A 227,379-nucleotide genomic window follows, 5' to 3' on the forward strand; every position below is an offset into this window, starting at 1 on the left:
ATAAAGCAGGTGAAAGCTGAATATCTCGATCCGCGCCGCCCAGCTCCAGCCATAAACGGCTGATAAAACCCTCTACATCCGGCCAGTCGCGCAGTGGCGGAATGGTCATCGAGAATTCCTGCAGGCGATAGAGCAAATCTTCGCGGAATTCGCCTTCGGCAACGCGTTGTGCCAAATCGCGGTGCGTGGCGCTGATCACTGCAAAATTTACCGGCCAGCTGCGGCTGGAGCCGAGCGGCGCCACCTCTTTCTCCTGCAATACGCGTAGCAAGCGGGTTTGCAGCGCCAGCGGCATATCGCCAATTTCATCGAGAAACAGCACGCCGCCATCCGCTTCACGGATTTTACCGATATAGCCATTCTTGCTGGCACCGGTGAACGCGCCGGGTTGATAGCCAAACAGCTCAGATTCAATCAGCGCTTCTGGGATAGCCGCGCAGTTAATGGCAACGAATTTACCTTCGCGCCAGCGGCTCTGCTGATGCAGTGCGCGGCTGACATACTCTTTGCCGCTGCCGGTTTCGCCGTGAATGCACAGTGAAACGCCGGCATTGAGCAGTCGCACCATCTTCTCGCCATCGCGGCCCAGCAAGAAGGGCAGATCGCTGGCGGGTTCGCTCGGCGTGGCAAAATGGCTGCGCTGCGGCGCGTGCAGGCGGAAATAGTAGCGCTGCGTGGCGTAATCGAGCGGAACGGGAATGGTGTTGGCTTGCTGCTGCTGTTGCGGGAACAGTTGTTGAAAGGTCACGCTGCCGAGTTGTTCGACGCTCAGCGCCAGTTCGCGCATCGCCAGACGATTAGCGGCCGTCAGGACGTTATCTGAGAACACCAGCAGCAGTTCATCGCTGGTATCGATGCCCTGCGGCTGCAAATGCAGGCTCATCAACCATTGCTGCGGGTGCAGGCTCTGTTTTACCCACAGGTATTCGATCTGTTTCGCCGCCGCTTTCACCCAATTAAAGGTTTGCGGATGCGGGAAGTGCGCCGGGCCGGAAATATCCAGCACGCCAGCAATTTGGCCGTTCGGCATTTGCAGCGGCATCGCCGCGCAGTACAAGCCTTGATTGAGCGTCAGGAAGTGCTGATGACCTTCAATCTCGCAGCCGTCATCAATCGCCAGCGCGGTGCCAATCGCATTGGTGCCACGCCCGCATTCACTCCACAAATTGCCCGGAGCCAGCGCATAACGTTGGGCTTTTTCCATCGAAGGCATATCGCCAAAGGTATTAAGCACCAAACCGGTGGCATCCGACAGAATCACCACCGATTGCTTCTCGGCCAGTTTCTGCGCCAGCTGTTTAATAACCGGCTGCGCGAACTGCTGCAGCCCGGCATTGCTGGCGAGCACATCGGCCAGTTCACCCTGGCGAACACGAGGAAAATCATCGGCGGTGCGATCGAGACCATACAGCTGGCTACGAAACCAGGAGTCGCTTAACAGCGGATTGGCGTTAACGGCAGACGCGGATGGATTTCCCTGCATTGATGACCTCATGCCCAAGCGAAAGTGTTGCAGCATTGTAGCGGGTCGGTTTCTGTACTGTTGCGATACGCAACACAGATGGTGAACTTTTCTGCACAACATCTGCAAACCAAGCCGCACGTGTATTTATAACTTAATGATTGAATGTGTATTTTTTCAAATAAACGACTGATGAAAAAAGCTGGCACGCCCGCTGCAATAGCTCCTTTGACAGCACGTTCTCTGAATGGCGACTGACCTTTCAGATTATCTGACCCTACATAAAGGAGTTTGCGATGCGTTATGCATATCCCGGCACGCCCGGCGCTTTGGTTTCATTTCAGGCGACTTACGGCAACTATATTGCGGGCAAATTCGTCGAGCCGCTCAGCGGCCAATACTTCACCAACACCTCGCCAGTCAATGGCAGCGATATTGCGCAGTTCCCGCGTTCGGATGCGCGCGATATCGATTTAGCGCTGGATGCAGCGCATCAGGCGGCCGATGCCTGGGGAAAAACCAGCGTGCAGCATCGCGCCAACATCCTGCTGCAGGTGGCGGATCGTATTGAGGCCAATCTCGAAAAACTGGCGGTGGCGGAGAGCTGGGATAACGGGAAACCGATCCGCGAAACCCTGAATGCCGATCTGCCGCTGGCGGTGGATCACTTCCGTTATTTCGCCGGTTGCCTGCGGGCGCAAGAGGGCAGCACTGCGGAGATCGATGAAACCACTGTTGCGTATCACTTCCATGAGCCGCTCGGCGTGGTTGGGCAGATAATTCCGTGGAACTTCCCGCTGTTAATGGCGGCGTGGAAACTGGCGCCGGCGCTGGCGGCGGGGAACTGTGTGGTGCTGAAACCGGCAGAACAGACGCCGCTGGGGATTACGCTGCTGATGGAGGTGATTGGCGATCTGTTCCCGGCTGGCGTGTTGAATGTGGTGCAGGGCTTTGGTCGTGAAGCGGGTGAAGCGCTGGCGACCAGTAAACGCATCGCCAAAATCGCCTTTACCGGTTCAACGCCAGTTGGTCGTCACATTATGGCCTGCGCTGCTGAAAACATCATTCCTTGTACCGTTGAACTGGGCGGCAAGTCGCCGAATATCTACTTCGCCGATGTAATGGAGGGCGAGGATGAGTTTATTGAGAAAGCGGTGGAAGGGTTAGTGCTCGGCTTCTTTAATCAGGGCGAAGTCTGTACTTGCCCGTCACGCGCTTTGATTCACGAATCGATCTATCAACCCTTTATGGATCGCGTGATGGCGAAGGTGGCCAATATTCGTCGTGGCGATCCGCTCGATACCGACACCATGATTGGTGCGCAGGCTTCACGCCAGCAATTCGATAAAATCCTGTCGTATATCAACATCGCACGCGACGAAGGCGGTCAGATTCTCACCGGTGGCGATCGCGCCAGCGTGGCCGCTGAACTGAATGACGGATTCTACATTCAGCCGACCTTAATCAAAGGAACTAACCAGATGCGCTGTTTCCAGGAGGAAATTTTTGGACCGGTGATTGGTGTCACTACTTTTAAGGATGAAGCAGAAGCCCTCGCCATCGCCAATGAAACCCAGTTCGGCCTTGGTGCGGGCGTGTGGACGCGCGATACCAACCTGGCCTATCGCATGGGACGCGGCATTAAAGCCGGTCGCGTCTGGACCAACTGCTATCACATCTATCCCGCTCACGCGGCATTCGGCGGCTATAAGCAATCGGGTGTTGGCCGTGAGACGCACAAGATGGCGCTCAGCGCCTATCAACAAACCAAAAATCTGCTGGTCAGCTATGGCACCGCGCCTTTGGGCCTGTTCTAAGTCCGCATCCGATCAAATGGAGAGTGAAAGATGAATATGCAAATCAAAACCACCATGAAAGCCGCTGTTGTGAAGTCTTTTGGTGAACCGTTAGTGATTGAGCAGGTGCCGGTGCCGCAGGTCGGGCCGGGGCAGATTTTGGTGAAAATCGCGGCTACCGGCGTGTGCCATACCGATCTCCACGCGGCTGAAGGCGACTGGCCGATTAAACCTAATCCACCGTTTATTCCGGGTCACGAAGGTGTGGGCCAGGTTGTGGCGCTGGGCGAGGGCGTTAAGCACCTGAAAATGGGCGATCGCGTTGGTGTGCCGTGGCTCTATTCGGCGTGCGGCCATTGTGAGCATTGTCTGGATAGCTGGGAAACGCTGTGTCTATCGCAGCAAAATGCCGGTTACTCAGTGAATGGCAGCTTCGCGGAATATTGCCTCGCCGATGCCAACTATGTCGGTATCATCCCGGATAACGTCGATTACAACGAAATCGCGCCGATCCTCTGTGCGGGCGTCACCGTGTATAAAGGGCTGAAAATGACCGACACCAAACCCGGCGATTGGGTGGTGATTTCCGGTATCGGCGGTTTAGGGCATATGGCGGTGCAGTACGCGGTGGCGATGGGTCTGAATGTGGCGGCGGTAGATATCGATGATGAGAAGCTTGAGTTTGCTAAACGTCTCGGTGCCAGCGTGGTAGCGAATGCGAAAAATGTCGATCCGGCCAAATTGTTCCAGAAGAGTTTCGGCGGCGCGCATGGCGTGCTGGTGACGGCAGTTTCACCGAAAGCATTCGAACAGGCGATTGGTACGCTGCGTCGTGGCGGCACCATGGTGCTGAACGGTTTGCCGCCGGGCAAATTCGATCTGTCGATCTTCAATATGGTGCTGGATGGCATTACGGTGCGCGGTTCCATCGTGGGTACGCGCAAAGATCTGCAGGAAGCGCTGGATTTCGCCGGTCGTCACAAGGTGAAAGCGACCGTGGCGGTTGAACCGCTGACGAACATCAACGATATCTTCGCGCGTATGCACGCTGGCAAGATTGAAGGGCGCATCGTGGTGGATATGTCGCTGTAACAAAAAGCCCGACGCGAAGGTCGGGCTTGTCATTTAACAGCTGGCGAGCAGCGCTTCAAGTTCGACGCGGCTCGTCACTTTACTGTCGATTTTGATGTAGGCACTTTTCTCTTCCGGCACGATAAACACCGACGCCACGCCGGGCTGCGCTTTCAATCGCTTCTCAAGGTTCGGCACCGCCAGCACCGCATCGCTGAGCATAATGCGCAGGCTGCTTACATACGGTGGTTCCTGCATCGACATCGCCACAAACAGCCACGCTGCTGCGACAATCGCGCCGACCAGGAACACGGTTTGTGCATCAACATGACCATAGATCCATCCGCCCATGCTGCCGCCAATCGCCACGCCAATGAACTGGCTGGTCGAGTAGATGCCCATCGCGGTGCCTTTGTAGCCCGGCGGCGACTCTTTACTGATCAGCGACGGCAGAATCGCTTCCATTAGGTTGAAGGCGAGGAAGAACAGCTGCACGCCAATCACCAGCGTCCAGAAGTGGCCTGCCGCGCCCCACAATACGATTTCCGCGATGATGATGATCGCCACGCAGCCGACAAACACGCGCTTCATGCGGCGTTTCACTTCGGCATAGATAATGAAAGGCACCACGGCGACAAACGCCACCAGCATGGTCACCAGATAAACTTTCCAGTGTTCTGCCGCCGGTAAACCGGCTTGTTCAAACTGTCCCGGCAGCGCCACGAAGCTCGACATCAACAGAATGTGTAGGCAGAGAATGCCGATATTCAGTTTTAACAGTTTTGGATTGGTCAGCACCGCACGGATGCTGCCTTTCACCATGCCGGATTCGCGATTCAACACGTGATTTGGCGCATTCGGTACCACTAATAAGGTGATGACGATGCCAAGCGTCGCGAGGATAGCAATCATCCAGAACAGCGCGTGCAAGCCGAGCGCGTGGGTGACAATCGGGCCAACTACCATTGCAATGGCAAAGGTGACGCCAAAGCTGATGCCGATAAACGCCATCGCTTTGGTGCGGTTCTGTTCACGGGTTAAGTCCGACAGCAACGCCATTACCGCTGCGGCAATCGCGCCGGAACCTTGTAATGCGCGACCTAAAATCACACCCCAAATGGTATCGGAGGTGGCAGCAATAACACTGCCGAAAACGAACAGCAGCAGTCCGCCGACGATCAGTGGCTTACGGCCGACGCGATCGGAGAGGAGACCAAATGGAATCTGGAAGATGGCTTGTGCCAAACCATAGATACCGATTGCGAGACCAATCAGTGTTTCACTGGCGCCCTGTAACGCCATGCCGTACGTGGTGAGTACCGGCAAGACCATAAACATTCCCAGCATGCGCAGGGAAAAAACGGTACCTAAACCCCATGTAGCGCGAAGCTCTACTGGCGTCATTTTATTGTCGTTCATGTTTACCTCAAAATTATACTGCGCCCATTCTAGGCAGCAGGGCAGGGCGGGTAAAACATTTGTTCTTAAGCAGTGGTAACAAAAAGAAAGGGCGCGAAATTCGCGCCCTTTCTGGTTTTGCGGAGCTGAATTACCAGACGTAAGTCAGCAAATCTTTCGACGCTGGCGTCATGAAATCAACCGACATCATCACGCTCAGGGCGGTGATAGCGACAATCGAGAACACAAACAGTTTACGCGCCCAAACTTTGTCGTTTGAGGTTTTGTAACCTGAAAGTGCCATGCCGAGCCACCACACGCTAACGGCCGCAGCCACCACCAGATATTTGTAGCCCGCGTAACCGCCAAGGGTCAGCATCAGCGTGGCAATCATGAACGCCAGGATATACAGCGTAATATGATTTTTTGCCACTGAAATGCCTTTCACCACCGGCAGAACCGGAATATTGGCAGCCTGGTAATCTTTAAAGCGGAAGATGGCAATCGCATAGGAGTGCGGCATCTGCCACAGGCTAAAGATAGCCAGTAAAATCAACGCGCCAGCATCAAACTGGTTGGTGACTGCGCAGTAGCCAATCACCGGCGGCGCAGCGCCAGAGAGACTACCAATCAGCGTGCCGTAGACAGAGTTACGCTTCATATAGAGGCTGTAAACGCCTACATAAACCACGAAGCCCATCACCGCCAGCCACATGGCCAGCGGGTTAGCGCCGAAATACAGCAACGCAAAGCCAGCAATACCCAATGCGGTTGCATAAACCAGGCTTACTTTCGCCGAGATCAGGCCTTTGACCAGAACACGGTTCCGCGTTCTCTCCATTTTGATGTCGATATCGCGGTCAATCACGTTGTTGAAAACACAACCTGATGCGACAACCAGCGATACGCCAACCAGCGAGGCGAGAAACAGGGTGTAATCAATGCTGCCTTTCGAAGCCAGCAGGAATCCACCGATCACAGAAATTAAATTGCCGAAAATAATTCCTGGTTTTGTTACTTGCAGGTATTGCTTAATCATTACGCGACTCTTTAGTGGGCCATCATGTTGTAGTTGAGGTTCCACATAATCCACAGTGAGCCTACAACAACAATCAAGATAATGAGTGCTGAGAAGACGATGGCCACCATGTTCCAGCCACCTTCTGATTTGCTGTCTAAGTGCAGGAAGTAGACGAGGTGAACCAGCACCTGAACTACCGCACACACCAGAACCACACCCAGAATAGTGCCGTGTGAAGCGCCGCCATCCATTACCATCCAAAACGGAATACCGGTCAGGATGATAGAGAGGACGAAGCCGATCATGTAAGACTTCACGCTACCGTGCGAAGCGCCATGTTCGTTAACAGAATGACTCATTACATGGCTCCCATCAGGTAGACAACGGTGAATACGCAGATCCAAACCACATCCAGGAAGTGCCAGAACAAGCTGAGGCACATGATACGGGTGCGGTTGGTTGCAGTCAGACCACGTTTAGAAATCTGGAACATCATCACTGCCATCCAGATCAGGCCAGAGGTCACGTGCAAACCGTGCGTGCCGACCAGCGTGAAGAACGCTGACAGGAAGCCGCTGCGATCAGGACCGAAGCCTTCTTTGATCAGGTGATGGAATTCATAGATTTCCATGCCGATAAAGCCAGCACCGAACAGGAAGGTCAACGCTAACCAGCTGATGACCGAGCCCTTGTTCTGGTTGTTCATCGCAATCACTGCCATACCATAGGTAATGGAGCTGAGCAGCAGCAGCGCGGTTTCGACCAGGACGAACGGCAGTTCGAAGATGTCTTTACCTGCCGGGCCACCGGCAGTGTTATTGACCATTACTGCATAGGTCGCAAACAGGGTTGCGAAGATAATGCAGTCACTCATCAGGTAGATCCAGAAGCCAAAGACTTTATTGGCTCCTGCATCGTGATGCCCATGCTCCGCATGGGCGTCGTGGTGGTGTTTTGCAGTTTCAGTTGACATTATTTCAGACCTGCTTTGCTGATTTCGTCAAAGTGCTTCTTCTCGATCTGCTCGACTTCGGCAACCGGTACGTAGTAATCCACGTCTTCATCGAAGCTCTTCACAATCCAGGTCACGATAGTGCCCAGGAAGGTAAGGCCAGCCAGCCACCAAATGTGCCAGATCATAGCGAAACCGAAGACAGTCATCAGGGCCGCGATAACAATGGCTGCGCCGCTGTTTTTCGGCATATGAATTTCTTCATATTTTTCTGGCTGCTTGTACGCTTCGCCTTTCTCTTTCATTTCCCAGAACGCATCGCGCTCGTGGATATGAGGGATAACAGCAAAGTTGTAGAACGGCGGCGGTGAAGAGGTTGCCCACTCCAGCGTACGTCCACCCCACGGGTCACCGGTCAGGTCACGGTTCTGGTCGCGGTCACGCACAGAAACGTAGAACTGGGTAATCTGGCACAGGATACCGCAAGCGATCAGCGCTGCACCGCCTGCTGCAACGACCAGCAGTGAGTGGAACTGAGGATCGATGTCCTGGCTGATACGACGCGTCATACCCATGAAGCCCAGCGCATACAGCGGCATGAATGCCACGAAGAAGCCGATGATCCAGAACCAGAACGCGCGGATGCCCCATTTTTCATTCAGCGTGAAGCCGAATGCTTTCGGGAACCAGTAGGTCACGCCAGCCATACAACCGAACACCACACCACCGATAATCACGTTATGGAAGTGCGCGATCAGGAACAGGCTGTTGTGCAGAATGAAGTCCGCACCCGGAACCGCCAGCAGAACACCTGTCATACCACCAATCGAGAAGGTAACCAGGAAGCCGATGGTCCACAGCATTGCTGAGTGGAACTCAACGCGACCCTGATACATGGTGAACAGCCAGTTGAAGATTTTCACGCCGGTCGGGATAGCGATGATCATCGTCATGATACCGAAGAAGGCGTTTACGTTCGCGCCCGCACCCATGGTGAAGAAGTGGTGCAGCCAAACGATGAACGACAAGACGGTAATCGCGATGGTCGCCCACACCAGAGAGGTGTAACCGAACAGACGCTTTTTAGAGAAGGTAGCAGTGACTTCAGCGAAGACACCAAACACCGGCAGAACCAGGATGTACACTTCCGGGTGACCCCAGACCCAAATCAGGTTGACGTACATCATCATGTTACCGCCCATTTCATTGGTGAAGAAATGGAAGCCAAGGTAACGGTCAAGCGTCAACAGTGCCAGCGTAACGGTCAGTACCGGGAACGCAGCGATGATCAGGACGTTAGTACACAGTGATGCCCAGGTGAATACCGGCATTTTGAACAGGTCCATGCCCGGCGCACGCATCTTCAGAATGGTAACGAAGAAGTTGATACCGGTCAGTGTCGTACCGATACCGGACAGCTGGAGACTCCAGATCCAGTAATCGACCCCGACGCCAGGACTGTACTCCGCACCCGAAAGCGGCGGATAAGCCAACCAGCCGGTCTGTGCGAACTCGCCCACACCCAGAGAGATGTTCACCAGGATCACACCGATCGCGGTAAACCAGAAGCTCAGGTTGTTCAGGAACGGGAAGGCAACGTCACGTGCACCGATTTGCAGCGGTACCGCGATGTTCATCAGACCTACCACGAATGGCATCGCCACGAAGAAGATCATGATCACGCCGTGAGCGGTGAAGATCTGGTCGTAGTGGTGCGGCGGTAGTATGCCGGCTTCCCCAGCGGAAGCCATCACTTGTTGGGTACGCATCATTACCGCATCGGCAAAGCCGCGCAGCAACATGACGAAAGCCATGATGATGTACATGATACCCAGTTTTTTGTGGTCGATGGAGGTGAACCATTCTGACCACAGGTACTGCCACTTACCAAAATAGGTAATCGCAGCAACCAGTGCCAGACCACCTAAGATGATAGCGGCGACCGTAACCACGATAATGGGTTCGTGGTATGGCACTGCATCCAGTGTTAATTTTCCGAACATCGTATTATTCCTCGGCTCCCGCGGAAGCGGCGTGACTCATGTCCATGCCTTTATGCTCTGGCATGTCCATCTTCCCGTGGCTCATCTTGAACTTATCAATAACTTGCTTGAACAGTTCTGGATTCGTCGTAGAGAAATATTCCACCGGGTGATTTTCGCTTGGCGTAGCCAGTTTCTCGAAATCATCCATGGTGTTCAGCACGTTAGGTGCCGCTTTAACTTTGGCAACCCACTGCTGGAATTCCGCATCGTCTTTAGTTGCAATGGCTTTGAACTTCATGCCAGAGAAACCACGACCACTGAAGTTCGCAGAGATACCGTCAAATGTTCCTGGCTCGTTGGCGATCAGATGCAGTTTGGTCTGCATACCGGCCATCGCGTAGATCTGGCTGCCGAGAGTAGGAATAAAGAAGGAGTTCATCACGGAGTTGGAGGTGATCTTGAAGTTCACCGGAGTGTTTGCCGGGAAGGCAATCTGGTTTACGGTTGCAATACCCTGTTCCGGGTAAATGAACAGCCATTTCCAGTCCAGTGCCACTACGTCGATCTCAACCGGTTTAACGTCAGAAACCAGCGGTTTGCTCGGCTCCAGCGCGTGGGTTGATTTCCAGGTCAAAACGCCGAGGAAAATAATGATCAGGATCGGAATGGTCCAGACCACGGCTTCCACTTTGTTCGAGTGTGACCAGTTAGGGCTATAAGTTGCGTTAGTATTGGTTGCCCGATATTTCCAGGCAAAGAATACTGCCATGAAGACTGCCGGGATAACGACGATCATCATCAAGCCGAAAGCTGTCAGAATCAACGAACGTTGCTCCAGTGCAATCTGTCCTTTGGGATTTAACAACGCACTATCGCAGCCACTGAGTAATACAGCGCCTGCAATTAATGACAAAATCCCCAAACTTTTATTGTATTTACTGAGTCTCATTTAACGACCTCAATGACAAAGGGCTCTATTGTCGTTTAAGTGTGCGCGCATTTTACGGGAAGGTTTATGCAGTGTAAACCAGCTTAAGGATGTGTCAGAAGGCTGTTGACACCTTTTGCTAAGGGTGTCACAGATGTTACGCAGGGTGACAAATTATTAACTGCGACAAGCAGTTGGCATCAATATAACAAAAACCAATGGTAGAAACCGCAGAAAAATCAGGGAAAGTATAAACCGTACTCTTAATACTCATTTATTTAACATTTCTGCATCATTTCAGCGATGTCTTTTATACAAAGTAATTGCGCACCGGATTTAAATATTCGCCAGCAGTTGTTAATTTAATGTTTCTAATTCGCTTTAAAAAAAATGCTATTGGTAAAATCGGCGACTGATATTTTTTAGCCGATTATTTCGTCACGAAAATTGGCTTACTTAACCCAGATTTTCCCGCGCCGCTTTTTTTAATGCCAAACTATCCAAAATAACCCCGAGTGCGACAGCCAACAGCGCAAATGCCATTCCGGCTTCAAACATTGGCGTGAGCAGCGTATTGAGCTGCACAACTCCGCTGGCATTGAGTGCTAATGCGAGCAGCCATAAGGCCAGCAAGCCGCAGCCAATGCTAAACAGACGCACCGTCCAGCGGTAACCTTGCGGCCACAAGCTGCGCATCACAAACTCCCCGCTTTGCTGCATGCTGTGCAAGGTGCCGCGACACAGCCACAACAGCAGCAATCCCGGTGCGCCAGCAAACACGGTGAAAGCATAGAAGGTCGGCCAGCCCCACAGTTCAACCAGCCAACCGGCAGCGGGACCGACGTAAACGCGACCCACGGCGGAGAGGGCAGAGAGCAGCGCGAACTGCGTTGCAGAGAAGGACTTGTTGCACAGCGTCATTAACAATGCGACAAAGGCCGCAGTGCCCATGCCACCGCACAGGTTTTCAATAAACACCGCGCTCGCCATGCTCCACAAGTGCGGTGGCGTCACCGCCAGCAACCAGTAAGCAAAGTTCGACACCGCTTGCAGCACGCCGAAAATCATCAGGGCGCGGAACAAACTCAGGCGCTGCATCAGCACACCGCCGTACAGCGCGCCGATGATGGTGGCCAGCAGGCCAAGCGTTTTGTTCACCAGGCCGACATCGCCAGCACTAAAACCGACGCCGCGAATCAGGAAAGTGGTGGTGAGCGAGGCGGCAAACGCATCGCCAAGCTTATAAAGGATAATCAGCGTGATCAGCAGCCAGGCGTTGTTACGCTGGAAAAAGTCTTTTAGCGGGAATGTCACGGCCTGGCGAAGCGAATGCGGTTCGCGCGCCGGCATCTCCGGCTCTTTCGCCAGTAAGGTGGCGATCAGGCCCGGCAACATCAGCAGCGCCATCAGCCAGTAAGTGGCTTGCCAGCCGAGATAGCGATCCGCTAACCACAGCGCCAGCCCACCCGAAATCAACATCGCCAGTCGATAACCCAGCACTGTGATCGCCGCGCCGCTGCCGCGCTCTTCAGGCGGCAGCACATCGGTTTTCCAGGCATCAAACACGATATCCTGCGAGGCCGAACAGAAGGCAACCAGCACCGCCAGCGCAGCCAGCAGCGTTAAGTCACGCGAAGGCTGCATAAAGCCCATGGCGATAATGCCGCCAATCAGCGCCAGCTGCGTGACCAGCAGCCAGCCGCGACGGCGACCGAGAAACGGTGGCGTATAGCGATCCATCATCGGCGACCACAGGAACTTAAACACGTAAGCCTGGCCGACAAGGGAGAAGAAACCGATGGTTTTCAGGTCAACATTCTCTACCGTCATCCATGCCTGTAACGTCCCGGCGGTTAACGCCAGCGGTAAGCCTGAGGCAAAACCCAGCAGCAGCAATACCGCCGCATTACGTTGGGTAAAAATACGCAGATAGTGAGATGTCATAGCCAACCTGAAATGAAGCCCGGCGAAACGTCGCCGGGCAAATTACTGCGGAAATTAGCGGGCGTTCTGTTTGATGAAGTTGTGAACGCTGGTGTCCTGCGCCATATCAGCAATCACGTCACTCAGCGTTGAGTTAACCGCGTTAGTGATCTTCGCGTTGGTGGCGGTAAACGCGCCTTCTACGCTGTAAGTCTGGCGATAGTTTTTTACCTGCTTGTTACCGTTTTTCGCGGTAGCGATGATGGAGATATCCGCCTTGGTGGTAATGCTGTAGCGCACGTTGCCTTGTGTCACATCCGCATACAGACCATTCACCACGATCTGCAGATCAACGGCACCGCTTGGGCCAATCATGTAGCCGCGCGACGTCATCTGCTTCTCTAACACTTCCTGCAGCAGGAAGCGCAGATCGCGGGATGGTGTCAGCGTGATCAACTGACCATCGCGGTTCACTTTGGCCAGCGCCTGATCGGAACGTTGATCAGCACCGTTAACGCTGATGGTGACGCCCATCAGGCTTGGATCTTGCTGCGGCAGTTGAATCTTCGGTTGAATATCCAACGTGGTGTTGTTGCTGGCACAGCCGGCCAAAATAAAAGCAGCCAGCAGAGGGAATAACAGTTTTTTCAACATACTCATTCTCGTTAGCATATGGGTTGGTTTGCAAAACTGCGGCCATCATAGCATTGCGCAGCGGTGAAAAAAGCCCCGGGCGAATGGAAATTGATTGTAAAGGCTTTTTTCGGACAGGATGAAAAGCCAGCCGGTTGACCTGCAAGATAAGCAGGTTACTATGCGCAGCGCTGGCGGATTTATTTACGGCCAAGCTGCGGAAGCGGTAAAAAACCTACTAATATTTAAACAGATGGGCACAGCGCTCGCCGGAAAGGAGTGTTAATCATGATTCGCGAACAAATAGAAGAAAAGTTGCGTAACGCTTTCGAGCCTGCACATCTTGAAGTGCATGATGAAAGCTACCGTCATAACGTGCCCGCCGGTTCTGAAAGTCACTTTAAAGTGGTGATTGTCAGCGATCGATTTACCGGTCAGCGCTTTCTGCAACGTCATCGCGCTATTTATGGCGAACTGGCAACCGAATTAGCGGGCAGCGTACACGCGCTGGCACTGCATACTTATACGCAAAAAGAGTGGGATGGATTGCAGGATACGGTTTTGGCTTCACCGAATTGTCGCGGTGCTGGCACGCTTGCCTGAATTCCCCTCTACCTCATCCTCAAAAACGGCCTGCGGGCCGTTTTCTTTTCATTTATTACACTCAAACGCGATCTACGGCGCAAAAAAGCAGCAAAACCGCTAAAAAGTGGTGAGTTTGCAGCCTCGACTCATTCCAGCGATGCCGCTATAATGCTGCGTCTATTTTTCCGGAATGTCTTCGGGACGCTTCTGGTGACAGGGATTAGGTTCTGCCTGCAGAGGCCGTCCCGGTTGTTGGATACGGCGCATTTTATGTGTGGTGTCTGAAGTTGACCGAGCACGTGATTTTTTGAGGTAACAAGATGACAGTTTCAGTAGAAACCACTCAGGGTCTGGGCCGTCGCATTTCGATTACTGTTGCAGCTGACAGCATCGAAAGCGCAGTGAAGAAAGAACTGGTGGAAGTGGCTAAGAAAGTCCGTATCGACGGTTTCCGTAAAGGCAAAGTGCCGGCACACATCATTTCTCAGCGCTACGGTGCTTCTGTTCGCCAGGACGTGCTGGGCGAGCTGATGACGCGCAACTTCGTTGACGCCATCATCAAAGAGAAAATCAATCCGGCTGGCGCACCAAACTATGTGCCGGGCGAATATAAAGAAGGCGAAGACTTCACCTACGCGGTTGAGTTCGAAGTGTATCCAGAAGTTGAGCTGAAAGGCCTGGACGCAATCGAAGTCGAGAAGCCAGTAGTAGAAGTGACTGACGCTGACGTTGATACCATGCTGGAAACCCTGCAGAAGCAGCAGGCGACCTGGAAAGAGAGCGATGCAGCTGCGACAGCTGAAGATCGCGCGACCATCGACTTCAGCGGTTCTGTTGACGGCGAAGAGTTTGAAGGCGGCAAAGCCTCTGACTTCGTGCTGGCAATGGGCCAGGGTCGTATGATCCCAGGCTTCGAAGAGGGCGTTGTTGGCCATAAAGCCGGCGAAACCTTCACTATCGACGTGAAATTCCCAGACGATTACCACGCAGAAAACCTGAAAGGGAAAGATGCGAAGTTCGAAATCGTGCTGAAGAAAGTTGAAACCCGCGAACTGCCAGAGCTGACTGAAGAGTTTATCAAGCGCTTTGGCGTGGAAGATGGTTCAGTTGCCGGTCTGCGTGCAGAAGTGCGTAAGAACATGGATCGCGAGCTGAAAGGTGCTATCCGTAACCGCGTGAAGACTCAGGCAATCGACGGTCTGGTTAACGCCAACGACATCGACGTTCCGGTTGCGCTGATCGACAGCGAAATCGACGTTCTGCGTCGTCAGGCTGCACAGCGTTTTGGTGGCAACGAGAAGCAAGCGCTGGAACTGCCACGTGAACTGTTCGAAGAGCAGGCTAAACGTCGCGTAGTTGTGGGTCTGCTGTTGGGCGAAGTGATTCGCATCAACGAACTGCAGGCTGATGAAGATCGCGTTAAGACGCTGATCGAAGAGATGGCTTCTGCATACGAAGATCCGCAGGAAGTGATCGAGTTCTACAGCAAGAACAGCGAGCTGATGAACAACATGCGCAACGTGGCTCTGGAAGAGCAAGCGGTTGAAGCGGTACTGGCGAAAGCGAAAGTGACCGATAAAGCCACTAACTTCCAGGAACTGATGAACCAGACCTCTGCGGCCTGATTCATTCGTTAACCGTTAGTGCTAAGCCCGTGACTGAAAAGTCGCGGGCTTTTTCGTTTCTGGCGTTAAGTACACTGATTTGTCCTCTATTTGCTTAATTAATCGGCAAATTATCCGCTAAGCTCTTTTTCCGTGTTAGCGAATGGGCAAAAGGTTGTTATGCTTGAAACAACTGGGCAGCATCCCCAGATACAGGGAGAATGCATGAAAACAGTGAGACTGACTGATTAACCGGGTTGTTATTTCGGTTTGAGACCGTGGCACGTAGTGTTTGCGCTTCGGCTTACGTAAAATCGGTACAGAATGTTGCCAATGAAATTTATCAGGAGACGGTAATGTCATACAGTGGCGATCGTGAATTTACTGCACCGCACATGGCGCTGGTGCCAATGGTGGTCGAACAAACCTCGCGCGGCGAGCGTTCTTACGACATCTACTCTCGCCTGCTCAAAGAGCGTGTGATCTTCCTGACCGGTCAGGTTGAAGATCATATGGCTAACCTGATCGTGGCGCAGATGCTGTTTCTGGAAGCTGAGAATCCTGAAAAAGACATTTACCTCTACATTAACTCGCCAGGCGGCGTGATTACTGCTGGGATGTCGATTTATGACACAATGAAGTTTATCAAGCCCGATGTCAGCACCATCTGTATGGGTCAGGCTTGTTCAATGGGTGCGTTCCTGCTGACCGCAGGCACCAAAGGCAAACGCTTCTGCCTGCCTAATTCACGTGTGATGATTCATCAGCCGTTGGGCGGCTATCAGGGCCAGGCGACGGATATCGAAATCCATGCGCGCGAAATTCTGAAAGTGAAGCAGCGCATGAATGAGTTGATGGCAGAGCACACCGGCAAATCGCTGGAAGAGATTGAACGCGACACCGAGCGCGATCGTTTCCTCTCTGCGAGCGAAGCGGTTGAGTACGGTTTGGTTGACTCTATCCTGACGCATCGCCAATAAGACACATCTGTCTGCCCCTTACGCTATAGTTAACGGGGAGCAGGCAGATGGGTTGAATGCATATCGGCCGTTGATGTACGGCCAGCGCCGTACAACAAATTTGGTCTGAGAAAGAAAAGAGGTTAGCTGATGACAGATAAGCGCAAAGACGGTTCAGGTAAGTTGCTGTACTGCTCTTTCTGCGGCAAAAGCCAGCATGAAGTCCGTAAGCTAATTGCCGGGCCGTCAGTGTACATTTGCGATGAGTGCGTTGATCTTTGCAACGACATCATTCGTGAAGAGATTAAGGAAGTTGCGCCGCATCGCGAGCGTAGCTCACTGCCGACGCCGCATGAAATCCGCCATCACCTTGATGATTATGTTATTGGTCAGGAAAGGGCGAAGAAAGTGTTGGCAGTAGCGGTATATAACCACTACAAACGCTTGCGTAATGGCGATACCAGCAACGGCATTGAACTGGGCAAAAGTAACATTTTGCTGATCGGTCCAACTGGTAGCGGTAAAACACTGTTGGCAGAAACGCTGGCGCGCTTGCTGGATGTGCCATTCACCATGGCGGATGCCACCACGCTGACCGAAGCGGGTTACGTGGGTGAAGACGTTGAAAACATCATCCAGAAGCTGCTGCAGAAGTGCGATTACGACGTGCAGAAAGCGCAGCGCGGCATTGTCTACATCGATGAAATCGACAAGATTTCTCGTAAGTCTGACAACCCGTCGATCACTCGTGACGTCTCGGGCGAAGGCGTACAGCAAGCGCTGTTGAAACTGATTGAAGGCACCGTGGCTGCCGTACCGCCGCAGGGCGGACGCAAACATCCACAGCAGGAGTTCTTGCAGGTTGATACCTCCAAGATTCTGTTTATCTGTGGTGGCGCATTCGCCGGTCTCGATAAGGTGATTTCCCAGCGTGTTGAAACCGGATCCGGCATCGGCTTCGGCGCAACCGTGAAGGGCAAATCCCAGAAGGCGAGCGAAGGCGAATTGCTGTCGCAGGTTGAGCCAGAAGATTTGATCAAGTTTGGTCTGATTCCTGAGTTCATTGGTCGTCTGCCGGTTGTGGCAACGCTGAGCGAACTGAGTGAAGAAGCGCTGATTCAGATCCTGCGTGAGCCGAAGAACGCGCTGACCAAACAGTATCAGGCGCTGTTCAATCTGGAAGGTGTAGAACTGGAATTCCGCGACGAAGCCTTAACGGCGATCGCTAAAAAAGCGATGTCACGTAAAACCGGTGCGCGTGGTTTGCGTTCTATCGTTGAAGGTGCGTTACTTGAAACCATGTACGACCTGCCTTCAATGGATGACGTTGAAAAAGTAGTGATTGATGAATCAGTGATTGAAGGTCAATCCGAACCGATGTTGATTTATGGAAAGCATGAAGCCCAGGCTTCTGGTGAATAAATAAACAATCGCACCACGTTGTTATCTTAAAAAAGGGGAAAAATCTTTCCCCTTTTGTTTTTCTCTCGCCAGTGACATTGAATGTCGTACAAGCATCCCCATATACTCAATATCCTGTGGGTTTAACTGCAAAACCTCTATTGCGCGGTACCCATCACCTGGCGGACATTAAACTAAGAGAGAGCTCTATGAATCCTGAGCGTTCTGAACGCATTGAAATCCCCGTGTTGCCGTTGCGCGACGTGGTGGTTTATCCGCACATGGTAATTCCGTTGTTTGTTGGTCGGGAAAAATCGATTCGGTGCCTCGAAGCCGCGATGGATCATGATAAAAAGATCATGCTGGTTGCACAGAAAGAGGCTTCAACGGATGAACCTGGCATTAACGATCTCTTCTCAGTAGGGACCGTCGCTTCTGTATTGCAGATGCTGAAACTTCCAGACGGCACGGTAAAAGTGCTGGTTGAAGGTTTACAACGCGCACACATCACCACGCTGGCTGATAATGGCGACCATTTCGTTGCCCAGGCCGAATACCTTGTCTCGCCAGAAATTGAAGAGCGCGAGCAGGAAGTGCTGGTACGCACGGCCATCAACCAGTTTGAAGGCTACATCAAGCTCAATAAAAAAATCCCACCTGAGGTCTTAACCTCCCTCAACAGCATCGACGATGCGGCCCGCCTGGCCGATACCGTCGCAGCGCATATGCCGCTGAAACTGGCTGATAAACAGTCCGTGCTGGAGATGTCCGACGTCAACGAACGTCTGGAATATCTGATGGCGATGATGGAATCTGAAATCGATCTGCTGCAGGTTGAGAAGCGTATTCGCAACCGCGTTAAAAAGCAGATGGAGAAAAGCCAGCGTGAGTACTATCTGAATGAGCAAATGAAAGCCATTCAGAAAGAGCTGGGCGAAATGGATGATGCGCCGGATGAGTACGAGGCGCTGAAACGTAAGATTGAAGCGGCCAAAATGCCGACCGAAGCGCGTGAAAAAGCTGAAGCTGAATTGCAGAAGCTGAAGATGATGTCGCCGATGTCTGCAGAAGCGACCGTGGTGCGTGGCTACATCGACTGGATGGTTCAGGTTCCGTGGGTGGCGCGCAGCAAGGTGAAAAAAGACCTGCGTAAAGCGCAGGAAACGCTGGATATCGACCATTACGGTCTGGAACGCGTCAAAGACCGCATCCTTGAGTATCTTGCGGTGCAGAGTCGCGTGAGCAAAATCAAAGGCCCAATTCTTTGCCTCGTTGGACCGCCAGGCGTGGGTAAAACCTCGCTGGGTCAATCGATTGCTAAGGCCACCGGACGTAAATACGTGCGTATGGCGCTGGGTGGCGTGCGTGATGAAGCGGAAATTCGCGGACATCGTCGTACCTACATCGGTTCTATGCCAGGCAAGTTGATCCAGAAAATGGCGAAAGTGGGCGTCAAAAACCCGCTGTTCCTGCTGGATGAAATCGACAAAATGTCTTCTGACATGCGAGGCGATCCGGCTTCAGCGCTGCTTGAGGTACTGGATCCAGAGCAGAACATCGCGTTTAACGATCACTATCTGGAAGTGGATTACGATCTCTCAGACGTGATGTTCGTGGCGACTTCAAACTCCATGAACATCCCGGCGCCGTTGCTTGACCGTATGGAAGTTATTCGTCTCTCCGGTTACACCGAAGATGAAAAGCTGAACATCGCGAAGCAACATTTGCTGCCGAAGCAGATTGAACGCAATGCGTTGAAAGAGAAAGAGATCACTGTCGACGACAGCGCGATTGTTGGCATTATCCGCTATTACACCCGTGAAGCGGGCGTGCGTAGTCTGGAACGCGAGCTCTCCAAGCTGTGCCGTAAAGCAGTTAAAACGCTGCTGATGGATAAGTCGAAAAAACACATCGTAATCAATGGCGACAATCTCAAGGATTTCCTTGGCGTGCAGCGCTTTGATTATGGTCGCGCAGAGAGCGAAAGCCGTGTTGGTCAGGTGACCGGTCTGGCGTGGACGGAAGTGGGCGGCGATCTGCTGACTATCGAAACCGCCTGCGTGCCAGGTAAAGGCAAGCTGACGTATACCGGTTCGCTGGGCGAAGTTATGCAGGAATCGATTCAGGCGGCGCTGACTGTGGTGCGCGCGCGTGCAGAGAAACTGGGCATCAACGGGGATTTCTACGAAAAACGCGACATCCACGTGCACGTACCCGAAGGTGCGACGCCGAAAGATGGTCCGAGCGCTGGTATCGCTATGTGTACCGCGCTGGTGTCATGCTTAACCGGTAACCCGGTGCGTTCTGATGTGGCGATGACCGGTGAAATCACCCTGCGTGGCTTGGTTCTGCCGATTGGTGGCCTGAAAGAGAAGTTGCTCGCGGCACACCGTGGCGGCATCAAAACCGTGCTGATCCCGGACGAAAACAAGCGCGATCTGGAAGATATTCCACAGAACGTGATTGCCGATCTGGAGATTCATCCGGTGAAGCGTATTGAAGAAGTGCTCAACCTGGCACTGGAAAATGCGCCTTACGGCATGCAGGTTGCGACCGCAAAATAGTGATTAGCGGCATAAACCGTTAAAAAGCGAAGCTGGCAGGCAAAATGGTGCTTGCCAGCTTTTTTTTGTGCCGCTAACTTAGTGGGCTGCTGGATCAACGATTAAGATGAATACCGTTGTTTCAGCTCCACAGGCTTGATATAACTGGCTGCGCGTTCGCACCGGGCGGGAAGCGCGGGTGCGATGTGAATAATAAAAGAGGGGATGAAGAGAGTGAATAAGTCACAGTTGATCGACAAAATTGCTGCAGATGCTGACATTTCTAAAGCAGCAGCGGGACGTGTTTTAGATGCATTCATGGACTCCGTTACCGAAGCTCTGAAAGGCGGTGATGAAGTGGCACTGGTTGGTTTCGGTACTTTCTCTGTACGTGAGCGTGCAGCTCGCACCGGCCGTAACCCACAAACGGGTAAAGAGCTCACCATTCCGGCTGGTAAAGTTCCGGGCTTCCGTGCAGGTAAAGCACTGAAAGATTCCGTCAATTAATGACCGCTGATACATCCATTGAAGCATTTTCTTCCGTGGATTGAGGACGCAAAAGCCGTTCTCATGTAACATACGGGCACATCATTTTTGATGTGCCTTTTTTATTCTTGATGCGCGGCGATAGCCTTTGGTTGTTGTCTCCGCATGGTTGCCAACTGCCAGCCTGAACAGCAGTTGCACGATGATGACATCGTGTTAGAGCTTTACATTCACACTACAGCGGAGTGTTGTCATACCATGATGGACAATTTACGCGCGGCGTCGAATCATGTCGTGCTCAAGATTATTCTGGGATTGATCATCCTGTCTTTCGTACTCACCGGGGTGGGCAACTACCTGATCGGCGGCGGCGGTGATTATGCTGCCAAAGTTAACGGCCACGAGATCAGCCGTGCAGAGCTGGAGCAGGGTTTTAACAACGAGCGCAATCGTCAGCAGCAGATGCTGGGCGATCAGTTCTCGCAGTTAGCCAGCAACGAAGGCTACATGCAGCAGATGCGTCAGCAGGCGCTGTCGCAGCTGATTGATCAGGCGTTACTTGATCAGTACATCAAAGATCTGCACATCGGCATCAGCGATGATCAGGTAAAACAGGCGATCTTCAATCAGAAAGCTTTCCAGACCAACGGTAAATTCGACAACGCCAAATACAGCGGCCTGATCACCAGCATGGGCTTCACGGCTGATCAATATGCCGAAGCGCTGCGCAAGCAGCTGGCGACGCAGCAGCTGATCAACGCGATTGCTAACACCGATTTCATGCTGAAAGGCGAAACCAGCAAGCTGGTGGATCTGGTGTCACAGCAGCGTGAAGTGCGTCAGGCGGTGATTGATGTCAACGCGCTGGCGGCTAAACAGACGGTCAGCGACGACGAAGTCAGCCAGTATTACCAGCAGCATCAGAATAGCTTCATGGCGCCTGAGCAGTTCCGTGTGAGCTACATCAAAATGGATGCCGCAAGCATGCAGGAAACGGCCAGTGAAGCGGACATTCAGAGCTGGTACGATCAACACAAAGCGGATTATTCACAGCCGCAGCGTAATCGCTACAGCGTGATCCAGACCAAGACGGAAGCCGATGCTAACGCCGTGGTTGATGCGCTGAAGAAAGGCGAAGATTTCGCCGCGTTGGCGAAAAGCAAATCTATCGACCCAATCTCAGCCCGCAAAGGTGGCGATATGGGGTGGCTGGAGCCGAGCACCACGCCAGACGAGCTGAAAAACGCCAATCTGACGCAGAAAGGTCAGCTTTCCGGTGCCATCAAATCATCGGTTGGCTACCTCGTGGTGCGCCTGGATGACATCCAGCCGGAGCAGGTTAAGCCGCTGGCCGATGTTCATGACATCGTTGCCGATAAAGTGAAGCAAGAGAAAGCGGTTGATGCCTTCTACAAAATTCAGCAGAAAGTAAGCGAAGCAGCCAGCAACGATAACGAATCGTTGGCCGGCGCGGCGCAGGCTTCCGGCCTGAAAGTGGTAGAAACCAATTGGATCACACGCGACAACCTGCCAGATGAGTTGAACTTTGATCAGGTTAAGCAAGCCATCTTCAACGGTGGTTTAGTGGGCCAGAATGGTGCGCCGGGTAACAACTCCGACATCATCTCTGTGGATGGCGATCGTGCCTTTGTACTGCGTATCAGCGAGCACAAACCGGAAGCGGTGAAACCGTTGGATCAGGTGAAGGCGCAGATCGTAGATTCACTGAAGCATGATAAAGCGACGCAGCAGGCAAAAGCGCAGGCAGACAAACTGCTGGCCGATTTGAAAGCCGGTAAAGCGGATGCGTTGAAAGCTGCAGGCTTAACGCTCAGCGCCAGCAAATCGTTTGATCGCAATGCGCAGGATCCGGTGGCTCAGTCGGCCTTCAATCTGCCACAACCTGCCGACAATAAACCGTCGTGGGGCGTGAGTGAAGATATGCAGGGCAATGTGGTACTGATCGCGCTGGATAAAGTTAGCGCGGGCAACATGCCGCAGGCGCAGATCGATGAGATGGTGAAAGGCGTAACGCAAAATAACGCGCAAATCGCCTTTGAAGCGCTGCTGGAAAACCTGCGTAAAGAGGCGAAGATTAAGTACGGCGCCGCCGCACAAAACCAGTAAGCCTCACAAAAAAAGTTAAACCACTGCAATACCCGAAAGGCCGCTTATGCGGCCTTTTCCATTTCTGAGATTGTCCTTTTGAGCGTTGAATTGAGCTGTGACACCCTGCTGTTGCTGTCAAACACAAGGAGAAACACAGCATGGTGAAATCAACGTTTCAAGCCCTATGCATTACGCTGGCGCTGGGCGGCGCAGTTTATACCACCGGACTGGCGGCTGCCGAAAGTCCCAGTGAAACGCAGGCGACGCAAGTCTCCACGCCAAACGAAGGACAGGTCAGCATCAATTCAGCCACAGCCGAACAGCTCGCAGCCGGTATGAACGGCATCGGACTGAAGAAAGCGCAGGCCATTGTCAGTTATCGAGAACAATACGGCCCGTTTACCGCTATTGAACAACTCAAGGAGGTGCCGGGTATCGGTAGCGCACTGATTGAGCGCAACAGCGCTCGGCTTAAACTGTGAAGCGTCTCGCGACTTTGAAGGATTGAAAAAGCACGGATTCAGGCTGTGCTATGCTCAACAGGTCTTACCAGTTGTCATTCTCAGCCTGAACAGGAGCAATAATGCAAACCACAATTAAAGTGCGCGGTTATCATCTGGATGTTTATCAGCACGTGAATAACGCGCGCTATCTGGAGTTTCTGGAAGAGGCGCGCTGGCAGTGGCTGGAGGATGTCGATGCGTTTCATTGGCTGATGGAGCAGCAGCTGGCGTTTGTGGTGGTGAATATCAACATCAACTATCGTCGTCCGGCGGTATTGGGCGACGTACTGAACATTGAAAGTGAAGTGTCACAGCTCGGCGGTAAAAGCGGTGTAATTGCCCAGCGTGTCTTGCTGGCGAGCGATAATTCGGTGGTAGCCGATGCCGCACTGACCTTTGTCTGTATTGATTTGCGCACGCAAAAAGCAGTGCCGTTGGAAGGAGAGTTACACCAGCGTCTGGCGTCATTGATGGTCGAAAATGAATAACTGGCGCCGATGACGCCAGTTTACCCTGCGGTCTGAATCAGTTGAGGCCGCTTTTCTCTTTCATCGCTGCCATCACCGCCGACGCGTTCGCCTGATAATCTGCCAGGCCACGGGCGCGTAAATGGCAAGCCGCGCATTCGCCGCAGCCATCACCTTTTACGCCGTTGTAGCAGGTAAGCGTCTCAGCGCGTACCAGCGGCAGTTGTTGCCAGTAATCGGCCAGCGCCCAGGTTTCTGCTTTGTTCAGCCACATCAGCGGCGTTTCAAAGCGAATATTGCGCGCCATGCCGAGGCTTACAGCGTTATTCAGTGCTTTAACAAACTCATCGCGGCAATCCGGATAGCCGGAGAAATCGGTTTCGCATACGCCGGTGATCACCGCTTCAGCTTCGACCTGATAGGCATAAATGGATGCCAGTGTCAGGAACAGAATATTGCGGCCCGGCACAAAGGTACTCGGCAAACCGCTGGCATTCGGATCGTAGGTTGGCACCGGAATGTTGTCGCGCGTCAGGCTGCTGACGGCTAACTCGTTGAGCAGCGTAACGTCGAGCACTTTGTGCGCCCGTGCGCCCAGCTTGTGCGACAGCTCAGCCGCAACTTCGATCTCTTCGCGATGGCGCTGGCCGTAATCAAAAGTAACGCAATGCACTTCATCATAGTGTTGCAGCGCCTGAATTAAACAGGTGGTGGAGTCTTGCCCGCCACTGAATACCACAACGGCTCGTTTCATTTTTTCTTCCTCAAAAATCTGTGCGCTTATGGTACTGGCTCGAAGGAAGGCTGAACAGCGTTAGCTGTGGTTGGCGGCGGAATCCAGGCGCGAGTGAAATCAAACCAGCCCAGGCTATTTAGCTGGATGCCCTCCACGCCGGGCGGGGCAAAAACCTGATAGCGATAGTTAAACAGCGGCAGTAAATGGCCGTCGCACATCAGCTGCTGAAACAGTTGCTGAGTTAATTCACCACGCTGCAACGCATCAGATTGTTGGGCAATGGCACTAAGCGGCTTTTGCAGTATCTTTTGGCGCAGCGGCTGCCAGACCGGGTCGTTCTCCAGCCAGTTCACCAGCGTAAACAACGGCGCATCACCAATCAGTCGATCGCCCATCACCACATCGGCCTCACTGAGATCGATATCGTCACGCCAGCTTTTTACGTCATGGAAAATGCAGGTGAGGGCGCAGCCATGTTGTGCCAGCAGTGGAATCAACGCCTGCGCCATCACATGCAGTTCGACCGGCAGGTGGTAATGCAGCGTTAGCGTCGGCGGCAGTGAAATTCTCACTCTTTCTGCGCGCGGTACCGGCCAGCCAGGCAGCAGCTCGTGGCTCGGTGTAATCAAACCCTCATCCAGCGGTAATTGTTGAATAACGCCGCTGCGCTGAATCAGGGCAATCAGCGATTGGGCCTGCTCGGCACTGAAGTGCGCCGAGATGCGTGGCGCCAGATAGCAAAATCCCAGGCTGATACTGCGATCAACCGGCCGCAGCGAGCCGAGTTCGTCAGGATCGCCAATGGCGATTTGCACCGGATGGCTGCAGCTGGTGCCGAGGTCACGATCAAACAGCTGCGGCGTGATCCAGTATTCCATCCGCTGGATCAGCGGGCGCTGCAAATGCCAGCGCGCATGGCTCTCCAGCCGCACCATTTCAGCAGTGAAATGCGTGAGTTTCCACGGCCCGCTACCGACATCGGCGAATTCAGGATGAGGTAACAGACAGAATTGATGCGCCAGACGCTGCGGCAGCCAGTAATCGCTTTCACGCAGTTGTATGTGTATCGCCAGCGGATGCGGCGCTTCAATCCGTTCAATCGCTGCCAGCAGCCGCGAGCCGCGCGGCGATTGCATGATCTGCTGCAGCTGCTCAACTAACTGCGCCGCCTGCACCGGTTCATCGTTATGCCAGCTGAGCTGCGGGCGCAGCCAGAAGTACCAGTCACGGCCGCTGGCATCGTGCTGCCAATGGTGAGCGATATCGCCTTCAACATCGTTATCGCGAAAGCGTGTTAGCCCAGAGAAAACCTGACGCGCCAGATGTTGCTCGGCGCGTCCGGTTAGCTGTAGTGGACGCAGCGGCTCCATCGCGCGGTAATAAGGAATGCGCAGCACCGGCGATTGATTCTGCCACTGACCGCCCATCAGCGGCCGCAACATTTTCACTAATCGCTCGGGATGCAGATCCAGCACCTGCAATGCCTGTACCGCCTCGCCGGCATCAAGTTGCTGCGTTAACAATTGCTGGCGCAGCTGTTCCGGCGACAGCAGAAAAGTCAGCTCGCCCTGTTTGCCACGTCCGGATTCTCCGCGCCACTGCAGCCAGCCGGCATCCTGCCACTGCCGCAGCAGCGTGCGCACATGGCGCTCGCTGCAAAAACAGTGTTGCGCCATCGCAGCGACGCTGAGGCGTTGTGTTTCGCCGTGGCTGAGTTGCCACAGGCGCTGGAATTGATTAACCCGATGAAGTTCGCGCATCGCTAAACCCGGAACAGTTTTTTAAAAGTATTCACTATTAGTTCCGTAATTACCAGGCGATAGTAACTGCCTCACTCAGACAGGAGAATTCGCATGGCTCGCCTCGCGGCATTTGATATGGATGGCACGCTGTTACTGCCTTCGCATCGATTAGGAAATGAAACGCTGACAAGCCTGCATGCGTTACATCAGCGCGGCGTCACGTTGGCGTTTGCCACCGGGCGTCATCTTATGGATATGCAGCGAGTACGCGAACAAATCACCTTGCCTGCCTGGCTGATTACCGGCAACGGCACGCGTATTCACGATCTGGAAGGCAATAAGCTTTACGGCTGCGATTTATCGCCATCAGTGGCGGAAGAGGTGATTCATACCCATTGGCAAACGCCAGCGTCGATTCATATTTTCAACGATGAAGGCTGGTTTACCGATAAACCGCTGCTCGGTGCGCTGGAAGCGCATGCGATGAGCGGCTTCCACTATCAGCTGCGTGATTTGCGTCAGATGTCGGCGCATGAAGTCACCAAAATCTGTTTTATTGCGCCGCATGAAATGTTGCAGGCGCTAAGAAGTGAATTGCAGGCCGCGTTGGGCGAGCGGGCAAATATTTGTTTCTCAGCGTGGGATTGCCTGGAAGTGTTGCCGGTTGATTGCCATAAAGGCGCGGCGTTGGGACGTTTGTGCCAGCATCTTTCGCTGTCGCTGGCGGATTGTATGGCGTTTGGCGATGCCATGAACGATCGCGAAATGCTGGAGCGCGTTGGCAGCGGTTTCATTATGGGCAACGCCATGAATCAACTGAAAGTGTCGTTGCCCCATTTACCGATTATCGGACATTGCGAGACACAGGCGGTGTCTCACTACCTTAATCACTGGATGACCACACCACACCTCGATTATTCCCCCGAATGCTGAGGCTTACAGTGAACCGGACAGGACGTCCGGTTTTTTATTGCAGCTCTCGCACCCAAGGCGCAATGTCGCCGATATTCTGCTCTACCCACTGCGCATTGTAATAGGTGTCCGGATAGCGCTCACCGCTGTCACACAGCAATGTCACCAGAGAACCCTGCTCGCCGTTTTCCCGCATGCGTTTTGCCACCTGCATCATGCCCCAGAAGTTGGTGCCGGTTGAGGCGCCAGGGCGACGTCCAAGCACCTTTTCCAACTGCAGCATCGCGGCGATGGTCGCGCCATCTGGCACTTTCATCATTTCGTCAATGACGTCGGGTAAAAACGACGGTTCGACGCGTGGACGACCAATGCCTTCAATCAGGCTGCCGCGTTCGCTGCGCAACGTTTTGTCGCGGCTGTGCCAGTAGTCAAAGAACACCGAATGTTGCGGATCGACTACCAGCAGGCGCGTGTCATGGCCCTGATAGCGGATATAGCGGCCCAGCGTTGCCGAGGTGCCGCCGGTACCGGCGCTCATGATCACCGTATGCGGCACCGGGAACGGTTCGTGTGACATCTGGCGGAAAATACTTTCTGCAATATTGTTGTTGCCGCGCCAGTCGGTGGCGCGCTCGGCGTAGGTGAACTGGTCCATAAAGTGGCCATTCAGTTCACGTGCTAAACGCTCGGATTCGCTGTACAGCTGGCAGGGATCGGCTACGAAATGACACTCACCACCGTAAAAGCCAATCATCTCGATTTTGCGTTTCGCGGTGCTGGCCGGCATTACGGCGATAAACGGCAAGCCGAGCAGGCGCGCGAAGTAAGCTTCCGATACCGCAGTGCTGCCGGAAGAGGCTTCAATGATCGGCGTATTTTCATGGATCCAGCCGTTCGCCAGTCCATAGAGAAACAGGGAACGTGCCAGGCGATGTTTTAAGCTGCCGCTGGGATGCGTGCTTTCATCCTTGAGATAGAAGTGAATGCCTGGAAAATCATCCAGCTTAAAGCGGATCAGATGCGTATCCGCAGATCGCTGAAAATCGGCGTTAATTTCATTGATGGCGTGGCGAACCCAGGGCGTTTGCATGTGGCATTTCCGTAATCATTATTGCGCACAGTGTAAGGCACTGGCAGGAAAAAGAGGTTGCTAAAACCGCGCTATAATGGCGAGATTAGAGAAAAATTTTCTCCCGGAGTGGCAAATGTTAGATAAAACTGACCGCACTTTGCTGGCAATGTTGCAGCAGGATTGCACCTTGTCGCTGCAGACGTTGGCCGATGCGGTGAACCTCACCACCACGCCGTGCTGGAAACGCCTGAAAAAACTGGAAGATGATGGCATTATTCGTGCGCGCGTGGCGCTGGTGGACGGCGAAAAAATTGGTCTGTCACTCACCGCCTTTATGTTTGTCAAAACCCAGCAGCACAGCAGCGAGTGGTTTAAGCAATTTGTCGCCGTGGTGCAGCAAATGCCGGAAGTGATGGCGTTTTATCGCATGGCGGGCGAGTACGATTATTTGCTGCGCATTCAGGTCGCGGACATGAAGAGTTATGACAGCTTTTATAAGCGTCTGGTGAACGGCGTGCCAGGACTGATGGATGTGACCTCCAGTTTTGCCATGGAAGAGATTAAATACACCACCGCCTTGCCGGTAGCGCCCTAGCGGGCACAGAAAGAGACACGCTTGTGCAATTATTCAGCCAGTTAAGTTGGTATTTCCTGCGCGAGTGGCGGCGATATCTGGGCGCCGTCAGCTTGCTGATCGTTATTGCCTTATTGCAATTGCTGCCACCGCACGTGGTTGGCGTGATTGTCGACGGCGTTACCCAGCATAATTTAAGCGCCGGGCAGATCTTTATGTGGATCGGCGTGATGCTGGTGACGGCGGTGATCGTCTATCTGCTGCGCTATGTCTGGCGCGTGCTGTTGTTTGGCGCATCCTACCAATTAGCCGTTGAGCTACGTGAAGATTTCTATCGTCAGCTCAGTCGTCAGCATCCGGCATTTTATCTGCGTCATCGCACCGGCGATCTGATCGCCCGCGCCACTAATGATGTGGATCGCGTGGTGTTTGCCGCCGGTGAAGGCGTGCTGACGCTGGTGGATTCGCTAGTGATGGGATTGGTGGTGCTGATTGTGATGAGCACCCAAATCAGCTGGGAACTGACGTTACTGGCGCTGATCCCCATGCCGATTATGGCCTTCGCCATTCAGAAAGATGGCGCACGCCTGCATCAGCGTTTCAAAGTGGCGCAGGCGGCGTTCTCCAGTCTGAACGATCAAACCCAGGAAAGTCTGACCAGCATTCGCATGATCAAAGCCTTTGGCCTCGAAGATCATCAGTCGCAGCAGTTTGCTGGCATCGCTGCCGATACCGGCAAGAAAAATCTGCATGTGGCGCGCGTGGATGCGCGTTTCGATCCGATCATTTATATCGCCGTCGGCTTCTCCAACCTGCTGGCGATTGCCGGTGGCGGCTGGATGGTGTGGAACGGCAGTTTGACGCTCGGGCAGCTCACCAGCTTTGTGATGTACCTCGGCCTGATGATTTGGCCGATGCTGGCACTGGCGTGGATGATCAATATCGTTGAGCGCGGCAGTGCGGCGTGGAGCCGTATCCGTTCCTTGCTGGCGGAAGCGCCTGCAGTTGAAGATGGAGCGAAAGTGTTGCCGCCCGAACCTGGTGTGATGCAAGTTGCCATTCGTGAGTTCCGCTATCCGGCCAGTTCTGGCCCGGTGCTGAGCCATGTTAACTTCCAGTTAAAACCGGGCCAGATGCTTGGCTTATGCGGGCCAACCGGCTGCGGCAAGAGCACGCTGCTGAGCCTGATTCAGCGCCACTTCGACATCGATCAAGGCGATATTCGCTACCACAATACGCCGCTGCCGCAGTTGCGGCTCGATAGCTGGCGCAGCCGGTTGGCGGTGGTCAGCCAAACGCCGTTCCTGTTCTCCGACACCATCGCCGCCAATCTGGCGCTGGGCCGTCCGAATGCGACGCAGCAAGAGCTGGAGCGCGTGGCAACCATGGCCTGCGTGCACGATGATATTCTGCGTCTGCCACAAGGTTATGAGACCGAAGTGGGCGAGCGCGGCGTGATGTTATCGGGCGGACAGAAGCAGCGCATTGCGATTGCACGCGCGCTGCTGCTGAATGCGGAAATCCTGATTCTGGATGATGCGCTGTCGGCGGTTGATGGTCGTACTGAACATGACATCCTGCATAACCTGCGTCAGTGGGGTAAAGGGCGCACCTTGATTATCAGCGCGCATCGTTTGTCGGCGCTCACTGAAGCGAGTGAAATTCTGGTACTGCAGCAGGGCGCCGTGGCGCAGCGCGGCGATCATGACACACTGGCCGCTAAAGAGGGCTGGTATCGCGATATGTACCGTTATCAGCAGTTGGAAGCCGCGCTGGATGATGATGAAGTGGCAGAAGGAGCAAGCCGTGGCTAAATCACAACGTTTATGGCCGACGCTAAAACGTCTGCTAGCGTATGGCAAACCGTGGCGTAAATCGCTGTGGCTGGCGGTCGGCATGCTGTGGATTGCTGCTGCGGCCGAAGTGACCGGACCGGTGCTGGTGAGCTACTTCATCGATAATCTGGTGGCGAAACATCAGATGCCGTGGGGCATCGTCGCTGGTCTGCTGGTGGGCTTTATCCTGCTGCAATTGCTGGCTGCCGGTTTGCACTATTTTCAGGCATTGCTGTTTAACCGCGCGGCGATTGGCGTGGTGCAGCAATTGCGCGTAGACGTGATGAACGCGGCGTTGCGCCAGCCGCTCAGCGCCTTCGATACGCAGCCGGTCGGACAAATTATCTCGCGCGTCACCAACGACACCGAAGTGATCAAAGATCTCTACGTCACCGTGGTAGCAACGGTGTTGCGCGCCGCCGCATTGATTGGCGCGATGCTGGTGGCGATGTTCTCTCTCGACTGGCGTATGGCGCTGGTGGCGATCGTGATTTTCCCGCTGGTGCTGACGGTGATGCTGATTTATCAGCGCTTCAGCACGCCGATTGCGCGTCGCGTGCGCAGCTATCTGGCGGACATCAACAACGGCTTTAATGAAGTGATCAACGGCATGAGCGTGATCCAGCAGTTCCGCCAGCAGGCGCGCTTTGGTGAGCGCATGGGCGAAGCCAGCCGTTCGCACTATCTGGCGCGCATGGAAACATTGCGGCTGGATGGCTTTTTGTTACGCCCGTTGCTGAGTCTGTTTTCGGCCATGATTTTGTGCGGTTTGCTGATGCTGTTCAGCTTCGCCACGCCAGGCGTGTTTGAAGTTGGCGTGCTCTACGCCTTTATTACCTATCTTGGCCGCCTCAACGAGCCGCTGATTGAACTCACCACGCAGCAGTCGATGCTGCAACAAGCGGTGGTGTCTGGCGAGCGCATCTTTGAACTGATGGATGCGGAACAGCAAGGTTACGGCAATGACATTCAGCCGCTGGCATCTGGCAGCATCTCGCTGCGTGATGTGAGCTTTGCCTATCGCGATAACCGCGATGTGCTCAGCAACATCAATCTTGAAGTGCCCGCGCGTAATTTTGTTGCGCTGGTGGGACACACCGGCAGCGGGAAAAGCACGCTGGCGAATTTGCTGATGGGCTATTACCCGGTGACGCGCGGCAGCATCGAACTGGATGGTCGCCCGCTGCCGCAGCTGTCGCACGCCGCTTTACGTCAAAGCGTTGCGATGGTGCAACAGGATCCGGTGGTGCTGGCGGATTCGCTGCTGGCCAACGTGCGCTTAGGGCGCGATATCCCGGAAGAACAGGTGTGGCAGGCGCTGGAGACAGTGCAGCTGGCACCGCTGGCGCGCAGCATGGCGGATGGCATCCATACGCGTTTAGGCGAGCAGGGCAATAATCTGTCGGTTGGGCAGAAACAGCTACTGGCGCTGGCGCGCGTGTTGGTGTCATTGCCACAAATCCTGATCCTCGATGAAGCCACGGCCAATATCGATTCCGGTACGGAACAGGCGATTCAGCACGCGTTGCGTGCATTACGTCAGCACAGCACGCTGGTGGTGATTGCGCATCGCCTTTCCACCATCACCGAAGCCGATCAGATTTTAGTGCTGCATCGCGGTCAGGTGGTGGAGCGGGGTACACATGCTGAGCTGCTGGCCGAGCAGGGCCGTTACTGGCAGATGTATCAGCTACAGCAGGCCGGCGATGAACTCGCGGCGGGCATCCCCGTACAAGCTGAAGGGTGAATTGCACCTTTTTTGCACAGTTTTATCGGAATGTTCTGTATTGATGCACTTCTTTGAGGCTTGAAGCACCAAAGAAGTGCAATATTGCAACACCTTTCCTATTCCTGCTCCCCAATCTGCGCTGTGCTTCACATAACGAAGCGTGATGCAGCGCGCCTATGCTACTGACATTCCCCTTTTTTTATTTATGGCACAGCCTTTGCTTATATCCCTACGTGTCCGCGAAGACTCACTCAATTTCTTATCCGGAGGGGAACGTATGAAGCTGGTTACCGTGGTAATCAAACCATTTAAGCTGGAGGACGTGCGTGAAGCCTTATCCTCTATTGGCATTCAGGGACTGACAGTTACCGAGGTTAAAGGTTTCGGTCGCCAGAAAGGTCACGCAGAGCTTTATCGCGGTGCCGAGTACAGCGTTAACTTCCTGCCTAAAGTAAAAATTGATATCGCTATTGCGGACGACCAACTTGATGAAGTGGTCGATGTCATCAGCAAAGCCGCGTATACCGGCAAAATTGGCGACGGCAAGATTTTCGTCGCAGAACTGCAGCGCGTCATTCGTATTCGTACCGGCGAGACCGACGAAGCAGCACTGTAACTGGGGCTCTGAATTGTGATGGGATGGAAAGAAATGAATAAACTGATAACGAAGTTGGGCCTCACCAGCCTTGCGCTGTTACCTTCTCTGGCGATGGCGGCAGCGCCTGCCGTCGCGGATAAAGCCGATAACGCCTTTATGATGATCTGTACCGCGCTGGTACTGTTTATGTCGATTCCAGGCATTGCGCTGTTCTACGGCGGTTTGATCCGCGGTAAGAACGTGCTGTCGATGCTGACGCAGGTTGCAGTGACCTTTTCGTTGGTGTGCGTGCTGTGGGTAATTTACGGCTACTCGCTGGCCTTCAGTGAAGGCAACTCCTTCTTCGGTAGCTTCCAGTGGGCGATGCTGAAAAATATTGAGCTGAAAGCGGTGATGGGCAGCTTCTATCAGTACATTCACGTTGCGTTCCAGGCTTCCTTCGCCTGTATTACCGTCGGCCTGATTGTCGGTGCGCTGGCTGAACGTATTCGCTTCTCGGCGGTACTGATTTTCGTGGTGGTTTGGCTGACGCTGGCTTACCTGCCAATCGCACACATGGTTTGGGCAGGTGGCTTGCTGGCGCAAGATGGCGCGCTCGACTTCGCGGGCGGCACCGTGGTTCACATCAACGCTGCAGTTGCTGGCCTGGTGGGTGCTTACCTGGTGGGCAAACGTGCTGGTTTCGGCAAAGAAGCCTTCAAACCACATAACCTGCCGATGGTGTTCCTCGGTACCGCGATTCTGTATGTGGGCTGGTTCGGCTTCAACGCCGGTTCTGCTTCCTCAGCTAACGAAATCGCTGCGCTGGCGTTCCTGAATACCGTAGTGGCTACGGCGGGTGCGGTGCTGTCGTGGGTGTTCGGCGAGTGGGCGGTACGTGGTAAACCTTCTCTGCTTGGTGCCTGCTCAGGCTTCATCGCTGGTCTGGTGGCGATTACCCCAGCTTGTGGTTATGTCGGTGTCGGCGGCGCGCTGATTATCGGTCTGGCGGGTGGTTTAGCCGGTCTGTGGGGCGTAACTACCCTGAAGAAATGGCTGCGTGTTGATGACCCATGTGATGTGTTCGGTGTGCACGGCGTGTGTGGCATCCTCGGTTGTATCCTGACCGGCGTGTTCGCGTCCTCTTCACTGGGCGGCGTAGGCTACGCAGAAGGCGTGACCATGGGCCATCAGGTTTGGATTCAGCTGTTCAGCGTGGGCGTGACCATCGTCTGGACTGCAGTTGTGGCCTTCATTGGCTTCAAACTGGCAGATATGATTGTTGGCCTGCGTGTTCCGGAAGATCAGGAACGTGAAGGTTTAGATGTGAACAGCCACGGCGAGAACGCTTACAACCAGTAACAGCCGGGCTGAAGAAGAGCAGTGCGCTAAAATTATAAAAAGCAGAAGGGGCGATAATATCGCCCCTTTTTTTATGCGTCGCGTTGGCGCATCACGCCTTCCTGTACCGTGGTCGCCACCAGTCGGCCATCCTGCGTATAAAACTCGCCACGCACAAAACCGCGCGCGCCGGAGGCGGAGGTGCTCACCACGCTGTACAGCAGCCATTCAGACAAGTCGAACGGGCGATGGAACCACATTGAGTGATCGATGGTGGCAACCTGCATATCGGCTTCGAGGAAGCCTTTACCGTGCGGTTGCAGCGCCACCGGCAGGAAGTTGAGATCCGAGGCATATCCCAGCAGGTATTGATGGATACGACGATCGGCCGGTAAATCGCCATTGGCACGAATCCACACCTGACGCAGCGGCTCATCGACATGGCCTTTTAGCGGATTATGAATCTGTACCGGACGAATATCCAGCGGACGCTCAGCGAGGAATTTTTCTTTCAGCTTGAGAGGCAGATGGGCGGCCAGCTTTTTCGCCAAATCCTGTTCCGATGGCAGATTATCCGGGCCCGGCACCTGCGGCATGCTGTTCTGATGCTCGAAGCCGCTTTCAGGTGCCTGGAACGAGGCCGTCATGTAGAAGATCGGTTGGCCATTCTGTACCGCGCTGACGCGGCGTGCGCTGAAGCTTTTGCCGTCACGCAGCGTTTCGACATCATAGATGATGGCTTTTTGGCTATCGCCTGGACGCAAAAAATAGCTGTGGAAAGAGTGAATGATGCGCTCTTCCGGCACCGTTTGTTTCGCGGCATACAGCGCCTGGCCAACTACCTGGCCACCAAACACCTGGCGTAGACCAAGATCTTCGCTCTGACCACGAAACAGGCCTTCTTCCAGTTTTTCCAGATTTAATAAATTAAGCAGGTTGTGCAGTGCCTGGCTCATAGCGGATTCCTCAGCGTGACTAATCGCGTCAGTGTGAAAGATCCGACCAGTTTCCGTCAATGATTTTGCCGCGATTTCAGTGGGCTGGCGGAAGGTTTAGGCGCAATGCCGATATTTGTGCCAGAATTAAGGTCATTCGGCGGCTGAAAAGCTAAGCATTCAATTTACCGCCGACAATCATAGTGTTCATAAGGAGACGACATCGATGAAAATCTGGCAAGTTATTAGCGGTATGACCCTGGCAGCGGCGATTACCGGTTGTGCGGACCATAGCAAGCCGGTGGCCACACCTACACTCGGCTCAGCGGTAGCGGGGCAGCAGGCCGCCATTGCGCAGCCGAATGTCAGTGGTTCGGTGTATATCCGCCAGCGCATCGCGCTGCCACCGGATTCCGTGCTAACCGTAACGCTGTCTGATGCATCGCTGGCCGATGCGCCTTCGAAAGTGTTGTCGCAGCGCGTAGTGCGTACGGAAGGCAAACAGTCACCGTTCCAGTTTGTCTTGCCGTTCAATCCGGCTGACATCCAGCCGAACGCGCGCATTCTGTTAAGTGCGGCGATTTCGATTGATGGCAAGCTGGCGTTTATCACCGATACGGTGAAACCGGTGATTAATCAGGGCGGAACAAAAGCCGAACTGCTGTTGGTGCCTGTGACTAACGTCGCGATGCAAACCCAGCCGGGTGCCGCAACAACCGTGCCTTCGACTTCACCTACGCAGGTGACGCCATCGTCTTCGGTGCCGGCACCGACGAGTTTGTAATCTACCAAACGGCATAGGCCAAGCGCACAGGCCCGCTGCCGTGGAGTAAAGCGTCACACGCCATGGATGGCGTGTGCCGAGCGATCAGGGACGAGACAGCGGCTTTACGGAACGGCAGCGGGCTTGTGCGCGACATATCGCACCGCTAAATTTCCCAACGATATTTTTCCAGCTCAATCTCCCCAGCATCGCTCACTTCAATCCCTTCCGCTTCCAGCGCATCCCGCTGACGAAACAGATCGTCGCCCTGCAGTGAAATGCGGCCATGGCGATTGATAACGCGAAACCAGGGTAATTTACTGCCTTCCGGCAAACGACGTAATACGCCACCTACCTGACGTGCTGCGCGTGGCGAACCGGCCAACTGTGCAACATCACCGTAAGTGGTGACCTTTCCTGGCGGAATGGCTGCAATGATTTGCCACACGCGCTCAGAGAAATTGTTTTGGTCGCTCATATGCGCACCTATTTTCATCAGGAAAGGGCAAACTTTAGCATGCAGAAGGGTAGACATCAGCGCATTGCTGTGTGCTTGTGCAAGAAACCAACGGTTGTCGGGCCTGCGCTTGCAATTGCCAGGGGCATACTTGATAATGCCTGCGCTCTCGAAATGAGGGCTTGTCAATGGGGGCCCTGTTGGTTCTCCCGCAATGCTAACTTGTGAACTCGGTCAGATCCGGAAGGAAGCAGCCGCAGCAGGCGACGCGTGTGCCGGGATGTAGCTGGCAGGGCCCCCACCATTTTGTACCCGCCTAATACTCCACAGAATTTTACGCACAGAGAAATCTGGCAATCCTTTGCCTGTGATTCAATCCTTGATTAATACGATGATGGTGCAGAGCGGCTGTTAGGGGAAAAACTTAGCGGACGAACTTCCAGACAGAAACCGGTACTTTATCGTAAAGCTTATTCATGGTCAGTTCAGCCAGACGATGATCGGCTGCCGAATAGAATACCGCGAGTTCATTATCAGGTAATTCATACTTGTTTTTTTCGATAACCCGTTCAAGGGTATCGATTGAGCGACAGCGGCGCAGTCGCATCAAATAATCTGTTTTGGTTAAGGCTTGGTTGCTCATAAATAAACCGGTCTCAGTCTGGTGCTAAAAGGAATGGCTAGGTTGTTGGAGATAAGCACACTCTTCGGCAAACAGATTAAATAAACGTTTTGCTGAACGCTGCCACCGTTGAAGATCCTGAGTATTGATTCCATAGCTGCTGAACAGCATAAAGGTATCGTCAAGATATTCATCGATTTGCGTAATCAGGGCTTCATCTTCAACGTGCTTAATTTTGTAATTCATCGTGAAAGAAGCGATATGCTCAATCAAATCGTTGAGCTGTAAATTGCTTTCCGAAGTAGGATCATTAACCCAACCATGATGGCTATCAGTCAATGTCGCCATACTTTCGTCGAACAAGTTCTCACACAGGTATTTAAGCTGGGCAATATCATGCCGTTTCGGTGAGTATTCGTCCATCTTTTTCCCCTCCATAGCTAGCACAGTTACCGCAGCGCGGCGAGATTAGGAAAAGCTACCAGGAAGCGATCTCGAATAAAATTGAATTCAGCGACTCCTTAAATGTAATCCACAATCATTAGCTTTGCTCACCTCAATTACCAAATATTACAATTCGTCGGCAGGAGAGGGGCGCTCATTGTCAATCACTTCAAACACCAGCGCGCCGGGCGTTACCTGAAACAACACTTCTTCACGACGCTTAAACGTTTCATTTAAATCCAGGCAAGGATTAAATAAATTCCAGCTGAAATCGTAAAGCATTTTAAATCGATTGTTGTTGGTTGGTTGAATAGAAATAATCTGGAAGCTCTCGGGAACTAATTGCGCGTTTTGAGAATACCACTGTAAATCACCGGCTAATGCCTCGGCTATTTTGAGAATATTCCCCTGGATAATTCTTACCAACTTTTCGCAATCGTCCTCATCCACAGCAATATCACAATGAATAATAGACGGCATTTTGTATCCAGTAAAAGAATGATGTTTCTATCATTGAGCTTATTGGGTGACATTGCAAGTCGCTAATAAACAGAAAGAGTAATCGTTGTGATGGGTTTCATAACTCAATCATGGCGAAACGGCGAATTACAGCGGTAATCGTCTTGAGCGATCAACTTTTGAAACACTTTTGCTCGGGCGCAATAGAGGAAGATTCGGGTAACATAATTGTTATGTTATAACATTTTTGGTTGATGAGTATGAATCACAGCGGTTTACTTCTTTCCCTGGGCGGCCGTTTGCTGGTTGCGCTGATGCTGATTGCCTTTCTGGCAATAGCCTTATGGTGGGGCATGCAGAAATGATGCATTTCAACCGCTTACAAGCAGGTTATCAAGGCCGTGCGGTGACGCCTGTCGTTAATGGTGAGCTGGCAAAGGGCAGCATGACGGCGCTGATTGGCGCTAATGGCACCGGCAAATCGACCTTATTGAAAACCATTGCCGGCTTACTGCCGCCGATTTCCGGCAGCTGCGAATTGCAGATCCCACGTAAAGCGCTGGGCTGGTTACCACAACGCAGTGAACTCGAAACCCGCTTTCCTCTTACTGCTTATGAACTGGTGGCGATGGGCTGTTGGCCACGCTGCGGCTGGTTTGGTGGCATTAATCGCGCCTTACGTCTGGAAATTGATGCCGCGCTGGATGCGGTGCAAATGCGTGAATTTGCCGATGCGCAGCCAGCCACTTTATCTGGCGGACAACTGCAGCGCGTGCTGTTCGCGCGCCTAATGTTGCAGCGCAGTCAGCTCTGGCTGCTGGATGAACCCTTCAACGGCATTGATAGCCAAACCGTCACTTTACTGATGTCGATCCTCGAACAGCAGCAGCAGGCGGGCACCACATTATTAGTGGTGCTACACGATCGGCCGCTGGTGGCGCGCTATTTTCAGGATGTGTTATCGCTCGATGACGCTGATTCCGCACAAACGCCAACGTTGCGTAGGGTAGCGTCGTGACATTACTTCAACCCTTTATCGAATTTGGTTTCATGCGCCGTGCGTTGGTGGCCTGCATTGCATTAGCAATTAGCGCCACGCCGCTGGGCGTTTTCCTCTCCCTACGCCGCATGAGTCTGGTCGGCGATGCGCTATCACATGCGGTATTACCCGGAGCGGCGATTGGATATCTGGTGTCGGGATTATCGCTGGTGGCGATGGGCATTGGCGGCCTGATTGCCGGTTTGGCGGTGGCGCTGCTCTCGGGGGCGGTCAGCCGTTATACGCACCTCAAAGAGGATGCCAGTTTTTCGGGCTTCTACCTCGGCTCTCTCGCACTCGGCGTCACGCTGGTGTCACTGCGTGGTTCCAGCGTTGATCTGCTGCACGTGTTATTTGGATCGCTGCTGGCGGTGGATAACGCGGCAATTCTGCTGGTTGGCGGCATTGCCGCTACGACCTTGCTGCTGCTGGTGGTGATCTTCCGTCCGTTGGTGATCGATGCCTTCGATCCCGATTTCCTGCGCGCACAGGGCAAATGGAGCGCACCGCTGGTGCATGGTCTGTTCCTGATGCTGGTGGTGCTCAATCTGGTGGCGGGTTTTCAGGTGCTGGGCACGCTGATGTCGGTGGGATTGATGATGCTGCCGGCCACCAGCGCACGCTTCTGGAGTCGCCATCTGGCTTGCATGCTCGGCATCGCCATGCTGCTGGCGATCATCTCTGCATTTATCGGTTTGATTCTTTCGTGGCATTTCTCGCTGCCGGCTGGACCGGCGGTGGTGCTGAGTGCTGCGGTGCTGTTTCTGCTTTCTGTTTTGACAGGACCATGTGGCGGCCTGTTGCGCCGTCGATAACGAAACCAATAAGGGGATATGAATGAAAAAGTTACCGCTGAGTCTGGCGATTGGCGCCATGCTGATTAGCCCACTGTCGCTGGCGAAGAGGGTTGATGTTGTGGCGAGTTTTACCGTGCTGGCGGATATCGTTAAACAGGTCGGTGGCGATCACGTCAACGTGAAATCGCTGGTCGGCCCGAACGGCGATCCGCACACCTTCGAACCGACGCCGCAAGATAGCCAGGCGCTGTCGAAAGCGGATGTGGTGTTTGTCAGCGGTTTGGGCATGGAAGGTTGGATGGATCGCCTGATTAGCGCGTCAGGTTATAAAGGCACCATCGTAGTGGCCTCGAACGGTGTTAACACGCGCAAGATGGAAGAGGACGGTAAAAGCGTCACCGATCCGCACGCGTGGAACAGCATGCAAAACGGTGTGATCTACGCCACCAATGTGATGAATGCGCTGATCAAAGCCGATCCTGAAGATGCGGCGGATATTCGCAAAAGCGGGGAAAGCTACATTCAGCAGTTGCAAAAGCTAGATAGCTGGGCGAAAACCGCCTTTGCTGAAGTACCGAAGAACAAACGTAAGGTCCTGACCAGCCACGATGCCTTTGGCTACTTTGGCCAACGTTATGGCGTTAGTTTCCTTGCGCCGGTGGGCTTCTCTACAGAAGCGGAAGCCAGCGCCAGCGATGTGGCTTCGATCATCAAACAGCTGAAGGCCGAGCACATCAAAACTTACTTCATGGAGAATCAAACCGATCCGCGTCTGGTAAAACAGATTGCCAGCGAAACCGGCGCACAGCCGGGCGGGGAACTTTATCCTGAAGCGCTGTCGGAAGCGAATGGCCCGGCAGCGACCTATGTTGCTGCGTTCAAACACAATGTGGACGCCATTCTGCATAGTATGAAGTAAAAAAAAGGCCGGGGAGCATCCCGGCCAATTATCACGACACTTTCCTACCTTTTTTTCTTTCTTCCCTGAACCGCCTTAAAGCGCGGATTGGTTTTGCAAATCACATAAATGCGACCTTTACGACGCACGACTTTGCAATCTTTATGGCGCGTCTTTGCAGAGCGCAATGAACTCAATACCTGCATCTCTTCTCTCCAGCGTTACTTGTTGCGCGACAGGAAGCTGCCAAAACGCTGGTTGAAGCGCGCGGTGCTGCCTTCTTTGGCGAAATCTTTCTGTTTGCCGGTGTAGAACACGTGGGATTTTGACGAGACATCCAGCGTGACATACGGCAGCACTTCACCTTCAAACTCAATGGTGCGCTCAGTCTTAATAGTGGAGCCGACTTTGAAGTATTCGTTGGCCGAGGTGTCGTGGAACACCACTGGGCGATAAAGGGGATGGATATTCGGTTTCATAGTAACCTCGTTATGTAATGTTATACTATAACAATATTATGAGCCCGAGAGTGGCTGATTGCAACCGTGAAAAACGCAGGGATTTTGGCGGGGCAGGGAAGCAGCAATAAAAAAGGCCGCATCAGCGGCCTTTTAGGCAAGGGTAGAACTTAGTGTTTGTGCTCTACCGGATGACCTTGTTCGAGGTCACCTTTGTTCTTACTGAAGCGACGACGTACCACCACGAAGAACACCGGAACGAAGAAGATAGCCAGCGCGGTCGCTGTTACCATCCCGCCCATTACGCCGGTACCTACCGCGTTCTGCGCGCCAGAGCCAGCACCGGTGCTGATCGCCAGCGGCATTACGCCGAGGATAAAGGCGAGCGAGGTCATCAGAATCGGACGCAGACGCATACGGGATGCTTCCAGCGTTGACTCAACCAGCCCTTTGCCTTCCTTCTCCATCAAATCCTTGGCGAATTCGACAATCAGGATGGCGTTCTTCGCCGACAATCCTATGGTGGTCAACAAGCCCACCACGAAGTAGACGTCGTTACTCAAGCCACGCGCCGTGGTGAAGATCAGTGCGCCGACAACACCCAGCGGTACCACCAACATCACTGAGAACGGAATCGACCAGCTCTCATACAGCGCGGCCAGACACAGGAACACCACAATCAGCGAGATAGCATACAGCGCCGGTGCCTGGTTACCTGACAAGCGTTCCTGATAGGACATGCCGGTCCAGTCGTAACCGATTCCCGCAGGCAGTTTTCCTGCCAGCTGTTCCATCAGGTTCATGGCATCACCGGAGCTCTTGCCTGGTGCAGCCTGGCCGAGAATCTCCATTGATGGCAAGCCGTTGTAACGCTCCAGACGTGGCGAGCCGTACTGCCACTTCGCCGAAGAGAAGGCGGAGAACGGAACCATAGTGCCGCCGCTGTTGCGCACGAACCACTTACTGATATCGTCCGGCAACATACGTGAATCGGCCTGGCCCATTACGTACACTTTCTTCACGCGACCGCGGTCGATGAAGTCGTTGACGTAAGAACCGCCCCATGCGGCGCCCAGCGTGGTGTTGATGTCTGACAGCGACACACCCAGCGCCTGCGCTTTTTCCTGATCGATAATCAGTTTGTACTGTGGCGTATCTTCCATACCGTTTGGACGCACGCCCACCAGCGTATCCGGATGCTGGGCGATCATGCCAAACAGCTGATTACGCGCGGCAGTCAGCTTCTCGTGGCCCAGGTTGCCCTGATCGGTCAGCATGAAGTCAAAGCCGGTGGCGTTACCCAGTTCGATAATCGCTGGCAGGTTGAACGGGAACACCATTGCATCTTTGATTTGACCGAGCGCCTGCATGGCACGACCGGCAATCGCAGGCACTTTCAGGCTGGCATCGCCACGCTCATCCCACGGCTTGAGGCTGACGAACGCGATACCGGTGTTCTGTCCACGACCGGCAAAGCCGAAGCCGTTAACGGTAAACACCGAATTCACGCTGTCTTTCTCTTTATTCAGGAAGTAGTCAGTAACTTGATCCAGTACTTTCTGCGTACGTTCCTGGGTTGCACCCGCTGGCAACTGCGCCTGAGCCAGTAACAGCCCCTGATCCTCTTCCGGCAGGAATGAGGTAGGCAGTTTTATGAACAGGTAGGCCATGCCGACGACGATTACCAGATAAATCAGCAGGTAACGACCGGTGCTGCGAACGATGTGGCCCACACTATCAACATAGTGGTTGGTGCTCTTATCGAACACACGGTTAAACCAACCAAAGAAGCCGGTAGTTTTACCATGGGTACCTTTTTCCACCGGCTTCAGCAAGGTGGCACAAAGCGCTGGAGTCAGAATCAACGCCACCAGCACCGACAGCGCCATCGCGGAAACGATGGTGATCGAGAACTGGCGATAGATGACACCGGTTGAACCGCCGAAGAATGCCATCGGGATAAATACCGCTGATAGCACCAACGCGATACCGACCAACGCGCCCTGAATCTGCTCCATCGAACGTTTGGTGGCTTCTTTCGGCGGTAAACCCTCTTCAGCCATAACACGTTCAACGTTCTCGACCACCACGATGGCGTCATCCACTAACAGGCCGATGGCGAGCACCATCCCGAACATCGTTAGGGTGTTTATCGAGTAACCAAAGGCGCTGATGACAGCAAAAGTACCCAGCAAGACTACCGGTACGGCGATGGTTGGAATCAAGGTCGCACGGAAGTTCTGCAGGAACAGATACATCACCAGGAACACCAGCACGATCGCTTCAAACAGCGTTTTCACCACTTCGAAAATCGAAATTTTCACGAACGGCGTGGTGTCGTACGGATAAACCGTTTTCATGCCTGCCGGGAAGAACGGCTGCAGTTTCGCCAGCTCAGCTTTTACCGCATCGGCGGTATCCAGCGCGTTAGCGCCAGTTGCCAGTTTGATACCGATACCAGAAGCTGGCTTACCGTTATAACGCGCGATGATCTCGTAGTTTTCACCACCGAGTTCAATCTTCGCCACGTCACGCAGGCGCACTTGGGAACCATCCTGATTCACTTTCAGCAAGATCTTGCCGAACTCATCTGTTGAAGTCAGACGGGTTTGCGCAATGATCGAGGCATTAAGCTGTTGACCAGGTACAGGTGGCGTACCTCCCAACTGGCCAGCGGCGATTTGGGTGTTCTGGACTTTCAATGCGCTGATGACATCCACTGGCGTTAGTGAGTAGTTATTCAGCTTGTGTGGGTCCAGCCAGATACGCATCGCATACTGCGCACCAAACACCTGCGTATCACCAACCCCCGGCATACGGCTGACCGGATCTTTGATGTTCGAAGCAACATAGTCAGAAATATCGTTCTGCGTCATGTTGTCGTTATCGCTGACGAAACCTGCCACCATCAGGAAGCTGCTGGAGGATTTCTTAACCTGAATCCCCTGTTGCTGCACTTCTTGTGGCAGTAACGGCGTAGCCAGCTGCAGTTTGTTCTGTACCTGAACCTGCGCGATATCTGCGTCAGTACCGGATTGGAAGGTCAGCGTCAGCGTCAATGTGCCCGACGAATCACTGCTCGATGACATATACATCAGGCCATCGATACCGTTCATGTTTTGCTCGATGACCTGCGTCACCGAATCTTGCAGCGTTTTCGCATCAGCACCCGGATAGGTCGCCTGGATCTCAACTGCCGGCGGCGCAACATTGGGATATTGCTCAATCGGCAGGCTGATAATCGATAGCACACCAACCAACATGATGATGATGGCGAGCACCCACGCAAAAATGGGGCGATCAATAAAGAACTTAGCCATGTATCAGTGGCTCCTGTTATGACGATGATTTAGCAGACGGTGATTCTGGTGCAGCTTTGGCATCATCGGAGACTTCTTGTGGCGTCACCTGCGCACCCGGTTTGGCACGCTGGATACCGGTGGTGATCACCCGATCGCCTGCTTTAAGACCTTCCGTTACCAGCCATTTGTCACCAAATGCCTGATTAGCGGTGATATTACGAGATTCCACTTTATTATCCGCGCCCACTACCATCGCCGTTGCCTGACCGGTTGGGGTACGTGTTACGCCCTGTTGCGGTACCAGCAATGCGGTTGGATTGGTGCCTTCATCCAGACGTGCGCGAACAAACATACCTGGCAGCAGGCGATTGTCCGGATTCGGGAAGATGGCGCGCAGCGTGATTGAACCGGTGGTTTCATCCACGCTCACATCAGAGAATTCCAATGTGCCTGTTTGCGGGTATGCGTTACCGTTTTGCATCAGCAGGGTGACGTTGGCCTTACCGTCGTTCTGTTTCAGCTGACCGGATTCCAGTTCTGCGCGCAAACGCAGGAATTCATCACTGGATTGGGTCACGTCGACATACATAGGATCGAGCTGTTGCACGGTGGCCAGCGCGGTAGTTTGCCCACTCGAAACCAGCGCACCTTCGGTCACTGACGATTTACCAATACGACCGCTGATTGGCGAGGTCACTTTGGTATACGCCAGATTGATGCGTGCGGTTTCAACGTTGGCACGCGCAGCCTGTGCGGCTGCAGCAGTTTGGGCTGCTGTGCCTGCGGCGGTGTCATAGTCCTGCTGACTGATGTACTTGGTACCCAGCAGCGGCTTATAGCGCGTGATGGTCAACTGCGCCACGCGAGCATTGGCTTCAGCCTGGGCTAAATCCGCTTTAGCGCTGTCGTATGCCGCCTGATAGGTGGCGGGATCGATCTGATACAGCGACTGACCGGCTTTTACATCACTACCTTCAACAAAATTACGTTTGAGAATAATACCTGACACCTGAGGGCGAACTTCCGCAACGCGGAAAGCCGAGGTACGGCCCGGCAGCTCAGTGGTAATTTGCAATGGTTCGTTTTTTAACGTCACAACACCCACTTCTGGGGGCTGCTGCTGGGCGGCTTGCTGGGATTTATTATCATCACATCCTGTTAACAAAAAGCTGCCTGAAAGCATCAGGACGGCCGCCAGAGGCGCTAATCCTCTGTTTTTATTCATAAATAAACCTCTAGTGTCCGATATCAAATGATCAATGGATCACAAACCGATAAACCCATTGCTGCGTTAAAACACGGGTCGTGCTATGGTACATACATTCACAAATGTATGTAAACTTACAAGTTTGTAAAAAAAGCCCAGCATGGCACGAAAAACCAAAGCGCAAGCTCTTGAAACACGGCATCAAATTCTTGACGCCGCATTAGCACACTTTTCCGAACATGGTGTGGCCGCCACGTCTCTGGCGGATATCGCAACAGCGGCCGGCGTCACGCGCGGGGCTATCTACTGGCATTTCAAAAACAAAGCCGATCTCTTACATGAAATCTGGCTACGTTGTGACGCTGGGCTGGACGATGTGGAACTTGAGTATCAGACAAAATACCCGGGTGATCCACTTTCTGTTGTACGTTCAATGTTGATCTATATCCTTGACGCCACAGCAAAGGATCCACAAAGACGCGCATTAATGGAGATTATCTTCCATAAGTGTGAGTTTGTTGGCGAAATGTCGACGTTACAGGATATGCGCCAAAGCTTACTGCTGGAGTGTTACGACCGCATTGAAGTGGTGTTGAAAGAGTGTATTGAGGTCGGTCAGTTGCCCGGTAACATCAATACGCGGCAGTCTGCACGTCTGATGTGTGGCTACATCAACGGCATGATGGAAAACTGGTTATTCAATCCGCAGGCTTATGATTTGGCTGCCGATGCGCCGCAGCTGGTGGATGCATTTTTGGATATGTTGCGCCTTAGTCCAACACTTACCACCGGGCCACGTTAAGCAGCATCTTCCGCCGCTTTCTTTTGTTGATAATCCCGCTGAACAATTGCCAGCGCGGCCAGCACGGTGGCGGTGGGAACATTATTCTCTTCAAGCAGTTGAATCAGATCGACGGCAAGCTTGATTTCGTCGGGTGCGCTGTCCAGTGACATTGTTTCTCCTAAATACGTAATTTCGCCGCGACCAGCAGCATTAACAGTGCGCCCAGCAGCGCGCTGGCGAAACCGGCTGGATGCAAGGCGGCCAGATCGCCGGTGGTGAAATAGGTAGCGATATAGCCGCCAATCAGCGCGCCAATCACCGCCAGCACCAGCGTAGGCACAAATCCTCCCGGACGACCGGGAAAAATCACCCGCTTAAGCCAGCCTGCCGCTAAACCAATTACAATCCAAAAAACCAGCGTCATGATTTTTCTCCTTTTTCTCTCCGCACTGAGTATAGAGGAAAAAGCGCCACGTTTAGCGTGGCATAGAAGGCAACTCCAGTTTGTAGATGGCGGCGCGGCAACGTGCCAGGCGCTCCTGCAATTGATCAACTTCACGAATTAGCTGCTGCTGAACGCTAAGGGTTTCGGCGCGCGCCAGATGCTGTTCGCGCTGTTGAATCATCGCCAGTAAGCGCTTTTCGTAGCCTTGATACTCTTCACGTTTGGTCTGGCGCGCATCGACGCGTGGCCGCTCGCGCTTAACCCGCAGCTGTTGGCTTTGGCATTCGCGCTGCAAGGCGGCAATCTGATCCAACACTTTCTCCGCCAGCCATTGACGACGTACCACATCGGTATCGGCTGCGGTTAGCTGTGTAATATTGCCTTCCAGTTCGCGCAGATAATCCGCCAGACGCGTGCCGCTAGTGCGAAACAGTTGAGAGTCAAAGCGCGGCTGACGACAGGCACCATCCGGCTGCTGTGCAATCTGCTGGCGCAGTAGATCTAACATGGCGTGGAGACGCTGCTGTGCGGGCGGTTGGGGCATCACTCTGTTTCCGACTGTGTTAACGTAACGCTGTTTTGACTCATTCAGGCATCAGGCATGCAGCGCATTTTACTACTGAGCCTTGGCTGGCTGGCGATTGTGCTAGGTACGCTGGGCATTGTATTACCTTTATTACCTACGACGCCATTTGTGTTGCTGGCGGCCTGGTGTTTTGCCCGCTCGTCGCCGCGTTTCCACCATTGGCTGCTGTGGAAATCGCCGTTTGGCCGCTACATTCGTCACTGGCAGCAGCATCGTGCCATGCCGCCTGGTGCCAAGATTCGCGCCATGTTGCTGATTGTGATTACCTTTTCAATCTCGATTTATCTGGTGAACCTGCTGTGGGTACGCATTCTGTTAGGCGCGATGCTGTGCATGCTGCTGCTTTTCATGTGGCGCATTCCGGTTGTTGCCGAGGATGCCAGCCCGCCACAACAGTAGCGTGAGGGTTGCATTTAGCCGGGTATTTGCATAGATTTGGGCATCTTCGTGCGTGGCTTCCCTTATAAACGACTTCGCTTAACCCGGTTTCCGGGGTTTGGCGCTAGAGAAGCTGCGCGTATTAGATATTTTCTCCAGGCGTAACATTTATGACCGCAACTGCGCAGCAGCTTGAACTCATCAAAAACAGCATTAAAAGCATTCCTGACTATCCGAAGCCGGGCATTCTGTTCCGTGACGTAACCAGTCTGATGGAAGATCCGCAGGCGTATGCCGCGTCGATCGCCATTCTGGTTGAGCGTTATCGTAACAAAGGCATCACCAAGGTGGTGGGAACGGAAGCGCGTGGCTTCCTGTTTGGCGCACCGGTGGCGCTGGGTTTGGGCGTGGGTTTTGTGCCGGTGCGTAAGCCAGGTAAACTGCCGCGTGAAACCTTCAGCGAAAGCTATGAGCTGGAATACGGCACCGATGCGCTGGAACTGCACAAAGATGCCATTAAGCCAGGCGATGTGGTGCTGGTGGTGGACGATCTGCTGGCAACCGGCGGCACGCTGGAAGCAACGGTGAAACTGATCCGCCGCGCCGGTGGTGAAGTGAAAGACGCCGCATTCGTGATTAATCTGTTTGACCTGACCGGCGAAGCCCGCCTGACCGCCATGGGCGTCGAGTGCTTCAGCCTGGTGAATTTCCCCGGCCACTAAGGCCTGCGCGCTCCGCTATGCGGCGGGGCGCCACCTCTGCAAAGTTAGTGGTTGCTGATCCGCTGGTGGCTGTTAAACTACTGCCAAAATAAACAGGGTTTGCGAAGCTGCATTTTCTCCCTTCTCCCTAAATTCCAGTGATTGAATCCACATGAGCTATCAGGTACTTGCGCGAAAATGGCGTCCCCAGGCCTTCGCTGACGTAGTCGGTCAGGAACATGTGCTGACTGCGCTGGCTAACGGGTTGTCACTGGGACGAATCCATCATGCTTATCTCTTTTCTGGCACCCGCGGCGTGGGTAAAACCTCGATCGCCCGTCTGCTGGCGAAGGGCCTTAACTGTGAAACCGGCATCACGTCAACGCCGTGCGGACAATGCGACAACTGCCGCGAAATCGAGCAGGGCCGCTTTGTCGATCTGATTGAGATCGATGCCGCCTCACGCACCAAAGTTGAAGACACGCGCGATCTGCTCGATAACGTGCAGTACGCGCCCGCGCGTGGTCGCTTCAAGGTCTATCTGATCGATGAAGTGCACATGCTGTCGCGCCACAGCTTCAACGCGCTGCTGAAAACGCTGGAAGAGCCGCCATCGCACGTTAAATTCCTGCTGGCGACCACCGATCCGCAGAAGCTGCCGGTGACGATTCTGTCACGTTGCCTGCAATTCCATCTTAAAGCGCTCGACGTTGAGCAAATCCAGCAGCAGCTGGCGCATGTGTTGCAGCAGGAGCAGATTGCTGCCGAACCGCGCGCGCTGCATCTGCTGGCGCGCGCCGCTGACGGCAGTATGCGCGATGCGCTGAGCCTGACCGACCAGGCGATTGCCATGGGGCAGGGCAGCGTAACGCGTGACACCGTGGCACAAATGCTCGGCACACTCGACGACGAACAGCCGCTGGCGCTGATTGAAGCGCTGGTGGAGGGGCAGGGCGAACAGGTGATGGCGCTGCTGAATCAGGCCGCATCGCGCGGGGTGGAGTGGGAAGCGCTGCTGGTTGAGATGCTGCGTTTGCTGCACCGCATTGCGATGGTGCAGCTGTTACCGAGCTCGCTCAGTGAGGACGATCTTAGCCAGGCCGATCGCCTGCGTGAATTAGCGCGCGTGCTGCCACCGGCTGATGTACAGCTCTATTACCAAACGCTGTTGATGGGACGTAAAGATCTGCCGCTGGCACCGGATCGGCGCTTAGGCGTGGAGATGACGCTGCTGCGTGCGCTGGCCTTCCATCCGCAGGCAACGATTGCCGAGCCGGTGGCGCGTCCCACCTTGACGCCACAAGCTGCTCCGCAGGTTGCGGCGCCGCAAGCCTCACCAAAAGCCGTGCCCGCTCCGGCTGCGCAGCCGCAGATGGCACCGCCGAACCATGACGCGCCGCCAATGTCGGATGATTATCCAGACATGCAGCCTGCGCCCGATCCGTTACCCGACTCCACCAGCCAGTTGTTACAGGCGCGAACGCAGTTGCTGCGTCAGGGAGCCGGCAAAGCAAAAAAGAGTGAGCCGGCAGCGCGTTCCGCGCGGCCGGCGAATCCGGCGCTGGAACGTCTCGCTAGCGTCACTGAACGTGTGCAACAACGTGCGTCTGAACCCACGGTAAAAGCTCCGGCTAAACCGGAAGCCTATCGCTGGAAAACGCAGCTGCCGGTTGAGGTTAAAGCGGAGCCGGTGGCGACGCCAAAAGCCTTGCGTTCGGCACTGGAGCATGAGAAAACGCCAGAGCTGGCGCTGCGTCTGGCGGAAGAAGCCCAGCAGCGCGATGCGTGGGCCGCAGAAATCGCCGCGCTGACGCTGCCGAAACTGGTGCAGCAAGTGGCGCTCAATGCGTGGAAAGAGGTGGGCGAGAATGGCATTACGCTGCATCTGCGCAGCAGCCAGCGCCATCTGAATTCTGCATCTGCCAAGCAAGCGCTGGCGGACGCGTTGAGTCAGTCTGCCGGTCAGCCGGTTGAATTGACCATTATTGAAGACGATAATCCTACGGTATTGACGCCACTGGAGTGGCGCCAGGCCATTTATGAAGAGAAGCTGTCGCAGGCGCGGCAGTCGATCGAAAGTGATACCCATATTCAGACATTGCGTCGATTCTTCGATGCCGATTTGGATGAAGAGAGTATTCGACCGGTGTGAACATGCTGCCGCGCGTCAAATGCGCGCAGCCCCAGCAGAGAGAGAAAACTATGTTTGGTAAAGGCGGATTGGGCAACCTGATGAAACAGGCCCAGCAGATGCAAGACAAAATGGCCAAAGTTCAGGAAGAGATCGCCGCGATCGAAGTGACCGGTGAATCAGGTGCTGGCTTGGTTAAAGTAACCATCAACGGTGCGCACAACTGCCGTCGTGTCGAAGTCGATCCAAGCTTGCTGGAAGATGACAAAGACATGCTGGAAGATCTGATCGCTGCGGCCTTCAACGATGCGGCACGTCGTATCGACGAAACGCAGAAAGAGAAGATGGCTGCGGTCTCTTCAGGTATGCAGCTGCCACCTGGCTTCAAGATGCCGTTCTGATGCAAACCAGTCCACTGCTTGAATCTTTGATGGAGTCGTTGCGCTGCCTGCCGGGCGTTGGCCCGAAGTCGGCGCAGCGCATGGCTTTTCAGCTGTTGCAGCGCGATCGTAGCGGTGGCATGCGTCTGGCGCAGGCGTTGACCCGCGCCATGTCGGAAATTGGCCACTGCGCCGATTGCCGTACCTTCACCGAGCAAGAAATCTGCACCATCTGCGCCAATCCGCGTCGTCAGCAAAACGGCCAGATTTGCGTGGTGGAGAGCCCGGCAGATATCCACGCCATTGAGCAGACCGGCCAGTTTGGCGGCCGCTACTTTGTGCTGATGGGCCACTTGTCACCGCTGGATGGCATTGGTCCACAGGATATCGGTCTGGATCGGCTGGAGCAGCGTCTCGAGCGCGAAACCTTAACCGAAGTGATCCTCGCCACCAATCCCACGGTGGAAGGGGAAGCCACGGCCAACTACATCGCCGAGCTGTGCGGACAATATGGCGTTGATGCCAGCCGCATTGCGCACGGTGTGCCGGTTGGCGGTGAGCTGGAAATGGTCGATGGCACCACGCTGTCGCACTCGCTCGCCGGACGCCACAAGATTAATTTCTAATCACTTGCCGATGTCTTCGCAGACATCGGCTTGAAATCCTGCCCTTCATCCCCATTTCTCTCTCAACGTATCATCAACCCCGATTCAGTTGAGGTAGCAATGACCATGAAAGGACAAGAGACGCGTGGCTTCCAGTCAGAGGTAAAACAACTTCTGCACCTGATGATCCATTCGCTCTATTCAAATAAAGAGATTTTCCTGCGCGAGCTGATTTCCAACGCTTCAGATGCCGCCGACAAACTGCGCTTCCGCGCGCTGTCGACGCCCGATCTGTATGAAGGCGACGGCGACCTGCGCGTACGTATCTCGGTCAACCCGGAAAACCGCACGCTGACGCTCAGCGATAACGGCATCGGTATGCGCCGTGATGAGGTGATTGAGAACCTCGGCACCATCGCGAAATCCGGTACCAAATCCTTCCTCGAATCCATGGGCTCCGACCAGGCGAAAGACAGCCAGCTGATCGGCCAGTTCGGCGTGGGCTTCTACTCGGCGTTCATCGTGGCGGATAAAGTCACCGTGCGCACCCGCGCCGCTGGCGCTAAAGCCGATGAAGCGGTGTTCTGGGAATCTGCCGGCGAAGGCGAATACACGCTGGCGGAGATTGAGAAAGCCGATCGTGGTACCGAAATCACGCTGCACTTCCGTGAAGGGGAAGACGATTTTCTCGATGCGTGGCGCGTACGTAACGTGATCAGCAAATACTCCGATCACATCGCGCTGCCGGTCGAAATCGAAAGCAAAGACGAAGAGAGCGACACCATCACCTGGGAAAAGATCAACAAAGCCCAGGCATTGTGGACGCGTAACAAGTCCGAGATCAGCGACGACGAGTACAACGAGTTTTACAAACATATCGCCCATGATTTCAGCGATCCGGCGATCTGGAGCCACAACCGCGTGGAAGGTAAGCAGGAATACACCAGCCTGCTGTATCTGCCATCACGCGCGCCGTTTGACATGTTCAATCGCGACAGCAAGCACGGCCTGAAACTTTACGTGCAACGCGTGTTCATCATGGACGACGCCGAGCAGTTCATGCCGAACTACCTGCGCTTCGTGCGTGGTCTGATAGATTCCAACGATCTGCCGCTGAACGTATCGCGTGAAATCCTGCAGGACAGCCGCGTGACCCAGAGCCTGCGCGCCGCGCTGACCAAGCGTAGCCTGCAGATGCTGGAAAAACTGGCGAAAGACGACGCAGAAAAATATCAGCAGTTCTGGAAAGAGTTCGGTCTGGTGCTGAAAGAGGGCCCGGCAGAAGACAACGCTAACCAGCAACAGATTGCCAAACTGCTGCGCTTTGCCACCAGCCAGAGCGAAGGCGCCGAGCAGACCATTTCGCTCGACGACTACCTGACGCGCATGGTGGAAGGTCAGGATAAGATTTATTACATCACCGCCGACAGCTATGCCGCCGCGAAGAGCAGCCCGCATCTGGAACTGTTCCGTAAGAAAGGCATCGAGGTGCTGCTGCTCTCCGATCGCATCGACGAATGGATGATGAGCTACCTCACCGAGTTCGACGGCAAAACCTTCCAGTCAGTCAGCAAAGCGGATGATTCGCTGAGCAAACTGGCCGACGAAGAGACCGAAGAACAGAAAGAAGCGGAGAAAGCGCTGGAGCCGTTTGTTGAGCGTGTGAAAACGCTGTTGGGAGAGCGTGTGAAAGAGGTGCGTCTGACGCATCGACTCACCGACACGCCAGCGATCGTCACCACCGATGCCAACGAAATGACCACGCAAATGGCGAAACTGTTTGCCGCAGCGGGTCAGGACGTGCCGGAAGTGAAGTACATCTTCGAGATCAATCCGGATCATACGCTGGTGAAACGCGTGGCCGACACCCAGGACGAAACGCGCTTTGCCGAGTGGGTTGAGCTGCTGCTGGATCAGGCGCTGCTGGCCGAGCGCGGTACGCTGGACGATCCAAACCAGTTTATCCGTCGCATGAACCAGTTGTTGACGGCGTAATCGCACCAAACCCGTAAGGTCGCCATTCATGGCGACCTTTTTATTATCTGCTCTTAAATCTGTGCCTGATCCCGCAACCAATCGCGAAACAAGGTAATCTCCGCATCGTGCTGGCGCGAAGTCTTGGTCATCATCAGAGTGGCGCGATCAACACGCACAAAGCCCAGCGGCGCAATCAAGGTGCCGTCACTCAACTCCTGACGCACCAGCAAGCGCGGCGCCATAATCACGCCCAATCCATTTCTCGCCGCCTGAATGCCTAACGTCAAATTATCGAAATGCTTGCCGATCCAGTAATTGCCGCGCACGCCGCTGGTTTTCGCCCATTCGGCCCACGCATGCAGCCGCGTATCGGCGTGCAGCAACGGCAGCGAGGCGAGATCCTGCTCGCTCTGAAAACGGGCAGCAAACTGCGGGGCGCACAGCGGGCCGATGTAATCATCGCTGATCAAAGTGGCATCAATATCGTCATCCGGCGACTGCTCGGCGCTGAGGATCAGCACATCGGTGTGCTCGCTGCGCAGTTGGTCGATCTCCACCAGCGACTGAAACTGCACTTCTATATCGGGATAGCGCTGATAAAAGCTGGCAATACGCGGAATCAGCCATTGCGAGAGAAAGCTGGGCGCGCAGGAGACGCTGAGGTGATGGCGCATGCCGGTACGGATGCTTTCGCAGGTAGTTGAGAGTTCGCTAAAAGCTTTCTGACAGCTCACCAGCAAACGTTCACCGTGTGAGGTTAATTTGACGCGTCCATTGGTGCGCACAAACAGCGGCTTCCCCATCCAGCTCTCCAGTTGTCGAACCTGATGGCTAATGGCGCTATGGGTGACATGCAGACGTTCGGCCGCAACGCTAAAACTGCTATACAGTGCCGCCTGGTGGAAATAGTGCAGTGCACGTAACGATGGAAGCGCGGTCATACTCGTCCCCTGTGTAAAAACCTAACAGGGATTGTCAGTTTATATCATTTTAATGTCCAGCCGCATTGGCCTAACCTTTCCCCCAGATTCTGGCGGGTTGACGGCTCCGGCTCTCTGTGTTTCACGCCGACTATCACCGCAGGTTTCACCTCCCACACACAGCACAATAATAAGAGACCTATCACGCGATGGCTCCACAACTTGCTACTGCCAGGGCGGCGGCGGCGCGCGATAAGCTTCGCGGCTTGCTTTCCCGTCATTACCGGCTTGAAAATTACGATCTCTTCTTTGCACCCTCTTTGCATATCTCGCGGGTGCTGCTTTCCCAGCTGTTTCTCCGTCAGGAACAATCACGTAATCAAACGCGCTATGCCTCGCACCATCCGGTCAGCGAACTCAGCGTGCTGCACACTTTGCCGATGACGGCGGGCAACATTGCGTTAGTGGATCATGTCGATATGCAGCAAGGTCGTGTGCGGGCGCTAAGCGAATGCCAAAGCCACGGCGTTACCGATGCGTCGGAGTCGTTTGCCACGCAGTTGCACAAGCGGTTGGTGAGCGATGCGCGCCTGTTTGTTGCTCGCCTCGATCGTCACGCGGCATTATGCGGCGATCTGGTGTTGATCGCGTTGCGCACTGCCGATTTCAGCACGCTGGTGCGCAGCGAACTGCGGCTGTTTGAGCAAGGATTAGCGCTTCGTGACGCACCAGAACAGGCGCTGACGATGATCGAGGACAGCGAATGGCGTCCGTTCAATATTGCGATGGTGGAAAATATCGCACTCGACTCGCCTTTCATCCTGCATTCCATTCAGCAACCGGGTTTACCCTTTGCGCTTTTTCCGCTGCCGAACGGCCTCAATGCCAGTGAATTGCCGCAGGATATTCAGGTGTTGCCGCAACAGGCGCGTTTACGCTTGCGCGCCGACGTGCGCGGCGGCGTCAACAAACAGCTGAACGTCACGCCTGTACTGAAAAAACGTCTCAAAGACGCACTCATGCTTAGCCGTGATTCCTAAAAACGGGCACTCTGCTGGTATTTGCTGACAAAGCAGGTCAAAGTAGACCTTTCGTGGCGAGCGCGCCCGTTTCCTTGTGGTGCGCGGGCCATAATGGTATGTTCTTCGCCTTCTCAGATTGAACAATGCGATTCGCAAGGGGAATTACGCAATGCGTATTATTCTGCTCGGAGCTCCGGGCGCAGGTAAAGGCACTCAGGCTCAATTCATCATGGAGAAATACGGTATTCCGCAAATCTCCACCGGTGACATGTTACGTGCGGCAGTTAAAGCAGGTACGGAACTGGGCCAACAGGCAAAAGCGATCATGGATGCCGGTAAACTGGTGACTGACGAGCTGGTGATTGCGCTGGTTAAAGAGCGTATCGCGCAGGAAGACTGCAAAAACGGTTTCCTGCTCGATGGCTTCCCACGCACTATCCCGCAGGCTGACGCCATGAAAGAAGCGGGCATCAAGGTTGACTACGTGCTGGAGTTCGCTGTACCGGACGAGCTGATTGTGGATCGTATTGTTGGTCGTCGCGTACACACGCCATCGGGCCGCGTGTATCACGTCACTTACAATCCACCGAAAGTGGAAGGTAAAGATGACCTGACCGGCGAAGAGCTGACCACGCGTAAAGATGACCAGGAAGAGACCGTGCGTAAGCGTCTGGTTGAATACCATCAGCTGACCGCGCCGCTGATTGCCTACTACGGCAAAGAAGCGCAAGACGGCAACACTGAATATCACAAAATCGACGGCACGCGTCCTGTCGCTGAAGTGAGCACGCAATTGGCCACGATTCTCGGTTAATGCGTTGATAGGGCCGGTTGTCCGGCCCTTTTGCAGCAATTGCTTTCCCCTCCCTCGATTTCCGCTACAATTTCCCCCTGATTTTGCATTCGACCCATTCGTTTCGACATCAAGGAAATACAATGAGGCAAGAAAAGCCCGGGGTTTTGCTGGTTAACTTAGGCACACCAGACGCACCCACAACACCTGCGGTTAAACGCTATCTGAAACAATTCCTCGGCGATCCACGAGTGGTTGATACACCGCGCTTATTGTGGTGGCCGATTCTCAATTTCATCATCGTGCCTTTCCGTTCGCCACGCGTGTCGAAACTTTATGCTTCCGTGTGGATGGATGAAGGTTCACCACTGATGGTGTTCAGCAAGCGTCAACGTGACGCATTGGCGCAGCGCCTCGATATGCCGGTTGAACTGGGCATGAGCTACGGCCAGCCAAGCCTCGACAGCGCGTTAAAACGCTTGCTGGATCAGGGCGTAACCAAACTCATCGTGCTGCCGCTCTATCCGCAGTTCTCCTGCTCAACGGTTGCCGCTGTATGGGATGGCTTAGCCACCAGCTTCAAACCGCTGCGTTCACTGCCGGAAGTGGCGTTTATCCGCGATTACGCCGAGCATCCGGCTTACATCGCCGCACTGAAAGCCTCGGTTGAGCGCTCGTTTGCGCTGCATGGCGAACCGGATCTGCTGGTGCTGTCGTATCACGGCATTCCGCAGCGTTTCGCCAATGAAGGCGACGATTATCCGCTGCGCTGCAAAGACACCACCGACGCGCTGGCCGCGGCATTGGGTATTGCGCCGCACAAGATCATGATGACCTTCCAGTCGCGCTTTGGTCGCGAGCCGTGGCTGACGCCGTATACCGACGAAACCATGAAGAGTTTGCCGGCCAAAGGCATCAAGCACGTGCAGGTGATGAGTCCGGGCTTTGCCGCGGATTGCCTCGAAACGCTGGAGGAGATCAGCGGTGAAAACTGCGAGATCTTCCTGCATGCCGGCGGCGAAAAGTTCGAGTACATTCCTGCGCTCAACGACGATGCTGAGCACATTGAAATGATGGTTCAGCTGGTCAACGCGCGCCGTTAAGGGTGTGGCAGAGAGTGTGATATCATTCTCTGCCTGATTTTCCCTGACGGCACTCTCGATGAAATTTCCCGGCAAACGCAAATCCAAACACTATTTCCCCGTCAACGCGCGCGATCCGCTGCTGCAAGCAACGCAGCAAGAGCAGGAAGAGGGCAGTTGGGTGGTGGGTATCGACCAGACGCTGGTGGATATTGAAGCTAAAGTCGACGACGACTTTCTGCAGCGTTACGGCTTAAGCGCCGGTCACTCGCTGGTGATCGATGATGCTACCGCCGAGGCGCTCTACAACGAACTGATGCGTGAAGAGCTCATCAGCCATCAATTTGCCGGTGGCACCATCGGAAATACCCTGCATAACTACTCGGTGCTGGCGGATGATCGCTCAGTGCTGCTCGGCGTGATGTGCAATAACATCCAAATCGGCGGCTACGCTTATCGCTACCTGTGCAACACCTCCAGCCGCATGGATCTTAACTTCCTGCAGGGCGTTGATGGCGCGATTGGCCGCTGCTTCACGCTGATTGGCGAGCAGGGCGAACGTACCTTCGCCATCAGTCCCGGCTTAATGAATCAGCTGCAGGCCAACAGTATTCCGGAAGAGGTGATTGCGGGCGCATCGGCGCTGGTGCTGACCTCGTATCTGGTACGTTGCCAGCCGGGCGAACCGATGCCGGAAGCCACCTTGCGCGCCATCGAATACGCCAAAAAGCACAATGTGCCGGTGGTGCTGACGCTCGGCACCAAATACGTGATTCAGGATAACCCGCAGTTCTGGCGCGATTTCCTGCGCGATCACGTCTCGATTGTGGCGATGAACGAAGAAGAAGCCTTTGCGCTGACTGGTGAACAGGATCCGCTGCTGGCGTCGAATATGGCGCTGGATTGGGTGGATTTGGTGCTGTGCACCGCCGGGCCAACCGGTTTGTACATGGCCGGTTTCACCGAAGAAGAGTACAAACGTAAAACCAATCATCCGCTGCTGCCGGGCGCGCTGGCTGAGTTCAACCAATATGAATTTAGCCGCGCGATGCGCCACAAGGATTGCGATCAGCCGCTGCGCATCTTCTCGCATATCGCGCCTTATATGGGCGGGCCAGAGAAGATCATGAACACCAACGGCGCGGGCGATGGTGCGCTGGCGGCGCTGCTGCATGACATCACCGCCAACAACTTCCACCGCCAAAAAGTGCCTAACTCCAGCAAACACGGCCGCGCCTACCTGACCTATTCGTCACTGGCACAGGTGTGTAAATACGCAAACCGGGTAAGTTATCAGGTGCTGAACCAGCATTCACCGCGTCTGACGCGCGGCCTGCCGGAGCGGGAAGACAGCTTAGAAGAGTCATACTGGGACAGATAAAACGTAGGGTCGCCATTCATGGCGACCTTCCCAATGACCGCACTCACTTAAATCGGGCACTCACGCACAATCGGGTTCTGCGCAATCTCTTCTTCCAGCACATGCAACATGCTGTTGGCGATCTCACGTTCGCCCATTACCACGCGATTAGCACCGCGCTCCATAATGTAGGTCACTTCATCGTCATAATGCGCACGCGCAATAATCTCTATATCCGGACGCTTCTCGCGCGCCGCCGTCACCACTTCACCGGCTTCGTAGCCATTTGGAATGGTTAGCAGCAGCCAGCGGGCGCAGTCGAGGCGGGCGAGATCCATGGTATCGACGCGCGCCGCATTGCCCAGCACCGCTTTGATCCCTTGCTCGCGCAGCGCTTCAACGCGCGGACGGGAGTTCTCAACCACCACCAGCGGTACATCCGCTTCCAACAGTTTTTGCCCCAGCAGGCTGCCGACGCGGCCATAACCAACCAGCACCGCGTGATTGCAGATATCCACCGGAATCTGCTTCTCTTCTTCGATCGCTTCTTCCAGCGTCTGCTCTTCGATGGTTTCGGTTTTGTCGAGGTAACGTTCCAGCACGCTAAACAGAATCGGGTTAAGCATGATGGAAAGAATCGCCGCCGCCAGCACCAGATTGCGTCCTTCCTCGCTCAGCATGCCGAGCGAGATGCCGAGACCGGCCAGAATAAAGGCGAATTCACCAATCTGCGCCAGGCTCACCGAAATGGTCATCGCGGTACGACGAGAATGGCCAAGCAGCGTCACCAGCAGCCAGGCGGCAATGGATTTACCCAGTACGATAATCGCCAGCGCGCCCAATACAGCCAGCGGCTGTTCGATCAGGATCATTGGGTCAAACAGCATGCCGACGGATACAAAGAACAGTACCGCAAACGCATCGCGCAGCGGCAAGGTATCATGCGCCGCGCGGTGGCTGAGTTCAGATTCGTTCAGCACCATGCCGGCAAAGAAAGCGCCGAGGGCGAAGGAGACATCAAAGAATTCAACGGCGCCAAAGGCAATACCGAGCGCCAGCGCTAACACGGCAAGGGTAAACAGCTCACGCGAACCGGTCGCGGCGCTTTTTGCCAGAATCCACGGCACCACGCGACGGCCTACCACCATCATCAGCACCATAAAGGCGACGACTTTACCGATGGTCAGCAGCAGATCCCACAACAGCAGCGTTGGGCTAGCGTTGCCTTGTTCCAGCATGCCCGCAATCGCTGGCAGCAGCACCAGCGTCAGCACCATCACCAAATCTTCCACGATCAACCAGCCAATGGCGATTTGCCCGCGCTGGCTATCAATCAGCTGACGCTCTTCCAGCGCGCGCAGCAGCACCACGGTACTGGCAGTGGAAAGACACAGACCAAATACCAGACCGGTCATCCACGACCAGCCCATTGTCCAGGAAAGCCCCATTCCCAGCAGCGTTGCCACGGCGATTTGCGCGATGGCGCCGGGAATGGCGATAGACTTTACCGACATCAAATCCTTCAGCGAGAAATGCAAACCGACGCCGAACATCAGCAGAATTACGCCGAGTTCAGCCAGTTCTGGAGCAAGATTGGTATCCGCAACAAAGCCTGGCGTGAAAGGGCCGGCCAATACGCCAGCTAATAGGTAACCGACGAGCGGTGAGATGCGCAGGCGGTTTGCCAGCATACCAAGGAGAAATGCGAGGACCAGCCCCCCGACAATGGTAGTGATCAACGGTGTGGTGTGATGCATGCCTGTCTCCTTGTGTGCAAATGTATCCGCTTGTAACAACCTAGTGTAATGCACAATCACTGACCGCGTTTAAACATTTGAGCGGTAAAAACGCACTAAATTGAAAAAATGAGACTAAAACGCAGCTGAAGCTCCATTTTCGTCAGTTATCTCACTATATCGGCTGGAAATACGCAGAATGAAGGGTGGCGCGGAAAAATAGTTGCGACGGGAAACTGGCTTCGCAGCAGGTGTTGTTGCGGTTAAAGCGGTCCTAAGTCGATAAAGTCGCCGCCAGGCGTAGAATTGGGTTATCCAATGAAGCGCCAGGCGGTTTTGCAGCTTGTTTGATTGATGCTTTGCCAGTTTCATCTTGAGTTAGCCTGCCATCTGTGCGAAACAGAAGGGCGATAACGCACATTAAGTCCACCGCTCAGTGGAAAAACGCAGAATAAGGAGATCGGCTTTGTTTTTATCACCGCGAAAGGGGCGCTGGCTGGCGCTGACAGTGTTACTGCTGCCGATGCTGGCGCAGGCGTGGCAAACGGATCGCAGTTATCGTTTTAGTATTCTGCACACCAACGATCATCACGGTCGCTACTGGACCAACGCGCAGGGCGAATATGGCCTCGCTGCGCAGAAAACGCTGATGGATCAACAGCGCTATGATGTGCAGGCCAAAGGTGGCGGAGCGCTGATCCTGTCGGCGGGCGATGTGAACACCGGCGTGCCCGAGTCAGACATGCTGGATGCTGAACCCGACATTCGCGGCATGAACTTGGTGGGCTATGACGCCATGGCGTTGGGTAATCACGAATTCGATAAACCGCTTAGCGTGCTGCAAAAGCAGCAGAAGTGGGCCAAGTTTCCTTTCCTTTCGGCCAACATCTATCAAAAAGGCACCGACACACGCTTATTCAAGCCGTGGGCGACCTTTAACCGCATGGGGCTGAAGATTGCGGTGATCGGCCTGACCACCACCGACACGCTGCGTATCGCCAATCCAGAAAATATTGCGACGATAGATATTCGCGATCCGGTGAAAGAGACCGAAAAAGCGGTGGCGGAATTACGCGCCAGCGAAAAGCCTGACGTAATCATCGCGCTGACGCACATGGGCCATTACGACGACGGCCAGCACGGCAGCAATGCGCCGGGTGACGTGGAGCTGGCGCGCAGCCTGCCGCCGGGCACCATCAACGTGATCATTGGTGGCCATTCGCAGGATGCGGTATGCATGGAGAAAGAGAACGTCAGCTTAAAAGATTATCAGCCGGGCCAGCCTTGCCAGCCGGATCGTCAAAACGGCGTGTGGATCATGCAGGCGAAAGAGTGGGGCAAATTTGTTGGACGCGGCGACTTCACCTTCCGCAATGGCGAGCTGACGCTGGAGAATTACCAGCTGATCCCGGTTAACCTCAAGCACAAAGTGAAGAATCTTGATGGCAGCGAATCCTGGCTCACCTGGCAGGAACAGATCCCCCCGAACAGCGCGATGATGAAGCTGTTAACGCCTTTCCAACTGCGTGCCGGCAAGAAGCTGGATGTCAAAGTCGGCAGCAGCGACGGCGTGTTTGTCGGCGAGCGCGACAAAGTACGCTTCGAGCAGACCAATCTTGGGCAGCTGATTTTGCGCGCGCAAATGGCGGCAACCAAAGCGGACTTTGCGGTAATGAGCGGCGGCGGCATTCGTACTTCGCTGGCCCAGGGCAATCTCAGCTGGCGCGATTTGCTGCAGGTGCAGCCGTTCGGCAATCAGGTGGTCTCAGTTACGCTGAGCGGCAATGAACTGCTGAGTTATCTGGCAACTGTGGCCAACATCAAAGTGGATTCCGGCGGCTTCGCGCAGTTCAGCAACATCAGCCTGGTGGCGGATGGCAAAGGCGTCAGCGACGTGAAGATTAACGGCGAACCGCTGCAAAAGGATAAAACCTACCGCATGGCGACCAACAGCTTTAACGCCAGCGGCGGCGACGGCTATCCGAATATTGAAACTCATGCCGGTTTCAGCAACAGCGGGCAGCGCGATGCGGATGTGCTGCGTGACTACGTCAGCCAGCATTCGCCTTTAAAAGTGAGTGATTATCAACCGAGCGGGATTGTGCATCTGACTGCAGCGCAAATTGAAGAGCGCAACAAAGCGCAGGAGAAGCAGCGCAAGCCAAGCTATCCGCAGATGATTCTGGCGTGGATCTGGCCGCGCGCCGCACAGCAACATTGAACTCTGCACACGTAGGGTCGCCATTCATGGCGACCTCTTTCGAAATGAGCACCTCAAGCCTGACAGGATTTCTGCGTCACCCAACGGTGGCGCAACTTATCCCACATCCAGTTGTAAACCATGGTGTAGGGCAGGAAGAACAGGAAGAACGCCACTTCCAGCACAAAGGCTTCCAGCAGTGAAATATTCAGCATCCAGGCGGCAATCGGCAAGCCAATCAGGATAAACCCGCCTTCAAAACCCAGCGCATGCATCGCGCGCAAACCAAATCCGCGTTTGACCTGCGGCGGCCAGATACGATCAAAACCGCTGTTATAGATCATGTTCCACAGCATGGCGACGGTCGACAGCATAATCGCCAGCGCGCCCATCTGAAACAGCGGTTTCTCCATGATCCAGGCAGCCAGCGGCGCAACAGTGATAAGTGCCAACCCTTCAAAGCCTGCGGCATGACAAAAACGTTCTTTCAGCGAACGGGTACGCATATAAACCTCCTTATTAGTGATAACCCGCATTTTCGCACTGTGTGATGCTAAGATAAAATGATCACCTATCGATAAAAGCGATGGTTCACCATGAAGTATTCCCCGGAATCCCTTGAAGCGTTTGTACAAACCGTGGCCAGCGGCTCCTTTTCGGCGGCGGCGCGCGCGTTGGCTAAAAGCCAGTCCACCATCAGTAACGCGATCGCGAATCTGGAAGATGATCTCGGTTTCACGCTGTTTGATCGCAGCGGACGTAATCCGGTATTAACCGAATATGGTCAGCGCGCCTTTGCGCAGGTTCAGCAAATTCTGGCCGCCAGTCAGCGACTGGACGAACTGGCAGAATGCCTTACCGATGGCGTCGAGCCGCGTCTGAGTCTGGCAATTTCCGACTTTTGGCAAGCCGATCATCACGTCACTTTGCTCACCCGTTTTGCTGAGCTTTATCCCGAGATCGCCTTCGAATGCATGATCGCCGAGGATGAAGATGTACTCGATCTGTTACAGGCTGGACGCGTGCATCTTGGCGTGGTGCGGGCGCAGCCGAAGCTGCCGACCGATTTGGCGATGGCGCGTTTACAGGTTGGCGCGCAGATGGCGATCTATCTGCATCAGGATCATGTTTTATCGCAGCTGGAGCAGGTGAGTGACGAGCAGCTAAGCCAATTACGTCAGCTGCGGCTCAATACCTGGGTGCAAAATCGCGACCCTTTGCCCGCCGGACGCGTGTGGTCGGCGCCATCTTATTTGTTGCTGTTGGAGATGGCAGAGCAGGGTTTTGGCTGGAGTATATTGCCGCGCTGGCTGGTGGAGCAGTTTGGGCATCAGGTGTTGAAGGAGTTGCCGGTGCCGGGCTGGCCGCAGCATATTGCGGTTGATGTGGTGTGGTCACGACGTAATCCGCCGGGACCGGCCGGGCGCTGGATGATCGATCAACTCTGCGCCCAGCAGCCCGATTAATCGCGCCGCGCGATGTCGGCCAGCGGCGCGTCCAGCAGGCGAGACAAATCTTGTGCCGCCAACTCCAGATCCAAGCCGCGTTTGCCGCCGGAGATAAAGATGGTGGCAAACTCCGCCGCTTGCTGATCGATCACCGTTGGCAGACGTTTTTTCTGTCCTAACGGGCTGATGCCGCCCACCAGATAACCGGTTACGCGCTGTGCCAGCTGCGGATCGGCCATATCCGCTTTCTTCGCGCCCAGCGCTTTGGCGACCTTTTTTAGATCCAACTGAGTTGAGACTGGCGTCACCGCAACCGCCAGCGCTTTAGCATCGCCGTTGAGCGACACCAGCAAGGTTTTGAACACCTGACGCGCATCCAGATTCAGCTTACGCACCGCTTCATCACCAAAATTGGTTTCATGGCTATCGTGGTCGTACGGATGCAGGGTAAAGGTGACTTTTTGTTTTTCCAGAAGTTTTACCGCAGGCGTCATGATCGGTCCTTGTTAGGAAAATTCTTATTTCAGTTTTGATGGAAAAACAGTGGCGAAATTCTGAACTTTGCGCGAGAATTGGCCCGCGCCAGCAAGAGATTGTTGGTGATAACCAAAATCATAAACAAATTCCTCTTTGACGGGCCAATATCATTATTGGCCTTCTTTTTTTGTATTTTGAGCACATCTGGAATGTAGGTCGCCATTAATGGCGACCCTACGGATGTTTGGTGTGTTTTTGTAGGGGCGCCATTTATGGCGACCAATACGTTAACCCTTCAGCAAATCCGGCAGATTATCATCGCCATACAGATGTAACGCGCCCACCGCCACCACATAACGACCTTTCGGTAACGCCAGCAGCAACTCGCGCCAGTGCTGATTTCGGTTGCGCATCAGTGTGTCGTTCAATTCACTGCTAAAAGTGGTGGGCAACGCCACGGGTTGCTGCGTCGGCGGCGCATCCAGCCACCAGCTGATCATGGTTTGCAGCAGGCGCGCGTTGGTGTGCCAATGCTCCAGCGTATCCAGTAACAGCGGCAAACCATCCTGCGGCAGCGATTTGAGCAGGGCGATCTGCGTTTCCGGACCTTCCAGCTCGATAATGCGTTTGTTGGCCGCTTTGGCCGCCTGCAACAGCTGATAATCGATACCAAACTGCGGACGCAATCCCAGCCGCTGCGCCTGTTGCGCCTGCAACATCAGCGCGATCTGCCAGAACGGCAGCGTATCGAACAGGCTCAATGACAGCGAAAGTTCATCGCATAAGGCCTGCAGACGCTGTAGCACCTCGTCGTCGAGCCGCATGGCCAGCGGCGGATGTTCATCATCATTGCTGAACGGCGATCCGCCTTGAGTGATATCGGCTTCGACGATCAGCGCATCGGCTTTATGCAGCTGGCGCAACAGCCCGGCAGGCAGCGGCTGCATATCGCGCGTGCCCATGTGAATACTGCCCGCCAGATGCAAACGACGATCGCCCAGCTGAATATCCATCGCCGGCCAGCTGTAGCTGGCCGGGAAAAGGGTCGCGATCCGTTGTTGGATGCTGTGCCACAGACCGTGTCTCATTCCCTGTCCTTTTTAAGGCAAAAAACCATGCTAGCGATTTCATCCGATGAAAAACAGGGCTGTAATGGCTATTGCCGTTGCGCGGGCTTAAAGCGCAACAAACGGTTGGCGTTGCTCACCACGGTAATTGATGACAGCGCCATCGCCGCGCCCGCGACAATCGGGCTCAGCAGCACGCCGGTAAATGGATAGAGCACGCCCGCCGCAATTGGAATTCCCAGGCTGTTGTAAATAAAGGCACCCAACAGGTTTTGCCGCATATTGCGCAGCGTGGCGCTGGAGATCGACAGCGCATCGGCGACGCAGTGCAGATCGTTTCGCATCAACGTCATGGCGGCGGTTTCTACTGCCACATCGCTGCCGCCGCCCATGGCAATGCCGACATCGGCTTGCGCCAGCGCGGGCGCATCATTGATGCCGTCGCCGACCATCACCACTTTGCGGCCTTGCTGCTGAAGCTGCGTAATCGCCTGCGCTTTGCCATCCGGCAACACGCCGGCAATCACTTCATCAATACCGGCTTCGGCGGCAATCGCCTGCGCGGTTTTCTGGTGATCGCCGGTCAGCATAATCAGGCGATAACCTTGCTGATGCAGACGCTGCAGCGCCGCTTTGCTCTCGGGACGCAAGCTGTCACGCAGCGCGATCAATCCCAGTAGCTGCTGATTATCGGCCAGCAGCACCGGCGTTGCGCCTTGCTCGGCGAAGCGTTCGATGTCGGCCTGCGCGGCGCGATAATCAATCTGCTGCTCATCCAGCAGCGCCTGATTTCCCAGCAGCAGCGTTCTGTCGGCCACTGTAGCGCTGATACCTTTGCCGCGTATTGTACGAAATTGCTTAACCGCTTCGGCGTTCACCGCTGGCGCAGCATCGAGAATGGCTTTAGCCAGCGGATGGCTGGAGCCTTGCTCCATCTGCGCCGCCGCGCTGAGCACCTGTTCGCGATTCCAGTCGCCATACAGCACCACATCAGTGACCTGCGGTGTGCCGCGTGTCAGGGTGCCGGTTTTATCAAACACAATGGTATCGACTTCGCTGGCCCGCTGAAGCGCATCGGCGTCACGCACCAGCACGCCCAGCTCAGCGGCGCGTCCGACGCCTGCAATCACCGACATCGGCGTGGCTAAACCCAAAGCGCAAGGGCAGGCGATGATCAGCACTGTCGTCACAATCACCAGCGTGTAAGCCAGCTGCGGCTGCGGACCCGCCAGATACCAAATCAAACCACTTAGCAGCGCAATCGCCACCACCACCGGTACAAATACCGCAGAGATGCGATCGGCCAGTCGGCCAATATCCGGTTTGCTGCTTTGCGCCTGGCGCACCAGATTGATGATGCGCGCAAGCCGGGTGTGGCTACCGGTGGCGCGCGCCACAAAGTGCAGCGTGCCGTCTTGCACCAGCGTACCGGCAAAAATTTTATCGCCCGGCTGTTTGGCCTGCGGCACCGCTTCACCGGTCAGCATCGCTTCATCCAGCCAGGCTTCGCCGCTGGCGACGTCACCGTCCACCGGCACGCGATCGCCGGTCACCAGTTTCAGCGTCATGCCGGACTCAACTTCGCTGAGTGGCAGCAGCGTTTCACCTTGATCGCTAATGACCCGCGCCTGCGCCGGGGTTAAATCCAGTAATCGTTCCAGCGCCTTCGAGGCGCGCTGGCGTGCGCGCTGCTCCAGCGCGTGGCCGAGATTGATCAGACCAACGATCATCACGCTGGCTTCGAAATAGAGATGACGCGCCTGATGCGGGAAGAATTCGGGCCATAGTGCAACGCTCATCGAATAGAGCCACGCCGCGCCGGTTCCCAGCGCCACCAGCGTATCCATGGTGGCGGTACCGTGACGCAAACTGCGCCACGCGCTGCGGTAGAAGTGCCCACCAGCAATCACCATCACCAGCAAGGTGATGACGCCAAGCGTGCGCCACAGTGTTTGGTTATCTGCGCTCAGCATCATGTTGTCGCCGAGCATGCCCCAAATCATCATCGGCACGCCGAGCAGCAATGCCAGCGCCGATTGCCAGCTAAAGCGACGCATGGCTTGCTGCGCGCTGACCTGCTGGCGTTCGCGCCGGGTTTGTTCGTCATCGATCACTTCAGCGGAATAACCGGCCTGATCGACAGCGCTCACCAGCGCTTCGGCGCTTGCATCGCCGATGATCAGCGCGCTGCGCTCACCGAGATTCACGCGTGCCTGGCTGACGCCCAACACCTTTTGCAGCGCCTGTTCCACGCGACTCACGCAGCTGGCGCAGCTCATGCCTCCAATCAGTAAGTGATGCACCGCTTCAGTGGATGGTGCCGGTTGCGACTCCGTTGTCAGCGCCTCCGGCGGCGGCTCTGTAGCTGTCAACGGATCAGGCTTTGGGCTGGTTGCGCCGTCTTTCAGCACCGCGTGATAACCGGCTTGTTCAACCGTCGCGATCAGATCGCTGGCGCTCGCCGCGCCGGTGACGCGCGCTTCTTGCTGCGTGACGTCAGCCTGTTCAACATCGCTGCGCTGCTCCAGCGCTTCTTTGACGCGTTTAACACAGTGGCCGCAGGACAAGCCGTCCAGCGCCAGCAGTTGGGTATGTGACATGGTTAACTCCTCAGGTAATGATTTTGACTGCATGCAAAAATTGCATTAGAACTAAAGCCTAAACCTTCCCCTGAATGGAAGGTCAAGGGGGAAAAATGAACATCAGCGATGTGGCAAAAAAAACCGGACTCACCAGCAAAGCGATCCGCTTCTACGAGGAGAAGGGCGTGGTGACGCCGCCGTCGCGCAGTGACAATGGCTATCGTCATTACGCGGCGCACCATATTGATGAGCTGAATCTGCTGCGTCAGGCGCGTCAGGTGGGATTTACGCTGGAAGAGTGCCGTGAACTGGTGACGCTGTTCAACGATCCCGAGCGCCACAGCGCCGATGTTAAAGCGCGCACCTTGCAGAAAGCCGACGAGATTGCTGCGCACATTGAAGAGTTACATGCGATGCGCGCGCGCTTGCTGGAGCTGGCGGAAGCTTGTCCCGGCGATGACAGCGCCGAGTGCCCGATCATCAATCATCTTGCCGGTTGCTGCCATCAGGCCGATGGAAAGCGTGGCTGAATCATCAGCGTAATGCCGACTACGCCGGTGACAATCACTGGCGTGCCCGCTGGCAGATCGCTATCCGCCTGCACGCGCCAGCTGCTGTCGCCAATACGCACGTGACCAAGGCCATTTTTCAGCGCGTTATCCAGTGTCAGCTGCATGCCCATTAACTGATTGCCGCGCTGGTTAAGCGTGTTGGCAACCTGCGACGATTCGCGATAGCGCATCCAGCGATGCCAGAAAAACGCGCTGAGCAGCGTCATCACCGCAAACACAATGCCCTGGCTGGTCCATGATATGGGAAACAACCATTCGATCAGCGCCACCGCGACGGCGGCCAAGCCACTCCACAGCAGATAACCGCTGGTGCCGAGCATTTCGGCGGCCAGCAGCAGGCCGCCCAACGTCAGCCAGAACCAATGTGGATGCGCAATCAGCTCCATCAGGATCATGGTCGGCGCTCCGTCCGGCTCTCCTTCAGCAACTCACTGATACCGGCAATTGAACCGAGCAGGCTGCTGGCGTCCAGCGGCATCATCACCACTTTGCTGTTGTTGGCTTCGCCAATTTTTTGCAGCGCGTCGGTGTATTTCTGCGCCACGAAGTAGTTCACCGCCTGAATATCACCGGCGGCTATCGCTTCTGAAACCATGCGCGTCGCCGTGGCTTCCGCTTCCGCCTGACGCTCACGGGCTTCGGCTTGCAGGAAGGCGGAGGTGCGTTCACCTTCCGCTTTGAGAATCTGCGATTGCTTGTCACCTTCGGCGCGCAAAATCGCCGCCTGACGTACCCCTTCGGCGGCAAGGATATCGGCGCGCTTGGTACGTTCCGCCTTCATCTGCGCGTTCATCGCGGCGATCAATTCCTGCGGCGGGCGCACATCGCGGATTTCGATACGGGTGATTTTCACGCCCCACGGATTGGTGGCTTCATCGACAATATGCAGCAGACGCGTGTTGATGTTGTCGCGCTGCGACAGCATCTCATCCAATTCCATGCTGCCGAGCACGGTGCGGATATTGGTCATGGTCAGATTGAGGATCGAGAGTTCAAGATTGCTGACTTCATAGGCGGCGCGCGCCGGATCGACAACCTGGATAAAGCACACCGCATCAATGGTGACGTTGGCGTTGTCTTTGGAGATGATTTCCTGAGAAGGGATATCGAGCACCTGTTCCATCATATTGATTTTACGACCAATACGATCCATGAACGGCACAAGCAGATTGAGGCCAGGCTCCAGCGTTTTGGTATAACGGCCAAAGCGCTCTACCGTCCACTGATAACCTTGTGGAACAATTTTTACACCGGCCCACACGGTAACGAGTGCGAGCACAATGATGACGGGAATTACCGTTAACATATAACCTCCTGGCTGTCAGATTGTCGGGCCGAGTCGTTCGGCCCGTTTAACGCGCGGTACCGATCAGTACAGCAGCGAGTAAAGCTGGCGGCGATAGCGCGTGGCGAGGGTGTCGCCGGTGCCGAGTGCGGCCAAAATCTCCTGGAACATTTTACGCACCTGGCCGTCGCCGACGCTGAGATCGCTTTTCAGGAAGCTGAACAACAACTCCAGCGCTTCCTCATTGCGGCCAACCTGATGCAGCTGTAACGACAGTTTAGCAGCCAGCTCGGCATTGGTCGGATCGCTGGCTAACTGCTCCTGCAACAGCTGAATTTCTGGTGTATCGGCGGCCTGTTTTAACAGGTCGATTTGTGAAACCAGGCTCTGATAGTGCGTGTCCTGATCCTGCAACGGCACAGCATCCAGCACGGTTTCGGCTTCGTCGCTGCGGTTCAGGGTGATCAGCACTTCCGCCAGCAGGAAACCAATTTCGCTGTTTTTATTGCTCAGCTGCCAGGCGTCTTTCAGCAGCGGCAGCGCTTCCAGCGGTTTACCTTCGTGCATCAATTGCATCGCCTGCTGCGCTTTAACCTCTTCTTCACGCGGCAACACTTTTTGCAGCAGGGCGCGAATCGCCTCTTCCGGCTGCGGTCCCTGGAAGCCATCCACCGGCTGACCGTTCTGGAACAGGTAAACGGTTGGAATGGAGCGCAGGCCAAACTGCGATGCCACCATCTGCTCTTTATCGCAATCCAGCTTCGCCAAAATAAACTGACCGGCATACTCCTGCGCCAGGCGATCCAGCACCGGCGTCAGTTCCAGACAGTGCTGGCTGCGTTCGGACCAGAAATAAAACAGCACCGGCAGCTGCATCGACTGTTCTAAGGTCTGCTGCAGGTTGGATTCGTTGATGTCGATAATCAAAGCGTGTGACATGAATACGTCTCTTGTCAGAAAGTGTGTTGAGGATATGGGGGCAAGCTGCCCCGGTTCAAGTTTGATTCTGCGTTGCAGCTTAGTTGCTGCGCAAAATGCGATCCAGTATCCAACCTGGCAGCAGACGTTTCAGCAGACTCATCGCCCAGGCGACCAGCGTCACCGGATAGCGCAGGCGCGGATGTTTGCTCTCTAACGCGTGGCGCAGCTTCGGCAGAATCGATTCTGGCGGCAGGGTAAAACGCGCGGCGATGCCCGGATTGCGTACCGGTTTATCCTGCTGGCCCTGATGCACGTTATCGGTGAAACGGGTGCTAATCGGGCCCGGCTCAATCAGGCTGACGCGCACTCCAGAGTCGCGCACTTCGAGACGCAGCGCATCGCTCCAGGCTTCCAGCGCCCACTTGCTGGCGGCATAGGCACCGCGACCCGGCGTGGAGATCAGTCCCAGCACCGAGCTGGTATTGACGATGCGTCCGTTGCCGCTGGCTTGCAGCGCGGGCAGCAAGCGCATGGTCAGTTGATGAGTGCCAAACAGGTTGGTGGAAAATTGCTTCTCTAACTGCTGACGCGAAACGCTGCTGAGCGGCCCATATTGACCAAAACCGCCGTTGTTAAACAGCGCGTGCAGGCGATGATCGGTGAGTTCCAGCACGCGGTCGGCGGCGGCATCGACGCTGGCGGCATCATCAAGATCCAACTGCACGCCAATAAATCCCAGCGCTTCCATACGTGCCACATCGTCGGCGCGGCGACAGGCGGCCAGCACGCGATAGCCGCGCGATAAAAGGTCATTTGCGGCGACCAAACCAATGCCGCTCGAGCAGCCGGTGATAAGAATAGTTCTTTGCATTTTTTTACCCGTTAAAAATCACGCGTCTGCATTAATCATGCTTTACTAACGGAGCCAGTTCGGTCGCCATCAGGTTGGCGATAAACGGCTGAGCATCCGGATTGGGGTGAATTCCATCCTGCTGCATCCACCCCGGCTTCAGGTAGACCTGCTCCATAAAGAAGGGCACCAGAGGAATGTCGTACTGCTGTGCCAGGCGCGGATAGATCGCGCTAAACGCCTCCGTATACCGACGTCCATAATTGGCCGGCAGACGAATCTGCATCAGCAGCGGCTGCGCTTTAGCGGCTTTCACTTCGTCGATCACTTTGGTCAGATCGGCGGCGATATTCTGCGGCGGGAAACCACGCAGGCCATCGTTACCGCCCAATTCGATTAACACCCAGCGGGGTTGATGCTGTTTTAATAGGCCCGGTAAACGCGCCAGCCCTTGTCCTGCGGTATCTCCGCTGATGCTGGCGTTAACCACTTTGGGCTGCTGTTGCCACTCTTTATTCAGCAGGCTCGGCCAGGCCGCCGTGGCCGACATGCGATACCCGGCGCTCAGGCTGTCGCCCAATACCAGCAAGGTATCGGCGGCGGCGATGCGGGACACCAGCAGAAGCAATAACAACAGGAAGGGATAATGCCAGCGGAAAACATTGTTGCAGTTCATCATCTTACTAAGTCCGTCGGTCAGGGAGAGCATCAGCTGACCATCCTTACCGGAGTTGAGCTGGTTGTCAAACCAGCTGAGACCATCGCGCTGATTGGCGAGTCCGGCTCTGGCAAATCCACGCTGCTGGGCATTCTGGCCGGACTGGACGACGGTAGCAGCGGCGAAGTGCATCTGCTTGGCCAGCCGCTGCACAGCATGAACGAAGAGCAGCGTGCGGCACTGCGCGCACGCGAAGTGGGCTTTGTGTTTCAATCCTTTATGCTGGTGCCGACGCTGAACGCGCTGGAAAACGTGCAGCTGCCGGCGTTGCTGCGTGGCGACAGCGATCGCGAAAGTCGTTCGCAATCGGTGGAGTTGTTAACTTTATTGGGCTTGAAAGATCGTCTGCACCATCTGCCAGCCCAACTCTCTGGCGGTGAACAGCAGCGTGTGGCGCTGGCGCGTGCCTTTAGCGGTCGTCCCGGCCTGCTGTTTGCCGATGAACCCACCGGAAACCTCGATCGCAAAACCGGCGATCGCATCGCCGATCTGCTGTTCTCCCTCAACCGCGATTTTGCCACCACGCTAATTCTGGTGACGCACGACGAACAACTGGCAGCGCGCTGCGACCGCCGCCTACGGCTGCGCGACGGCAAGTTGTGGGAGGAGTCATGATTTGGCGCTGGTTCTGGCGCGAGTGGCGTTCGCCCTCGCTGCTGATTGTCTGGATGGCGCTCACTTTAGCGGTGGCCTGCGTGCTAGCGCTGGGATCGATCAGCGATCGTATGGAAAAAGGCTTAAGCCAGCAGAGCCGCGACTTTATGGCGGGGGATCGCACGCTGCGCACCACCTCGCCCGCGCCGGACGCGTGGCTGAATAAAGCGCGTGAAGAAGGGCTGTCGGTTAGCAGCCAACTGCACTTTATGACCATGACGTTCGCACAAGAGACGCCGCAGCTGGCGGACGTTAAAGCGGTGGATGATGCCTATCCAATGTTTGGCACGCTGCAAACTAATCCGCCGGGCTTACGCCCTCAAGCGGGCACGGTGTTGGCCGCGCCGCGTTTGCTGGCGCTGCTGAATCTGAAAGTGGGCGATAGTGTGGATGTCGGCGACACCACGCTGCGCATTGCTGGTGAAGTGATTCAGGAGCCGGATGGCGGCTTTAATCCGTTTCAGACCGCGCCGCGTCTGCTGATGAATCTGGCTGACGTGGAGAAAACCGGTGCGGTGCAGCCGGGCAGTCGCCTGAGCTGGCGCTACAAATTCTCCGGCGAACCGGCACCGCTGGCGCGCTATGACTGCTGGATCGAACCACAGCTAAAAGCCGATCAGCGCTGGATCAGCGTCGATAACTCGGAAGATGCACTGGGCCGCTCAATGCAGCGCGCGCAGCAATTTTTACTGCTCTCGGCCTTGCTGACGCTGATGCTGGCGATTGCTGCGGTAGCGGTGGCGATGAGTCATTACTGCCGCAGTCGCTACGATTTGGTGGCGGTGCTGAAAACCCTGGGCGCAACCCGTAAAGCGCTGCAGCGGCTGATTATCGGTCAGTGGCTGGCGGTGCTGCTGCTGGCAGCGATTGTCGGAAGCGCGTTGGGGCAGGGCATTGAAGTGATTCTGCTGCTGATGCTGAAACCGGTGCTGCCGGGCGCGCTGCCTGCGGCGAGTTTCTGGCCGTGGCTGTGGGCGATTGGCGCGATGTTTGTGATTTCGCTGCTGGTGGGTTTGCGTCCGTACCGCTTGCTGATGGCGACGCAACCGCTGCGCGTGCTGCGCCGGGATGCGGTGGCGAACGTCTGGCCGCTGCGCATCTATCTACCTGCGATGACGCTGGTGGTGATTGGCTTGCTGGCGTTGCTGATGGGCGGCAGCAAAATGTTGTGGGCGTTGCTGGCGGGCGTGGTGATGCTGGCGTTGCTGCTGGCGTTACTCGGCTGGGGCACCTTGCTGCTGCTGCGTCGGCTGGTGGTGCGCAATCTGGCGCTGCGGCTGGCGATTAACCGTCTGCTGCGTCAACCGGCAATGACGCTCAGCCAACTGGCGGCGTTTTCGCTGTCATTTATGTTGCTGGCGCTGCTGCTGGTGATGCGCGGCGATCTGCTGGATCGCTGGCAACAACAACTGCCGCCGGATAGCCCGAACTATTTCCTGCTGAACATCACCAAAGAGCAGGTGCCACAGGTGCGCGACTTCCTGAGTGAGCATCAGCTTAAGCCGGAAACCTTCTACCCGATTGTGCGTGCGCGCCTGACCGAACTGAACGGCAAAGAGGCCGATCCTAAGCTGGATAACGCGCTAAATCGCGAACTCAATCTAACGTGGCAAGCGGAACGTCCGGATCACAATCCGCTGATTTCCGGTAACTGGCCGCCGCAGGCCGGTGAAGTATCGATGGAAGTGGAGTTAGCGGATCGCCTCGGCGTGAAGCTCGGCGATAGCTTAACCTTCAACGGGGACACCCAGCAGTTCAGCGCCAAAATCACCAGCTTGCGCAAGGTGGATTGGGAAAGTCTGCGGCCGAACTTCTTCTTTATCTTCCCGCCGGGCGCACTCGATCAGCAGCCACAAACCTGGCTGACCAGCTTCCGCATGGAGAGCAATCCGGCGTTGCTGGCACAACTTAATCGCGCATTCCCGACGCTGAGCCTGCTGGATATTGGCAGCATGATGCGCCAGATCGGTCAGGTGCTGACGCAGGTGAGTCAGGCGCTGGAAGTGATGGTGGTGCTGGTGACGGTGTGCGGCGTGTTGTTGCTGCTGGCGCAGATTCAGGTTGGCATGCGTCAGCGTCGGCAGGAGTTGGTGGTCTATCGCACGCTCGGTGCCAGCAAGCGCTTGCTGCGCGGCACGTTATGGTGCGAGTTTGCGCTGCTTGGCGTGGTGTCGGGGATTGCAGCAGCGCTGGGCGCGGAAGCGGCGCTGTGGGGCTTGCAGCGCAAGATCTTCGATTTCCCGTGGCAGCCAGACTGGACGTTGTGGTTCGCCTTGCCGATCGGCGGCGCGCTGCTGCTCTCGCTGTGCGGTGCCTGGTTGGGTATTCGACTATTAAAACAGAAGGCGCTGTTCAGAAGCTTCAGTGCCTAAATTGTCGATGGTGGCGTAACCAGGTGCGCATAAATGCGCACCCTACGAAAACCCCACAGGAATGCGCGTTCGGCAAAATCACATCAATCTACGTAGGGTCGCCATTCATGGCGACCTGGCTAATCAGAACTTCTCAACCGCCCACGCAATTCCGCTCGCATACACTTCCGGCAGCAGCGGCACCAGCGCATTCAGCGCTGACGTCAGACGACCATGATCGCTATCGGTCAGATTAAGGTGCCCAACCTTGCGGCCTTCGCGCACCTCTTTGTCGTACCAATGCAGATGCACCAGCGGCTGTTGCAGCCACGCCAGATTCACATCGGTACCAATCAGATTCACCATCACCGACGGCGCAAACACCACCGGTTTTGGCAGCGCCAGACCTAACACCGCACGCAGATGCAGCTCGAACTGGCTAATTGATGCGCCATTCTGCGTCCAGTGACCGCTGTTGTGCACGCGCGGTGCCAACTCGTTGATCAGCAGACCTTCTGGCGTAATGAAACATTCCATCGCCATCACGCCAACATACTTCAGCTCATGCATGATGGCGCTGAGCATCGCTTCTGCCTGCTGTTGCTGTGCGGCATCGGCCTGTGGGAACGCCACGCTGGTGCGCAGAATGCCGTCCTGATGCAGATTATGCGTCAGCGGATAAAACACCGTGCTGCCATCGTGTCCACGCGCGCCGACCAGCGACACTTCGCCGCTGAAATTAATGCCTTGCTCAACGATGCATTCGCCGTAGCACTCATCCGGCAGCGCATCGGTTTCGTTGGCGCGCAAACGCCACTGACCGCGGCCGTCATAGCCGCCGGTACGACGCTTAACAATCGCCAGTTCGCCCAAGGTGCTGAACACGTTTGGCCACTCGGCTTTAGCGGCCAGCAGTTGCCACGGCGCGGTGGCGAGGTTCAGCTGATCGAGCAGCTGTTTTTGCGTCAGACGATCGGCGAGACGCGGGAAAATATCGCGATTCACAAATGCCGGATGGCTCGCCAGTTCGCGGGTTAACGCGGTTTCCGGCCAACGTTCAATCTCGGCGGTGATCACGCTTTGGGCGATCGGCAGCGCAGAAGGCTCCGCATCCAGACCCACCGGATAGACCGCGATGCCCAGCGGTTCACCCGCCTGGCGCAGCATGCGGCCTAACTGACCATTTCCTAATACGCAAACCGGCTTCATGCGTCCTCCCGCGGATCCGGGTTGTTCAGCACTTCATCAGTCTGCGTTTGACGCCAGTTGGCGATGCGCGTTGAAAGCGCGCTGTCGTGGATCGCCAAAATCTGCGCCGCCAGCAGGGCAGCGTTAGCGGCACCGGCTTTACCAATCGCCAGCGTACCGACCGGAATGCCGCGCGGCATCTGCACGATGGAGTACAGGCTATCGACGCCGCTCAGCGCCGCACTTTGCACGGGCACGCCCAGCACCGGCACCAGCGTTTTCGCGGCCAGCATGCCCGGCAAATGGGCAGCACCGCCAGCACCGGCGATGATCACCTGAAAACCGTTTTCAGCGGCGGTTTCCGCGAAGCTGAACAGTTTGTCGGGCGTACGGTGAGCTGAGACCACTTCAACGTGGAAGGGAACATCCAGGCTGTTAAGAATTTCCTCGGCGAACTGCATGGTAGCCCAGTCACTTTTGGAACCCATGACAATGGCGATACGGGCCGGGGCGGCGTTGGATGACATGCGGTCAACTCCTGTGAATATGCAAACGAACCTGGCCGGGCGGGCAGGCGAAGAAGGGCACAGAGAATAGCATGAGATGGCAGCAAGGAAAACGGTTGCGTAGGCGGAAAACGGGCATTTACGCCCGGATTTCAGAAGGGGAATTCGATCAGGCTTACGCCGCTGGCATCAAGCTGAATCATCGATCCGTTCTCATGCCAGGCACCGAGCACCGCGCGCTGGGCGTTTTCGCCGTGCAGCGGGAAGGGATGAATGGCGGGACGATGCGTGTGGCCATGAATCAAAATAGGCACCTGCTGGCGCGTCATCGCGGCTTCCACTGCGGACTGATTAACGTCCATGATGCTGACCGACTTGTGCTGATTCGCCTGCTTGCTGCCATTACGCATGCGTGCGGCAATGCGCATGCGCAGACGCAGCGGCAACGCGAGGAACAGGCGCTGCAACCAGCGCTGATGCACTTTGGCGCGAAAACGCTGATAACCTTCATCGTCGGTACACAAGGTATCGCCGTGCATGATCAACACGCGATGTCCGTAGAGATCGAGTACCTTTTCTTCCGGCAGCAGCGTCATACCAGAAGCCCGCGCAAAACGCTGGCCGAGCAGGAAGTCTCGATTACCGTGGATGAAAAATTTCGGTACCGGCAGCGCCTTGAGCGCCGCAGCGATTTGCTGATGCAGCGGATTAGGATCGTCGTCGCCGATCCAGGCTTCAAACAGATCGCCGAGGATGTAAAGCGCATCGCAGGAACGCGCTTCACCCTGCAAAAAATGCAGAAAACCGGCAGTAATTGCCGGTTCTTCATGACACAGATGCAGATCTGCGATAAACAGCGTGCGCGACATTACTCGCTAACAGTCACTTTCTGGATGACAACATCTTCAACCGGAACGTCCTGATGCATGCCGCTGCGGCCGGTTTTCACCGCTTTGATTTTCTCAACCACGTCCATGCCTTCAACCACTTCAGCGAACACGCAGTAACCCCAGCCTTGCAGGCTTTCATCACGGAAGTTCAGGAAGTCGTTGTCTGCCACGTTGATGAAGAACTGGGCAGTGGCAGAGTGTGGAGCCTGAGTGCGCGCCATCGCCAGCGTGCCTTTAGTGTTTTTCAGGCCGTTGTTCGCTTCGTTGCGGATGTCTGCTTTGGTATCTTTCTGCTTCATGCCAGGCTCAAAACCGCCGCCCTGAATCATGAAACCGTTGATTACGCGATGGAAGATAGTGTTATCGTAAAAACCTTCCGCGCAGTATTCCAGGAAGTTCTTCACGGTAGCCGGCGCTTTGTCATCGAAAGTTTTAATTACGATATCGCCATGGTTCGTCTGGAAAGTGACCATTATTTTCTTCCTGTCAAGGTTGTCGTCAGTGTCGCTGCCGCGCCTGCAAGGCGGCGGGGCATTTTTGTAGACGCTTCTTATATCACAATTTCCAATAACGCGTCAGTAACCGGACGGCAGTTGGCAACCGAGCGATGCACAAGTCAGAAAAATACGGCACAATAACCGGCTTGATGCTGGCTGGTTAAGCGAGGTTGTTTCGGTCACCATAAATGGCGACCCTACAAACCGGACAGTATTTCGTAGGGTCGCCATTTATGGTGACCGTATTAAACCCAATGCACATTTATCACGTTCGAATCCCGCACACGTAATTAAAACGGAACCGTTCAATGCTAAAGATTTATAACACCCTGAGTCGACAGAAAGAGGAATTCAAACCCATCCATGCCGGTCAAATCGGTATGTACGTGTGTGGTATCACGGTTTACGACCTCTGTCATATCGGCCATGGGCGTACGTTTGTGGCATTCGACGTGGTGGCGCGTTATCTGCGTTATGTGGGCTATCAGCTGAAGTATGTGCGTAACATCACCGATATCGATGACAAAATCATCAAACGTGCCAATCAAAACGGTGAAAGCATTGAAACGCTGACCAACCGCATGATCGCCGAGATGCACAAAGATTTCGCCGCGCTCGGCATTCTGCCGCCGGATCTGGAGCCGCGCGCCACCCGCCATATCGACGAAATCATCGAGCTGGTCGGCACGCTGATTGAACGTAAGCACGCATACGTGGCGGACAACGGCGACGTGATGTTCGACGTGTTAAGCGACAAAGATTACGGCGCGCTGTCGCGTCAGGATCTGGAGCAGCTGCAGGCCGGTGCGCGCGTCGAAGTGGCGGATGTGAAGCGCAATCCAATGGACTTCGTGCTGTGGAAGATGTCCAAAGCCGACGAACCAGCGTGGAACTCGCCGTGGGGCAATGGCCGTCCAGGCTGGCACATCGAGTGTTCGGCGATGAACTGCAAACAGCTCGGCACCCATTTCGACATTCACGGTGGCGGTTCGGATCTGATGTTCCCGCACCACGAAAACGAAGTGGCGCAATCCACCTGTGCGCACGATGGCCCGTATGTGAATTACTGGATGCACTCCGGCATGGTGATGGTTGATCGCGAGAAGATGTCGAAATCGCTGGATAACTTCTTCACCGTGCGCGATGTGTTGCAGCACTACGATGCCGAAACCGTGCGTTACTTCCTGATGTCGGGCCACTATCGCAGCCAGCTCAACTACGGCGAAGATAACCTCAATCAGGCGCGTGCGGCGCTCGAGCGTTTGTACACCGCGCTGCGTCATACCGATGCCAACGCCACGGCGGCGGGCGGCGAAGAGTTTGAAGCGCGTTTCCGCACTGCGATGGATGACGACTTCAACACGCCGGAAGCCTATTCGGTGTTGTTCGATATGGCGCGTGAAGTGAATCGTCTGAAGACCGAAGACAAAGCTTCCGCTGATGCGCTGGCGGCGAAACTGCGCCAGATCGCTAACGTGCTGGGCATTTTGCAGCAGGATCCCGAGCAGTTCCTGCAAAGCGGTGCGCAGGTGAATGACGATGAAGTGGCGGAAATCGAACATTGGGTGAAAGCCCGTTCCGACGCGCGTGCAGCCAAAGATTGGGCGCAGGCGGATGTGGCGCGCGACAAGCTCAATGAGTTGGGCGTAATCGTTGAGGATGGGCCGCAAGGTTCCAGCTGGCGACGCAAATAACCGGAGAGGGCGAGAAATCGCCCTTTTTTATTGATGGCGATTGAACAGATTCATATTCACGGCTTCCGCTCGGTGCGCGACCTAACGCTGCCGCTGCAGCAGCTCAACGTGGTGAGCGGTCCGAACGGCTGCGGCAAATCCAACCTGTATAAAGCGGTGCGACTGCTGCACGAAGCGGCGAGCGGACGCTTAGCGCTGGCGCTGGCGTAAGAGGGCGGCATTCAGAAAGCGATGTGGGCGGGCGGATTGCGGCGCGGCGATCGTCGCCACGATCCCAAACGTCTGGCGCTGGCGGTGGTAATGGACGATATGGATTATCAACTCGATATCGGTTTTCCTGAGCCGCTCGTCACCAGCATGTTCAATCTCGATCCGCTGGTGAAAGAGGAGCGTTTATGGATGAGCGGCCAACGGCGGCGTCCTTCCTCCTGCATCATGCAGCGGCAAAATCAGACCGCCTTTTTGCATAACGTTGAGGGCGAGCGCGTAGCCTATCCGGCGGTGCTGCATCCCGAAGAGTCACTGTTTGGGCAACTGGGCGAACCGCATCTGTATCCGGAGCTTTCGCAGGTGCGCGAAAGGCTGCGTCAGTGGCGTTTCTATCATGAGTTTGCTGTGTGGCCCGGTTCACCGATTCGTGCGCCGCAGATTGGCGTACGCGCGCCGGTGCTGAGCCATGATGGCAGTAATCTGGCGGCTGCCTGGGCCACTATCGTTGAGCGCGGTCATGTCGAGTTGCTGCACGAAGTGATGGCCGAAGCGTTTCCTGACACGGAATTTCACGTTGATGTGCAGAATGGACGTTTTCAGATGCTGATGTCACGACGTGGGATTTTGCGTCCGTTAGAGAGCGCCGAGTTCTCGGATGGCACGCTGCGCTTTCTCTGTTTAGTGGTGGCGCTGCTCAGCCCGCGTCCGCCGGCGTTTATGGCGCTGAATGAACCAGAGAACAGTTTGCATGAAGATTTGCTGCCCGCATTGGCGCGACTGATTGCCGAAGCCAGCCAGTTCAGCCAACTGTGGATCACCAGCCATTCACCGAAACTGGCAACGCTGATTGCGCAGCATACGGCGGTGAATCACATCGAGCTGGAGCAAATTGAAGGGGAAACCCGGGTCTTGTAGGGTCGCCATTCATGGCGACCACCACCTAACTACGCTACAACCGTAATCTTAAAACCAGCAAACTCAACCTTCTGGCCTTCAACAATCTTGCAGCGCTTACGCGTTTCAACTGCGCCATCGACGCGCACTTCGCCTTCCGCGATCACGGCTTTCGCCTGCGCACCGCTTTGCACCCAACCTTCGAGTTTCAGCAGGTCGCACAAATCAACGTGGGCATGTTTACCGAGAGAAAAACTGGCCATTATGCCTCCTCAATGTCGTGAAATTCTTCACACGCCGTCAGCGTGTTTTGGATTAATGTAGCGACCGTCATTGGACCGACGCCGCCTGGAACCGGCGTGATGTAAGAGGCGCGCTCAGCAGCCGCTTCGAACTCCACATCGCCGACCACTTTGCCGCTGTCGAGACGGTTGATACCTACATCAATTACTACCGCGCCCGGCTTGATCCAGTCGCCCGGAATAAAGCCCGGCTTGCCGACTGCAACCACCAGCAGATCGGCGTGCTCAACGTGATGACGCAGATCTTTGGTGAAACGGTGCGTCACGGTGGTGGTGCAACCGGCGAGCAGCAGCTCCATGCTCATCGGACGGCCAACGATATTCGATGCGCCAACCACCACGGCGTTCAGGCCGTAAGTATCGATATTGTAGCGCTCCAGCAAGGTGACGATGCCGCGCGGCGTACACGGACGCAGCTTTGGTGCGCGCTGGCACAGACGACCGACGTTGTACGGATGGAAGCCATCCACGTCTTTGTCCGGCACGATGCGCTCCAGCACTTTGACGTTATCGATGCCGGCTGGCAGCGGCAGCTGCACCAGAATGCCGTCGATATCGTTGTCGTTGTTGAGCGTATCAATCAGCTCCAGCAGCTCGGCTTCGCTGGTGGTGGCGGGCAGATCGTATGAGCGGGAGATGAAGCCCACTTCATCACAAGCACGACGTTTGCTGGCGACATAAATCTGCGAAGCCGGGTTTTCACCCACCAGCACAACTGCCAAACCGGGCGCACGTTTACCGGCCGCCAGACGCTGCTGTACTTTTTCGGCAACCTCAAGGCGCACCTGCTGCGCAATCGTTTTACCGTCAATAATTTTTGCTGCCATCAGAGAGGAAATCCATCTGTAGAGGGTTAGATCGGGGATGGCGCCTATTCTGTCAGAAGCGCGTGCGGCTGTCAGGTAGAGATTCGCCATCAACGCCGCTTTCCCGATTTTTCGCCGTGGCGCCCGCCCGCGTTAGCGCTTATGATGCCCGGCAGTGAATGAGATGGATGACGTGATGATTTGGTTAATTCTCGCCACGCTGGCGGTGGTGTTCGTGGTAGGTTTTCAGCTGCTGACAGCCAGCTCGCGCCATGCGGTGCAGGCGCTCAATAAACGGTTGCAACTGCCGCCGGTGCATATCGAATCAATGTTGTCGCTGATGGGCAAAGAGGCGGCAAAAGAGTTTACCGATTACATCACGGGCGATAACGACACGCATCTGCACAATGGCGCGGCGGTGCTGCTGATTTGGCAGGTGCTGATTGTCGATGGCAGCGACGAAAATAGGCAGCGCTGGCATGGCATTTTGAGCCGGGCTGGATTTTCTGCGTTGATTTCGAGGCAGCAGCTGTTGCTGGCGTTGGGATTTCTGCGTCAGCTGGAGCCGGATAGCCAGGAACTGCATGTGCTGCGCGACCAGTACAATGCGCACTTCACGCAGCAAGGGATTGAGCTGGAAGGCGAAACGGAGCAGGGCGGGAATCTGGTGTCGTTAAGCGAATGGCGCAAGCGGCATTAAGGGGTTTTGGTTAATCTGGCAGCACTCCGCTTCTGTTCAAGGGCAAAAACGTTGACGCGCGAGCCGCTGGACGTATAATCCGACCCAATCACTATGCGCCCTTAGCTCAGTTGGATAGAGCACCGGCCTTCTAAGCCGTAGGTCACAGGTTCGAATCCTGTAGGGCGTACCATTTCTTCTGCTATAAACATCCTTTTCAAATTCATTTTTCTTGTCAGTGAATTAACTTGTTGAAATTTAAAAATTTGAAATGTGTTCAGTCGCAAAACTTAATTTCACCGCCCCAATCATGATGCTGTCTTGGCCTTGAATTAATATATATGGATAATGCTTTAACTTTCGAACCACTAATTATATTTTAACATTCCAATGACAGTTCTTTAATAATGACAAATTGAATTTTTAGATATGGTGTAATTTATGCAAAAGTCACCTTTTAATTCAAAGGTCAAGTAATGATCTTTTCAGATGTTTGAAGTTGAGCATTAGTGGTGTTTATTTATTTTGAACGCTAAGTGGTTAAATAAGAATGGTATGTTAATTGACTTGGTATCTTTTAATTAAGCTGCTTGTTTCTTATTATAATTTTAGTTCATTGGTCTCTTGGTTTGATTTTGTAACTGAATGAGTTTTATAATGGTTTTATAGTGCAATAGTTTTTTTAATGGGAAGCCTAAAAAGAAAATACCCTAAGGATGTATGTTTTCCATTAGTGCCATTTATGGCATAACTATAGGGTCAGATAATCTAACTGGTTCGAGTAATTTTAGAAAAATCAAAAGGTATTTCAGTCATTATGTGAGTCTGAATCAAGGGGTAACAAAGCCTAACTGTTTCTTAGCTAACAAAAATATTATTGTTAAATAAACCTTGATGTAGTGTTTCATGACACTCATAATATGCCGTTGCTAACATTATCCCCTGAAATTAGGCCTTAAAACATGAAGCAATCCGCTTACGACTCCATCCAAGAAAAACGTCTTCAGCCCTGGAAAGGGGAGGAGGAAGTTCGATTCGCCTGGAATAAAGCTTTAGAAGACGCAACGGGGTTACATCTTTTTGCTGAACGAGATCGTAATGATGCAAGTTATAATCACGTTATCATTGAATATAAAGCTCCGGGGTATTTCAAAGGAAAAAAAGACAGTTCTGCTTTTCATAACGCAATCAATGAGCGACTTCTTCCTTATATTATAAAAAAATCTGGTGAAACCAAAATTCCCGAATCAGATTTCATCGGCATTGCAATCGATGGAGAGCATATCTGTTTTGCGCAAGTAATCGATGGCATCATTCATTCACAACATTTAATGCCATTTTCACCTGAATCTGTTGAGATGGTGGTTGATGCTCTTCGTTCAGATACACGAAAAGGGCTTACAACAGAAAACCTGCTTGCTGATTTCGGTCATGGTTCTGCAAACGCGCGAGCATTTATGCAGCAGCTTTCTGATGGGCTTTCACAACAGCTTGCCATTAGCGGAAATAATAAAATAAAGATGCTATTCGAAGAGTGGCGAACTTTGTATGGGCAAGTTGCTGATCTTTCAATTCTTCAAGCTGAATCTATTTCAAAAGAATTAAATTTTATATGGTCCGGTGCGGCATCAGAATCCATTTCTGCTCGGCTGTTTGTTCTTCATACGTATAACTCATTGCTTATTAAGCTCTTAGCAGCAGAAATCGTATCGGCGCACGGGCTTACATCAACTTCTCAGCCAGCACAGAGTATGGCAGCTTTGAAGAATGATTCACAGATGCTTGAGTTTCTCAGTTCTGATATAGAGCGTTCAGCCATCTTTCAGGATGCGGGAATAAATGGTTTTGTTGAAGAAGCTATATTTAGCTGGTACCTCGATGTTGCCAGTCTCAACACTCTACCTGAGCTACTTCCAACTCTAAGACGTTTACTCTCTATCCTGTCTTTATATCGTCTTGACCATTTATCGCAAACGCGAGATGTGCTCCGTGACCTTTATCAGGGATTAGTGCCAGGTAAGTTACGTCAGAGCTTAGGTGAGTTCTATACGCCAGACTGGCTCGTTGATTTCACTCTAAATAAAGTCAGTTCTCCTGATATTATGAACCAGCGTGTGCTCGATCCGACTTGTGGTTCCGGTGCATTTTTACTCGCTGTAATTCGTAAGAAAAGACAGATCGCAAAATCAAAAAAATTAAGCGCCAAAGAAACTCTAAATTTATTATGTGAAAGTGTTTGGGGGTTTGATCTTAATCCTCTGGCTGTGCAGACAGCGAGGGTAAATTTCCTTATTGAAGTAGCAGATTTACTAACAGAATGTCCCGGTCACGAGTTCGAAGTACCTGTTCTAATGGCTGATGCTATTTATTCTCCAGCTCCATCGCCTCAAAGCTCTGAGCCAATAATTCAATATCGTATTGGCAGTCAGTTTGCAAAGCTCGATATTCATTTACCATTAGAACTGGCACTCGACCGTGTAAGTCTAGATGTGATGTTTAATCGTATGGGAAAAGATGTTGAAGTAGGCCTCGATTTTGATGAATCCATGAATAAGGCTCGAAAAGGAGGGTTCTTTAATGAAAAATTACTCAAAGAGTGGGATGCGCCTCTTCGCTATACGTACGATCAGATTTTAAATCTTCATCACCAAAACTGGAATGGTATATGGTTCAGGATAGTTAGAAACTTTTTTTGGTCAGCAACTGCGGGTCAGTTCGACCTTGTCATAGGTAATCCGCCATGGGTCAGATGGTCAAAATTACCCGACCTTTATCGTGAACGTGTGAAACCCACGTGTGAACAATACGGTATTTTTTCGAAGACCCGTATGCATGGTGGAAATGAGCTCGATATTTCCGCAATGATTACTTATACCGTCGCTGATAAATGGTTAAGTGTTGGAGGACAACTGGCATTTGTTATTACTGGAACATTGTTCAAAAATCCTTCATCTGCTGGTTTCAGAACTTTTAAACTCGAACCTTTGAGAGATGAATCATTCTATCTTGAGCCAGTATCGGTAGATGATATGAAAGCTCTTAAGCCTTTCGAGGATGCCAGTAACCATACGACTATTGCTGTTTTTAGAAAGTCTGAAAATGAACCAACTTATCCGGTGTCATATCGCGTATGGGGCCCGAATTTAGGTGAAAAACGCGTAGTTAAAACATCCAAATCTCTTGACTCTGTGTTAGAAACCATAAGGTATGATGAAAAAGAAGCCTTTCCGGTTAGCGAATCTGGTTCGCCTTGGGCAATATTAGATCCAGGTAGATTTGAGACAATTAAATATTTATCTCGCCAATGTTCATGGACTAAAGGACGTAAGGGAATTACTACGGACCTTAATGGTGTTTTTTTTGTGCCTATCCTCAATGTAAATGACACTTCTGTACTGATACGAAGTCGACCCGAGGCAGGAAAAAAAGATATAGGACCCGTTAAACAAGCATGGGTAGAGCCGGAGGACTTGTATCCTCTCATCAAAGGGGCTGGTGATTTTGAAGAATGTTATCTCAAAATCAACGCGCCAGACTTTAACAATGAAGACCGTCTTTTTACTTTTGTTCCTAATGTAGGGATATCGAACACGGATTATGCTAAGGCAGAGGAAAGAATTGAAAACTACTCTCTGAAAAAAACTGCAGCATGGTTTGATTCTTTTGAATCGATTTTAAGAGAACGTTCAACTTATCGCCGACAAATGAAAGGTGCACCTTTTCATGCCATTTATAATGTTGGGGAATACACCTTTAAACCATGGAAGGTAATCTGGCCCGAAATGTCTTCATCTTTCTATGCGGCAGTGGCTGGTAGTTCTGATGTTCCAATAATGGGCATTCGCCCTTATGTTCCTGATCATAAGATTTACTTTTCAGCTTTTGATGATAAAGCAACAGCGTTTTATCTCTGTGGTCTTCTAAACTCAAAAACTGTTCAGGAGTGGATCAATGCACATAATGTTTCCATACAGGTTGCAGATGTATTTAAACATTTAGATTTACCAGAATTTGACAGCAAAGATTGCAATCATATTTTTCTTGCTGAAAAGGTCATGGCCGCTCATGAAGAACATGATAAAGAAAAAAGAAAATTACTTTTAAATGAAATAAATGTTTCGTCTGAAAGCATTTTAACGAAATGGAGTGGTGAGCTTCGTGGGTGAATTAATTTAAATGCTGTTGGTTAAAGCTTTTATAAGTGCATCGAAGTAAATTAATAACACCCACCACAAATATGGTGGGTTTTTTGTGGTGGTCATATAAATTATGTTATTTGCTGTTAAATGATATAGCCACTTGACTTTATTTGGTTTTTTATATCCTCCCGGAAGTATAGGCTATAATGTTAATTATTATTGTTAATTTCAGGGGGGAAGAGTGTGGCAGCATTTTATGTATTATTACTTAGCCAATTCCCATGGCAAATCTCGTCGCCCGTTTACAGGTTTAAGGATGCCTTCATATCTCAATTGTTGAGCAGCCCACCGAAGATCATATTGCCATGTGTACAAAATATCACCGGAATTTTTTAGTTCTAGTTCATAATTATCCCAAATGTATTTCGATACTTCTCGGGGCCAGCCGCAACCATTGCGGTTTTTTAAACAAATAATAATCCAACTTTTCATTTCGTCTCTTGTGACCATAACATCTCCTTAATGGGTAATTTAGGATCATAAACTATATTTTAAGGATTGGAGTTTTTTGTGTATATTTAAATTATAATTGAGTAATTAAATGTTTTGTAGTAGAGAAGTTTTATGCCTTTTTTTTCTCAAGTCTTAATTTCTCAATCAACTCATCCAGCCCACTCTCAACCAGCATCTCCACCGCATCGCTCCGTGTCGTTTCACTCAGTCTTACAACCTGGTCGATTTTCCTTAAAACAGACATACGCAACGACAGCGACACTGCTTTCTTTTTCTCTTTATCCAGAAATACCCGGCTGACGGTTTCACTCTGTTGTAGCTCGGCATTGAGTTTGAGCGCTTCATTAATATGGCGCAGGCTTTTCTTATCGAGTTTGCCGGGTTCAGTAAGTTGGTAGCAGTGGGTTAGGCGGCTGTATTTGATCTCCGCAGACCAGGATTCACGTAGCTCTTTTAGTGCGCGCGTCAGCGTGGGTTCGGAGCAGTCGAGCGAGGCGAGAATGCGGCTGGATGCGACCGGTTTGCCGCTGCTTAGCAGTGAGGCGAGCATAAATACGCGTGTCTGTCGGGTACTGAGTTGCATGGTCGATTGAGGCCTGCGTTAGTGATCAATGGTCTTTATCGCCCTCCTGGCAAACGGTTTTCGACAGTATCAGAGGGTATTTAAATATCAGGTAAATAGGGTGCGAAATTTCTTACATCTGGGTTGTGGTTCGGTGGTAACGCGGTGGGCATGAATGCCCACCCTACGGGGTTTGTCAGGTTACCAGCATCAACGCGCCATCAGAGCGGGTATCGGGTGCGATGCCATATTCCTGCGCGCGGGCCAGGATGGCGGCGGCCCAGCGGCGATGTGTCGCCGGTTCGCACATCGCGCCTTGCGATTTAAATACCGCCTGGCTTGAGTTGAGGATGCGGAAGGCATCCGCCTGATCGCTGGCGGAAACCATTAGCATGTCCTGAATCTTGCCGATCTGGCTCGGATGAATAGCGGTTTTGCCCACCAAACCGTGTGCGATATCCAGCGCCAGTTCCTGATCCATAATCTGCTGATCTTCGATGTGTTCGCACACCGGCGCGGTCAACGCAAAATCCCGCGACGCGAATACCGCCACCAGCATTTTGATGGTGTAACCCATAGGGCTGTCATACAGCGTGAAGTGGCGCGAGCGGCGCAGCGACAGCACATTCATCAAATCGTTACCGCCGATGCGCAGGGCGATTACGCGCTCGCGGCAAGCATGGTTTTGCAGCGTGAGGGCCAGTTCGCGCATTGCCACCACGTCGAAAACTTCTTCGGTTTCCAGCGTCGGCATCATACACAGATGGCTCGGTTCGAGAATCTGCCACCACAGCGGTAAGGAATCGGCGGTGAATTTCGGCAACACAAAACCGTCTATCGCGCTGAGGTTGAGGTTTTCCACCAGCCACGCGCCCATCTCACTGTTACGCGGACGGATAAACACCAGCGGCCACTGCGCGTTGCCATTGGCGCGCTGTTCGGCATTCAAAACATGCAGGATTTGCTGGAGATTGTGCAGCGCCTGCGGCAAATCCGCATCACTGACCGCATCTTCCAGGCAGATCACCAGCGAGCGCAGGCCACTGATTTTGTTGTGCAGAATGGCATCGACGATATCGCTGCGCACCGCCGGCATATACAGCGTCGCGCCCAAACGCCACGGAGAGAGACGGCCGTTCATCACAGCACCTTTTTGATTATCGTCACGGCGCGGTATTGCCCAAGATCGGCACCCGCTTCTGTGATGTTCAGCCCTTTTTGTTGGGCAAGATAGACCAGCAGCGCCACGTCGGGATCGTTCACCGAACGGACCAGCACCTGATCCGGCACGCGGCGCAGCACGGCGCGCGTGGCTTCGGCGATGCCCGGCTTGATGCGGTTGATGCTGTTCACCTGATAACGCGCCGCCAGCATGGCGATCACCGCTTCACTTTGTGCCACAAGTTGTTGTTGATGTTGTGGATTCTGCTGGCAGGCGGGCAGGGCACTGACATCCAGCGACAGCGCGTATTCCGCCACGGTATTCACCAGCTGCTGGCTGCAATCGTATTGCGCCAGATGATCGCACTGCACGCAGCCGTGCAAGCCCTGTTCAGACCACAACGAGCGCGAGATCAAGCCCGACACCGGCGCACCCATAATGCCAAATGGGATCAGCCAGTCATCATCGCTGGCCGAAAGCCACGCCTTGCCGCAAGGATCGGCCAGCACCACCAAGCGCGGTTGCGCCGGATAGCCGGGACGATGTTCGAGGCTGCGGATCAGCTCACCGGTGATGGCGCCTTTGCCGGTCCAGCCATCGACGAAGACAATGCCTGCGGTGCCGTGGCGCGCTTCGATGATCTCCAGCGCGGCCTGATCAATGCCACGATCGCGGATGATGCTGATGCCGTAATGGTAGGATTCGCGGCCCATCGCGCGCAGCGCCTGTTGTAGCATCACGCCGAGCGGCACGCCGGCGCGTACCAGGCTGGCGAGCACAATCGGCGTGTCGCCAAACTGCTGTGCCAGCGTCCGCGCCAGCATGGTAACTTCTTTCGCCAGGCGTCCGGCACCTTCGTCAAGCGCGTGGGAAAACAGCTTAAGGTGCCAGCGCGTCGGTTCCGGTTCCTGGCTCAACATCTCGGAATAGTGGCGCGCGCCGGATTGGATCAGCTGCTCTTTTTGCTCCACCGGCGTCATGTCGATCTCCACCGGCTTGAGCAGGAATTCGACGTCGCCAGCTTGGTACGATCCAGAGAAAGGCAGGTTATTCACCATCTGATTGTTCTCCGAATATGGATTGGTTGATGCGTTCGGCAAACTGGCTTTGACGCGGAATGCCGTACCAGTTGCACAGCTTCATAAAGCGGTGATCGCTGAGGCTGTCGCCGAGGCCAATAACCGGGAAGACGCCGCGCTCGTTACGCAGTTTTTCCAGCAGGTAGCTGACGGCTAAGCCTTTTTCCACCACGTTCGGCAGCCAGGCGACGTTGTTGCTGTTGCGATGGATGTAATAGCCGGCGGTGGGGAAGCGTTGCTCAATTTCATCTGCGATGGCGTAAAGCTCCTCGAGGCGCGTGCTGTCGCGGTGCTTCATCACCAGATAGATCGGCGTGACGCCATATTCATAGTTGATGCGCGCCCAGCCGTTGATGTCGCGCTCTGCCATCAGGTCGGTGATCGCCTGCTGCATCGAGAGCAGCGCCGGGCCGTACGGCGTCAGTTTTTCCAGCATGTGCGCGCGCCATTCGGCATCTTCCTCGCCTTGCGGGTTGAGGATCACCGCGCCATGCGTGGTCACTGCCCACGAACGGAATGGGATCTGCACGCGCGCGATCTCTTCGGTGCCGCGTGCGGTGACCGGGATTAAATCAGCCTGCTCGATCATCCAGTCGACCAGCATCGACTGTTCTTCAGTCATAAAGCTGCGCGGCTGCAGGCTGAGATCGAGCGCGCCAGTACGGAACGGCTCAAGATCCAGCTCGTCCACCATTTTGCGGCGCGTCTGAAATAGCGTGTCGTCGAGGTCGGAAAAAATTACCGGTTTATTCATAGCTAATCACTTCCACCTGTGGCGCAACCTTGGCCAGTGCCGTGGTTAACAGCGGATCCACGCTGTCGACCGGCGTTTCGATGCACAGCAAAATGCGGTCAAACTGCTGATGTGCCACGTTGTAAACGAAATTGGCGATGCCGAGACCGTAGTTATCGCCAAAGGCGATAGCCGATTCGATGGCAAATCCGGTGGCGATCGGCGAGCGCGTAGTGGAGCTGTATTTCACCTCAGCGCCTTGTGCTGCCAGACGTTCGGCCAGTAAGAAGGGTTCCCAAACAAATTCGCTGCTGCCGAGCACGAGGATTTTTTCTCCCGGATGCGTCTGAATCGCACGGCCAAGATCGCCCGCTGGCGTTTCCATGCCGAGTCGGCCCCAGCTTTGTTTGCCGGTTATTGGCACGGTGGCGGCATCGTTAAGCGCCACCGCTGGCATCGGCGGTAGCGCGGCGTCAGGATCCTGCTGCCAGTGCCAGTCGCCTTGCACCAGCGATACGGTGCGCACCGGCACCGGACAGCGCGCGGGTAACGCATCGCCGCTCCAGTCGGTGAGCGTGACGGCGATAACCTGCTCGATCTGCTTTAAACCGCCATCGTTGCGCAGCGCTTCGAGGAGGTTAATAAAGGTGTTGCCGGTGGTAGCTTCGTCATCAATCATCACCAGCGTGCGCGCGTTGAGCACGCGCTGGCGCAGCTGCGTATCATCGGGCAGATAAATCAGATGATCGGTGGCGTGGCTGTGATTCTCTTTGAACTCGCACAGCAAATCCGCCTGCTGCGGATGGCGCGTCGAGGTGAGATAGACCGGTTCGCTCACGCGCTGGCGTACTTCATCAAATACGCCTGCGCCCAGACCAACGGCGGTTTCCGCCATGCCGATAAACAGCACCGGGCCGTCAGAAAGCGGCGGGAACTGCTCCGCCAGCTGGCGATAAACGGCGCGCATTTTCTCCGGTGCGACCGGAATGTGGCGGCCAAGCACTTTACTGACGAACAGAAAAGCGCGCTTGGGATTGCGGCGTTCAGCGATCTCAAACAGATCATCGATGGCGCTGATGCCGCCGGTTGGCGTAACGCTCAGCGTGCCGCATGAAAGCGTCCTGCTCCAAAGTGTGGTCATGGATAATTCCTCATTGAACCTGGTTGGACAGGACGGGGTTGTACGCCACCACGTCGCTCAGCGCACGGACGGTTGCTGGCGTGAAGTCGCTGCGGGCATCGTCGATCGCTTGCTGCTGACTGATCAAGCCTAGCTGGCGCAGGGTAAACAAGCCGGGAAGATTTACGCCGCTGAAACGGGTGTAACCAATGCCGCCGGAAGGGCGCATATTGATCTCCAGTAATAGCGGTTTGCCGCTGGCATCATTGCGCGTCTGTACGTTGATCAAACCATCTGCGCCCATTGCGGCGGCGCAGGCTTGCGCCAGCTCAAAGGCTTCGCCGCTGTTCTCCAGATACTGCAGCGCACCTTCTTTACGGCGCGCCACGGCGGCCAGCACCTTGCCGTTTTCCGCCAGCATATCAACCGAATATTCCGGGCCCGGCAAATAGGGCATCAGCACCAGCGGCTCCATACTGTCGACGGCTTCCAGCGCCTGTAAGTAGTATTCGGCTTTCACCCGGCGCGCGTCCGGATGAGTAAACGCCGCCATCGGTGAGACGCTTTCATCAAACTGCCAGAATCCCATGCCATAAATACCGGTAACCGGCTTAACGCACAGCGGCAGATCGCCAAAGGGCTTACGGGCGATCAACTCGCGCAACTGTACGGGTGAATCAACGCGCAGTGAAGGCACCACCGGCAAATTCAGGCTTTTCATATGGTGGGCAAACGCGACTTTGTCATCGGCCAGATCCAGCATGGCGACCTCGCGTGCGCCGGTGGTTAAGCGCGCACCGCTGGCTTCAATAGCGGCGCGATGGGCTTCAAACCAATGCGCATGTCGACCGGTATGGATCGCCTGAATGGCGTATTTTTTGACGGTAGAAAGAATAAATTCGAGGCGCTGATTAATATCATGAGGTTCAATTAATGCATGATCCGCCATAGAAAGTATTTCATTACGCGATTGGCGATGTGATGCATAAATCGACACGTTGTAGTTATGTTTTTTAGCTGTAGATGTAATGCCATTAATTATATCGCGTTGGGAGGATAAACCTTCCATTAGCCAAATTTTGTGAGACATTTCTAATTATTTCCGCAAGAGGCTGGTGGCTGGGTTATGGCTTGCGAGTTTATTTCTCACCTCGAAACGAGTCAATCATAATATGATTTTTTACCCTAACGTAACCTTATGAATTTTAATGTAAAGAATTGTCATGTTTAGTGCGTTGCCTAATTGAGTTGGATTCTCTTAAGTTGTTCTTCTGCAACGCTTTATTGTGTTTCATGAAATTGCTGTGAAAATTAATGCTGTTCATGAATATCCTCATGATATGATTTTGCCCTCATGGAATTTGATGCAAATATAAAACCCTTTTCAAACCTGTTTGAAGGAATTATGACATGGTTTCATTAAGCAAGAATCAGACGGTCTCACTCAGCAAACAAACCGCTTCGCTGAATAAATTACATTTCGGCTTAGGCTGGGATCCAATTAAAAAGAAAGGCTTGTTAGGCAAGCTATTTGGCGGCGGCGGAGATTCCATCGATCTCGATGCCAGCTGCGTATTATTGGATCAATCCGGTAATGCCATTGATACCATCTGGTTCCGCGCATTAACCTCCAAATGTGGTGCGGTTAAACACAGCGGCGATAACCGTACTGGCGAAGGCGATGGCGATGATGAAGTGATCAACGTTGAGTTATCACGTCTGCCTGCCAACGTTGAGTATCTGGCGTTTACCGTGAACAGCTTCCAGGGCCAAACCTTCAACGAAGTGGAAAATGCCTTCTGCCGCGTGGTTGATCAAAACGGCAAAGAGCTGGCGCGCTATGAGCTGACTGAGCAAGGCAGCCATACCGGCATCGTGATTGCTTCGCTGCACCGCAACGGCGGACTGTGGGACTTCACGGCGCATGGCCGCGCGAGTGCCGGTCGTACCATCGATGCGATGCAAAACGACATCGTTGCCGCAGTGGTGCGCTGATGAATATGACGCCGGGGAGCAATGCTCCCGTTCCTGCAAATCTGCTGACGGTGCGCGTGCTCGCTGGCGCCGCCGTTGATGCTTCCGCCTTTCGTCTGTTCGCCAGCGGCAAAGTTAATGGCGATGCCGATATGGTGTTCTACGGCCAGCCGGATAACGATGACCGCACCATCTGCCTGAAAAGCGAAGGGCACAACTCCGCCTTTTCCGTCGATCTCACCCGCTTGCGTCCTGACGTGCAGAAAGTGGCCTTCACCGTCACCTGTGACGGCGGGCGCAACGTGTCGGGCTTGCAACGTCTGGCGATTCAGGTCGAGCAGGGCGGCAACGTGCTGCTGAGCGGTAACGTGGAGCTGGTGGGACGTCAGGAAGCGGCGTTGATCCTCGGCGAACTTTACCGTCGCAATAATGAGTGGAAATTCCGCTTTATTGCGCAGGGTTTCAACGGCGGCTTGCAGCCGCTGGCGGAACATTTTGGTGTGGATATAGCGGAACCTGCGCCTGCACCAACGCCTGCACCTGCACCGCAGGCGGCACCGGCTCCAGCACCAGCAAAAATCAATCTGAGCAAAGTTTCTCTCACCAAAGAGAAGCCCGCCATCAGCCTGACCAAGCGCGATAACTTCGGTGAGATCCGCATCAATCTGAACTGGCACCGTGAAACCAACAGCGGTGGCGGCGGGTTGCGCGGATTGTTCGGCGGCAACAAAGGCGTGGATCTCGATCTCGGCGCCTTCGTTGAGTTGCAAGACGGTTCGCGCGGTGTGATCCAGGCGCTGGGCGGCAATTTTGGCGCCATGCATGCCAAACCTTTCGTACACTTGCAGGGCGATGATCGTACCGGCGAAGTGACCGATGGCGAATGGCTGCACATCAACGGTCGCGAATGGAGTCAGATTCGCGAAGTGTTGGTTTTCGCCTTCATTTATCAAGGTGCGGCGAGCTGGGACAAAACGGATGGCGTAGTGACGCTGCACATTCCAGACCAGCCACCGATTGAAACGCGTATGACTGAAGGGGAGAATCGCCGCAACATGTGTGCGATTGCTCGTTTGGTCAATGAGAACGGCAGTATCCGCGTCGAGCGTATCAATCAGTTCTTTAACGGGCATTCCGATATGGATAAAGCTTTCGGTTGGGGATTCAACTGGCGAGCCGGTTCCAAATAATTTCAGACAGAGGATTCACTATGAGCTTTTTCAACAAGGTTAAAGGCGCATTTAATTCCGGCCGCGATGAATTAACCAAACAAGTTAGCCGCTATAAGAACAAGAAATTTATGCAGGGCACGGTAGCGGTTTGCGCACGCATTGCGGTGGCAGACGGCAGCGTGAGCGCGGAAGAGAAGCAGAAGATGATCGGTTTTCTGCGTGCCTCTGAAGAATTGAAAGTTTTTGATACCAATGAAGTGATTGAGTTCTTCAACAAGCTGGTGAGCAGCTTCGATTTCGATCTGGAAATCGGCAAGGGCGAAACCATGAAGTACATCATGGCGTTGAAAGATCAGCCGGAAGCCGCACAGTTGGCGATCCGCGTAGGTATTGCTGTCGGTAAGAGTGATGGTGATTTTGATGCTGACGAGCAGAAAGCGGTGCGCGAGATCGCCGTCGCTTTGGGCTTTGATCCAGCAATATTTGGTCTGTAATTTTTTATCTTTTAAGGGTTCATCATGGTGTCTACGCACATTGGCTTCCCCGCTGAAACAGTCGCGGTTTTCATCGCGCTGTCAGTAGGAGCTATTTTTATCGACCTGTTCATGCACCGCGGCGACAAGCCGATTTCGCTGAAAAGCGCGGCGCTGTGGTCGGTGTTTTGGGTAGCTGTGGCGATGGGTTTCGCCGGTTTCCTCTATATCCATCACGGCGCTGAAGTTGCCAGCCTGTTCGTCACCGGTTACGCGCTGGAGAAAGTACTCTCCGTTGATAACCTGTTCGTCATGATGGCGATCTTCTCGTGGTTTGCTGTTCCGGACCGCTACCGTCACCGCGTGCTCTATTGGGGCATCATCGGTGCCATCGTATTCCGTGGCATCTTCGTGGCGATCGGTACCGGCTTGCTGAGCCTCGGTCCATACGTCGAAATCGTGTTTGCGCTGATCGTAGCCTGGACCGCAGTGATGATGCTGAAAAGCGGCGACGACAGCGACGAGATCGAAGATTACTCGCAGCACCTTGCCTATCGCGGCGTGAAGCGCTTCTTCCCTATCTGGCCAAAAATGCGTGGCAACGCCTTCTTGCTGAATCAAAAGGAAGTCGATGAAGAGCTGCAGAAGCCAGAAAACAAAGATGTGACGGTTGGTCGCGGCAAGAAAGCGGCGCTGTATGCCACGCCGTTGATGCTGTGTGTGGCGGTGGTTGAACTCTCTGACGTGATGTTCGCCTTTGACTCCGTGCCGGCGATTATCGCAGTAAGCCGTGAACCGCTGATCGTGTATAGCGCCATGATGTTCGCCATCCTCGGCTTGCGTACGCTGTACTTTGTACTTGAAGCATTGAAGCAGTATCTGGTTCACCTCGAGAAAGCCGTTATCGTGCTGCTGTTCTTCATCGCGGTGAAACTGGGTCTGAATGCTACCGATCATATCTGGCATCACGGCTACAGCATCTCTGCTAGCGCCAGCCTGTTTGTGGTACTCGGCGTGTTGGCTGTCGGTATCGTACTCAGCGTGATGTTCCCCGGTAAACCCGAGGAAAAAGAAGAGAGCTGATCTTCTGCCAGTAATGTGTCTGAAAAATCATTAACCAAGAGGTAATTACAATGAGCGTTTCTCTTTCTAAAGGCGGTAACGTTTCGCTGAGCAAAGCGGCACCAACCATGAAAAACGTCCTCGTTGGCCTTGGCTGGGATGCACGTTCCACCGATGGTCAGGACTTTGACCTTGATGCGTCAGCGTTCTTGCTGTCCGCCAGCGGCAAAGTTCGTGGCGATGCTGACTTCATTTTCTATAACAACCTGGTCTCTTCCGACGGTTCTGTTTCGCACACCGGTGACAACCGTACCGGTGCAGGCGATGGCGATGATGAATCGCTGAAAATCAAACTGGACCTGATTCCAGCCGACGTCGACAAGATCGTGTTTGTGGTCACCATCCATGATGCGCAGACCCGTCGTCAGAGCTTTGGCCAGGTTTCCGGCGCGTTTATCCGCCTGGTGAACGATGACGATCGCAGTGAAGTAGCGCGTTACGATTTGACTGAAGATGCCTCCACCGAAACCGCGATGCTGTTTGGTGAGCTGTACCGTAACGGTGCCGAGTGGAAATTCCGCGCGGTAGGCCAGGGTTATGCTGGCGGCCTCGCCTCGGTATGTGCTCAGTACGGCATCAACGCATCTTAATTAACACGGGCAGCCACGCGCTGCCCGCATCATCCAATTAAAAGCAGGAGCTTTAAAATGGCAGTTTCTCTGGTAAAAGGCGGTAACGTTTCCCTGACTAAAGAAGCACCAACCATGAATGTTGCCATGGCGGGTCTGGGTTGGGATGCACGTGTAACAGATGGTCAGGATTTCGACCTCGATGCGTCAGTGTTTATGGTCGGTGACGACGGTAAAGTGCTGAGCGATGCCAGCTTCATCTTCTTCAACAACAAGCAGAGCGCTTGTGGTTCCGTTGAGCATCAGGGCGATAACCGCACCGGTGCCGGCGACGGCGATGACGAGCAGGTTAAAATCACCTTGTCTAAAGTACCGGCTGACGTGAAAAAGCTGGTCTTCGCGGTCACCATTTATGATGCAGAAGCGCGTAAGCAGAACTTCGGCATGGTGAGCAACAGCTTCATGCGTATCTTCAACAATGACAACGGCGCTGAAATCGCCCGTTTCGACCTGTCTGAAGATGCGTCTACTGAAACCGCGATGGTGTTCGGTGAGCTGTATCGCAATGGCAACGAGTGGAAATTCAAAGCGGTAGGTCAGGGCTTCGCAGGCGGTCTGTCAGCGCTGGCTTCGCAGCACGGCGTGAGCGTCTGATTTAAAGCATTGCTAACAAAGCCCCGGCTGGTCCGGGGCTTTTTGCTGTCTGAATCGGTCGCCATGAATGGCGACCCTACGGATCCAGACGCAGCATGCGTAGTTTTTCCATTGGCACGCGGCGTTTTTTCCACGTTGGATGGAAATGACGCCAGTGTGGATCCTGCGCGGCGGCCAGTAATTCAAAATCACCGCGCGTATCGCCCCAGGCGCGCAGGTGATAGTTATGCAACGGGCCGTAAACGTTTTCCAGTCGCTTAACCTTTTGCCCGCAGCGGCAGTTGTGGCCGGTAATCTTTCCGGTAAGAATGCCGTCGACGACTTCTAATTGGGTGCCGATCAGGTTGATGCCCAGACGCTCGGCGAACGGTTCTAATACCATCGCAGGCGAGGCGGAACAGATGGTCACTTCCGCGCTGGAGTTAACTTCAGCGGCAACCGCTAACAGTCCGGCTGGACGCATCAACTTGTTCCAGTTGGCCGCGCAAAACAGTTGCGCCTGCTGGCGAATCCATTTCTCCTCAACGCCGGTTAAAAAGGTGTGAATCAACACTTCTTTTAACTCATCACGCGTTAGCTTTTTACGCATGCAGCGCAGCGTTGGCATTGCCAGTCGGGCAATTTTGCGTGCGAACGCACGTTTGCCAAAGCTGAAGCGTAGAAAGGGGATAAAGCTGTCGTGAATAGTCAGCGTGCCGTCGAAATCGAAGACTGACAGAACCTGATTTTCACGCGCTAAGGAGGATTCCATGGACATGTTGTTCTCTTTTGTCGCAAGCCGTAATCAATGCAACGATGATAGCAAATGGCGGGACGATATTCTCATGCGGGAATGCGGCTACCGATAAACGGTAGCCGTTTGAAACGCTTACTCGCGGATTTTGCCCTCTTCCTCGCGGGTTTTACCCTCTTCGATAAACTCTTCGTCGATCTCTTCAGAGTTCTCGCGGTTATCGCGACCGGAAAGCAGATTCCAGCAGGCAATGAACAGCGCAGCGATCAGCGGACCAATGACAAAGCCGTTGATGCCATACACTTCCATGCCGCCTAGCGTGGAGATCAGGATCAGATAGTCTGGCATTTTGGTATCTTTACCGACCAGCAGCGGACGCAGGATGTTATCCACCAGACCAACCACCACCACGAAGAAGCCAATCAGGAATAATGCTTTCCAGATGGCGCTGGTGGCGAAGAAAAAGATGGTTGCCGGTACCCAAACAATCGCAGAACCGACCGCCGGAATCAGCGACAGGAACGCCATCAAGGTGCCCCACAGCAAGCTGCCGTCAATGCCGGTGATCCAGAAGGCGATGCCGCCCAACACACCTTGCACTACCGCAACCACCACCGTGCCTTTAACCGTGGCACGCGACACCGCTGCGAACTTCATCATCAGATGATGTTTCACGTAGGTAGAAAGTGGCAGCGCTTCCAGAATCAAATTCACCAGCCAGGCGCCATCTTTCAGCAGGAAGAACAGCAGATACAGCATCACGCCAAAGCCAACGGTAAAGGTGAAGGTCCCTTTGCCGATCAGGAACACGCTGCCCGCCATGTACTGGCCGCCTTTCAGCGCAAAACCAGAGAGCTTCTGCTGAATCTCCTGCGCGTTGTTCAGGTTGTTATCGGCGAGATAGTTGCGCGCCCACGAAGGCAGATGTTGCAGCAGATCGGCAAACACCGTCGGGAACTGCGCGGAGTTGTTCTGCAGCTTGGTGTAAACCGTGTTGACTTCAACCACCATCGAAGAGGTGATCAGCGCCAGCGGCGTGAACACAATCAGGCAGATAATCAGCAGCGTGGCAAACGCAGCCAGACCGTTACGATCGCCCATTTTACGACGCAACAGCGACTTCAGCGGATGGAAGATCACCGCCAGAATCGCGGCCCAGAAAATGGCAGAAAAATACGGTGTCAGCACATCAAAAAAGGCGTAGGTGACAATCGCCAAAATAACGATAAAGAAGCCTAAATTAAGTCCTTTAATACGCATTACAGTGTCTCGTTAGTAGATAAGGCGATTGAACTATAGAACGCCTTTCGGGGAATGTAATGTTTTTAGGGCAGATGGTTCGCTTAAGCGTATGACGAGAGCAGACAAACGATGTCCCGATTTGTCCGGCTGATGTCTGTTCACTGGCTGGTGCTGCGGCGTTATTACAGTGATGATGGTGGCTGAAACTCACCGGAGGAAATCATGCTGGAACTACGTCCTAACTGCGAATGCTGCGATAAAGATCTGCCGCCGGAGTCGCTTGATGCACGCATCTGTTCGTTTGAATGCACCTTTTGTGTTGCCTGCGCGGAAGGCGCGTTGGCGCAGCGCTGCCCTAATTGCAGCGGTGAACTGGTGCGTCGACCGATTCGTCCTGCTGCTGCGTTAGCGCGTCATCCGGCATCGACGACGCGACATTTATCGGCGTCAGCGACCCGCTGAATCAGCTCAGTGAGCTGTGATTCGGCAAACACTTCAATCCCATGCTGACGCAGTAATGCTGCTGCGACGCCGTGACCGGACCGCTGCTGGCCGCTAAAGCTGCCGTCATAGATGCGCTGGCTGCCGCAGGTTGGGCTGCCATCGGTGAGCAGGGCAAAGCGACAGCGCGCGTCTTGCGCCGCACGTAGCGCTAGCCACGCCGCCAGCACGTAATGTTGTGTAACATCGCGGCCATCCGATTCAAGGATGCGCGCCGCGCCGGTTAATACCTGTTCTGCGCTGCCGCCGTGAATTTCTGCGGGTAAACGTGGCGTATTTAAGCCCGCAGCCAGTTCAGGGCAATGGATGACAAGACGTTGTTCACTGCGCCAGCGCGCTAAGGTGTCGGAGATAAGTTTCTTATCGCTGCCGTTATAGCGCACCGCGTATCCCATCAGGCAAGCACTGACTAATATTCTTTCCATGTAAACGTTTTCCTTAAATAACGACGCTGTCGAAATCACAGTATTAACGTGTTGCGCAACAGAGAATATATTAAGCGCGATATTAATCACTGGTATGAATTAATGGGGGCAGGAAAGGGATTGTATCTTAATAATGGCGGGTGAATGATGAATTACACTGAACTCTGATCGCATAATGCAGCATGAAAAGCGGGTGCCTGGTCAAAATTCATTGATTTTATGCGTTATTTTTCTTTTTGATTATGACGTTAATGTTGCTTTCTGGCGGTCGTATTTATGTCACGCTGAATCTGGTCAGAGCACAGACCTTATTTAACTTGAAACAACGTTTCGCAAAATATTATTTCATCTTGTCGGTTAATTTTTACGTATTTTTCTGAAAAGTAGCCCTTTTCAAAAGAACTTTTCAATTTTAAATGGTATTGTTTACCGGCAATGCTAGTGATGTGGCGTTGTGTGCTTCAGTTTTACCCTCACTTTTGCAGGGTTTACCCCTTTATGCAATTTATGGAAATTGAATTATCCTCCCGATCCTTGCGATCGGGTTTTTCTTTATATTCCCCGCTTTCTCCCCAATAAACGCGCATGCGTCCGTTCGATCCAGCTAATGTCAGAAAATACACAATCGTTAAGAAAGTGATAAGTTGACGTAATTTCCTGTAAGTATCCGGTTTTTAAGAGTTTTGGAAATGCTTTTCTGTCTCCATTTAATCAATAGTAATGCTCAACGGCACAGCAACCGCCGTTATCATTGGAGGCAACACCATGAAAAAAACAACACTAAGTCTTATTGCGTCATTTATTGCATGCAGCACACTGTTTTCAAGCGTCTCTTGGGCAGACGGCCCAGGTGACCAGCGCTGGCAGTCGCACGGCGGCGACCAGCATCAGGACCATGGACGTGGCCCGGATCATGGCGGCGACCGCGGACCGGATCGCGGTGATAATGGTGATAATCACGACCGTGGCCACGATCACGATCGCGGACCTGGCCCGGATCGTCACGACCATTACGCTGACCATCGGATGCCGGAAGGGCATCGTGGCGGCGACCGCTTCGCCTGGGGCGGCCATGATTTCCGTCGCGGCTATCCGGCACCGCCAGAGTTTCGTGGTCCGCACTATCGCGTAGATGACTGGCGCGACCGTGGCCTGTATGAGCCACCGCGTGGTGAGCATTGGGCTTACATCGATGGTAATTACGTGCTGGTGGCTGCAGCAACCGGCATCATCACCGCGATTCTGCTCAACGGCGCCTTCAACTAATCTTCCCCAGCGGATGGCTTCGGCCATCCGTGTTTCTCTCCGCTTTATCCGCTCACCAGGTTATTCTCTCTGCGACCCGTTTTTCCTTTCGATACGTTAAGGAGTGATGATGACCGTGGTAAAAATGGTGGCGGTGGATAAAGACGGCACCTTTCTCGACGACAATAAACAGTACAATCGCGCGCGTTTTAACGCCTGCTATCAGGAAATGAAGCAGCGCGGCATCAAGTTTGTGGTAGCCAGCGGCAACCAATATTACCAACTCAAATCCTTCTTCCCTGAGATCGCCAGCGAAATTGCCTTCGTGGCGGAGAACGGCGCGTGGATTATCGATCGTGATGAAGAGTTATTCTGCGGCGAGTTCTCCCGCCCGGATATTGATGCGGTGCTGGATACGCTGCACAACGGTAATTATCCCGAACTGCGTTACATCCTGTGCGGACGCGACAGCGCGTACTACTTCGAAGGCCTCGATGAAAAGTGGCTGGTGAAAATGCGTCACTACTGCCATCGCCTGAAGGCGATTCGCAGCCTCGATGAAGTGGCGGGCGATAAGTTGTTTAAGTTCGCGTTAAATCTGTCTGATGATTACGTGGAACCGCTGATGGCGGACATTGAGCGTCTGCATCAGGGGGCGGCGGCCGCCACGTCCAGCGGTCACGGTTCGGTGGATTTGATTGTGCCTGGCAACCACAAAGGTCACGGCCTCGATCTGCTGGGCAAACGCTGGGGCATCGAACGCAGTGAAATTCTGGTGTTTGGCGATGGTGGTAACGATCTCGAAATGCTGCAGCAGTCTGGCTTCAGCTTTGCCATGGCGAACGCATCTCAGAAGGTCAAAGAGGCGGCACGCTTTGAAGCGCCGAGTAATAACGACGAGGGCGTTTTACAGGTGATTGAGCAGATGCTGGCCGGCAAACCGCCGTTTGTCATCTGATCGTCATTTATAGCTGAATTTATTCTTTGCTTTGCCGATATTCGATTGTGACGGAACGCACAATTCGCCGCTGAGCGGCACTTCTTATCTCAATCGTTAATGCAGTCGGTTAGAAAGGATAAATTATGTTGCCAACCCGTTTGGCTACCCGCATGACGCTGGGTGGCCTGATATTACTGTGCGTCACAACCGCAGTGGTGTTCTCCGTTCTGTTGTTGCGTGGCCAACCGCGCGTCATCGAGGCCAGCCATACGCTGATTGAGCAGGCCGGAAGCAATCTGGTCAGCCAATTAAATCAGCAACTGGTGCGCATTGAAGGCGAAGCCGTCAGCATGGCGCGCCTTGCTGAAGTGTTGCCGCACGATGCCACGTTGTGGCAGCAAAGTTTCCCGCAAATCATCAATAGCAGCGGCAATAAAACCATTGCCGGCGGCGGCGTGTGGCCGGAACCCGATGCTTTTAGCGCCGGTGTGCAGCGTCGCAGCTTCTTCTGGGCGCGGCAGAGTGATGGCGCGCTGGCCTACTCCGATGACTACAACCTGCCTGCGGGCAACGGCTATCAACAGGAAAGCTGGTACAGCGCGGTGCGCAATGGACCACGCGATCATTGCGGCTGGTCGGAGGTTTACCAGGATCCGGTATCCGGCGTGAAAATGGTGACCTGCAGCGTGCCGTACACGGCGGGCGATCGTTTTGCCGGTGTCGCGACGCTGGATGTGCAACTGGACAATCTTGCGGGCTTTATGCAGCAGAAAGGGCAGGTAACCGGCGGCTACGCCTTTGCGCTCGATAGCGCGGGCAATCTGCTCTATTACCCAGGCCAGGATCTGAAATCGCTCACCACCTTAAGTAGCCTGGCGGAAAAATCCAGTTGGCTGACGCCGCTGGCCGCACGTATCGCTCAGTTAAAAGGCGATGGCAAGGTGTTGCAGCTGTCGAATTTTAATGACGACTACTTGCACACCAGCGCGCAGGTCACGCTGTTCCGCATGCCCGGCACCGGTTGGGTGGTTGGCCTTGTAACACCGGAAAGTGCGGTTAGCGGTCTTGCGCGCACCATGATGCGCGACATCTTCACCTTCCTGATTCCGGCGATGATCGTGCTGCTGCTGTTAACCTGGGCGTTTACCAAACGTATTGGCCAGCGCCTGAAGGCCACGCATGCTGCGCTGGATGAGATTGCCAATGGCGATGGCGATTTAACCCGCCGCCTGACCAAAAGTGGACGCGATGAGCTGGCGGATATCGCCGGTGCATTCAACAGCTTTGTCGATAAGATTGCGGGCGTGATTACTCGCGTGCAGTGCAGCGGCGAAACGGTGGCGGCCAATGCATCAGGATTGGCGCACAGTAACACCGCGCTGTCGGAGAAAATCGCCGAACAGGCTGCGGCGCTTGAGCAGAGCGCGGCGGCGATGGAGCAGCTTAACGCGACCGTGCAGCAAAACGCCGAAAATACCCGACTGGCCGATGCTGCCGCCGAACAGACCGCGCAGATTGCCCGCAGCAGCAGCGACGTGATGGGCGAAGTGGTGAGCACCATGGGCGCTATCCAATCCTCGTCGCGCCGTGTGGCAGAAATTCTGACGGTGATCGATAGCATCGCGTTTCAAACCAACATCCTTGCGCTGAATGCGGCGGTGGAAGCGGCGCGCGCCGGTGAGCAGGGACGCGGTTTTGCCGTGGTGGCATCGGAAGTGCGGGCTTTAGCCCAGCGCAGCGCCACGGCGGCGCAGGAAATTAAAGCGCTAATTGCTGATTCCGACAGCAACGTATTGGCTGGTAGTAAGCTGGTGGAAGGCGCGGGGCAGCAACTTTCGCAACTGGTCACCGACGTGCATAAAGTGAAGCAAGTGGTAAGCGAGATGCGCGTGGCCGGTGATGAGCAGAGCAAAGGTATCGCGGAGGTGACGCTGGCGGTATCGCAGATGGAGCGCGGTATTCAGCAGAACCTGATGCTGGTGACGCAAACCGCCGAAAATACCCAAGCGCTGCGTGATGAAGCGGCGCAGTTGGCGCAAGAGATCGCGATGTTTAAAGTGGCTGAGCGCTAATTTACATATGCTTGCAGGTGCGCATGAATGTGCACCCTACGAAAAATGCGCCAATTCATTGTAGGGTCGCCATTTATGGTGACCGAAAAACGCTTAACTGACGAGCATGAGGGCAGCGTTGGCTGCCCGTTATCATTTAGACGATGCGCCAGGCGGCGGCGATCATCTCGGTTAACGTGGGTGCGTCGTAGCTGACCCAACCGTTTTTGCTATTGGCGCGCGACACAATCCAGTCCACGTCGGTGGCTGACAGCGTTGGGCCGTCTAACCAGAACGGCACGATCGCCTGCTGCTGGATCCAGGCTTTCAACGCCAACGCGGGCGGCGCGGGATCATCAGGCAACAGCTGTTGACCGAGCTGCGCCATCAAACGTTGCTGCTCAGCATGTTCGGTTTCCGCCAGCACGTCGAGGAACGGGAACAGTAAGCGTCCGCACACTTCGCCGTGATGGAACGGTTTGATCGCCCCAAGCTCTCCAGCAATACCGTGGATCACGCCCAATCCGGCACTGCTCAGACACACGCCTCCCAACCACGACGCCATCATCATCGCTTCTTGCGCGGCATCACCACGCTCGTCGTCACGGTTTAAATCCGGCCACGCTTTGAAGAACAGTCGCAGCCCATTCAGCGCGGTTTGCTGGGTAAACAGATTACCTTTGCGCGACAGATAGGCTTCGAATAAATGGGTGAAGGCATCGATGGCGCAGGTTGCCAGCACGCTGTCTGGCGCGCCTTTCAGCAGATCGGGATCGAGAATCGCGACCTGCGGCACAAAGACCGGATGGCGCAGCGACGCTTTGACCTGAATGTGCTGCTGATCGGTCACCACCGCGTTCTGCGTGGCTTCGCTGCCGGTGCCCGCCGTGGTAGGAATGGCGATAAGCGGCAGAGTCACCGCTTGCACCGGCGTATCACCGACTTTTTCCAGATAGCGTGCGGTATTCAGCGGATGTTGCATCATCGCGCTGAAGGCTTTGGCCGCATCCAGCACGCTGCCGCCGCCAATCGCCACCACGCGATCAACATGGCCGCGCCAGCGTCGCACCCAACCATCAATCTCATCCGGCGAGGCTTCATGGCTGACGATCTCGTAACCGATGATCTGATCGTTGAGCGCGGCACCCAGGCGCGCCCAGGCTGGACCGTTAAGGAATGAGCGGCCGCAAAACAGCAGCGTCGGCTGGGTACTGGCCGCCAGCAGCGGAATCAGCTGGTCAATACTGCCGCGACCAAACAGGGTTTGTTGATTACTGTACAACTCGATCAGATTCTCACTCACCTGCATGTCCTTCTTGTTTGGCGTAAAGACCTTAGTGTAACCAAAAGCCGTGACACTCCCGCTGCAAACATTCTGATAACGCGCAGGCAAAAAGTTGATCACCTTCGCAAAACAGAAATTCCGCCGCTGCGGCTGGTGCTTTGTGCACAATGTTACCCTTAACATGATACCCGTAACATTGCTCAGCAGGATGTTTTCCTGCGGCGCACGCTGTTGATTCTCATGTCCTCTGGGATAACCATAATAAACCGCTGCCGGTGATTCACCGCGCGCAAAAGTGGAGAAAAATTATGCCATTACTCTATGTGGCGATTGGCGTAGCGTTACTGCTGCTGCTGATGATTCGTTTCAAACTGAACGGATTTATCGCGCTGATTCTGGTGGCGCTGGCCGTAGGCATGATGCAGGGCATGCCGGTCAACAAAGTTATCGTATCGATTAAAACCGGTGTCGGCGGCACCTTGGGCAGCCTTGCGCTGATCATGGGCTTCGGCGCGATGCTGGGTAAACTGCTGGCGGATTGCGGCGGGGCGCAGCGCATCGCCACCACGTTAATCGCTAAGTTCGGCGAGAAGCATATTCAGTGGGCGCTGGTGCTGACCGGCTTCACTGTCGGCTTTGCGCTGTTCTATGAAGTGGGCTTTGTGCTGATGTTGCCGCTGGTGTTCAGCATCGCCGCTTCCGCACGTGTGCCATTGCTGTACGTGGGTGTACCGATGGCGGCAGCACTTTCCGTTACGCACGGCTTCCTGCCACCGCATCCGGGCCCAACCGCGATCGCCACGTTGTTCAACGCCGATATGGGTAAAACGCTGCTGTACGGAACGCTACTGGGGATTCCAACCGTTATTCTCGCCGGTCCGGTTTATGCGCGCTTCCTGAAAGGCATTGATAAGCCGATCCCGGAAGGCTTGTGGAACCCGAAAACCTTTACTGAAGCTGAGATGCCTGGCTTTGGCGTCAGCGTTTGGACGGCATTGGTGCCGGTGGTGCTGATGGCATTGCGCGCAGTGGCGGAAATGCTGCTGCCGAAAGGTCACGTGTTATTACCGTATGCCGAGTTCTTTGGCGACCCGATCATGGCAACCTTGATAGCGGTGCTGATCGCCATCTTCACTTTCGGTCTGAACCGTGGCCGCAGCATGGATGAAGTGATGGGCACCATCACCGATTCGATCAAGATCATCGCGATGATGCTGTTAGTGATTGGCGGTGGCGGGGCGTTTAAACAGGTGCTGGTGGATAGCGGAGTCGATAAATACATCGCCAGCATGATGCATGAAACCAATCTGTCGCCCATCTTCATGGCGTGGTCGATTGCAGCCGTGCTGCGTATTGCGCTGGGCTCCGCGACCGTGGCGGCGATTACGGCTGGCGGTATTGTCGCACCGTTGATCGTCACCAGCGGCGCCAGCCCGGAACTGATGGTGATTGCGGTCGGCTCTGGCAGCGTGATTTTCTCTCACGTCAACGATCCAGGCTTCTGGCTGTTTAAGGAGTATTTCAACCTGACCATCGGCGAGACTTTCCGTTCCTGGTCAGCACTGGAAACCATCATTTCAGTGTGCGGTTTGGTGGGTTGTTTACTGCTTGCCAGCGTCATTTAAGTATCAAGGCTGAGGCATTACGCCTCAGCCGCTTGCGGTTTACTGCGTTAAGGCGCGGAAGGCCGCGAGTTCTTCTTGCGGCATACCTGCCTGTAACGCCGCGTCACAGATTTGCTCCCAGCTATTGCTATCCAGTGGAATGCCATCGCGTTCGCGGATCACACGGTTCTGCTCTTCCCACTCGCCGGGCACCTGAATCGGTGCATCGCCACTTTGCGGCGACTGTTTCACCCAATCGAGGAATGATTCTGCCTCTTCCTGCATTGCGGGCGCATCAAACGCATCCGGATTAACGATGATGGTGGTCATGCAGTTGAAAATGGCATCGTGACTGGTGACCAGCGTGTCATCATGCGTGGTGCGGCCGCCCGACAGCGCGCCGCCGAGGATTTCGCACATGGTCGCCAGCGCATAGCCTTTGTGCAGACCAAACGGCATCAGCGAACCATACGGCGCCTGATGCATCACGCCCGGTTCGGTGGTCGGCTGGCCTTGATGATCAATCAGATAACCTGGCGCGACCTGCTGCTCTTTGTTCCACGCCACCCGCGTTTTACCAAAGGCGATGCCGCTGGTGGCGAAATCGAGCAGCAGCGGTTTGGCATTGCGACGCGGGAAAATGGCGCAGAACGGATTGGTGCCAAAACGACGATCGCTACCGTTGAAAGGCGCCACCATGGGATCGCCCATCACATTAACGAAGTGAAACGAGACAAAACCGGCGGCTGCGCACTGTTCCGCCCAATGGCCGATGCGACCAATGTGGTGCGAATGGTGTAAACCAACCGCTGCAATGCCAAGTTTGGCTGCGCGCTCAATGCCAAGCTGCATCGCTTTAAACGCCGCGACCTGACCAAAACCGTTATGGCCATGCAGCGTCAACACCGCACCGGCGTCTTTTGCCACGCTGGCATGTTGGTTGAGTTGCAAAAAGCCCTGCGCCAGCGAATTCATGTAGCTCGGAATCATGCCAACGCCGTGTGAATCGTGGCCCGCCAGGTTCGCAGCCACCAAATGGTCAGCGACCAGGCGCGCCTCTTCGGCGCTGCTGCCAGCATGTGACCAAATGGCTTGAACAAACTGATGAAGGCGGGAAGGGGGAATAAGATGCAGAGTACTCACGCGGTTAATCTCCTTATCATGAACGATATTGCATCCTGCGACGAAACCAGTAATAACCGCAAGTCAGCGATAAAGAAGTAAAGGGCCACAAAGTGTGGCCCAAAAACTCAGTGCGGCTGTTCAAAACCCGCTTTGACCATTTGATCACGTAACGCGCGGGTAATTTCTCGATTCCCGCCGGTGACCGGATAAATGACATTGTTGACGACATCGTCAAGATAATGCTCTTCAAACTCCTGCATGGTGAGTTGCGTGCCACCTTCATCATTTATCGCAATACTGCCGCTGATGTGGTTGCCGTAATCCTTTGCCTTAAGGCTGTAACGCCCCATGCTGGTATTAATCGTGCTCATAAGAATCTCCTTGTTACGTAGGCATTGATAACAATTGAGGCCTCTCCAGGCGAAGTAAGTTTAGCCTGTAGACGGGCGCTGAGTGCGGTAATAAGGGGAAGGAAAAGCGAATGCTGCGACCCGTCTCGCAAAAAATAATCTGCGTCAGACGAAATGAGAACTTAGGGCTGTGACCACGCTCGCAGCGCCCAGCGAAGGCAGAATGATCATCTATACTGGTTAACAGACACGTTATTTTTCATACTTGAAGGAGCGAACAATGAAAATAATTCTGTGGGTCATCGCCATCATCTTCATCGTTGGATTACTGACAATTACAGGCGTCTTTAAACTGATTTTCTGACAACGACAGGCACCTGCGGGTGCCTGAATTTTTATTCAGCATAGGATTTTTCGCTGTCTTTACAGGACGAGACAGGCAGAATGAAATCGTGCAGATTTAGCGGTTTCTGACATCGTGCGCAGCAGGCGCCATGATGATTTGTCGAATCGACCTTTTCGCAGTCCGATAAGGTGTAAAAAAATTTAGCGCAACCGCAGCGGCTACAACGAATGGTCATGTCAGTTTTTTCCCCATCTCCGTCCTGGAGTATCGAGATTTATCTTATTCGTCTGATGAGTTCAATTGATAAATTTTATTAACTTATTCCGTATGTGAATTGTTTGCGCTAAGTCTCTGAAAGCTATCTTGTTGCTTGCCGTTATCATTACAGCAGGTTTGCACTTTATGTACATTCCGCGGTAATGCCTATCCGTTTATCTGACGTTTCAATTTCACGTCCTGCTTGAGGTAAAATTCGCCAACATCCAAGAATTAGCCTGGAGAGATTAAGCGCATTTTTTATTACTATCCTGGCAATTACTTTAGGAACTCGTCGTACAGGAAGCTGAAAAATATGCCTTCAGGTAATAATTTTTCAGCATGACTTAACAGGAAATTACGTTGTGAATCGGCACTTTTCTGCAGCGTTGTTAGGCTGCATTTTGACCTTATCGGTCTCATTTTCAGCATCAGCGGTTACAACTTCACAAGCCATCAAATCTGGCTGGAACACTTTTAGCGACAACGTGTCGCAAACCTGGTCGCAGCCGCAGAGTTACGATTTTTATCTGCCGGCGATTACCTGGCATAACCGTTGGACTTACGACGATGAACACATTGATAAGTACAACGAACGCCCGTGGGGCGCGGGTGCGGGTGTTTCACGCTGGGATGAAAAAGGCAACTGGCACGGCCTGTACCTGATGGCGTTTAAAGACTCGTTTAACAAATGGGAGCCAATTGGTGGTTACGGTTGGGAAGCGACATGGCGACCGCTTAGCGATCAAAACTTCCATTTGGGTGCGGGATATACGGCGGGCGTAACGGCGAGGGATAACTGGAAATACATTCCGGTTCCACTGATATTACCTTTAGCATCAATTGGATATGGTCCAGCCACTTTCCAAATGACTTATATTCCCGGCACTTACAATAACGGCAATGTCTATTTTGCCTGGCTGAGATTTGAGTTTTAAGCGTTAGTAGCGTTCAGAAAGTGTGATCGGCATGCAAAAAATCAATATTTATCACTTTTTCATCAAATCGCACTGGACAAATGTCACCGCAATTGCTGTACTAGACGTCGACACAGTTTAGTGTCCTTTTTTCATGTAAAGGTAATATAGATGTCTAAGATCAAAGGTAACGTAAAGTGGTTTAATGAGTCGAAAGGCTTCGGTTTCATTACTCCAGAAGATGGCAGCAAAGATGTATTCGTACACTTCTCTGCAATCAACAGCAACGGTTTCAAAACTCTGGCTGAAGGTCAGCGCGTTGAGTTCGAAATCACTGACGGTGCTAAAGGCCCATCAGCTGCTAACGTTATCGCACTGTAATTTAACAGTTCGAATTCTGAAAACCCGCCTCCTGGCGGGTTTTTTTTATGCTTAAATCAGCTCGCTACTTTGTCTGCACATAGATTCTGCGGCACATCTCACAGATAGCTTCCGTAACACAGCCACACCAATGCTTACTTGCAGATTTTTATCCGGCAACGCTATATAACTGCTCAGGGAAAATGAGGAGGCAGGATGAACATACGTCAGGCACAGGCAAAAGACAGTTTTGCATTGAGCGCGTTATTAACCGAATTAGGTTATAGCGCGACGGAAGGATTTATTGATACGCGTTTGGCTCAGCTTATTGATCATCCCGATGAAACGTTGTTGGTCGCCGAACACGGCAATCAAGTACTGGGATTTCTGTCGTTGCACTTTATTCCACAGCTGGCATTGGCCGGCGATTTTGCCCGCATCAGCTACTTCTGTATTGCCGAAGGCGAGCGCAGCAAGGGAAGCGGACAGCAGCTTTTGAATCACGCCGAACAGCTGGCGCGTTCACGTGGTTGCGATCGCATGGAAGTGCATTGCCACTCATCGCGCCTCAAAGCCAATCAATTCTATGCGCGCGAAGGCTATGTGGAATCACCGCGCTATCACATTAAAGATCTGGGTTAAGATTTAGCTCGCGTCCGCTGGCAATTACAATGGCATCGGCGATGCTGTCGAGTTGTACAAAAGGCAGCAGCGCCGCGCTGACGCGAATAAATTGCCGGCTGTTAATGCTACAGCGTTCACCGGGCAGCACGGCGATACCCCGCGCAGCCAGCGTGATCATCGCGTACTGCTCCGATTCCACTGGAATCCACACGCTTAATCCATCGCGCTCCTCCAGCACTAAACCGCGTTTCGCCAGCGCTGCCAGCAACTGCTGGCGACGCTGCGCGTAAGTGGCTTTGGCCTGCTGAATACGCTGCTGAGTCTGCTCGTCGTTGAGCATCCACGCCACGGCATCCTGCAAAATACGGCTGGTCCAGCTGACGCCAAAATTGCGCCACGCTTGCAGGCGTTTCACCATTTCCGCAGTGCCTGATAACACCGCCAGACGCAAATCCGGTCCATAAGCTTTGGAAAACGAGTGCACATGCAGCACGCGTTCAGGATAGTGGAAGCCGAGGCTAAACACCGGCCAGCGCGACAGATCGCCAATGCCATCATCTTCCACAATGATGGTGCTACTGTTTGCCAGCACGCGTGCGAGCTCTGCACTGCGACGCTGACTTACGCTGTGTCCGGTGGCTGAATGAGTACGCGGTTGATAGATAAACATCGCCGGAGATTTCTGCATCAGCGTGCTCAGCGCCGAGGGAATTGGCCCTTGTTCATCACATGGCAATGGTAAAATTTCAGCGCCAATGTTGTCTAAAATATCCAGTAATCGCGTGGCAGTAGGATCTTCAATTACCACACGATCGCCCGGTGACAGCAAGGTTTGCACGATCAGGTTCATGGCATCAAAACCGCCGTCGGTCGCCAGCCAGGCTTCGGCGGGATAGGGCCAGCGCGGCGTTACGGCATCCTGCAATTGCGGTGAAATCGCCTCGCGCTGATAGCTATTCAGTTGCGGTGAGGCAATGCCAGCCAGCATCGCCTGCCGCAGATCCGGCAACAGCGTTGGATCTGGTGAGGCCATCGCCAATGACGCCTGAACATTCTCACCGTAATTACCAATCTTCTCGAAACGAATCGGACGCGGCATTACGCTGTTGCCGCTCACCCACACACCGCTGCGACCTTTCCCCGCCAGCACTTTCTGCTTCTTCAGTTGCGCCCAGGCAGCGGAAACCGTTGCCGGGCTCACGCCCAGTCGCTCAGCCAACTCGCGTACCGCTGGCATTTGCATGCCTACCGCAATCTGCCCATCGCGAATCAGTGTTGATGCCGCATGCGTGATGCCTTTGACTGAGGCATCCGTGATCTGCTGGCTAAGCCACTCCAAATCCACACTTTGCGTCATAAGAAAATCCTTTGTTCAGTAACAAATAATAGATTGTTCAGATTAGTATTCGCGTTTTAGACTCAAATTCAAGCACTATTTGCTGCATAAATAATCACAGCCGCAGGGCTGGCAGAACAGACGGGGAAGGTATAACTATGGTAACCATCAGACTGGCGGTACGTGACTGGGATTACTTCACACCGCTGGCACTCGGCGATCTCAAACCGGAAGGTTTCACGCTGGAGATCGATCGCGTTGGCACGTTGGTGGATAACCTCGCCACCAGCGATAAATACGATGCCGGTGAAGTGTCGTTTAGCCGTTTTGCTCAGGCGCGGGCTAAAGGTGACACTTCGCTGCTGGGCCTGCCACACTTCCTGATGCGCGGTTTCCGCCAGCGCTGCATCATTACGTGCAGCGACAGCCCGATTACCACGCCAGCGCAGCTGAAAGGCAAAAAGATCGGCGTTACCGGCTGGCAGGACTCGGGCAACACCTGGACGCGTACCGTGCTGCGTGAAGCGGGCGTGGAGATTGATGATGCGTACTGGTTTGCCGGACGTTTGACCGAAGATCATCCGATTGTTGATCGTCTGGCCGGTTTTGGTCGTCCGGGCCGAATTGAACCGGCGCCAGGCGAGCGTCCACTGATTGAACTGCTGAAGGCGGGCGAGCTGGATGCAGTCTTTACGCCCTTTATGCCGGAAGGTTTCTTCCTCGCCGATTCAGGTCTGCGCCAGCTGCAGGTTGATTTTGCCGCAGCCGAGCGTGACTACTTTAATCGCGTCGGCTATGTGCCGGGCATTCATTTACTGGCGCTGAAGCCTGCCTTAGCCGAGGCGCATCCGTGGCTGCCTCAGGCGCTGAGCGACATCATCGATCGTTCGTACCAGATGTGGATGAAGAAGCGCGAGAAATACGCCGACACCACGCCATGGCTGCTGGACGATTTGCGGCGCACCGCGCAGGAATTACCCGCCAACTGGAATCAGAACGGATTTTCGGTTAACAAAAAGATGATTGCCGATTTTGCGAATGAGCTGTTCCAGCAAGGCCTAACCCAAACATTGCTGACGCCGGAAGCGATTTTCCCGGCTGCGGCGCGAGGAGAATAATGATGAAAGTAGCAATGGGGCAATTTGCCGTCAGCCGCGAATGGCAGGAAAACACCGATATTTGCATCGGGCTGATGAACCAGGCGCTGGCGGGCGGCGCGGATCTGCTGGTGCTGCCGGAAGGCGTGCTGGCGCGTGATATCGCCGATCCAGATCTGGTGCTGAAAGCGGCGCAGCCGCTGGATGGTCCTTTCGTCACTCAGCTGCTGGCGGTTAGCAAAGGCAACAACCTGACCACCATGATGAGCGTACACGTGCCGACCGAAGGGCAGAAGGCGCTCAACGTGCTGATCGCCATTCGCAACGGCGAAATCATCGCTGAGTACGTGAAATTGCACCTGTACGATGCCTTCGCCATGCAGGAGTCGCAGCGCGTCAATCCAGGACGTGAGATTCCGCCGCTGGTTGACGTAGCAGGCATGAAAGTCGGGTTGATGACCTGCTACGACGTGCGCTTCCCGGAGCTGGCGCGTCGCTTAGTGCTTGACGGCGCCGATGTGCTGGTGCTGCCAGCGGCGTGGGTAAAAGGTCCGCTGAAAGAGATGCACTGGGAATTGCTGACCACCGCGCGTGCGCTGGAAAACACCTGCTACATGGTGGCGGTGGGCGAATGCGGACCACGCAATATCGGCAACAGTCTGGTGATCGATCCGTTGGGCGTGGCGATTGCCAAAGCGCCGGAATCAGCCGCGCTGGTGTTTGCCGATCTCGATCCACAGCGCATCGCCTATGCACGCAGCGTACTGCCGGTGCTGGAGAATCGCTGTTTTGCCCGTCCTGAACTTAAACCACTTTGATCGCTGGGGAATCTGACTGATGAAAACTATTGCTACCGCCATCGCGCTTTCATTGGGCCTGACGGCCTGTTTCGCTCAGGCAGCTGGCGCTATTCCGGCGCAAAAAGTGGATCAGGCACTGCACGACCGTCTGCCAGCAGAGATTAAAAGCAGCGGCAAAATGGTCTCGGTAAACAACGGTTCCTTTCCTCCGTACGAGATCGTTAACGGTCCGCACTCAATGGACGGCGCCTCCGCCGATCTCACCGAAGCGCTGGCACAGCTGCTGGGTGTGAAGATTGAACATGCCACAGTGAGCGGTTTATCGGGCGTGCTCACCGGCATTAATTCCGGCCGTTACCAGATGGCGATTGGGCCGATTGGGGATTATCCGGATCGTCAGCAGAAGGTCGATTTTATCGACTTTGTGCAAGAGTTCGTGGTGTTTGGCGTGCAGAAAGGCAATCCATCCAAAATCAACGGTCTGGAAGATACCTGCGGCAAACGCATTGCGGTGATGGCGGCGGGTTCAGCGGAACAGGTGATTCGCAAGCAGTCCGATGCCTGTGTCGCGGCGGGTAAACCGGCGGTGGTGGTGCAATCCTTCACCGATCAGCCGTCGTCGATTTTAGCCGTACGCTCAAAACGTTCCGATGCCTTCTTCTCGTCGCAGGCGCCGCTGACTTACTTCATCGAACAGGCTAATGGTCAGCTGGAGCTGGCGGGCAAAGGCAAGAAAAACGGCTTTGGCGACATTTTCCAGGGCACCGTGGTACCGAAAGGATCGGAGCTGGGCAACGTAGTGCTGGATGCTTACAAAGAGCTGTTCAGTAACGGCACCTACGCGGCCATCATGAAGAAGTGGAAGTTAGACGGCAACGTGTTGCAGCAACCGGGACGTAACCTGGCGCAAGGGGCAGCAAAATGAGTCCGGTCACCAACAATTCGCGAGCCAGGGATAAGGCCGACGTGCAGCAGCGCGATGTGGCTTTTGCCCGCAGTGCGCCCACGTATGGGCGCTGGATCTCATGGATTTTGGTGCTGGTTATTGCCGCAAACTTCCTCTGGCTGGTGGCGACCAACCCCAATTTTGAGTGGAACGTGGTGCTGCAGTGGTTCACCGAAGGTTCGGTGATGAAAGGCCTGCAGGTCACGCTCGGCTTGACGGTGGTGTCGATGATTCTCGGCACGCTGCTGGGGCTGTTGCTGGGCGTGTGGCGTCTTTCGGAAAACAAATTGCTGAGCGGCTTGTCGTCGCTCTACATCTGGTTTTTCCGTGGTACGCCGCTGCTGGTGCAGCTGATCTTTTGGTACAACCTGTCGACGCTGTTTCCCACGATCTCGATCACTATTCCGTGGACGGATATCACCTTTGCCAGCTGGAATACTAACGATCTGATTACGCCATTGACCGCAGCAATTGCCGGACTGGCGCTTAATGAAGCGGCCTATATGGCCGAGATCATTCGCGCCGGCTTGCTGTCAGTGGATAACGGTCAGGTTGAAACCACCCAGGCATTTGGCATGAGCCGCAGCCGTGCGCTGCGACGTGTAATCATTCCACAGGCGATGCGTTCGATCATCCCGCCAACCGGTAACCAGTTGATCAGTATGATCAAAGCGACGTCGCTGGTGAGTGTGATCGCCATGGGCGATCTGTTGTACTCGGTGCAGGCCGTGTATAACCGCACCTTTGAAATTATTCCGATGCTGATGGTCGCGGTGATTTGGTATCTGTTTATCACCTCGATTCTCAACGTGGGTCAGTCCGCCATCGAGCGTTACTACGCACGCGGCACCACCCGCACGGTGGTGAACAAACGTCGTGTTGCCGCTAACGAAGCCGCGCCAGCCGTCGCGCACCGTCTGAAGGAGGATGTATGAGTGAAGTTCAGCCGCTGGTGCGTGCGCGGAATGTGCAGAAGAGTTATGGCGATAACGAAGTGCTGAAAGGCATCGATCTCGATGTGTTTCCGGGTGAAGTGGTAGTAATTCTCGGACCATCGGGCTCGGGTAAATCTACCTTTTTGCGCTGCATTAATCATCTGGAAGACATGAATGCCGGTTCGATTATGGTGGGTGATGACCAGATCGGTTATGAGCTGAAGCGCGGTATTTTGCATCGGCTGTCGGCGCGTAAAATTGCTCATCAGCGTCAGAAAATCGGCATGGTGTTTCAGCAGTTCAATCTCTATCCGCATATGACGGTGCTGCAAAACATCATTGAAGCGCCGATTGGTGTGCACAAATTTGCGCGGCAGGACGCGCTCAAGCATGCCCGTGAACTGCTGGCGACCGTGGGATTGAGTGACAAAGCTGATGCCTGGCCGCGTCATCTGTCGGGTGGTCAACAGCAACGTGTAGCGATTGCGCGTGCGCTGGCGATTAAACCGGCGCTGATGCTGTTTGATGAACCGACTTCGGCACTCGATCCGGAGTTAGTCGGCGAAGTGCTGGCCACCATGCGCACCTTAGCCGATCAAGGGCTGACCATGATTGTGGTGACCCATGAAATTGGTTTTGCGCGTGAGGCGGCCGATCGCGTGGTGTTTATGGATGGTGGCGTGGTAGTGGAGCAGGGCAGTCCCGAGCAGGTGATTGGTAATCCACAGCATCCGCGCACGCAGGCTTTTCTCAGCCGCTTTATTTAGGCGGGCGGTCTCACTCTGTTACAGATTGCAGTTGAGGCCGTTTATAAACTGCGCGTTAATAGTCAGGTCCGTTTTTCACATTGGTTGAAAGGTAAATTATGGAAGGTATCAGTATTGCCAAACTGCTGATCATCGGTGCGCTCATCGTACTGCTTTTTGGCACCAACAAGTTACGTTCACTGGGTGGCGATCTGGGTTCCGCAATCAAAGGCTTCAAGAAAGCCATGAAAGATGATGAATCCGGCGCATCCAAAAGCAGCGCTGAAGAAGCACCTGCTGAACGTGTCAGCCACAAAGAGTAATCTCTGCGCCGAACGTCAATAAGTGTAAATATTTATTACGTTGATAAAAAACCAGACTGTCGCCAGTCTGGTTTTTGTTTTTGTGCGTCTTAGTGCCAGGCAATGCTGGTAACATCTTGTTCATGTAGATCAAACAAGCTGGTGTGAACCATTGATGGATAGGTAGTGATCCCATCCTGGGTTTGCCAGTCATCTAGCATCAGGTCAGTTAAGACCAACGGCAACAGTGACGCTGGCGTTTCATCCTGTGGAGCGACCCAGTCGATTAGCGCGACATCAATGATATCCAGCTGACTTTCCTCAATTGGCAACAGAATGATGCTGGGTTTGGCTTCGATGATAAATAGCCAATCGACTTTGCTGCCAACGACACCCTGCGCACTCGTCGGCATGGCACTGAAGGTATGCTGAGCGGCGGGCAAATCCGCAGGCAGTGCAAACTGCCATTGACCGTCATCCGCAATCTCCTGGCTTCCAACCAACACATCATCAATGTAAAAGCGCAAGATAGAACCCACAGGTGCATCACCACTGAATAGGGTATTGCCGTTTTCATCCTGGGTATCGCGATTGATGGTTACCTCGCTCTCCACTGCGGCATGCGTTGTGATCGTTACCAACGACGCCGGCTCGCTGGCAGCCTGTTCAGGCAATACCAAAAGTTCATGTATCGCCACATCAACAGATTGCGGATTGGATTCTGCTGCCCAGTTTGATGAAACTGGCAATGCAATATCCGTCCCCAGCAACTCAAAGTTCCATTGATTTTCAGTATCATCTGCAATCAATGAATGCGCCACGTGCAGAGTTGGGGACGGTGAGCTTGCTGGCAGGATCGCCACTGCGGGCTGAGCAAGGGCCGCTTCCGCGTTAACCCCATTATTTCCAACAAGTGGCAGTTGCAGATGCATCTCGTTGTAGCGATGCTCAATGCTGATGGCGGTAGCGATAAACGCATTGGCACAAGATGCGTGCGCTGACGTATAGGGATTGGTGATGTCTTTCGGCGTGGTGCGCGTTTTTAGCGCCTCCAGGCTCTCTTCTGATGCGCCATAGTGCCGCGCCTCTGAGGATGGACCTGACACATCCGGTGCTCGTAGTACATCGAGCGCCTTTCTATGAAAGGAAGTTTGCATAATCTGACCTTCAAAAAAATACACTGAGAAAAAGCGAAATAGGCTCTTATGGCCTCAGCGGTTAAAGCGTCAGGTTTGCGACAAAGATTAAGTGGGGGCGGGGGATTTTTGCGATTGCGCCCTATTAAGAACGCAATCGCGAGGAATATTACTTAACTTCCAGACCTTTGGCCTGCATATCAGCATGATAAGACGAGCGCACAAACGGGCCGCAGGCGGCATGGGTGAAGCCCATCGCCATCGCTTCTTCTTTCATCTCATCAAACTCGGCTGGGCTAACATAGCGCTGTACCGGCAAGTGGTGACGGCTCGGCTGCAGATACTGTCCCAGCGTCAGCATGGTGACGCCGTGGCGACGCAGATCGCGCATCACTTCAACGATTTCGGCATTGGTTTCGCCCAGGCCTACCATCAAACCCGATTTGGTCGGGATATCCGGATGCGCTTCTTTGAAACGCTCCAGCAGCTTCAGTGACCAATCGTAGTTGGCGCCCGGACGAACCTGACGGTAAACGCGCGGCACGTTTTCCAGATTGTGGTTAAACACATCCGGTGGCGTTGCGGTGAGAATTTCCAGGGCGCGATCCATACGACCACGGAAGTCCGGCACCAGCGTTTCAATTTTGATGGTAGGGCTTTTTTCGCGAATAGCGCTGATGCAGTCAGCAAAATGCTGAGCACCGCCGTCGCGCAGGTCATCGCGGTCCACCGAAGTAATCACCACATAACGCAACGCCATATCGGCGATGGTTTGTGCCAGTTTCAGCGGTTCGTTAGCGTCAGGCATATTCGGACGACCATGCGCCACGTCGCAGAATGGGCAGCGACGTGTACAAATCGCGCCGAGGATCATAAAGGTCGCGGTGCCGTGGTTAAAACACTCTGCAAGGTTAGGACATGAGGCTTCTTCACACACCGAGTGCAGACCGTTTTTGCGCATCGCGGCTTTGATGCCCTGAATGCGGCTGGAGTCTGCAGGCAGTTTGATCTTCATCCATTCCGGCTTACGCAGAATTTCTTCACGCTCAACCATCACGGTTTTCACCGGGATCAGCGCCATTTTGTCGGCATCGCGATACTTGACGCCACGTTCCATCTGAATTGGTTTACTCATAAATCTGCAGGTTCCGGTCGGGATTGCGATTTGAAAGCTTCCTCACTCAAACTGAGAACCAGGCTTTCAACTTTTTTTGAAAATATGGCAAAAATTATATCATCTCGTCTGTTCATAAGCAGCCGATTAGCCAGTGCAAAAGTTACAATTTTGTAAATGCGCACGTACAGTCAAGGTCAGACTGCGGCATCACTTTGCCATTCCAGTTGGGTAAATCCGCTTAAACGGGCGAAATGCTGCACCAGACGCGGCCGCACATCGGCGGGCGTGACGCCCGACTGCAGCTGGCTGAGTTGCGTCATCTGCATTCCGGCATATCCGCAGGGATTGATGCGCAGAAAGGGCGCGAGATCCATCGCCACATTCAGCGCCAGGCCGTGAAACGAGCAGCCTTTACGGATGCGCAGCCCCAGCGAGCAAATCTTGTCATCGCCCACGTACACGCCTGGCGCATCCGGTCGCGCACGCGCGCTGATGTCATAGTCGGCCAGCGTGGCGATCACCGTTTCTTCCAGTGCTGTCACTAACTCGCGTACGCCCATCTTGCGACGTTTCACGTCGATCAGCACATACATCACCTGTTGGCCGGGGCCGTGATAGGTGACCTGGCCGCCGCGATCGCTTTGCACCACTGGAATATCGCCCGGCATCAGCAGATGTTCGGCTTTACCTGCCTGACCTTGGGTAAACACTGGATGATGTTCCACCAGCCAGATTTCATCGGCGGTGTTGCTGTCGCGTTGATCGGTAAAGTGATGCATCGCATCGGAGATGGGTTGCCAATCGCGCTGGCCGAGTTGACGAACAAGAAGCGTATTAGCTGACAAAGCAGAGATCCGGTAAAGAGTGGAAGGCAGAGTATAACGCTGGCAAAGCGGACTTTGCCAGCGCCAGAATTACAGCACCATCCGCACGATTTCGATGTTGCCCAGCTCTTCGTACAGGGTTTCAACCTGCTCAATGTGGGTGGCGATGATGGTAATGGAAACCGAGTGATAGTTGCCTTTGCTGCTTGGCTTAACGTCCGGTTTGTAATCGCCTGGCGCGTGGCGCTGCACCACTTCAACCACTTGATCAACCAGCTCCGGTTGCGCCAAACCCATCACTTTGTAGGTGAAAGGCGTAGGGAATTCGAGCAGTTCATTCAATTTGGTTTTCATACATTGACTCCGGTGCTTAAAAAAACAGGCTCCCGCCGAGGCGGGAGCAAAGATAGTAGCTTATTTGGGGGCAAATTGGCGTTTTTTCAAGCGCGCCTTAGCCAAACCAGTGGTGGAACATCAGTTTGATGTAATCGATGATGCGGCCGAAGAAACCGCCTTCTTTCACTTCGTTCAGCACCACCAGCGGACGCTGTTCAACTGTTTTGCCATCCAGCTGGAAGTTGATGCTGCCCACCACCTGATTTTTCTGCAGCGGTGCGTGCAGTTCAGTGTTGTTCAGCACGTAGCTGGCTTTCAGGTCTTTCATGCGGCCACGTGGGATGGTCAGATAGGCATCTTTTTCCACGCCCAGCTGAACACGATCGCTGTCACCGAACCACACGGGCTCAGACGCAAACTCTTTGCCTGCTTTCAGCGGTGCCACGGTTTCGAAGAAGCGGAAGCCCCACGTCAGCAATTTCTTGCTCTCGGTTTCACGGCCTTTATAAGTACGACCGCCCATCACTGCGGAGATCAAACGCATCTGGCCTTCAGTGGCAGAGGCAACCAGGTTGTAGCCCGCTGCGTCTGTGTGACCGGTTTTGATGCCATCCACGTTCAGGCTGGTATCCCACAGCAAACCGTTACGGTTAGTCTGCTTGATGTTGTTAAAGGTGAAATCTTTTTCACGGTAAACCGCGTACTCATCTGGCACGTCACGGATCAGCGCCTGGCCGATCAACGCCATATCGCGCGGCGAGCTGTATTGGCCTTCCGCATCCAAACCGTGCACGGTCTGGAAATGGGTGTTTTTCAGGCCTAATGCGCCAACGTAGTTGTTCATCAGGTTAACGAACGCGTCCTGACTGCCGGCAACATAATCCGCCATCGCCACACAAGCATCATTACCTGATTGCAGCACGATGCCGCGCGTCAGCTGAGAAACCGGTACACGATCGCCTGGCTTCAGGAACATCAGGGATGAACCTTTAAATACCGGATTACCGGTTGCCCAGGCATCTTTGCCCACGGTCACGATGTCATCGTTATGGATTTTGCCCGCTTTGACCGCCTGACCAATCACGTAGCTGGTCATCATTTTGGTCAAACTTGCCGGATCGCGGCGTGCATCCGCGTTCTTTTCGGCCAGCACTTTGCCGGAGTTATAGTCGATCAGCACATAAGCTTCAGCATCAATGTCCGGCACGCCCGGAATCATAGTCTTAAGGTTAACATCGTCCGCAAAAGCGACATGGCTGAGAGAAAGGGCGACCAGTGATCCCACTGTCAGGCGTTTCAGAAAACGAGAAGGTTTCAGCGTATTCATGTTCAGGACTACAACATCCGTGGGTTTAGAGTGAAAAAAGTGCCTAACTATAGCAAACGCCCGATCGGGCGACATCTTGCTTTGCAAATCAGTTTCAGCAGGAAATGTCACTGTCCGTTACATCGATGGTCGGGCAGTGGTAATAAATGAGCTCATTTGCGCTTCAGTGTTCAGACGCTGCTGCAACGCGGCGGCTTCGGCACGGCTTTGATAGCCACCTAACTGAATGCGATAGACGTTGCCATTGGCTTCAACGGCACCCGGTACGCCAAAACGTTTACCCAGGCTTTCCGCCAGCTGGCGCGCCCGCGCTGGATCGTTAATCGCGCCAACCTGCACCACATAACCGCTGCCGGCATGGGCATTCTGGCTGCTGGCAGGCGCTGCTGCTGCGGCTGGCGCGGAAGAGGCTGGTGCTGCTGGCGCGGCAACCGGCTCGCTGCCTTCCAGCACACCCGTGGCTAACGGCTGCGGTGCGCCGAGAAAGCCGCTGCTCTGAACTGGCGCACCCATGCTGTCACTGCTTTGCAAGGTGCTGTTATCCACCGCGCGCACATCTTGCGGTGCAGGCGCTGGCGCAGTATTGGCGCTGCCGCCCATCATCACCATGCCGCCGCCGAGATCCGGACGTGCGGGCAGGGCGTAGCTCTGTTTGGCGACGGTGGTACCGATGGTGCCGGGACCAGAAACTGAGCCATCCGGCGCCACTTTGATGTAATCAACGCGCACGCGAGTATTGTTAGAGATATTCAGGCGATCGCCCGCCGCACGCGACAGGTCGATAATGCGGCCTGGCGTATAAGGACCGCGATCGTTAACGCGCACCACAATCTGGCGACCGTTGGCGAGGTTAGTCACGCGCACATAGCTCGGCAGCGGCAGCGTAGGATGCGCGGCGGTCATGGCTTCCGGATCGTAAGATTCACCGATAGCAGTGCGATTACCCTGCGCTTCGTCACCGTACCAGGTGGCTAAACCCACTTCGCTGTAGTTCGAAGGATCTTTGATCACGCGGTAGTTTTTACCGTTGACGCTGTAATCCTGGCTGGTGGAAGGATTGATCGGTTCATAGCGTGGTTCAACGCCAGGAATTTCCACTACCGGGCCGTTATAGGCCGGTTGCGGTGGCGCAGTATTATTCTGCGGTTCCGGTGTGGAACAGGCAGCCAGTACCAATGATGCCAGTGCAACCCCAAGCCAGTCCTTACGCATGTGCAGCCTCTTAAACGCTTTTAGATAACATTTTTCGATGAGTATGGATTGACATCACAATGCCAAATCCAGCCATTAACACAATCAATGCCGATCCGCCGTAGCTCACCAGCGGCAGCGGTACGCCAACCACCGGTAAGATACCACTTACCATGCCAATGTTAACGAAAACATAAACGAATAAAATCAGCATCAAACCGCCCGCCATCACGCGACCAAAAGTGGTTTGCGCGCGCGCAGCAATAATCAGTCCGCGCATGATCAGCAGCAAATAGAGTACCAGCAATAACAACACACCAACCAGGCCAAGTTCTTCCGCTAACACGGCAAAGATAAAGTCGGTATGACGCTCAGGCAGGAATTCCAGCTGCGATTGGGTGCCGTGCAGCCAGCCTTTGCCGCGCAGGCCACCGGAACCGATAGCAATCTTCGACTGGATGATGTGATAACCGGCGCCGAGCGGATCGCTTTCCGGGTCCAGCAGCATCATCACGCGGTCGCGCTGATAATCGTGCATCAGGAAGAACCACAAAATCGGGATAAAGGCCGCCACTAGCAGCACGGCGATACCAATCAGTTTCCAGCTCATACCGGATAAAAACAGCACAAACAGTCCGGAAGCGGCGATCAGAATCGACGTACCCAAGTCAGGCTGGGCAGCCACCAGCAGCGTTGGCATGAAAATCAGCACCAGCGCGATGCCGGTGTTTTTCAGCGTCGGCGGGCAGACATCGCGGTTAATAAAGCGCGCCACCATCAGCGGCACGGCAATCTTGGCGATCTCCGAGGGCTGGAAGCGCACAAAACCAAGATCGAGCCAGCGCTGTGCGCCTTTACTGATGTGGCCAAATGCATCCACCGCGATCAGCAATATCACGCAGACAATATAGAGATAGGGCGCCCAGCTTTCATAAACGCGCGGCGGCACCTGCGCCAGCACCAGCATGATGACGATTCCCATGGCGATCTGCCCGAACTTACGCTCGGTCATGCCGGGATCCTGTCCGCTGGCACTCCAGATGACGATGGCGCTGTAGGTCAGCAAGCTGAGAATGATCAGCATAAACAGCGGGTCGATATGGATGCGCGTCCAGATCGATCTTTTCTGCGGACTATCGTTCATGGACATTGTTATTCACCTTCGTAGCCGGGCGGCGTCGGTACGGCTTCTGGCAGCACGGTATTATTGTCGCCTAACATAATGTGGTCGAGAATCTGGCGCATCACAGTGCCGACAGCCGGACCTGCGCCGCCGTTTTCCAGAATCATGGTGACGGCCACGCGCGGCTTATCGTACGGCGCGTAAGCGGTCATTAATTTATGGTCGCGCAGACGCTCTGCAATCTTGTGAGCGTTATAGACTTCATTTTCTTTCAGACCGTAAACCTGCGCGGTACCGGATTTAGCGGCGATTTTGTAAGGCGCATCGGCAAAACTCTTGTGTGCCGTACCGTTGGCGCGGTTCGCTACGCCATACATGCCGTCTTTAGCAATTTCCCAGTAGCCTGAGTGAATATCGCCAATCGGTGCATCCGGCGGCTGGCGATAGGGCACCATGGTTTGGCCTTCACGCGTGGCGCGCAGTAAGTGCGGCACCTTGATCACGCCGTCGTTAATCAGAATCATCATCGCTTTGTTCATCTGAATCGGCGTCGCGGTCCAGTAACCTTGGCCGATACCAACCGGAATGGTGTCACCCTGATACCACGGCTTCTTAAAGCGCTTTAGCTTCCACTCGCGCGTAGGCATGTTGCCCGCGCTCTCCTGCGGCAGGTCAATGCCGGTGCGATGGCCGTAACCAAACTTGGTCATCCACTCTGACAGGCGATCAATGCCCATATCGTAAGCGACCTGATAGAAGAAGGTATCCGCCGATTCTTCCAGAGATTTGGTGACGTTCAGGCGTCCGTGGCCCCATTTTTTCCAGTCACGATAGCGCTTTTCTGAGCCGGGCAGTTGCCACCAACCGGGATCAAACAGGCTAGTGTTGCGGTTGATCACGCCTGCGCTCAGCGCCGACACGGCAACGTAAGGTTTCACCGTAGAAGCCGGTGGATAGGAAGCTTGCAGCGCACGGTTATACAGCGGACGGTTTTCGTCGCTCAACAGCGCTTTGTAATCTTTACTGGAGATGCCGTCGACAAACAGGTTTGGGTCGTAACTCGGCGTTGACACCAGCGCAAGGATTTCGCCGGTGCGCGGATCGCTCACTACTACCGCCGCGCGGCTGCCGGTCAGCAAGGTTTCGATGTATTGCTGCAGCTTGAGGTCAACCGTCAGATAGATATCGCGTCCGGCCTGCGGAGACTGCTCGTGCAACTGGCGGATGACGCGGCCACGGTTGTTAACTTCAACCTCTTCATAACCGGTTTTGCCGTGCAGCACATCTTCGTAATAGTTCTCGATGCCAAGCTTGCCGATATCATGCGTGGCCGCATAGTTTGGCCATTTGCCTTCCTGATCGAGGCGCGTGACATCGCGATCGTTAATTTTGGAGACGTAGCCCACCACGTGCGTCAGCGTCTGGCCGTAAGGATAGTAGCGGCGCTGGTAGCCTTTTACTTCCACGCCAGGAAAACGGTATTGATTGACGGCAAAACGCGCTACCTGCACCTCGTTTAAACCGATTTTGACCGGAATCGAGGTAAAGCGGCGTGAGCGTTTGCGCTCTTTTTCAAACGCATCGATATCGTCGTCGGTCAGATCCAGCACCGGACGCAGATCCTGTAAGGTCTGCTTCAGGTTTTCGACCTTTTCCGGCATCAGTTCGGCCTGATAGATGGTGCGATTTAACGCCAGCGGCACGCCGTTACGATCAAAAATAATGCCGCGACTCGGCGCCACCGGCACCAGCTTGATGCGGTTTTCATTCGAACGGGTGCTGTAGTCGTCAAAGCGCAGAATTTGCAGGTGGTACATATTGACCACCAGAATGCTGGAGAGCAGCAGGATGCCAACAAAAGCCACCAATGCTCGGCGGACAAAAAGTTTCTGTTCGGCAGTGTAATCGCGAAAGGCGTTGCTCTGTAATTTCATCCGCTACATTTATTGTCTGGGGTTGTCAGGCGTTTATTCACGATGATAAGGATGATTCGTGGTGATGCTCCACGCACGATACAGGCTTTCCGCTACCAGCACACGCACCAGCGGATGTGGCAACGTGAGCGCTGACAGTGACCAGCTTTGTTCGGCAGCGGCCTTGCACGCGGGCGCCAGTCCTTCCGGACCGCCGATCAACAGGCTGACATCGCGGCCATCCAGTTTCCAGCGTTCAAGTTGCTGCGCCAGCTGCGGGGTTTCCCACGGCTGTCCGGGGATATCCAGCGTGACAATACGATTGCCTTTACCCACGGCGGCCAGCATCGCTTCACCTTCTTTTTCCAGAATGCGTTTGATGTCGGCGTTCTTGCCGCGTTTGCCAGCAGTCACTTCGATCAGTTCAAACGGCATATCTTTCGGGAAGCGGCGCAGATACTCCATGAAACCGGTCTGAACCCAGTCGGGCATTTTAGTGCCGACGGCTACAAGCTGCAGTTTCACGTCTTAGCTCCAGAGTTTTTCCAGCTCGTACAGCTGGCGGCTCTCTGCTTCCATCACGTGCACAATCACGTCACCCAGGTCAACGACCACCCAATCGGAGGCGGTTTTGCTGTCAACACCCAGCGGCTTAAGGCCGGCAGTGCGCGATTCCTGCACCACATGATCGGCGATAGAAGCGACGTGACGTGTTGAAGTGCCGGTGCAAATAATCATGCAATCGGTGATGCTGGATTTGCCCTGAACATCAATAGCAATGATGTCCTGGCCTTTGAGATCATCAATCTTATCAATAACGAACTCTTGGAGTGCTTTACCTTGCAAAAGGTTCCCCTTAAAAACAGGTGATTACGGACGGGCTAACGATGCGAGAAAGGTAGCCGAAAATGAAGCGGCGCAGTATAGCATGCTGCCTTTAGCTGCGATATAAGCCAACGCTATCGATGTAGCCGATCACTGCATCGGGCAATAAATCTGCGCAGGAGATTCCCGCATGGCGGCGCTGACGGATTTCGGTGGCGGAAATATCGAGCAGCGGCGTATCTGCCAGCCAGATGTGTCCTGCAGGTGAGTGATGAAGCTGCTGCACATCATCGGCGAGATGCTCATCGAGCCACTGCTGCATCTCAGGCGTTTCCATCTGGGTGGCGTAACCCGGACGCTTACACACCAGCAAATGGCACAGCGACAGCAAATCTTGCCAGCGATGCCATTTGGCTAACGTTAGCAGAGAATCCTGGCCAATGATAAACCCGAGGGGCTGTTCTGTGCCGCGTTCCGCACGCAGTGCTTCCAGCGTAGCCACCGTCCATGACGGCGTTGCACGCTCCAGTTCACGCGTATCGATATCAAACAGCGGGCGATCGGCGATGGCACAGCGCAGCATCTCAACGCGCTGTTGCGCACTGGCTTCCGGCTGCGGGCGATGCGGCGGCACGTTGTTGGGTAGCAATGTGACCTTTTTCAAACCCACTTTCTGGGCCAGCGCTTCTACCGGGCGGAGATGGCCGTAGTGAATCGGATCGAAGGTGCCGCCAAACAGGGCGTAGAGTTTAGACATCGGTAAAGCTCAGTGGGAAATCGCGGTGACACAGCAGCAGCGACAGCGTTTCCAGCTGCGGCCACAGGTTTTGGCCATAATCCTGCTTCATGCTGAGTTCCAGCTCTGCCAGCAAATGCACCGCACGCTGTAAACGCTGCGCATCAAGGCGCTGTAATGCTTCGGTAAACAGCGCGCGACGGTTTTGCCAGATACGCTGCTGATCCATCAGCGTGCGCAGCGCTTGTTTCGCCTGATTACGTTGCAGATGCAGCAGCGTGAGTAAATCGCGTTGCAGCGTGCGCAGCAGAATCACCGCTTCGCTGTCCTCTTTCTCCAGCTGATGCAGGATGTGCAGGGCGCGTTTACTTTTTCCCGCCAGCAGCGCATCCACCCAATGGAATGGCGTAAAGTGCGCGGCATCGTTGACAGCGGCCTCGACGCGCGGCAGCGTCAATTTACCATCCGGCCACAACAGCGATAAGCGTTCCAGCGCCTGCGACAGCGCAAGCAGATTCCCTTCGTAGCAGTAGCAAAGCAGCTGGATCGCTGCATCATCGACGCTCAACTTCATCGCTTTGGCGCGACTTGCCACCCAGCGCGGCAGCTGTGCCTGTTCAGGCGTCTGACACGGTACCAACACCGCTTGCGCGCTCAGCGCTTTGAACCAGGCGCTGTTCTCCTGTGCCTTAGTCAATTTCGCCATGCGCAGCACCAGCAAAATATCGCTGTGCAGCAGCGTAGAGAGTTTCACCAACTGCTCGGCGATAGCGGCGTTTGGACCGTTTTCAGGCAGTTGCAGCGTCAGAGTTTGGCGTTGGGTAAACAGGCTAAGCGATTGGCAACTGACGAAGATCGCATCCCAATCCGTTTGCGCATCAATGGTGACGCTGAAGTGCTCTTCAAAGCCCTGTGCGCTGGCGGTAGCACGGATCGCATCCGCGCTTTCCTGAATCAGCAGAGGTTCATTACCGGTGAGAAAATAACAGGCGCGCAGCCCCTCTCGAAGCTGCGCGCTCAGTTGTTCAGGATAAATCCTGATCATTGCAGACTGGTGGCTGACGAAGAGGACACTTCCGGTGAGTTCTGTCCCGGTGCAATCGTCTCAGGCTGCGGCAAGGTATCTTTGTTGCTTTCCTGCGCGGCATGCACGGTCAGCAGTTTACGTACTAACTGCTCGGACGCGCGCTGACGCATCTCCTGCACGATCATATCCTGTTCGGCATCCTTCGCCAGTGCGGCGTTCGGGTTGTCGAAGAAAGAGCGATACACGGTAGTGCTGATCGGGTAGATACCTTTACCCGGCAGCAGAACCTGTGCAGTGACCGTCATTACCAGCGAGTATTCTGCGGTAGTACCGCTGATGAACACCGATGCGGTATCACGTCCCTGGCCTTCAGCACCCAAACGCAGTGTTGGATATTTGGCACTGGCCGCTTTGCTGTCTTCAATGATGGTGACATTGTTGATGCGCAGCTGCTGGCGCACGGCTCGCGCCAGTGGACCATAGGGATCGCCGCTCTGGACGATAAGGGTTTTCATCTCACTCGGCACCGAAGTGGTGCCGCGCGGGTGGAAACCACAGCCTGCGGTAATCAATACCGCAAGCAGGACAAACAGCCTGATAATCAGTTGTCGCACAGTTCCTCCTGAACTTAACCTACGACCAGGTTAAGCAGTTTGCCAGGGACATAAATCACTTTACGAATGGTGACGCCATCCAGATATTTCGCCACCAAATGCTCCTGCGCAGCACGCGCCTGCACCTGCTCCTGCGTGGCATCCGTCGCAACGGTAATCTTGCCGCGCACTTTGCCATTCACCTGCACCACTACCAGCAGCGAATCTTCCACCATCGCCGCTTCATCGGCTACCGGCCAGCTGGCTTCGTCAATGCTGCCTTCGCCGCCCAGTGCTTGCCACAACACATAGCTGGCGTGCGGGGTGAACGGATAGAGCAGACGCGTCACAGCGACCAGCGCTTCCTGCAGCAGCGCGCGGTCTTGCTCGCTCTCTTGCGGGGCACGGATCAGCTTGTTCATCAGTTCCATGATAGCGGCGATGGCGGTGTTGAACGTCTGACGACGACCCACATCATCGGCCACTTTGGCGATGGTTTTGTGCAGATCGCGACGCAGCGCTTTCTGATCGTCATCCAGGCTGTGGACGTCCAGCGCCACGGTCGCGCCTTTGGCAATGTGTTCGTAAGCCAGTTTCCATACGCGCTTCAGGAAGCGGTTGGCACCTTCAACGCCCGATTCCTGCCACTCAAGCGTCATCTCTGCTGGCGAAGCAAACATCATGAACAAGCGAACGGTATCTGCACCGTAACGCTCAACCATCAGCTGTGGATCGATGCCGTTGTTTTTCGACTTCGACATTTTGCTCATGCCGGCGTAAACCACTTCACGACCTTCGTTGTCGATGGCTTTAATAATGCGGCCTTTCTCGTCGCGCTCAACGGTGACGTCAACCGGAGAAACCCAGTTGCGCTCGCCGTTCACGCCGAGGTAGTAGAACGCATCAGCCAGTACCATGCCCTGACACAGCAGGCGTTTGGCTGGCTCATCCGAGTTGACCAGGCCAGCATCACGCAGCAGCTTGTGATAGAAGCGGAAATACATCAGGTGCATGATGGCGTGTTCGATACCGCCAACATACTGATCGACCGGCAGCCAGTAGTTCGCCGCCGCCGGATCCAGCATGCCTTCATGGTAGTTGGCGCAGGTATAGCGCGCGTAGTACCAGGATGACTCCATAAAGGTGTCGAAGGTGTCGGTTTCACGCAGCGCCGGCTGGCCGTTAACGGTGGTTTTGGCCCACTCAGGATCGGCTTTGATTGGGCTGGTGATACCATCCATCACCACGTCTTCTGGCAGGATAACCGGCAACTGATCTTCTGGCGTTGGCATTACGGTGCCATCTTCCAGCGTTACCATTGGGATTGGTGCGCCCCAGTAACGCTGACGGGAAACGCCCCAGTCGCGCAGACGGTAATTCACTTTACGCTCGCCCACGCCTTTAGCTGCCAGCGCATCGGCGATGGCGTTGAAGCCCGCCTGATGATCCAGACCGTTGTATTCACCTGAGTTGAACAGCGCGCCTTTGTCGGTCATTGCGGCAGCACTTACATCCGGTTCTGAACCGTCAAGATTCAGGATGACTGGCTTGATGTTCAGGTTGTATTTGGTGGCGAACTCCCAGTCACGCTGGTCGTGGCCTGGAACGGCCATTACTGCGCCGGTGCCGTACTCCATTAATACGAAGTTAGCGACCCACACAGGAATCTCTTCACCGGTCAGCGGATGGATAGCAAACAGGCCGGTGGCCACGCCTTTCTTCTCCATCGTTGCCATATCAGCTTCGGCAACTTTGGTGGTGCGGCATTCGTCGATGAATTCAGCCAGCGCAGGATTAGTGGCAGCAGCTTGCTGCGCCAGTGGATGACCTGCGGCAACTGCCACATAAGTAGCGCCCATAAAGGTGTCTGGACGAGTGGTGTAAACGGTCAGCTTCTCGGCGCTGTTGGCAACGTCAAAGGTGATTTCCACGCCTTCAGAACGGCCAATCCAGTTGCGCTGCATGGTTTTGACCTGCTCCGGCCAATCTTCCAGCTTATCGAGATCGTTGAGCAGCTCTTCCGCATAGGCGGTGATTTTTACAAACCACTGTGGGATCTCTTTGCGCTCAACTTTGGTATCGCAGCGCCAGCAGCAGCCGTCGATAACCTGTTCGTTGGCCAGTACGGTCTGATCGTTCGGGCACCAGTTCACCGCCGAGGTCTTTTTATAGACCATGTCTTTTTCATACAGCTTGGTGAAGAACCACTGTTCCCAGCGATAGTATTCTGGCTGGCAGGTCGCCAGTTCGCGGCTCCAGTCGTAGCCAAAGCCCAGTAATTTCAGCTGGTTCTTCATGTAGGCGATGTTGTCGTAGGTCCACGGTGCAGGCGCGGTGTTGTTTTTCACCGCAGCGCCTTCGGCTGGCAGACCAAATGCATCCCAGCCAATCGGCTGCAGGACGTTTTTGCCGAGCATACGCTGGTAGCGCGCAATCACATCGCCAATGGTGTAGTTACGCACGTGACCCATGTGCAGGCGGCCAGAAGGATAGGGCAGCATCGAAAGGCAGTAATATTTCTCTTTGCCTTCCTGCTCGGTCACTTTAAAGGTTTCGTTTTCGTCCCAGTGCTGTTGGACGCGGGATTCTATCTCTTCCGGGCGGTATTGCTCTTGCATGGCTGCCTGTGGTCCTTTGTGAAAATCGCTAAGCATACTTTTAGATCCGCATAGCATACCCATAAGGCTGCGCCTCAACAACTTTTCACGCCCTCGCAGGCCGGATTTCTGCCGAATGCGCCGCCGCTTTCACCCTTTTGTGATTTCTCCGGTTGCTGCCCATGCAATTGTGACAAAACCGCTAAACTTAACAGCAGTATCCGCAGCGGAAAGGAGAACAAAATGAATAACGTGGCGCAGGAATACCGTGCAACGATTGAAGCATTATCCCAGCGATTGGATCATGGCGAGCGCGATGTTGATGCGCTGGTGGCCGAGGCGCGTCAAAGTTTGCTGGCGAAAAAAACGCTGTCGCCCGCCGAGGTGAATGAAGTAATGCGCGCCGTGCGCCGCGATTTACACGAGTTTGCGCTGAGCTATCAGGAGTCTTCTGATGTGGTTGGCGATTCGGTGTTTTTGCGCGTGATTCGCGAAAGCCTATGGAAAGAACTGGCGGATATCACCGATAAAAGTCAGCTCGAGTGGCGTGAGGTGTTTCAGGATTTGCGCCATCACGGCGTTTACCAGAGCGGCGAAGTGGTCGGCCTGGGGAATTTAGTCTGTGAGAAGTGCGGCTTCACGCGGGCGATTTATACGCCAGAGAGCTTAACGCGCTGCCCGGAGTGTGGGCACGATCAGTTCCAGCGTCAGCCGTTTGAACCCTGATGAAAGGTAGCCAGGTCGTCATTAATGACGACCCTACAAAAGTGAGGTGATTTTGTAGGGTGCGCATTAATGCGCACCTGGCTTGAGGATATTGAATCAGTGCAGAATCTTCGCCAGGAAGTCTTTGGCACGATCGGATTGCGGGTTGTTAAAGAAGTCATCCTTATTGGTGTCTTCGATAATTTTCCCTTCATCCATAAAGATCACGCGGTTGGCAACTTTGCGCGCAAAGCCCATCTCATGCGTCACCACCATCATGGTCATGCCTTCATTCGCCAGCTCAACCATCACGTCCAACACTTCGTTGATCATTTCAGGATCAAGCGCTGATGTCGGCTCATCAAACAGCATCGCCACTGGATCCATACACAACGCACGCGCGATTGCCACGCGCTGCTGCTGACCACCAGAAAGCTGACCCGGAAACTTATCCGCGTGCGCAGAGAGCCCAACGCGTTTTAGCAGGCCTTGTGCTTTCTCACGCGAGGCCGCTTTATCACGCTTCAGCACTTTAACCTGCGCCAGCGTCAGGTTCTCAATGATGCTGAGATGCGGGAACAGCTCAAAGTGCTGGAACACCATGCCGACTTTGCTGCGCAGTTGAGCAAGGTTGGTTTTTTTGTTGTTCACTTCGGTGCCGGTCACCTGAATGCTGCCCTTTTGAATCGGCTCCAGGCCGTTCACGGTTTTAATCAGCGTTGATTTACCTGAGCCAGACGGACCGCAGACCACCACCACTTCACCTTTTTTCACTTCGGTGGAGCAGTCGGTCAGCACCTGAAAGTGCCCATACCACTTTGAAACATTTTTCAGGCTAATCATTTAAACCGTCCTCTTTCTTTTCAGATAGGTAACCAACAGCGAAGCGCTCAGGCTGATCACGAAGTAGACCAGACCAGCAAACAAAATCATTTCAACCTGGGTTCCGTCACGCTCACCAATGGTTGACGCGGTGCGGAAGAAATCAGCCAGGCTCAGTACATAGACCAGCGAGGTATCCTGGAACAGCACGATGCCCTGGGTTAGCAGCAGCGGCACCATGGCGCGGAACGCTTGCGGCAGCACGATCAGTTTCATCGATTGCCAGTGCGTCATGCCGAGCGCCAACGCGGCATTGGATTGCCCACGTGAGATGCTCTGAATACCGGCACGGATGATTTCCGAATAGTACGCCGCTTCAAAGAGCGCAAATGCCACCATGGCGGAAATCAGGCGGATATCCGATTTAGGCGATAAGCCCAGCACCTGCTGCAGGAACGCGGGCACAACCAGATAAAACCACAGCAGCACCATCACCAAGGGTACGGAGCGGAACAGGTTGACGTACAGCTTGGCAAACCAGCGCACCGGCGCGATCGGCGACAAACGCATCACCGCCAAAATCGTGCCCCAGATAATGCCAAACACCACGGCAATCGCGGTGATCTTGAAGGTGATGATTAACCCATTCCATAAGTAAGGCAGGCTGGGAACAATCGAACTCCAGTCAAACTCGTACATTATTTGCCTCCCATATTGCCAGGCAGGCGAATTTTGCGTTCTACCACACTCATAATCAGCATGATCACCAGGTTAATGCCGACGTACGCCAGAGTGATGGCGGTAAAGGATTCATAGGCATGCGCGGAGTAATCCAGCAGCTTGCCGGCCTGCGCCGCCATATCCACCAAACCGATGGTCGAGGCGATCGCCGAGTTCTTCACCAGGTTAAGCATTTCCGAAGTCATCGGCGGCACAATCACGCGATACGCATTCGGCAACAGCACATAGCGGTAGGTTTGCGGCAGCGTCAGGCCCATCGCTAAACCCGCATTTTTCTGACCACGTGGCAGCGACTGAATCGCTGCGCGCACCTGTTCACAGACGCGCGCAGCGGTGAACAAGCCCAGACAGATAGTTGAAGAGAGGAAGAACTGAATGTTTGGATCCAGCTCAGACTTAAACCACATCCCCAGCTTTTCGCCCACCAGTTCTGGCGCCACCAGATACCAGAAGAAGAACTGCACAATCAGCGGGATATTACGGAATAGCTCCACGTAGCAGGTGCCAATCGCCGCCAGCAGGCGGTTGGGCACGGTACGCAGAATGCCAAATAAGGAACCTACCAGGAAGGCGATAATCCAGGCGCAGCAGGACACCGCAATGGTGACCTGAAAACCGGACCACAGCCAGCCGAGGTAAGTCGTATTGCCGAACGGGGCCTGTTCAAGAAAAATGCCCCAGTTCCAATCGATACCCATAACGAGCTCCGGTAAAAAAAGGGTAGCGAGGCTACCCATAAGATTGTTGAGCGGTGTCTTGCATCCTGCTTCAGGGGAACGGCCTGTTACAGTCTGTCTGTCCGCACCGCATGTTCAGCAATCGAGAGGGCAGCGGGGCTGCCCTTGTTGTCGTTGTTAATTCAGAGTGCTTTGTCGTTCGGTGCTTTGAACAGGGCCTGCATATCGCTTGAGAGTTCGAAGTTCAGGTTCAGATTCTTTGGTGGAATCGGCTGTTTGAACCAGGTTTCAAACCATTTTGAGGCTTCGCCAGAGGTCTGCGCTTTAGCAATGGTTTCATCCATCAGCTGTTTGAACTGTGGATCCTGATTGCGCAGCATGCAGCCGTAAGCTTCTTTCGACTGCGGTGTACCCACGATGTCCCAGTTGTCTGGCTTCTTGGCTTTGGCACGTTCACCCGCCAGCAGCGCGTCATCCATCATGAAGGCCACAGCACGACCGGTTTCCAGCGTACGGAAAGAATCGCCATGGTCTTTCGCGCTGATGATGCGCATATCCATTTTCTGCTCGTCGTTCAGCTTGTGCAGCAGAACTTCAGAAGTGGTACCGGAGGTCACGACAACGGTTTTGCCCTTCAGATCTGGGAAATCTTTGATGTCGCCGCCTTTTTTCACCAGCAGACGCGTACCGATGATAAATACGGTGTCAGAGAATGCCGCTTGCTTCTGGCGTTCCAGGTTGTTAGTGGTAGAACCGCACTCAAAATCGTAAGTCCCGTTCTGCAACAGTGGAATACGGTTCTGCGAGGTAATCGGCAGCATTTTAATCTGCAAATCAGGCTTATTCAGTTTGGCCTTGATAGCCGCGATGATGGCGTTTGAATAATCCTGTGAATAGCCAACCACTTTTTGCTGGTTGTCATAGTAAGAAAAGGGAACTGATGATTCACGATGCCCAACGACGATCACGCCGCTATCATTGATTTTTTTCAGGGTACCAGTGAGATCTTCCGCCTGGGCCGCTCCCGCTGCTGCTCCCAACAGCAAAAGAGATAATGCCACTTTGCGTATCTGCATGTTCCAACTCCTTCGTATGGATGTCGCGCAGAACATAAACTGCGCAGATTGTGATGTTGTGTGTATTTCGTGCTGCTTTTTTAGTTATCCCATAGCGCAACTGCACGCAGGATAGTGATTAACATAGCGAATTGTTAACGCAATGAAACAAAAAAGTTTCTTTTTTGCGAGCCGCTCCGCACCAATAAAAGGCAAAAATTCACCAATGCGCTAATAGAGTGCGCATCATTGCCATAAATTAGTGCGTAAAGGTTGCATTACGCTGACAAAAGCCGATGTTTGCGAAAATCACTGAAATAAGTAGCAATGATCGTGCCAGCACGATGAATAAGTGTAAAAAGCCAGCAGAGAATCGGGGAAAGCACAACGGAAGGAAGAGAAAACAGCGCATAAAAAAGGCGAAGTATTCACTTCGCCTGTTTGCATAGCAGCCTCAACTAGTGGCGACGGCGCAGAATGGCCAACACAATGCCAATCAGCGTCAGCATCCACACCGGCCAGATGCCTGCTTTGGCATAAGGTGTTTCGCCGGTGGTTGGTGTCACTTTGGCTTCAAGTACATCACGGGTGAACTGCGGCAACTCTTTCTGCACCTCACCGTTGGCATTCACCACCGCTGTGACACCGTTATTGGTGGAACGCAGCAACGGACGTCCCAGCTCCAGTGCACGCATGCGCGCCATCTGGAAATGCTGCCACGGCCCGATGGAGTGACCGAACCAGGCATCGTTGGAGATCGTCAACAGGAAGTTAGTATCAGGGCGGAAGTTGGCGCGCACTTGCTCACCCAGCACGATCTCATAGCAGATAGCGCTGGTCAGGTTATAACCCGACACTTTGAGCTGCGGCTGGACATAGGCGCCACGGCTGAAAGAGGACATCGGCAAATCGAAAAACGGCGCCAGCGGACGCAGCAACTCTTCCAGCGGCACAAACTCACCAAATGGCACCAGGTGATTCTTCTGATAGCGGTTCTGGCTCTGATAGCTGTAAGGCTGCTCGCCACCCAGCACAATCACAGAGTTGTAATCGTGATAACGATTATCGCCTTCTACGCGTGAATCCACGATACCGGTAATCAGTGAGCTGCCGCGTGCACGCAGGTCTGCATCCAGCGCCCGCAGGAACGGTTGCTGGTTGCTTTCCAGATCGGTAATTGCTGATTCGGGCCAGATAATGATCGGTGCTTTGCCGATAAACGGCTGGCTGTATGAGGTGTAAACGCGCAGCGTGTTCAGCAGTTGCTGCGGATCCCACTTCATCGACTGAGGAATATTGCCTTGCACCATCGCAACATCAACGCTGCGTTCCGGCAGCGGTTGATACCACTGCAACATGCGCAGCGGCCACGGCAATAACAGCAGTAACGCGGCGGCAATCAAACTTTTCACAGTACGATGATGCAGTGCGTGCACCAGCAGACCCGCGATCACCATCAACAGGAAAGTAATGGTTTCCACACCGGCCAGCGGCGCGAGGCCTTTTAGCGGACCATCGATCTGGCTGTAGCCAAACTGCAGCCACGGAAAACCGGTGAGCACCCAACCGCGCAGGAACTCGCTAATCTGCCACAGTGCTGGTGCCGCTAAAGCCAAACGCCAGATTGTGGCGCGCGGCCAGAAACGGTTGAGCACGATGGCAAACAGCATTGGATAAAGCGACAGATAGGCTGCCAGCAGAATCACCAGGAAGATGTTCACCGGGCCGGGCATGCCGCCAAAGGTGGCGATGCTGACGTAAACCCAGTTGATACCGCTGCCAAACAGTCCAAAGCCCCAAACAAAGCCGATCGCTGCTGCCTGCGCAGTGCGGCGTTCCAGCAGCAACAGTTGCAGACCAAACAGCGAAATTAACGCTGCGGGCCAGAAATCGTAGGGGGAAAAGGAAAGGGTGCCAATGGCACCCGTAATTAACGCCAGCAGCAGGCGAACCCGCTGCTGCGAGTAAAGAGAGGCTAAAGCCATAAAATTATTCGTCTTCCAGTTGCGGTTGTGGTGAGTCTTCCGGAATTTTTACATGCACCTGGATGATACGGCGGCTGTCAGCCATGGCGACTTTGAACTGATAGCCATCAATGACAATACTTTCGCCGCGAGCGGGAAGGTGGCCGAATCCCTGCATGACCAATCCGCCAATGGTATCGACTTCGTCATCGCTGAAATCGGTGCCAAAGACCTCATTAAAATCTTCAATTTGCGTTAAGGCGCGCATGGTATAGGTGTAACGATTGAGCTGGCGGATATCACGATCTTCTTCATCGTCATACTCATCTTCAATTTCGCCGACAATCAGCTCAAGAATATCTTCAATGGTCACCAGACCCGAAACGCCACCAAATTCATCAATGACAATCGCCATGTGATAACGCTGCGAGCGGAACTCCTTCAGCATGCGATCGACGCGCTTGCTTTCAGGTACCACTACAGCGGTGCGCAGCACTTTTTCGATGCTGAACGGCTCAGACGCGCTGGCCATAAACGGCAGCAGGTCTTTGGCCATCAAAATGCCTTCAACGTGATCTTTGTCTTCGCTGATCACCGGGAAGCGTGAGTGCGCAGATTCAATAATCACCGCAAGGCACTCTTCCAGAGTTTGATTGCGTTTCAGGGTGATCATTTGCGAGCGTGGGATCATGATGTCGCGCACGCGCTGTTCGGCAATATCCAGCACCCCTTCGAGCATGTCGCGGGTGTCCTGATCGATCAGCTCTTTTTGCTCAGAATCGCGGATTAACCCCAGCAGTTCATCACGGTTTTTAGGTTCACCGTGAAACAGTTGGTTGATTAACAGGGAGAAAAATCCCTTTTTACTACTGGGTGCGTCGCTGTTTTGAGAATGGTCGTCGCTCATGGCGTTTTTATTTAGTTCTCTCTAATGAGGGATTGGGGCTGCCGGCATCCGCGCCAGCAGCGCAATAACCTGAACCAGCGGCTCAGGCGTCTTCTTTCTCCGAAATGTACGGATCAGGATAACCAAGAGCAAGCATTATCTCGGTCTCCAGCGCCTCCATCTCTTCGGCTTCTTCATCTTCGATATGGTCGTAACCCAGCAGATGCAGTGTACCGTGCACTACCATATGCGCCCAGTGAGCTTCGACGGTTTTGCCTTGTTCAGCAGCCTCTTGCTCGACAACCTGGCGGCAAATAATCAAATCGCCGAGCAACGGCAGTTCAATTCCCGGCGGTGCTTCAAACGGGAATGACAGCACGTTGGTCGGCTTATCTTTGCCGCGATAAGTCAGATTAAGCTCATTACTCTCAGCTTCATCCACCAGACGAATTGTGACTTCGCTTTCTGGTTGAAACGGCGTTACCGCCGCTTCCAGCCAGCGTTGAAAATCACTCTCTGCCGGCAGATGGTTTTCATCGGCGCAGGCCAGTTGTAAATCAAGAATCACCGCGCTCATGAACGCTCCTGCGGGCTGGTTTGGCTGGCAAGCTGAGCTGCGATAGCTTCGCGTTTGCGCTCTTCTGCCTGTTGATCACGGCGTTTCTGGTCGGCGGTTTCCCAGGCTTCATAAGCATTCACGATGCGTGCGACAACCGGATGACGCACCACGTCTTCGCTGTGGAAAAAGTTAAAGCTAATCTCATCGACTTCTGCCAGCACTTCAATGGCGTGGCGCAGGCCGGATTTGGTGCTGCGCGGCAAGTCAATCTGCGTGATGTCGCCGGTAATGACCGCTTTGGAATTGAAGCCGATACGCGTCAGGAACATCTTCATCTGCTCGATGGTGGTGTTCTGGCTCTCATCGAGAATCACAAAGGCGTCGTTGAGCGTACGTCCGCGCATATAGGCCAGCGGAGCCACTTCAATCACGTTGCGCTCAATCAGCTTCTCTACACGCTCAAAGCCGAGCATTTCGAACAACGCATCGTATAGCGGGCGCAGATAGGGATCGACCTTCTGGCTGAGATCGCCGGGCAGGAAGCCGAGTTTTTCCCCGGCTTCAACCGCCGGACGCGTCAGCAGAATACGGCGAATCTCCTGACGCTCCAGCGCATCCACTGCCGCAGCGACCGCCAGATAGGTTTTACCGGTACCGGCCGGGCCAATACCAAAAGTGATGTCGTGTGCGAAGATATTGGCGATGTACTGCGCCTGATTAGGCGTACGTGGTTTGATCACGCCACGTTTGGTCTTGATGTTCACCGCTTTGCCGAACTCCGGCACGCTCTCAGCGCTCTGTTCCAGCACGCGGCTCTCTTTGATCGCCAGGTGAATCTGGTCCGGTTCGATATCTTTGATCTGACCGCGCATCGGGGCGGTATCAACGTACAGCGTGCGCAGGATATTGACGGCGGCGTCCACGCACAGCGAGCGGCCAGTGAGCGTGAACTGGTTATCGCGGCGTTTGATTTCAAGGCCCAAACGGCGCTCCAGCTGTTTCACATTGTCATCCATCGGACCGCACAAGCTCATCAGTCGTTGGTTATCTGCCGGTTCAAGGGCGATTTCACGCGTTTCGATATTCAAATGAATCCTTAAGGTCACTCAGGGCCAGTTGAAAAAGTGTGCCGGATGCTGAAGAGCAATCTCTCAACATCTTTATGGAATTATTTATGGCGCTACGCCGAGGCGCAAGCTTCAGAAACGATATTTGGGCAGCACTTGTGGAAAGCAAGGGCTTTGGGATGAAACAGGCGACAGCGCGTTGTGCGCTGTCGCTCAACGTTCGAGGTTTCAAGGCTGGAACATGCCGACGCCGATGTCGTTCTCTTTGCGGGTACGAGCAATCACCGAAGCCGGGCTTTCGGCCACACGTAGCGCCATTTGATCTTCGGTGCGCACCAGCACGCCGCGCAGGGAACTGGCATAGACATCAACAATTTCGACATCAACAAACTTACCGATCATCTCAACCGGCGCTTCGAAGTTCACCACGCGGTTATTATCGGTGCGGCCGGTCAGCTCCATCACATTCTTACGTGAAATGCCCTCTACCAACACGCGCTGTGTGGTGCCCAGCATGCGGCGGCTCCACGCCATCACCTGCTGATTGATGCGGTCCTGCAGAATGAAGAGGCGCTGCTTTTTTTCCTCTTCTGTCACATCGTCGGGCAGATCGGCGGCCGGCGTGCCTGGACGCATGGAGTAGATAAAGCTGAAGCTGACATCGAAATTCACTTCGCCAACCAGCTTCATTGTCTGCTCAAAATCCTGCTGGGTTTCGCCGGGAAAACCGATGATGAAATCCGAGCTCAGCTGGATATCTGGACGCGCGGCTTTCAGCTTGCGGATAATCGCTTTGTACTCGAGTGCGGTGTGCGCGCGCTTCATCAGCGTCAGGATGCGGTCCGAACCGCTCTGTACCGGCAGGTGCAGAAAACTCGCCAGCTCTGGCGTATCGCGGTAAACCTCAATGATGTCATCGGTGAATTCAATCGGATGGCTGGTGGTGAAGCGAATTCGGTCAATGCCATCGATCGCCGCCACTAAGCGCAGCAATTCAGCAAAGGTGCAGATATCGCCATCAAAAGTGGCACCGCGATAGGCGTTGACGTTCTGGCCCAGCAGGTTAACTTCACGCACGCCCTGAGCGGCAAGCTGAGCGATTTCCAGCAGAATATCGTCGCTTGGACGGCTGACTTCCTCGCCGCGCGTGTAAGGCACCACGCAGAAAGTACAATATTTGTTGCAGCCTTCCATGATCGACACAAAGGCGGTTGGGCCATCGGCGCGCGGTTCTGGCAAGCGATCAAACTTCTCGATTTCCGGGAAGCTGATGTCAACAACCGGGCTTTTACTGCCGCGCACGGTGTTGATCATCTCCGGCAGGCGATGCAACGTTTGCGGGCCAAAGACGATATCGACGTAACTGGCGCGCTGACGCAGGCGTTCGCCTTCCTGCGAGGCGACACAGCCACCCACGCCGATTATCAGATCGGGATTGGTTGTTTTCAGCTTTTTCCAACGGCCTAACAGAGCAAAAACCTTCTCCTGCGCCTTTTCACGGATAGAGCAGGTGTTGAGCAGCAGAACGTCCGCCTCTTCAGCTTCCTCGGTAAGGGTGTAGCCGTGAGTACTGTTCAGCAGATCGGCCATCTTTGATGAATCGTATTCATTCATCTGACAGCCCCAGGTTTTGATGTGCAGTTTTTTGGTCATCGAACTAGCCATTGATTCAAGCGAAGTGCAGGGCGCGTATTGTAATGCTTCGCCTCTGTTGTTACCAGGCTTCACGCATCTGCATCGCATCGCGCGGCTAATTTCCGGTACACTTTAGCTATCAACGTGATGCTGGAAGGCCTCACGGCAAAAAGAAGGATTAGAGTCGATGCAGGATTCACATTTTGATGTGGTGATCGTGGGTGGTGGCATGGTCGGTGCGGCGCTGGCATGTGGCCTGGCGCAGCAGCAGTTTCGCGTGGCGGTGATTGAACGGGCGGAACCCGCAATCTTTGATGCCAGCAGCGAGCCGGATGTGCGCATCTCCGCCATTGGTGCCTCTTCGGTAGCGTTGCTGCTGCAACTGAATGTCTGGCCGCGCGTGCAGGCGATGCGCTGTGCACCTTACCGCCAGCTAGAAACCTGGGAGTGGCAAAACGCGCATGTGAAGTTTGATGCGGCGTCGCTTGGGCTGCCTGAGCTGGGCTTTATGGTGGAAAACAGCGTGCTGCAACGTGCGCTGTGGGAAAAAATGCAGGAAGAGGGCATCACGCTGATCTGCCCGGCGAGTTTACAGGGTTTGCAGCCGCATCGCGCCGGCTGGCATGTGCAACTGGATAATGGTCAAACGCTGGATGCGCGTTTAGTGGTCGGCGCAGATGGCGCCAACTCGCGTGTGCGGCAGTTAGCGGGCATTGGCGTACGGGGTTGGAACTATGCGCAATCCTGCATGCTGATCAGCGTGGAGTGCGAGCAGGATGCTGGCGATTCCACCTGGCAGCAGTTTACGCCACAAGGGCCGCGCGCTTTCCTGCCGCTGTTTGATCGTCGTGCTTCGCTGGTGTGGTACGACGCGCCCGCGCGCATCCGCCAGCTGCAAAGTTTGCCGCTCCAGCAGTTGGAGAAAGAGATCTATGCTCACTTCCCAGCACGTGTTGGGCGCATTCGGGTGAAAACCGCCGCCTCTTTCCCGTTGGTGCGGCGTCATGCCACACGTTATGTGATGCCGGGATTGGCGCTGGTGGGCGATGCGGCGCACACCATCAATCCGCTGGCCGGGCAGGGCGTTAATCTGGGCTATCGGGATGTGGATGCGTTGATCACGACCTTGGTCGAAGCGCGCAACCAGGCTGAACTCTGGTCATCGGACGCTGTGCTGCAGCGCTATCATCGCCAGCGTTATAAAGACAATTTACTGATGCAAGGTGGGATGGATCTGTTCTACTTCGCGTTTAGCAATAAGCTGCCGCCGCTGCGCTTTGCACGTAACCTGGCGCTGATTGCGGCCGAGAATGCCGGAGCGTTGAAACGCAAAGTGCTACGTTACGCATTAGGTTTGTGATCGTAGGGAGCGCATTTATGCGCTCATGATTAATCCCCGAACGCAGAAAACAATAAAGCCCGCATAAGCGGGCTTTATTGTGCAATTTGGCTGGGGTGCAGGGATTCGAACCCCGGAATGCTGGTATCAGAAACCAGTGCCTTACCGCTTGGCGACACCCCAATAGGTGTTTTATCAAATTGTCTTTTTTGGCTGGGGTGCAGGGATTCGAACCCCGGAATGCTGGTATCAGAAACCAGAGCCTTACCGCTTGGCGACACCCCAATAATTTGGTGGCTACGACGGGATTTGAACCTGTGACCCCATCATTATGAGTGATGTGCTCTAACCAGCTGAGCTACGTAGCCTTTGTACTGCTTACTGCGTCCGACGATGGCTGGGATACCTGGATTCGAACCAGGGAATGCCGGTATCAAAAACCGGTGCCTTACCGCTTGGCGATATCCCATTCGTCGACTTTGTATCCACAACATAATCCGGATTGGCTGGGGTACCAGGATTCGAACCTGGGAATGCTGGTATCAAAAACCAGTGCCTTACCGCTTGGCGATACCCCATCCGGCTGCCGAAGACTGAAATGGTGCGGGAGGCGAGACTTGAACTCGCACACCTTGCGGCGCTAGAACCTAAATCTAGTGCGTCTACCAATTTCGCCACTCCCGCAAAAAGATGGTGGCTACGACGGGATTTGAACCTGTGACCCCATCATTATGAGTGATGTGCTCTAACCAGCTGAGCTACGTAGCCATCTTTTTCGCGTAACCTTCATCGGCGTTGCGGGGCGCATTATGCGTATTGAGTCTTGTAGCGTCAACAATTTTTTTGCCGTTTTTCGCCTTAAAACGCCTGTTTGTCTGGCTTGTAACCAGGCTGGTGATTTATTCGGCAAATTTCAAAGGTTGCACGACAGATTGCATAAAAAAGGGGCTCGATTGAGCCCCTTATCTTGTTGAGTAAAAACCTTATTTATAAGCGGACTGATGCACGCCAACGGCACGACCTGATGGGTCATCCATTGATTTGAAGGCTTCATCCCACTCAATCGCTTTAGCCGAAGAACAGGCCACTGATGGACCGCCCGGCACGCACTCTGCGGCGCTGGCAATCGGGAACAACTCTTCAAAGATCTCGCGATACAGATACGCTTCTTTCGAGTTCGGCGTGTTGTACGGGAAGCGGAAGTGCGCAGTAGACAGCTGTTGGTCGGTAATTTGCTTCGCCGCCACTTCTTTCAACGTATCGATCCAGCTGTAGCCAACACCGTCAGAGAACTGCTCTTTCTGGCGCCACGCCACGCTCTCTGGCAGATAAGAAGAGAAGCATTCGCGCAGGATGTGTTTTTCCATCTTGCCGTTGCTGCCGCACAGTTTGTCTGCTGGGTTGATGCGCATCGCCACGTCGAGGAATTTCTTGTCGAGGAAGGGTACACGCGCTTCCACGCCCCAGGCGGACATCGCTTTGTTGGCGCGAGCACAGTCAAACATGTGCAGAGCCAGCAGTTTACGCACGTTCTCTTCGTGGAATTCTTTGGCGTTTGGCGCCTTATGGAAATAGAGGTATCCGCCAAAGACTTCATCTGCACCTTCACCGGACAACACCATTTTGATGCCCATCGCTTTGATCTTACGCGACATTAAATACATCGGCGTAGAGGCGCGAATGGTGGTCACATCATAGGTTTCGATGTGGTAAATCACGTCACGAATCGCATCCAGACCTTCCTGCACGGTGAAATGGATTTCGTGGTGCACGGTGCCGAGATGTTCAGCGACCGATTTCGCGGCTTTCAGATCGGGTGAACCTTCCAGGCCAACCGCGAAGGAGTGGAGCTGCGGCCACCATGCATCGCTTTTATCCGCATCTTCCACGCGTTTTGCAGCAAAGCGTTTGGTCACGGCAGAGATGATGGATGAATCCAGTCCACCAGACAGCAGCACGCCGTAAGGCACGTCAGACATTAGGTGGCTTTTAACGGACTCTTCAAGCGCATGCTTCAGTTCGGCGGCATCCGTGGTGTTGTGCTCAACGGCGGAATATTCCATCCAGTCACGCTGCCAGTAACGACGGATTTCACCATCGGCGCTCGACATGTAGCTTCCCGGCGGGAACTCTTTGATGCTGCGGCACACCGGCACCAGCGCTTTCATCTCGGAAGCGACATACAGGTTGCCGTGCTCGTCGTTGCCCATATACAGCGGGATAATGCCGATGTGATCGCGGCCAATCAGATATTGTTGCTTCACGCTGTCCCACAGGATGAAGGCGAACATGCCTTGCAGTTCGTCGAGGAATTCGACGCCTTTTTCCTGATACAGCGCGAGGATAACTTCACAGTCAGAACCGGTCTGGAAAGCGTAACGATCGCTTAATTCAGCACGCAGCGCCTGATGGTTGTAAATTTCGCCGTTAACAGCCAGTACGTGGGTGTGGTCAGCGTTATACAGCGGCTGTGCGCCGTTGTTAACGTCAACAATCGACAGACGCTCATGCACCAGAATGGCTTTATCATCTGCATAAACACCTGACCAATCCGGGCCGCGATGACGCATCAGACGAGAAGATTCCAGCGCTTTCTTGCGCAGCTCAATAGGATCGCTTTTCAGATCCAGCACACCAAAAATTGAACACATAACTGACTCCTGATCTCACCTTGTGGCGAAGTTATTTCTACGTTTGTCCGGCAGCCTTGACTGCGTGATGCATAAGAAAATGCGCTAAATGGTGGTGTTAGCGCAAGCAAAATTGCGATTCTTTGATAAAAAGAATGTTGATGAGCGAGTAATATTGAATATTATTCAATTAATACGTGGTTATTTTAGATGGTATCTAATGAAATGGCATTTTTGTTCGTTTTGTGGTCATGCCGTGAGCAACAAAGTCAGTCTTAACCCCAGAAAAAACAAAAGCCCTGCATGAGCAGGGCTATAAGAAGAGGTGATGGCTGGAATCAGAACAGGTCGATATCGGCAACCGAAGGATAAATCCAATCCGGGCGGAAAGGCATCGCATCAATATCACTCAGCGTTGATACGCCAGACAGCACCAGAATGGTTTCCAGACCTGCCTGGAAGCCGGCCAGAATGTCTGTACGCAGGTTATCGCCAACGATGGCCGTCTCTTCCGAATGCGCATGCATCTTGTTTAACGCCGCGCGCATGATGTACGGACTCGGCTTGCCGACATAAAACGGTTTACGGCCGGAGATGGTTTCGATGCCAGCGCAGAGCGCTCCGCACGCCGGAACAAAGCCGCGCGCGTGGGTATCGGGATTGGTGGCGATAAAACGTGCGCCATTGGCCACGAAGAAAGCAGCTTTATGCATCATTTCCCAATTGAAGGAGCGCGTTTCACCGACGATGACGAAATCTGGATTGACATCAGTAATGGTGAAGCCGGCTTTATACAGCTCATGAATCAGCGCACCTTCACCAATCACGTAGGCTTTTTTCCCTTCCTGGCGGCGCAGGAAATCGGCGGTGGCCATCGCCGAGGTGTAAAACACCGAATCGGGTACGTCAATGCCGGCGTTGGCAAAACGGTTCGCCAGATCCAGCGCGGTTTGTGAAGGATAGTTGGTTAACACTACCAACGGCATATCCTTCGCCAGAATGCGCTGCAGAAATTCGTTCGCGCCGGGAACGGCGGTATTGTCGTGCATCAACACGCCGTCGATGTCACAGATTACGCTTTTAATCGTCATAAATTGCATCCGGTCGGGCCCGCTAAACAAGCAGGCTAGTGATTACTCTTCCAGCAGATGTTGCAGCAAAATGCCATTCAGCATAGCGCGTTTTGCCAGCGCAAAGGCACCAATCGCCGAGCGATGATCGAGCTCGGAACGCACCACCGGCAAGTTTTTACGGAAAGCGGGAAGCGTCTGCGTATTAATGCACCCTTCAATGGCAGGAAACAGCACTTTATCGGCTTCAGTGATTTCACCGGCCAACACCACTTTTTGTGGATTGAACAAGTTGATGGCGATAGCAATCGCCTTTCCTAAATAGCGGCCGACATACTCAATCACTTCACACGCCAGCGCGTCGCCGTGGTTAGCGGCGCGGCAAATCTGTGGCATCAGGCAGTCATTCAAGGTTAATGAACTGGGATAGCCTTGATTGAGAAGGTGACGCACGCGGTTTTCAATCGCGCCATTCGCTGCAATGGTTTCCAGACAGCCAAAGTTGCCGCAGTGGCAACGTTCACCCAACGGATCGACCTGAATATGGCCAATCTCGCCGACGTTACCGTTACTGCCGAGGAAAATATGGCCGTTGGCGATGATTCCGGCACCGGTTCCGCGGTGTAGACGCACCAGAATGGAGTCTGCGCAATCGCGACTTGCACCGAAGTAGTGCTCGGCCAGCGCCAGGCTGCGAATGTCATGGCCCACAAAGCTGGTGACGTTAAAGCGTTTTTTCAGGCTGGAAACCAGCGGCCAGTGACTTACCGCGATGTGCGGCATATAGCGAATGATGCCGTTAATGGGATCAACCAAACCAGGCAGAATCACCGAGATGGCAATTAGTTCATGAATCTTCCGCTGATGCGCCGCCATAAAGGCGCTGATGGCATTGAACAGCGCATTCTCCAGCGTTTCCTGCGTGCGCTCCGGCAGCGGATAATCTTCCTGCGCCAGCGATTTCCCACTCAGATCAAACAGCGTCAACGTCGCGTCATTACGTCCTAAGCGCACGCCGATAGTATGAAAATGACGGGTTTCAGTGATGATGGAGATGGCGCGGCGCCCACCGGTGGAGGCTTGTTGCTCCACCTCTTTGATGAGGCCGCGCTCGATGAGCTGGCGGGTAATTTTAGTGACACTGGCGGGCGCAAGCTGGCTGTGTTCGGCAATCTGAATGCGCGAAATCGGCCCTTGTTGATCGATTAGCCGATAGACGGCAGCACTATTGAGTTGTTTAACAAGATCAACATTTCCTATTTGAGACTGGCCGCCAGTGGTCATTCAATGCTTACTCGCTGAGGACGTTGTCTCCGTTGACGAACGTCTTAGTGATTTGATAATCGCGGGTAAAGACAGTCAGGTTGGCGACTTTTCCTGCTTCGACCGTGCCTAACTGCTTCTCCACACCCATCGCCTGCGCCGGATAGAGCGTTGCCATACGCAGCGCTTCATCAAGAGCGATACCGCAATGTTCAACGCTGTTCTGCACCGCTTCAATCATGGTCAAGGCAGAACCGCTCAGCGTACCGTTCTCGTCCACGCACAGGCCATCGCGATAGTATATTGTTTTGCCTGCAAAAATGAATTGATCAATCGACGCGCCCGCCGGTGCTGTGGCATCCGTAACTAACACCAGTTTGTCGCCTTTAATGCGTTTTGCATTGCGCACATTAGCGTAATGGACATGTAAACCATCCGCAATGATGCCGCAGTATACATCAGGCGAATCAAACAGCGCACCGATCAGACCTGGCTCACGCCCGGCGAAGGTTGGCATAGCATTATAAAGATGCGTGGCAAAACTGACGCCCGCGCTGAAGCCGATTTTTGCTTCTTCATAGGTTGCGTTGGAGTGACCGGCTGAAACGATGATGCCGGCATTGCGCAGCTTACGAATCACTTCGCTGCCTGCATTTTCAGGTGCCAGCGTGACTTTAGTGATGACGTCGGCATTGGTGCAGAGGAAATCCACCAACTCGGCGTCCGGCAGGCGAATCAGCTCAGGATTGTGCGTGCCTTTCTTGGCTTTATTCAGCCACGGACCTTCCAGATGCAGGCCAATCGCCTGATTTTGATGCTTCGCCAGATAGGCGCGCATGGTTTCGACGGCGCGTTTCATCAGCGCATCGGTACTGGTAATCAGCGTCGGCAAATAGCTGGTGCAGCCGGATTTCTCGTTGGCGCGCTGCATGATCTCCAGCGTTTCAACGCTCAATGCATTGATGTCATCGTTGAACTGCACGCCGCCGCAGCCGTTGAGCTGCAAATCAATAAAACCAGGAGCGATAAACGCACCAGCCACATCCTGCTGTGCAATTGCCGCGTCCAGGGCATCACGCGGACACACGCGCTCAATCAGGCCATCTGCAATCACAACCGCATGATTGTCCAGAATTTCATGGCCGGTAAAAATCCGGCCGTTCACTAATGCGTACATCGTTTCTCTCTCCCGGCTAGGCCTGCTGCCTGAACGCAGCAGGTTTTGTTACAACGTGTTCTCACACACCTTTCATATTTTCCGCTTCCATTTCGCGGAAATATTTCACGGTTTTCACTTTCAATTCCATGGTTGCTGGCTCGTCACAGACCACGACAGATTTGGCATGCAGCTGCAGGCAGCTGATGGTCCACATGTGGTTGACGTTACCTTCAACCGCCGCCTGCAGCGCTTGCGCTTTCAGATGGCCGGTAACCAGAATCATCACTTCTTCGGCATCCAGCAGCGTACCGACACCGACCGTCAGGGCGTATTTCGGCACCTGATCCACATCACCGTTAAAGAAACGTGAGTTTGCGATGCGCGTGTCGTGCGTCAGGGTTTTGATGCGGGTACGTGAGGAGAGTGAAGAAGCCGGTTCGTTAAAGGCGATGTGACCATCGTTGCCTACGCCACCCATAAACAAGTTAATTTTGCCGTAAGCGCGGATCTTCTCTTCGTATTGGCGACATTCTGCGTCAATATCTTCGGCATTGCCATTCAGAAGATTGATATTTTTCGGTTGAATATCAACGTGATCGAAAAAATTACGGTACATGAAGCTGTGGTAACTTTCAGGATGCTCTTTTGGCAGGCCAACGTACTCGTCCATATTGAAGGTGACAACGTGCTCGAAACTAACCTGGCCCGCTTTGTGCATGTCGATCAGGTGCTTGTAAGCTTCCAGCGGTGTTCCACCGGTTGGCAGGCCCAGCACGAAAGGACGTTCTGCGCTAGGCTTAAACGCATTAATGCGGTTAACAATGTGGCGTGCAGCCCATTTACCCACTTGGGTCGGTGTGGCCAAAGGGATCAGTCTCATGTCTTCACCTCAATTAAGATTGGAAATGTGGAGTTGCCGTTTCTCTGACAGTTTTCTGCCTTTAAGCGTAATGCGTTTAAGAGTAGCCATCCGGGAAAAGTGCGACTCGATATTTTTCATCATAAAATAAGTTTGTGGTGCTGGCTAGCATTTCGCATTATCAAACCACCATTTTGGTGATTAAAGTCACAGTTGTAGTGGTTTTAATTTGCGAGGCGAATTAATTTGTCTTTACACTGCGCCTCGTGGTGAAAAGTGTCATCAAGGTACCGGGCGACGGGATAATAAAATCAACCTGCGCCACGGCAAAACGCCAGTCTCATAGGGGGAGAATAAGGTGAGTGTATTAGGATATCTGCAAAAGGTCGGCCGCGCGCTTATGGTGCCGGTAGCGACTCTGCCGGCAGCGGCAATCTTGATGGGTGTCGGATATTGGATCGATCCAGATAGCTGGGGCGCAGGTAATGCGCTGGCGGCACTGCTGATCAAATCCGGTTCGGCGATCATCGACAACATGTCCGTGCTGTTTGCCATTGGTGTGGCATACGGTATGTCAAAAGATAAAGATGGTGCAGCAGCGTTAACCGGTTTCGTCGGCTTCCTGGTGGTGACCACACTCTGTTCACCGGCTGCGGTAGCGATGATTCAGAAAATACCGGTGGAGCAAGTTCCTGCCGCCTTCGGTAAAATTAATAACCAGTTTGTTGGTATCCTGGTGGGGATTCTCTCTGCTGAGGTTTATAACCGCTTCAGCCATGTTGAGCTGCCGAAAGCGCTGTCGTTCTTCAGCGGCCGCCGTCTGGTGCCGATCCTTGTTTCCTTCCTGATGATTGTCGTCGCCTTCGTGCTGATGTACATCTGGCCGATCATTTTCGGTGGACTGGTAAGCTTTGGTGAACATATCCAGAAAATGGGTTCAATCGGTGCGGGCGTCTACGCCTTCTTTAACCGTCTGCTGATTCCTGTTGGTCTGCATCACGCACTGAACTCGGTATTCTGGTTCGACGTTGCTGGCATTAACGATATTCCTAAATTCCTCGGCGGCGCGCAGTCTATCGCTGAAGGTACCGGTATCCCAGGCATCACCGGTCGTTATCAGGCGGGCTTCTTCCCAATCATGATGTTTGGTCTTCCAGGTGCAGCGCTGGCAATTTACCACTGCGCCCGCCCAGAAAACCGCGCCAAAGTCGGCGGTATCATGCTGGCGGCGGCTTTTGCAGCCTTCTTTACCGGTATCACCGAACCGCTGGAATTCTCCTTCATGTTCGTGGCACCGGTGCTGTATGTGATTCACGCGGCACTGACCGGTCTTTCAGTGTTCATCGCCGCGAGCATGCAGTGGATTGCCGGTTTCGGCTTCAGTGCGGGTCTGGTGGATATGGTACTGTCAACGCGTAACCCGCTGGCGGTGCACTGGTGGATGCTGATCCCACAAGGTTTGGTGTTCTTCGTTATCTACTACGCGGTGTTCCGCTTCACCATCAAGAAATTCAACCTGATGACGCCGGGCCGCGAACTCTCTGCGGGCGATGAAACCGATGGTTATGACGTAAATGTCGATAACAGCGGCAGCGGTGAAAGCCAAACAGAATCTCTGGCACGTCGTTACATTGCGGCTGTGGGTGGCTCAGAAAACCTGACCCACATCGATGCCTGCATCACTCGTCTGCGTCTGAACGTTAAAGATTCTGCGCAGGTTAATGAAGGTGTGGCTAAGCGTCTCGGTGCTTCCGGTGTGATTCGTCTGAACAAGCAGAGCGTGCAGGTTATCGTCGGTACCCAGGCAGAAAGCATTGCGATGGCCATGAAAACTGTCCTGAGCAAAGGCCCGGTTGCGGCATCCGCTGCCGCGTCAACGGCTGCGCCTGCTGCTGAAGTAAAACCTCAGGCCGTGCTGAACAGTGAAAAAGCCGTGATTGCCACGCTGCTGGCGCCGGTAACCGGTGACATTGTTGCGCTGGAAAATGTGCCTGACGAAGCGTTCGCCAGCAAGGCAGTCGGCGATGGTCTGGCGATCAAACCAACCGGTAAAACCGTGGTTGCGCCAACCGCCGGAACCGTGGTGAAGATCTTCAATACCAACCATGCGTTCTGCCTCGAAGCGGAAAACGGTGTCGAGATCGTCGTGCACATGGGTCTGGATACGGTGGCACTGGAAGGTAAAGGCTTCACGCGTCTGGTTGAAGAGGGTGCAACGGTCACTGCAGGCCAGCCAATCCTGGAAATGGATCTGGACTTCCTCAATGCCAACGCCCGCTCGATGATCAGTCCGGTTGTGGTCAGCAATAGCGATGATTTCGCTGGTTTGAATTTACTGGCAACCGGTTCAGTGGTTGCAGGCCAAACCCCGCTGTACGAGGTTAAAGGCTAAGTCCTTGTGATTGAGCCAGAAGGCAGGAAGCGATTCCTGCCTTTTTTGTTTTAAAACGACCAACAAACGGTTGTTTCCCTCCTGCGCTTTGTGGATCATACTCCGTTACTTCGTGGTACAAATCACCCGTTATAGTTTTTGAGGATTTTGAGATGAGTGAGGCTGAAGCCCGCCCAACGAACTTTATTCGTCAGATCATCGACGAAGATTTGGCGAGCGGTAAGCACAGCAGTGTGCATACCCGTTTCCCGCCTGAGCCCAATGGTTATCTGCATATTGGCCATGCGAAATCTATCTGCCTGAACTTTGGTATCGCGCAAGATTACCAAGGTCAGTGCAATCTGCGTTTCGACGACACTAACCCAGTAAAAGAAGATCTGGAGTTTGTCGAATCCATTAAGCGTGATGTGCAATGGCTGGGCTTTGAGTGGAGCGGCAACATTCGTTACTCCTCAGACTACTTCGACCAACTGTTCAACTATGCGGTAGAGCTGATCAACAAAGGCCTGGCCTATGTTGATGAACTGTCAGCAGATGAGATCCGTGAATATCGCGGTTCCCTGACGGCGCCGGGCAAAAACAGTCCGTATCGCGATCGCAGCGTGGAAGAGAACTTAGCGCTGTTCCAGAAGATGCGCGATGGCGGTTTCGAAGAGGGCAAAGCCTGTCTGCGTGCCAAAATCGACATGGCTTCCAGCTTCATCGTGATGCGCGATCCAGTGCTGTATCGCATTAAGTTTGCCGATCACCATCAGACTGGCAGCAAGTGGTGCATCTATCCGATGTACGACTTCACCCATTGCATTTCGGATGCGATTGAAGGCATTACCCACTCTCTCTGTACGCTGGAGTTCCAGGATAACCGTCGTCTGTACGATTGGGTGCTGGATAACATCACCATTCCGGTGCATCCGCGTCAGTACGAGTTCTCACGCCTGAATCTGGAATACGCGGTGATGTCGAAGCGTAAACTGACTCAGCTGGTGAGCGAGAAGGTTGTCGAAGGCTGGGACGATCCGCGCATGCTGACCGTGTCTGGTCTGCGTCGTCGTGGTTACAGCGCCGCTTCTATCCGTGAGTTCTGCCGCCGTATTGGTGTGACCAAACAGGACAATATCGTTGAGATGGCTTCACTGGAATCGTGCATTCGTGACGATCTCAATGAAAACGCACCGCGTGCGATGGCCGTAATGGATCCGTTGAAAGTGGTGATCGAGAACCTGCCTGCCGGTCACGAAGAGATCATCAGCATGCCGAATCATCCGAACAAACCGGAGATGGGCACGCGTGAAGTGCCATTCAGCCGTGAAGTGTGGATCGATCGCGCGGACTTCCGTGAAGAAGCCAACAAGCAGTACAAACGTCTGGTGCTGGGTAAAGAAGTGCGTCTGCGTAATGCTTACGTGATCCGTGCCGAACGTGTGGCGAAGGATGATGAAGGCAATATCACCTGCATCTATTGTACCTGCGACGTTGATACGCTGAGCAAAGATCCGGCCGATGGCCGTAAAGTGAAAGGCGTTATCCATTGGGTTTCTGCAATTCACGCGCTGCCAGCGGAATTCCGCCTGTACGATCGTCTGTTCAGTGTGCCAAATCCGGGCGCGGCGGAGGATTTCCTCACCACCATCAACCCGAGTTCACTGGAAATCAAGCAGGGCTTCGTTGAGCCAGGTTTGCGTGCAGCCGATCCAATGGCACCGTACCAGTTCGAACGCGAAGGCTATTTCTGTGCTGATAGCGTCTATTCACAGCCATCCAAACTGGTGTTTAACCGCACCGTTGGTTTACGTGATACCTGGGCAAAAATCGGCGATTAATACATTTTGTCGCTAGCACGATAAGATCATGAAAGGGCGAGCAATCGCCCTTTTTTATTGTCTCGATTTAACCAGATACGACCTTTTATGCTGCCCGCTGCAATTAGCCTTTAATTCCTTATTTGCGACTATTCTGACTTTAGCAAAATTAAACCATTTGCCAGTGTGAAAAACTTTTTTTCAGGTAGGCTATGCGCTCTCAGCCGTTGCTCTGCGGGTAATCAAAGGATAAAAAATGACAAGTCTCGCCCTGGAAGCCAAACATAGCGTGGTGGTTTTACATCAGCTTATCGAACGTATTTTCAATCAGGCAGAAGGCAGTGATGACAGCATTGATCTGTTCTTGTCGTACTTTCATCCCGACTTCAAAATGGTCACGCCACAGGGTAAACAGCTTGATCTTAATGAGATGGAAACACTGTTTCGCCAGTTGCAGGGGCAGCGTGAAGGAATGCGAATTGCCACCAGTGAGCACGCCATCATTTCGCAGCAAAGCGACGAAGTCACAATTCAGTATCGTGAATTGCAGATGATGAATGGCACCAATCAGACCCGCATTTCTCTGGCGGTACTGGATTGCAGCAGCGCCATTCCGCGCTGGCGCTACTTGCAGGAAACGCTCGTTGCCTGATTTCAGACATAAAAAAACCGGCTTAAGCCGGTTTTTTTATACTGCATAGCACACTCAATTACTTATCGTGGAGCGTATCGTCTTCGCGGCAGTCTCCCAGAGCACAGTGACCATACAGGTACAGGCTGTGGTTGCTAAGCTTGATGCCGTGGCGAGTGGCAATTTCACGCTGACGCGTTTCGATTGATTCATCGCTGAATTCGATAACTTTGCCACAATCCAGGCAGATCAAGTGATCGTGGTGATGTTGCTGAGTCAATTCGAAGACAGATTTGCCGCCTTCAAAGTTATGACGGGTTACGATGCCCGCGTCGTCAAACTGGTTAAGAACGCGATACACCGTTGCCAGACCAATCTCTTCGCCCATATCGATCAGGCGCTTATACAAATCTTCCGCACTGACGTGATGGGACTCGGGGCCGGGTCCCTGAAGCACTTCCAGAATTTTCAGTCTGGGTAGCGTGACTTTCAGGCCAGCCTTCTTCAATGCGGAGTTGTTGTCAGTCATGCGGATATTGTCCTGTTACTTTGCTAGTCACTTGCGGCGCAGGGGCCTTGAATGTTTAGGTCAACGCGCATTCTCATTTGCGTCTCATTATAGAACTCAAGCAGTGAAATGAAAACCAAGGCAACGTCCTTAATCACCAAAGGTTGTAAGGATAAGTCACTAACGTCTTCAGGACGCTTGGGTTTTGGATTCCATTTCACTCAGCCTCATTCTACTGCCAGAGGAATAAGCGGATGACCATTGCGGGTATTCTACAGATTTGCGGGGAAAAGTTAAAAAACCGTAGCTATTATTTTTATAGGAAATTCCGTTGCCCGATGTGAGGCAGCGCGCACATCGGGCAGAGCAGGGAATTAAGCTTCAATAATCTCTTTCAGCTGCAGCTCATCGAAGATCTGCTTCACCCACTTCTCAACACGTTCGTTGGTCAATTCTGGTTGACGATCTTCATCAATCGCCAGACCCAGGAAGTTTTTGTCATCGGCCAGACCTTTAGAGGCTTCGAAATGATAGCCTTCGGTTGGCCAGTGACCAACAATCACCGCACCGTTTGGCTCGATGATGTCACGGATGGTGCCCATCGCGTCACAGAAGTACTCGGCGTAATCTTCCTGATCGCCACAACCAAACAGCGCTACCAGCTTGCCATTGAAATCAATCTCTTCCAGCGTCGGGAAAAAATCATCCCAGTCACACTGCGCTTCGCCGTAATACCAGGTTGGAATGCCCAGCAGCAGGATGTCGAATGCATCGAGATCTTCTTTGGTGCTCTTAGCAATGTCATGCACTTCGGCGACATCTTTACCCAGTTGTTTCTGGATCATCTTTGCAATGTTTTCAGTGTTGCCGGTATCGCTGCCGAAGAAAATGCCTACGATTGCCATGGGTTAGGTAACCTCTTGAATCCTGATTGTGAAAGTAAGTCAGTTGACTGCACAGTTATGCGAATAATAGCAGACCGGTAAAAAGTGCGGAACTTGTAAAGCCGTGACTTTGTGTTCCAGCGTGCGGTCTTCGCGCGTTACGACAGTTTGAGCTGTGCCAGCAGCATTTGTTCAATCAATTCGCTGCGACTGATGTTTTGCTGATCGGCCAGCGTGCTGAGCGCGTCAACCGCCTCGCTCGACATCTTCAGCTCAACACGACGCAGCCCACGCACTTTATCGCGCTTGAGCTGGTTGCGTTTGTTGATGCGTAACTGTTCATCACGCGTCAGCGGGCTGGTTTTCGGGCGACCAGGACGCCGCTCGTCTGCGAAGAGATCAAGCGTAGTGCGGTCTGTCTGTTCTTTTGCCATGGTTTGTAAAACTGAGTGGGCGCGAACGGCGGAAAGGCGCTGCGCGATTAAAACATTATCGGCCCGACCACGGCGAAAAAATATCCGTGGCAAATTTTTAGCGCGACATCATACTCCAGCGCCTTCCCTGACGCCAACCCTAAAGCGCAAGCGGCAAGCTTTTGCTTTTACAGGTTAAAAAAACGCCGAACGGCGCGTAACACCGCATCGGGTTTCTCGGCGTGCACCCAATGTCCAGCTCCGCTGATCACATGTGCATGCGCCTGCGGGAACTGACGCAGCAGCGCATCGCGATGCTGATTATCCAGATAAGGCGAATCGCCGCCGCGGATAAACAGTGCCGGATGCGGCCATGCAGGAATCTCTTTCCAGCCGGAGATGGTGCTGTAGTTATCCCACAACACCGGCACATTAAAGCGCCATTCGCCCTCTGCGAACGACTTGAGGATGAACTGGATTACGCCTTCTTCTTCAATATGCTGGCGCATTACCTCAGCGGCCTCACTGCGGCGCGTGACGCCTGCGGCAGTAACGGCTCGAATAGCGGCAAAAATTTCGTCATGGCGGCGCGTTTGGTAATCAACGGGCGCGATATCGATCATCACCATTTTTTCGATGCGTTTCGGCGCGATGGCACTGAGCGCCATGGCGATTTTGCCGCCCATCGAATGGCCAATCACACCAGTGCGGTCGATCTGGTGCGCATCCAGCGTTTCGACGATGTCCTGCGCCATCACGTGATAATTCATCTCATCGCTACGTGCCGACAAGCCGTGGTTGCGCACATCAACCTGCAGCGTCGGACGTGCATCACGCACCCCACGCGCCAGCACGCCGAGGTTATCAAGGCTGCCAAAAAGACCATGGATTAACAGAATCGGCGTGGCATCGGGGGCAGATTGTTCAGTTTGCAGACGGGCGTTCAAAATCATGGCTAAAGTTCTTACGGTTGTGACCTTGGCTTAGGTTATCATGGATTCACCTGTCCAGCAGTCAGGCCGGTGGGCATTAGGGCATATTCCGACTTTTGCCCGGAAACGTTGCCAACGCTATCGGCTGCCACGGATTTAACTTTATAATCCTTATGTTAGAACCCGCTCACGTTTTGCACGACTGGATTTTGCTAAGGCCGTTGCACTAATGCGTGGTTCTGTCATTTGCCAGAATCGTACGGAAAAAGATGAAAACGATTGAAGTTGACGAAGAACTCTACCGTTATATTGCCAGCCACACGCAGCACATTGGTGAAAGCGCCTCTGATATTTTGCGCCGCATGTTGAAGTTCACCGCCGGACAGAGCGCACCTGCTGCGCCCGCCGCTGGTGCATCAGTGAAAGAAGCGCAACCTGCCAGCCGCGAAGCGCGTCCTCAGGATCGCGTCCGCGCGGTACGTGAGCTGCTGCTCTCCGATGAATATGCCGAGCAGAATAAGGCGGTTAACCGCTTCATGTTGGTACTGTCAACGCTCTATCGTCTTGATCCGGCGGCGTTTGCTGAAGCGACTGCCTCGCTGCAGGGCCGTACCCGCGTCTACTTTGCGGGCGACGAGCACACGCTGCTGCAAAATGGCACCCATACCAAGCCGAAGCACGTTCCCGGCACGCCGTACTGGGTGATCACGAATACCAATACAGGTCGCAAATGCAGCATGGTGGAACACATCATGCTGGCTATGCAGTTCCCACAGGAACTGACAGAGAAAGTTCGCGGCACCATTTAACTGAAGCGTCAGGGAGAAGCGCCAATGGCCAATCACCCCCGTGCCGGGCAGCCTGCCCAGCAGAGCGATTTGATTAACGTTGCACAATTAACCTCGCAGTATTATGTCCTGAAGCCCGATGTGGCGAATCCGGATCATGCGGTGAAATTTGGCACTTCAGGCCACCGCGGCAGCGCGGGACGCCAAAGCTTCAACGAACAGCACATTTTGGCGATCGCGCAGGCGATTGCTGAAGAGCGCAAAAAGAACGGCATCACCGGTCCATGCTACGTCGGTAAAGATACGCATGCGCTGTCTGAGCCGGCGATTCTGTCCGTGCTGGAAGTGCTGGCCGCTAACGGCGTGGACGTGATTGTGCAGCAGGACAACGGCTATACGCCAACGCCTGCGATCTCTAACGCGATTCTTGAGCACAATAAACGCGGCGGCGCGCAGGCGGACGGCATCGTTATCACGCCTTCGCACAATCCACCGGAAGATGGCGGTATCAAATACAATCCGCCAAACGGTGGCCCGGCTGATACCAACGTCACCAAAGTGGTGGAAGATCGCGCTAACCAGCTGATCAAAGGCGAGCTGAAAGACGTGAAACGTCTGCCGCTGGATCAGGCATGGGCAAGCGGCCATATCGTTGAGCAGGATCTGATCCAGCCGTACGTTGAAGGTCTGGCGCAGGTCATCGACTTTGCGGCGATTCAGAAAGCCGGCCTGAAAATTGGCGTCGATCCATTAGGCGGTTCAGGTATTGCTTACTGGCAGCGCATTGCTGAGCACTACAAGCTTGATCTGACCATCGTTAACGATGCGATCGACCAGACTTTCCGCTTCATGCATCTTGATAAAGATGGCGTGGTGCGTATGGACTGCTCATCTGAATGCGCGATGGCCGGTTTGCTGGCGTACAAAGACAAATTCGACCTGGCCTTTGGTAACGATCCTGATTACGACCGCCATGGTATCGTCACGCCTGCGGGTCTGATGAATCCGAACCACTATCTGGCGGTAGCGATCAACTACCTGTTCCAGCATCGTCCACAGTGGGGCAAAGAGGTTGCTGTTGGTAAAACTCTGGTTTCCAGCGCAATGATTGACCGCGTCGTCAACGACATTGGCCGCAAGCTGGTAGAAGTACCGGTTGGTTTCAAATGGTTTGTTGATGGTCTGTTCGATGGCAGCTTCGGTTTCGGCGGTGAAGAGAGCGCGGGTGCATCCTTCCTGCGTTTCGATGGCTCAGCCTGGTCAACCGATAAAGACGGCATCATTATGTGTCTGCTGGCCGCTGAAATCACCGCAGTAACTGGCAAGAACCCGCAGCAGCATTATGACGAGCTGGCTGAGCGCTTTGGTGCGCCAAGCTATAACCGTCTACAGGCTCCGGCCACTTCGGCACAGAAAGCGGCGCTATCTAAGCTGTCACCAGAAATGGTGAGCGCTGATACGCTGGCGGGTGATCCGATCACCGCACGCCTGACTGCCGCGCCGGGTAACGGTGCGTCAATCGGTGGTCTGAAAGTGATGACGGAAAACGGCTGGTTTGCCGCGCGTCCATCAGGTACCGAAGACGCTTACAAAATCTACTGCGAAAGCTTCCTGGGTGCTGAACATCGTCAGCAAATCGAGAAAGAAGCGGTTGAGATTGTTAGCGAAGTACTGAAAAACGCCTGATAGGGCGGTGAAGAAAAAAGGCCGCTTAGCGGCCTTTTTTTATGGCATAAATCGATAGCCGATGCCGGTTTCGGTCAGCAAATGGCTGGGCTGCGTGGGATTCGCTTCCAGCTTCTGCCGCAAGTGGCCCATATAAATGCGTAAATAGTGGCTGTGCTCCACCGCATTTGGGCCCCAAACCTGATTCAGCAACTGACGCTGAGTCAGCACTTTTCCGGCATTATTAAGTAGCAAGCTCAGCAGACGAAATTCGGTCGGCGTCAAATGCACTTCCTGTTGGTTGCGCAGCACGCGGCGCGCCGTCAAATCGACGCTGACTTCGCCAAATTTCACAATCGGTTCAGGCTGGCTGCTTTGATGGCGACGCAGCGCCACGCGCACGCGCGCCAGCAGTTCACCAATGCCAAACGGCTTGGTGAGATAATCATCCGCACCAGCATCCAGCGCATCAATCTTATCCTGCTCATCGCTACGCGCAGACAGCACAATCACTGGCATGCTGCTCCACTGGCGTACTTCACGGATAAAGTCATTGCCATCACCATCCGGCAAGCCGAGATCGAGGATCACCAGATCGGGCTTACGCGTTGCCGCTTCAATCAGGCCGCGTTGCAGTTGCTCCGCTTCCACAATTTTAAGGCCTTCGCTCTCCAGCGCCAGGCGCACGAAACGGCGAATCTCTTTTTCATCTTCCACTATCAAGATGGTCGTCACGCTGCCTCCAGCGGCAAAAAAGTTAACGCATCACTTTAGCAATAAAGCGGCCCGGCGTCCGTCACGAAGTTTTTAACTTGAAGGGATCGTTAAATTTACAATCTTGTAACTAAATTTCATCACCACTTAAATTGATGGAAAAAAGCGCAAATAAAGTGGTCGGATGAGTAGTAAAATTACACAACAACGGGTAATATCTGAACCAGATCACATTTCAACGCAATGTTTACCACAAGGGGGCCAAAGAATGGATCGAGCATATCCACTGTATAAAATCGTACTGCGCCGCGTGCTGGTGGTAGCAATCGGTTTACTGGCGCTGCCAGTGATGTTATTCCGCTCGGATCGCGCGCGTTTGTACAGTTACCTGCATCGTATGTGGTGCAAAACCAGCACTAAACCGGTTTGGCTGGCGCAGTCGGAAGCGGCTGCCGGCATTCACTGGTAAGCAATTTCAGCGCAGTATTAACCCGGCGACTTCCCGCGAAGCGCCGGGTTTTTTTATCGATAATTTTCATGCCTACCGCGCGTTCCCGCTGTTATCCACGCGCATTTCAGCTACACTTAAAACCTCTACAAGATTTCTGAGGTTGTACAAGTATGAGCGAGAAAATTCCTGTTGGTATCAGCGCTTGCCTGCTCGGAGATAACGTCCGATTTGATGGCGGCCACAAACGTTTTGCCTTCGCCACCGACGAACTCGTGCCATTTGTGCGCTTTGAACCTGTATGTCCCGAAATGGCGATTGGCTTACCGACGCCGCGTCCGGCTTTGCGGCTGGTAAAAGAGAGCGATGAAAATATCCATCTCTGTTTCAGTAAAGATGGCGGCGAAGAGGTGACAGAAGAGATGCAGCGCTGGTCCGCTGAGCGGGTCAAATCGCTGCATCATCTGTGCGGCTACATTTTGTGTGCCAAATCGCCAAGCTGTGGATTGGAACGCGTCCGCGTTTACGAGCCTGAAACCAACAACAACCGTAAAGCAGGCACCGGCATGTTTACTGCATTTCTGCAGAAAGAGATGCCGTGGCTGCCGCTGGAAGAGGATGGTCGTTTGCACGATGACGCTATCCGTGAAAACTTTATTGGCCGCGTTTACGCGCTGCATGAATTCAACGAAATGTGGCGCAGCGGATTATCGCGCCACAAGCTGATGGCCTTCCATAGCCGCTACAAATTGCTGCTGCTTTCTCACGCGCAGGATGAGTATCGCGAAATGGGTCGGTTTGTCGCGGCGATGGATCAGTGGGATTCGCTGGAGGATTACGCCTTTGAGTACCGCAATCGCCTGATGCACCTGATGTCACATCAAGCATCGCGACGTAATCACACCAATGTGCTGATGCATGTACAAGGCTACTTCCGTCCGCAGCTGAGTTCGCCGCAGCGTCAGGAGCTGGCGCAACTGATTGATCGCTATCGTCTTGGCGTGCAGCCACTGTTAGCACCGATCACCATGCTGAAACACTACATGGCGGAATATCCGCATCCGTGGCTGGCACAACAGCGCTACTTTGATCCTTATCCGGAAGCGCTGCGTTTGCGCTACGGACAATAATTTCGGGGCTTTATGACCACCCATTTAGTTTGGTTGCGTAACGATCTGCGCATCAATGACAACATGGCGCTGGCCGCTGCCTGCCGCGATAGCCAGGCTACAGTGATGGCGCTGTTTATAGCCACACCACAGCAGTGGCAGCAGCACCACATGGCACCTAAGCAGGCGGCGTTCATCCAGCAAAATCTCAGTTTGTTGCAGGCATCGCTGGCCGAACGCGGCATTCCTTTGCACTTCCATCAGTGTGATGACTTTGCCGCTTCGATTGATTATCTGGCGGAATTTTGCCAGCAGCAGCAGGTTGATGCGCTGTTCTACAACTATCAGTACGAAATCAACGAACGAGAACGCGATGCCAGGGCAGAAAAACGTCTGGATGCGCAGGGCGTGATTTGTCAGGGATTCGACGACAGCCTACTGTTGCCGCCGGGCAGCGTGCAAACCGGCAGCAATACCATGTTCAAGGTGTTCACGCCGTTCAGCAGAGCCTTTGTTCGTCGCCTGCATCAGGGCTTGCCGGAGTGTTATCACGCGCCGAAAGCGCGTGACGGCGCGCCCGTCAGCATCAAAAAGAAGATCCCCGCCTTTGATTATCCCTGTGAAGCTTTTGATGACAGCTTGTTCCAGGCAGGGGAAGAGGCCGCGTTAAAACAGCTGCGCCACTTCGCTAAACAGGCGGTGCAACATTATCCGGATCAACGTGATTTGCCGGCCATTGACGGCACCAGTCGGTTATCGGCCTATCTGGCGATCGGCGTGTTGTCGCCGCGTCAGTGTCTGCATCGCGTATTGAAAGAGCATCCCGATGCGCTTAACGAGGGCACGGCTTTTACCTGGCTGAACGAACTGATTTGGCGCGAATTCTATCGTCATCTGATGGTGGCATTTCCTGCGCTGTGTAAGCATCAGCCGTTTGTCGACTGGACGCGCAATGTCGATTGGCAGCAAAACGAAGCGCACCTAAAAGCCTGGCAGCAGGGTAAAACCGGCTATCCGATCGTTGATGCGGCCATGCGTCAGCTCAACACGCTCGGCTGGATGCACAATCGCTTGCGCATGATTACTGCCAGTTTCCTGGTGAAGGATCTATTGATCGACTGGCGTGAAGGTGAGCGCTATTTCATGCAGCAGTTGATCGATGGCGATCTGGCCGCTAACAACGGCGGCTGGCAGTGGGCCGCGTCAACCGGCACTGATGCCGCGCCCTATTTTCGTATCTTCAATCCCACCACGCAGGGCGAGCGTTTTGATAAACAGGGCGCGTTTATCCGTCAGTGGCTGCCGGAATTAAAGGAAGTGCCCGACAGCGATATCCATCAGCCGCAGGTGTGGGCGCAGAAAAATAACAAGAAACTCGATTATCCCGCGCCAATCGTGGAACATAAGGACGCACGTAAAAAGACACTAGACGCCTTTGAGCGCGCTCGCAGCGCGGCTTGAGGCGGTCAGGGAGCCGTAATGAATAATGTCGAGTTAGAACAGATCGTCAATCAGCAGCTGAACAACAGCGCCTTCAGCGACTATGCGCCGAACGGTTTGCAGGTTGAAGGGCGCGCCGAGGTCAAAACCATCATCACCGGCGTCACCGCCTGCCAGGCGCTGCTGGATGAAGCGGTGAAGCGCAACGCCGATGCGGTGCTAGTGCATCACGGATACTTCTGGAAAAGCGAAGCGCCAGTAATCAAAGGCATGAAGCGCCAGCGTCTGCGTACGCTGTTAGCCAATGATATTAACCTGTATGGCTGGCATCTGCCGCTGGATGCGCACTCCGAGTTAGGTAATAACGCGCAGCTGGCGCGCCTGTTTGATATTGAAGTGAAAGGCGAGATTCAACCGCTGGTGCCGTGGGGCGAGCTGGCAGAACCAGTGAGTGGCACGGCGCTGGCGCAGAAAATTGCCCAGCGATTAGGTCGCACACCGCTGCACTGCGGCGATAATGCGCCGGCATTGATCAAGCGCGTTGCCTGGTGCAGCGGCGGCGGTCAGGGTTTTATCGATAGCGCCGCAGCCTTTGGCGTTGATGCCTTTATTACCGGCGAAGTTTCTGAGCAAACCATCCACAGCGCGCGCGAACAAGGTTTGCACTTCTTTGCCGCCGGACACCACGCGACCGAACGCGGCGGCATCAAGGCGCTGGGCGAGTGGTTAGCCGCCCATCATGGCCTTGATGTGACCTTTATCGACATCGATAATCCTGCCTGATTCTTCCATTCTCACGCCCTTAACCTGCGTTTAAGGGCGCAAATCTGTTGACACATCTCTGTCACTTTCGCATAACTTATTGCCTTTACGCATAAACGAGTTGCCCGGTCGCCATGAATGGCGACCCTACGCTATGTTTTGAATTTGACCAGGAGGTTGTTTTTGCAACGAGCACGTTGTTATCTGCTAGGTGAGCGCGCGGTGGTGCTGGAACTGGAACCGCCGGTTTCGTTGACCAGCCAGCAGCGCATCTGGGGATTGTGTCAGCGACTGCAGCAGAACGAGCAGGTTGAGGAAGTGATTCCTGGAATGAACAACCTGACGTTGCTGCTGCGCGACCCGCAACTCAATGCGTTGGACGCCATCGAGCGTTTGCAGCGCTGGTGGGAAGAGAGCGAAGCGCAGCTGCCGGAATCGCGTCGGGTTGAAATCCCGGTGGTGTACGGCGGCGCAGGCGGACCCGATCTGCAAGTGGTCGCCGAGCGCGCCAACATGACGCCAAAGCAAGCGGTAGAACTGCACAGCAGCATCGATTACGTGGTCTATTTCATCGGCTTCCAGCCTGGTTTCCCCTATCTCGGCGGTCTGGATGAGCGTTTACACACGCCACGCCGCGCTGAGCCGCGCGTGATTGTGCCGAGCGGCTCGGTGGGCATCGGCGGCAGCCAAACCGGCATCTATCCCTTAGCCGCGCCTGGCGGCTGGCAATTGATTGGTCACACACCGCTTAGCCTGTTCGATCCACTTCAGCATCCACCGACACTGTTACGCCCCGGCGATAGCGTGCGCTTTGTGCCGCAGCAGGAGGGCGTATGTTGAAAATTCTCCGCGCGGGCATGATGACCTCGCTGCAAGACCATGGCCGCACCGGCTTCCGCCAATATGGCATCAGCGTGGGCGGCGCACTCGATCAACCAGCAATGCGTACCGCCAATATGCTGGTGGGCAACCCCGAGCAGAGCGCGGTGCTGGAAATCGTGCTGGGGCAATTTAAAGCGCAGTTTACCCGCGATGGCTGGTTTGCGTTGACGGGTGCGGGCTGCAATGCCGATCTGGATGGCAAACCGGTCTGGACCGGCTGGCGCCTGCCGGTGAAAAAAGGGCAGGTGCTGACGCTGGCAACGCCAACGCGCGGCATGCGCAGCTATCTGGCGGTCAACGGTGGTTTTGCCGTACCAGAAATGCTCGGTTCGTTGAGTACCGATCTTAAGGCGGCGTTTGGTGGCTGGCAGGGACGTAAGCTGCAGGACGGCGATGAACTGCCGCTGGGTAAACCGACGCGCGACTTCAAAGATAAAGCCGGCGTGCGGCAGCTGCTGTGGGGCAACCGCATCCGCGCCTTAGCGGGCCCGGAATATAATGAGTTCTCGCGTGAGGCGCAGCAGGGTTTCTGGCGCAGCCCGTGGAAGCTCAGTCCGCAAAGTAACCGCATGGGCTATCGCCTGCAGGGACGTCAACTGCATCGCGATGCAACACGCGATTTGCTGTCGCACGGTTTAGTGCCTGGCGTGGTGCAGGTGCCGCCTAATGGTCAGCCGATTGTATTGATGGCGGACGCACAAACCACCGGCGGCTATCCGCGCATTGCCTGCATCATCGAAGCCGATCTCTATCATCTGGCGCAAATTCGCCTCGGCGAACCGATTCACTTTATCCACTGCACGCTGGAAGACGCGATTCACGCCAAACAGCATCAGCAACGTTCCTTCGACCAAATAGCCTGGGGATTGGCACATGAAGATTGATCTTAACGCAGATCTCGGCGAAGGCAGCGCCAGCGATCAGGAACTGCTGACGCTGGTCAGTTCAGCCAATATCGCCTGCGGCTTCCACGCCGGTGATGCGCAAACCATGCTGCAATCGGTGCGCTGGGCCAAAGCGTCTGGCGTGGCGATTGGTGCCCATCCAAGTTTCCCCGATCGGGAAAACTTTGGTCGTACCGCCATGCAGCTACCGCCGGAAACCGTTTATGCGCAGATGATCTACCAGATTGGTGCGTTGAAAAGCATTGCGGAGAGCGAAGGCGAACGGCTGGTGCACGTCAAGCCGCACGGCATGCTGTACAACCAGGCGGCGGGCGATCCGCAACTGGCGGATGCCATTGCGCGCGCGGTGAAAGCCGTGGATAGCGGATTGATTCTGGTGGGATTAGCGGACAGCGCATTGATTGCGGCGGCGGCGCATCATGGTCTGCGCACCCGCGAAGAGGTGTTTGCCGATCGCGGCTATCTGGCGAGCGGGGCGTTAGTGCCACGCAGCCAGCCGCACGCGATGATTGAAGATGCCGATCAGGCGCTGGCGCAAACGCTGGCGATGGTACAGCAGCGTCAGGTGCAGAGCATCAGCGGAGAATGGGTCAAGGTTAACGCCGAAACCGTCTGTTTACACGGCGATGGCGCACACGCGCTGCAGTTCGCCCGCACGCTTCGCGCCGCCTTTGCGACACATCAGATTGCTGTCACCAGCGCATAACGTTTTACTCATTACCCGGCATCACGCCGGGCTTTGTTTTTTCACATAAGGGAACAACATGGATAACGTGGTAAACCTCTGGCCGCTGTTGGGTATTGCCGCCATCATTCTGGGTTTTGTGCTGCGCTTTAACCCGGTGCTGGTGGTAATTGTGGCGGGCTTCGTCACCGGGCTGGCGGCGCACCTGCCGCTGGCAGACATTCTTGAAAAACTCGGCTCAGGCTTCCTCAATACGCGCAACCTGCCGCTGATTCTGCTGCTGCCGCTGGCTGTTATCGGTTTGCTGGAGCGTCATGGTCTGAAAGAGCGCGCGCAAAGCTGGATCGCGCAGATCAAAACCGCTACCGCCGGCCGCTTACTGATCGTCTACCTGTTTGTGCGTGAAGCCACCGCCGCGCTGGGCTTAACCAGTCTTGGCGGCCATCCGCAGATGGTACGTCCGCTGCTGGCACCGATGGCTGAAGGCGCTACCGAAAACCGTTACGGTGAAGTCCCGCCAGACGTGCGCCATCGTCTGCGCGCCATGTCTGCGGCGACCGATAACATTGGTCTGTTCTTCGGCGAGGATATCTTCGTTGCCTTTGGTGCGATTATCTTCATGCATAACTTTATGCAGGAATCTGCCGGTATCAGCACCGAACCGCTGCATATCGCGTTGTGGGGCATCCCGACCGCCCTTTGTGCTTTCCTCATTCATTCAGCTCGTCTGGTGCGTCTTGATCGCCAGCTGTCGCGTGAATTAGGCGCGTTGAACCAGCAGGCGCTGAACGCCAAAGGAGGGAAGTAATGTTCCAGCAACAATATTTGATGTGGCTGGCAGGCGTGATCCTGCTGGTGGTCGCCGTGCTTTCCTGGCGTGACAGCGCTAACCCGCGTCGTTTTACCACCGGGCTGTTCTGGGCATTGTATGGTCTGATTTTCCTGATTGGTGAGGGTGCTTACCAGCTGATGGGTCAATGGGCAGGCGATGCTGAACTGGGCCGCCGCTGGTTGCATATCGGCGTGGGCGTGGCCGTGGTGTTAATGGCGCTGATTGCCGGTTTCGGTGGCGTGCGTCTGGGCCGCTATCATCAGCGCAGCGACGAGCAGAAACAGGAAAGCGCTAAACGCCTGCATAACAAACTGTTCCTGCCAGCGCTGGCGATTCCGCTGGTAACGGTGATTGGCGTGCTGGCGTTTAACCATATTCCCGGCTTGCAGGACACGGTGTTTGGTCCCGGTAATCACTCCACGCTGGTGACGCTGTTCTCCATGATGATTGGCTGCCTGCTGGGCTGGCTGATCGCGTTGAAAATTACCCATGAAAAGCCGCTGCAGTCGATGCAGGAAACCCGTCGTCTGCTGGATGCGGTGGGTTGGGCGTTTATCCTGCCGCAGATTCTGGCCACGCTTGGCCTGCTGTTCACCAGCGCCGGTGTCGGCACGGCGATTTCGCACCTCACCGAGCAGTATCTGGCAGTGGATAATCGCCTGATTGCCGTCGCGGTCTATGCGGTGGGTATGGCGTTGCTGACCATGGTGATGGGCAATGCGTTCGCTGCCTTCCCGATTGTGACCGCCGGCATTGGTATTCCGATTCTGGTGCTGCAGCACGGCGGCAATCCGGCAGTGATGGCGGCGATTGGTATGTTCTCCGGCTATTGCGGCACGCTGATGACGCCGATGGCGGCCAACTTCAACATCGTGCCCGCTCGCCTGCTGGAGCTGCCGGACCGCAACGCGGTGATCAAGGCTCAGGTGCCAACCGGTGTGCTACTGTTGGTAGTGAATATTTTCCTGCTCTACTTCCTGATGTTCTTGTGAGGTTGCAATGAAAACGGTGTTAATGACGGCGTTTGAGGCTTTTGGTGGCGAAACTATCAACCCTTCGTGGGAAGCCGTGCGCACCTTCGACGGCAAAGAGATCGCCGGTGCGCGCATTGTGGTACGCCAGTTGCCGGTGGTGTTTGCTACCTGCGGTGAAGTGCTGACGCGCGCGCTGGACGAGATTCAACCCGATCGCGTGTTGTGTGTTGGGCAAGCTGGCGGCCGCGCCGATATTACGGTTGAACGTGTCGCGATTAACGTGGACGACGCACGTATTCCGGATAACAACCAGCAGCAACCGATCGACCAACCGATTGAAGCGGATGGCCCGGCGGCCTATTTCTCCACGCTGCCGATCAAAGCGATGGTTGCCGCGCTGCGCGAAGTTGGCGTACCGGCTTCGGTATCGCAAACCGCCGGTACCTTCACCTGTAATCACGTGATGTACAGCCTGCTGCACTGGATTCACACCACCAACAGCAAGGCGCGCGGCGGTTTTATCCACATACCGTATATGCCGGAACAAGCGGTGCACCATCCGGGCGTGGCCAGCATGGCGACGTCTAGCGTGATTCAGGCGCTGGAAACTTCGCTGCAGGTGATCCTGAGTACCGAAAATGATATCCGCGTCGTCGGTGGCGCCACGCATTAACAGGAGTTGTTATGCCTGAGGGACCGGAGATCCGTCGCGCGGCGGATCAGCTGGCAGAGGCAATGGTCGGCAAACCACTCACCGATGTGTGGTTTGCCTTTCCACAGCTGAAAACCTACGAACCTGCGCTGATGGATACCACCATCAACGCCTTCGAAACACGCGGTAAAGCGTTGCTCACCCACTTCTCTAACGGTTTGACGCTCTACAGCCACAATCAGCTGTACGGCGTGTGGCGCGTGGTGCCCACCGGCACGCAGCTGAATACCACGCGCCAGCTGCGCGTGCGGCTCGCTACCGCGGATAAAACCATTTTGCTGTATAGCGCGTCGGATATTGAGCTGCTCAATGCTGATACCTTAGCGGCGCATCCGTTTTTGCAACGTGTAGGCCCGGATGTGCTGGATGCCAGTTTAACGGTGGAAGAGGTGCGCGAGCGTTTGCTGTCGCCGCGTTTTCGCCGTCGCCAGTTCAGCGGCTTGTTACTCGATCAGGCCTTTTTAGCCGGCCTCGGCAATTATCTGCGCGTGGAGATTTTGTGGCACGCCGGATTGCTGGCGTCGCATCGGGCGCAGGATCTCAGCGAGCAGCAGTTGACGGCATTAAGTGAGGCGATGCTGGCGGTGCCGCGTTTGTCGTATCAGATGCGTGGCAGCATGAAGAAGTATCACGAAGAGGCAGCTTTTCGCTTTGAAGTGTTTCATCGGCAGGGCAAACAGTGTCGGCGATGTGGAGCGGTGATTGAGAAGGGCGTGCTGTCATCGCGGCCGTTTTACTGGTGTCCGGGATGCCAGTTGTAGCGTAATAAGAAAAGCGGCCAGATGGCCTAATGCTTTTTAAATCTGGTGTGGGCTCTGACACATCAGCTGCGTCACGGGCCGTCCTGGCCGCCCCGAACTGCCTCACGCATCCATGCGTGAGGCTCCTGGCCCAACGTAAAAGCCTCAGCGCTGCGAATAGCCCTTATGCCGCAGCAGACGCGCCAGCGCCCCTGGCAAATATGCCCTTTTCAATAACACACACTGAAGCTTATGAGCAGGCCGGGGACACTTTTGGTCAGGCAATCCGCAGCGCTGAACGAAGCGAGGAAGCCAGGAGAGCCCGCAGGACGCGGGCGAAAGGCGGAGCCGGGACAAGGAGGTCCCGTCTCCGCCGGTCCGTCAGGCAGACGAGCGATGTGAAGGTACCGCGCTAGCGGCGCGAGGACAGCCGGACCAAAAGTGTCTCCGGCCGGCGCACTTGTCGTTGGCTTAACTGACCAGCATTAGGCCAGATGGCCGCCTTTCTCTTATTTATCCAGCGCCGAGGTGAATGGACGCTCGGTATAACCGGTATACAGCTGACGCGGACGGGCTATTTTCATGCCTTCGTCGTGCATCTCTTTCCAGTGTGCAATCCAGCCCACGGTACGCGCCATCGCGAAGATAACGGTAAACATGGAAGACGGGATGCCCATCGCTTTCAGAATGATGCCTGAATAGAAATCGACGTTTGGATAGAGTTTACGCTCGATGAAGTACGGGTCGTTCAGCGCGATGTGTTCCAGCTCCATCGCCACTTCCAGCAGATCATCTTTCATGCCCAGTTCGTTCAGCACTTCGTGACAGGTGTCGCGCATCACGGTGGCACGTGGATCGTAGTTTTTATACACGCGGTGGCCGAAGCCCATCAGACGGAACGAATCGTTCTTATCTTTCGCACGTTTAACAAACTCAGGGATGTGATCAACGGTGCTGATCTCTTCCAGCATGCGCAGTGTCGCTTCGTTGGCACCGCCGTGCGCCGGTCCCCACAGTGAAGCGATACCGGCGGCGATACAGGCAAACGGGTTCGCGCCTGAAGATCCTGCGGTACGCACGGTAGAGGTTGAAGCATTCTGCTCATGGTCGGCATGGAGAATCAGAATACGGTCCATCGCGCGTTCCAGTACTGGATTCACTTTGTACTCTTCGCACGGCGTGGCGAACATCATGTGCAGGAAGTTACCGGCATAAGAGAGGTCGTTACGCGGATACACAAACGGCTGGCCAATCGAATACTTGTAGCACATCGCCGCCATGGTCGGCATTTTCGACAGCAGGCGGAACGCAGCGATTTCACGGTGACGTTCAATGTTGACGTCTAAAGAGTCGTGATAAAACGCCGCCAGCGCACCGGTCACACCACACATCACCGCCATTGGATGCGAATCGCGGCGGAAGCCGTGGAACAGTCGGGTGATTTGCTCGTGGATCATGGTGTGGCGGGTAACAGTGGTGCGGAACTCTTCAAACTGGGCTTGGGTCGGGGCTTCGCCATTAAGCAGGATGTAACACACTTCGAGATAGTTTGAGTGGGTTGCCAGCTGATCAATCGGGAAACCACGGTGTAACAGAATACCTTCGTCACCATCAATAAAGGTGATTTTAGATTCGCAGGACGCCGTAGAGGTGAAGCCGGGATCGAAGGTGAACAGGCCTTGAGAGCCAAGGGCGCGGACATCAACAACATCTTGTCCCAGCGTGCCTTGCATCACGTCCAGTTCAACAGACGTATTATCTTGTAGGGTTAGCGTCACTTTTTTATCTGTCATTATTTCGTCTCCATAGCGCCTTTAAGGTAAGGATCTTAGACACCAGAATAGCCTCCATGTTGCATAAAACCACAATCTTCCCAGCATCACTCTACGGTAACGTTGGTTAGGCAAGGTTACAGAGTAAACGCTGAATTTGGGCCATTCGGTGGCATCGGGGCATGACATGCTGCACATCGAGGATGTTAAAGTTCCTGTCACGACATAACTTCTTGGTAACCAATAACCTGATGCTTTATATAACTTGTATTGGCAATGTTACATAACTTGAGCTTAGGGGAAAGTGTATCCCCATAACTTTTGTGCATCATAGGGCTTTAATGCGATTGTTTGTAACTGAAATGTTGATTCTTTGTCAAATCAGATAATTAAAAATGTATAAATTGTGAAATTCGTGAAGGTGATCACTGTTCAGCCTAAATGTGACCAAAGAGATTGTAGGGGAATTGTAATCAGAATGTGATCCTCCTATACTGCGGCCAGGTCTCCGGAACACCCTGACACCAGGAGCCACCCAGCGTTTTACCCGCTTTATTTAACACTGGATGTTGCTATTTTGGTGGCGGTTGCAGTCTGAACACACGCTGTGTCTCTGATGCAACTCAGGACCGGAGGAAGCAAAATAAAAAAGAGCTGTGTGGGCAAAACCGTGAAAAAACAAAGACCTGTTAACTTGGATCTCTCGACGATCCGGTTTCCCGTTACTGCAATATCGTCCATTCTCCACCGCGTCTCCGGCGTGATCACCTTTGTCGCTCTCGGAATTCTGCTCTGGTTACTGGGTCTCTCCCTCTCTTCTCCTGAAGGCTTCCAGCAAGCGGCATCCATCATGGATAGCTTCTTTGCCAAATTCATCATGTGGGGCATTTTAACTGCGCTGGCGTATCACGTCGTGGGCGGTATTCGTCATATGTTGGCTGATTTTGGCTTTATGGAAGAAACCCTGCAGGTGGGAACCCGTTCCGCGCAAGCGGCTTTTGTTATCACTGTCGTGCTCTCAATTTTGGCTGGAGTCCTCGTATGGTAAGCAATGCTTCTGCATTAGGACGCAACGGTATCCATGACTGGCTGTTACTGCGTGCTGCTGCAATCTTAATGACGCTTTACATCATCTACATCCTCGGTTTTGTCGTGATGACAGGCACGCTGACGTATGACGTCTGGCATGGCTTCTTCTCATCCGCCTTCACTAAAGTGTTCACTATGTTGACGCTGTTCTCGATTCTCATCCACGGCTGGATTGGAATGTGGCAAGTGCTGACTGACTACGTGAAACCAGTAGCAACCCGTTTGCTCCTGCAGTTTGTGATTGTGGTTGCGCTGCTGTCGTACGCAATTTATGGATTTGTTGTGGTGTGGGGTGTGTAAATGAGTTTGCCAGTCAGAGAATTTGATGCCGTGGTGATCGGCGCAGGTGGCGCAGGTATGCGCGCCGCCTTGCAAATCTCCCAATCGGGCCAGACTTGTGCCCTGTTATCCAAAGTTTTCCCAACCCGTTCCCATACTGTATCGGCGCAGGGCGGTATTACCGTCGCGCTGGGTAACACCCATGACGATAACTGGGAATGGCACATGTACGATACCGTCAAAGGTTCCGACTTTATCGGCGACCAGGACGCGATCGAATATATGTGTCATGTCGGTCCAGAAGCGATTCTGGAACTGGAACATATGGGATTGCCTTTCTCCCGTCTTGATGACGGCCGCGTCTATCAGCGTCCGTTTGGTGGTCAGTCGAAGAATTTCGGCGGTGAGCAGGCGGCGCGTACCGCTGCTGCGGCCGACCGTACCGGCCACGCCTTGCTGCATACGCTGTATCAGCAGAACCTGAAGAACAAAACCACCATCTTCTCCGAATGGTATGCGCTGGATCTGGTGAAAAACGAAGACGGTGCGATTGTCGGCTGTACGGCTATCTGCATGGAAACCGGCGAAACCGTCTATTTCAAAGCCAAGGCCACCATTCTGGCGACCGGCGGCGCGGGCCGTATTTACCAGTCCACCACTAACGCCCACATCAACACCGGTGATGGCGTTGGTATGGCGCTGCGCGCAGGCGTGCCGGTGCAGGATATGGAAATGTGGCAGTTCCACCCAACCGGTATTGCCGGTGCGGGCGTGCTGGTTACTGAAGGTTGCCGTGGTGAAGGTGGTTACCTGCTGAATAAACACGGTGAACGCTTCATGGAACGTTATGCGCCGAACGCCAAAGATCTGGCGGGTCGTGATGTGGTTGCACGTTCAATGATGGTGGAAATCCGTGAAGGTCGCGGTTGCGATGGCCCTTGGGGTCCGCACATTAAACTGAAGCTCGACCATCTCGGTGCCGATGTACTGGAATCGCGTCTGCCTGGCATCCTTGAGCTGTCGCGTACCTTTGCACACGTTGACCCAATCAAAGAACCGATTCCGGTGATCCCAACCTGCCACTACATGATGGGCGGCGTGCCGACCAAAGTGACCGGCCAGGCGCTGCGCGTGAATGAGCAGGGCCAGGATGAGGTGATTCCGGGTCTGTTCGCTGTCGGCGAAATCGCCTGCGTATCGGTACACGGCGCTAACCGCCTCGGCGGCAACTCGCTGCTCGATCTGGTGGTGTTCGGCCGCGCAGCCGGTGTGCATCTGCTGGAGTGTATTGAAGAGCAGGGCGAACTGCGTGAAGCCACGCAGGAAAATCTTGATGAAGCGATGGCGCGCTTCAACCGTTGGGAAAATAACACCACCGGTGAAGATCCTGTCGAAATCCGTAAAGCGCTGCAGCGCTGCATGCAGAACAACTTCTCGGTATTCCGCGATGGTGATGCGATGCGTGAAGGTCTGGAAGAGCTGAAAGTGATTCGTGAGCGTTTGAAATCGGCGCGTCTGGATGACCGTTCGCCGGACTTCAACACCCAGCGTATCGAGTGCCTCGAGCTGGATAACCTGATGGAAACCGCTTACGCCACTGCTGTCGCCGCCAACTTCCGTACCGAAAGTCGTGGCGCGCATAGCCGCTTCGACTTCCCGGATCGCGATGATGAAAACTGGCTGTGCCACAGTCTCTATGTTCCGCAGACGGAAAGCATGACGCGCCGTGAGGTGAACATGCAACCGAAACTGCGTGCGGCCTTCCCGCCGAAAGCGCGTACCTACTAATTGCGGAGATCATCATGAGACTCGAATTTTCTATCTATCGTTACAACCCGGAAGTCGACGACAAACCGCGTATGCAGGAATACACGCTGGAGTCGGAAGATGGTCGCGACATGATGCTGTTGGATGCGCTGATTCGTCTGAAAGAGAAAGACCCAACGCTGGCTTTCCGTCGCTCATGCCGTGAAGGCGTGTGCGGTTCAGATGGTTTGAACATGAACGGTAAAAACGGTCTGGCATGCATCACGCCAATCTCTGCGCTGGGTAACGGCACGAAGAAAATTGTTATCCGTCCACTGCCTGGTTTGCCGGTGATCCGCGACCTCGTGGTAGACATGGGACAATTCTATGCACAGTATGAGAAGATTAAGCCTTTCCTGTTGAATAATGGGGAAAATCCACCGGCACGCGAGCATTTACAGAGCCCTGCTGAGCGTGAGCATCTGGACGGTTTGTACGAGTGTATTCTCTGCGCCTGCTGCTCAACGTCGTGTCCGTCGTTCTGGTGGAATCCGGACAAGTTTGTTGGTCCGGCTGGCCTGCTGGCCGCTTACCGTTTCCTGATCGACAGCCGCGACACGGAAACCAATGCGCGTCTCGACAATCTAAACGATGCTTTCAGTGTTTTCCGCTGTCACAGCATCATGAACTGTGTGAGCGTGTGCCCGAAAGGCCTAAACCCAACGCGCGCCATCGGCCATATTAAGTCGATGCTACTGCAACGCGGGGCGTAACAGAAAGTCACTCTCCGGGAACCCAGGTTCCCGGATGTTTACGGAAGCCTCTATAAGCGCGGTGCTGACCACGCTTATAAAGGTTCCCTTACGAGCCAGGCGCCGGTAGCGCACAGGTTCGTATCGCTGAACTCACTACGGCAAGCCGCGTAAGCGGTAAAAAATGAAACCTCATAAAAAGCAGATTAATGCTTAAGGGATCACAATGCAGAACAGCGCGATGAAACCCTGGCTGGACTCCTCCTGGCTGGCCGGCGCGAACCAATCTTACATAGAGCAACTCTATGAGGATTTCCTGACCGATCCTGACTCAGTTGATGACATGTGGCGCGAGCTGTTCCAACAGCTGCCGGGCACTGGCGTGAAACCTGAGCAATTTCACTCCACCACGCGTGATTACTTCCGCCGCCTGGCTAAAGACGCCACGCGTTACACATCAACCGTGACCGATCCGGCAACCAACTCCAAACAGGTTAAAGTGCTGCAGCTGATTAATGCGTTCCGCTTCCGCGGCCATCAGCATGCAAACCTCGATCCGCTTGGCCTGTGGAAACAGGACACGGTAGCCGACCTCGATCCGGCTTATCACGATCTGACCGACGCCGATTTTCAGGAAAGCTTTAACGTAGGTTCTTTTGCTATCGGCAAAGAGACTATGAAGCTGGCCGATCTGTTTGCGGCGCTGCAGCAGACTTATTGTGGCTCGATTGGTGCAGAGTACATGCACATCAACAACACCGACGAGAAGCGCTGGATTCAGCAGCGTCTGGAATCGGTGGTGGGCCACGCGTCTTTTAGCAGCGACGAGAAAAAAGGTTTCCTGAAAGAGCTGACCGCGGCAGAAGGCCTGGAAAAATACCTGGGCGCGAAATTCCCGGGTGCGAAGCGCTTCTCGCTGGAAGGCGGTGATGCGCTGGTGCCAATGCTGCGCGAGATGATTCGTCACGCCGGCAAGAGCGGTACGCGCGAAGTGGTGCTGGGTATGGCGCACCGTGGTCGTCTCAACGTACTGATCAACGTCTTAGGTAAGAAGCCGCAGGATCTGTTTGACGAGTTCTCCGGCAAGCACAAAGAACATCTCGGCACCGGCGACGTGAAGTACCACATGGGCTTCTCGTCTGACGTGGAAACCGAAGGCGGCTTGGTGCATCTGGCGCTGGCGTTCAACCCGTCGCATCTGGAAATCGTGAGCCCGGTAGTGATGGGTTCGGTGCGCGCGCGTCTGGATCGCTTGGCTGAGCCAAGCAGCAACAAAGTTCTGCCAATCACCATTCACGGTGATGCTGCCGTTATCGGTCAGGGCGTGGTGCAGGAAACCCTGAACATGTCGCAGGCGCGTGGTTACGAAGTGGGCGGTACCGTTCGCATCGTAATTAACAACCAGGTTGGTTTCACCACCTCCAACCCGAAAGATGCGCGTTCTACGCCGTACTGTACTGATATCGGCAAGATGGTGCTGGCACCGATTTTCCACGTTAACGCGGACGATCCAGAAGCGGTGGCGTTTGTGACTCGCCTGGCGCTGGATTATCGCAACACCTTTAAACGTGATGTGTTTATCGATCTGGTGTGCTACCGCCGTCACGGCCACAACGAAGCCGACGAGCCAAGTGCAACTCAGCCGTTGATGTACCAGAAAATCAAAAAGCATCCAACGCCGCGTAAAATCTACGCCGATCAGCTGGAAAGCGAAGGTGTTGCGACCACCGAAGATGCCACCGAGATGGTTAACCTGTACCGCGACGCGCTGGATGAAGGCGAATGCGTGGTGCCGGAATGGCGTCCGATGAGCCTGCATTCGTTCACCTGGTCGCCATATCTGAACCACGAGTGGGACGAAAGCTACCCGGCAACCGTGGAACTGAAACGCCTGCAGGAACTGGCGCGCCGCATCAGCAGCGTACCGGAATCGGTAGAAGTGCAGTCTCGCGTGGCCAAGATCTACAACGATCGCAAAGAGATGGCCGAAGGCAACAAAGCGTTCGACTGGGGCGGTGCTGAAAACCTCGCTTACGCCACGCTGGTTGACGAAGGGATTCCGGTACGTCTTTCCGGTGAAGATACCGGTCGCGGTACCTTCTTCCACCGTCATGCGGTGATCCACAACCAGACCAACGGCTCAACCTACACGCCGCTGCACCATGTCCATAACGGTCAGGGTCAGTTCAAAGTGTGGGATTCCGTGCTGTCTGAAGAAGCGGTGCTGGCCTTCGAATACGGTTACGCTACCGCAGAACCGCGCGTGCTGACCATTTGGGAAGCGCAGTTCGGCGACTTCGCCAACGGTGCGCAGGTGGTGATCGACCAGTTCATCAGCTCCGGCGAGCAGAAATGGGGCCGTATGTGTGGCCTGGTAATGTTGCTGCCGCACGGTTATGAAGGTCAGGGCCCTGAGCACTCCTCAGCGCGTCTGGAGCGTTATCTGCAACTCTGTGCTGAACAGAATATGCAGGTGTGCGTGCCTTCAACGCCAGCGCAGGTTTACCACATGCTGCGTCGTCAGGCGCTGCGCGGTATGCGCCGTCCGCTGATCGTCATGTCACCAAAATCACTGCTGCGTCATCCGCTGGCGATTTCCAGCCTGGAAGAGTTGGCGACGGGTAGCTTCCAGCCGGCGATTGGTGAGATCGACGATCTCGATCCGCAGCAGGTTAAACGCGTGGTGCTGTGTTCGGGCAAGGTTTATTACGATCTGCTGGAGCAGCGTCGTAAAAACGAGCAGACCGACGTGGCTATCGTGCGTATCGAACAACTCTATCCGTTCCCGCACAAAGTCGTGCAGGACGTATTGAAAAACTATGCTCATGTGCAGGATTTCGTGTGGTGTCAGGAAGAGCCGCTGAATCAGGGCGCATGGTATTGCAGTCAGCATCATTTCCGCGAAGTGGTTCCATTTGGTGCGTCACTGCGTTATGCAGGCCGTCCGGCTTCTGCTTCACCGGCCGTGGGCTACATGTCCGTACATCAAAAACAGCAGCAAGACCTGGTTAATGACGCGCTGAACCTTGGTTAATAAAAAGGAAAGAAAATGAGTAGCGTAGAAATTCTCGTTCCCGATTTGCCTGAATCCGTAGCGGACGCAACGGTTGCAACCTGGCACAAAAAACCCGGCGACTCCGTGAGCCGCGATGAAGTACTGGTAGAGATTGAAACTGACAAAGTGGTGCTGGAAGTGCCTGCTTCAGCGGACGGCATTCTGGAAGCCGTGCTGGAAGATGAAGGCGCTACCGTCACTTCTCGTCAGATTCTGGGCCGTCTGAAAGAGGGCAACAGCGGCGGGAAAGAGACTGCGGCAAAAGCGGAAAGTAAAGAGTCTACACCAGCACAGCGTCAAACCGCTTCTCTGGAAGAAGAGAGCAACGACGCGCTCAGCCCAGCGGTTCGCCGTCTGATTGCTGAAAACAACCTCGATGCCAGCCAGATCAAAGGCACCGGCGTTGGCGGCCGTCTGACGCGTGAAGATGTGGAAAAACATCTGGCGAAGAAAGCCGACGGTGGCAAAGCCGCACCAGCGCCAGCCGCTGCTGCTGCACCGCAGGCCGCTGTGGCTAACCGCAGCGAAAAACGCGTACCGATGACGCGTCTGCGTAAGCGTGTTGCCGAGCGTCTGCTGGAAGCGAAAAACAGCACCGCGATGTTGACCACGTTCAACGAAATCAACATGAAGCCAATCATGGACCTGCGCAAGCAGTACGGCGATGCGTTCGAGAAGCGTCACGGCGTGCGTCTGGGCTTCATGTCCTTCTACATCAAAGCGGTGGTTGAAGCGCTGAAACGCTTCCCGGAAGTGAACGCGTCCATTGATGGCGAAGATGTGGTTTACCACAACTATTTCGATGTGAGCATTGCGGTTTCTACTCCGCGTGGTCTGGTAACGCCAGTGCTGAAAGATGTTGATGCGCTGAGCATGGCCGACATTGAGAAGAAAATTAAAGAGCTGGCGGTGAAAGGCCGTGACGGCAAGTTGACGGTTGAAGAGTTGACCGGCGGTAACTTCACCATCACCAACGGTGGTGTGTTTGGTTCGCTGATGTCTACGCCAATCATCAACCCACCGCAGAGCGCGATTCTGGGCATGCACGCCATCAAAGATCGCCCAATGGCGGTCAATGGTCAGGTAGTGATTCTGCCAATGATGTATCTGGCGCTCTCTTACGATCACCGTTTGATTGATGGTCGTGAATCCGTTGGCTATCTGGTCGCGGTGAAAGAGATGCTGGAAGATCCAGCTCGCCTGCTGCTGGACGTCTAATTTCGCCGGGCGCGCGGTGTGAAGGCGCGCCCAAACTCATACCTGAATGGATAGAACATCATGAATTTACATGAATACCAGGCGAAGCAGCTGTTTGCACGCTATGGCATGCCAGCACCGACAGGCTATGCCTGCACCACGCCACGTGAAGCTGAAGAAGCCGCGTCTAAAATCGGCGCAGGTCCGTGGGTAGTGAAATGTCAGGTTCATGCCGGTGGCCGCGGTAAAGCGGGTGGCGTGAAAGTGGTTAACAGCAAAGAAGACATTCGTGCTTTTGCTGAGCATTGGCTGGGCAAACGTCTGGTGACCTATCAAACTGATGCGCACGGTCAGCCGGTAAACCAGATTCTGGTTGAAGCCGCGACTGATATCGATCAGGAGTTGTATCTGGGTGCGGTTGTTGACCGTGCGACTCGTCGCGTGATCTTCATGGCCTCGACTGAAGGCGGTGTTGAGATTGAGAAAGTGGCAGAAGAAACGCCACACTTGATCCACAAAATGGCGCTGGATCCATTAGCGGGTCCACAGCCGTATCAGGGCCGCGAATTGGCGTTCAAACTCGGCCTGACCGGTAAGCAAGTTAGCCAGTTCACCAAAATCTTCATGGGTCTGGCGACCATGTTCCTCGAGCGCGATCTGGCGATGGTTGAAATCAACCCACTGGTGATCACCAAGCAGGGCGACCTGATCTGCCTCGATGGCAAACTGGGTGCAGACGGTAACGCACTGTTCCGTCAGCCGGAACTGCGTGAAATGCGCGATCCGAGCCAGGAAGATCCACGTGAAGCACATGCAACGCAGTGGGAACTGAACTACGTTGCGCTGGATGGCAACATCGGCTGTATGGTGAACGGCGCTGGTCTGGCGATGGGCACCATGGACATCGTGAAACACCACGGTGGTGAGCCAGCAAACTTCCTGGACGTTGGCGGCGGCGCAACCAAAGAGCGCGTGACCGAAGCCTTCAAAATCATCCTGTCTGACGATGCGGTAAAAGCCGTGTTCGTTAACATCTTCGGCGGCATCGTGCGTTGCGACCTGATCGCAGACGGCATCATCGGTGCAGTGGCAGAAGTGGGTGTGAACGTGCCAGTTGTGGTACGTCTGGAAGGTAACAACGCCGAGCTGGGCGCTAAGAAACTGGCGGACAGCGGTCTGAACATCATTGCAGCAACCAGCCTGACAGACGCTGCACAGCGTGTTGTAGCTGCAGCGGAGGGTAAATAATGTCCATTTTGATCGACAAAAACACCAAAGTCATTTGCCAGGGTTTCACCGGTGGTCAAGGGACGTTCCACTCTGAGCAGGCGCTGGCCTATGGTACGCAGCTGGTTGGCGGTGTAACGCCAGGCAAAGGTGGCACCACGCATCTCGGACTGCCGGTGTTCAACACCGTGCGTGAAGCAGTAGAAGCGACCGGCGCAACCGCCACCGTTATCTACGTTCCAGCGCCGTTCTGCAAAGACGGTATTCTGGAAGCGATCGATGCGGGCATCAAACTGATCATCACCATCACCGAAGGTATCCCAACGCTGGATATGCTGACCGTGAAAGTGAAGCTGGATGAAGCTGGCGTACGCATGATCGGCCCGAACTGCCCAGGCGTGATCACGCCTGGCGAATGTAAGATCGGTATCATGCCGGGCCACATTCACCAGCCAGGCCGCGTCGGTATCGTATCGCGTTCAGGTACGCTGACTTATGAAGCCGTTAAGCAGACCACTGACATCGGCTACGGCCAGTCAACCTGCGTAGGTATCGGTGGCGACCCGATCCCAGGTTCTAACTTCATCGACATCCTGAAACTGTTCCAGGAAGATCCACAGACCGAAGTGATCGTGATGATCGGTGAGATCGGTGGTAGCGCGGAAGAAGAAGCAGCAGCCTACATCAAAGCACACGTGACCAAGCCGGTTGTCGGCTACATCGCGGGTGTGACTGCACCGAAAGGCAAACGTATGGGCCACGCAGGCGCCATCATTGCCGGTGGCAAAGGTACTGCTGATGAGAAATTTGCTGCGCTGGAAGCGGCCGGTGTGAAAACCGTACGCAGCCTGGCAGACATTGGTGACGCGGTTAAAGCGGTTCTGCCAATTAAATAAGCCAGTGTTGACTGACATTAAAAAGCCACCTTCGGGTGGTTTTTTTTTGGTAATAACCCGCCGAAAACAGGGGCAAAAAGCGTAACGGTTTCAAAAACAGCGGCTATGCTTACTCTGTCATCAGGGTAAAGAAGGGAAAAGACGCTGGATCTTCGTCAAACAATTGGCACACGACTTTCCAGATCGAGGTTAAATAATTGCGGAAAAGGTAATTATATTCTTAATTATATGATGATGTTGTGACATCTAATTAACAACCACTTTAACACTACATATCTGGAAATTTATTGTCTTAATCCAGATCAATAAATAGCGAGTTATAGGAAACTTTACCGCTAGCAAAACAGCAACTAACCGGTATAAATTGCGCTGCATCAATTCAGTCTTCGTCATAATTTTTCAGGAGTTTGTGCCAGGCGTTGTTATATCAATTCTGCCGCCTCCTCATTCCACTCCTGCTTAAAATTGACTGAAAAGATCGGTTTTTAAGGGAATTTTATCACTGTTACTCGCCTTCTTCGGGCAACAGCTTTCTCTGTACTATCAGTAACAAAACTGGAATCAATAATCAGTCGTTCCTGAATCTTATTCTGCGCGTCAATGTCTGTTGTTTGCCGTTGTCATCCGCAGGGGAAGTTCATGCGAGGAGCAAGGAGTCATCATGTTAGATATTGTCGAGCTGTCGCGTTTACAGTTTGCCCTGACGGCGATGTACCATTTCCTGTTCGTGCCATTAACGCTGGGTATGGCGTTTTTATTGGCGATCATGGAAACCGTATATGTCCTGACGGGTAAACAAATTTATAAAGATATGACCAAGTTCTGGGGCAAGTTGTTTGGTATCAACTTTGCGCTCGGCGTGGCTACCGGCCTGACCATGGAATTCCAGTTCGGTACCAACTGGTCATATTACTCACACTATGTCGGCGATATCTTCGGTGCGCCGCTCGCCATTGAAGGCTTAATGGCGTTCTTCCTCGAATCCACTTTTGTTGGCCTGTTCTTCTTCGGCTGGGATCGCCTCGGCAAGGTGCAACACCTTGCGGTGACCTGGCTGGTGGCGCTCGGTTCGAATATGTCCGCGCTGTGGATTCTGGTGGCGAACGGCTGGATGCAAAACCCGATTGCTTCCGAGTTCAATTTTGAAACCATGCGTATGGAGATGCTGAGCTTCTCCGAGCTGGTGCTAAACCCGGTTGCGCAGGTGAAGTTTGTGCATACCGTGGCCGCTGGCTACACCACAGGTGCGATGTTCATCCTTGGTATCAGCGCATGGTATCTGCTAAAAGGGCGCGATATTGCTTTCGCTAAACGCTCCTTTGCTATCGCAGCCAGCTTCGGTATGGCGGCGATTTTGTCGGTGATCGTGCTGGGTGACGAATCTGGTTATGAAATCGGCGACGTGCAGAAAACCAAGCTGGCGGCGATTGAAGCGGAATGGGAAACCCAACCGGCTCCAGCTGCGTTTACGCTGTTTGGCATTCCGGACCAGGAAACCCAGGAAAACAAATATGCGATTCAGATTCCGTACCTGCTCGGCTTGATCGCTACGCGTTCAGTCGATACGCCAGTCACCGGTTTGAAAGATCTGCTGGCGCAGCATGAAGTGCGTATTCGTAACGGCATGAAAGCGTACGCGCTGCTGAACGAACTGCGCGGTGGTAGCAAAGATCCTGCTGTGCGCAGCCAGTTTGAAGCCAGCAAAAAGGATCTGGGTTATGGCCTGCTGCTGAAGCGCTATACGCCGGATGTGGCTAACGCCAGCGAAGAGCAGATCCAGAAAGCGACGAAAGACTCAATCCCACGTGTTGCACCGCTGTACTTCGCCTTCCGTATCATGGTGCTGGGCGGTGTGTTGATGCTGGGCATCATTGCGCTCTCCTTCTGGAGCGTGATTCGTAACCGTATCGGCAAGTCGCGCTGGTTACTGAAAGCCGCGTTGTACGGCATTCCATTGCCATGGATTGCGATTGAAGCGGGTTGGTTCGTTGCTGAGTATGGTCGCCAGCCGTGGGCAATTGGTGAGGTGCTGCCAACCGCAGTCGCTAACTCCTCATTGACCGTCGGCGATCTGCTGTTCTCAATGACGCTGATTTGCGGTCTCTACACCTTGTTCCTCGTGGCGGAAATGTACCTGATGTTCAAGTTCGCGCGCCTCGGTCCAAGCAGCCTGAAAACCGGCCGCTATCATCATGAAACGCTGAAAACATCATCTCAGCCGGCGCGTGGATAAGGAGAGCGACCATGTTTGATTACGAAGTATTGCGCTTTGTCTGGTGGCTGCTGATTGGCGTGTTGCTGATTGGTTTTGCGGTCACCGATGGCTTTGATATGGGCGTCGGTATGCTGACCCGCATTTTGGGTCGCACCGATACTGAACGTCGCATCATGATTAACAGCATTGCGCCACACTGGGACGGCAACCAGGTTTGGCTGATCACCGCCGGTGGCGCGCTGTTCGCCGCATGGCCAATGGTGTATGCCGCTGCGTTCTCCGGCTTCTATGTGGCAATGATTCTGGTGCTGGCTTCACTGTTCTTCCGTCCTGTTGGTTTTGATTACCGTTCGAAGATTGAAGATATGCGCTGGCGTGGCATGTGGGATTGGGGCATTTTCATCGGCAGCTTTGTCCCGCCGTTGGTGATTGGCGTGGCGTTCGGCAATCTGCTGCAAGGCGTGCCGTTCCATGCTGACGAATATTTGCGCCTGTTCTATACCGGCAACTTCTTCCAGCTGCTGAATCCGTTTGGCCTGCTGGCGGGCGTAGTGAGTGTGGCAATGATTCTGACGCAGGGCGCAACCTATCTGCAGATGCGTACTGCCGGTGAGTTGCACGTCCGCAGCCGCAGCACCGCGCAAATCTCGGCGCTGGTGATGATGGTGTGCTTCATCCTTGCCGGTGTGTGGGTGAAATACGGCATTGATGGTTATGTGCTGAAGAGCGTTATCGATCATCACGCCGCATCCAACCCGTTGGGTAAAGATGTGGTGCGTGAAGCGGGCGCATGGATGGTGAACTTCGAGCAGATGCCAGTATTGTGGCTGTTCCCGCTGTTGGGCGTAGTGCTGCCGCTGCTTACCGTTCTGTGCTCGCGCATGGAAAAAGGTGCCTGGGCATTCATCTTTTCTTCACTGACCTTAGCGTGTGTAATCATGACGGCCGGGATTGCGATGTTCCCGTTCATCATGCCATCCAGCACCGTGCCAGGCATCAGCCTGACGATGTGGGATGCCACCTCTAGCCTGCTGACGCTGAAAGTGATGACCATTGCCGCCATCATCTTTGTACCGATTATCCTGGCGTACACCGCCTGGTGTTATTACAAGATGTTTGGCCGTATCACCAAAGAACACATTGAGAGCAATACGCACTCCCTGTACTGATTAAGGAGATTGAGCATGTGGTATTTTGCCTGGATTCTTGGCACCTTGCTGGCCTGTGCGTTCGGTGTGATTACGGCGCTGGCGCTGGAGCATGTTGAAGAGAGCAGCGCGAAGGACGAGCAAGTCTGATGCGCACAATGATTCGGACGCTGTATCGTCTGATGGACAAGGGCCCACTTCGGGCCCTTTCGTTAATTCTTGCACTGTGGCTGGCGGGCTGCGTTATTTGGCAACCTTCGCGCTTTGCTGCGCGTACCAGTGATTTAGCGATATGGCACGGATTGCTGCTGATTTGGGCTGTGTGTACCGGCGTGATTCACGGCACCGGATTCAGTCCACAACAAACGCGTTGGCAGGCTCTATTCTCACCTCTGCCCGCTCTGTTGATTTTGTTGGCAGGAATTTCCTGGTTCTACCATTAAGTCCAGGTTCAGGACTTAAAAACGCTGCATTTTCAGGCGCTGGCGTGAGGTTTTGTCAGCGCCCGGTCAAGAAACATCCTATAAATCCTTCCAGTTGTTAACCTGTGATAATTATTTTCGCTTGGCTCTGGCGGACCATTCCCAAGCCGATCTCACTTGCGTATAGTAGCAACGTTTAAAATGAGACCGGGATGTAGAGTGAGTACTACGCTGTTTCGCTGGCCGGTTCGTGTCTATTACGAAGACACTGATGCCGGTGGTGTGGTTTACCACGCCAGTTATCTTGCTTTCTATGAACGAGCACGTACCGAAATGTTGCGCCAGCACCATTTCAATCAGCAGGTCCTGTTGGAAGAGCAGGTGGCTTTTGTGGTACGACGCATGACGATCGATTTTGTTGCGGCTGCACGTCTGGACGATCTTTTGGAAATTCAAACAGAAGTGACCTCAATGACGCGTGCAACGATGACGTTCTCGCAGCGTATCGTGAATGCAGAAGGCAAAGTGCTAAATGAAGCAGAAGTCCTGATTGCCTGCATCAACCCACATCTAATGAAGCCAATTGCGCTTCCCAAGTCTATTGTCGCGGAGTTCAAGCAGTGACTGACATGAATGTTCTTGATTTGTTCCTGAAGGCGAGCCTTCTGGTCAAACTTATCATGTTGATTTTGATCGGCTTTTCTATTGCCTCATGGGCGATCATTATTCAGCGTACGCGCATTTTGAATGCGGCGGGGCGCGAAGCCGAAGCGTTTGAAGATAAGTTCTGGTCGGGTATCGAGTTGTCTCGTCTGTATCAGGAAAGCCAGGGACGCCGCGATGAATTGAGCGGATCTGAGCAAATCTTCTATTCGGGTTTCAAAGAGTTTGCGCGCTTGCACCGTGCTAACAACCATGCGCCAGAAGCCGTGGTAGAGGGCGCGAGCCGTGCGATGCGTATCTCCTTCAATCGTGAACTGGAAACGCTGGAAACTCACATTCCTTTCCTTGGCACCGTTGGCTCAATCAGCCCGTATATCGGTCTGTTCGGTACGGTGTGGGGGATCATGCACGCCTTTATCGCCCTCGGTGCGGTAAAACAGGCCACGCTGCAGATGGTTGCACCGGGTATTGCCGAAGCGTTGATCGCTACCGCAATCGGTCTGTTCGCGGCCATTCCTGCCGTTATGGCGTACAACCGTCTGAACCAGCGCGTTAACAAGCTGGAACAGGGCTACGACAACTTCATGGAAGAGTTCACGGCTATCCTGCATCGTCAGGCTTTCTCCACCGAAAACACGAAGTAAGTCGAGGTTTACGATGGCCAGAACCCGTGGTCGCGGTAAACGCGACCTTAAGTCGGAAATCAACATTGTTCCACTGCTGGACGTGCTGTTGGTGTTGCTGCTCATCTTTATGGCAACCGCGCCGATTATTACCCAGAGCGTGGAAGTGGATCTGCCGGATGCGACAGATTCAAAAACCGTCTCAACTGATGATAATCCACCGGTGATTGTTGAAGTGTCTGGTGTTGGCCAGTACAGCCTGGTGGTGGATCACGATCGTATGACGCAGTTGCCGCCGGAGCAGGTGGTGAGCGAAGCGCAGCGCCGGATTGAAGCCAATCCGAAAACGGTCTTCCTGATCGGCGGTGCGAAAGACGTCCCTTACGACGAAATCATCAAGGCGCTGAACCTGTTACATCAGGCAGGCGTGAAATCTGTCGGTTTGATGACGCAGCCGATTTAAAGCGAACCGTTTTTGGGAACCGAGTGTGTCGAAGGCAACCGAGCAGAACGACAAGTTAAAACGCGCAATAATCGTTTCGGTGATTCTGCACATCGTGCTGATCGCCTTACTGATTTGGAGCTCGTTTAACGAAAAAATCGAATCCAGCGGCGGTGGCGGTGGCAGTGATATTGACGCAGTGATGGTCGATTCAGGCGCCGTGGTTGAGCAGTATAACCGCCAGCAGAATCAGCACCGAGACAGTCAGCGCGCCGAGCAGCAGCGTCAGAAACAGTCGCAGCAGCAGGCCGAAGAGTTACAGCAGAAACAAGCTGCTGAGCAGCAGCGCCTGAAAGAGATGGAAAAAGAGCGCTTGCAGGCCCAGCAGGAAGCCAAAGAGCAGGCGAAGCAGCAGGCCGAGCAGCAGAAAGCCGCTGAAGCCGCCGCTAAGCAGGCGCAGGAACAGCAGAAAACTGCCGAAGCCGCTGCAGCGAAAGCCAAGGCGGATGCCAAAGCGGAAGCCGATGCGCAAGCAAAAGCAGCCGCTGACGCCAAAGCCAAAGCGGTAGAAGAAGCTAAGCAAGCCGCAGCTGACGCGAAGAAGAAAGCGGACGCGGAAGCCAAAGCTGCCGCTGCTGAAGCGGCCAAAGAGAAAGCGGCGCAGCAGGCAAAAGCGGCCGCAGAATCAAAAGCCAAAGCGGATGCTGAAGCCAAAGCTCAGGCTGCTGCCGATGCGAAGGCGAAAGCGGCTCAGGAAGCGAAAGAGGCTAAAGAGCAAGCGGCTGCTGAGGCAAAAGAAAAAGCTGCAACTGAAGCGAAAGAGAAGGCTGCAGCCGAGGCGAAAGCCAAGGCCGATGCGGCTGCGAAAGCCAAAGCGGATGCAAAAGCCAAAGCTGCTGCAGATGCCAAAAAAGCCGCCGCTGAAGCTGCGAAGAATGAAAATGCGGTTGATGACCTGTTAGGTGGTTTGTCTTCTGGTAAGAATGCACCGAAAAGCGGCACCGCATCGGGTGGCGCTGCAGGGCAGGGTAATCAGAAGAAGGCTGGCGCGTCAGGCGCAGATATCAATAATTATCTGGGGCAAGTGGTCGGCGCGATTCAGAGCCGTTTCTACGATGCTGATTTGTATAAAGGTAAAGAGTGCAACCTGCGCATCAAGCTGGCACCGGATGGTTTACTGATTGATGTTAAATCGGAAGGTGGCGATCCAGCCTTGTGTCAGGCAGCAATCGCTGCCGCGAAGCAGGCGCGTATTCCAAAGCCGCCTTCGCAGGCGGTGTATGAAGTGTTTAAAAACGCACCTATGCGTTTCAAACCAGAATAATGCAGTAACGTACGGCAGGTTGAACTATGGTTAGCTCGCCGTACTCTATAAGTACTCGTGTTTTTCAGGAACTGTGCGAATTATCATGAACCTCTGGTTCAGGTAAGGGAGAAAAAATGAAGCAGGCACTTCGTGTAACCTTAGGTTTTTTTGTACTGCTGTGGGCAGCAATGCTTCATGCAGAAGTCCGTATTGAAATTACACAGGGCGTTAACACCGCACGCCCTATTGGTGTGGTTCCGTTCCAATGGGCTGGCCCAGGCGCGGCACCAGAAGACATCGGCGGGATCGTTTCTGCTGACTTACGCAACAGCGGAAAATTCAATCCGCTCGATCGTTCTCGTCTGCCACAACAGCCAGCCAGCGCGCAGGAAGTTCAACCTGCCGCATGGAGCGCATTGGGTATTGATGCGGTCGTGGTCGGCCAGGTAACGCCAAACGCTGACGGCAGCTATCAAATTGCCTATCAGTTGGTGGATACCGGCGGCGCACCAGGCACCGTGCTGGCACAGAACTCTTATAAAGTGACTAAGCAGTGGCTGCGTTATGCAGCGCACACCGCCAGTGACGAAGTGTTCGAGAAGCTGACCGGCATTAAAGGCGCATTCCGTACCCGCATTGCCTATGTGGTGCAGACCAACGGCGGTCAGTTCCCGTATGAGCTGCGCGTATCTGATTACGATGGCTACAACCAGTTTGTGGTTCACCGTTCACCGCAGCCCTTGATGTCTCCGGCCTGGTCGCCAGATGGCAGCAAAGTGGCTTACGTGACCTTCGAAAGCGGCAAATCTGCGCTGGTTGTGCAGACGCTGTCTAACGGTGCAATCCGTCAGGTGGCTTCTTATCCACGACACAACGGTGCGCCAGCCTTCTCACCAGATGGTTCTAAACTGGCCTTCGCGTTGTCGAAAACCGGTAGCCTGAACCTGTACGTGATGGATCTGGCTTCTGGTCAGACGCGTCAGGTGACGGATGGTCGCTACAACAGCACTGAACCAACCTGGTTCCCGGACAGCCAGACGCTGGCTTACACCTCGGATCAGGCCGGTGCGCCTCAGATTTATAAAGTTGGTATCAACGGCGGTGCGCCACAACGTATTACCTGGGAAGGTGCGCAAAACCAGGATGCGGATGTGTCAACCGACGGCAAAACTATGGTGATGATCAGCAGCGCCGGTGGCGCTCAGCATGTCGCCAAACAGGATCTGGTAACGGGAGCCGTTCAAACAATAACGGACACGTTCCTGGATGAAACGCCGAGTCTGGCGCCAAACGGCACAATGGTAATCTATAGCTCTACTCAGGGGATGGGTTCCGTGTTGCAGTTGGTTTCAACCGACGGGCGTTTCAAAGCGCGTCTTCCGGCAACTGATGGACAGGTCAAATTCCCTGCCTGGTCGCCGTATCTGTGATGCATAGATCCCCTGCACGGCGGGGGATTAAAATGTATGGCAAACAAAATAATAGGATAAAGAAATGCAACTGAACAAAGTGCTGAAGGGTTTGATGCTGGCTCTGCCGGTTATCGCAGTAGCTGCATGTAGCTCACACAAAAACAACAACAACGATCAGACTGGTATGGGCGCTAACGACGGTGCTTACGGTGCTGGTCAGAACGGTAACATGTCTTCTGACGAGCAAGCGCGCCTGCAGATGCAGCAGCTGCAGCAGAACAACATCGTTTACTTCGGTCTGGACAAGTATGACGTGGCTTCTGACTACGCTCAGATGCTGGATCAGCACGCTGCATTCCTGCGTGGCAACCCGTCTTACAAAGTGACCATCGAAGGTCATGCGGATGAGCGCGGTACTCCAGAATACAACATCGCCCTGGGCGAACGTCGTGCAAGCGCCGTTAAGATGTATCTGCAAGGCAAAGGTGTTTCTGCTGACCAGATGTCTATCGTTTCTTACGGTAAAGAAAAACCAGCTGTACTGGGTCATGACGAAGCGGCTTACGCTAAAAACCGTCGTGCCGTACTGGTTTACTAAGAAAATATCATGATGAGTAACTTCAGACTTCATCTGTTGAGTCTGTCGTTACTGGTTGGTTTAGCGGCCCCTTTGGGGGCTGCTAATGCCCAGGCGTCAATCAGTAGCGTTGGCTCAGGCTCGGTCGAAGACCGCGTCACCACTCTTGAACGTATCTCAAATGCCCAGGCTCAGCTTCTGCAGCAATTGCAGCAGCAGATGAGCGACAACCAAAGCGATATCGATTCGCTGCGCGGGCAAATCCAGCAAAACAGCTATCAGCTTAATCAGGTGATCGAGCGCCAGAAACAGCTTTATCAGCAAATCGACAGCCTCAGCTCCGGCAGTAACGGTGCGCAGGCCGGCGGTGGTGCGGATGCCGCTGCTGCGGGCGCTGCGGGTGCCGCAGCGGCTGAAAGCGGTAGCAGCGATAACGCCAGTGCGGCCGCGCCAGCACAAACCGGCGATGCCAACACGGATTACAATGCTGCCGTTGCGCTGATTCTGGAGAAGAAGCAGTACGATCAGGCGATTACTGCCCTGCAGGCTTGGGTGAAGAAATATCCTGATTCTACCTATCAGCCGAATGCCAATTACTGGCTGGGTCAGCTGTATTACAACAAGGGTAAAAAAGACGATTCGGCCTATTATTTTGCCACTGTGGTAAAAAATTACGCGAAATCGCCAAAAGCCCCGGAAGCGCTGTTTAAGGTTGGCGTGATCATGCAAGAGAAGAACGACACGGCGAAAGCCAAGGCTGTCTTCCAGCAAGTGATCAAACAATTCCCAAATAGTGATTCTGCTAAGCAGGCGCAAAAACGTCTTGCCGGGTTGTAATTTGTGCTTAAAAGACCGGATTTCGTGTGATTTCTGGTCTTACAGCATGAAAGGTAAGCAATTGAGACATTTAGTGGAAAATAAGGGTTGCGCCCTCCCGCTAAATCAGTAATATATGCCGCCGTTGCCGGGACATATCTTAACAAGTATCGGCAGCACTGAAGATGGGTCGTTAGCTCAGTTGGTAGAGCAGTTGACTTTTAATCAATTGGTCGCAGGTTCGAATCCTGCACGACCCACCATCTCAACCCGTTGTAAGTGAGATGATTTCTTCAGTAAGCTTCACAACCTTGATGGGTCGTTAGCTCAGTTGGTAGAGCAGTTGACTTTTAATCAATTGGTCGCAGGTTCGAATCCTGCACGACCCACCATCAAGTAAAGGTTGTAAGCCCCACAGCGGGTCGTTAGCTCAGTTGGTAGAGCAGTTGACTTTTAATCAATTGGTCGCAGGTTCGAATCCTGCACGACCCACCAGTTATGTAGAAAGGCGCCCTAAAGGCGCCTTTTTGCTTTTTAGGCTTTTTTAAATGTTAGGTGGATTTGCTTTGAGATGGTGCACCGGCCAGATAAGGCGGGGCGGATCGCGAAGAAACCTCACATCCCTGTAGATCGGCCTCGCAAGTACTCGCCTCATCCATGAGGCTCGCCCGCAAGCGGGCAACGCTTCGCGTTGTGCAAAAACGCTCCCGGCGTTTTTGTCCATGGCTCGGACGCTTCGCTCCTTCCGCTCCCGCCTTTTCTGGCCCTTAAGCTTCGATGTTGCTTTAAATAATCGCACCCATGCTTAACGAAGACGGAAGGACCGGGCGGTGGAGTAAAGCTTCCGGCGCATGGATGCGCCGGCAGAGCCTACAGGGATGTATCCACGGCGACTTTACGGAACCGCCCGGTTCTTTCGGCTGGTTGGCAAGCTTTTAAGCCCAATCTACTTTTTTACCTTAACCGGCGTCAGACTTTTCCAAATATGCAGCACCGCATAGCTGCGCCAAGGTCGCCAAACCTGCGATAACTGCTCCGCCACTTTGGCACTCACGCCGCCAAGGTTATTACGAATCGCAATATCCTCTTTGGGAAACGCATCAGGCCAACGCAGTGCGCGCATCGCGATATAACTTGCCGTCCACGGCCCAATCCCTTTTAGCGCCAGTAACTGCTGCTGAACCACGTCCGGATTCACCGCACCGTTAAAGCGCAATGCGCCAGATGCACACGCCTGCGCCAGTGCCTGAATGGCATGTGAACGCGCACTGACAATCCCCAGACTTGCTATATCATCGATGCTCGCCGCCGCCAGCGACTCCGCATTCGGCGGCAAACGCGAAAGTTCTGGCCATGGCGTTACCAGCGGCTCACCAAAGCGCTGTGCCATTCGGCTACTTAACGTGGTTGCCGCTTTCACAGTAACTTGCTGGCCGAGTATCGCGCGCACACCCAACTCAAAGCCGTCAAACGCACCAGGAACGCGTAGACCGGGAAAGCGCGACAAGCTCTCGGCTAAAAGCGGATCGTGGCTTAGATGCTCTGCTATGCGCTGTGGCTGTGCATCCAGGTCGAACAGGTCGCGCAGACGACGCAGCAAAGCGGGCAGCACCGGCGTCAACGACGTTGTGAATTGCACCTTTAGCGACTGTTTATCCGCAACATGGCTCACGCGCACCCAGCCGCGACAATTGCCCAGCGCCACGGTGCGGTGATAAATGCCCTCGTTTACCCATTCCACCTCCTTCATCACGCGCTGCTGCAGGAAATCGAGCATCGCATCCCAATCGTAAGGCGGCCGATAACTCAGGCGCAGTTCGGCGCTCTCCTGCGCGGTCTTCACGGCGTCGGGTTGATTCTGTTTACGCAGGCGGGAAGGCGTCATGCGATAGCGCGACTGGAACACATCGTTAAAACGCCTCAGACTGCGGAAGCCGCTGGCGTAAGCAATTTCTGTTACCGGTAGTGAGGTTTCCGTCAGAAGTTGCTTAGCGAGCAGCATACGACGTGTCTGACGCAGCTCTAAAGGCGATACGCCGAGTTCCTGCTGCACCACGCGACGTAATTGACGTTCACTCAAGTCAAACTCACTAGCGATGTCTGCCAGCGTCTCCTGCTCTTCCAGCATGCCCTCTTCGATGCGGCGAATTAAACGATCGGCAATGCGGTGATGGCTATCCACCGGCGCAGAGCCGGGTGCCAGTTCCGGGCGGCAGCGTAAACAGGGGCGGAAGTGCGCTTTCTCGGCGGCTTCTGCACTGCTAAAAAACAGGCAGTTCTTCTGCATCGGCGCTTTTACTGGACAAATGGGGCGGCAATAGATGCCGGTGGATGTCACGCCAACAAAAAACAGCCCGTCGAAGCGGCTATCGCGCGACGTCAGCGCCTGGTAAGCAATTTCAGCATCAAACATCATCGTCTCCGGCAAATAAACGGCATGGTCGCGCAAGCTGAACAGGAAAACTCGCTGCTTTCGGACAGCTAACCAGTTTATGCTGATGACCGAAAACAGCCAGTTTCCTGCGGCGGAAATGCGATAATCGCCAGCAGAGATTAAGCCGGAGGTGCACCATGTATCATGCCAAAATCATCGCAACGCCCGTTGGCGAGCTCACGCTTGTTGCCACCGATAAGGGATTGTCGGCGATTCTGTGGGAAAACGAAGGCGCGCAGCGCGTGCCGTTGAAGCCGATTAGCCGTAACGATCAGCATCCGATTCTGTGTGAGGCTGAACGCCAGCTGCGCGAATATTTCGCCGGTGAGCGTCAGCAGTTTGATATGCCGTACGACACCGTCGGCACCGAATTCCAGAAAAAAGTGTGGCAAGCACTCCTCACCATCCCATTTGGTGAAACGCGCAGCTACCTGCAAATTGCCGAGCAGATCGGCAATCCCAAAGCTGTGCGCGCCGTGGGCGCAGCCAACGGTAAAAACCCGCTGTCGATTATGGCGCCGTGCCATCGCGTAATTGGCAGCAACGGCAAACTAACCGGTTTTGCGGGCGGGCTCAGCGTTAAAGCTTTCCTGCTGGAGCTGGAAAGCCCTCAAAAGAGCACATTGTTGCTTTAGAGCGCGCAAAAAAGAGACGACACTCTCGCGTAATTCCGCTATCGTGTTTAGCATATAAAACACGATGGCGGTTTTGATGCCGCATCATTGCCGTAACAGGCAATTTTGTTAAATTGAGAAAACGAGAGCCGTGTCATGAGTCTGATGTTTCATCCTGAAAGCGCGATCTATCCTTTCCCGCCGAAACCGGCACGTCTCAGTGACGATGAAAAATCCCATTACAAAAACAAAATCAAACGCTTGCTGAAAGAACGTGATGCAGTGATGGTGGCGCACTACTACACCGATCCTGAGATTCAGGCGCTGGCGGAAGAGACCGGCGGCTGCGTATCGGACTCACTGGAAATGGCGCGTTTCGGCAGCACACATTCCGCCAAAACCTTGCTGGTGGCGGGCGTGCGTTTTATGGGCGAAACCGCAAAAATTCTTAGCCCGGAAAAAACCGTGCTGATGCCCACCTTGCAGGCGGAATGCTCGCTCGATCTCGGTTGCCCAATTGAGGAGTTTAACCGCTTCTGCGATCAGCATCCCGATCGCACCGTGGTGGTGTATGCCAACACCTCGGCGGCGGTGAAGGCGCGCGCGGATTGGGTCGTCACCTCAAGCATCGCGGTTGAGCTGATTGAACATCTCGACAGCCTAGGCGAGAAAATCATATGGGCACCGGATCGCCATCTTGGCCGCTACGTCACGCAAAAATCCGGCGCAGATGTACTTTGCTGGCAGGGCGCTTGTATCGTGCATGACGAATTCAAAACGCAGGCTTTGCAACGCATGAAGGCGCTCTATCCGGATGCGGCGGTGCTGGTGCATCCTGAATCACCGCAGGCGATTGTCGATCTGGCCGATGCGGTGGGATCCACCAGCCAGCTGATTCAGGCGGCGCAAAACTTGCCGCATCCGCAGATGATCGTCGCCACCGATCGCGGCATCTTCTACAAAATGCAGCAGGCGGTGCCGAACAAAGAGTTGCTGGAAGCGCCAACCGCAGGTGAGGGCGCAACCTGCCGCAGCTGTGCGCACTGTCCGTGGATGGCAATGAACGGCCTGAAAGCGATTGCCGAAGGATTGGAACGAGGCGGCAGCGAGCATGAAATCCATGTCGATGATGCGCTGCGCGAGGCCGCGTTGATCCCGCTTAATCGCATGCTATCCTTTGCTGCAGATCTCAAACTTAAAATCAAAGGGAATGCATGACGGGCTCCCGTTACACAGGCACCTTATATGGACTTCTTTAGCACGCAAAATATTCTGGTTCACATTCCGCTAGGCGTTGGCGGCTACGATCTCTCATGGATCGAAGCCGTTGGCACCATCGCTGGCTTGCTGTGTATCTGGCTCGCCAGCCTGGAAAAAATCATCAACTACTTTTTCGGGCTGATTAACGTCACGCTCTTCGCGGTGATCTTCTTCCAGATTCAGCTCTACGCCAGCTTATTGCTGCAGCTGTTCTTCTTCGTCGCCAACGTTTACGGCTGGTACGCGTGGAGTCGTCAAACCGCCAACAACGAAACTGAGCTGCAAATTCGCTGGCTGCCGCGCTCAAAAGCCTTGGGTTGGGGCGCGGCGTGCGTGGTGGCGATTGCTCTGATGACGTTTTATATCGATCCGGTGTTTGCCTTCCTGACCAAAACAGCCGTCGGCATCATGCAAAGCGTGGGGCTTAACGTGGCGATGCCGCAGCTGCAGCCGGACGCTTTCCCGTTCTGGGATTCATGCATGATGGTGTTATCGATTGTGGCGATGATTTTGATGACGCGTAAATACGTTGAGAACTGGCTGTTGTGGGTGGTGATCAACGTGATTAGCGTGATGATCTTTGCGCGTCAGGGCGTTTATGCCATGTCACTCGAGTACGCGATTTTGACGCTGATTGCGCTTAACGGTTCGCGTCTGTGGATGCAAAGCGCACGCGAACATGGCTCGCGCGCGCTGTCACATCAGTGATGGTGATGAGCATGACCTTCCAGCGCAGCATGGTCGTGGTGATCGTGCTGCGTGGCGCTGTTATCTAAACAGAGCTCACAGTCCGGTCCGCTGCACGGCTGATACTCCATCTGCACCGTGGCGTGGGCAATCTGATAGTGCTCATGCAGATAATGGTGGATGCGCTTAAGCAGGCCGTCATGATCGTAAGGCGGAATCACTTGCACATGCAGCGTCAGCACCGGTTTTTCACCTACTTGCCACAGATGAACGTGATGCACGTTACGCACTTCATCGATATTACGCGTCAGCTCGCGCGACAGCTTATCCGCGTTGATATGACCCGGCGCACCTTCCAGCAGCTCATGCAGACTCTCGCGCAGCAGCGACCAGGCGCTGCGCACCACCAGCAATGACACCAGCAGCGACAGAATCGGATCGATCGGCGTCCAGCCGGTCAGCATGATGATCACCGCCGCGACAATCGCACCGACCGAACCCAATAAATCGCCCAGCACATGCAAAGCCGCCGCACGTACGTTGAGATTCTTCTCTTCGCTGCCGCGATGCAGTAGCCAGAACGACAGCAGATTGGCCAGCAAACCGGCAATGGCGATGCCAAGCATCAATCCGCCAGCGATTGGCTGTGGCTCGTAGAAGCGACGCAGCGCTTCCCAGACAATCAGCACCGTTATCACCAGCAGCGCAATGGCGTTGACGAATGCCGCTAAGGTGGTGAGGCGCAGCAAGCCGAAGGTATGACGCGCGTTGGGTTTGCGCTGAGCAAATTGCACCGCAAGTAACGCCATCAGCAGTGCGGCGGCATCGGTCAACATATGTCCGGCATCGGCCAGCAGCGCCAGCGAGCCAGAAACCAGCCCGCCAATCACTTCCGCCACCATAAACAGCGCCGTTACGCCAAACGCCGCTGCCAGCCGCGTGCGGTTGCTGTTAGCTGCGCCGTGGGAATGAGTGTGTGCCATAATTTTCCAGTTGTTTAAGTAACCTGTTTGTTAATGATATCAGTAAATTGAGATCATCAAGCGGCAACTGCTGCTGTTTGGTCTGCACAATCAACTGCTGACAGCGCTCGGCAACCTCATCCATCCCGAGCATCAACCAGCTGCCTTTCATGCGGTGCGCTGCCTGTTCCAGCGCTGACCAGTTTTGCTTATCGCGTGCGCTGATCAGCGAATCCCGATCCTGTTGCAGCGTGCGCTGCAAGGTCTGGCAGATGCGTGGAATAAACGCCTGATTATTCTGCGCCAAAATCAGCAAGCTGTTTGGCAGCAAATCCAGCGGATCTTTTATCGCGCGCGCCAGCAGCGGCGCCAGATGATCAAGCTCGATGGGTTTGAGCAGCAAGGCTTCATCGTCCTGCAGGGCGATTTTCAGCAACTGAACATCCGCAGAGCACAGCACGCGCAGCGTGGCGGTACCGCGCTGGCGCTGGCGACGGCGCAGAATGCGCAGCAGCGTTAAACCATCCGGGCGCGGCATCATTTGATCGATAAAAAGAATGTCGAAGGCGCGCTGGGCATCGGCGCGCAGCAGCGCTCGGCCCTCTTCAAATAATTGCGCCTGCACACCAAAGTTCGCCAGCTGCTGCTGCATCACTAAAAGATTGGTTGGATGATCATCCACGATCGCTACGCGCAGCTGCGGGTAAAGTGGCCAGCTTGCTGTGCGCTCGGTTAAAGGCTCTTCGCTCAGTACTAACGGCAACTGCACGCTGACCGTGGTGCCGCTGCCGGGCTCTGAAGTGAGCGTTAACGTACCGCCCATCCGTTGCACAATCTCGCGACAGATAAACAAACCCAACCCGCTACCTTGTACCGCATGGCTTTTGCCGGATGGCGCCTGGTACCAGGGTTCAAAAAGTTGCGCCTGCTCGCTTAACGGAATGCCGCTGCCGGTATCGGCCACCGTAAGCTGGATATGCGCATCAACCGCCAGCGACAGGCGCACTTCGCCTTCGCGGGTAAACTTCAGGGCGTTGGCGACCAAATTATTCACCACCTGCTGCAGGCGATCGCCATCCAGTAACACGCTGGCAGGCAACGGCGTCAGGGCTTCGGCAATCAGGTTTGGCCCGGCATCGCGCATCAAGGGATGATAGAACTGCTGCTGTTGCTGCAGCCAAAGTGTCAGATTGAGCGGGCGCGGCGCCAGGCGGAAGCTCTGGCTCTCAATGCGTGCGTGATCCTGCAAGTCGTTCAGCAGCGCCATCAGCGAGCGCGCGCTGCTGTGCATCAGCGCCAGCCGTTCGCTCGGGTGCTGCTGCTGTTCCAGCTCCAGCAAACCGAGAATCGCCTGCATCGGCGTGCGCAATTCGTGGCTGGCGGTGGCGAGAAACTGGCTCTTGGCGGCATTGGCGCGTTCGGCCTGTTCACGCTGCAATCGATCACGACGCTGCTGCCAGTAACGACGCGCCAGCAAACCCAGCAGCAACAGAATAATCACGCCAGCCGCGATCAAAATCATCAGCGGAATATTGCGCATCGCCATCGTGGTGCCGGGCTGCGGCGGCTGCGACCAGCTGACGCGCATCTGATTGAGCGTATCGGGCGGGATCTGCTGCAATGCATGGTCGAGCAGGGCGCGCAGCTCAGGCTGTTCAGCGCTTACCTGCGGTGCCAGCGGCCAGGCGATATCGCTGGCGGCAAACGCCAAATGCACACGATTATCTTCGTGACTCGCCATACGCCAGCGCGCGGACAGCACGTTATCCACCAGCGCATCAATCTGACCGCTATTCAGCGCTTGCCACAGTTGCGCCCGGTCGTCGAACGGCTGTGGCGTAACGCCAGATGGCAGCAAACGTGAGGCGAGATCGTCGCGTAACACGCCCACGCGCTGGCCCTGTAACGATTGCCAGTTCATCGGTTGATGGGTGGCAAGCGTGTAAATTCCCCAAATGGCGCGCCATACCGGCAAGGTGTTGCTGCCGGGATCGTCGCCATACAGCGGCTGTAACAGATTCAGCATTACCTGCTGTTGCTGCAAAAGCGTGGCGGCCTGCTGCGGATTGTTGACCCAGCGCGGGGTAAAACGCAGGCCGGTACTTTGGCTTAGGGCGTTTAGCAGGTCGATGCCAAAGCCGCGCGCATTGCCGTTGCTGTCGCGATAACTCCATGGCGCATTATCTGCCTCAACCGCATACGGAATCTCGTTGTGCTGCGCCAGCCACTGCTTTTCGCCAGCCGACAGCATCAATGTTTGCGTGTCCTGATAACGCAGCAGCGGCGGACTCCAGCGCTGCTGGACGCGACTGCTAAATTCGGCGGGCAGCAGGCGCAGCTGGCTGTTAAGCCAGTGGATCAGTGCGGCATCGCGCGCCAGCGCACGTAACGTCAGTTCGCCCGCGCCGGGATCGGCGGTGATTTGGTAGATTTGTCCTTGCTGCAGCTGGCCCAGCAGGAAACCGGCGCTGGCTTCATCGGCGACCAGGTAATCGCTCTGCTGATTGAGCAGCGCATACAGCGCCTGCAGATCGCCCGGCAAGGTATGCCAGCGATGCTGCTGGACAAATTCGGCGGGCAATTGTGCTAACGTCGCCTCGGCAATGGTGAGTTGCGCGGTATCGCTGTTGAACATCACCGCGCGCTGATTATCCCGGTTGCGATAGATACGAATCGGGCTGCTGTACCAGCTGTCGCTGAGCAGAACATCGGACGGCAGCTCGGCGTGTTGATTACTTAATACCAAATCCACCTCGCCGCGCTGCAAGGCTACCAATTGCTGCGCGCGATCGGCATAGCTTTGCAGCGTGAAATGGGTACCTGTCAACTGGCTAAGCGCGCTGAGATAGTCGGCGTCGATGCCCCAGATGTGATCGCCAATGCGCATCGCCCAGGGCGCGCTGTTCTGTGCCGGCACCGCGACGCGCAAGGTTGCACCCGGCCACGGCTCAGCGTGCGGCGCTGGCATCATCGCGGGTAACATCACGCTGCTGGCGGGTTGCAGATCGGCTTTCGCCAGCACACTCAGCACCAACAGGCTGAGGAGCAGCCATATCCTCACTGCTGCGCTTTCCACAATTCAGCCAGTTCAACCACCGATTGCACGCCGGTTTTCTCCAGGATGTTCTTCTTGTGGGTGCTGACGGTTTTATTACTGATGTGCAGCTGCTCGCCAATCTGCAGATTCGATAGTCCGCGCACCAGCAGCGCAACAATCTGCTGCTCCTTCTCGGTTAACGGCAGTTCTATACGCTCTGGCAGCGGCGGAAATGCCTGTTGGCCGCCGAGCACCGCCAGAATCGCACTCAGCAGTTGCGCCATGCTTTGGCTTTTCACCACGTAACCGGCGGCGCCCAGCGATACTGCGCTGAGCAATGTGTGGCGGCTCCGCTGCGCGGAATAGATCAACACAGGACAGTGCTGATTGCGCACGCGTAACCGGCGCAGCAGCTCAAGGCCGTCGCAATCGGGTAGGCCAATATCCAGCACAATTAAATCGATGGGATGTTGCAGCAGCAGTTGGCGTGCCTGAGCTTCGTCGCCAGCGGCGTGAATTTTCAGCGTGATGGGAGCGTTAACGCAAGCCGCTTCCAGTGCGACTTCAACTAACGGGTGATCATCAATAAGCAGCAATGAAGCCATGAATCAGTTCCTGTGAATTTCATTGCTTCAGCATAGCGGAAAAGGGCGGGGGGCAAAATAAAAGGGAGAGCCGAAGCTCTCCCGATTGATACCCATGACTTACTTATTGCGTGGTGCCATCGGTTTTGTGTTTAACTTTGCCACCACCTTCTTTGGTGTGGACTTTTTTGTTCATGTCAGGACATTTGCCGTCTTTACACATCGAATTTTTATGCATCTGCTCTGCAGTCATATTACCCGTATGTGTACCTGAGGTTGCGGCACTGTTGGTATTCATGCTGCCGTTATTAATTTTGCTGTTATCAACGTTATTCGGTGGCAGATTCTGTTTTGCACCACCCGCTGCTGCGCCTGCTTCTGCTGAAGCGTTAGCCGCGCCATTGTTGTCTGCAGCCATTACAGCACCGCTACCTAAAGTCATCGCTGCCGTCAGAAAGATCATTGCAAACTTATTCATCATTATGCTCCAGTAATTAATGGATAGTTGCCGTCAAACACGCACTGGTGTTAATTGACGAAAATAGCGTGCCGCGATGGAATAAAATTCCACCTTATACGCTTCGCTTAAATATTAAATTTTGTAAACACCTAATTCCTTAGTGCTTACATTTAAAAAGCTTAGTGCATAGATATATAAATGCAAACTTGAGATATACATTTTAGCCACGGTGCGTAATTTACACCTACCGCGTGAAGGGCTAAAGTGGGCGGGTTGCGCCCGACGGACGTTGGGCCAGAAATTTGAATGGAATTGTGTATGGATTACCAGAACGACGATTTACGCATCAGAGAGATCAAAGAGTTACTTCCTCCTGTTGCCTTGCTTGAGAAATTCCCCGCCACTGATAAAGCTGCCGAAACCGTTGCGCAGTCACGTCAGGCGATTCACCGCATTTTGCATGGCGAAGATGATCGCCTGCTGGTGGTGATCGGTCCGTGCTCGATTCACGATACCCAGGCTGCGCAAGAGTATGCCGCGCGTCTGCTGAAATTGCGTGATGAGTTGAAAGACGATCTCGAAGTGGTGATGCGCGTTTACTTTGAAAAACCGCGCACCACGGTGGGCTGGAAAGGGCTGATCAACGATCCATTTATGGATGGCAGCTTCCAGATCAACGACGGCCTGCGTCTGGCGCGCAAGCTGCTGGTGGATATCAACGATATCGGTTTGCCTGCAGCGGGTGAGTTCCTCGACATGATCACGCCACAATATATGGCCGATCTGATGAGCTGGGGCGCGATTGGCGCACGTACTACTGAATCGCAGGTGCATCGCGAACTCTCTTCCGGTCTCTCTTGCCCGGTGGGCTTCAAAAACGGCACCGACGGCACCATTAAAGTGGCGATTGACGCGATTGGTGCCGCCAGCGCGCCACACTGCTTCTTGTCGGTCACCAAATATGGTCACTCGGCGATTGTCGAAACCAGCGGTAACGAAGATTGCCACATCATTCTGCGCGGCGGCAAAGAGCCGAACTACAGCGCTGAACACGTGGCGGCAGTGAAAACCGGTCTGGAGAAAGCAGGCTTGCGTCCGCAGGTGATGATCGACTTCAGCCATGCCAACAGCAGCAAGCAGTTCCAGCGTCAGATGGTCGTTTCTGATGACGTGGCGCAGCAAATTGCCGGCGGTGAGCAGGCGATTACTGGCGTGATGATCGAGAGTCATCTGGTGGAAGGCAATCAGAGCCTCGAAAGCGGCAAACCGCTGGTTTACGGCCAGAGCGTGACCGATGCCTGCATCGGCTGGGAAGACACCGAGAAAGCGTTGCGTCAGCTGGCTCAGGCGGTCAAACAGCGTCGCGGTTAAGCCTTGCGGCAATAAAAAAGGCCAGACTCGCGTCTGGCCTTTTTGCGTTTCAGCGGTCGCTTACTTCGCTTTACCCTGGTTTGCTACGGCTGCCGCTTTCGCAGCGATCTCGTCAGCATCACCCAGATAGTAACGTTTGAGCGGCTTGAAGTTCTCGTCGAACTCATACACCAATGGCACGCCAGTTGGGATGTTCAGTTCGAGGATTTCGTCTTCGCTCAGATTGTCGAGGTATTTTACCAGCGCACGCAGTGAGTTGCCGTGTGCAGCAACGATCACTTTCTCACCGCTCTTAATGCGCGGCAGAATGCTTTCGTTCCAGTAAGGAATCACGCGTTCGATGGTCAGCGCCAGGCTTTCGGTGGTTGGCAGCTGTGCGTCAGTCAATGAAGCGTAACGCGGATCGTGGCCAGGGAAACGCTCATCAGCGCGATCCAGCTCTGGTGGGGTGATGGCAAAGCCACGACGCCACTGTTTCACTTGCTCGTCACCGTATTTAGCGGCGGTTTCTGCTTTATCCAGACCTTGCAGCGCACCGTAGTGACGCTCGTTCAGACGCCAGGTTTTCTCAACCGGCAGCCAAGCCTGATCCAGCTCATCCAGCACGTTCCACAGCGTGTGGATAGCGCGCTTCAGCACTGAGGTGTAAGCGAAATCAAACACGAAACCTTCTTTCTTCAGCAGCTGACCGGCTGCTTTGGCTTCGGTGCGACCTTTGTCAGACAGGTCAACGTCGTACCATCCGGTGAAGCGGTTTTCCTGGTTCCACTGGCTTTCGCCGTGTCGCACCAGTACCAGCTTAGTTACGGCCATAGCTTTACTCCTTAATGCTCGATTTACGATTAGTATTGAAACCGGCTGCGGCCACTGAGAAGCGGCTCACTAATAGCGCCATACCATAGCGGAAAACAACGCACGGCGTAAGCCTGTCGGCAGCGCAGTGCGCGTTTTTCATCCGGTGGCTCAGTGCGGCGTGAAGCGATAACGCGTCACGGACTGCCAGCTGTCGCCGGGTTGCAGCCAGCAATCGGGCTGCGGCCACTCTGCATGGTTGGGCGAATCCGGTAAAAATTCGCTCTCCAGAGCGATGCCCTGGAAAGCAGTATAGCTGTCCTGCTCACGGGCGCGTGTTCCCGCCAGATAGTTGCCACTGTAGAACTGCAACGCCGGGGCGGCAGTAAACACGCTCAGCTCCAGCTTGCCATCCGCAGACCACAAATGGGCGGCGGGTTGGCTGCTGTCGCCAGCGGTGTTGAGCAAAAAGGCGTGGTCATAGCCTTTCACCGCTTTTTGATCGTCATCGGCGAGGAACTCATCGGCGACGCGCTTCGGCTGGCGGAAATCAAAACTGTTTCCCGCTACCTCTTTCAGCGGCGCGTTAGGAATACCTTCGCTGTCCACCGGCAAGTAACGATCGGCGTGCAGTTGTAAGCGATGCTGACGCGCATCACCATGATGCGCATCAAGATTAAAGTAAGCATGGTTGGTCAGGTTGACCGGGCAGGGCTTATCGGTTTGCGCTTCGTAGCGAATCGACAGGCAATTATCATCATCAAGTTGATAGATGACATCGGCGATCAAATTGCCGGGATAACCCTGATCGCCATCCGGTGAATCGAGGCGATAGTGCACCTCGCTTTCGCTCTGACTGAGGATCTGCCAGCGACGTTTATCGAAACCTTCCGGCCCGCCGTGCAGCTGATGTGCGCCCTGATTCGCTGCCAGCAACAGATTAAGCGGCTTCAGTTCGGCCGAGGCGATGCGGTTTGCGTAGCGGCCAATCGTCGCGCCAAGATAGGCATCCTGATGCAGATAATCGGACGGCGTGGCGCAGCCGAGCAGCGCTTCACGCACGCTGTGATCCAGCATTGGCACGCGCGCTGACAGCCAGGTCGCGCCCCAATCCATAAAGGTCGCGACCATGCCGTTGCGATTGCGCAGCACAGTGATGCGCCACGGTTGCCCGTCTGGCGCGTGGGAATTCACATCACTTACCATTGGCCTGCTCCTGCGGACGCTTTGCACACGTAGAAGGTCTCTTTGATGCCGGTTTGTGCTTCATACTTCTCGGCCACTACCGCTTTCACCGCATCGACCAGATCGGTCGGCATCAGCGCCACGATGCAGCCACCAAAGCCGCCGCCGGTCATACGCACGCCGCCGCGCGGGCCGATTTCTGCTTTCACAATCTCAACCAGTTGGTCGATTTGTGGCACGGTGATTTCGAAATCGTCACGCATCGAGGCGTGCGATTCGGCCATCAGTTCGCCCATACGTTTCAAATCGCCAGCGCTTAAGGCATCGGCTGCTTCCAGCGTGCGCGCATTTTCGGTAATGACGTGACGCACGCGTTTGGCTACCAATGCATCCAGTTCACCTGCTGAGGCTTCGAATTCTTCCAGCGTCACATCGCGCAGCGCCGGCTTATTGAAGAAACGCGCGCCGGTTTCGCACTGCTCACGACGCGTGTTGTATTCGCTGCCCACCAGGCTGCGACGGAAGTTGGAGTTGATGATCACCACTGCGACATCTTCCGGCATCGATACCGCGCGCGTGCCAAGCGTGCGGCAATCCAGCAGCATGGCGTGATCCGGCTGACCGAGCGCGGAGATCAGCTGATCCATGATGCCGCAGTTGCAGCCGACAAACTGGTTTTCCGCTTCCTGACCGTTCACCGCAATCGCTGCGCCGTCCAGATTCAATGCATACAGCTGCTGGAATACGGTGCCGACCGCCACTTCCAGCGACGCCGAAGAACTCAGGCCCGCGCCTTGTGGTACGTTGCCGCTGATCACCATATCGACGCCACCAAAGCTGGCATCGCGTTTCTGCAGATGTTTCACCACGCCGCGCACGTAATTGGCCCACATTGGCTCTTTCAGCGGCTCGATCGGCGCATCCAGTGAGAAGCTATCCTGCTGATTGTCGTAATCGACGGCAATCACGCGCACCTGACGATCGTCGCGTTTGGCGCAGGCAATCACGGTTTGATAATCGATGGCGCACGGCAGCACGAAGCCATCGTTGTAATCGGTGTGTTCGCCGATAAGATTGACGCGGCCCGGCGCCTGAATGCTGTGCGTGGCTGGATAGCCGAAGGTGTCAGCGAATACCTGTTGAGTAATGGATTTTAATGACATTTATTGCGCCTCGCGGAAATGGACATCGCTGACAGAACGCAGACGTTCAGCTGCCTGTTCCGCCGTTAAATCACGTTGGGTTTCGGCCAGCATTTCATAGCCAACCATAAATTTGCGTACCGTGGCTGAACGCAGCAACGGTGGATAGAAGTGCGCATGCAGCTGCCAGTGATCGTTACTTTCGCCGTTGAACGGCGCGCCGTGCCAACCCATTGAATAGGGGAATGAGCACTGGAACAGGTTGTCGTAGCGGCTGGTGAGCTGCTTGAGCGCCAGCGCCAGATCGGTGCGCTGTGGCTCGGTGAGATCGGTGATGCGTTTCACATGGGCTTTCGGCAGCAGCAAGGTTTCAAACGGCCACGCCGCCCACCACGGCACCACGGCCAGCCAGTGTTCGGTTTCCACCACCGTGCGGCTGCCATCATTCATTTCACGCGCGGCGTAATCGACCAGCATCGGCGTGCCTTTCTCGGCAAAATAGTGACGCTGATGGTCATCTTCTTTCTGCGCTTCGTTCGGCAGGAAGCTGTTGGCCCAAATCTGACCGTGTGGATGCGGATTGGAGCAGCCCATCGCCGCACCTTTGTTTTCAAACACCTGCACCCACGGATAGTGCTGGCCGAGGTCGGCGGTCTGTTCCTGCCAGGTACGCACGATATCTTCCAGTCCGCTCAGCGGCAGCTCCGGCAGCGTTTTGCTGTGATCCGGCGAGAAGCAGATCACCCGGCTGGTGCCACGCGCACTTTCGCAGCGCATCAAAAGATCGTCGCTTTGCGGTGCATCTGGCGTATTGGTCATCAGCGCGGCAAAGTCATTGGTGAACACGTAAGTGCTTTTATAGTTGGGGTTTTTGTCACCGGTAATTCGAGTGTTTCCCGCACAGAGGAAGCAGTCAGGATCGTGCGCCGGCAGCTGCTCCAGCGCCGGGGTTTCCTGCGCGCCTTGCCACGGACGCTTAGCGCGATGGGGTGAGACCAGCACCCATTGATCGATCAATGGGTTATAACGGCGATGCGGATGATCGACCGGGTTAAATTTTTCCATGATGAGTCCTGGTAAACGGCAAACAGATAAAAATGATTTTGATCAAAGTAGCACAAAGACCAGCGTGAAAGCGTGATCCAGTCTGGATAAATGGTATCGTTTACACAAGGTGACGATTCTCATTTTGTGGGGTTATCAGTGCTATTTGCTTACTTACCAGGCAATGAAATGGTAGCGGTTACATTGCCTTCATACTTCGAACTGCTGCTGCGTTGGCTGCGCATGCGCGCCCCAGTCACTTACTGATGTAAGCTCCTGGGGACTTGCCTGCTTGCCGCCTTGCAGCAGCACGAATTATTTTGGCAATGGCTTTATTGCACGGTAGGCCTTCGTAGGGTCGCCATTCATGGCGACCGCTAATTAACGCAGCGACTCTTGCAGAAAACCGTAACCCTGTTCCTGCGCGACAAAACTCAGACGGTGGGTGATGCACTGCGGGGCATCTTCGGCGTGATGGGAAACAAACAGCAGTTGCGTGCGACCTTCGCCAATCAGCACATCGACAAAGCGACGCACCAACTGGCGGTTAATCGGATCCAGTCCTTGCAGCGGTTCATCAAGGATCAATAACGTAGGATGCTTGACCAGTGCGCGCGCAATCAACACCAGCCGCTGCTGTCCCCACGACAAACTGTGGAACGGCGCATCGGCCAGCTGATTATCCATACCGAGCAACGCCAGCCACTGACGCGCCAGCGCTTTTTGCCGATCGGACACCGCCTGATACAAGCCAATCGAATCGAAGAAGCCAGAGAGCACCACGGTGCGCACATTGCAGCTGACGCGATAATCGAGGTGCAGGCTGCTGCTGACATAACCAATGTGCTGCTTGATATCCCAGATGGTTTCACCGCTGCCGCGTCGGATGCCGAACAGCGTCAAATCGTTGCTGTAACCCTGCGGATGATCGCCGGTCACTAAACTGAGCAAGGTAGATTTACCCGCGCCGTTCGGCCCCACGATTTGCCAGTGTTCGCCGGGATTAACCTGCCAGTTCAGGCCATCAATTACCGCTTTATCGTTGTACGACACCACGCCGTTGCGCAGAACCACGCGCGGCGCATCTTCGGCCAGCTGCGGCAATTGATCCGGCTGATCCGCTTCCGGCAGCGCCATGCCCTCGAGTTTCTCGCTGTGTGCCAGCTGTGCCACCAGCGCTTCAGCCAGAATCGCGCGGCGCTCGCCCACGTGGGTTAACGTGCATTCGGCTAATACGCCGACCTTCTCGACAAAATCGGGAATATCATCAAAGCGATTAAGCACCAGCACCACGCTGTAACCGCTTTGATGCAAATCATTGAGGGTTTGCGCCAGGCTGGCGCGCGACGCCACATCCAGCCCATCGAAGGGTTCATCGAGGATCAGCAAATCCGGCTGCGCCATCAGCGCCTGACACAGCAGCGTTTTGCGCGTCTCGCCGGTGGAGAGATATTTGAAGCGACGATCGAGCAGGTAAGTGATGCCAAACTGCTGCGCCAGCGCCTGACAGCGCGCCTCATCTTTCACTTCGTCCTGAATGATTTGCGCGGCAGTGCGGCCGGTATCGTCTTCGCCTTCACTCAGCAGATCGGTGTTATTGCGTTCCCACTCATCGCTGACCAGTTTTTGCAGCTGCTCTAACGAAAGACGCGTGCGGCGCTGAAAATCCTGCTGCACGCTGCCCTTGCCGGGCAGCAACTCGCCGGAGAGGGCGCGCGCCAGTGATGACTTGCCGCTGCCGTTGGCGCCCACGAACGCCCAGCTTTCGCCGCTGTTGAGGGTTAAATCGTTGAGGGAGAGTGCTCGGGTGTCGCTAAGGTGAAACGTGCCTTGCGAAATTTGCAATGAAGCCATGATCTATTCCGTTTTATGCATCGTGTTGCTCAGTTTTAGCCAGCGATGTAGGCGAAGTCAAATCATGGCGTGGATTTCAGAGCAGTGTGGCGATGATGGCGTGTTCGGCATTAAAACTGGCGGTGACGCTGGCACCAACCTGCAGATTCTGCTGTTTCACCGCGTCATTGGTGACGGTAGCGCACAGCGTTTCGCCGCTCGGCAACGCCATCAATACTTCGCTAACCTGATCGCCGGGCGCAATGGCGCTGATCTGCGCGGCCAGTTGATTATCGCTGCTGTCGGCGGCGTGACTGACGTGAATCCACGGCGCTTTAATCAGCACCAGCACCTCTTTACCGCTGTCGAGCTGTAGCCGTTCAGCGCTGCGGGCGGTGATCGCCACCTGCAGGCGCGTCACGCCATCGGCGAGCAGCACCTCAATGTGCTGCTGCACCTGCTGATGATCGCTGGCAAGCACCGTACCAAACAGCTGATTGCGCGCGCTGGTTTGCAGCGAGAAGCGCGCAATTGCCGCCAGCAAACTGTCGAGCGGCAAACTGTCGTTTTGCAGCACATCGAAGGCTTTCTGTTGAATTTGCTCCATCAACTGGAACAGCTGAATCAAGCGCTCGCCATAACGCGTCAGCTGCGCGCCGCCGCCGCCTTTACCGCCGGTCGCGCGATCGACCAGCGTTTGATCGGCCAGCTGATTCATCTCATTGATCGCATCCCAGGCACTTTTGTAGCTGATGCCCGCCAGTTTCGCGCCCTGGCTAATCGAGCCGGTTTGCTGCACGCGTTTCAGTAATTCGATGCGGCGCGGATCGGCAAACAGCTTTTGCTGAAGACGAATATGGAGAGAAAGTTCTGCCTGCATGTCAGCTCCTTAGGTTAATCAGCTCAGTTTACTGCTTAAAAGTAAAAGCACGAAAAGGGCAGTGCGTTTTTTTCGCTAACCGTTACAATCACTTTTTTATTTTCTGCGTGAGGTTTCCATGCTGGAACTGTTAAAAAGCCTGGCTGTGGCTATCATCATGGTGCCGATTGTGATGGCTATTATGCTCGGTCTGATTTACGGCCTGGGTGAAGTTTTCAACGTCATCTCAAAATTTGGCCGCCGCGACGATCGTCCTGCCAACAGCTCACAACACTAATTTCTCAACGCCCGCTTCCTGCGGGCGTTTTGTTTCTGAACTTCTGTAAAATCCTGCCGATATATATCCCATCGTCCAGGTCGACATAAATGGCGACCCTACGTCACCAAATAGCGGCTGACATGCTTTGTGCTCACGTTGTATTATCAAATATATAACGTAACAAGGAGCAACAAATGCAAACAATCAATTACCGCTGGGCTGCTGCAACCGTTTTAAGCGTTTCGTTGGCCGGTCACGCTGTGGCCGCAGAGAAAATTACCGTGTTCGCGGCGGCATCGCTGACCAATGCGCTGCAGGAAATTGCGACGCAGTATCAGAAGAAAAGTGGCGTAGAAGTGGTCTCTTCTTTTGCCTCTTCTTCGGTGCTGGCGCGCCAGATTGATCAGGGCGCACCTGCCGATCTGTTCATCTCTGCCGATCAGCAGTGGATGGACGATGTAGTGGCGAAAAACAGCGTGGTAACCAGCACGCGCTATACGTTGCTTGGCAATGATCTGGTGCTGATTGCACCGAAAAGCGACGCGGCAAAATCGGTCACGATTGACAGCAAAACCGACTGGAAAAGCCTGCTGAAAGGCGAGCGGCTGGCGGTGGGCGATCCGGATCACGTGCCCGCTGGCATTTATGCCAAAGAAGCATTACAAAAACTCGGCGCGTGGGACGTTTTATCTCCGCAGCTAGCGCCGGCTAATAATGTGCGTGCCGCGCTGGCATTGGTTGAGCGTAATGAAACGCCGTACGGCATCGTGTATGGTTCGGACGCGGTGGCCAGCCAAAAAGTGCAGGTCGTGGGACGATTCCCGGAAGATAGCCACAAGCCAGTGGAATATCCGATGGCGATTGTCAAAGAACATCAGAACGCAACGGTAGAAGCCTTCTACAACTATTTGCAGGGGCCGGATGCCGCTGCCGTGTTTAAACAGTATGGATTCACGCCGAAGAAATGATATTGAGCGATCCCGAATGGCAGGCCGTTTTTCTCAGCCTGAAAGTTTCTTGTGTAGCTGTGATCTGCAGCTTGCCGTTTGGCATCATGATGGCCTGGATACTGGCGCGCTGCCGTTTTCCGGGCAAAACCCTGTTGGATAGCATCGTCCATTTGCCGCTGGTGCTGCCGCCGGTGGTGGTGGGTTATCTGCTGCTGATCGCTTTAGGCCGTCGCGGTTTTATCGGCGAATGGCTGTATGACTGGTTTGGCTTCACCTTTGCCTTTAGCTGGCGCGGCGCGGTGATCGCTTCGGCGGTGATGGCGTTTCCGCTGATGGTACGCGCGATTCGTCTTGCGCTGGAAGCGGTGGATACCAAACTGGAGCTGGCCGCCCGCACGCTGGGTGCCGGGCGCTGGCGCGTGTTTTTCACCATCACACTTCCGCTCACCTTGCCGGGCATTATTGTCGGCACGGTGCTGGCCTTCGCCCGCTCGCTGGGCGAATTTGGCGCCACCATCACTTTTGTCTCCAACATTCCCGGCGAGACGCGCACTATTCCGTCGGCGATGTTTACCCTGATTGAGACGCCGGGTGCGGAAGGCACCGCAGCGCGACTTTGTGCGGTGGCGATAGCGTTAGCACTGATGTCGCTGGTGGCGTCTGAGTTGCTGGCGCGCTGGGGCTGTAAACGGCTGGGAGCGGCATAATGCTAAATCTGCATCTTTCTCAGCAGTTGGGCGATCACCTGCTCGACGTCAACGTCAACATTCCCGCCAGCGGCATCACCGCCATTTTCGGCGTATCAGGCGCGGGCAAAACCTCGTTAATTAACGCGATTGGCGGATTAACCCAGCCGCAAAGCGGGCGCATTGAGTTAAACGATCGTCTGCTGTTCGATTCGACAACGCGCGTCAATCTGCCGCCAGAGAAGCGCCGCATCGGCTATGTGTTTCAGGATGCGCGACTGTTCCCGCACTATCGCGTGCGCGGCAATCTGCAATACGGCATGGCGCCCTCAATGAAGCCGCAGTTCAACGCGCTGGTGGCGCTGCTCGGTTTAGAGTCGCTGCTAACGCGTTATCCCGCGTCGCTTTCGGGCGGTGAAAAACAGCGCGTGGCAATTGGCCGCGCTTTGCTGACCGCGCCCGATATTCTGTTGATGGATGAACCGCTGGCATCGCTCGATCTGCCGCGCAAACGTGAGCTGATGCCCTATCTGCAAAAGCTGGCAAAGCAGGTCGATATCCCGATTCTTTACGTGTCGCACAGCCTCGATGAAATCCTGCAGTTGGCAGATAACGTGCTGGTGCTGGATGCCGGCCAGGTGAAAGCTTTTGGTCCGCTGGAGAAAGTGTGGAGCAGTTCGGCGATGCGTCCGTGGCTGCCACTCGCCGAGCGCACCAGCGTGCTGCGCGTGCAGGTGCTGGAGCAGCATCCCGATTACCCGATGACCGCGCTGTCGCTGGGCGATCAGCATATTTGGGTGAGCAGGGTGAATCAGCCGCTGAAAACGCCGCTGCGCATTCGAATCGCCTCGGCCGATGTGTCGTTGGCCTTGCAGCCGCCGCACAATACCTCGATCCGCAATATTTTGCCGGCGCAGGTGGTTGAGCTGCTGGAGATTGACGATCAGGTGGAAGTGAAGCTGCGTATTGGCATCAGCGAGTTGTGGGCGCGTATTTCACCGTGGGCGCGTGATGAGTTGGGGATTCGGCCCGATCAGTGGCTGTATGCGCAGATTAAGAGCGTGTCGATAGCGGCATAACAAAAGGTCACCATAAATGGCGACCCTACAAAACCGCACCAAACATCTGTAGGGTCGCCATTTATGGTGACCGAAATGCGTTGATGCGGAGGGTTAACTAGAGAACTTCCTGATAAATCACTTCGGCGATGCCCGGCTCCAGATTGGTCCCAATCACCTTTTTGGCGCGCGCTTTGATGGCGTCATCGGCATTGCCCATCGCCACGCCTAATCCCACCTGTTCCAGCATGCTGAGATCGTTGTAGTTGTCGCCGAACGCCAGCACGTCTTGCATGCTAAAGCCCTGACTTTCAACCCACTGCGCCAGACGCTTGCCTTTGCTGTTGCCGCCTTTGGCGATATCCACCTGATCGTGCCACGACCATTCACACGCCAGACCGAGTTCGGCTTCGGTGCGTTCAGCAAACTGCTGCAGCGCGCGGGTGTCGGGATGCGACAGCGCGAATTTCCAGATCGAATCAGCGTCAATCGCCGCCTGCGCCAGGCTTGGCACCTGCAGGAACAGCGGACGCTGCGCTTCCGGCAGCGATTGCGCCCAGTTCAGCGTACGCGTCACATGGCCGGTTGGCGTCTGGTAGAGCATCGCATCATCGACATACAGCAGACCGTGGATGTTCTCCTCATCCAGCATCTCGATCACACGCGCGGCTTTGCTTTTATCCAGTGGATCGGCGGCCAGCACCTGTTTCGCCGGATAATCATACAAATAGGTGCCATTACAGCAGATTGCGGGTGTATCCAGCTTAAGTGCCTGATAAAAAGGGTGGATAGCGCAGTGGTGGCGACCGGTGACGATCAACACTTTCACGCCCGCCTGTTGCGCGCGGGCCAGCGCTTCGATGGATTCAGGCAGAATGGTTTTGTTCGGGGTCAGCAGGGTGCCGTCGAGGTCAAGGGCGATTACGCGGTAGCTCATTACACTTTCCGTCCGGGAGTTGGCAAAGCATTGAGTCTACACCCGGCAGCGGCCCTGAGACAAAAAACAGGGCACAAATGAATCCAGCGCGACAAAATGAAACGCGCTACAGTTATCCCTTTCATCAGGCAGCGAATAAGGAAAACGCATGAAACAAGTCGTGTATACCGCCAGTCCCGAGAGCCAGCAGATCCATGCCTGGCAGTTGCAGGAAGATGGCGCACTGACGTTATTGCAGGTAACGGATGTTGCCGGCCAGGTGCAGCCGATGGTGGTGAGCCCGAAGAAAGATTTCCTCTATGTAGGTGTTCGTCCGAATTTTCGCGTGCTGGCGTTCCGCATTGCGGCCGACGGTTCGCTGAGCCTCGCCGGTGAAGCGCCGCTGCCGGGCAGCCCAACTCACATTTCCACCGATCGTCATGGTAATTATCTGTTCTGCGGCTCGTACAACGATGCCTGCGTCAGCATCAGCCCGATTGGCAGCGATGGTTTGCCGCAAGCGCCAAGTCAGGTGATCAGCGGGTTGGACGGTTGCCACTCCGCCAATATCGACCTGAATAACCAAACGCTGTTTGTTCCGGCACTGAAGCAGGATCGCATCTGCCTGTATCAACTGAACGCAGACGGCACGCTGGCCCCGCGTGAACAAGCGCAGGTCACCACCGTTGAAGGTGCGGGTCCGCGTCACATGGCGTTCCACCCTAACGGCGCGTATGGCTACGTGGTGAACGAGCTGGATAGCAGCGTCGATGTCTGGGCGCTGAACAATGTGCACGGCCAGGTTGAGCGGGTGCAGAGCCTCGACATGATGCCGAAGGATTTCAGCGATACGCGTTGGGCGGCGGACATCCACATCACGCCGGATGGCCGTTTCCTCTATGCCTGCGACCGCACCAGCAGCACCATTACGGTGTTCAGCATCAGTGAAGATGGTTCGGTGCTGGCGATTGAAGGTTACCAGCCGACTGAAACCCAGCCGCGCGGCTTTAATATTGATCACAACGGTCAATATCTGGTGGCAGCGGGACAAAAATCGCACCACATCGAAGTGTATAAGATTCAGGAGCGCGGCCTGCTTAATCCGCTGGCGCGTTACGCAGTAGGACAAGGCCCAATGTGGGTGGTAATCCACCAGCTTTGACATCTCGTAGGGTCGCCATTCATGGCGACCAGATGCGCATAAATCTGCTGTAAGGTCGCCATTTATGGCGACCTTTTTTATTACGCGTACTTCACTGTAATCGACGTACTGGCCAGCGCGTGGAAATGCACGTTAAAACCCACCATCGCGCCGCTCGCGCCTTCATCTACGTCAATCTTATCCGTATCCAGCGCATGCACCGTAAAGATGTAGCGATGCGATTCGCCCTGCGGTGGCGCTGCGCCGCCGTAGCCGGTTTGGCCGAAATCGGTGCGCGTCTGAATCGCGCTCTCCGGTAGTTCCGCCACGCCGGAACCGGCGCCCTGCGGCAACTCGGTGACTTCTGCCGGAATGTTCGCTACCACCCAATGCCACCAGCCGGAACCGGTTGGCGCGTCGGGATCGTAGCAGGTGACAACAAAGCTTTTGGTGCCCGCCGGCACATCATCCCACGCCAGATGCGGTGACACATTGTCACCCTGGTAACCCATGCCGTTGAAAACGTGCCGCTCTGGCATCTTATCGCCGTCGTTAAAATCCTGGCTAACTACGCGCATGATCGCTCCTTATTGGTTGTGCAGTGCCCTCAATCATGGTGGAAATGCGCCGCAACATCCAGTGCCGCACCGACCGCTTGCGTCAGTTTCGTCAGTTCGGCGGCAGAAATCAGATAAGGTGGCATCAGATAGATCAATCGCCCAAACGGACGAATCCACACGCCGCGCTCCACGAAGAAGTGCTGCAACGCCGCCATGTTCACCGGCTGGTGGGTTTCGATCACGCCAATCGCGCCCAGCACACGTGCGTTGGCCACCGCGTGATGACCGCGCAGCGGCAGCAGCTCGGCGCGCAGCTGCTGTTCAATCTGTGCCACCTGCGACTGCCAATGCCCTTCATTCACCATTTTCAGACTTTCCACCGCCACCGCGCAGGCCAGCGGATTGCCCATAAAGGTGGGGCCGTGCATAAAGCAGCCCGCTGCGCTGCGGCTGATGGTATCCGCGACTTCACGCGTGGTCAGCGTGGCGGAGAGCGTCATGGTGCCGCCGGTCAGCGCTTTACCGAGGCAGAGAATGTCCGGCGTGATGCCCGCATGGTCGCAGGCAAACAGCTTGCCGCTGCGGCCAAATCCGGTGGCGATCTCATCGGCAATCAGCAGCAAACCGTAGCGATTGCACAGTGCGCGCACCTGCTGCAGATAGCGCGGATGGTAGAAACGCATGCCGCCCGCGCCTTGCACAATCGGCTCCAGAATCACCGCCGCAATCTCGCGATGGTGGATTTCGGCCAGCTGCGCGAAATCGGCGAAATCCGCCTCGTTCCACTCATCATTGAAAGCACACTGCGGCGCGTTGGCGAACAGATGTTCCGGCAGATAGCCGCGCCACAGGCTGTGCATCGAATTTTCCGGATCGCACACCGACATCGCGGCAAAGGTATCGCCGTGATAGCCGCGCTTCAGCGTGAGGAATTTCTGCCGCGTTTGGTTGCGTCCCAACCAGTATTGCAGCGCCATTTTCATCGACACTTCGACGGCGATCGAACCTGAATCGGCGAGGAACACGCACTCCAGCGCCTCAGGCGTCATGGCAACCAGCTGGCGGCTCAGTTCCACCGCCGCCGGATGGGTAATGCCGCCAAACATCACATGCGACATCTGCGTCATTTGCTGCTGTAACGCCTGATTGAGGCGCGGATGGTTGTAGCCGTGAATCGCCGCCCACCACGACGACATGCCGTCCACCAGTTCACGTCCATCGGCCTGCTGCAGCTGGCAGCCGTGCGCCGCCACAACCGGATAACAGGGCAGGGGATCGCGCATCGACGTGTAGGGATGCCAGATATGCTGGCGGTCAAAGTTGAGGTCGTCCTGAGTGAACATGTGAGTTGTAAACCATTTTAAAAAGATTTAGTTTACAAGTATAACCGCGTTAATCGTCGGGATGAACCCCCTTTTTCTGGAGTAAGCAATGGCAAACCGCTGGACACTGACACAAGCTCAGGCACTTTTCGATAAACCTTTCCTTGAGTTGATGTTTGAAGCGCAGCAAGTGCATCGTCAACATTTCGATCCACGTCAGGTGCAGGTCAGCACGCTGCTATCGATCAAAACCGGCGCCTGCCCGGAAGACTGTAAATATTGTCCGCAGAGCGCGCGCTACAAAACCGGTCTGGAATCAGAACGGCTGATGGAAGTGGATGCGGTGCTGGAATCGGCGCGCAAAGCCAAAGCGGCGGGATCGAGCCGCTTCTGCATGGGCGCGGCGTGGAAAAACCCGCACGAGCGCGACATGCCTTACCTGCAGCAGATGGTACAGGGCGTGAAAGCGATGGGCATGGAAACCTGCATGACGCTCGGCACGCTGGATGGCAGCCAGGCACAGCGTCTTGCCGAAGCCGGACTCGATTTCTACAACCACAACCTCGATACCTCGCCAGAGTTCTACGGCAACATCATCACCACGCGCAGCTATCAGGAACGTCTGGATACGCTGGATAAAGTGCGCGGCGCGGGCATCAAAGTGTGTTCCGGCGGCATCGTAGGTCTGGGTGAAACGGTGAAGGATCGCGCGGGCTTGCTGGTGCAGCTGGCGAATCTGCCGACGCCGCCCGAGAGCGTACCAATCAACATGCTGGTGAAGGTCAAAGGCACGCCGCTGGCCGATAACGACGACGTCGAACCCTTCGACTTCATCCGCACCATCGCGGTGGCGCGCATCATGATGCCATCCTCGCACGTGCGCCTTTCAGCCGGTCGCGAGCAGATGAGCGAGCAAACTCAGGCGATGTGCTTTATGGCCGGTGCTAACTCAATCTTCTACGGCTGCAAACTGCTCACCACGCCAAACCCGGAAGAGGATAAAGACCTGATTCTGTTCCGCAAACTGGGCCTGAATCCGGAGCATACCGCGACAACCGCCGGTGACAACGAGCAGCAATATCAGCTCAGCGAGCAGCTGCTGCACGCGGATACCGAGCAGTTCTACAACGCGGCTGTGTAAATGGGCTGGTCACAACGTATCGATCAGGCGCTGGCGGCGCGGCGTGCCGCGGATGGCTGGCGGCTGCGGCGTCCCGTTGAGCACAACAGCGTGCGGGAGATTACGCTCGAAGGGCAGCGCTATCGCCACTTCTCCAGCAACGACTATCTCGGCTTGAGTCAGCATCCGGCGGTAATCGCTGCCTGGCAGCAGGGCGCGGCCGAATCAGGCGCGGGTGCGGGTGCATCCGGTCATGTCACCGGCTACAGCCGCCATCATGCGCAGCTCGAAGCGGAGCTGGCGGACTGGCTTGGCTATTCGCGCGCGCTGCTATTTATTTCGGGATTCGCCGCCAACCAGGCGGTGATCCATCTGCTGGCGGAAAAACAGGATCGCATCTTCGCCGATAAGCTGGCGCACGCGTCACTGCTGGATGCCGCCAGCCACAGCCCGGCGAGCCTGCGTCGCTTTGCCCACAATCAGCCGGAAAGTCTGGCGAAGCTGCTGGCAACGCCGTCGGATGGCGGCACGCTGGTGGTGACCGAAGGCGTGTTCAGCATGGATGGCGACAGTGCACCGCTGGCAGCTATCGCAGAAGAGACGTGGCGCGGTAACGGCTGGCTGCTGGTGGATGATGCGCACGGCATCGGCGTCACCGGTGCGCAAGGGCGCGGCAGCTGCTGGCAGCAGCAGGTCAAGCCGGAACTGCTTATCGTCACCTTCGGCAAAGGGTTTGGCGTCAGCGGCGCGGCGCTGCTGTGTGATGACACCACTGCTGATTATGTCGAGCAGTTTTCACGCCATCTCATCTACTCCACCGCGATGCCACCGGCGCAGTGCTTCGCGTTGCTAGCGGCACTGCGGCAGATTCAACAAGGCGATGCGCTGCGCGAAAAGTTGCATAGCCACATTGCGCGTTTCCGTGCGGGAGCCGCCGATTTGCCATGGCAATTAGGTGCCTCTGCAAGCGCCATCCAACCGCTGATCGTTGGCGAAAACAGCGCGGCGCTGGCGTTGTCGCAGCGGCTGGCGCAGGCCGGCTGCTGGGTAAGCGCCATTCGTCCACCGACCGTGCCGCCGGGCACCGCGCGGCTACGCATCACGCTCACCGCTGCGCATCACACCGATGATATTGATCGTCTGCTGGAGGCGCTGTATGACGCTGCAGGTTAACAAGCAGGCCGTGGCAAACGCTTTTGGTCGTGCGGCTGCGCATTACGAGCAGCACGCGCAGTTACAGCGGCTGAGCGGTGATGCGCTGCTGGCGCTGGCGCCCGCCGGTTTTGGCCCGCATCTGCTGGATGCTGGCTGCGGCACCGGCTGGTATAGCCGTTACTGGCGCGATCGCGGGCGCACGCTGACGGCGCTTGATCTGTCGGCCAACATGCTGCAAACCGCACGCGATCAGCAATCGGCGCAACACTATCTGCTGGGCGATATTGATGAGGTGCCGCTACCAGACGCCAGCGTTGACGGCGTGTGGAGCAATCTGGCGGTTCAGTGGAGCAGCGACTTGCACACCGCGCTGCTGCAGTTTTTACGCGTCACGCGTCCAGGCGGCACGGTACTATTTTCCACGCTGCTCGACGGGTCGCTGCACGAAGTGCATCACGCGTGGGCGCAGCTGGATGGTCGCCAGCACGCCAACCGTTTCCTCAGCGCCGCGCAGTTTGACGCGGCCATCACGACGCTGCCGATCGCTAAGCAGCAGCAGGTTATCACGCTGCATTTTCCCACGGCGCTCAGCGCTATGCGCTCGCTGAAAGGCATTGGTGCCACGCATCTGCACGACGGACGCGGCGCCAGCGTACTGACTCGCGCTCAGCTGGCACAGCTTGAGCAGCACTGGCCGCAGGACGAGGCGGGTTATCGCCTGAGTTATCATCTGATGTATGGAGTTTTAAGCAAATGACACGCTGGTTTATTACCGGAACCGATACCGAAGTGGGCAAAACCGTGGCCAGCGGTGCGCTGCTGCAGGCGGCGAGCGCCGCCGGTTTACGCACCGCAGGCTACAAGCCGGTGGCATCCGGCTGCGAGATCACGCCGCAAGGCATCCGCAACAGCGACGCGCTGGCGTTGCAGCGCTACAGCAGCCTGGCGTTAAGCTATGAGCAGGTGAACCCGCTGGCGTTTGTCGAGCCGACCTCGCCGCATATCATTAGCGCGGAAGAGGGCAGACCGATTACTTTTGCCACGCTTTCAGCAGGCTTGCGCGCGCTGGAGCAGCAGGCGGAATGGGTGTTAGTCGAAGGCGCAGGCGGATGGTTTACGCCGCTGTCGGAGACACAAACGTACGCCGATTGGGTGGAAGCCGAGCAATTGCCGGTGATTCTGGTGGTGGGCGTGAAACTTGGTTGCATCAACCATGCGATGCTCACCGCCGAAGCGGTCAAAACACGCGGATTACGCCTTGCGGGCTGGATTGCCAATGATATTCAACCGCCCGGCAAACGCCATCAGGAGTATATGGCTACGCTGCGTCAGCGCATTGATGCGCCGTTGTTGGGTGAGATCCCGCACCTTAGCGATGAGGCCGAACAGGCGGAATGTGGGCGTTATTTGAGGTTGCCGCAATAAATGAGCCAGGTCGCCATAAATGGCGACCCTACAAAACCACATCAAACACCGTAGGGTCGCCATTTATGGCGACCTGGCTATCTACGTCGCCGTTAACCACTTATTAACGGTGATGTCATCCAGTTGCGCCACTTTGCCATGCGCCACGTTACGCCCACGATGCAGCAGCAGGAAATAGTCGGCGACGCGCCGGACAAACGACACGTGCTGCTCCAGCAGCAAAATGGTTAAACCATACTCACGGTTTAGCCGACGAATCAGATTGCCCATCTCCTCTTCCAGCCATGGCGACATCCCTTCCGTTGGCTCATCCAGAATCACCAGCTTGGGCTGCAGCACCAGCGCACGCGCCAGTGCCAAATGTTGCTGCTGTTCCATCGGCAACTCGCCGCTGCGCTGATGGCGCAATGAATAGAGCGCTGGAAACAGGTCAAAAACCATTTCCGGAATGGCGCGGCTACGATCGTCCTGCGCCGCCATCAGGGCGATCAGCAGGTTATCCTCCACGCTCATCTGCGAGAAAATATGCCGTCCTTGCGGCACGTAACCAATGCCGGTGCGCGCGCGCATTTCGGCCGGTTGCAGCAGCAAATCTTCCGGTGGCGCACCATCTTCCTGCCAGGTCATCGAGCCGCTGTTAATCGGCAGGCGGCCCATAATGCAGTTCACCAACGTGGTTTTGCCCATGCCGGGGCTGCCCAACACACCGGTGCAGGTGCCCGGCGGCAGATCGAGATCCACATCCCACAGAATGTGATTTTGACCGTAAAACTGATTCACCGAACGTAAACTCAGCATCTGACATACTCCTTCCAGATTATTAGCCTGAATGCTCCCGCTCTGTGTCGTCTGGCATACAGTCGTGCACGATTGATGGACACCGCTGTCGTCGGCAAGCGCCGATATGGACTCGTCACTCCATATAGCAAACACTGCAATTCCCAGGCCAGGTTAGGAATTTAACTCTTTCCAGGTCGGAAACCTGACAAATCAACCGCTAAAAGTTGAGAAACGCTTAACAATTGCCGGCGGTGATAAATTAGCTGCACTTTGACGGTGCTGACTGCTTAACGTTTCTGGTGCATTTGATCGTTCGTAAGGCAATAACCGGGGAAATAAATGGTCTTAAAGCCTGGCTTTTCTCCCGGCAAGGAGAGGTAAACAGGGAAAAAGAAGGGTTAATGCGGCACGCAGAAGGAGAAAAATAAATGCGAAAAAATTTTTTTTCGCGCTTAAGAATGGGCGAGAGAAAATTATACACAGCCGATGGGCTCGGGGCTGGATTCACTTATCCACCATTACTGTGGATAACCTTGTGCATTAGCGACTGAAAACCGTGTGCAAGCGAGTAAATTCGCGGCCTTCATACATTATGATGAGAAACTGGGCTTTTGAGTCAATGTCAGTTAAAACAGCAGGTTAGTTAAAATCAAGCATGCGAATTATCTGGCTTGTCATCGGACTGCAATTTAATGACACTCTATTGACAAATGTTAAAAGCGTCCTCCGCTTGGGGATAACATTGCGCAACAAGAGCTTGCTGGCTGCCGCTTAAATTGCACTGAAGAAAATCGGCTTCAGGTTCCATTATCGTGCAAGGTTACTGTAATTATGTCCAGTATTTTTTTCTGGCAAATTCGCCATAGCAGAGTAGAATTAGCAGCCTGCCCGCCGACTTCATCTGCTGGAACCGCTAAAACATGAGCAAAGCCTTTAAACTCAACTCCGCTTTCAAGCCTTCAGGCGATCAACCTGAGGCGATTCGCCGTCTCGAAGAGGGGCTGGAAGATGGACTCGCGCATCAAACGCTGTTGGGCGTGACGGGCTCTGGTAAAACGTTTACCGTGGCGAACGTGATTGCCGACCTCAACCGTCCGACCATGGTGCTGGCGCCGAATAAAACCCTGGCAGCGCAGCTCTACGGCGAGATGAAGGAGTTTTTCCCGGATAACGCGGTGGAGTTTTTCGTCTCTTATTACGATTACTATCAGCCTGAAGCCTATGTGCCGAGTTCTGACACCTTTATCGAGAAAGATGCCTCGGTGAATGAACACATTGAGCAGATGCGTCTGTCGGCGACCAAAGCACTGCTGGAGCGTCGTGATGTGATTGTGGTGGCCTCGGTTTCGGCGATCTACGGCTTGGGCGATCCCGATCTCTACCTGAAAATGATGCTGCACCTGACGCGCGGCATGATTATCGATCAGCGCAGCATTCTGCGTCGCCTGGCGGAACTGCAATATACCCGCAACGATCAAGCCTTCCAGCGCGGTACCTTCCGCGTGCGCGGCGAAGTGATTGATGTGTTCCCGGCCGAATCGGATGACATCGCGCTGCGTATTGAGTTGTTCGATGAAGAAGTTGAAAGGCTGTCGCTGTTTGATCCGCTCACCGGTCAGATTGATTCTGTTATCCCACGCTTTACCGTTTATCCAAAAACGCACTATGTGACGCCGCGCGAACGCATTCTGCAAGCGATGGAAGAGATCAAAGATGAGCTGGTGATCCGCCGCAAAGTGCTGCTGGAGAACAATAAGCTGCTTGAAGAGCAGCGTATTTCCCAGCGTACGCAGTTCGATCTCGAAATGATGAACGAGTTGGGTTACTGCTCCGGCATCGAAAACTACTCGCGCTATCTTTCCGGTCGCGGACCGGGTGAGCCGCCGCCGACCTTGTTCGACTATTTACCGGCGGATGGCTTGCTGGTGGTCGACGAATCGCACGTTACTATTCCGCAGATTGGCGGCATGTATCGCGGTGACCGCGCGCGTAAAGAGACGCTGGTGGAATACGGTTTCCGCTTGCCGTCAGCGCTGGATAACCGTCCAATGCGCTTTGAAGAGTTTGAAGCGGCCGCGCCGCAAACCATTTATGTGTCGGCCACGCCGGGCAATTACGAGCTGGAAAAATCAGGCAGCGAAGTGATTGATCAGCTGGTGCGCCCAACCGGCCTGCTGGATCCGGTGCTGGAAGTGCGTCCGGTGGCGACGCAAGTGGACGATTTGCTGTCGGAAATCCGCAAACGTGTCGAAATCAACGAGCGCGTGCTGGTGACCGTACTGACCAAGCGTATGGCGGAAGATCTCACCGAATACCTTGTGGAGCACGGCGAGAAGGTGCGCTATCTGCACTCGGATATCGATACCGTGGAACGTATGGAGATTATCCGCGATTTACGCCTCGGCGAATTTGATGTGCTGGTCGGCATCAACTTGCTGCGAGAAGGTCTGGATATGCCAGAAGTATCGCTGGTGGCGATTCTCGATGCCGATAAAGAGGGCTTCCTGCGTTCCGAGCGTTCGCTGATTCAGACCATTGGCCGCGCCGCGCGTAACATCAACGGCCGGGCGATTCTCTACGCCGACAAAATCACGCCGTCGATGGAGCGCGCGATGGGCGAAACCGAGCGCCGTCGTGAGAAGCAGCAGAAATACAACGAAGAGAATGGCATTACACCGCAAGGGCTCAACAAGAAGATCACCGATATTCTTGAGCTCGGTAAAAACGTGGTGAAAACGCGCGGCAAAGGCAAAACCGCGTCACGCACTGCGGCAGAAGCCGAAGCTAACTATATGGCGCTTACGCCGCAGGCGATGCAGAAGAAAATTCACGAGCTGGAAGGGCAGATGCAGCAACACGCGCAGAACCTGGAGTTCGAAGAAGCCGCCAGCGTGCGCGATCAGTTACATCAATTGCGTGAGCTGTTTATTGCGGCTTCGTGATGGTTGTAGCCAGGTCGCCATAATCGTGATGGTTGTAACCAGGTCGCCATAAATGGCGACCCTACACGGCCTGAATGGCGTGTTCCAGCGCGATACGCAGCAGCTGGCGGTCGTGGCGATATTTGATGTCGGCGGCTTCCAGCGGTTCGCGAATGATTAAACGCTCTTCCACACCGCGAATATCGGCGGCCGGACTGACCACCACCGCATCAATCACCCGCTTGCCAATCGCTTTCTCCATAATCGCCAACTTATCGGCCACATTCAGGCTGGCTGCCGCCGGGCTCAGTTCGCGGCCCAGATTGCCAATAAACACCATGGTGGCAGGTGTACGACGCAGCGCGCGCGCCATGTCTTCCATCAGCAGAATCGGCATCAGGCTGGTGTAAAAACTGCCGGGGCCAATCAGAATCAAATCCGCTTCGCCTATCGCCTCAATCGCTTCGCGAGTCGGCAATACATTGGGATGCAACATCAACTCTTCGGGCGGCTGCTTCATCTCATCAATCGCGGTTTCGCCGTACACCATATTGCCTTCGCCATCCTGCGCCACCAGGTCGACCGGCTGTTCCGACATCGGAATCAGAAACGCATCAACCTTAAGCAGATTACGAATGATATTGATGGCTTCCAGCGGGCGTACGCTTAGGTGATCGAGCGCTTTCAGCATCAGGTTGCCCAGGTTGTGCCCGGCCAGCTCGCCATTGCCGGTGAAGCGATACTCAAACATCGCCGTGGCGACGCTCGGTTCGGTGATCAGCTGATTGATGCAGTTGCGCATATCGCCCCACGCAATGCCGCCTTCCGAGCGGCGAATGCGGCCGGTGGATCCGCCGTTATCGGTGGTGGTGACAATACCGGTTAAGCGCGAGCCTAACGGTGCCAGCGCCGACATCACG

General features: G+C 54.5%; 217 protein-coding genes, 11 tRNA genes, 1 other RNA gene, 1 pseudogene and 1 other annotated feature (2 of these 231 cut by a window edge). Of the genes and pseudogenes, 117 read left to right on the forward strand and 113 right to left on the reverse strand.

Going from position 1 to position 227,379, the window contains the following annotated elements; all coding sequences use genetic code 11:
* Window positions 1-1,483 carry the 5' portion of a sigma-54-dependent Fis family transcriptional regulator gene (locus NR302_RS04980; RefSeq protein ID WP_258144704.1) on the reverse strand. It extends 290 nt beyond the left edge of the window, so 1,483 of the gene's 1,773 nt are visible here — the first part of the coding sequence; its start codon is at window positions 1,481-1,483; its stop codon lies off the left edge, out of view.
* Between the two features lie 275 nt (window positions 1,484-1,758).
* Between NR302_RS04980 and NR302_RS04985 the strand changes: the two genes are divergently transcribed.
* Both NR302_RS04985 and adhP read left to right on the forward strand, forming a co-directional pair.
* Window positions 1,759-3,279 (forward strand): aldehyde dehydrogenase family protein, encoded by a 1,521-nt coding sequence (locus NR302_RS04985; RefSeq protein ID WP_258144705.1) that lies wholly within the window; start codon window positions 1,759-1,761, stop codon window positions 3,277-3,279.
* Between the two features lie 30 nt (window positions 3,280-3,309).
* Entirely contained in the window at window positions 3,310-4,350 is a 1,041-nt protein-coding gene (gene adhP / locus NR302_RS04990; protein WP_258144706.1) for an alcohol dehydrogenase AdhP, read from the forward strand.
* 33 nt (window positions 4,351-4,383) lie between these two features.
* Here adhP and NR302_RS04995 read toward each other — a convergent pair whose 3' ends face one another.
* The 8 genes from NR302_RS04995 to NR302_RS05030 all read right to left on the reverse strand — a co-directional run bounded on the left by NR302_RS04995 (window position 4,384) and on the right by NR302_RS05030 (window position 13,190).
* Window positions 4,384-5,748 carry an MFS transporter gene (locus NR302_RS04995; RefSeq protein ID WP_008103947.1) on the reverse strand — a complete coding sequence of 455 codons (1,365 nt, stop codon included), beginning with the start codon at window positions 5,746-5,748 and terminating at the stop codon, window positions 4,384-4,386.
* A gap of 130 nt (window positions 5,749-5,878) precedes the next feature.
* Window positions 5,879-6,766 (reverse strand): heme o synthase, encoded by an 888-nt coding sequence (cyoE, locus tag NR302_RS05000; RefSeq protein ID WP_008103945.1) that lies wholly within the window; start codon window positions 6,764-6,766, stop codon window positions 5,879-5,881.
* An 11-nt stretch (window positions 6,767-6,777) separates the two neighbouring features.
* A complete protein-coding gene (locus tag NR302_RS05005) occupies window positions 6,778-7,107 on the reverse strand; it encodes a cytochrome o ubiquinol oxidase subunit IV (protein WP_007886986.1) in 330 nt (109 codons plus the stop codon).
* Complete coding sequence (locus NR302_RS05010; RefSeq protein WP_007886985.1) at window positions 7,107-7,721, reverse strand: cytochrome o ubiquinol oxidase subunit III; 615 nt, start codon at window positions 7,719-7,721, stop codon at window positions 7,107-7,109. Before NR302_RS05010 ends, NR302_RS05005 begins: the two co-directional genes overlap by 1 nt.
* Window positions 7,721-9,703, reverse strand: coding sequence for a cytochrome o ubiquinol oxidase subunit I (cyoB, locus tag NR302_RS05015; RefSeq protein WP_008103943.1), 1,983 nt, complete (start codon window positions 9,701-9,703; stop codon window positions 7,721-7,723). Before cyoB ends, NR302_RS05010 begins: the two co-directional genes overlap by 1 nt.
* Before the next feature lie 4 nt (window positions 9,704-9,707).
* On the reverse strand, window positions 9,708-10,634 hold the full coding sequence (cyoA, locus tag NR302_RS05020) for a cytochrome o ubiquinol oxidase subunit II (RefSeq protein WP_258144707.1): 927 nt from the start codon (window positions 10,632-10,634) through the stop codon (window positions 9,708-9,710).
* A gap of 435 nt (window positions 10,635-11,069) precedes the next feature.
* Window positions 11,070-12,557 carry a muropeptide MFS transporter AmpG gene (gene ampG, locus NR302_RS05025; RefSeq protein WP_258144708.1) on the reverse strand — a complete coding sequence of 496 codons (1,488 nt, stop codon included), beginning with the start codon at window positions 12,555-12,557 and terminating at the stop codon, window positions 11,070-11,072.
* A 54-nt stretch (window positions 12,558-12,611) separates the two neighbouring features.
* Entirely contained in the window at window positions 12,612-13,190 is a 579-nt protein-coding gene (locus NR302_RS05030) for a lipoprotein (protein ID WP_007886975.1), read from the reverse strand.
* A gap of 267 nt (window positions 13,191-13,457) precedes the next feature.
* Between NR302_RS05030 and bolA the strand changes: the two genes are divergently transcribed.
* The 9 genes from bolA to NR302_RS05075 all read left to right on the forward strand — a co-directional run bounded on the left by bolA (window position 13,458) and on the right by NR302_RS05075 (window position 23,847).
* The gene (gene bolA / locus NR302_RS05035) at window positions 13,458-13,772 is read left to right on the forward strand and encodes a transcriptional regulator BolA (protein ID WP_008103937.1); all 315 of its coding nucleotides are present in this window, start codon (window positions 13,458-13,460) and stop codon (window positions 13,770-13,772) included.
* 302 nt (window positions 13,773-14,074) lie between these two features.
* Window positions 14,075-15,379 carry a trigger factor gene (gene tig, locus NR302_RS05040; RefSeq protein ID WP_008103935.1) on the forward strand — a complete coding sequence of 435 codons (1,305 nt, stop codon included), beginning with the start codon at window positions 14,075-14,077 and terminating at the stop codon, window positions 15,377-15,379.
* Window positions 15,380-15,714: 335 nt separating this feature from the next.
* The gene (gene clpP / locus NR302_RS05045; RefSeq protein ID WP_008103933.1) at window positions 15,715-16,338 is read left to right on the forward strand and encodes an ATP-dependent Clp endopeptidase proteolytic subunit ClpP; all 624 of its coding nucleotides are present in this window, start codon (window positions 15,715-15,717) and stop codon (window positions 16,336-16,338) included.
* A 129-nt stretch (window positions 16,339-16,467) separates the two neighbouring features.
* Window positions 16,468-17,739 (forward strand): ATP-dependent protease ATP-binding subunit ClpX, encoded by a 1,272-nt coding sequence (gene clpX, locus NR302_RS05050; RefSeq protein WP_008103932.1) that lies wholly within the window; start codon window positions 16,468-16,470, stop codon window positions 17,737-17,739.
* Between the two features lie 188 nt (window positions 17,740-17,927).
* Window positions 17,928-20,282, forward strand: a complete 2,355-nt coding sequence (lon, locus tag NR302_RS05055) for an endopeptidase La (protein WP_008103930.1) — start codon at window positions 17,928-17,930, stop codon at window positions 20,280-20,282.
* Between the two features lie 213 nt (window positions 20,283-20,495).
* A complete protein-coding gene (hupB, locus tag NR302_RS05060; RefSeq protein ID WP_036648244.1) occupies window positions 20,496-20,768 on the forward strand; it encodes a nucleoid-associated protein HU-beta in 273 nt (90 codons plus the stop codon).
* Between the two features lie 237 nt (window positions 20,769-21,005).
* Window positions 21,006-22,874, forward strand: a complete 1,869-nt coding sequence (ppiD, locus tag NR302_RS05065) for a peptidylprolyl isomerase (protein ID WP_154191760.1) — start codon at window positions 21,006-21,008, stop codon at window positions 22,872-22,874.
* Between the two features lie 140 nt (window positions 22,875-23,014).
* Entirely contained in the window at window positions 23,015-23,338 is a 324-nt protein-coding gene (locus NR302_RS05070; RefSeq protein WP_008103924.1) for a ComEA family DNA-binding protein, read from the forward strand.
* A 101-nt stretch (window positions 23,339-23,439) separates the two neighbouring features.
* Window positions 23,440-23,847, forward strand: a complete 408-nt coding sequence (locus tag NR302_RS05075) for a thioesterase family protein (protein WP_061717455.1) — start codon at window positions 23,440-23,442, stop codon at window positions 23,845-23,847.
* A gap of 37 nt (window positions 23,848-23,884) precedes the next feature.
* Here the strand turns inward: NR302_RS05075 and queC are convergent, their stop codons facing one another.
* Both queC and NR302_RS05085 read right to left on the reverse strand, forming a co-directional pair.
* Window positions 23,885-24,580 (reverse strand): 7-cyano-7-deazaguanine synthase QueC, encoded by a 696-nt coding sequence (queC, locus tag NR302_RS05080; protein ID WP_154153596.1) that lies wholly within the window; start codon window positions 24,578-24,580, stop codon window positions 23,885-23,887.
* 26 nt (window positions 24,581-24,606) lie between these two features.
* Window positions 24,607-26,322, reverse strand: coding sequence for an SgrR family transcriptional regulator (locus tag NR302_RS05085; protein ID WP_258144709.1), 1,716 nt, complete (start codon window positions 26,320-26,322; stop codon window positions 24,607-24,609).
* Window positions 26,323-26,415: 93 nt separating this feature from the next.
* Here NR302_RS05085 and cof point away from each other — a divergent pair, with 93 nt between their 5' ends.
* On the forward strand, window positions 26,416-27,237 hold the full coding sequence (cof, locus tag NR302_RS05090) for an HMP-PP phosphatase (RefSeq protein ID WP_258144710.1): 822 nt from the start codon (window positions 26,416-26,418) through the stop codon (window positions 27,235-27,237).
* A gap of 34 nt (window positions 27,238-27,271) precedes the next feature.
* Here cof and NR302_RS05095 read toward each other — a convergent pair whose 3' ends face one another.
* Complete coding sequence (locus tag NR302_RS05095; protein ID WP_061723602.1) at window positions 27,272-28,306, reverse strand: PLP-dependent cysteine synthase family protein; 1,035 nt, start codon at window positions 28,304-28,306, stop codon at window positions 27,272-27,274.
* 115 nt (window positions 28,307-28,421) lie between these two features.
* On the opposite strand from NR302_RS05095, the gene NR302_RS05100 reads away from it, so the two are divergent.
* The 5 genes from NR302_RS05100 (at window position 28,422) to amtB (ending at window position 34,365) form a co-directional block, all read left to right on the forward strand.
* Window positions 28,422-28,883, forward strand: a complete 462-nt coding sequence (locus tag NR302_RS05100; RefSeq protein WP_008103913.1) for an Lrp/AsnC family transcriptional regulator — start codon at window positions 28,422-28,424, stop codon at window positions 28,881-28,883.
* Window positions 28,884-28,906: 23 nt separating this feature from the next.
* Entirely contained in the window at window positions 28,907-30,676 is a 1,770-nt protein-coding gene (locus NR302_RS05105) for a SmdA family multidrug ABC transporter permease/ATP-binding protein (protein WP_008103911.1), read from the forward strand.
* Window positions 30,669-32,444, forward strand: a complete 1,776-nt coding sequence (locus tag NR302_RS05110) for a SmdB family multidrug efflux ABC transporter permease/ATP-binding protein (RefSeq protein WP_258144711.1) — start codon at window positions 30,669-30,671, stop codon at window positions 32,442-32,444. Before NR302_RS05105 ends, NR302_RS05110 begins: the two co-directional genes overlap by 8 nt.
* 259 nt (window positions 32,445-32,703) lie before the next feature.
* On the forward strand, window positions 32,704-33,042 hold the full coding sequence (gene glnK / locus NR302_RS05115) for a P-II family nitrogen regulator (protein ID WP_007886947.1): 339 nt from the start codon (window positions 32,704-32,706) through the stop codon (window positions 33,040-33,042).
* 33 nt (window positions 33,043-33,075) lie between these two features.
* On the forward strand, window positions 33,076-34,365 hold the full coding sequence (amtB, locus tag NR302_RS05120; RefSeq protein WP_008103907.1) for an ammonium transporter AmtB: 1,290 nt from the start codon (window positions 33,076-33,078) through the stop codon (window positions 34,363-34,365).
* A gap of 71 nt (window positions 34,366-34,436) precedes the next feature.
* Here the strand turns inward: amtB and tesB are convergent, their stop codons facing one another.
* Complete coding sequence (tesB, locus tag NR302_RS05125) at window positions 34,437-35,300, reverse strand: acyl-CoA thioesterase II (RefSeq protein ID WP_258144712.1); 864 nt, start codon at window positions 35,298-35,300, stop codon at window positions 34,437-34,439.
* Window positions 35,301-35,505: 205 nt separating this feature from the next.
* On the opposite strand from tesB, the gene NR302_RS05130 reads away from it, so the two are divergent.
* Entirely contained in the window at window positions 35,506-36,063 is a 558-nt protein-coding gene (locus tag NR302_RS05130) for a YbaY family lipoprotein (RefSeq protein WP_008103903.1), read from the forward strand.
* A 145-nt stretch (window positions 36,064-36,208) separates the two neighbouring features.
* Here NR302_RS05130 and NR302_RS05135 read toward each other — a convergent pair whose 3' ends face one another.
* Complete coding sequence (locus tag NR302_RS05135; protein WP_008103902.1) at window positions 36,209-36,520, reverse strand: MGMT family protein; 312 nt, start codon at window positions 36,518-36,520, stop codon at window positions 36,209-36,211.
* Window positions 36,521-36,697: 177 nt separating this feature from the next.
* On the opposite strand from NR302_RS05135, the gene ffs reads away from it, so the two are divergent.
* Window positions 36,698-36,794: signal recognition particle sRNA small type (gene ffs / locus NR302_RS05140), an RNA gene on the forward strand.
* A gap of 129 nt (window positions 36,795-36,923) precedes the next feature.
* Here ffs and NR302_RS05145 read toward each other — a convergent pair.
* From NR302_RS05145 to NR302_RS05155, 3 genes are all read right to left on the reverse strand, one after another.
* The gene (locus NR302_RS05145; RefSeq protein WP_007886938.1) at window positions 36,924-37,142 is read right to left on the reverse strand and encodes an HHA domain-containing protein; all 219 of its coding nucleotides are present in this window, start codon (window positions 37,140-37,142) and stop codon (window positions 36,924-36,926) included.
* Window positions 37,143-37,166: 24 nt separating this feature from the next.
* A complete protein-coding gene (tomB, locus tag NR302_RS05150) occupies window positions 37,167-37,544 on the reverse strand; it encodes an Hha toxicity modulator TomB (RefSeq protein ID WP_007886936.1) in 378 nt (125 codons plus the stop codon).
* 147 nt (window positions 37,545-37,691) lie between these two features.
* Entirely contained in the window at window positions 37,692-38,045 is a 354-nt protein-coding gene (locus NR302_RS05155; protein ID WP_154153581.1) for a hypothetical protein, read from the reverse strand.
* A 340-nt stretch (window positions 38,046-38,385) separates the two neighbouring features.
* On the opposite strand from NR302_RS05155, the gene NR302_RS05160 reads away from it, so the two are divergent.
* The 3 genes from NR302_RS05160 to NR302_RS05170 are packed head-to-tail and all read left to right on the forward strand — an operon-like array spanning window position 38,386 to window position 40,779.
* Window positions 38,386-39,042, forward strand: a complete 657-nt coding sequence (locus NR302_RS05160) for a metal ABC transporter ATP-binding protein (RefSeq protein WP_258144713.1) — start codon at window positions 38,386-38,388, stop codon at window positions 39,040-39,042.
* On the forward strand, window positions 39,039-39,878 hold the full coding sequence (locus tag NR302_RS05165) for a metal ABC transporter permease (RefSeq protein ID WP_258144714.1): 840 nt from the start codon (window positions 39,039-39,041) through the stop codon (window positions 39,876-39,878). Before NR302_RS05160 ends, NR302_RS05165 begins: the two co-directional genes overlap by 4 nt.
* Before the next feature lie 22 nt (window positions 39,879-39,900).
* Window positions 39,901-40,779: a metal ABC transporter substrate-binding protein gene (locus NR302_RS05170; protein ID WP_258144715.1), complete on the forward strand. Its 879-nt coding sequence runs from the start codon at window positions 39,901-39,903 to the stop codon at window positions 40,777-40,779.
* Window positions 40,780-40,823: 44 nt separating this feature from the next.
* Here the strand turns inward: NR302_RS05170 and ykgO are convergent, their stop codons facing one another.
* From ykgO to NR302_RS05190, 4 genes are all read right to left on the reverse strand, one after another.
* Window positions 40,824-40,964, reverse strand: a complete 141-nt coding sequence (ykgO, locus tag NR302_RS05175) for a type B 50S ribosomal protein L36 (protein ID WP_008103894.1) — start codon at window positions 40,962-40,964, stop codon at window positions 40,824-40,826.
* Between the two features lie 15 nt (window positions 40,965-40,979).
* Complete coding sequence (locus tag NR302_RS05180) at window positions 40,980-41,237, reverse strand: type B 50S ribosomal protein L31 (RefSeq protein ID WP_008103892.1); 258 nt, start codon at window positions 41,235-41,237, stop codon at window positions 40,980-40,982.
* A 149-nt stretch (window positions 41,238-41,386) separates the two neighbouring features.
* A complete protein-coding gene (locus NR302_RS05185; protein WP_008103890.1) occupies window positions 41,387-44,536 on the reverse strand; it encodes a multidrug efflux RND transporter permease subunit AcrB in 3,150 nt (1,049 codons plus the stop codon).
* A gap of 16 nt (window positions 44,537-44,552) precedes the next feature.
* Window positions 44,553-45,743, reverse strand: coding sequence for an efflux RND transporter periplasmic adaptor subunit (locus tag NR302_RS05190; protein ID WP_061717445.1), 1,191 nt, complete (start codon window positions 45,741-45,743; stop codon window positions 44,553-44,555).
* Between the two features lie 142 nt (window positions 45,744-45,885).
* On the opposite strand from NR302_RS05190, the gene acrR reads away from it, so the two are divergent.
* Window positions 45,886-46,527, forward strand: a complete 642-nt coding sequence (acrR, locus tag NR302_RS05195; protein WP_258144716.1) for a multidrug efflux transporter transcriptional repressor AcrR — start codon at window positions 45,886-45,888, stop codon at window positions 46,525-46,527.
* On the opposite strand, the gene rsmS is transcribed toward acrR, so the two are convergent.
* The 3 genes from rsmS to NR302_RS05210 are packed head-to-tail and all read right to left on the reverse strand — an operon-like array spanning window position 46,524 to window position 47,498.
* On the reverse strand, window positions 46,524-46,679 hold the full coding sequence (gene rsmS / locus NR302_RS05200; RefSeq protein ID WP_008103886.1) for a pleiotropic regulatory protein RsmS: 156 nt from the start codon (window positions 46,677-46,679) through the stop codon (window positions 46,524-46,526). The two genes, acrR and rsmS, sit on opposite strands and share 4 nt — an antisense overlap.
* 8 nt (window positions 46,680-46,687) lie before the next feature.
* Window positions 46,688-46,933, reverse strand: a complete 246-nt coding sequence (locus NR302_RS05205) for a GlsB/YeaQ/YmgE family stress response membrane protein (protein ID WP_008103884.1) — start codon at window positions 46,931-46,933, stop codon at window positions 46,688-46,690.
* Between the two features lie 52 nt (window positions 46,934-46,985).
* Window positions 46,986-47,498: a primosomal replication protein gene (locus tag NR302_RS05210; protein WP_258144717.1), complete on the reverse strand. Its 513-nt coding sequence runs from the start codon at window positions 47,496-47,498 to the stop codon at window positions 46,986-46,988.
* Between the two features lie 57 nt (window positions 47,499-47,555).
* On the opposite strand from NR302_RS05210, the gene NR302_RS05215 reads away from it, so the two are divergent.
* The 6 genes from NR302_RS05215 (at window position 47,556) to htpG (ending at window position 53,730) form a co-directional block, all read left to right on the forward strand.
* Window positions 47,556-47,939: a DUF454 family protein gene (locus NR302_RS05215; RefSeq protein WP_008103880.1), complete on the forward strand. Its 384-nt coding sequence runs from the start codon at window positions 47,556-47,558 to the stop codon at window positions 47,937-47,939.
* Between the two features lie 149 nt (window positions 47,940-48,088).
* A complete protein-coding gene (apt, locus tag NR302_RS05220; RefSeq protein ID WP_008103878.1) occupies window positions 48,089-48,640 on the forward strand; it encodes an adenine phosphoribosyltransferase in 552 nt (183 codons plus the stop codon).
* 151 nt (window positions 48,641-48,791) lie between these two features.
* Window positions 48,792-50,771 carry a DNA polymerase III subunit gamma/tau gene (dnaX, locus tag NR302_RS05225; RefSeq protein ID WP_154153574.1) on the forward strand — a complete coding sequence of 660 codons (1,980 nt, stop codon included), beginning with the start codon at window positions 48,792-48,794 and terminating at the stop codon, window positions 50,769-50,771.
* Window positions 50,113-50,174: a sequence feature (DnaX frameshifting element), on the forward strand. It overlaps the preceding gene by 62 nt.
* A 50-nt stretch (window positions 50,772-50,821) precedes the next feature.
* The gene (locus NR302_RS05230) at window positions 50,822-51,151 is read left to right on the forward strand and encodes a YbaB/EbfC family nucleoid-associated protein (protein WP_008103874.1); all 330 of its coding nucleotides are present in this window, start codon (window positions 50,822-50,824) and stop codon (window positions 51,149-51,151) included.
* On the forward strand, window positions 51,151-51,756 hold the full coding sequence (gene recR / locus NR302_RS05235) for a recombination mediator RecR (protein WP_008103873.1): 606 nt from the start codon (window positions 51,151-51,153) through the stop codon (window positions 51,754-51,756). Before NR302_RS05230 ends, recR begins: the two co-directional genes overlap by 1 nt.
* Window positions 51,757-51,855: 99 nt before the next feature.
* Complete coding sequence (gene htpG, locus NR302_RS05240; RefSeq protein WP_258144718.1) at window positions 51,856-53,730, forward strand: molecular chaperone HtpG; 1,875 nt, start codon at window positions 51,856-51,858, stop codon at window positions 53,728-53,730.
* A 53-nt stretch (window positions 53,731-53,783) separates the two neighbouring features.
* Here the strand turns inward: htpG and NR302_RS05245 are convergent, their stop codons facing one another.
* A complete protein-coding gene (locus NR302_RS05245; RefSeq protein ID WP_008103869.1) occupies window positions 53,784-54,653 on the reverse strand; it encodes a LysR substrate-binding domain-containing protein in 870 nt (289 codons plus the stop codon).
* 188 nt (window positions 54,654-54,841) lie between these two features.
* Here NR302_RS05245 and NR302_RS05250 point away from each other — a divergent pair, with 188 nt between their 5' ends.
* From NR302_RS05250 to NR302_RS05265, 4 genes are all read left to right on the forward strand, one after another.
* On the forward strand, window positions 54,842-55,672 hold the full coding sequence (locus NR302_RS05250) for a DUF6024 family protein (protein WP_258144719.1): 831 nt from the start codon (window positions 54,842-54,844) through the stop codon (window positions 55,670-55,672).
* A gap of 151 nt (window positions 55,673-55,823) precedes the next feature.
* Window positions 55,824-56,468, forward strand: coding sequence for an adenylate kinase (gene adk / locus NR302_RS05255; RefSeq protein WP_008103865.1), 645 nt, complete (start codon window positions 55,824-55,826; stop codon window positions 56,466-56,468).
* 122 nt (window positions 56,469-56,590) lie between these two features.
* Complete coding sequence (gene hemH / locus NR302_RS05260; RefSeq protein WP_154153565.1) at window positions 56,591-57,550, forward strand: ferrochelatase; 960 nt, start codon at window positions 56,591-56,593, stop codon at window positions 57,548-57,550.
* 58 nt (window positions 57,551-57,608) lie between these two features.
* Window positions 57,609-58,910, forward strand: a complete 1,302-nt coding sequence (locus NR302_RS05265; RefSeq protein ID WP_008103861.1) for an inosine/guanosine kinase — start codon at window positions 57,609-57,611, stop codon at window positions 58,908-58,910.
* 47 nt (window positions 58,911-58,957) lie between these two features.
* Here NR302_RS05265 and ybaL read toward each other — a convergent pair whose 3' ends face one another.
* Complete coding sequence (gene ybaL, locus NR302_RS05270; RefSeq protein ID WP_154191792.1) at window positions 58,958-60,646, reverse strand: YbaL family putative K(+) efflux transporter; 1,689 nt, start codon at window positions 60,644-60,646, stop codon at window positions 58,958-58,960.
* 445 nt (window positions 60,647-61,091) lie between these two features.
* On the opposite strand from ybaL, the gene ushA reads away from it, so the two are divergent.
* Window positions 61,092-62,846, forward strand: a complete 1,755-nt coding sequence (ushA, locus tag NR302_RS05275; RefSeq protein ID WP_308713782.1) for a bifunctional UDP-sugar hydrolase/5'-nucleotidase UshA — start codon at window positions 61,092-61,094, stop codon at window positions 62,844-62,846.
* A 53-nt stretch (window positions 62,847-62,899) separates the two neighbouring features.
* Here the strand turns inward: ushA and NR302_RS05280 are convergent, their stop codons facing one another.
* Window positions 62,900-63,331 (reverse strand): multidrug/biocide efflux PACE transporter, encoded by a 432-nt coding sequence (locus tag NR302_RS05280; RefSeq protein ID WP_008103853.1) that lies wholly within the window; start codon window positions 63,329-63,331, stop codon window positions 62,900-62,902.
* Window positions 63,332-63,421: 90 nt separating this feature from the next.
* On the opposite strand from NR302_RS05280, the gene NR302_RS05285 reads away from it, so the two are divergent.
* On the forward strand, window positions 63,422-64,291 hold the full coding sequence (locus tag NR302_RS05285) for a LysR family transcriptional regulator (protein ID WP_008103852.1): 870 nt from the start codon (window positions 63,422-63,424) through the stop codon (window positions 64,289-64,291).
* Here the strand turns inward: NR302_RS05285 and ybaK are convergent.
* From ybaK to copA, 4 genes are all read right to left on the reverse strand, one after another.
* Window positions 64,288-64,767 (reverse strand): Cys-tRNA(Pro)/Cys-tRNA(Cys) deacylase YbaK, encoded by a 480-nt coding sequence (gene ybaK, locus NR302_RS05290; RefSeq protein ID WP_008103849.1) that lies wholly within the window; start codon window positions 64,765-64,767, stop codon window positions 64,288-64,290. The genes NR302_RS05285 and ybaK overlap by 4 nt on opposite strands.
* 29 nt (window positions 64,768-64,796) lie before the next feature.
* Window positions 64,797-64,973 carry a hypothetical protein gene (locus NR302_RS05295; RefSeq protein WP_258144720.1) on the reverse strand — a complete coding sequence of 59 codons (177 nt, stop codon included), beginning with the start codon at window positions 64,971-64,973 and terminating at the stop codon, window positions 64,797-64,799.
* Window positions 64,974-65,037: 64 nt separating this feature from the next.
* Complete coding sequence (locus NR302_RS05300) at window positions 65,038-65,838, reverse strand: TraB/GumN family protein (RefSeq protein WP_008103846.1); 801 nt, start codon at window positions 65,836-65,838, stop codon at window positions 65,038-65,040.
* Between the two features lie 68 nt (window positions 65,839-65,906).
* Entirely contained in the window at window positions 65,907-68,417 is a 2,511-nt protein-coding gene (copA, locus tag NR302_RS05305) for a copper-exporting P-type ATPase CopA (RefSeq protein WP_258144721.1), read from the reverse strand.
* Between the two features lie 95 nt (window positions 68,418-68,512).
* On the opposite strand from copA, the gene cueR reads away from it, so the two are divergent.
* Window positions 68,513-68,929: a Cu(I)-responsive transcriptional regulator gene (gene cueR, locus NR302_RS05310; protein WP_258144722.1), complete on the forward strand. Its 417-nt coding sequence runs from the start codon at window positions 68,513-68,515 to the stop codon at window positions 68,927-68,929.
* Here cueR and NR302_RS05315 read toward each other — a convergent pair.
* The 5 genes from NR302_RS05315 to tesA form a co-directional block, all read right to left on the reverse strand.
* Window positions 68,905-69,366: an NfeD family protein gene (locus NR302_RS05315; protein ID WP_008103840.1), complete on the reverse strand. Its 462-nt coding sequence runs from the start codon at window positions 69,364-69,366 to the stop codon at window positions 68,905-68,907. The genes cueR and NR302_RS05315 overlap by 25 nt on opposite strands.
* Complete coding sequence (locus NR302_RS05320; RefSeq protein WP_008103839.1) at window positions 69,363-70,277, reverse strand: SPFH domain-containing protein; 915 nt, start codon at window positions 70,275-70,277, stop codon at window positions 69,363-69,365. Before NR302_RS05320 ends, NR302_RS05315 begins: the two co-directional genes overlap by 4 nt.
* 63 nt (window positions 70,278-70,340) lie before the next feature.
* Window positions 70,341-71,195 carry a co-chaperone YbbN gene (locus NR302_RS05325; protein WP_258144723.1) on the reverse strand — a complete coding sequence of 285 codons (855 nt, stop codon included), beginning with the start codon at window positions 71,193-71,195 and terminating at the stop codon, window positions 70,341-70,343.
* Between the two features lie 79 nt (window positions 71,196-71,274).
* Entirely contained in the window at window positions 71,275-72,048 is a 774-nt protein-coding gene (locus NR302_RS05330; RefSeq protein ID WP_258144724.1) for an SDR family oxidoreductase, read from the reverse strand.
* Window positions 72,049-72,079: 31 nt separating this feature from the next.
* Window positions 72,080-72,706 (reverse strand): multifunctional acyl-CoA thioesterase I/protease I/lysophospholipase L1, encoded by a 627-nt coding sequence (gene tesA, locus NR302_RS05335; RefSeq protein ID WP_258144725.1) that lies wholly within the window; start codon window positions 72,704-72,706, stop codon window positions 72,080-72,082.
* Here tesA and ybbA point away from each other — a divergent pair.
* Entirely contained in the window at window positions 72,674-73,360 is a 687-nt protein-coding gene (ybbA, locus tag NR302_RS05340) for a putative ABC transporter ATP-binding protein YbbA (RefSeq protein ID WP_154191801.1), read from the forward strand. The two genes, tesA and ybbA, sit on opposite strands and share 33 nt — an antisense overlap.
* Window positions 73,357-75,771: a putative ABC transporter permease subunit YbbP gene (gene ybbP / locus NR302_RS05345; RefSeq protein ID WP_258144726.1), complete on the forward strand. Its 2,415-nt coding sequence runs from the start codon at window positions 73,357-73,359 to the stop codon at window positions 75,769-75,771. The genes ybbA and ybbP overlap by 4 nt, the downstream gene beginning before the upstream one ends.
* A gap of 123 nt (window positions 75,772-75,894) precedes the next feature.
* Here ybbP and purK read toward each other — a convergent pair whose 3' ends face one another.
* The 4 genes from purK to ppiB form a co-directional block, all read right to left on the reverse strand.
* Window positions 75,895-76,959, reverse strand: coding sequence for a 5-(carboxyamino)imidazole ribonucleotide synthase (purK, locus tag NR302_RS05350; protein WP_258144727.1), 1,065 nt, complete (start codon window positions 76,957-76,959; stop codon window positions 75,895-75,897).
* Window positions 76,956-77,465: a 5-(carboxyamino)imidazole ribonucleotide mutase gene (gene purE, locus NR302_RS05355; RefSeq protein ID WP_222181577.1), complete on the reverse strand. Its 510-nt coding sequence runs from the start codon at window positions 77,463-77,465 to the stop codon at window positions 76,956-76,958. Before purE ends, purK begins: the two co-directional genes overlap by 4 nt.
* Before the next feature lie 131 nt (window positions 77,466-77,596).
* On the reverse strand, window positions 77,597-78,313 hold the full coding sequence (locus tag NR302_RS05360) for a UDP-2,3-diacylglucosamine diphosphatase (protein WP_258144728.1): 717 nt from the start codon (window positions 78,311-78,313) through the stop codon (window positions 77,597-77,599).
* Complete coding sequence (ppiB, locus tag NR302_RS05365; RefSeq protein WP_008103818.1) at window positions 78,313-78,807, reverse strand: peptidylprolyl isomerase B; 495 nt, start codon at window positions 78,805-78,807, stop codon at window positions 78,313-78,315. The genes NR302_RS05360 and ppiB overlap by 1 nt, the downstream gene beginning before the upstream one ends.
* Window positions 78,808-79,139: 332 nt before the next feature.
* Between ppiB and cysS the strand changes: the two genes are divergently transcribed.
* The gene (gene cysS, locus NR302_RS05370) at window positions 79,140-80,525 is read left to right on the forward strand and encodes a cysteine--tRNA ligase (RefSeq protein ID WP_258144729.1); all 1,386 of its coding nucleotides are present in this window, start codon (window positions 79,140-79,142) and stop codon (window positions 80,523-80,525) included.
* 33 nt (window positions 80,526-80,558) lie between these two features.
* A pseudogene (locus tag NR302_RS05375) lies at window positions 80,559-81,650 on the forward strand (AAA family ATPase).
* A gap of 29 nt (window positions 81,651-81,679) precedes the next feature.
* Here the strand turns inward: NR302_RS05375 and ybcJ are convergent.
* Both ybcJ and folD read right to left on the reverse strand, forming a co-directional pair.
* On the reverse strand, window positions 81,680-81,892 hold the full coding sequence (gene ybcJ, locus NR302_RS05380; RefSeq protein WP_007890771.1) for a ribosome-associated protein YbcJ: 213 nt from the start codon (window positions 81,890-81,892) through the stop codon (window positions 81,680-81,682).
* Window positions 81,892-82,758 carry a bifunctional methylenetetrahydrofolate dehydrogenase/methenyltetrahydrofolate cyclohydrolase FolD gene (gene folD / locus NR302_RS05385; RefSeq protein ID WP_036648219.1) on the reverse strand — a complete coding sequence of 289 codons (867 nt, stop codon included), beginning with the start codon at window positions 82,756-82,758 and terminating at the stop codon, window positions 81,892-81,894. The genes ybcJ and folD overlap by 1 nt, the downstream gene beginning before the upstream one ends.
* 175 nt (window positions 82,759-82,933) lie before the next feature.
* On the opposite strand from folD, the gene NR302_RS05390 reads away from it, so the two are divergent.
* The 3 genes from NR302_RS05390 (at window position 82,934) to NR302_RS05400 (ending at window position 87,582) form a co-directional block, all read left to right on the forward strand.
* Entirely contained in the window at window positions 82,934-83,437 is a 504-nt protein-coding gene (locus NR302_RS05390) for a DUF1198 domain-containing protein (protein ID WP_258144730.1), read from the forward strand.
* Between the two features lie 95 nt (window positions 83,438-83,532).
* Window positions 83,533-83,609 (forward strand) — tRNA-Arg (locus NR302_RS05395).
* Window positions 83,610-84,378: 769 nt separating this feature from the next.
* Complete coding sequence (locus NR302_RS05400) at window positions 84,379-87,582, forward strand: Eco57I restriction-modification methylase domain-containing protein (protein ID WP_258144731.1); 3,204 nt, start codon at window positions 84,379-84,381, stop codon at window positions 87,580-87,582.
* 237 nt (window positions 87,583-87,819) lie between these two features.
* On the opposite strand, the gene NR302_RS05405 is transcribed toward NR302_RS05400, so the two are convergent.
* The 7 genes from NR302_RS05405 to NR302_RS05435 form a co-directional block, all read right to left on the reverse strand.
* Complete coding sequence (locus tag NR302_RS05405) at window positions 87,820-88,047, reverse strand: hypothetical protein (protein ID WP_258144732.1); 228 nt, start codon at window positions 88,045-88,047, stop codon at window positions 87,820-87,822.
* A gap of 130 nt (window positions 88,048-88,177) precedes the next feature.
* Window positions 88,178-88,651, reverse strand: a complete 474-nt coding sequence (locus NR302_RS05410; protein ID WP_258144733.1) for a tellurium resistance protein TerW — start codon at window positions 88,649-88,651, stop codon at window positions 88,178-88,180.
* Between the two features lie 175 nt (window positions 88,652-88,826).
* A complete protein-coding gene (locus NR302_RS05415) occupies window positions 88,827-89,771 on the reverse strand; it encodes an HpcH/HpaI aldolase/citrate lyase family protein (protein ID WP_258144734.1) in 945 nt (314 codons plus the stop codon).
* Complete coding sequence (locus NR302_RS05420; RefSeq protein ID WP_258144735.1) at window positions 89,771-90,850, reverse strand: cysteine protease StiP family protein; 1,080 nt, start codon at window positions 90,848-90,850, stop codon at window positions 89,771-89,773. The genes NR302_RS05415 and NR302_RS05420 overlap by 1 nt, the downstream gene beginning before the upstream one ends.
* Window positions 90,840-91,625, reverse strand: coding sequence for a hypothetical protein (locus NR302_RS05425; protein ID WP_258144736.1), 786 nt, complete (start codon window positions 91,623-91,625; stop codon window positions 90,840-90,842). Before NR302_RS05425 ends, NR302_RS05420 begins: the two co-directional genes overlap by 11 nt.
* A complete protein-coding gene (locus NR302_RS05430) occupies window positions 91,618-92,745 on the reverse strand; it encodes a phosphoribosyltransferase domain-containing protein (protein ID WP_258144737.1) in 1,128 nt (375 codons plus the stop codon). The genes NR302_RS05425 and NR302_RS05430 overlap by 8 nt, the downstream gene beginning before the upstream one ends.
* Before the next feature lie 10 nt (window positions 92,746-92,755).
* Window positions 92,756-93,814, reverse strand: coding sequence for an ATP-grasp domain-containing protein (locus tag NR302_RS05435; RefSeq protein WP_258144738.1), 1,059 nt, complete (start codon window positions 93,812-93,814; stop codon window positions 92,756-92,758).
* 320 nt (window positions 93,815-94,134) lie between these two features.
* Between NR302_RS05435 and NR302_RS05440 the strand changes: the two genes are divergently transcribed.
* From NR302_RS05440 to NR302_RS05465, 6 genes are read left to right on the forward strand one after another with little or no spacing between them, the layout of a single operon-like run.
* The gene (locus NR302_RS05440; RefSeq protein ID WP_008103751.1) at window positions 94,135-94,719 is read left to right on the forward strand and encodes a TerD family protein; all 585 of its coding nucleotides are present in this window, start codon (window positions 94,135-94,137) and stop codon (window positions 94,717-94,719) included.
* Entirely contained in the window at window positions 94,719-95,888 is a 1,170-nt protein-coding gene (locus NR302_RS05445; RefSeq protein WP_258144739.1) for a TerD family protein, read from the forward strand. The genes NR302_RS05440 and NR302_RS05445 overlap by 1 nt, the downstream gene beginning before the upstream one ends.
* A 20-nt stretch (window positions 95,889-95,908) precedes the next feature.
* Complete coding sequence (locus NR302_RS05450) at window positions 95,909-96,364, forward strand: tellurite resistance TerB family protein (protein WP_258144740.1); 456 nt, start codon at window positions 95,909-95,911, stop codon at window positions 96,362-96,364.
* A gap of 24 nt (window positions 96,365-96,388) precedes the next feature.
* Complete coding sequence (locus NR302_RS05455) at window positions 96,389-97,426, forward strand: TerC/Alx family metal homeostasis membrane protein (protein WP_007890730.1); 1,038 nt, start codon at window positions 96,389-96,391, stop codon at window positions 97,424-97,426.
* A gap of 50 nt (window positions 97,427-97,476) precedes the next feature.
* The gene (locus NR302_RS05460) at window positions 97,477-98,055 is read left to right on the forward strand and encodes a TerD family protein (RefSeq protein ID WP_008103744.1); all 579 of its coding nucleotides are present in this window, start codon (window positions 97,477-97,479) and stop codon (window positions 98,053-98,055) included.
* 57 nt (window positions 98,056-98,112) lie between these two features.
* Window positions 98,113-98,688, forward strand: coding sequence for a TerD family protein (locus NR302_RS05465; protein WP_258144741.1), 576 nt, complete (start codon window positions 98,113-98,115; stop codon window positions 98,686-98,688).
* 76 nt (window positions 98,689-98,764) lie between these two features.
* Here NR302_RS05465 and NR302_RS05470 read toward each other — a convergent pair whose 3' ends face one another.
* A complete protein-coding gene (locus NR302_RS05470; protein ID WP_258144742.1) occupies window positions 98,765-99,445 on the reverse strand; it encodes an HAD family hydrolase in 681 nt (226 codons plus the stop codon).
* 111 nt (window positions 99,446-99,556) lie between these two features.
* The gene (locus NR302_RS05475; RefSeq protein WP_008103736.1) at window positions 99,557-100,681 is read right to left on the reverse strand and encodes an AI-2E family transporter; all 1,125 of its coding nucleotides are present in this window, start codon (window positions 100,679-100,681) and stop codon (window positions 99,557-99,559) included.
* Between the two features lie 204 nt (window positions 100,682-100,885).
* On the opposite strand from NR302_RS05475, the gene NR302_RS05480 reads away from it, so the two are divergent.
* Window positions 100,886-101,125, forward strand: a complete 240-nt coding sequence (locus NR302_RS05480) for a DUF1272 domain-containing protein (RefSeq protein ID WP_008103735.1) — start codon at window positions 100,886-100,888, stop codon at window positions 101,123-101,125.
* Here the strand turns inward: NR302_RS05480 and NR302_RS05485 are convergent.
* A complete protein-coding gene (locus tag NR302_RS05485) occupies window positions 101,077-101,589 on the reverse strand; it encodes a DUF523 domain-containing protein (protein ID WP_258144743.1) in 513 nt (170 codons plus the stop codon). The genes NR302_RS05480 and NR302_RS05485 overlap by 49 nt on opposite strands.
* A gap of 765 nt (window positions 101,590-102,354) precedes the next feature.
* On the opposite strand from NR302_RS05485, the gene NR302_RS05490 reads away from it, so the two are divergent.
* From NR302_RS05490 to NR302_RS05500, 3 genes are all read left to right on the forward strand, one after another.
* The gene (locus tag NR302_RS05490) at window positions 102,355-102,855 is read left to right on the forward strand and encodes an RcnB family protein (RefSeq protein WP_258144744.1); all 501 of its coding nucleotides are present in this window, start codon (window positions 102,355-102,357) and stop codon (window positions 102,853-102,855) included.
* A 109-nt stretch (window positions 102,856-102,964) separates the two neighbouring features.
* The gene (locus NR302_RS05495) at window positions 102,965-103,792 is read left to right on the forward strand and encodes a Cof-type HAD-IIB family hydrolase (protein ID WP_258144745.1); all 828 of its coding nucleotides are present in this window, start codon (window positions 102,965-102,967) and stop codon (window positions 103,790-103,792) included.
* 125 nt (window positions 103,793-103,917) lie between these two features.
* Entirely contained in the window at window positions 103,918-105,846 is a 1,929-nt protein-coding gene (locus tag NR302_RS05500; protein WP_258144746.1) for a methyl-accepting chemotaxis protein, read from the forward strand.
* Between the two features lie 136 nt (window positions 105,847-105,982).
* Here NR302_RS05500 and NR302_RS05505 read toward each other — a convergent pair whose 3' ends face one another.
* A complete protein-coding gene (locus NR302_RS05505) occupies window positions 105,983-107,128 on the reverse strand; it encodes an iron-containing alcohol dehydrogenase (RefSeq protein WP_258144747.1) in 1,146 nt (381 codons plus the stop codon).
* Window positions 107,129-107,418: 290 nt separating this feature from the next.
* Here NR302_RS05505 and gntT point away from each other — a divergent pair, with 290 nt between their 5' ends.
* On the forward strand, window positions 107,419-108,735 hold the full coding sequence (gene gntT, locus NR302_RS05510) for a gluconate transporter (protein ID WP_061717408.1): 1,317 nt from the start codon (window positions 107,419-107,421) through the stop codon (window positions 108,733-108,735).
* A gap of 39 nt (window positions 108,736-108,774) precedes the next feature.
* On the opposite strand, the gene NR302_RS05515 is transcribed toward gntT, so the two are convergent.
* Both NR302_RS05515 and NR302_RS05520 read right to left on the reverse strand, forming a co-directional pair.
* Window positions 108,775-109,857, reverse strand: coding sequence for a malate/lactate/ureidoglycolate dehydrogenase (locus NR302_RS05515; protein ID WP_258144748.1), 1,083 nt, complete (start codon window positions 109,855-109,857; stop codon window positions 108,775-108,777).
* 107 nt (window positions 109,858-109,964) lie between these two features.
* The gene (locus tag NR302_RS05520) at window positions 109,965-110,210 is read right to left on the reverse strand and encodes a hypothetical protein (protein ID WP_008103719.1); all 246 of its coding nucleotides are present in this window, start codon (window positions 110,208-110,210) and stop codon (window positions 109,965-109,967) included.
* Window positions 110,211-111,155: 945 nt separating this feature from the next.
* On the opposite strand from NR302_RS05520, the gene pagP reads away from it, so the two are divergent.
* From pagP to NR302_RS05535, 3 genes are all read left to right on the forward strand, one after another.
* Window positions 111,156-111,728 carry a lipid IV(A) palmitoyltransferase PagP gene (gene pagP / locus NR302_RS05525; RefSeq protein ID WP_008103714.1) on the forward strand — a complete coding sequence of 191 codons (573 nt, stop codon included), beginning with the start codon at window positions 111,156-111,158 and terminating at the stop codon, window positions 111,726-111,728.
* Window positions 111,729-111,878: 150 nt separating this feature from the next.
* Window positions 111,879-112,088: a transcription antiterminator/RNA stability regulator CspE gene (cspE, locus tag NR302_RS05530; RefSeq protein WP_007890714.1), complete on the forward strand. Its 210-nt coding sequence runs from the start codon at window positions 111,879-111,881 to the stop codon at window positions 112,086-112,088.
* Between the two features lie 195 nt (window positions 112,089-112,283).
* Complete coding sequence (locus NR302_RS05535) at window positions 112,284-112,709, forward strand: GNAT family N-acetyltransferase (protein ID WP_258144749.1); 426 nt, start codon at window positions 112,284-112,286, stop codon at window positions 112,707-112,709.
* Here NR302_RS05535 and NR302_RS05540 read toward each other — a convergent pair.
* Window positions 112,693-114,048: a PLP-dependent aminotransferase family protein gene (locus NR302_RS05540; protein ID WP_258144750.1), complete on the reverse strand. Its 1,356-nt coding sequence runs from the start codon at window positions 114,046-114,048 to the stop codon at window positions 112,693-112,695. The two genes, NR302_RS05535 and NR302_RS05540, sit on opposite strands and share 17 nt — an antisense overlap.
* A gap of 137 nt (window positions 114,049-114,185) precedes the next feature.
* Here NR302_RS05540 and NR302_RS05545 point away from each other — a divergent pair, with 137 nt between their 5' ends.
* From NR302_RS05545 to tatE, 6 genes are all read left to right on the forward strand, one after another.
* The gene (locus tag NR302_RS05545) at window positions 114,186-115,145 is read left to right on the forward strand and encodes an ABC transporter substrate-binding protein (RefSeq protein ID WP_258144751.1); all 960 of its coding nucleotides are present in this window, start codon (window positions 114,186-114,188) and stop codon (window positions 115,143-115,145) included.
* Between the two features lie 2 nt (window positions 115,146-115,147).
* A complete protein-coding gene (locus NR302_RS05550; RefSeq protein ID WP_008103707.1) occupies window positions 115,148-115,942 on the forward strand; it encodes a deaminated glutathione amidase in 795 nt (264 codons plus the stop codon).
* 19 nt (window positions 115,943-115,961) lie between these two features.
* Window positions 115,962-116,849, forward strand: coding sequence for an ABC transporter substrate-binding protein (locus NR302_RS05555; protein WP_154191859.1), 888 nt, complete (start codon window positions 115,962-115,964; stop codon window positions 116,847-116,849).
* Window positions 116,846-117,805, forward strand: a complete 960-nt coding sequence (locus NR302_RS05560) for an amino acid ABC transporter permease (RefSeq protein WP_154153412.1) — start codon at window positions 116,846-116,848, stop codon at window positions 117,803-117,805. Before NR302_RS05555 ends, NR302_RS05560 begins: the two co-directional genes overlap by 4 nt.
* Entirely contained in the window at window positions 117,802-118,572 is a 771-nt protein-coding gene (locus tag NR302_RS05565) for an amino acid ABC transporter ATP-binding protein (protein ID WP_061717399.1), read from the forward strand. The genes NR302_RS05560 and NR302_RS05565 overlap by 4 nt, the downstream gene beginning before the upstream one ends.
* A gap of 98 nt (window positions 118,573-118,670) precedes the next feature.
* The gene (tatE, locus tag NR302_RS05570; RefSeq protein ID WP_008103699.1) at window positions 118,671-118,874 is read left to right on the forward strand and encodes a twin-arginine translocase subunit TatE; all 204 of its coding nucleotides are present in this window, start codon (window positions 118,671-118,673) and stop codon (window positions 118,872-118,874) included.
* An 89-nt stretch (window positions 118,875-118,963) separates the two neighbouring features.
* On the opposite strand, the gene NR302_RS05575 is transcribed toward tatE, so the two are convergent.
* From NR302_RS05575 to leuS, 14 genes are all read right to left on the reverse strand, one after another.
* Complete coding sequence (locus tag NR302_RS05575; protein ID WP_258144752.1) at window positions 118,964-120,010, reverse strand: hypothetical protein; 1,047 nt, start codon at window positions 120,008-120,010, stop codon at window positions 118,964-118,966.
* Window positions 120,011-120,158: 148 nt separating this feature from the next.
* A complete protein-coding gene (lipA, locus tag NR302_RS05580) occupies window positions 120,159-121,124 on the reverse strand; it encodes a lipoyl synthase (protein ID WP_008103696.1) in 966 nt (321 codons plus the stop codon).
* 176 nt (window positions 121,125-121,300) lie between these two features.
* Window positions 121,301-121,951: a lipoyl(octanoyl) transferase LipB gene (gene lipB / locus NR302_RS05585; protein ID WP_258144753.1), complete on the reverse strand. Its 651-nt coding sequence runs from the start codon at window positions 121,949-121,951 to the stop codon at window positions 121,301-121,303.
* A gap of 69 nt (window positions 121,952-122,020) precedes the next feature.
* Window positions 122,021-122,284 carry a DUF493 family protein YbeD gene (gene ybeD / locus NR302_RS05590; protein ID WP_008103691.1) on the reverse strand — a complete coding sequence of 88 codons (264 nt, stop codon included), beginning with the start codon at window positions 122,282-122,284 and terminating at the stop codon, window positions 122,021-122,023.
* Window positions 122,285-122,381: 97 nt separating this feature from the next.
* The gene (gene dacA, locus NR302_RS05595) at window positions 122,382-123,593 is read right to left on the reverse strand and encodes a D-alanyl-D-alanine carboxypeptidase DacA (RefSeq protein WP_258144754.1); all 1,212 of its coding nucleotides are present in this window, start codon (window positions 123,591-123,593) and stop codon (window positions 122,382-122,384) included.
* 117 nt (window positions 123,594-123,710) lie between these two features.
* The gene (rlpA, locus tag NR302_RS05600) at window positions 123,711-124,805 is read right to left on the reverse strand and encodes an endolytic peptidoglycan transglycosylase RlpA (protein ID WP_258144755.1); all 1,095 of its coding nucleotides are present in this window, start codon (window positions 124,803-124,805) and stop codon (window positions 123,711-123,713) included.
* 10 nt (window positions 124,806-124,815) lie between these two features.
* A complete protein-coding gene (mrdB, locus tag NR302_RS05605) occupies window positions 124,816-125,928 on the reverse strand; it encodes a peptidoglycan glycosyltransferase MrdB (RefSeq protein ID WP_036648258.1) in 1,113 nt (370 codons plus the stop codon).
* A gap of 8 nt (window positions 125,929-125,936) precedes the next feature.
* Window positions 125,937-127,841 (reverse strand): peptidoglycan DD-transpeptidase MrdA, encoded by a 1,905-nt coding sequence (mrdA, locus tag NR302_RS05610; RefSeq protein WP_008103683.1) that lies wholly within the window; start codon window positions 127,839-127,841, stop codon window positions 125,937-125,939.
* A 33-nt stretch (window positions 127,842-127,874) separates the two neighbouring features.
* Window positions 127,875-128,345 (reverse strand): 23S rRNA (pseudouridine(1915)-N(3))-methyltransferase RlmH, encoded by a 471-nt coding sequence (gene rlmH / locus NR302_RS05615; RefSeq protein WP_008103678.1) that lies wholly within the window; start codon window positions 128,343-128,345, stop codon window positions 127,875-127,877.
* Between the two features lie 3 nt (window positions 128,346-128,348).
* Window positions 128,349-128,666 carry a ribosome silencing factor gene (gene rsfS, locus NR302_RS05620; RefSeq protein ID WP_008103673.1) on the reverse strand — a complete coding sequence of 106 codons (318 nt, stop codon included), beginning with the start codon at window positions 128,664-128,666 and terminating at the stop codon, window positions 128,349-128,351.
* Between the two features lie 91 nt (window positions 128,667-128,757).
* The gene (gene nadD / locus NR302_RS05625) at window positions 128,758-129,402 is read right to left on the reverse strand and encodes a nicotinate-nucleotide adenylyltransferase (protein WP_258144756.1); all 645 of its coding nucleotides are present in this window, start codon (window positions 129,400-129,402) and stop codon (window positions 128,758-128,760) included.
* Window positions 129,395-130,426, reverse strand: a complete 1,032-nt coding sequence (gene holA / locus NR302_RS05630; protein WP_222210751.1) for a DNA polymerase III subunit delta — start codon at window positions 130,424-130,426, stop codon at window positions 129,395-129,397. Before holA ends, nadD begins: the two co-directional genes overlap by 8 nt.
* Entirely contained in the window at window positions 130,423-131,022 is a 600-nt protein-coding gene (gene lptE / locus NR302_RS05635) for an LPS assembly lipoprotein LptE (protein ID WP_008103668.1), read from the reverse strand. Before lptE ends, holA begins: the two co-directional genes overlap by 4 nt.
* 14 nt (window positions 131,023-131,036) lie before the next feature.
* Window positions 131,037-133,619: a leucine--tRNA ligase gene (leuS, locus tag NR302_RS05640; RefSeq protein WP_258144757.1), complete on the reverse strand. Its 2,583-nt coding sequence runs from the start codon at window positions 133,617-133,619 to the stop codon at window positions 131,037-131,039.
* 222 nt (window positions 133,620-133,841) lie between these two features.
* Between leuS and NR302_RS05645 the strand changes: the two genes are divergently transcribed.
* Window positions 133,842-134,324 (forward strand): zinc ribbon-containing protein, encoded by a 483-nt coding sequence (locus NR302_RS05645; RefSeq protein WP_007890691.1) that lies wholly within the window; start codon window positions 133,842-133,844, stop codon window positions 134,322-134,324.
* Window positions 134,325-134,420: 96 nt separating this feature from the next.
* Here NR302_RS05645 and NR302_RS05650 read toward each other — a convergent pair whose 3' ends face one another.
* From NR302_RS05650 to miaB, 9 genes are all read right to left on the reverse strand, one after another.
* Window positions 134,421-135,146 (reverse strand): amino acid ABC transporter ATP-binding protein, encoded by a 726-nt coding sequence (locus tag NR302_RS05650; RefSeq protein ID WP_008103661.1) that lies wholly within the window; start codon window positions 135,144-135,146, stop codon window positions 134,421-134,423.
* Entirely contained in the window at window positions 135,147-135,824 is a 678-nt protein-coding gene (gltK, locus tag NR302_RS05655; protein ID WP_007890689.1) for a glutamate/aspartate ABC transporter permease GltK, read from the reverse strand. It abuts the gene before it with no gap.
* A complete protein-coding gene (locus NR302_RS05660) occupies window positions 135,824-136,564 on the reverse strand; it encodes an amino acid ABC transporter permease (protein WP_008103659.1) in 741 nt (246 codons plus the stop codon). Before NR302_RS05660 ends, gltK begins: the two co-directional genes overlap by 1 nt.
* Window positions 136,565-136,725: 161 nt before the next feature.
* Window positions 136,726-137,619, reverse strand: a complete 894-nt coding sequence (locus NR302_RS05665; protein ID WP_061717387.1) for a glutamate/aspartate ABC transporter substrate-binding protein — start codon at window positions 137,617-137,619, stop codon at window positions 136,726-136,728.
* A gap of 437 nt (window positions 137,620-138,056) precedes the next feature.
* Window positions 138,057-139,583: an apolipoprotein N-acyltransferase gene (lnt, locus tag NR302_RS05670; protein WP_258144758.1), complete on the reverse strand. Its 1,527-nt coding sequence runs from the start codon at window positions 139,581-139,583 to the stop codon at window positions 138,057-138,059.
* A gap of 4 nt (window positions 139,584-139,587) precedes the next feature.
* A complete protein-coding gene (gene corC / locus NR302_RS05675; RefSeq protein WP_008103653.1) occupies window positions 139,588-140,469 on the reverse strand; it encodes a CNNM family magnesium/cobalt transport protein CorC in 882 nt (293 codons plus the stop codon).
* 82 nt (window positions 140,470-140,551) lie between these two features.
* Complete coding sequence (ybeY, locus tag NR302_RS05680; RefSeq protein ID WP_008103651.1) at window positions 140,552-141,025, reverse strand: rRNA maturation RNase YbeY; 474 nt, start codon at window positions 141,023-141,025, stop codon at window positions 140,552-140,554.
* Entirely contained in the window at window positions 141,022-142,095 is a 1,074-nt protein-coding gene (locus tag NR302_RS05685) for a PhoH family protein (protein ID WP_008103649.1), read from the reverse strand. The genes ybeY and NR302_RS05685 overlap by 4 nt, the downstream gene beginning before the upstream one ends.
* A gap of 207 nt (window positions 142,096-142,302) precedes the next feature.
* Window positions 142,303-143,727, reverse strand: a complete 1,425-nt coding sequence (miaB, locus tag NR302_RS05690) for a tRNA (N6-isopentenyl adenosine(37)-C2)-methylthiotransferase MiaB (protein ID WP_258144759.1) — start codon at window positions 143,725-143,727, stop codon at window positions 142,303-142,305.
* A gap of 169 nt (window positions 143,728-143,896) precedes the next feature.
* On the opposite strand from miaB, the gene ubiF reads away from it, so the two are divergent.
* Window positions 143,897-145,069 carry a 3-demethoxyubiquinol 3-hydroxylase gene (gene ubiF / locus NR302_RS05695; protein WP_258144760.1) on the forward strand — a complete coding sequence of 391 codons (1,173 nt, stop codon included), beginning with the start codon at window positions 143,897-143,899 and terminating at the stop codon, window positions 145,067-145,069.
* An 87-nt stretch (window positions 145,070-145,156) separates the two neighbouring features.
* On the opposite strand, the gene NR302_RS05700 is transcribed toward ubiF, so the two are convergent.
* The 12 genes from NR302_RS05700 to nagB all read right to left on the reverse strand — a co-directional run bounded on the left by NR302_RS05700 (window position 145,157) and on the right by nagB (window position 152,050).
* A tRNA-Gln gene (locus tag NR302_RS05700) sits at window positions 145,157-145,231 on the reverse strand.
* A 27-nt stretch (window positions 145,232-145,258) separates the two neighbouring features.
* A tRNA-Gln gene (locus tag NR302_RS05705) sits at window positions 145,259-145,333 on the reverse strand.
* Window positions 145,334-145,339: 6 nt separating this feature from the next.
* Window positions 145,340-145,416: transfer RNA gene (locus NR302_RS05710), tRNA-Met, on the reverse strand.
* A 26-nt stretch (window positions 145,417-145,442) separates the two neighbouring features.
* Window positions 145,443-145,517, reverse strand: a tRNA-Gln gene (locus tag NR302_RS05715).
* A 34-nt stretch (window positions 145,518-145,551) separates the two neighbouring features.
* Window positions 145,552-145,626: transfer RNA gene (locus NR302_RS05720), tRNA-Gln, on the reverse strand.
* A 21-nt stretch (window positions 145,627-145,647) separates the two neighbouring features.
* Window positions 145,648-145,732, reverse strand: a tRNA-Leu gene (locus tag NR302_RS05725).
* 7 nt (window positions 145,733-145,739) lie between these two features.
* Window positions 145,740-145,816: transfer RNA gene (locus NR302_RS05730), tRNA-Met, on the reverse strand.
* A 215-nt stretch (window positions 145,817-146,031) separates the two neighbouring features.
* The gene (gene asnB, locus NR302_RS05735) at window positions 146,032-147,699 is read right to left on the reverse strand and encodes an asparagine synthase B (RefSeq protein ID WP_258144761.1); all 1,668 of its coding nucleotides are present in this window, start codon (window positions 147,697-147,699) and stop codon (window positions 146,032-146,034) included.
* Window positions 147,700-148,016: 317 nt separating this feature from the next.
* Window positions 148,017-148,769, reverse strand: a complete 753-nt coding sequence (locus tag NR302_RS05740; protein WP_258144762.1) for an HAD-IIA family hydrolase — start codon at window positions 148,767-148,769, stop codon at window positions 148,017-148,019.
* Between the two features lie 42 nt (window positions 148,770-148,811).
* On the reverse strand, window positions 148,812-150,032 hold the full coding sequence (locus NR302_RS05745) for an N-acetylglucosamine repressor (RefSeq protein WP_137385370.1): 1,221 nt from the start codon (window positions 150,030-150,032) through the stop codon (window positions 148,812-148,814).
* Window positions 150,033-150,039: 7 nt separating this feature from the next.
* The gene (nagA, locus tag NR302_RS05750) at window positions 150,040-151,188 is read right to left on the reverse strand and encodes an N-acetylglucosamine-6-phosphate deacetylase (protein WP_008107041.1); all 1,149 of its coding nucleotides are present in this window, start codon (window positions 151,186-151,188) and stop codon (window positions 150,040-150,042) included.
* 61 nt (window positions 151,189-151,249) lie between these two features.
* Window positions 151,250-152,050 carry a glucosamine-6-phosphate deaminase gene (gene nagB / locus NR302_RS05755; protein ID WP_061717380.1) on the reverse strand — a complete coding sequence of 267 codons (801 nt, stop codon included), beginning with the start codon at window positions 152,048-152,050 and terminating at the stop codon, window positions 151,250-151,252.
* Window positions 152,051-152,429: 379 nt separating this feature from the next.
* Between nagB and nagE the strand changes: the two genes are divergently transcribed.
* From nagE to NR302_RS05770, 3 genes are all read left to right on the forward strand, one after another.
* Window positions 152,430-154,421, forward strand: coding sequence for an N-acetylglucosamine-specific PTS transporter subunit IIBC (gene nagE / locus NR302_RS05760; protein WP_258145161.1), 1,992 nt, complete (start codon window positions 152,430-152,432; stop codon window positions 154,419-154,421).
* Between the two features lie 152 nt (window positions 154,422-154,573).
* Complete coding sequence (gene glnS, locus NR302_RS05765; RefSeq protein ID WP_061717379.1) at window positions 154,574-156,241, forward strand: glutamine--tRNA ligase; 1,668 nt, start codon at window positions 154,574-154,576, stop codon at window positions 156,239-156,241.
* Between the two features lie 235 nt (window positions 156,242-156,476).
* Window positions 156,477-156,872: a hypothetical protein gene (locus NR302_RS05770; RefSeq protein WP_258144763.1), complete on the forward strand. Its 396-nt coding sequence runs from the start codon at window positions 156,477-156,479 to the stop codon at window positions 156,870-156,872.
* Window positions 156,873-156,930: 58 nt separating this feature from the next.
* Here the strand turns inward: NR302_RS05770 and fur are convergent, their stop codons facing one another.
* From fur to ybfF, 4 genes are all read right to left on the reverse strand, one after another.
* Window positions 156,931-157,380 carry a ferric iron uptake transcriptional regulator gene (gene fur / locus NR302_RS05775; protein ID WP_007890672.1) on the reverse strand — a complete coding sequence of 150 codons (450 nt, stop codon included), beginning with the start codon at window positions 157,378-157,380 and terminating at the stop codon, window positions 156,931-156,933.
* Between the two features lie 353 nt (window positions 157,381-157,733).
* Window positions 157,734-158,264 carry a flavodoxin FldA gene (gene fldA, locus NR302_RS05780; RefSeq protein WP_008107028.1) on the reverse strand — a complete coding sequence of 177 codons (531 nt, stop codon included), beginning with the start codon at window positions 158,262-158,264 and terminating at the stop codon, window positions 157,734-157,736.
* A gap of 137 nt (window positions 158,265-158,401) precedes the next feature.
* A complete protein-coding gene (gene ybfE, locus NR302_RS05785) occupies window positions 158,402-158,677 on the reverse strand; it encodes a LexA regulated protein (RefSeq protein WP_007890670.1) in 276 nt (91 codons plus the stop codon).
* A gap of 167 nt (window positions 158,678-158,844) precedes the next feature.
* The gene (gene ybfF, locus NR302_RS05790) at window positions 158,845-159,609 is read right to left on the reverse strand and encodes an esterase (RefSeq protein ID WP_258144764.1); all 765 of its coding nucleotides are present in this window, start codon (window positions 159,607-159,609) and stop codon (window positions 158,845-158,847) included.
* 248 nt (window positions 159,610-159,857) lie between these two features.
* Between ybfF and seqA the strand changes: the two genes are divergently transcribed.
* Together seqA and pgm are read left to right on the forward strand one after the other, a co-directional pair.
* The gene (gene seqA / locus NR302_RS05795; RefSeq protein ID WP_061717375.1) at window positions 159,858-160,397 is read left to right on the forward strand and encodes a replication initiation negative regulator SeqA; all 540 of its coding nucleotides are present in this window, start codon (window positions 159,858-159,860) and stop codon (window positions 160,395-160,397) included.
* Window positions 160,398-160,421: 24 nt separating this feature from the next.
* The gene (pgm, locus tag NR302_RS05800) at window positions 160,422-162,062 is read left to right on the forward strand and encodes a phosphoglucomutase (alpha-D-glucose-1,6-bisphosphate-dependent) (RefSeq protein WP_256695923.1); all 1,641 of its coding nucleotides are present in this window, start codon (window positions 160,422-160,424) and stop codon (window positions 162,060-162,062) included.
* Window positions 162,063-162,101: 39 nt separating this feature from the next.
* Here pgm and kdpE read toward each other — a convergent pair whose 3' ends face one another.
* A complete protein-coding gene (gene kdpE, locus NR302_RS05805) occupies window positions 162,102-162,776 on the reverse strand; it encodes a two-component system response regulator KdpE (RefSeq protein ID WP_258144765.1) in 675 nt (224 codons plus the stop codon).
* Between the two features lie 247 nt (window positions 162,777-163,023).
* Between kdpE and NR302_RS05810 the strand changes: the two genes are divergently transcribed.
* The 11 genes from NR302_RS05810 to nei all read left to right on the forward strand — a co-directional run bounded on the left by NR302_RS05810 (window position 163,024) and on the right by nei (window position 172,265).
* On the forward strand, window positions 163,024-163,224 hold the full coding sequence (locus tag NR302_RS05810) for a YbfA family protein (RefSeq protein ID WP_008107019.1): 201 nt from the start codon (window positions 163,024-163,026) through the stop codon (window positions 163,222-163,224).
* A 152-nt stretch (window positions 163,225-163,376) separates the two neighbouring features.
* The gene (locus NR302_RS05815) at window positions 163,377-164,333 is read left to right on the forward strand and encodes a 2-thiouracil desulfurase family protein (protein ID WP_008107017.1); all 957 of its coding nucleotides are present in this window, start codon (window positions 163,377-163,379) and stop codon (window positions 164,331-164,333) included.
* A gap of 12 nt (window positions 164,334-164,345) precedes the next feature.
* The gene (gene phrB, locus NR302_RS05820) at window positions 164,346-165,773 is read left to right on the forward strand and encodes a deoxyribodipyrimidine photo-lyase (RefSeq protein WP_258144766.1); all 1,428 of its coding nucleotides are present in this window, start codon (window positions 164,346-164,348) and stop codon (window positions 165,771-165,773) included.
* 18 nt (window positions 165,774-165,791) lie between these two features.
* Window positions 165,792-166,535: a type 2 GTP cyclohydrolase I gene (locus tag NR302_RS05825; protein WP_008107013.1), complete on the forward strand. Its 744-nt coding sequence runs from the start codon at window positions 165,792-165,794 to the stop codon at window positions 166,533-166,535.
* 162 nt (window positions 166,536-166,697) lie between these two features.
* On the forward strand, window positions 166,698-167,354 hold the full coding sequence (gene pxpB / locus NR302_RS05830) for a 5-oxoprolinase subunit PxpB (RefSeq protein WP_258144767.1): 657 nt from the start codon (window positions 166,698-166,700) through the stop codon (window positions 167,352-167,354).
* On the forward strand, window positions 167,348-168,280 hold the full coding sequence (gene pxpC / locus NR302_RS05835; protein ID WP_258144768.1) for a 5-oxoprolinase subunit PxpC: 933 nt from the start codon (window positions 167,348-167,350) through the stop codon (window positions 168,278-168,280). The genes pxpB and pxpC overlap by 7 nt, the downstream gene beginning before the upstream one ends.
* A complete protein-coding gene (gene pxpA / locus NR302_RS05840) occupies window positions 168,270-169,007 on the forward strand; it encodes a 5-oxoprolinase subunit PxpA (RefSeq protein WP_258144769.1) in 738 nt (245 codons plus the stop codon). The genes pxpC and pxpA overlap by 11 nt, the downstream gene beginning before the upstream one ends.
* A 58-nt stretch (window positions 169,008-169,065) precedes the next feature.
* Complete coding sequence (locus tag NR302_RS05845; RefSeq protein ID WP_258144770.1) at window positions 169,066-169,794, forward strand: DUF969 domain-containing protein; 729 nt, start codon at window positions 169,066-169,068, stop codon at window positions 169,792-169,794.
* On the forward strand, window positions 169,794-170,810 hold the full coding sequence (locus tag NR302_RS05850) for a DUF979 domain-containing protein (RefSeq protein ID WP_258144771.1): 1,017 nt from the start codon (window positions 169,794-169,796) through the stop codon (window positions 170,808-170,810). Before NR302_RS05845 ends, NR302_RS05850 begins: the two co-directional genes overlap by 1 nt.
* Window positions 170,811-170,817: 7 nt before the next feature.
* Complete coding sequence (gene pcp, locus NR302_RS05855; RefSeq protein WP_258144772.1) at window positions 170,818-171,465, forward strand: pyroglutamyl-peptidase I; 648 nt, start codon at window positions 170,818-170,820, stop codon at window positions 171,463-171,465.
* 11 nt (window positions 171,466-171,476) lie between these two features.
* Window positions 171,477-172,265, forward strand: coding sequence for an endonuclease VIII (nei, locus tag NR302_RS05860; protein WP_258144773.1), 789 nt, complete (start codon window positions 171,477-171,479; stop codon window positions 172,263-172,265).
* Window positions 172,266-172,753: 488 nt separating this feature from the next.
* Here nei and NR302_RS05865 read toward each other — a convergent pair whose 3' ends face one another.
* Window positions 172,754-174,037, reverse strand: coding sequence for a citrate synthase (locus NR302_RS05865; protein ID WP_008107361.1), 1,284 nt, complete (start codon window positions 174,035-174,037; stop codon window positions 172,754-172,756).
* A 595-nt stretch (window positions 174,038-174,632) separates the two neighbouring features.
* Between NR302_RS05865 and sdhC the strand changes: the two genes are divergently transcribed.
* The 22 genes from sdhC to NR302_RS05975 all read left to right on the forward strand — a co-directional run bounded on the left by sdhC (window position 174,633) and on the right by NR302_RS05975 (window position 194,376).
* On the forward strand, window positions 174,633-175,064 hold the full coding sequence (sdhC, locus tag NR302_RS05870; protein WP_154153347.1) for a succinate dehydrogenase cytochrome b556 subunit: 432 nt from the start codon (window positions 174,633-174,635) through the stop codon (window positions 175,062-175,064).
* The gene (gene sdhD, locus NR302_RS05875) at window positions 175,058-175,405 is read left to right on the forward strand and encodes a succinate dehydrogenase membrane anchor subunit (protein ID WP_008107364.1); all 348 of its coding nucleotides are present in this window, start codon (window positions 175,058-175,060) and stop codon (window positions 175,403-175,405) included. The genes sdhC and sdhD overlap by 7 nt, the downstream gene beginning before the upstream one ends.
* Window positions 175,406-177,172, forward strand: coding sequence for a succinate dehydrogenase flavoprotein subunit (gene sdhA, locus NR302_RS05880; protein WP_036649196.1), 1,767 nt, complete (start codon window positions 175,406-175,408; stop codon window positions 177,170-177,172).
* 14 nt (window positions 177,173-177,186) lie between these two features.
* Window positions 177,187-177,903: a succinate dehydrogenase iron-sulfur subunit gene (locus NR302_RS05885; protein ID WP_008107369.1), complete on the forward strand. Its 717-nt coding sequence runs from the start codon at window positions 177,187-177,189 to the stop codon at window positions 177,901-177,903.
* A gap of 205 nt (window positions 177,904-178,108) precedes the next feature.
* Complete coding sequence (gene sucA, locus NR302_RS05890) at window positions 178,109-180,916, forward strand: 2-oxoglutarate dehydrogenase E1 component (RefSeq protein ID WP_008107371.1); 2,808 nt, start codon at window positions 178,109-178,111, stop codon at window positions 180,914-180,916.
* Between the two features lie 15 nt (window positions 180,917-180,931).
* Window positions 180,932-182,155, forward strand: coding sequence for a 2-oxoglutarate dehydrogenase complex dihydrolipoyllysine-residue succinyltransferase (odhB, locus tag NR302_RS05895; RefSeq protein WP_008107373.1), 1,224 nt, complete (start codon window positions 180,932-180,934; stop codon window positions 182,153-182,155).
* Between the two features lie 60 nt (window positions 182,156-182,215).
* On the forward strand, window positions 182,216-183,382 hold the full coding sequence (sucC, locus tag NR302_RS05900; RefSeq protein WP_007890646.1) for an ADP-forming succinate--CoA ligase subunit beta: 1,167 nt from the start codon (window positions 182,216-182,218) through the stop codon (window positions 183,380-183,382).
* Window positions 183,382-184,257, forward strand: coding sequence for a succinate--CoA ligase subunit alpha (gene sucD / locus NR302_RS05905; protein WP_008107375.1), 876 nt, complete (start codon window positions 183,382-183,384; stop codon window positions 184,255-184,257). Before sucC ends, sucD begins: the two co-directional genes overlap by 1 nt.
* Before the next feature lie 661 nt (window positions 184,258-184,918).
* Window positions 184,919-186,490 (forward strand): cytochrome ubiquinol oxidase subunit I, encoded by a 1,572-nt coding sequence (cydA, locus tag NR302_RS05910; RefSeq protein ID WP_154153344.1) that lies wholly within the window; start codon window positions 184,919-184,921, stop codon window positions 186,488-186,490.
* 11 nt (window positions 186,491-186,501) lie between these two features.
* Window positions 186,502-187,641 (forward strand): cytochrome d ubiquinol oxidase subunit II, encoded by a 1,140-nt coding sequence (gene cydB, locus NR302_RS05915; protein WP_258144774.1) that lies wholly within the window; start codon window positions 186,502-186,504, stop codon window positions 187,639-187,641.
* A 15-nt stretch (window positions 187,642-187,656) separates the two neighbouring features.
* Complete coding sequence (cydX, locus tag NR302_RS05920) at window positions 187,657-187,770, forward strand: cytochrome bd-I oxidase subunit CydX (RefSeq protein WP_007890642.1); 114 nt, start codon at window positions 187,657-187,659, stop codon at window positions 187,768-187,770.
* Window positions 187,770-188,063, forward strand: a complete 294-nt coding sequence (ybgE, locus tag NR302_RS05925; RefSeq protein WP_258144775.1) for a cyd operon protein YbgE — start codon at window positions 187,770-187,772, stop codon at window positions 188,061-188,063. Before cydX ends, ybgE begins: the two co-directional genes overlap by 1 nt.
* A gap of 198 nt (window positions 188,064-188,261) precedes the next feature.
* Window positions 188,262-188,666: a tol-pal system-associated acyl-CoA thioesterase gene (gene ybgC, locus NR302_RS05930; RefSeq protein ID WP_008107385.1), complete on the forward strand. Its 405-nt coding sequence runs from the start codon at window positions 188,262-188,264 to the stop codon at window positions 188,664-188,666.
* Entirely contained in the window at window positions 188,663-189,349 is a 687-nt protein-coding gene (gene tolQ / locus NR302_RS05935; protein WP_256695940.1) for a Tol-Pal system protein TolQ, read from the forward strand. Before ybgC ends, tolQ begins: the two co-directional genes overlap by 4 nt.
* Before the next feature lie 13 nt (window positions 189,350-189,362).
* A complete protein-coding gene (gene tolR / locus NR302_RS05940; protein ID WP_008107389.1) occupies window positions 189,363-189,791 on the forward strand; it encodes a colicin uptake protein TolR in 429 nt (142 codons plus the stop codon).
* A 25-nt stretch (window positions 189,792-189,816) separates the two neighbouring features.
* A complete protein-coding gene (gene tolA, locus NR302_RS05945) occupies window positions 189,817-191,094 on the forward strand; it encodes a cell envelope integrity protein TolA (protein WP_258144776.1) in 1,278 nt (425 codons plus the stop codon).
* A gap of 116 nt (window positions 191,095-191,210) precedes the next feature.
* Window positions 191,211-192,506 carry a Tol-Pal system beta propeller repeat protein TolB gene (tolB, locus tag NR302_RS05950; RefSeq protein WP_008107394.1) on the forward strand — a complete coding sequence of 432 codons (1,296 nt, stop codon included), beginning with the start codon at window positions 191,211-191,213 and terminating at the stop codon, window positions 192,504-192,506.
* A gap of 64 nt (window positions 192,507-192,570) precedes the next feature.
* Window positions 192,571-193,086, forward strand: a complete 516-nt coding sequence (gene pal, locus NR302_RS05955; protein ID WP_008107396.1) for a peptidoglycan-associated lipoprotein Pal — start codon at window positions 192,571-192,573, stop codon at window positions 193,084-193,086.
* Between the two features lie 9 nt (window positions 193,087-193,095).
* Window positions 193,096-193,902, forward strand: coding sequence for a cell division protein CpoB (gene cpoB, locus NR302_RS05960; RefSeq protein ID WP_258144777.1), 807 nt, complete (start codon window positions 193,096-193,098; stop codon window positions 193,900-193,902).
* Window positions 193,903-194,068: 166 nt separating this feature from the next.
* Window positions 194,069-194,144 (forward strand) — tRNA-Lys (locus tag NR302_RS05965).
* Window positions 194,145-194,197: 53 nt separating this feature from the next.
* Window positions 194,198-194,273 (forward strand) — tRNA-Lys (locus tag NR302_RS05970).
* A gap of 27 nt (window positions 194,274-194,300) precedes the next feature.
* Window positions 194,301-194,376, forward strand: a tRNA-Lys gene (locus NR302_RS05975).
* A gap of 451 nt (window positions 194,377-194,827) precedes the next feature.
* On the opposite strand, the gene NR302_RS05980 is transcribed toward NR302_RS05975, so the two are convergent.
* Window positions 194,828-196,294, reverse strand: coding sequence for an AlkA N-terminal domain-containing protein (locus NR302_RS05980; protein WP_258145162.1), 1,467 nt, complete (start codon window positions 196,292-196,294; stop codon window positions 194,828-194,830).
* Window positions 196,295-196,452: 158 nt separating this feature from the next.
* On the opposite strand from NR302_RS05980, the gene NR302_RS05985 reads away from it, so the two are divergent.
* From NR302_RS05985 to pnuC, 3 genes are all read left to right on the forward strand, one after another.
* Complete coding sequence (locus NR302_RS05985) at window positions 196,453-196,950, forward strand: methylated-DNA--[protein]-cysteine S-methyltransferase (protein WP_154153333.1); 498 nt, start codon at window positions 196,453-196,455, stop codon at window positions 196,948-196,950.
* A gap of 135 nt (window positions 196,951-197,085) precedes the next feature.
* Window positions 197,086-198,147: a quinolinate synthase NadA gene (gene nadA / locus NR302_RS05990; protein ID WP_258144778.1), complete on the forward strand. Its 1,062-nt coding sequence runs from the start codon at window positions 197,086-197,088 to the stop codon at window positions 198,145-198,147.
* Between the two features lie 27 nt (window positions 198,148-198,174).
* On the forward strand, window positions 198,175-198,897 hold the full coding sequence (gene pnuC, locus NR302_RS05995) for a nicotinamide riboside transporter PnuC (protein WP_154153327.1): 723 nt from the start codon (window positions 198,175-198,177) through the stop codon (window positions 198,895-198,897).
* Here pnuC and zitB read toward each other — a convergent pair.
* The 4 genes from zitB to NR302_RS06015 form a co-directional block, all read right to left on the reverse strand.
* Window positions 198,891-199,859, reverse strand: a complete 969-nt coding sequence (gene zitB, locus NR302_RS06000; protein WP_258144779.1) for a CDF family zinc transporter ZitB — start codon at window positions 199,857-199,859, stop codon at window positions 198,891-198,893. The genes pnuC and zitB overlap by 7 nt on opposite strands.
* Window positions 199,828-202,914 (reverse strand): ATP-binding protein, encoded by a 3,087-nt coding sequence (locus tag NR302_RS06005; RefSeq protein ID WP_258144780.1) that lies wholly within the window; start codon window positions 202,912-202,914, stop codon window positions 199,828-199,830. Before NR302_RS06005 ends, zitB begins: the two co-directional genes overlap by 32 nt.
* Window positions 202,896-203,480: a response regulator transcription factor gene (locus NR302_RS06010; protein WP_258144781.1), complete on the reverse strand. Its 585-nt coding sequence runs from the start codon at window positions 203,478-203,480 to the stop codon at window positions 202,896-202,898. Before NR302_RS06010 ends, NR302_RS06005 begins: the two co-directional genes overlap by 19 nt.
* A gap of 103 nt (window positions 203,481-203,583) precedes the next feature.
* Window positions 203,584-203,940 (reverse strand): YbgS-like family protein, encoded by a 357-nt coding sequence (locus NR302_RS06015; protein ID WP_374990637.1) that lies wholly within the window; start codon window positions 203,938-203,940, stop codon window positions 203,584-203,586.
* Between the two features lie 297 nt (window positions 203,941-204,237).
* Here NR302_RS06015 and aroG point away from each other — a divergent pair, with 297 nt between their 5' ends.
* Window positions 204,238-205,290, forward strand: coding sequence for a 3-deoxy-7-phosphoheptulonate synthase AroG (aroG, locus tag NR302_RS06020; protein WP_008109046.1), 1,053 nt, complete (start codon window positions 204,238-204,240; stop codon window positions 205,288-205,290).
* A 60-nt stretch (window positions 205,291-205,350) separates the two neighbouring features.
* On the opposite strand, the gene gpmA is transcribed toward aroG, so the two are convergent.
* From gpmA to modE, 6 genes are all read right to left on the reverse strand, one after another.
* Window positions 205,351-206,103, reverse strand: coding sequence for a 2,3-diphosphoglycerate-dependent phosphoglycerate mutase (gpmA, locus tag NR302_RS06025; RefSeq protein ID WP_008109047.1), 753 nt, complete (start codon window positions 206,101-206,103; stop codon window positions 205,351-205,353).
* A gap of 150 nt (window positions 206,104-206,253) precedes the next feature.
* The gene (gene galM, locus NR302_RS06030) at window positions 206,254-207,288 is read right to left on the reverse strand and encodes a galactose-1-epimerase (RefSeq protein ID WP_061717349.1); all 1,035 of its coding nucleotides are present in this window, start codon (window positions 207,286-207,288) and stop codon (window positions 206,254-206,256) included.
* The gene (gene galK, locus NR302_RS06035) at window positions 207,282-208,430 is read right to left on the reverse strand and encodes a galactokinase (protein ID WP_154153312.1); all 1,149 of its coding nucleotides are present in this window, start codon (window positions 208,428-208,430) and stop codon (window positions 207,282-207,284) included. Before galK ends, galM begins: the two co-directional genes overlap by 7 nt.
* Window positions 208,431-209,474 carry a galactose-1-phosphate uridylyltransferase gene (gene galT, locus NR302_RS06040; protein WP_008109054.1) on the reverse strand — a complete coding sequence of 348 codons (1,044 nt, stop codon included), beginning with the start codon at window positions 209,472-209,474 and terminating at the stop codon, window positions 208,431-208,433.
* A 360-nt stretch (window positions 209,475-209,834) separates the two neighbouring features.
* Complete coding sequence (modF, locus tag NR302_RS06045; RefSeq protein WP_258144782.1) at window positions 209,835-211,307, reverse strand: molybdate ABC transporter ATP-binding protein ModF; 1,473 nt, start codon at window positions 211,305-211,307, stop codon at window positions 209,835-209,837.
* 76 nt (window positions 211,308-211,383) lie between these two features.
* The gene (modE, locus tag NR302_RS06050; RefSeq protein ID WP_258144783.1) at window positions 211,384-212,166 is read right to left on the reverse strand and encodes a molybdenum-dependent transcriptional regulator; all 783 of its coding nucleotides are present in this window, start codon (window positions 212,164-212,166) and stop codon (window positions 211,384-211,386) included.
* A gap of 118 nt (window positions 212,167-212,284) precedes the next feature.
* Between modE and NR302_RS06055 the strand changes: the two genes are divergently transcribed.
* From NR302_RS06055 to modC, 4 genes are all read left to right on the forward strand, one after another.
* Entirely contained in the window at window positions 212,285-212,443 is a 159-nt protein-coding gene (locus NR302_RS06055) for an AcrZ family multidrug efflux pump-associated protein (RefSeq protein WP_007890616.1), read from the forward strand.
* Window positions 212,444-212,619: 176 nt separating this feature from the next.
* Entirely contained in the window at window positions 212,620-213,393 is a 774-nt protein-coding gene (gene modA, locus NR302_RS06060) for a molybdate ABC transporter substrate-binding protein (protein ID WP_258144784.1), read from the forward strand.
* Entirely contained in the window at window positions 213,390-214,082 is a 693-nt protein-coding gene (modB, locus tag NR302_RS06065; protein WP_258144785.1) for a molybdate ABC transporter permease subunit, read from the forward strand. The genes modA and modB overlap by 4 nt, the downstream gene beginning before the upstream one ends.
* Complete coding sequence (modC, locus tag NR302_RS06070; protein ID WP_179451539.1) at window positions 214,082-215,140, forward strand: molybdenum ABC transporter ATP-binding protein ModC; 1,059 nt, start codon at window positions 214,082-214,084, stop codon at window positions 215,138-215,140. Before modB ends, modC begins: the two co-directional genes overlap by 1 nt.
* A 97-nt stretch (window positions 215,141-215,237) precedes the next feature.
* Here the strand turns inward: modC and NR302_RS06075 are convergent, their stop codons facing one another.
* Window positions 215,238-216,056, reverse strand: coding sequence for a pyridoxal phosphatase (locus NR302_RS06075; protein ID WP_008109070.1), 819 nt, complete (start codon window positions 216,054-216,056; stop codon window positions 215,238-215,240).
* A gap of 148 nt (window positions 216,057-216,204) precedes the next feature.
* Between NR302_RS06075 and pgl the strand changes: the two genes are divergently transcribed.
* Window positions 216,205-217,197: a 6-phosphogluconolactonase gene (gene pgl, locus NR302_RS06080; protein WP_258144786.1), complete on the forward strand. Its 993-nt coding sequence runs from the start codon at window positions 216,205-216,207 to the stop codon at window positions 217,195-217,197.
* An 80-nt stretch (window positions 217,198-217,277) separates the two neighbouring features.
* Here pgl and NR302_RS06085 read toward each other — a convergent pair whose 3' ends face one another.
* Together NR302_RS06085 and bioA are read right to left on the reverse strand one after the other, a co-directional pair.
* On the reverse strand, window positions 217,278-217,754 hold the full coding sequence (locus NR302_RS06085; protein WP_258144787.1) for a kinase inhibitor: 477 nt from the start codon (window positions 217,752-217,754) through the stop codon (window positions 217,278-217,280).
* A 29-nt stretch (window positions 217,755-217,783) separates the two neighbouring features.
* On the reverse strand, window positions 217,784-219,079 hold the full coding sequence (bioA, locus tag NR302_RS06090; protein WP_258144788.1) for an adenosylmethionine--8-amino-7-oxononanoate transaminase: 1,296 nt from the start codon (window positions 219,077-219,079) through the stop codon (window positions 217,784-217,786).
* Between the two features lie 88 nt (window positions 219,080-219,167).
* Here bioA and bioB point away from each other — a divergent pair, with 88 nt between their 5' ends.
* The 4 genes from bioB to bioD are packed head-to-tail and all read left to right on the forward strand — an operon-like array spanning window position 219,168 to window position 222,758.
* Window positions 219,168-220,199 (forward strand): biotin synthase BioB, encoded by a 1,032-nt coding sequence (gene bioB / locus NR302_RS06095; protein WP_007890608.1) that lies wholly within the window; start codon window positions 219,168-219,170, stop codon window positions 220,197-220,199.
* The gene (gene bioF / locus NR302_RS06100) at window positions 220,200-221,351 is read left to right on the forward strand and encodes an 8-amino-7-oxononanoate synthase (protein ID WP_258144789.1); all 1,152 of its coding nucleotides are present in this window, start codon (window positions 220,200-220,202) and stop codon (window positions 221,349-221,351) included.
* On the forward strand, window positions 221,335-222,090 hold the full coding sequence (gene bioC, locus NR302_RS06105) for a malonyl-ACP O-methyltransferase BioC (protein ID WP_258144790.1): 756 nt from the start codon (window positions 221,335-221,337) through the stop codon (window positions 222,088-222,090). The genes bioF and bioC overlap by 17 nt, the downstream gene beginning before the upstream one ends.
* On the forward strand, window positions 222,087-222,758 hold the full coding sequence (bioD, locus tag NR302_RS06110) for a dethiobiotin synthase (RefSeq protein ID WP_258144791.1): 672 nt from the start codon (window positions 222,087-222,089) through the stop codon (window positions 222,756-222,758). The genes bioC and bioD overlap by 4 nt, the downstream gene beginning before the upstream one ends.
* 81 nt (window positions 222,759-222,839) lie before the next feature.
* On the opposite strand, the gene NR302_RS06115 is transcribed toward bioD, so the two are convergent.
* Window positions 222,840-223,556 carry an ABC transporter ATP-binding protein gene (locus NR302_RS06115; RefSeq protein WP_258144792.1) on the reverse strand — a complete coding sequence of 239 codons (717 nt, stop codon included), beginning with the start codon at window positions 223,554-223,556 and terminating at the stop codon, window positions 222,840-222,842.
* Window positions 223,557-224,458: 902 nt separating this feature from the next.
* On the opposite strand from NR302_RS06115, the gene uvrB reads away from it, so the two are divergent.
* Entirely contained in the window at window positions 224,459-226,480 is a 2,022-nt protein-coding gene (uvrB, locus tag NR302_RS06120; RefSeq protein WP_008102704.1) for an excinuclease ABC subunit UvrB, read from the forward strand.
* A gap of 61 nt (window positions 226,481-226,541) precedes the next feature.
* Here uvrB and yvcK read toward each other — a convergent pair whose 3' ends face one another.
* Window positions 226,542-227,379, reverse strand: partial view of a uridine diphosphate-N-acetylglucosamine-binding protein YvcK gene (gene yvcK, locus NR302_RS06125; protein ID WP_008102701.1) — the 3' portion only. 65 nt of this gene lie beyond the right edge of the window; 838 of the gene's 903 nt are visible here — the last part of the coding sequence; its start codon lies beyond the right edge, outside the window — the gene reads right to left on this strand; the stop codon is at window positions 226,542-226,544.

The organism is Pantoea sp. SOD02 (assembly GCF_024707505.1).
In the GTDB taxonomy this organism is placed as follows: domain Bacteria; phylum Pseudomonadota; class Gammaproteobacteria; order Enterobacterales; family Enterobacteriaceae; genus Pantoea; species Pantoea symbiotica.

What these genes read in the sequence shown, in the direction of transcription:
- acrR (WP_258144716.1), top strand. Translation starts at nt 45,886, where the DNA reads ATGGCACGAAAAACCAAAGCGCAAGCTCTTGAAACACGGCATCAAATT.
- NR302_RS05535 (WP_258144749.1), top strand. Translation starts at nt 112,284, where the DNA reads ATGAACATACGTCAGGCACAGGCAAAAGACAGTTTTGCATTGAGCGCG.
- pxpC (WP_258144768.1), top strand. Translation starts at nt 167,348, where the DNA reads ATGTTGAAAATTCTCCGCGCGGGCATGATGACCTCGCTGCAAGACCAT.
- seqA (WP_061717375.1), top strand. Translation starts at nt 159,858, where the DNA reads ATGAAAACGATTGAAGTTGACGAAGAACTCTACCGTTATATTGCCAGC.
- NR302_RS05425 (WP_258144736.1), bottom strand. Translation starts at nt 91,625, where the DNA reads ATGAATAAACCGGTAATTTTTTCCGACCTCGACGACACGCTATTTCAG.
- folD (WP_036648219.1), bottom strand. Translation starts at nt 82,758, where the DNA reads ATGGCAGCAAAAATTATTGACGGTAAAACGATTGCGCAGCAGGTGCGC.
- NR302_RS05215 (WP_008103880.1), top strand. Translation starts at nt 47,556, where the DNA reads ATGCAGCGCATTTTACTACTGAGCCTTGGCTGGCTGGCGATTGTGCTA.
- NR302_RS05865 (WP_008107361.1), bottom strand. Translation starts at nt 174,037, where the DNA reads ATGACAGATAAAAAAGTGACGCTAACCCTACAAGATAATACGTCTGTT.
- NR302_RS05565 (WP_061717399.1), top strand. Translation starts at nt 117,802, where the DNA reads ATGAGTGAAGTTCAGCCGCTGGTGCGTGCGCGGAATGTGCAGAAGAGT.
- zitB (WP_258144779.1), bottom strand. Translation starts at nt 199,859, where the DNA reads ATGGCACACACTCATTCCCACGGCGCAGCTAACAGCAACCGCACGCGG.
- NR302_RS05250 (WP_258144719.1), top strand. Translation starts at nt 54,842, where the DNA reads ATGGCTCCACAACTTGCTACTGCCAGGGCGGCGGCGGCGCGCGATAAG.
- NR302_RS05465 (WP_258144741.1), top strand. Translation starts at nt 98,113, where the DNA reads ATGGCAGTTTCTCTGGTAAAAGGCGGTAACGTTTCCCTGACTAAAGAA.
- NR302_RS05185 (WP_008103890.1), bottom strand. Translation starts at nt 44,536, where the DNA reads ATGGCTAAGTTCTTTATTGATCGCCCCATTTTTGCGTGGGTGCTCGCC.
- asnB (WP_258144761.1), bottom strand. Translation starts at nt 147,699, where the DNA reads ATGTGTTCAATTTTTGGTGTGCTGGATCTGAAAAGCGATCCTATTGAG.
- ybcJ (WP_007890771.1), bottom strand. Translation starts at nt 81,892, where the DNA reads ATGGCCAGTTTTTCTCTCGGTAAACATGCCCACGTTGATTTGTGCGAC.
- cyoE (WP_008103945.1), bottom strand. Translation starts at nt 6,766, where the DNA reads ATGATTAAGCAATACCTGCAAGTAACAAAACCAGGAATTATTTTCGGC.
- NR302_RS05480 (WP_008103735.1), top strand. Translation starts at nt 100,886, where the DNA reads ATGCTGGAACTACGTCCTAACTGCGAATGCTGCGATAAAGATCTGCCG.
- ybgE (WP_258144775.1), top strand. Translation starts at nt 187,770, where the DNA reads ATGCGCACAATGATTCGGACGCTGTATCGTCTGATGGACAAGGGCCCA.
- NR302_RS05665 (WP_061717387.1), bottom strand. Translation starts at nt 137,619, where the DNA reads ATGCAGATACGCAAAGTGGCATTATCTCTTTTGCTGTTGGGAGCAGCA.
- modF (WP_258144782.1), bottom strand. Translation starts at nt 211,307, where the DNA reads ATGGCTTCATTGCAAATTTCGCAAGGCACGTTTCACCTTAGCGACACC.
- NR302_RS05010 (WP_007886985.1), bottom strand. Translation starts at nt 7,721, where the DNA reads ATGTCAACTGAAACTGCAAAACACCACCACGACGCCCATGCGGAGCAT.
- NR302_RS05555 (WP_154191859.1), top strand. Translation starts at nt 115,962, where the DNA reads ATGAAAACTATTGCTACCGCCATCGCGCTTTCATTGGGCCTGACGGCC.
- NR302_RS05430 (WP_258144737.1), bottom strand. Translation starts at nt 92,745, where the DNA reads ATGACCACACTTTGGAGCAGGACGCTTTCATGCGGCACGCTGAGCGTT.
- clpX (WP_008103932.1), top strand. Translation starts at nt 16,468, where the DNA reads ATGACAGATAAGCGCAAAGACGGTTCAGGTAAGTTGCTGTACTGCTCT.
- NR302_RS05320 (WP_008103839.1), bottom strand. Translation starts at nt 70,277, where the DNA reads ATGTTAACGGTAATTCCCGTCATCATTGTGCTCGCACTCGTTACCGTG.
- nei (WP_258144773.1), top strand. Translation starts at nt 171,477, where the DNA reads ATGCCTGAGGGACCGGAGATCCGTCGCGCGGCGGATCAGCTGGCAGAG.
- NR302_RS06055 (WP_007890616.1), top strand. Translation starts at nt 212,285, where the DNA reads ATGCTGGAACTGTTAAAAAGCCTGGCTGTGGCTATCATCATGGTGCCG.
- NR302_RS05420 (WP_258144735.1), bottom strand. Translation starts at nt 90,850, where the DNA reads ATGGTGAATAACCTGCCTTTCTCTGGATCGTACCAAGCTGGCGACGTC.
- NR302_RS05205 (WP_008103884.1), bottom strand. Translation starts at nt 46,933, where the DNA reads ATGACGCTGGTTTTTTGGATTGTAATTGGTTTAGCGGCAGGCTGGCTT.
- tatE (WP_008103699.1), top strand. Translation starts at nt 118,671, where the DNA reads ATGGAAGGTATCAGTATTGCCAAACTGCTGATCATCGGTGCGCTCATC.
- bioD (WP_258144791.1), top strand. Translation starts at nt 222,087, where the DNA reads ATGACACGCTGGTTTATTACCGGAACCGATACCGAAGTGGGCAAAACC.
- NR302_RS05030 (WP_007886975.1), bottom strand. Translation starts at nt 13,190, where the DNA reads ATGTTGAAAAAACTGTTATTCCCTCTGCTGGCTGCTTTTATTTTGGCC.
- sucA (WP_008107371.1), top strand. Translation starts at nt 178,109, where the DNA reads ATGCAGAACAGCGCGATGAAACCCTGGCTGGACTCCTCCTGGCTGGCC.
- dacA (WP_258144754.1), bottom strand. Translation starts at nt 123,593, where the DNA reads ATGAATACGCTGAAACCTTCTCGTTTTCTGAAACGCCTGACAGTGGGA.
- NR302_RS05460 (WP_008103744.1), top strand. Translation starts at nt 97,477, where the DNA reads ATGAGCGTTTCTCTTTCTAAAGGCGGTAACGTTTCGCTGAGCAAAGCG.
- NR302_RS06085 (WP_258144787.1), bottom strand. Translation starts at nt 217,754, where the DNA reads ATGCGCGTAGTTAGCCAGGATTTTAACGACGGCGATAAGATGCCAGAG.
- cspE (WP_007890714.1), top strand. Translation starts at nt 111,879, where the DNA reads ATGTCTAAGATCAAAGGTAACGTAAAGTGGTTTAATGAGTCGAAAGGC.
- ybfE (WP_007890670.1), bottom strand. Translation starts at nt 158,677, where the DNA reads ATGGCAAAAGAACAGACAGACCGCACTACGCTTGATCTCTTCGCAGAC.
- queC (WP_154153596.1), bottom strand. Translation starts at nt 24,580, where the DNA reads ATGAAACGAGCCGTTGTGGTATTCAGTGGCGGGCAAGACTCCACCACC.
- apt (WP_008103878.1), top strand. Translation starts at nt 48,089, where the DNA reads ATGACCGCAACTGCGCAGCAGCTTGAACTCATCAAAAACAGCATTAAA.
- NR302_RS05575 (WP_258144752.1), bottom strand. Translation starts at nt 120,010, where the DNA reads ATGCAAACTTCCTTTCATAGAAAGGCGCTCGATGTACTACGAGCACCG.
- NR302_RS04995 (WP_008103947.1), bottom strand. Translation starts at nt 5,748, where the DNA reads ATGAACGACAATAAAATGACGCCAGTAGAGCTTCGCGCTACATGGGGT.
- bolA (WP_008103937.1), top strand. Translation starts at nt 13,458, where the DNA reads ATGATTCGCGAACAAATAGAAGAAAAGTTGCGTAACGCTTTCGAGCCT.
- leuS (WP_258144757.1), bottom strand. Translation starts at nt 133,619, where the DNA reads ATGCAAGAGCAATACCGCCCGGAAGAGATAGAATCCCGCGTCCAACAG.
- bioC (WP_258144790.1), top strand. Translation starts at nt 221,335, where the DNA reads ATGACGCTGCAGGTTAACAAGCAGGCCGTGGCAAACGCTTTTGGTCGT.
- adhP (WP_258144706.1), top strand. Translation starts at nt 3,310, where the DNA reads ATGAATATGCAAATCAAAACCACCATGAAAGCCGCTGTTGTGAAGTCT.
- NR302_RS05400 (WP_258144731.1), top strand. Translation starts at nt 84,379, where the DNA reads ATGAAGCAATCCGCTTACGACTCCATCCAAGAAAAACGTCTTCAGCCC.
- NR302_RS05495 (WP_258144745.1), top strand. Translation starts at nt 102,965, where the DNA reads ATGACCGTGGTAAAAATGGTGGCGGTGGATAAAGACGGCACCTTTCTC.
- cydA (WP_154153344.1), top strand. Translation starts at nt 184,919, where the DNA reads ATGTTAGATATTGTCGAGCTGTCGCGTTTACAGTTTGCCCTGACGGCG.
- lon (WP_008103930.1), top strand. Translation starts at nt 17,928, where the DNA reads ATGAATCCTGAGCGTTCTGAACGCATTGAAATCCCCGTGTTGCCGTTG.
- cydX (WP_007890642.1), top strand. Translation starts at nt 187,657, where the DNA reads ATGTGGTATTTTGCCTGGATTCTTGGCACCTTGCTGGCCTGTGCGTTC.
- ybaL (WP_154191792.1), bottom strand. Translation starts at nt 60,646, where the DNA reads ATGCATCACACCACACCGTTGATCACTACCATTGTCGGGGGGCTGGTC.
- ybeD (WP_008103691.1), bottom strand. Translation starts at nt 122,284, where the DNA reads ATGAAAACCAAATTGAATGAACTGCTCGAATTCCCTACGCCTTTCACC.
- NR302_RS05360 (WP_258144728.1), bottom strand. Translation starts at nt 78,313, where the DNA reads ATGTCGCGCACGCTGTTTATCGCAGATCTGCATCTGTGTCATGAAGAA.
- NR302_RS05160 (WP_258144713.1), top strand. Translation starts at nt 38,386, where the DNA reads ATGATGCATTTCAACCGCTTACAAGCAGGTTATCAAGGCCGTGCGGTG.
- phrB (WP_258144766.1), top strand. Translation starts at nt 164,346, where the DNA reads ATGACCACCCATTTAGTTTGGTTGCGTAACGATCTGCGCATCAATGAC.
- adk (WP_008103865.1), top strand. Translation starts at nt 55,824, where the DNA reads ATGCGTATTATTCTGCTCGGAGCTCCGGGCGCAGGTAAAGGCACTCAG.
- NR302_RS05145 (WP_007886938.1), bottom strand. Translation starts at nt 37,142, where the DNA reads ATGAGCAACCAAGCCTTAACCAAAACAGATTATTTGATGCGACTGCGC.
- NR302_RS05245 (WP_008103869.1), bottom strand. Translation starts at nt 54,653, where the DNA reads ATGACCGCGCTTCCATCGTTACGTGCACTGCACTATTTCCACCAGGCG.
- NR302_RS05845 (WP_258144770.1), top strand. Translation starts at nt 169,066, where the DNA reads ATGGATAACGTGGTAAACCTCTGGCCGCTGTTGGGTATTGCCGCCATC.
- rsmS (WP_008103886.1), bottom strand. Translation starts at nt 46,679, where the DNA reads ATGTCACTGGACAGCGCACCCGACGAAATCAAGCTTGCCGTCGATCTG.
- ybeY (WP_008103651.1), bottom strand. Translation starts at nt 141,025, where the DNA reads ATGAGCGCGGTGATTCTTGATTTACAACTGGCCTGCGCCGATGAAAAC.
- NR302_RS05100 (WP_008103913.1), top strand. Translation starts at nt 28,422, where the DNA reads ATGTTAGATAAAACTGACCGCACTTTGCTGGCAATGTTGCAGCAGGAT.
- NR302_RS06010 (WP_258144781.1), bottom strand. Translation starts at nt 203,480, where the DNA reads ATGGCTTCATTGCTGCTTATTGATGATCACCCGTTAGTTGAAGTCGCA.
- fur (WP_007890672.1), bottom strand. Translation starts at nt 157,380, where the DNA reads ATGACTGACAACAACTCCGCATTGAAGAAGGCTGGCCTGAAAGTCACG.
- NR302_RS05280 (WP_008103853.1), bottom strand. Translation starts at nt 63,331, where the DNA reads ATGCGTACCCGTTCGCTGAAAGAACGTTTTTGTCATGCCGCAGGCTTT.
- ampG (WP_258144708.1), bottom strand. Translation starts at nt 12,557, where the DNA reads ATGACATCTCACTATCTGCGTATTTTTACCCAACGTAATGCGGCGGTA.
- clpP (WP_008103933.1), top strand. Translation starts at nt 15,715, where the DNA reads ATGTCATACAGTGGCGATCGTGAATTTACTGCACCGCACATGGCGCTG.
- NR302_RS05085 (WP_258144709.1), bottom strand. Translation starts at nt 26,322, where the DNA reads ATGCGCGAACTTCATCGGGTTAATCAATTCCAGCGCCTGTGGCAACTC.
- sdhA (WP_036649196.1), top strand. Translation starts at nt 175,406, where the DNA reads ATGAGTTTGCCAGTCAGAGAATTTGATGCCGTGGTGATCGGCGCAGGT.
- NR302_RS05545 (WP_258144751.1), top strand. Translation starts at nt 114,186, where the DNA reads ATGGTAACCATCAGACTGGCGGTACGTGACTGGGATTACTTCACACCG.
- cyoB (WP_008103943.1), bottom strand. Translation starts at nt 9,703, where the DNA reads ATGTTCGGAAAATTAACACTGGATGCAGTGCCATACCACGAACCCATT.
- galM (WP_061717349.1), bottom strand. Translation starts at nt 207,288, where the DNA reads ATGGTAAGTGATGTGAATTCCCACGCGCCAGACGGGCAACCGTGGCGC.
- galT (WP_008109054.1), bottom strand. Translation starts at nt 209,474, where the DNA reads ATGGAAAAATTTAACCCGGTCGATCATCCGCATCGCCGTTATAACCCA.
- odhB (WP_008107373.1), top strand. Translation starts at nt 180,932, where the DNA reads ATGAGTAGCGTAGAAATTCTCGTTCCCGATTTGCCTGAATCCGTAGCG.
- sdhD (WP_008107364.1), top strand. Translation starts at nt 175,058, where the DNA reads ATGGTAAGCAATGCTTCTGCATTAGGACGCAACGGTATCCATGACTGG.
- pnuC (WP_154153327.1), top strand. Translation starts at nt 198,175, where the DNA reads ATGGACTTCTTTAGCACGCAAAATATTCTGGTTCACATTCCGCTAGGC.
- NR302_RS05770 (WP_258144763.1), top strand. Translation starts at nt 156,477, where the DNA reads ATGACAAGTCTCGCCCTGGAAGCCAAACATAGCGTGGTGGTTTTACAT.
- NR302_RS05230 (WP_008103874.1), top strand. Translation starts at nt 50,822, where the DNA reads ATGTTTGGTAAAGGCGGATTGGGCAACCTGATGAAACAGGCCCAGCAG.
- pxpA (WP_258144769.1), top strand. Translation starts at nt 168,270, where the DNA reads ATGAAGATTGATCTTAACGCAGATCTCGGCGAAGGCAGCGCCAGCGAT.
- aroG (WP_008109046.1), top strand. Translation starts at nt 204,238, where the DNA reads ATGGATTACCAGAACGACGATTTACGCATCAGAGAGATCAAAGAGTTA.
- modE (WP_258144783.1), bottom strand. Translation starts at nt 212,166, where the DNA reads ATGCAGGCAGAACTTTCTCTCCATATTCGTCTTCAGCAAAAGCTGTTT.
- ppiB (WP_008103818.1), bottom strand. Translation starts at nt 78,807, where the DNA reads ATGGTCACTTTCCAGACGAACCATGGCGATATCGTAATTAAAACTTTC.
- bioF (WP_258144789.1), top strand. Translation starts at nt 220,200, where the DNA reads ATGGGCTGGTCACAACGTATCGATCAGGCGCTGGCGGCGCGGCGTGCC.
- NR302_RS05210 (WP_258144717.1), bottom strand. Translation starts at nt 47,498, where the DNA reads ATGCCCCAACCGCCCGCACAGCAGCGTCTCCACGCCATGTTAGATCTA.
- corC (WP_008103653.1), bottom strand. Translation starts at nt 140,469, where the DNA reads ATGAGCGACGACCATTCTCAAAACAGCGACGCACCCAGTAGTAAAAAG.
- cydB (WP_258144774.1), top strand. Translation starts at nt 186,502, where the DNA reads ATGTTTGATTACGAAGTATTGCGCTTTGTCTGGTGGCTGCTGATTGGC.
- uvrB (WP_008102704.1), top strand. Translation starts at nt 224,459, where the DNA reads ATGAGCAAAGCCTTTAAACTCAACTCCGCTTTCAAGCCTTCAGGCGAT.
- sucC (WP_007890646.1), top strand. Translation starts at nt 182,216, where the DNA reads ATGAATTTACATGAATACCAGGCGAAGCAGCTGTTTGCACGCTATGGC.
- lnt (WP_258144758.1), bottom strand. Translation starts at nt 139,583, where the DNA reads ATGGCTTTAGCCTCTCTTTACTCGCAGCAGCGGGTTCGCCTGCTGCTG.
- NR302_RS05130 (WP_008103903.1), top strand. Translation starts at nt 35,506, where the DNA reads ATGAAAATCTGGCAAGTTATTAGCGGTATGACCCTGGCAGCGGCGATT.
- NR302_RS05980 (WP_258145162.1), bottom strand. Translation starts at nt 196,294, where the DNA reads ATGTTTGATGCTGAAATTGCTTACCAGGCGCTGACGTCGCGCGATAGC.
- ybfF (WP_258144764.1), bottom strand. Translation starts at nt 159,609, where the DNA reads ATGATTTTGAACGCCCGTCTGCAAACTGAACAATCTGCCCCCGATGCC.
- NR302_RS05330 (WP_258144724.1), bottom strand. Translation starts at nt 72,048, where the DNA reads ATGCAAAGAACTATTCTTATCACCGGCTGCTCGAGCGGCATTGGTTTG.
- pgl (WP_258144786.1), top strand. Translation starts at nt 216,205, where the DNA reads ATGAAACAAGTCGTGTATACCGCCAGTCCCGAGAGCCAGCAGATCCAT.
- NR302_RS05415 (WP_258144734.1), bottom strand. Translation starts at nt 89,771, where the DNA reads ATGAACGGCCGTCTCTCTCCGTGGCGTTTGGGCGCGACGCTGTATATG.
- nagB (WP_061717380.1), bottom strand. Translation starts at nt 152,050, where the DNA reads ATGAGACTGATCCCTTTGGCCACACCGACCCAAGTGGGTAAATGGGCT.
- pgm (WP_256695923.1), top strand. Translation starts at nt 160,422, where the DNA reads ATGGCCAATCACCCCCGTGCCGGGCAGCCTGCCCAGCAGAGCGATTTG.
- tomB (WP_007886936.1), bottom strand. Translation starts at nt 37,544, where the DNA reads ATGGACGAATACTCACCGAAACGGCATGATATTGCCCAGCTTAAATAC.
- NR302_RS05285 (WP_008103852.1), top strand. Translation starts at nt 63,422, where the DNA reads ATGAAGTATTCCCCGGAATCCCTTGAAGCGTTTGTACAAACCGTGGCC.
- miaB (WP_258144759.1), bottom strand. Translation starts at nt 143,727, where the DNA reads ATGACCAAAAAACTGCACATCAAAACCTGGGGCTGTCAGATGAATGAA.
- NR302_RS05450 (WP_258144740.1), top strand. Translation starts at nt 95,909, where the DNA reads ATGAGCTTTTTCAACAAGGTTAAAGGCGCATTTAATTCCGGCCGCGAT.
- cysS (WP_258144729.1), top strand. Translation starts at nt 79,140, where the DNA reads ATGCTAAAGATTTATAACACCCTGAGTCGACAGAAAGAGGAATTCAAA.
- NR302_RS05170 (WP_258144715.1), top strand. Translation starts at nt 39,901, where the DNA reads ATGAAAAAGTTACCGCTGAGTCTGGCGATTGGCGCCATGCTGATTAGC.
- hemH (WP_154153565.1), top strand. Translation starts at nt 56,591, where the DNA reads ATGAGGCAAGAAAAGCCCGGGGTTTTGCTGGTTAACTTAGGCACACCA.
- cof (WP_258144710.1), top strand. Translation starts at nt 26,416, where the DNA reads ATGGCTCGCCTCGCGGCATTTGATATGGATGGCACGCTGTTACTGCCT.
- modC (WP_179451539.1), top strand. Translation starts at nt 214,082, where the DNA reads ATGCTAAATCTGCATCTTTCTCAGCAGTTGGGCGATCACCTGCTCGAC.
- mrdB (WP_036648258.1), bottom strand. Translation starts at nt 125,928, where the DNA reads ATGAACGATAGTCCGCAGAAAAGATCGATCTGGACGCGCATCCATATC.
- NR302_RS05485 (WP_258144743.1), bottom strand. Translation starts at nt 101,589, where the DNA reads ATGGAAAGAATATTAGTCAGTGCTTGCCTGATGGGATACGCGGTGCGC.
- purE (WP_222181577.1), bottom strand. Translation starts at nt 77,465, where the DNA reads ATGTCATCCAACGCCGCCCCGGCCCGTATCGCCATTGTCATGGGTTCC.
- lipA (WP_008103696.1), bottom strand. Translation starts at nt 121,124, where the DNA reads ATGAGTAAACCAATTCAGATGGAACGTGGCGTCAAGTATCGCGATGCC.
- NR302_RS05825 (WP_008107013.1), top strand. Translation starts at nt 165,792, where the DNA reads ATGAATAATGTCGAGTTAGAACAGATCGTCAATCAGCAGCTGAACAAC.
- NR302_RS05190 (WP_061717445.1), bottom strand. Translation starts at nt 45,743, where the DNA reads ATGAATAAAAACAGAGGATTAGCGCCTCTGGCGGCCGTCCTGATGCTT.
- gpmA (WP_008109047.1), bottom strand. Translation starts at nt 206,103, where the DNA reads ATGGCCGTAACTAAGCTGGTACTGGTGCGACACGGCGAAAGCCAGTGG.
- NR302_RS05180 (WP_008103892.1), bottom strand. Translation starts at nt 41,237, where the DNA reads ATGAAACCGAATATCCATCCCCTTTATCGCCCAGTGGTGTTCCACGAC.
- NR302_RS05155 (WP_154153581.1), bottom strand. Translation starts at nt 38,045, where the DNA reads ATGCCGTCTATTATTCATTGTGATATTGCTGTGGATGAGGACGATTGC.
- ybbP (WP_258144726.1), top strand. Translation starts at nt 73,357, where the DNA reads ATGATTTGGCGCTGGTTCTGGCGCGAGTGGCGTTCGCCCTCGCTGCTG.
- NR302_RS05095 (WP_061723602.1), bottom strand. Translation starts at nt 28,306, where the DNA reads ATGCAAACGCCCTGGGTTCGCCACGCCATCAATGAAATTAACGCCGAT.
- modB (WP_258144785.1), top strand. Translation starts at nt 213,390, where the DNA reads ATGATATTGAGCGATCCCGAATGGCAGGCCGTTTTTCTCAGCCTGAAA.
- ppiD (WP_154191760.1), top strand. Translation starts at nt 21,006, where the DNA reads ATGATGGACAATTTACGCGCGGCGTCGAATCATGTCGTGCTCAAGATT.
- purK (WP_258144727.1), bottom strand. Translation starts at nt 76,959, where the DNA reads ATGAAGCCGGTTTGCGTATTAGGAAATGGTCAGTTAGGCCGCATGCTG.
- ykgO (WP_008103894.1), bottom strand. Translation starts at nt 40,964, where the DNA reads ATGCAGGTATTGAGTTCATTGCGCTCTGCAAAGACGCGCCATAAAGAT.
- NR302_RS05440 (WP_008103751.1), top strand. Translation starts at nt 94,135, where the DNA reads ATGGTTTCATTAAGCAAGAATCAGACGGTCTCACTCAGCAAACAAACC.
- tolR (WP_008107389.1), top strand. Translation starts at nt 189,363, where the DNA reads ATGGCCAGAACCCGTGGTCGCGGTAAACGCGACCTTAAGTCGGAAATC.
- NR302_RS06075 (WP_008109070.1), bottom strand. Translation starts at nt 216,056, where the DNA reads ATGAGCTACCGCGTAATCGCCCTTGACCTCGACGGCACCCTGCTGACC.
- NR302_RS05490 (WP_258144744.1), top strand. Translation starts at nt 102,355, where the DNA reads ATGAAAAAAACAACACTAAGTCTTATTGCGTCATTTATTGCATGCAGC.
- tesB (WP_258144712.1), bottom strand. Translation starts at nt 35,300, where the DNA reads ATGAGCCAGGCACTGCACAACCTGCTTAATTTATTAAATCTGGAAAAA.
- NR302_RS05445 (WP_258144739.1), top strand. Translation starts at nt 94,719, where the DNA reads ATGAATATGACGCCGGGGAGCAATGCTCCCGTTCCTGCAAATCTGCTG.
- tolB (WP_008107394.1), top strand. Translation starts at nt 191,211, where the DNA reads ATGAAGCAGGCACTTCGTGTAACCTTAGGTTTTTTTGTACTGCTGTGG.
- NR302_RS06115 (WP_258144792.1), bottom strand. Translation starts at nt 223,556, where the DNA reads ATGCTGAGTTTACGTTCGGTGAATCAGTTTTACGGTCAAAATCACATT.
- cueR (WP_258144722.1), top strand. Translation starts at nt 68,513, where the DNA reads ATGAACATCAGCGATGTGGCAAAAAAAACCGGACTCACCAGCAAAGCG.
- gltK (WP_007890689.1), bottom strand. Translation starts at nt 135,824, where the DNA reads ATGTACGAGTTTGACTGGAGTTCGATTGTTCCCAGCCTGCCTTACTTA.
- galK (WP_154153312.1), bottom strand. Translation starts at nt 208,430, where the DNA reads ATGTCATTAAAATCCATTACTCAACAGGTATTCGCTGACACCTTCGGC.
- NR302_RS05390 (WP_258144730.1), top strand. Translation starts at nt 82,934, where the DNA reads ATGATTTGGTTAATTCTCGCCACGCTGGCGGTGGTGTTCGTGGTAGGT.
- recR (WP_008103873.1), top strand. Translation starts at nt 51,151, where the DNA reads ATGCAAACCAGTCCACTGCTTGAATCTTTGATGGAGTCGTTGCGCTGC.
- glnK (WP_007886947.1), top strand. Translation starts at nt 32,704, where the DNA reads ATGAAGCTGGTTACCGTGGTAATCAAACCATTTAAGCTGGAGGACGTG.
- NR302_RS05885 (WP_008107369.1), top strand. Translation starts at nt 177,187, where the DNA reads ATGAGACTCGAATTTTCTATCTATCGTTACAACCCGGAAGTCGACGAC.
- NR302_RS05005 (WP_007886986.1), bottom strand. Translation starts at nt 7,107, where the DNA reads ATGAGTCATTCTGTTAACGAACATGGCGCTTCGCACGGTAGCGTGAAG.
- mrdA (WP_008103683.1), bottom strand. Translation starts at nt 127,841, where the DNA reads ATGAAATTACAGAGCAACGCCTTTCGCGATTACACTGCCGAACAGAAA.
- dnaX (WP_154153574.1), top strand. Translation starts at nt 48,792, where the DNA reads ATGAGCTATCAGGTACTTGCGCGAAAATGGCGTCCCCAGGCCTTCGCT.
- NR302_RS05435 (WP_258144738.1), bottom strand. Translation starts at nt 93,814, where the DNA reads ATGTCTCACAAAATTTGGCTAATGGAAGGTTTATCCTCCCAACGCGAT.
- tig (WP_008103935.1), top strand. Translation starts at nt 14,075, where the DNA reads ATGACAGTTTCAGTAGAAACCACTCAGGGTCTGGGCCGTCGCATTTCG.
- NR302_RS05475 (WP_008103736.1), bottom strand. Translation starts at nt 100,681, where the DNA reads ATGCGTATTAAAGGACTTAATTTAGGCTTCTTTATCGTTATTTTGGCG.
- NR302_RS05455 (WP_007890730.1), top strand. Translation starts at nt 96,389, where the DNA reads ATGGTGTCTACGCACATTGGCTTCCCCGCTGAAACAGTCGCGGTTTTC.
- NR302_RS05520 (WP_008103719.1), bottom strand. Translation starts at nt 110,210, where the DNA reads ATGAGCACGATTAATACCAGCATGGGGCGTTACAGCCTTAAGGCAAAG.
- gntT (WP_061717408.1), top strand. Translation starts at nt 107,419, where the DNA reads ATGCCATTACTCTATGTGGCGATTGGCGTAGCGTTACTGCTGCTGCTG.
- NR302_RS05550 (WP_008103707.1), top strand. Translation starts at nt 115,148, where the DNA reads ATGAAAGTAGCAATGGGGCAATTTGCCGTCAGCCGCGAATGGCAGGAA.
- cyoA (WP_258144707.1), bottom strand. Translation starts at nt 10,634, where the DNA reads ATGAGACTCAGTAAATACAATAAAAGTTTGGGGATTTTGTCATTAATT.
- modA (WP_258144784.1), top strand. Translation starts at nt 212,620, where the DNA reads ATGCAAACAATCAATTACCGCTGGGCTGCTGCAACCGTTTTAAGCGTT.
- NR302_RS05135 (WP_008103902.1), bottom strand. Translation starts at nt 36,520, where the DNA reads ATGAGCGACCAAAACAATTTCTCTGAGCGCGTGTGGCAAATCATTGCA.
- NR302_RS04985 (WP_258144705.1), top strand. Translation starts at nt 1,759, where the DNA reads ATGCGTTATGCATATCCCGGCACGCCCGGCGCTTTGGTTTCATTTCAG.
- NR302_RS05265 (WP_008103861.1), top strand. Translation starts at nt 57,609, where the DNA reads ATGAAATTTCCCGGCAAACGCAAATCCAAACACTATTTCCCCGTCAAC.
- amtB (WP_008103907.1), top strand. Translation starts at nt 33,076, where the DNA reads ATGAATAAACTGATAACGAAGTTGGGCCTCACCAGCCTTGCGCTGTTA.
- pcp (WP_258144772.1), top strand. Translation starts at nt 170,818, where the DNA reads ATGAAAACGGTGTTAATGACGGCGTTTGAGGCTTTTGGTGGCGAAACT.
- NR302_RS05410 (WP_258144733.1), bottom strand. Translation starts at nt 88,651, where the DNA reads ATGCAACTCAGTACCCGACAGACACGCGTATTTATGCTCGCCTCACTG.
- NR302_RS05810 (WP_008107019.1), top strand. Translation starts at nt 163,024, where the DNA reads ATGGATCGAGCATATCCACTGTATAAAATCGTACTGCGCCGCGTGCTG.
- sdhC (WP_154153347.1), top strand. Translation starts at nt 174,633, where the DNA reads ATGCAACTCAGGACCGGAGGAAGCAAAATAAAAAAGAGCTGTGTGGGC.
- sucD (WP_008107375.1), top strand. Translation starts at nt 183,382, where the DNA reads ATGTCCATTTTGATCGACAAAAACACCAAAGTCATTTGCCAGGGTTTC.
- NR302_RS05405 (WP_258144732.1), bottom strand. Translation starts at nt 88,047, where the DNA reads ATGAAAAGTTGGATTATTATTTGTTTAAAAAACCGCAATGGTTGCGGC.
- NR302_RS05850 (WP_258144771.1), top strand. Translation starts at nt 169,794, where the DNA reads ATGTTCCAGCAACAATATTTGATGTGGCTGGCAGGCGTGATCCTGCTG.
- NR302_RS05325 (WP_258144723.1), bottom strand. Translation starts at nt 71,195, where the DNA reads ATGTCACACGCTTTGATTATCGACATCAACGAATCCAACCTGCAGCAG.
- cpoB (WP_258144777.1), top strand. Translation starts at nt 193,096, where the DNA reads ATGATGAGTAACTTCAGACTTCATCTGTTGAGTCTGTCGTTACTGGTT.
- NR302_RS05470 (WP_258144742.1), bottom strand. Translation starts at nt 99,445, where the DNA reads ATGTCCATGGAATCCTCCTTAGCGCGTGAAAATCAGGTTCTGTCAGTC.
- NR302_RS05660 (WP_008103659.1), bottom strand. Translation starts at nt 136,564, where the DNA reads ATGGGTATCGATTGGAACTGGGGCATTTTTCTTGAACAGGCCCCGTTC.
- NR302_RS05295 (WP_258144720.1), bottom strand. Translation starts at nt 64,973, where the DNA reads ATGGCGACCTACATTCCAGATGTGCTCAAAATACAAAAAAAGAAGGCC.
- nadA (WP_258144778.1), top strand. Translation starts at nt 197,086, where the DNA reads ATGAGTCTGATGTTTCATCCTGAAAGCGCGATCTATCCTTTCCCGCCG.
- fldA (WP_008107028.1), bottom strand. Translation starts at nt 158,264, where the DNA reads ATGGCAATCGTAGGCATTTTCTTCGGCAGCGATACCGGCAACACTGAA.
- NR302_RS05745 (WP_137385370.1), bottom strand. Translation starts at nt 150,032, where the DNA reads ATGACCACTGGCGGCCAGTCTCAAATAGGAAATGTTGATCTTGTTAAA.
- rlpA (WP_258144755.1), bottom strand. Translation starts at nt 124,805, where the DNA reads ATGCGTAAGGACTGGCTTGGGGTTGCACTGGCATCATTGGTACTGGCT.
- NR302_RS05300 (WP_008103846.1), bottom strand. Translation starts at nt 65,838, where the DNA reads ATGAGACACGGTCTGTGGCACAGCATCCAACAACGGATCGCGACCCTT.
- nagA (WP_008107041.1), bottom strand. Translation starts at nt 151,188, where the DNA reads ATGTACGCATTAGTGAACGGCCGGATTTTTACCGGCCATGAAATTCTG.
- ybbA (WP_154191801.1), top strand. Translation starts at nt 72,674, where the DNA reads ATGCCAGCGGAAAACATTGTTGCAGTTCATCATCTTACTAAGTCCGTC.
- bioB (WP_007890608.1), top strand. Translation starts at nt 219,168, where the DNA reads ATGGCAAACCGCTGGACACTGACACAAGCTCAGGCACTTTTCGATAAA.
- NR302_RS05075 (WP_061717455.1), top strand. Translation starts at nt 23,440, where the DNA reads ATGCAAACCACAATTAAAGTGCGCGGTTATCATCTGGATGTTTATCAG.
- ybaK (WP_008103849.1), bottom strand. Translation starts at nt 64,767, where the DNA reads ATGACGCCTGCGGTAAAACTTCTGGAAAAACAAAAAGTCACCTTTACC.
- glnS (WP_061717379.1), top strand. Translation starts at nt 154,574, where the DNA reads ATGAGTGAGGCTGAAGCCCGCCCAACGAACTTTATTCGTCAGATCATC.
- pal (WP_008107396.1), top strand. Translation starts at nt 192,571, where the DNA reads ATGCAACTGAACAAAGTGCTGAAGGGTTTGATGCTGGCTCTGCCGGTT.
- NR302_RS05650 (WP_008103661.1), bottom strand. Translation starts at nt 135,146, where the DNA reads ATGATTAGCCTGAAAAATGTTTCAAAGTGGTATGGGCACTTTCAGGTG.
- NR302_RS05070 (WP_008103924.1), top strand. Translation starts at nt 23,015, where the DNA reads ATGGTGAAATCAACGTTTCAAGCCCTATGCATTACGCTGGCGCTGGGC.
- NR302_RS05740 (WP_258144762.1), bottom strand. Translation starts at nt 148,769, where the DNA reads ATGACGATTAAAAGCGTAATCTGTGACATCGACGGCGTGTTGATGCAC.
- NR302_RS05540 (WP_258144750.1), bottom strand. Translation starts at nt 114,048, where the DNA reads ATGACGCAAAGTGTGGATTTGGAGTGGCTTAGCCAGCAGATCACGGAT.
- NR302_RS05645 (WP_007890691.1), top strand. Translation starts at nt 133,842, where the DNA reads ATGAATAACGTGGCGCAGGAATACCGTGCAACGATTGAAGCATTATCC.
- nagE (WP_258145161.1), top strand. Translation starts at nt 152,430, where the DNA reads ATGGTGCCGGTAGCGACTCTGCCGGCAGCGGCAATCTTGATGGGTGTC.
- tesA (WP_258144725.1), bottom strand. Translation starts at nt 72,706, where the DNA reads ATGATGAACTGCAACAATGTTTTCCGCTGGCATTATCCCTTCCTGTTG.
- NR302_RS05815 (WP_008107017.1), top strand. Translation starts at nt 163,377, where the DNA reads ATGAGCGAGAAAATTCCTGTTGGTATCAGCGCTTGCCTGCTCGGAGAT.
- copA (WP_258144721.1), bottom strand. Translation starts at nt 68,417, where the DNA reads ATGTCACATACCCAACTGCTGGCGCTGGACGGCTTGTCCTGCGGCCAC.
- NR302_RS06015 (WP_374990637.1), bottom strand. Translation starts at nt 203,940, where the DNA reads ATGATGAATAAGTTTGCAATGATCTTTCTGACGGCAGCGATGACTTTA.
- holA (WP_222210751.1), bottom strand. Translation starts at nt 130,426, where the DNA reads ATGATCAGGATTTATCCTGAACAACTGAGCGCGCAGCTTCGAGAGGGG.
- NR302_RS05315 (WP_008103840.1), bottom strand. Translation starts at nt 69,366, where the DNA reads ATGATCCTGATGGAGCTGATTGCGCATCCACATTGGTTCTGGCTGACG.
- bioA (WP_258144788.1), bottom strand. Translation starts at nt 219,079, where the DNA reads ATGTTCACTCAGGACGACCTCAACTTTGACCGCCAGCATATCTGGCAT.
- htpG (WP_258144718.1), top strand. Translation starts at nt 51,856, where the DNA reads ATGACCATGAAAGGACAAGAGACGCGTGGCTTCCAGTCAGAGGTAAAA.
- ubiF (WP_258144760.1), top strand. Translation starts at nt 143,897, where the DNA reads ATGCAGGATTCACATTTTGATGTGGTGATCGTGGGTGGTGGCATGGTC.
- NR302_RS05560 (WP_154153412.1), top strand. Translation starts at nt 116,846, where the DNA reads ATGAGTCCGGTCACCAACAATTCGCGAGCCAGGGATAAGGCCGACGTG.
- nadD (WP_258144756.1), bottom strand. Translation starts at nt 129,402, where the DNA reads ATGTCTAAACTCTACGCCCTGTTTGGCGGCACCTTCGATCCGATTCAC.
- NR302_RS05500 (WP_258144746.1), top strand. Translation starts at nt 103,918, where the DNA reads ATGTTGCCAACCCGTTTGGCTACCCGCATGACGCTGGGTGGCCTGATA.
- NR302_RS05985 (WP_154153333.1), top strand. Translation starts at nt 196,453, where the DNA reads ATGTATCATGCCAAAATCATCGCAACGCCCGTTGGCGAGCTCACGCTT.